This is a genomic window from Mycobacterium barrassiae (genome assembly GCF_025822765.1).
Classification (GTDB): Bacteria; Actinomycetota; Actinomycetes; order Mycobacteriales; family Mycobacteriaceae; genus Mycobacterium; species Mycobacterium barrassiae.
In genome coordinates this window covers 1-230686 of record NZ_JACKUK010000027.1, presented here as the reverse complement: position 1 = coordinate 230686, position 230686 = coordinate 1, and the positions used below count along the sequence as shown (strand labels likewise).

Here is a 230686-nt window from a genome sequence, read left to right as displayed (position 1 = left end):
AGGAATTCGCCGACCGTGTGCTGAAAGCCGTCGTCGTGGGAGAGATCGTGGGGGGCGCGGTCGGTCCCGCGACCGCCCCGCAAGATGCCGTGGCCCAGTTGAAGGGACTCCTGAATGTCCGAAACAGTTGACAACCCGTTCTTCGCCCGGTTGTGGACCGTGATGTCCGCACACGAGACCGAGGCCATCCGGCGGCTGCGGCAGCAGAACTTGGCGGGGCTGTCCGGTCGCGTGCTCGAGGTGGGTGCGGGGACGGGAACGAACTTCGAGTTCTACCCCGAAACGGTGACGGAAGTCGTTGCTGTCGAACCAGAGCGACGGCTGGCCGAGCTGGCTCAGCAGGCGGCCGCTGCGGCGCCGGTGCCCGTCACGGTCAGCAGCGACACGGTGGAGCAGTACCTCGCGTCCGGCAGTGAGCCGTTCGACGCCGTGGTGTGCTCGCTCGTGTTGTGCTCCGTCGACGACCCCGAACGTGTTCTGCGGGAGCTGCATTCGCTGTTGAAACCGGGCGGCGAGCTTCGCTATCTGGAGCACATCGCCAGCAGCGGTTGGCGCGCGCAAGTGCAGAAGTTTGCCGACAGGACGTTCTGGCCGCGGCTGCTGGGAAACTGTCACACGCATCGTCACACCGAGCAGAGCATCATCGGCGTCGGGTTCGCGGTGTCGCAGGCGCGGCGCGAGTGGACGATGCCCGCGTGGCTGCCGTTGCCGGTGGCGGAGTTCGCGATCGGCCGCGCGGTCAAATAACGGCGATTTGTGTGCATCGAGGAGCGGTGAGCGCTCCTAAACGCACACAAATCGCTGGGGTTAGCCGATTGCGTGGTTGATTTCAGCGATGACGCGCTCGGGGTACTCGGTGAGGTCCAGCCACGTGAAGCGCAGTACTTTCCACCCTCGCAACGTGATGATGTTCTGCCGCTGACGGTCGGCGACGAAGACGTCGGCGTCGCTGTGAAACGCCAAACCGTCGACCTCGATGGCCACCTTGAGTTTGGGAAATGCGACGTCAACGATGAAGCCGCCGACCGGATGGTTGGCACGCCAGCCCGTAATGCGATTTTGCCGAAGGAGTTTCACGAGCAGTCGTTCGGCTTCGGAGCGCGCACCGTCCGAGGCTGCTTTTAGCAGCCGCCGTGCGGCGGGTGAGCCGTGCCGCCCCTTGTTGCGTAGGTGAGCGCGCCAAAGTTCGCGCAGATCGACATGGCGCTGAAGCGCCGCATCCATCAATGCGGCTCCGCCGCGAAATCGTACGGCGGCTTCGACGACCGTCAAGGCCAATTCGGTGACCCGCAAGCCGTTTCGCTCGACGACGTCCCTCGGTGCCAAGTCGCGGCGGCGCATACGGACGCCATCGCGGCGGGGATGGTGGCTTGTCTTCGGCACAGTGACTTCGACGATTTCGGGCGGGAACTTCGTCAAACCCTGCCACCACGCCGCTGCCAATCCGCTGGCGGCAGCTTGGAGTCCGTAGCCCCAGACCGCGGCTCTCACCCGTGCGGCATCGGTGAAGGGGCGGTCGTCGGCGAAGTACACGCCCGGGTAGCAGCGCCGCCAATGGCCGGTACGTATGCGCCGATCGACCGCGTGCCTACTCAACCCCGCACGCTGTGCTTGCTCGAGCGTGATGACCCCGTCGTGTTGGCGTAGAAAATCTGCGACCACGCCAGGGGTTGACGCTGTAGGCGCTCAAACGGTTCCATTTCCGGCGATTTGTGTGCATCTAGGAGCGGTGAGCGCTCCTAAACGCACACAAATCGCCGGAGTTTCAGCCGAGGAGGGCGGGCAACCGCTGCAGGAGGCCGGGCAGCGCCCCCGCGGCGGTCTCCCGCAGCGACACCGTCGCGGTGGCTGACAGCGGCGTGGGTTCCGGATTCACCTCGACGACGACGGTGCCGCGGGCCACCGCCATCTCGGCCAGGCCCGCCGCGGGATAGACGATCGACGACGTGCCGACGACGATCACGATGTCGGCCCCCGCAACGGCTTCGACCGAGCGCTGCCACGCCTCGTCGGGCAACGCCTCACCGAACCACACCACATTGGGCCGGATCATCCCGCCGCACACACACCGCGGCGGGTCGACGGTCTCGACCGGTTCGGTCATCTCGGGCAGTTCGCCCGTGTAGGCGTTTTGGCAACGATCGCAACGGAATTCGAACAGGCTGCCGTGCAGGTGATACACGTTCTTGCTGCCGGCCCGCTCATGCAGATTGTCCACGTTCTGCGTGACGACGTGCACGTCGGCGTAGTCCTGCCAGGCGGCGACGGCGCGGTGGCCGTTGTTCGGGGCCACCGAACCCATCATGTAGTGGCGCCACAGATACCAGGCCCACACCCGTTCGGGGTGCGCCTGCCAGCCCTCTGAACTGGATATTTCGTACGGGTCCACCTTGGCCCACAAGCCGGTCTCGGCGTCGCGGAACGTCGGGACACCGCTCTCCGCCGAGATGCCCGCACCGCTGAGGACCGCTATTTGCACATGACCAAAGTAGCCGCTTAGGCGATACTGAGCACGTGACCAAGTTGGGGGATTGGGTGAATATCGATCACCGGACGTCTGGCCCCCTATTCGATCAACTCAGAACGCAGATCATCGACGGCGTGCGCGACGGTCGGCTGCCACCGGGCACCCGGCTGCCGACGGTCCGCGAACTCGCCGGCCAACTCGGCCTGGCGGTCAATACGGTGGCCCGTGCCTACCGTGAACTCGAGTCGGCCGGCGTACTCGAAACCCGCGGCCGCTTCGGCACATTCGTCGCCCGCGTCGACCCCGCCGATGCGACCATGGCCACCGCCGCCGCCACGTACGTGTCGGCAGCGAAGTCACTGGGCATCGGCAAAGAGGAAGCGCTGCGCTACGTCGAAGCCGCGTTCGGCTAGCCGAACTCCAGCAGCGTCGTCAGCGGGCGCACCGAATCGAACAGCGGAACGCGCTGCACGGCCCACGAGATGGTGTTGAAGGTTTTGCCGCGTCCAGGCGGCAGCGGTAAATCGTGCACCGCCCTGATGCCGGGCACCTCGTTGACGAGATTTGCCAGCTGCGACGGCGTCATGCTGAACGGCATCGCAGGCACCCGATAGCGCAGCGACGGCCGCAACACCCCGCGGGTTATCGCCTTGGCGAACCAGGCCGGCGGGAGGTCGAACATCATGCGACCACCCGGAAAGCGTTCGGCGCAGGCGGCGATCAACCCGAGCGCCTCGTCGGGCTGCAGATACATCAGCAGGCCCTCGGCGGTGATGAACACCCCTTCGTCCGTTGGCACCCTGTCCATCCACGTGAAGTCGAGCGCTGACTGTGCGCACATCTCGATCCGGTCCGACGGCGGCAGAAGCTTGCGCCGCAACTCGATCATGGGCGGGAGATCAACAGTGAGCCAACGGAATTCATAGCCCACGTCCGAAGCGTCGAGACGGTAGAAGCTGGTCTGCAGACCCTCGGCCAGCGCCACCACGGTGGCCCGCGGATGGTCGGTGAGGTAGCGGCGTGTCTCGCCGTCGAACGCGCGCGCACGGACCGCCATATCCTGACGCCGGCTCACGCCGAACTTCTCCCATGGGAAATCGATGGCGTCGACGAGCTTGATCGCCATCGGGTCGTCGATGATCGAATCCGGTCGGCTCGCCTCCGTGGCGCGCACCTTCAGCGTCATCAGCGCCGTCTCCGACACCCCGGTCAAGATCGCGCCGTCAACCTTTGCGGTCGAATCGATAGTCACACGGCCGAATGTACCTACCGCAGCACCTTCTCGACTGTGCGCAGGTTGCGGGTGGTCGTCGACGACTTGTACCGCTTCTTGCCCATCGTCTTGCCGATCGTGGTGTCCAGCGTGCCTTTGTTGGGCACCTGCCAGTAGAGGACCCCCTCGCCGCGCTGGATCTTCTCGTCGGGCCCCGCCTCTTCGCCGAGCGCCGCAAGTTCGTCGAGCACATCGGGGTCGGTGACGAAGGTGATGTAGGAGTGACGTCCCTCGACCTCGCGCTCGAACGGGTACCCCTCGGAGATGGACCGCACGGTGTCCAGGTCATATGCCAGCACCCACGCGTCGTAGCCGAACGCATCGCGCAACGCTTTCTCGGCCTTCTTTCTGACCGCGTCGACCCCGGAACGGCTGTCCATCACCACGTTGCCGCTGGCCAAAATCGTTTTCACGTTGGTGAATCCGGCGTCTTCGAATGCCTTGGCCACGTCAGCCATCTTCAGGTTGACGCCGCCGACGTTGACGCCGCGAAGAAAAGCGGCATATCTGGTCACAGGTCGAGCCTAGAACGGTCTATCCGAACTCCAGCAGCGTGATGCTGGGGCGATGCCGCCTCACGAAGCCGAGGCGGTCCAGCGCAGGGTTGGCAGCCAGCTTGAACAGGCCCCGTCCCGGCGGATAGGCGAAGTCGCGTGCGCCGCGCACGCCTGGAATGCGGCCGGCCAGGGCGACGGCCTCGTCGGCGGTGAGCCCGAACGGCATCGCTGGGGCGATGTAGCGGTCGGAGAGCTGCATCCCCTTGAGCGTGCGCCTGGAGAACCAGTGAGGGATGGAGTCGAACATCATCTGACCGCCGGGGAAGCGGGCCGCGCAGTCGCGGATCAGGCCCAGCGCGTCCTCTGGCTCGAGATACATCAGCAGCCCTTCGGCGGTGATGAACACCCCGTGTGAGTCGTCGACGCGGTCCATCCAGCTGAAGTCGAGCGCCGACTGGGCCAACGGCACGATCCGGTCGTCGGCGGGCAGGAGTTTCTGGCGCAGCGCCATGACGGGTGGGAGATCGACTGAGTACCAGGTCAATTCGTCGGCCACACCGGCGCGTTGCAGCCGCCAGAAACTGGTCTGCAGACCCTCGGCCAGCGCTACCACCGATGCCCGGGGATGCGCGGTCAGGTACGCGCTGGCGGCGGCGTCGAAGGCGACGGCCCGCAGCGCATGCGACTGGTTGGGTTTGCCGAACTTGAGGTAGTCGTAGGAGATCGCATCGAACAGCGTGACGGCCCATGGGTCGCGGATCGCCCCGTCGGAGCGCATGGCCTCGCTGGCGCGGTTGTGCAGCGTCCACAGCGTGGTGGCAGAGACGCCGTCGAGGCTGTTGCCGTCAATCGCGGTCATTCGCACGATGGTAGAGACGTAGGCTGCAGATATGGGACGTCACGTTTTCGACGACAAGCTCCTGGCGTTGATCGGCGGAAACTCGCTCGGCGTTCTGGCCACGATCAAGAGCGACGGCCGGCCGCAACTGTCGAACGTGTCGTATTACTTCGACCCGCGCAATCTGACGATCCAGGTGTCGATCACCGAGCCGCGGGCCAAGACCCGCAACCTGCGACGCGATCCGCGGGCGTCGATCCATGTCAGCTCGGACGACGGCTGGGCGTACGCGGTGGCCGAAGGCGTCGCGACACTCACCCCGCCGGCCGCGTCACCAAACGATGACACCGTCGAGGGGCTGATTGCGTTGTACCGCAATATCGCCGGTGAGCATCCTGACTGGGACGACTACCGGCGGGCGATGGTCGAGGACAGGCGGGTGCTGATGACGATGCCGATCTCGCACGTCTACGGCATGCCGCCGGGCAAGCGGTAAAGCAGGCGACGGGCCGGTGACGACGGGCTAGGCTGCCGTTATGCCTGATGCACCGGAAGACGACACCAAACGCAAGTTCCGGGAAGCGCTGGAGCGGAAAAAGGCCAAGTCGGCGGGCGGGTCCGACCACAAGGACAAGGGCGCCAAGCAGCCGCGGGCGCACGGACCGGTCGAGAATCGCCGCGAGTTCCGCCGCAAGAGCGGCTAGCCCGACTTCGTCGTCACCATCTCCGCGGACACGCGACGCGAATCACGGGCCTCTCGCGCCAGGATCGCCACCAAGCAGATCCCGGCGAGGATCGCCACTGCGACAGCGAAACTGACCCCTGCCGTACGCAGGCCCCATGCGCGGGCGGCCAGACCCTCCCCGACGACGGGCAGAGAGATGGCCACGTACGCGACGACGAAGTAGGTGGAGCTCACCTCGGCGCGGCGCTGCGCGGGTGTGCGTTCGACGACTGCGGCCAGTCCGCGGCTGAAGCTGATGCCTTGACCCACGCCGGACACGACAGCCGCGGCAATGAGCCCGACCAATGACGAGAAGTGAAGTGCCACAGCCAAAATGATCATGCCGATGACGAGGATCGCGCAACCGACCGCCACCGCGCGCTGCGGTGCCATGCCGCGGGCGGCCACTTGCGCCACCGCGGATGCGGCGAAGATCGAGCAGGCGATCATCCCGGCGACCGCGTTGTTGTCGATGCCGACGACGTCGGCCAGGAACGACGGCGCGACGGCAGTGAACAAACCCGTCACCGCGAACCCCGCGAATGCCGCGAGGCCGGCGATCACAAACACCGAACGCACCTCGGTGGGTACGGAGAGTCGCTGGACGCCGATGCCGCCCGTGCGCTGTGAGGTCTCCGGCACGATCAGCACCGCGAGACCGGCCAGCAGGGCCAGCGCGATGTGCACGACGAAGCTCAGGTGCAGCGGCGCGGGCGCGTACTGCACCAGGACGCCCGCGAGAAGCGGGCCGATGCCCAGCCCGCCGATGTTCGCAACGGTGGCGACCGCGGCGGCCTTGCTGCGCCAACTGGGCGGTGCCGCCTCGATCACCGCCGCGGTGGCCGTCCCCGTGAAGATCCCCGCGGACAGCCCGGACAGGACGCGGCCCACCAGGAGCGCACCTACCGAATCCGCGACCAGGAAGACCGCGGCCGACGCCAGTGCTGCGGCGACGCCCGCCAGGAGCATGGGTCGCCTGCCGATGGCGTCGGACCAGCGGCCGAACACGAGGAGCGCGAAGAGCACCCCGCCCGCGTACGCCGCGTAAATAACGGTCGTGGTCAGCACCGCGAACTGCAGGTTGTCGCCGTAGAGCGCATACATCGGCGTCGGCAACGTGGTACCGACCATGATCGCGGCGAAGGCGTAGGCCAGCAGCGGGAAGGCCAGGCGTTGCGAGGTCACGCTAGACAGTAGCGGTCGGGGCCCACCTCGTTATTCCGAGAAGCTGGATTCCAGCAGGGAGCTGTAAGGCTGTTCCCTGCTGGAATCCAGCTTCGGTGGGGAAGCGTCAGTGGCTGACGGCTTTCTCGGCGCCGACGCCGGTCAGGCAGCGCACCTCGAATTCGGCCGCGATCGCCGGATCGCCGCGATCGGGCGAACTCAGCGTGCCGACGATGCCCAGGATGAACGCCAGCGGGATCGACACGATTCCGGGGTTGGCGAGCGGGAACCAGGCGAAGTCGACGTTCGGCAACATCGCGGTCTTCGCGCCGGACACCGCGGGCGAGAAGATGATCAGGACGATCGTCGAGATGAGACCGCCGTACATGCTCCACAGCGCACCGCGGGTGTTGAACCGGGGCCAGTACAGCGAGTAGATGATCGTCGGCAGGTTCGCCGCGGCGGCCACCGCGAACGCCAGGGCGACCAGGAACGCGATGTTCTGCTCCGCGGCGAGGATGCCCAGGCCGATGGCGAGGATGCCGAGCACCACCACGGTGATGCGCGAAACCCGAACCTGCTCGCTCTCGCTGACCTGGTGGCTCTTCATCACACTCGCGTAGATGTCGTGCGCGAATGACGTTGCGGCCGTGATGGTTAGGCCTGCGACCACCGCCAGGATCGTCGCGAACGCGACCGCCGAGATGATGCCGAGCAGGACCACGCCACCGAGTTGGAATGCCAGCAGCGGGGCTGCGGCGTTCTGCCCGCCGGGCGCGGCGAGGATCGCATCGGGTCCGACCAGCGCCGCGGCGCCGTAGCCGAGCGCGAGGGTGAACAGGTAGAACGCGCCGATCAGCACGATCGCCCAGACCACCGATCGACGTGCCTCCTTGGCGGTCGGCACCGTGTAGAACCGCATCAACACGTGCGGCAGGCCCGCCGTGCCGAGCACCAGCGCCAGCGCCAGCGAGATGAAGTTGATCTGCGAAGTCAGCGACGCACCGTACTGCGCACCCGGTGCCAGCACGTCGCGGCTGGCGACGGCTTCGTTCGTCGACTGCGAGACCGCAGACTGCGCCGCACCGAGGATCTCGGAGAAGTTCAACCCGAACTTGGTGAGCACCCAGACCGTCATCATCGCCGCGCCACCGATCAGCAGCACCGCCTTGATGATCTGCACCCAGGTCGTTCCCTTCATGCCACCGATCAGCACGTAGACGATCATCAGCACGCCGACGACGGCAATGACCAGCGCCTGACCGATATCACTCGTGACGTTCAGCAGCAGCGCGACGAGGCCACCTGCGCCCGCCATCTGCGCCAGCAGGTAGAACAGGCACACGGCGAGGGTGGTGGTGGCGGCCGCCAGCCGCACCGGGCGTTGCTTGAGCCGGAAGCTCAGCACGTCGGCCATCGTGAATTTGCCTGCGTTGCGCAGCAACTCGGCGACCAACAGCAGGGCGACGAGCCAGGCCACCAGGAAGCCGATGGAATACAGGAACCCGTCATAGCCGTAAACCGCGATGGCGCCGGCGATTCCGAGGAAGCTGGCCGCGGACAAGTAGTCGCCGGAGATGGCGATACCGTTTTGCGGACCGGTGAAAGACCTTCCCGCGGTGAAGAACTCAGCGGCGGTCGCGTTCTTCTTGCTGGCGCGGATCACGATGAACAGCGTGACGGCGACGAAGAGCGCGAAGATGCCGATGTTGGCGACCGGGTTGCCGACGGTGGTGTCGGCGGCGAGGACGGTCACCGTATTGAACCTGTCGGTCATGCCGCACCGCCTTCGAGCTCGTTGCGGATCGCCGCCGCACGCGGGTCGAGTTCACGGTTGGCGAACCGGACGTACAGCGCGGTGATGAGGAACGTCGACACGAACTGGCCGAGGCCGATGACGATGCCGACGTTGACATTGCCCCAGACCTTGGTGGCCATGAAGTCGTGGGCGAACGCTCCGAGCAGAACGTAGACGGTGTACCAGAGCAGGAACAGCGCACTCATTGGGAACACGAAGCGACGCAATCTGCTTCGCAATTCTTGGAATTCGGGACTGGCCTGCACGGCCAGGTACTCCTCACCGCTGATGGCGGTTTCGGTGGTCGGCATCGTGTGCTCCTGAACGTCGAATGTGAACCGGCTCAACTGCAGAAACTAGATGAGATGCAGGTCACATACCCAGAGCTGGCGGCGCTCACACGGTGAAACCCGCAGGTGGTGCGGTGAGCGGTCGATCGGCGACGACGAACGGTGGCGCGGTCAGCCTCTTGGCACGCGTTCGACGCCCATGCCGAGCCGTTCCGGCACGTGCATACGGGCGAAGATCCGCGCGACGTCTGCGGGCGCTGAGGCGCGGGTGAGCCGACTGACCAGGATCATCGTCGCGAACGCCAGCGGCACGGTGACCGCGGCGGGGTAGCCGATCATCACTGCGGGCCAGCCACCGAGGACGTCGTCGTCGATCCCGCCTGCCACCGCCACCGTCACCGCGGTGCCCGACAGCATGCCTCCGACCACCAGCCCGCACGCAGCGCCCCACGCCGTCAGGCCACGCCACCAGATGCCGAGCACCAGCAGGGGGCACAGCGTGGACGCGGCGACGGCGAAGGCCAGTCCCACACTGCGCGACAGTTCCAAACCTCCTGTGGTGGCGAGCGACAGCGGGATCGGGATGAGCCCGCCCACCACCGCAGCAACCCGAAAGTCGCGGACCCGCCCGCGCAGCACGTCGGTGGCCAGGGCGCCCGCGATACTGACCAACAGCCCGGACGACGTCGACAGGAACGCTGCGATGGCCCCGGCGGCGACGAGCGCGGCGAGCAGTTGACCGGCGGCTCCGCCGATCGCACTGGACGGCGCGAGAAGGACCGCGGCATCGGCGTTGCCGGTGATCAGCACCCGCGGCACGTAGAGCCGCGAGAACACCCCGAGCAGGGTTGGAAACAGATAGAACAGCGACAACAGCGCGATGACCGCAAGCGCGGTACGTCGGGCCGCGCGGCCGTCGGGGTTGGTGTAGAAGCGGACCAGCACATGCGGTAAGCCCATGGTGCCCAGGAACGTTGCGACGATGATCGACAGCACCTGGTAGAGCGGATGGCCACCGCCGAGACCGCCGCCGGACGCGATCCAGTCGGCCCCGCTGCTGGGGGTGCCGGCCACGACCGGTGTCGCCGCACCCGCCGAGAGAGTCAGCGTGGTGCCCGCGTCGAGGGTGTGGTCGCCCGGTGTCGGAATCGGTTGGGCGTCAACAGGTATACCGTCGAGCATGCCGGTCACCATGATACCGGCGGGCTCGGCGACCCGCACCACCACATCGGTCTCGATTGCGACGGTCGTGTCCTGGGTGACCGTCGGAGGAAGTGGACCGCCGAGGTCGCCGCGATCGGTGACGAACAGGGCGAGCAGCGCCAGCGCGGGTATCGCTATCGCGGTCAGTTTCAACCAGTACTGGAACGCCTGGACGAACGTGATCGATCGCATGCCGCCTGCGACCACGTTCGAGATGACGATGGTGCCGACCACCAGCGGCCCCACCCAAACCGGTAGGCCCAGAAGGGCTTTCAGCGCCAGGCCGGCCCCCTGGTATTGCGGCACCAGATAGTAGACGCACACCACCACGACGACGAGCATGGTTACCTTGCGCAGCCGCGCCGACCGGAGTCGGAACTCGGCGAAATCCGGCACCGTGTAGGCGCCCGAACGGCGCAGCGGTGCGGCGACGAACAACAGCAGTCCGAGATAGCCCGCCGTGAAGCCGACCGGGTACCACAGCGCGTCGGCGCCGTACTTGGCGATCAGTCCGGCGACGCCGAGGAACGATGCGGCCGACAGGTATTCACCCGAGATCGCCGCGGCGTTCCACTGCGGTCCCACGGTGCGGGATGCGACGAGGAAGTCGGACGTGGTGCGGGAGAACCGAACTCCGTACACGCCGATCGAGACGGTGGCGATCACCGCGACGAGCAGCGCCGCAGCCGTCAGTGGTGAGCCGGTCATGGTTCGCTGTCGACGACGCCGACGAAGTCGCGCTCCGCCTGCTCGGCCAACCGCACATAGAGCCGTCCCACCCCGTAGAAGAACGGGTAGACCAGCACAGCGAGCACGAGCCAGTTGAGCCGGATACCGATGACGGTGATGGCGGCCAGATCCGGAAATGCCGTGTTGAGCAACGGAATCGCGACGACGGCACACACCACCACCGCGGCGAGTCGCAGCGCCAGGCCCAGCTGGGCGCGCACCAGGCCGCGCACCAGCGCATCGCCGACCAGGGTCTGTTCCTGAACCTCGACGCGTGTGCGCACCATGCGGGCCCCGCGCCGGTGGGCCAGCACAACCCGTTCGCGTTGGGGTTTCTCGTTGCTAGTCATCGGGTTTCAGGTTCCGCATCGGGTCGCGCACCACGCGGTCACGCAGTTCACGCACCTGGCGTCGGCTCACCGGAAGTTCAACCGCGGGGGAGGCGCCGTTGGCGCGCAGGCGCACCAGCACCCCGCCCGCGTTGGTCCGCAGCCCCGTGACCATGCGCAGCGCCACCAGGTAGGAACGGTGTACACGTTGGAAGCCTTTGTCCCGCCAACGGCTTTCGAGAGTGCTCAGCGGGATACGCACCAGGTGCGACCCAGATGCTGAGTGCAGCCGGGCGTAGTCGCCCTCGGCTTCCACCCAGCCGATGGTGTCCCGCGGCACCAGGTGCGTGACGCCGCCGAGCTCGGCGGGGATCACATCGTCGTCAGGTCTCTCGGGTTCGGTGGCCGTTCTGGTCATCACCCGCCGTATCGCCTCGTCCAGGCGGTCCTGCCGGATCGGCTTGAGTAGGTAGTCCAGCGCGCCGACGTCGAACGCGGCGACGGCCTTGTCGTCGTGCGCCGTCACGAACACGATGGCGGGCCGGTGCGAGAAGTTGGCGAGCACACCGGCGAGTTCGATGCCGGACAGTCCGGGCATGTTGATGTCGAGAAAGATCGCGTCGATGGGCCGTTGGTTGAGTTCGCGCAGCGCAGAGGTGGCATCACCGGCGCGCAGCACCTTTCCGATGTCGGCATGCTTCTCGAGGAGGTAGGCCAGCTCGTCGAGCGCGGGCGCCTCGTCGTCAACTGCGAGCACCGTCAAGGCCCTGGTCATGGCGCGTCCAACCCGAATGCTCCTCCGCCGGCCCGCACGCCCGAGCGGAACTTGGGTACCCGCATCACGACCTTGGTGCCTGCGCCGATTGCCGTTTCGACCACCAGACCGTAATCGTTGCCGAACGCCGCGCGCAGCCGATGGTCGACATTGGTCAGCCCGACGTGCGCGGAGTCCTTCTTGTCGTCGGCGAGGGCGTCGCCGGGTCCGGCGCGCAACGTGTCGGGGTCCATGCCGACGCCGTTGTCCTCGACGGTGATGACGCAGTCCGAACCCTCGTCGCGGGCGATGATCTCGATCTCGCCGCCGCCCTGCCCGGCGAATCCGTGCCGCACCGCGTTCTCGACCAACGGCTGCAGGGCGAGGAACGGTACGACGACGTTGAGCACCTCCGGCGCGACCTGAAGCTTGACCTTGAGGGCCTCACCGAAGCGCGCACGTTCGAGCGTGAGATACCGATCGATGTTGCGCAGTTCCTCGGCGAGTGTCGTGTACTGCCCGGCCGCGCGGAACGAGTAGCGGGTGAAGTCTGCGAATTCGAGGATGAGCTCGCGCGCGCGGTCCGGGTCGGTACGCACGAACGACGCAATTGTGTTGAGCGCGTTGTAGATGAAGTGCGGGCTGATCTGGGCGCGCAACGCCAGCACCTCGGCGCGGTCGAGGCGGGCGCGCGACGCGTCGAGCTCCGCCAGCTCGATCTGGCTGGCTGCGTAGCGAGCCACCTCGCCGACAGCGCCGAGCAGGCCAGGCGCGGGGGAGCGGGTGGTCACCACGACGAGCACGCCCAGTGCGTCGCCGCCCTCGGCGAGCAGCGGTTGTGCCAGGACGGTTGAAGTCCCCGCGTGGGTGAGGACCCGTCGTCCTCCGGAAATCGACTCGCCCGCGGCGCGCTCGCAGGCGTCGAGCACGGCCGAGGTCCACAGCGGCTCCTCGGGTGGATCCGATGCGAGCAGGCGACCGTCGACGTCGAAGACCGCCACGCCCTCGGTGCCGGTCAACCCGCGCAGGAAGGGGACTGCGGTGCCTGCGGAGTCGGTGTCCAGGCCCTGGCGCAGTGCGCGAGCGGCCAGCGAGGCGGTGTACAGCGCGGCATGCACGCCGCGCTCGGTGGGAGTGGCCACGACGCGGCGCGTGCGCACGGTGATGACCGCGGCCGCGACGGCGGCCAGAACCAGGATCGCCAGTACGATCGCGAGCTCGCCGGACATCTCACCTCACCAGGTGGTCGCACGGGCGACGCCCGTGGCGCTGTCGCCACCTTAAACTGGCCACGTGGCGAAACTGCAGCTAGTTCAAGATCCCGCGGCTGATGCACTGCTCGAGGCCAATCCGTTCGCGCTGCTGGTCGGCATGACTTTGGACCAGCAGTATCCGATGGAGCATGCCTTCGCGGGGCCGAAGAAGATTGCCGACCGGATGGGCGGCTTCGACGTCCGTGAGATCGCCGAGTACGACCCTGACGAGTTTGCCGCGCTGTGTTCGAAAACACCTGCGATCCATCGCTTTCCGGGATCGATGGCCAAGAAGATCCAGGCCATCGCGCAGCTGATCGTCGATCAGTACGACGGGCAGACGGCGGGGCTGTGGACCGCAGGCGATCCGGATGGCGCCGAGGTGTTGCGTCGCATCAAGGCGCTGCCCGGGTTCGGCGAGCAGAAGGCGAAGATCTTCCTCGCGCTGCTGGGCAAACAGTACGGCGTGACACCGACGGGGTGGCGCAAGGCGGCGGGCGATTACGGCAAGGCGGGGTCGTACCTGTCGGTGGCCGACGTGGTCGATCCCGGCTCGCTCGAGAAGGTGCGCAACTACAAGAAGCAGGCCAAAGCGGCGGCTAAGGCCGCCAAGGCCTAGCGCGCGGTTCACGAGACTGTCCCCAGCTTCGCGGGGGCCCAGGGAGATCGCGAAAGTACGGAGAACTGCGATCTGTGTGGGGCCCCCGCGAAGCTGGGGACAGTCTCGGCGGGGTGGGGTTAGCGCGAGTCGTGGTAGTGCTGCAGGTCGAGTTGAGCCAGGCTGCGCAGAACGCTCGCGACGACATGCCCCGTCGACGTTCCGGTGTCCAACCCCTCGCGCAGCGCCCGCAGCCGTAATCCGCGATCGGTGAGGTCGGCGATGGTGCGGGTCACCTCGGTGGTCGAGCGGCCGAGACGGTCGAGTGCGACGACGATGACCGTGTCGCCTGATCGCGCGTAACTCAGCATCGCGTGCAGACCGGCGCGCGCCCGGTCGGCGGATTCGGACAACCTGTCGGTGAACACGCGCCGAGGGTCGACGCCCTCAGCGCTGAGCGCCGCCAGCTGATCATCGAGATTCTGCTCGACAGAACTAGCGGTGGCATAACCCAGCGTGCAGGTCATGAGTTCAAGGTCCCACGGCTGCCGTGAATGGGGAAGAGTTACGACGCCATCGAGTCTCGCTAACTGCCGATCTGTTACCGAACGTCGACCTACCGGCCGAAACCGCATCACCCCACCGTGAACGGCTCACCATCGAATCGCTCGCGGGTGGCGATCTCGGAGACCGGCTTACGAGTCAGCTTGCGGACCTGCTTCACCGGCTTGCCGATCGGCAGCAACGCCGCGATCGCATAGTCCTCGGGAATGTCGAGCAGCTCCTTGACGCGCGGTTCCTCGGCCACGGTGACCGTCGCCAGCACGCCGCCGAGCCCTTCGTTGCGCGCGGCCAGCAGGATGTTCCACACGAACGGATACACCGACGCGCCCGCGATCAGTCCGATGCGGTCGAGGTTCTGGTCGAATGCGGCGCACACGTTGAGGTCCACGCAGATCACCAGCACGGCGCCGCAGTACATGAATGGTAGGTAGGGGCCCGCCTCGGTGGCGGCGACTTCCTCCGGCGTCACCTTCATCGGCTTCGTCGGGTTCCACGGGTACTCGCCGTTCTTGACTTGCGCCGTATAGCGACGCGCACCCGTCACGCTGAGGTCGGCCAGAGCCCTACGGGTGTTGTCGTCGCGAATCACGATCACGTGGGTGCCCTGGCGATTGCCGCCGGTCGGTGCGAACCGCGCGTTGTCGAGGATGCGTTCGAGCACGTCGTCGGGCAGTGGGTCGTCGGTGAATCGGCGGACAGCACCCGTGGTGCGCATGACGTCATAAAGCTCCATGCCTCACATCATCGGCTGTGGGAAGCTTGAGACATGAAGACACACCTGAATTGCCCCTGTGGCGAGGCGATCACCGGTGAGAACGAGGACGATCTCGTGGAGAAGGCCCAGGCTCACCTGTCGGAGGTGCACCCCGGCCGCGATTACGACCGGGACGCAATCCTCTTTATGGCCTACTGACCAGACGCCGACCGCACGGTTGTTGAACACAAACCTCGAGTAGAGGTGTCAACAACCGTGCGCTCTATGCGTCAGGGAACGACCGTCGAGCCGATGGTCGGCATGAACTGACACTGCTTCTCGGTCGTGGTGACCTGACCGAAGATCGTCGAGATGATGCTGCCCGAGCCGGTATCGGCGATCGCCACCAGTGTGGTCGGCCCCTGCGGGTTGATGTCGGCGCGCGGCGTCAGCGTCGCGCTGCCCGACTTGCCCGTCGTCAGGTTCACCCAGGTGACATTCAGCGGCAGCTTCTGCTCGGCGGCAGGTCCCGGCGTGCCGATCGCGGTGAACACGTAGGCGGTCTGGCCCGGGCCGGGGCCCGGTGTCGGAATCTTGGCGGGGCCGGCCACCGAAATCGCTGTGGCGAGCACGTTTCCGCCGTCCTTGAGGCACCCGTTGCTGATCGACGGATACAGGAAGTCCTGTGTCGTCGGGGCGTCCGGACCGAATTCGGGACCGCCGGGTGCGGCTGCCGGCGCGGCAGCAGGATCCGCCGGAGCCGGCGCAGGGGCGGGCACAGGGGCCGCGGCCTCAGGCGCGGGTGCGGGCACCGGCACTGCGACCTCCGGTGCGGGCGCAGGAGCAGGAGCCTCCGGAGCAGGGGCGGCCAGGGCCGCCGCCTCGGGTGCCGGCGCTTCGGGTGCGGGCGCCTCCTCAGGCGCGGGTCCGACGACGTGCGCGGGGTTGATGCCCGCGGGCAGGTGCGCCTCGGTACCGGGCACCGCGCCTGGCGCCGGAGTGTGCGCGACGAACTGGTTGACGGCAGTCGCGACATTCCGGGACGCGGGCGGAGCCGCGGCATCTCCCGCGAACACCGCCGCCGCGGCCATCAGTGTGGATGCGGCGTTGGTCGGATCAGCTGCGGCCTGCTGGATGACAGGCCCCAGACTCTGTACCGCAGGCAGGCCCGGGGCCATCAGCCCGTCGATCGGCAGCGGTGGCGCAGGCGGTGCTGCGGGTTCTGCGTTGGCCACACCGGTCACGCCGCCGAACAGCAGCGTGACCGATGTGCCGATCGCAATGGCAGCAGTGGCGAACATCGTCCTGGTTGACATGACTCCCCCAAAGAGTGGTTGTAGTGGTCTTCTCGGTCGATGTCGCCGCTACCGTCAGGGCAGTGCCGACAGCGCCGGGATCAGCGGTGCCGCGGGAGCAGCGGCCGCAGGAGCGACGGCCGGTACGGCGGCCGCGGCCGGTGCGGCTGCGTTGGTCGCCGCGGGCAGCAGGCCGGCCAACGGCGTCCCGGCGGGCATCAGCGAGGCGAGGCTGGTCGGGATCGCCGCCACCTGCGGCAGGATGTTGGCCGGGCCGGTCGCCGGAGCCGTCGGGGTGCTGACGACCGAGGGGGCGCCGGGCAGCGCGGCAGGAGGTTGCGGCAGGGTGACCGACGCGGTCGCGGCCGGCGGAGGTGTCGCAGGTGTCGCTGCCGTCGGCGAGGCCGCGGTGGTCAGCAGGGAGGTGACGCCCTGCATGAGCTGCGTCGCCGCCGCCGGATTGGAAGCCAGCTGCTGGATGAACGGAAGTCCCGGCACGCCGGGGGTCGGGGCAGGTGCCGCAGGCTGGGCGGCGGCGGTGCCGCTCAGCGCAACCGCGGCCGTCACGGCCCCCGCAGCGGCAATCATCGTGGTCGCGAACAGTTTTCCGGTGCTATGCATGGTTCTCCCATTCAGGTTTGGTCGGCACGCCTTCGCCCGAAGCTACGGAGTTACTGGTGTTACTCAAGTGACACGTGTGGCGTTTATGCAACCGTTACGGATGCGACTGTGAACGGTGACCGGGTCGATAGAGTCGTATGGATAAACACGTCGACCACCACTCCGAACGCTGCGCGAGCGTCCTCCCGCCTGGCCGCCGCCGCGCCGCTCCTGTTGGTGATCAGCGTCCTCGCGCGACTGGCGTGGACGTATTTGGTGCCCAACGGGGCCAACTTCGTCGATCTGCACGTGTATGTGGGCGGGGCCGGCATGCTCGACGATCCGGGTTCGCTCTACGACTACGTCTACGCCGACCAGACGCCGGACTTCCCGCTGCCGTTCACGTATCCGCCGTTCGCGGCGATCGTGTTCTACCCGCTGCACCTGTTGCCGTTCGGGCTCGTTGCGTTCCTATGGCAGCTCGGCATCATCGCGGCGCTGTACGGAGTGGTGCGGATGAGCCAGCGCCTGCTGGGGGCCGGAGATCGTCGGACCGCGATGCTGTGGACGGCCGTCGGCATCTGGATCGAACCCCTGCGCAGCACCTTCGACTACGGGCAGATCAACGTGCTGTTGGTGCTCGCGGTGCTCTACGCGGTGTACAGCACCCGATGGTGGGTGTCAGGGTTACTCGTCGGGCTCGCCGCCGGCGTGAAGCTGACCCCGGCAGCGTCGGGACTGTACTTCGTCGGGGCGCGACGGTGGGCCGCCGTCGCATTCTCGGCGGTCGTGTTCTTCGGCACGGTGGGCGTCTCATGGCTGATCATCGGCAACGAAACCCGTTACTACTTCACCGAATTACTTGGCGACGCCTCGCGGGTCGGGCCCGTCGGCACGTCGTTCAACCAGTCCTGGCGCGGTGGCATCACGCGGATCCTCGGGTACGACGCCGGCTACGGGCCGCTGGTGCTGGCCGGTATCGCGGTGACGGCGGTGCTGGCGGTGCTGGCGTGGCGGGCGATCGGCGGCGCGTCGGATCGGCTGGGCGCCATCGTCGTCGTGCAGTTGTTCGGCCTGCTGCTCTCGCCGATCTCGTGGACGCACCACTGGGTGTGGCTGATCCCGCTGATGATCTGGCTATTGCACGGACCGCTACGAGAGCGGCTCGGCGCGCGCATCCTGGGCTGGGGGTGGCTGGCGCTGACCCTCATCGGCGTGCCGTGGCTGCTCAGCTTCGCGCAGCCGACGATCTGGGTGATGCCCCGGCCGTGGTATCTGGCCTGGGCCGGGTTGATCTACATCGTCGCGACGCTGGCGACGCTGGCGTGGATCGCGGCTACCCGACGATCGCGTTGATCTCTTTCGCCATCTCGACGTCCTTGTCGGTGATGCCACCCTCGGAGTGCGTCACCAATGCGAAAGTCACTGTCCGCCAACGGATGTCGATGTCCGGATGGTGGTCCTTCTCCTCGGCCTTCTCGGCGACGCGCCGCACCGCGTCGATACCGTCGAGAAAGGATCCGAATTTGATCGATCGGCGGAGCGTCCCATCGGCGCGCTCCCATCCGTCGAGGTCGGGCAGTGCGGCGTCTACTTGTTCGTCCGTTAACACAGCCATGCTTTCGACGGTATACCGTCGCCGGTGATGCCAAGTCAGATCGTGGTCGCGGGTGCCCTGATCGCGGACAACGCGCTGCTGGTCGCGCAGCGTGCAAGGCCGCCCGCACTCGCCGGACTGTGGGAACTCCCGGGAGGCAAGGTGGCGGCCGGCGAAACCGACGAGTCCGCGCTGGCCCGTGAACTCAAGGAGGAACTCGGCGTCGACGTGACCGTCGGTGCGCGCATCGGCGTCGACGTCGCGCTCAACCCCACCACCGCGCTGCGCGCCTATCGGGTCACCCAGACCGGCGGCGTACTCCATCCGAACGATCACCGCGCGCTGCGCTGGATCACCGTCGACGAACTCGACGGCCTCGATTGGGTTCCCGCCGACCGCACGTGGCTCGTCGAGCTCCGAGAGGCCCTCACGGTCTAGCGCGTCGGCTCAACTCGGCGCCAATCCGGCCAGCTCACACTATTGTTCCGGTCCATGCGCGTGCTGCGGTTCGTCTGGCGGGGGGTGCTGGCCTTCGATCGGATCGGATCGCGGATCCCGCAACTCATTCAGATCTGGCTGATCGAGTTCTTCTTCGCCGTGCCGTTGATGTTCTTCATCGCCAAGCTCGTCGACATTCGAGGAGCGTTCGGCGTGCCCGGAACCGGTGGCTCGGTGCCCGGCGTGTTCTGGGGCGCACTCGTGGTTTCGCTGATCGCCGGATTCTTCTTCTTCCGCAGCCTGATCCGGCCTCGCGTGGTGCGCGGGACCTGGACGCCGATGGTCAAGGCGCATGTCGGCGACTACACCGTGATGGCCGGCAACCGGGCCTGGACGACAAGCTACGACTACCTGACGAGCCATCCGTCATACGCACTTCTACTGCTCATCACCGCACCGATTCCGGCCACCATGGTGCTGATGACGATCAACCACGGCGACAACACCTTCTATTGGCGGTTGGCCGGTGTCGTCGGGCTCATCATTCTCGCGCTGATGGCGCTGGCGCGCCTATTGGCGTGGTATGTCTTCCGAATCGGCCGAAGCCAAGTCGACAACCAGGCCGAGGCCATGGGCATGTCGCAGCGGCGGTTGGGTTGGGAAATCGCGTGGAAGCCCGTGCTGATGCTGATGGTCATGATGTACGCGATCGTCTGCATTCCCCTCGCCATCATGTTCTGGCAGGAGGACCGCAAGATCGCCGCTCTGCCCGTCGTCACGGTCGACGATGACACCGACCATGCCGGCGAGTACCGCCGCGTCGAAGGCATCATCGATTCGGACCCTGTCTATTGGGCGCCACGGGGGACCGGCCGCGGCGGCAACAACTACTCCGGCGCGGGGGTGCTCATCGAATTGCCCGCCGGGGGTGAGGCATTGCTGCTTGCCGAATCGTTGTCGGTGCCCGACTTCAAAGGCGTCATGGAGGACGTCAAGAACGGCGAGATCAAGACGCAGGGCAAGGTGATCGACCACATCACCGAGGACCAACAGGAGTACTACGGCTTCGACGAACGCGACTTCCCGGACCCGCCGCCCGATGGCCGCATCATGCTGTTGCTGTCCTACCCCTGACAGGCGCGCACCGGCAGCGACGTCGGCCCGGACAGGGACGGGGTCGTCGTCCAGATCACCGGCCCGGCGAGTTCCAGGCCCGCGATGCGGTCGAACAACCCGTTGAGCGCGACGGTCACCTCGAGCCGGGCCAGGTGCGCACCAAGGCAGAAGTGCGCGCCGTGGCCGAACCCGGTGTGGCCGACGGGTTTTCGTTCGAAGTCGAAACGATCGGGATCGTCGAAGCGGCGCGGATCGCGGTTGGCGCCCGCATAGAACAGGACCACCCGCGAGCGCTCGGGAATCACGGCGTCGCCGACCCGATACGGCGCCAGCGTCGTGCGCGTCACCCACTGCACCGGTGAACCCCAGCGCAGCGCTTCCTCGACAGCAGCCGGAATCAGGTCGCGGTTATCCCGCAGTCGCGCGTACAGATCCGGGTCGGTGGCCAACTTGATCAGCAGGATGCCGAGCAGGTTGGTGGTCGTCTCGTTGCCGGCGACCAGGATCAGCAGCGCGGCGGTAACCGCCTCGAAGGGAGTCATCTCGCCTGCGGCCAGCGCCTTGCTGATGCCACCGAGCACGTCATCGAAGTCCTCGGTGTTGCGCCTGTGAAGTTCGTCGACGATCAGGCGGCGCAGCGACAGCATGCCCGGCAACGCTTGGCCGATCGTCAGCGTGACGCCGCCGAGTGAGCGCGCGCCGAATAGCGCCGTGACACCGTTGGACCACACCCGGAAATCACGCCAGCGGGAGCGGTCGATGCCGAGCAACAGCGCGATCGCCGAGACGGGCAGTGGCACCGTCAGCGCGGGCACCATGTCGACGACCTCACCGCTGGCCAGCGCATCGACGGCCGGGTCGACGAACTGCGCCAACGATGCCTCCAGCCTGCGCATTGCCGACGGCGTGAAGTACGGCGCCGCCAACCGGCGCAACCGGGCGTGATCGGGGTCGTCGGTGGTGACGACGCTCGGAAGCACCGTCGACCGCAGCAGAATCCCCGAACTGGATGACAGCACATCGTGTGCCCGCGCCGCCGCGGTGACATCTTCGTGGCGGGCCATCATCCAGACGTTGAGCCGCTCGTTGACGTGGACGGGATGCTCACGCAGACGCGCCAACTCGGGAAACGGATTCCTGATCGTCTCGGGTGTCGTCGGGTCGTAAGAGGTTCTCGGCACGCTTGGCGCAGCCGAACCGACCCTGGCGCGCCGCAGATCGCGGATCGCGCCCTGTCCGACCATCAGGCCGACGTCACGCACCGCCGACGTAACCACCGGCAGCGTGCTGGTTCGCATATCGACAAGGATGTCGCCGCGTACCCCCAAGCGACATGATCGCGGCGGCCATTCAGATGATCGATTCGGCCAATCACCTGGTTGGAGCGGCCGCGCGTGCCACGATCGCAGGCGATGGTGGCGACCAAGAGTCCGGCTGGCATTCGCTACGCGTTCGCGCTGGCCCGCGACGCCGGTGTGCCGTGCGAACGGCTGCTGGCCGGTACCCGCTGGACCGAGACCGGGGTGGTTGCCGCAGGTCACCGCATCGAGCAGGACGATGAGTTCGTCATCACCGCCAATCTGGTCCGCGAGCTCGGCGACCCGGTGACCGCGGGAATCAGTGTCGGGTCGAAGTTCACCGTCGGCGACCTCGGCATCTGGGGTTACGCGTTGCTGTCGAGCGCCGACGCAGGGGAGGCCCTGACCGTCGCACTGGCCTACGCCACGCTGTCGCCGACGGTGTTCAATCCCCAGCCGGTGGCGGAGGGGGACGTCGCGACCGTCGTGCTCCGCTACGAACACCTGCCGGTCGATGTTCGCGAATACTATGCGGCACGCGACCTTTCGGCGCTGCCGCTGCTGCTGCGAATGTCGGGACTCGCGGCCGGGCCGCTGTCGGTGGACGTCCCGTTCGACGCAGAACGGGGCATGCGACTGCGGGAAGCACTGCATCCGTTCACCTTGGAAACCGGTGCGGCGCAATACCGTATCCGCATCCCGTCCGAGGCGCTGAAGCCACAGCTGCCCACCGCCGACCCCGTCACCCGCGCCGCCTGCGCACGCGAATGCGAGCGTTTGGTGCACACCCGCGACTCCGCGCCCACTCTGTCGGCCACGGTCCGGTCCCGCTTCGCGCAGAGCCCCGAAGCGATGCCCAGCGTCGAGGAACTCGCCGCCGAACTGCACATGAGCACCCGCACGCTGCGCCGTCAGCTCAATCACGAACACACGTCATATCGGGAGTTGCGCAACGACGTCTCGCACACGCTGGCCGTCGAATTGCTCAGTGTCGTGGGGCTTTCGGTCAATGAGGTGGCTCGCCGCCTCGGCTACGGCGACGCCACCGCGTTCTCACACGCGTTCCGGCGCTGGACGGGTAAACCGGCCAGTGATTTCCGGTCGAGCGCTCAGTACCGCAGCGAGTCGCTGACCACCCGGACCCGCGCCTTCGGGTGAGTGGCGGCGTACAGCGGGTGCGTCAGCAATGGATGACGGCAGTGCGGGCAGGACGCCTGCGGTTGGTTGGCCGTCGACGCGGTGAGGTGATGGCAGGCCGAGCAGTGCACCACGTAGAACCTGCCGATCCAATTGAGCAGCCCGAGGTAGATCGCCAGCGTCGCAGCCGACGCGATCACCATGATCACCGCGATGGTGAGAACCTGATAGACCGTCATATCCGGTACCTCCAACCGAAACCGAGCACACCTGACGGATAGTTCAACGGTACGCCTGAACCGGGGTGTTGAGGCCGGGTTGGAACGCCGGATCAGCGTTTGCGGGCGCGCTTGTAGATCTTCTCGAGTTCCTTGCCCCGGATGCCCATCAGTTCGGCCTTGTGCACCTTGTGCAACACCAGCGGACACCTCTTGCACCGGGGCTTACTGCGACAGCACTTCTTCTTCGGTTTGATGTCGAGCAGCTTGCTCGCCTTCACGTGACCTGAATCTCTCGTTTTCGCGATCGAGCACCCTCACTGCGACACTTACCAGCGTGGATTTTCGGAATGTCGCCATTGTGGCGCACGTCGATCATGGGAAGACCACCCTGGTCGATGCGATGCTGCGGCAGTCCGGTGCCCTTAGTCACCGCGGTGATGATGCCATCGAGCGATTGATGGACTCCGGCGACCTCGAACGTGAGAAGGGCATCACGATCCTCGCCAAGAACACCGCCGTGCACCGCAGGCACCCGGACGGCAGCGTCACGGTCATCAACGTCATCGACACCCCCGGCCACGCCGACTTCGGCGGTGAGGTCGAACGCGGCCTGTCCATGGTCGACGGCGTGCTGCTGCTGGTTGACGCCTCCGAGGGGCCGCTGCCCCAGACCCGCTTCGTGCTGCGCAAGGCGCTGGCCGCGCATCTGCCGGTGATCCTGGTGGTCAACAAGACCGACCGGCCCGACGCGCGTATCGCTGAGGTCGTCTCCGACAGCCATGACCTGTTGCTCGATGTGGCTTCCGACCTGGACGAGGAGGCGCAGAAGGCCGCCGAGGAGGCGCTCGGACTGCCGACGCTGTACGCCTCCGGTCGTGCCGGTATCGCCAGCACCGTCGACCCCGCGAACGGTGAGAACCCCGAAGGCGAGAACCTCGACCCGCTCTTCGACGTGCTTCTCGAACACATCCCGCCGCCCCAGGGCGATCCCGAGGCCCCGCTGCAGGCCTTGGTGACCAACCTCGACGCCTCCGCGTTCCTGGGCCGGCTGGCCCTGATCCGCATCTACAACGGCCGGTTGCGCAAGGGCCAGCAGGTGGCGTGGATGCGTGAGGTCGACGGCGTTCCCGTCGTCACCAACGCCAAGATCACCGAATTGCTGGTCACCGAGGGCGTCGACCGCACCCCGACCGACGAGGCGATCGCCGGTGACATCGTCGCCGTCGCCGGCCTGCCCGAGATCATGATCGGCGACACGCTCGCCGACACCGAACACGCCCACGCGCTGCCGCGCATCACCGTCGACGAGCCCGCCATCTCGGTGACCGTCGGCACCAACACCTCACCGCTGGCGGGCAAGGTGTCCGGGCACAAACTGACGGCCCGCATGGTGCGCAACCGGCTGGACCAGGAACTGGTCGGCAACGTCTCCATCCGCGTGGTGGACATCGGCCGCCCGGACGCGTGGGAGGTTCAGGGCCGCGGTGAGCTGGCGCTGGCCGTGCTCGTCGAGCAGATGCGCCGTGAAGGTTTCGAGCTGACGGTCGGCAAACCGCAGGTCGTGACACGGACCATCGACGGAAAGCTGCACGAGCCGTTCGAGGCGATGACCATCGACTGCCCCGACGAGTTCGTCGGCGCGATCACCCAGCTGATGGCCGGCCGCAAGGGCCGCATGGAGGAGATGACCAACCACGCGGCGGGCTGGGTCCGGATGGACTTCATCGTGCCGAGCCGCGGTCTGATCGGCTTCCGCACGGATTTCCTGACCCTGACCCGCGGCACCGGTATCGCAAACGCCGTGTTCGACGGCTACCGCCCGTGGGCGGGGGAGATCCGCGCGCGGCACACCGGCTCGCTGGTGTCGGACCGTTCGGGCACGATCACGCCGTTCGCGTTGATCCAGCTCGCCGATCGCGGGCAGTTCTTCGTCGAGCCCGGCGACGAGACCTACGAAGGGCATGTGGTCGGCATCAACCCGCGCGCGGAGGATCTCGACATCAACGTCACGCGCGAGAAGAAGCTGACGAACATGCGCAGCTCGACCGCCGACGTCATCGAGACGCTCGCCCGGCCGCTCACCCTTGACCTCGAACAGGCCATGGAATTCTGTGCCGCCGACGAGTGCGTCGAGGTCACCCCGGAAGTGGTGCGGGTCCGCAAGGTCGAACTCAGCGCCACGCTGCGCGCGCGTTCGAAGGCCCGCGCCAAGGCCCGCGATAGCAGCTGAGGCCCTCAGGGCGGCGGCGCCGGTTACCCAGAGCGGCTCAGGTGCTGCCGATACCCTGAACACCGTGCCGAGGCCAGTACACGTCATCGCCGCGCTATCCGCGCTGGTGACGCTGGTATCGGGGTGCACTGTGAGCCCGCCTCCGGCGCCCCAGAGCACCGATACCGCGGAGACGACGGCACCCCCGCCGCCCAAGGCGACGCAGATCATCATGGCGATCGACTGGATCGGCCCCGGCTTCAACCCGCACCTGCTGGCCGACCAATCGCCCGTCAACGCCGCGATCAGTTCGCTGGTGTTGCCCAGCTCCTTCCGGCCGGTGCCCGACCCGAACACGCCAACCGGATCGCGGTGGGAGCTCGACACCACGCTGCTGGAGTCCGCCGAGGTGACCAGTCAGGACCCGTTCACCGTCACCTACAAGATCCGGCCCGAGGCGTCGTGGACGGACAACGCCCCGATCGGCGCCGACGACTACTGGTATCTGTGGCAGCAGATGGTCAGCCAGCCCGGCGTGGTCGATCCGGCGGGGTACGACCTCATCACCGGCGTCCAGTCGGTGGAGGGCGGCAAGACCGCGGTGGTGACCTTCTCGCAGCCCTACCCGGCGTGGCGTGAGTTGTTCAACAACATCCTGCCGGCCCACATCGTCAAGGACATCCCCGGCGGTTTCGCCGCGGGACTGGCGCGCACCCTGCCGGTCACTGGCGGCCAGTTCCGCGTCGAGAACATCGACCCCCAGCGCGACGAGATCCTGCTGGCCCGCAACGACCGGTTCTGGAGCGCGCCGGCCAAACCCGACCTGATCCTGTTGCGCCGCGGCGGCGACGCGGCGGCGCTGGCCGACTCGATCCGCAACGGCGACACCCAGGTGGCCCAGGTGCACGGTGGCGCGGCCACGTTCGCGCAGCTGTCGGCGATCCCCGACGTGCGGACGGCGCGGATCGTCACACCGCGCGTCATGCAGATATCGCTACGCGCTCAGCAGCCGTCCCTCGCGGATTCCCAAGTGCGCAAAGCGATTTTCGGACTGCTCGACGTCGATCTGCTGGCCGCGGTGGGTGCGGGTGACGACAACACGGTGACGTTGGCGCAGGCGCAGGTCCGATCGCCCTCGGATCCGGGCTATGTGCCGACCGCGCCGCCTGCGATCTCGCGGGACGCCGCGCTCGAGCTGCTCATCGACGCCGGCTACGAGGTGGAGACGTCGCCACCGCCGACCCCAGGCGCGCCCGCCCCGGACAATGGCCGCGGCCGCATCATGAAGGACGGGGTACCGCTGTCGCTGGTGCTCGGCGTCGCCGCCAACGACCCGACATCGGTCGCGGTCGCCAACACGGCCGCCGACCAATTACGAAACGTGGGCATCGATGCGTCGGTGTCGGCGCTCGATCCGGTGACCCTGTACGGCGAGGCGTTGACGAACAACCGCGTCGACGCCGTGGTCGGCTGGCGTCAGGCCGGGGGCGACCTGGCGACCGCGCTGGCATCCCGCTACGGCTGCCGGGCGCTGGAGGCTACGGCAGTGGCGACGGCCGAGCCCGGAACGGCGACGCCGCAGACTTCAGCCTCGGAAACTTCGGAGACGATTCCGCCGACAACCACCACGGCAACGACGTCTGCGACGACGAGCCCGACCGCGACCGCCACCACAACCACGTCGGCGACCCCGGCGGCCCCCGCGCCCGAAACCGGCGAATTGGTCCAGGCGCCAAGCAATATCACCGGCATCTGCGATCGCAGCATTCAGCCGAAGATCGATGCGGCGCTCGATGGCAGCGAGCCCATCGACAAGGTGATCACCGCCGTCGAACCACGGCTGTGGAATCTCTCGACAGTGTTGCCGATCCTGCAGGACACCACGATCGTCGCGGCGGGCCCGAGCGTGCAGAACGTCAAGCTGTCCGGGGCCGTGCCGGTCGGAATCGTCGGGGATGCCGGCACCTGGGTGAAAACCCGTCCGTGACAGCGTAATCCGCTATCTGACGTCGGCGGGTTGGCGGCGTTCACGCAAAACGCGCAGCGCGTGTGCGGCGAACGCGCCGACCGCGAATACGAGCAGCAGCCACAGCGGCGGGTGCGCCAGTTCCCAGACGAACAGGGCGGCGAACGACGGTGACCGCTGCGTGATGGCCAGCACCCCGGCGGCACACGTCAGCGCCAGCGCCGACACGTGGATATGTGTGCCGGCCAGTTCGTTGAGAGCAAGTGCGACAACAGATCCAGCGGCTGCGCCGGTAGCCAGGGCCGGGGTGAGCAGGCCGCCGACGGCGCCCGACCGCAGAAACACCGCTGTCAGTAGTGGTTTCAACAGCAGGATCACGCAGGCGGCGCCGAGCGTCATATCGCTGTTCACGGCCACGGTCAGAATGCTGCGCCCGTTGCCCGGCAGTTCCGGGTACCAGATCGAGCAGACACCGGTCAGCAGGCCGGCCGCCGCGATCGCGGGAATCAGCATCCACGAGCGGTACTGCACCTTCGGGCCGGCGGCCGCCATCACCCTGTTGAACGCCAGGCCGATAGCGGCGGCCAGAGGTGCGATGGCCAGCGCCAAGAATGTGAACAGATACGACGTCTGCGCGTCCGGCCACGCCAGTGGGTGCTCGAGATGAGTGACGGGGGCAGCGACCGCGACGGCGAGGCTCGACGTGATCAACGCCGTGCCGACCGCTCGCGGGTGCCAGGTGCCGAGCAGAATCCGCGCGGCGAACAGCGCCCCGCCCAGCGGCACGCTGTAGACCGCTCCCAGGCCCGCGCCGGCCGCGCAGGCGAGCAGAATCTCACGGTCGCGCGCCGTCAGCGCCAGCCGCGTGGTCCCGAAATCGCCCAGCGCAGCGGCGAGTTGGCGCGGCGCCCCTTCGCGTCCCAGCGACGCGCCAGAGCCGACAAGGAGCACCTGAAGGCCCGCGTCGATCGACAGCGGCAGTCGCGGAATCGGCCGATGCGCCGAGATCGTCTCCGCCAGCTTCGGAACGGCCGTCCGGCGCCGTAACATCCACCACCCGAAGCCGGCGAGCGCACCGCCGATCATCGGCCCCAACGCCCGCCGCACCGGACTGCTGCCGCCGACGCCGGAGAGCAGCGTGCCGAAACTGTAGTGGTACGTCAGGTGTTCGATGGCGTGCAGCAGCAACGTGGTGGCCGCACCCGCCACTCCGGCGAGCAGGCCCACGATGACGATCGCGCAGGAGAATTCGAGTGTGCGGCGCGACACCAGGTGAATCTAGCTGCCGGCCATCGGGCAAGCTGGGGCAATGGAAAGTCCTCGGATGCTGTTCGTGCACGCGCATCCCGACGACGAGACCCTGACGACGGGCGCGACGATCGCGCACTACGCCGCTCAGGGTGCGCGGGTCCGTGTGGTCACATGCACGCTGGGCGAAGAGGGTGAGGTGATCGGCAACCGGTGGGCGCACCTGGCCGTCGACGTCGCCGACCAACTCGGCGGCTACCGCATCGGCGAGCTCACCGCGGCGTTGCGCGCGCTGGGCGTCGACGAGCCGACCTTTCTGGGCGGCGCCGGACGCTGGCGCGACTCGGGAATGGCAGGCACGCCGCCGCGGCACCATCAGCGGTTCATCGACGCCGACCCCGCCGAATCTGTCGGTGCCCTCGTCGCGATCATCCGCGAGCTGCGGCCGCACGTCGTCGTCACCTATGACCCTGCGGGCGGCTACGGGCATCCCGACCACATTCACACCCACGAGGTGACGATGGCGGCCGTCGCGGCGTCGGCGGGTGACGAGTATCCCGGCGAGCCGTGGACCGTGCCGAAGGTCTACTGGACAGTGCTGTCGAAGTCCGCGCTCGCCGCCGGGCTGGACGACCTCGGCGACGTGCCGCAGGAGTGGACGCGGGTGTCCATCGACGACGTGCCGTTCGTCCATCCCGACGAGGCAATCGATGCCGTGATCGACGTCCCCGACCGGCTGCCGGCCAAGCTGGCGGCGCTGCGGGCGCACGCCACCCAGGTCACCGTCGCGCCCGACGGTCGTTCGTTGGCACTGTCGAACAACATCGCGCTGCCGGTCGCCGCGATCGAGCACTACATCCTGGTGTCGGGCACGGCCGGCCCGCGCGACCACCGCGGATGGGAAACCGACCTGCTGTCCGGCCTGAACCTCAATTAGGGGTCGCCACGGGGTAAGCTGCCCGACAGACCCGCAGCGCGTGGAAGGGACGGCAATGGACCAGGATCTGGATCCCAACCTGCAGCACTGGCAGGACCGATTGGACAACTTCCAGTGGGTCCTCGGTTCCATCACCGCCCTGGTCGACAGCATTCCGACCTGAGTTCGCAAGCAACCAGCGTCGACTATCGGCGCGTCCTCGTTCTCACGCTGCTCGCCATCGAAGGCGTCCTCTGCGCCATTTTGGCGTCGTTCTTTCTTCCGATTCGAATCGGGACGTGGCCGTTTCCGGTCAGTGCACTAATCGCTGGACTGGTGAATGCCGCGCTGGTGTGGGCCGCTCTGCATTGGACCTCATCGCCGCGGGTGGCGGCGCTACCGCTGTGGACCTGGCTGCTGACCGTGGCGGGGCTGACGCTCGGCGGGCCGGGCGACGACATCGTGTTCGGTGGCTCCGGAGTGCTGGCGTACGGGGTCCTTCTGCTGCTCGTGCTCGGCACCCTGCCCCCGGTCGCCGTGTTGCGGCGTCATGTGAACGCCTGACCGTCACTCGGCGTTGGCGGTTGTCCCGTTGGCGTCATCGGTTGCGTGCTGTGCCCCGTCGTCGCTTGTCGACGGTTCCTGCGGTGAGGGTGCCGGTGTCGGGTCGGTCGGTTCCTCGTCCAACACGGCGCCGGGCGACGAATTCGTGTCCTGGGTCTGGGACGACGTGATGCCCGGGGTGGCGACCGCGGATGACCGGATCTCACCCTGCGCCTGCACCGTTCCGGACGAATCGGTCGTCGTCAGCTTGTCGGTGGTGTCGGGGTCCGTGCCGTCGATCCTCAGGTCGGGATCGGTCTCCTCGGAGTCGACCGCTTCCTCGATCTGCTCGCCATCACCTTCGATGAGTTCGCCAGAGCCTTCGCCTGCGAGTTCGCCAGGCAGCTGTTCTCCACCGGCGCCCTGCCCGGGATTGAGCGCTTCGCCCGGGTCTTGGTCCAGGAGTTCGCCCTGCTTGGCGCCGGGGTCGGTCGGCGGGGTGGACTCGTCGAACGACGACATCCTCATCAGCCCGGCTTCCGGCGCTTCTGCCGCGAACGGGCCGATAGGCGGAATGGGTGGCAACGGTGGCAGCCAGAACGCCAACTGGTCGTTCGCCAGGAAGATGAACGAGTTGATGGTGTCGACGACGACGTTGACCAACCCGTCCCAGAAGCTGATGTTGCCGCCCAGCCAGTCGGCGATGTTGAACGTGATGCTCCGCACGATGCGCTCGCCGAAGTTGTAGAAGATCTCGATCTGGGGCGCGAGCCACCCGACGTAGGGAATCCAGCCGACTGCGTATGCGGCGACGTCGAATCCCCACTCCACCCACGGCTCGACGGCGTTGTAGACGTTCTTGACCACGCTGTCGATCGAGTTGCCGACGACGGTCCGTTCGAACGTCGGTGACGGGAACGGCGCGCTGGCGCTCGGTGGAATGATGATCCGTTCGATCCACTGGACCAGCAGACCGGGCAGGTCTGTCGCCGTGAGATACGCCGTGGGGGACGGCGGCGCGATCAGCAATTGCGCCGAGTTCTCGCCGACGTTCCCGCCGGGCGGTGGCGGCGTCGGCAGCGTGGGCTGGAAGGCCCTTGCCAGCCGGACAGTTGGTTCCGGCGAGGGCGCCGGAGCAGGTCGAATCGGGTAGAGCGCAGTCGAGGTCACTGTCAGCATGGTCACCGCGGTCACGACTGCCGAGCGTGCAAAACGTTTCATGACATCCTCTTCAGAACCCCGACACCACGTAACGTACGCCGAAGTTTGCTGACGCACGAGAAAACGCCGACATGAGTTTTGCTGACCCGGGCATACCCGATGGCAGCCCACCGCCGCCGCCGACGCGCGGGCTACTGTGACCGATATGTCAGGCGCCGATGTTTCAGAATGTGAGACGTGCGGATGATCTTCAACGATCGCGGGGTTACACGGGAGTGGCTCTGAACCCCCAGCGCGGCGCTGATCTGCCCAACCCGGTGGTCCCCCCGAAATCGAGCGCGCCCACCCCTGCGAGTCTGCGGCGCGTGCTGCGACGAGCACGTGACGGCGTCGCACTCAACGTCGAGGAAGCCGCGATTGCGTTGACCGCCCGCGGCGACGCGCTGGCGGACCTGTGTGCCAGTGCGGCCAGGGTTCGCGATGCGGGCCTGGAGGCGGCCGGCCGGCGCGGACCCACCGGGCGACTACCGGTGAGCTATTCACGCAAGGTGTTCATCCCGGTCACTCACCTGTGCCGCGACACCTGCCACTACTGCACGTTCGTTACCGTGCCCGGCAAGCTCCGCGCGCAGGGCGCCGGCATGTACATGGAGCCCGACGAGATCCTGGATGTGGCCCGTCGTGGCGCCGAATTGGGTTGCAAGGAAGCATTGTTCACGCTCGGCGACCGGCCCGAGGCGAGGTGGGACGAGGCCGAGCAGTGGCTCGACGAGCGCGGCTATGACTCGACGCTGGATTACGTGCGGGCGATGGCGATCCGGGTGCTGGAGGAGACCGGGCTGCTGCCGCATCTGAACCCCGGCGTGATGAGCTGGTCGGAGCTCTCCCGCCTCAAGCCGGTGGCGCCGTCGATGGGCATGATGCTGGAGACCACGTCGCGGCGGCTGTTCGAGACCAAGGGTCTGGCCCACTACGGCAGCCCGGACAAGGATCCGGCCGTCCGGCTGCGCACACTGGCCGATGCGGGCCGTCTTTCGATTCCGTTCACCACGGGACTGCTGGTCGGTATCGGGGAGACGCTGGCCGAGCGCGCCGACACCATCCATGCGATCCGGCGCTCGCACAAGGAGTTCGGACACGTCCAGGAAGTGATCGTGCAGAACTTCCGGGCCAAGGACCACACCGCGATGGCGTCGACGCCGGACGCGGGCTTCGACGATTTCGTGGCGACGGTGGCGGTCACCCGCCTGGTGATGGGACCCAAGGTGCGCATCCAGGCGCCGCCGAATCTGGTGTCGCGGGAAGAGTGCCTGGCGCTGATCGGCGCGGGTGTCGACGACTGGGGCGGGGTGTCGCCGCTGACCCCGGATCACGTCAACCCGGAACGGCCCTGGCCCGCACTCGACGAACTGGCTGAGGTGACGGCCGAGGCAGGCTACGACCTGGTGCAGCGGCTGACCGCACAGCCGCAGTACGTGCAGGCCGGGGCGGCGTGGATCGACCCGCGGCTGCGTGGGCACGTCGATGCGCTGGCCGACCCCGAGACCGGTCTGGCGCTCGACGTCAACCCCGTCGGACGGCCCTGGCAGGAACCCGACGAGGCGTGGGAGTCCTTGGGCCGGACCGACCTTCACTCGGCGATCGACGAATCGGGTCGGCTCACCGAGACCCGCAGCGATCTGGGAAGCGCGTTCGGCGACTGGGAGTCGATACGCGAGAAGGTGCACGAGCTTGCCGCCCAGGCACCCGAACGCATCGACACCGACGTGCTCGCCGCGTTGCGCGCGGCCGAGCGCGATCCGGCGGGCCTGTCCGACGACGAATATCTGGCGCTGGCGACGGCCGACGGCCCGGCGTTGGATGCCGTTGCCGCGCTGGCAGATTCGCTGCGCCGCGATGTGGTGGGCGACGATGTCACGTTCGTCGTCAACCGCAACATCAACTTCACCAACATCTGCTACACCGGGTGCCGGTTCTGCGCGTTCGCGCAGCGCAAGGGTGACGCGGACGCCTACTCGCTGTCGGTCGACGAGGTCGCCGACCGGGCGTGGGAGGCGCATGTCGCCGGCGCCACCGAGGTATGCATGCAGGGCGGGATCGACCCGGAGCTACCGGTGACCGGCTACGCGGATCTGGTGCGGGCGGTCAAGAAACGGGTGCCGTCGATGCACGTGCACGCCTTCTCGCCGATGGAGATCGCCAACGGCGTTACCAAGAGCGGACTTTCGATCCGCGAGTGGCTGACGTCGTTGAGGGAGGCGGGTCTGGACACCATCCCCGGCACGGCCGCCGAGATCCTCGATGACGAGGTCCGCTGGGTGCTGACCAAGGGCAAGCTGCCGACATCGATGTGGATCGAGGTCGTCACCACCGCCCATGAGGTCGGCCTGCGGTCGAGTTCGACGATGATGTACGGCCACGTCGACACCCCGCGGCACTGGGTCGGGCATCTCAACGTGTTGCGTGAAATCCAGGACCGTACCGGAGGTTTCACCGAGTTCGTGCCGTTGCCGTTCGTACATCAGAGTTCGCCGCTGTACCTGGCGGGTGGGGCGCGGCCTGGCCCGACACACCGCGACAACCGTGCGGTGCACGCGCTGGCGCGGATCATGCTGCACGGCAGGATCGACAACATCCAGACCAGCTGGGTCAAGCTCGGTGTCGAGCGCACGCAGGTGATGCTCAACGGTGGCGCCAACGATCTTGGCGGGACGTTGATGGAGGAGACCATCTCGCGGATGGCGGGTTCGGAGTTCGGTTCGGCCAAGAGTGTCGAAGAACTCGCGGCGATCGCCGAGGGCATCGGCCGCCCGGCACGGCAGCGGTCCACGACCTACGCGCCGTTGGCTGCCTAGCCTTACCTAATAGCAGGGTGCTGAAACACGCTGCTGTGTCTGGCTTTACGGAAACTCGATACTGACGGTTTCGATCCGTATACGTTGGTAGCGCTGTCGTCGAGACCCTGGAGCGCCATGGACACCATCTCCGGAATCCCCGCGCATGCCCTGTTGGTCCACGGCATGGTGGTGCTCGCGCCTTTGACCGCGCTGCTCGAGATCCTGTGTGCGTTCTGGCCCGCGGCCCGTCGCCGGCTGGTGTGGCTGGTGCTGGCATTCGCGGTGATGACGACGGTGCTCACTCCGTTGACCACGTCGGCGGGTGAGTGGCTATTGGCGCAAGGCGGCCCGCCTCGTCCGATCCTGCAGGAGCACGTCGACCGCGGCGAGTGGATGATCTACTTCTCGGTCGCGATGCTGATTGTCGCGGTGGCGCTGGTGGCGCTGCACTGGGCAGAGAGTCGGTCGGACAAACCACATAAGGCCGCGGCGGCCCTGCTCGCCGTCGTCACCCTGGTCGTAGGGGTGTCGTCGATCGTCACGGTGGTTCGGATCGGTGACGCGGGTGCGCAGGCCGTCTGGGGTGGCAGGGGCTGACTCGGCTACCTCCCGTCGAGTGTGCGTCTGCGGCGAAAAGCGGGCCGAATCTTCGCGCTGAGCGCACGGTGGGCGCGTGCCGCGGGTGCTTGTGCACGGCCGGGGAATAGAAACGGACTGTAGTCCGGTTGTTGCGGGTGAAGGCGCCGGGCTGGCCGGCACCCAATCTCGAGGAGACTCATATGACCGCCGCTGTAGCCACCGACCTGAGCACTGGCACCTGGGCCATCGACCCCGTGCACTCGACCATCAGCTTCTCCGTACGTCACCTGATGGTGAGCAAGGTTCGGGGCACCTTCGACACGTTCAGCGGTGCGATCGTCGTCGCCGAGGACGGCACCCCGTCGGTGACGGCCGAAATCGCCGTCGACTCGATCAACACCCGCAACGAACAGCGCGACGCTCATGTCCGGTCCGCGGATTTCTTCGACGCCGAGCAGTATCCGACCGCCACCTTCGTGTCGACCGGCGTCCGGCCGCAAGGCGATTCGTACCTCGTTGACGGCGACTTCACCCTCAAGGGCGTCACCAAGCCGGTCACCCTCGAGCTCGAGTTCAACGGTGTCAACCCCGGAATGGGACACGGCGAGGTCGCGGGCTTCGAAGCGTCGGTCGTGTTGAACCGCAAGGACTTCGGGATCGACATCGACATGCCGCTGGAGACCGGTGGCACCGTCGTCGGCGACAAGGTCAAGATCACGCTGGAGATCGAGGCGCTCAAGCAGGCCTGACGCCCAAACTGGCGCGTCTGCAGGCTGATTGATCCTGCAGACGCGCCAGATGCGTTGGCGCTCAGATGTCGAGGCAGCTGCTCGTGCCGTCGCTGGCCGGGATCTCGACATTGGTGGCCGAGAGCTTCGCGACCACGCCGCTGTCCGTGACGTCGAGCGAATCGACGCCGAGGCCGTACTTGTTGTCGGTCAGCTCGCCGGTCATCTCGTCGAGCTTCTCCTGCAGATCGTCCTGAGGCAGATCCAGGTTTCCGCCGAGCCAGAAGCTGTCGGGCTGGATCACCATACGGATGCCGCCGTCGGTCGTGACCGGCTTGATGGCGATGCTGCTGTCGAACATCCCGTTCAACGTGACGATTCCGGTCGACGGATCGGTCGTCACACTCGTCACGACCTCGTCCGTCGAGATCCAGTCGGAGAGGAAGCTCAGGAAGCTGTCCGCGAGGTATTCGTCGATGGCCTCCTTGAGTGCGGTGTTGGCAGATTCCCGCAGCCCCTCGTTGGTCCAGGCGATGGTCGCGTCGATCGCGCCGATGGTGCCCCGCTTGGTCGCGTCACCGTTCAGGTCGAGGTCGTCGACGGCGATGTCCGCCGTGATCCCGTCGACGCCGCGAATGTCGGAGCCGTTGGTGGTGATCGTGAACCCGGTGTACTTGTCGTTGATGTACTGCATGAGCACCGGCGGCGACGTCTCGAACGTCACGTCCACCGCACTCTCGGAACCCTCGATGAAGCATGCAGCAGCCGATTTCACCTTGCCGACGGCGACGGTGCGCGCGTAGAGCTCGGTGGCGAGCAGCCCCGCGGCCGCAACGGCGAGAACGATCACGAGGATCAGGACGAACGCGATGGGGCCGCGAAAGCGCTTGCGCTTGACCGGTGGCTGCGCCGGCGGGGGGACTGGCGGCTGAAACGCAGGCGCGGCCGGGATCGGCCAACCCTGGGTGGGTGCGGAGTGGAAACTCACGGGGGTCGTGGGGGTGAGGGTGCTTCTTGCGTACGTCGGATAGGTCATGTGCTGGTCTTTCGTTGAGCCGACAGGGGCGGTGGTGGTCGTCGGCGGAAAGAGTGGGTGGCAGTACTTGGAGAAACCTTGATGGGCTGCCCGGCGGTCGGTGAGCGTCCGCAAAGTGCCGACGTTCGTGGGCGTTTCGCCCGAATCAGGAGGGCGCGCACCGGGCCCCGTGCTGAGCACTTGAACAGCACGCCTCATACGATGGGTATGGCGACTGGTCTAGCTGTATCTGCGACGTCTAGTATCAGTAACCACGCGCCACCCGTACCGGGCGGCGCGTGAAGTTAGGGCACACTGAGCCGACCTTGCAGGTATCGACTGCGCATACTTGCTGGAACTCTCGGGGCCTTGACCCCAGAACGACCCACAGCCCACTTGGACAGGAGATCGAGGAGCAACCCGTGACGTATGTCATTGCCGAACCCTGTGTCGACATCAAAGACAAGGCGTGTATCGAGGAATGCCCAGTCGACTGCATCTATGAGGGCGCCCGCATGCTCTACATCCACCCCGATGAGTGTGTGGACTGCGGTGCGTGCGAACCCGTGTGTCCGGTCGAGGCCATCTACTACGAGGACGATGTGCCGGACCAGTGGTCCAGCTACACGCAGATCAACGCCGACTTCTTCGCTGAGCTCGGTTCTCCCGGCGGTGCGTCGAAGGTCGGCCAGACCGACAACGATCCGCAGGCGGTCAAGGATCTGCCTCCGCAGGGCGAGGACTGATAACGGCTCGCTTGCCGCGCGTCTCGGCGTCGCTACCGGTGTTCCCGTGGGACACCCTGGCCGACGCCACCGCGCTGGCCATGTCGCATCCCGACGGCATCGTCGACCTGTCGGTCGGCACACCTGTCGACGATGTAGCTCCTGTCATCAGAGAGGCGCTGGCCGCGGCCGGTTCCGCGCCGGGCTACCCGGCGACCGCGGGCACTCCCTCGTTGCGGGCTTCCGCGGTGGCGGCGCTGGAGCGTCGTTACGGCGTCACCAATCTGGCTGAGGGTGCGGTGCTGCCGGTGATCGGGACCAAGGAGCTGATCGCCTGGCTTCCGACGCTGCTCGGGCTCGGCCCCGATGACGTGGTCGTGGTGCCTGAATTGGCCTATCCGACATACGAAGTCGGTGCACGGTTGGCGAAGGTGCCGTTTGTGCGTGCGGATTCGCTGACGCAGCTGGGCCCGCAGTCGCCCGCGTTGGTGTTCTTGAACTCGCCGAGTAATCCGGCCGGCAAGGTCTTGGGTGTCGATCATCTGCGCAAGGTGGTCGGCTGGGCGCGCGAGCGCGGTGTACTCGTCGCCTCCGATGAGTGCTATCTGGGGCTGGGTTGGGACGCTGAGCCGGTGTCGCTGCTGCATCCTTCGGTCTGCGACGGCGACCACACCGGGCTGTTGGCCATCCATTCGCTGTCGAAGACGTCGTCACTGGCCGGCTACCGCGCCGGCTTCGTCGCCGGCGATCAGGCGGTGGTGGCCGAGCTGCTGGCGGTGCGCAGGCACGCGGGCATGATGGTGCCGACGCCCGTGCAGGCTGCGATGGTCGCCGCGCTCGACGACGACGAACACGAACGTCAGCAGCGCGAGCGTTACGAGCGGCGCAGGGCCGTACTTCTGCCCGCCCTGCAGGCGTCCGGATTGACCGTCGACGATTCGGAAGCGGGACTTTACCTCTGGGCCACACGCGGTGAGTCCTGCCGCGACACGGTCGCCTGGTTCGCACAACGGGGAATCCTCGTGGCGCCCGGCGAGTTCTACGGCCCGCGCGGGGTGCAGCACGTTCGAGTCGCGTTGACCGCGACCGACGAGCGGATCGCCGCCGCCGCGCAGCGACTCACCGCCTAGCGCGAGAAGACGCAAAAGTTCGCGACACGCCGACGAATTCGGTGCGTTTACGTCTGCTCGCGGAGAAGGCCGAGCGACATCGCGGTCGTCACGGCCGCCGTGCGGTCGGACACGCCCAGCTTGTTGAACGTCCGCAGCAGATGGGTCTTCACGGTCGCCTCGCTGATGTGCAGTTCGTGTCCGATCTCGGCGTTGGTCTTGCCGACGGCCACCAGGCCGAGCACCTCGACTTCCCGCGTCGACAGCGCCGCTGAAACAGGTTGGCGGACAAAGTGAATCAGCCGATCGGCCACCGTGGGCGCCAACACCGTCTTGCCGCGTGAGGCATCGCGGACGGCGTCGGCCAGTTGCGCACGCGAGGCGTCCTTGAGCAGATATCCCGCCGCGCCCGCCTCGACGGCACGGAGAATGTCGGAGTCGGACTCGTAGGTCGTGACGACGATGATGCGTGTCCCGGGGAGCAGGGCGAGGATGCGCTCGGTCGCCGTCACGCCGTCCACGTCCGGCATCCGCAGGTCCATGAGAATGACATCGGGCCGAAGGGATTCGGCCATGACGATCGCTTCTGCGCCTGATCCCGCCTCGCCGACGACGGTGAGGTCTGTCTCGGCGTCGATCATGCCGCGCAGGCCTTCGCGGACCACCGGGTGGTCGTCGACCAGCAGCACTTTCGTCGTGGGCGCCGTCATGCCGGCACCTCGACCGTCAACGTGGTGCCGCCGCCTACCGCCGGCGCGATGGTGACCTCGCCGCCGACCTGCGCCACCCGGGCGCGCATACCCCGCAGCCCGAATCCCTCGCCTTGCCCGTCGCCAAGGCCAATGCCGTTGTCCGTCACCACAAGCCGGGTTCTCGAACCCGACGGTGACAACTCGACCGTCACCGCCGTGGCGTGCGCGTGCTTGCGGATGTTCGCGAAGGCTTCCTGGGCGGCGCGCAGCAGCACCACATCGGACGCCATGCTCTGGGCGGGCAGGTCGCTGGCGATACGCACCGTCACGCGAGTATCCGTCTCGGCCGCGAGCCGATCGCACTGCCGCTGTATCGCGGCGGGCAGCGGCTCTTCGAGCGAGCTCGGAGTCAGTTCGGCCACCATCGCCCGCGCCTCGGCGAGGTTCTCCCGCGCGGTGGCACCGATCAACTCGACGTGCCGCCTGGCCGCCGCGGTGTCGGTGTCCAACTCGGGTTCGACCGCCTGGGCCAGCATGACGATGCTGGTGAACCCCTGCGCGAGGGTGTCGTGGATTTCGCGTGCCAGTCGTTCCCGTTCGGCGGCCGTGCCCGCCTCCCGGGACAGCCGGGCGCTCTCTGCGCGGGTGGCCGCCAGTTCGGCGACCAGTGCGGCCAGCTGACGACGTTGTCGCAGCGACGTGATGATGACGGTGCCGAGCACCGGCGCGGCGACGAGGGCGATGAGGGTGACCGCAATCGCCATCGACAGATTCGGTGACCGGATGCCGTTGCTCAGCAACAACATTGCCAACGGGACGATGTTGACGATCGTCGTCACGATTAACGCGGGGCCCAGCGGCAGCGTGGAGAACACGATCGGATAGATCGCGGGTACGGCCGCCACCGAAACGGGTGACGCCACCATCGCCAGGATCCACATACCGATCACCGCGCCGACGAACGCGACTGTGCGCCAGTCGCGTTCGGGAAATCTGGTCACGCGGCGACCGAAGGCCAGTACCACCGCCGCCATCGCCGACAGCGCGACCGCGGCGCCGATGACATTGCCCGGAAAGCGATGGTCCAGCAGAACCACGGCGACGATGGCCGCGATCGCGAGACCGACGACGTAGGCCTCCCAGAGCCAATTCCACTCGCCCCCGCGTGGCCAGCCTTCGGGCACGTCGTGGCTCATCCGGCGAATACTAGCCCGCCGTCGGAGCCCAGTTGCCGTGGAAGCCGTGCGGTACCCGCACCGGAAGGTGCACGGTCGCCACGGTTTCCATGGTCTGCCCGTCGAGCAGCACCAGGTCGCTGCGGTCGGTGGATTTGTCGTAGACGAAGCCCATGACCACGCCGTCGTCCTCGGCGGCGTCGGCGCTGGACGGGACGAACACGAACTCGCCGGGTTCGCGGCCTGCGCCGAAGCGGTGGGCTTCGGTGCGACGCGTGACGAGATCGTGCTTGAGGATCGCATCGGGGTCCGAGACTCCCGGCCCGTCGCCCGCAACGCCGACGGCATAGCCGTAGCGGTGTTTGCGGCTGACCAGTCGCTCGTCGACGCGGGGAAATTCCTGGCCCTTGTCGTCGAGGCGCTCCTCGGTGACCTTGCCCGTGGTGAGGTTGACGGTCCAGCGGTCCAGCGTGGGGTTCTCGGGCACAAGAGCGTGGCCGGAGGCGAACACCGATGCGTGCCGGACGACGTCCAGTACCACCTGATCGCCCTCGTCGTAGGCGTTGAGCGGATGGAACACGTAGCAGGGGTTCACCTCGAACCATCTGATATCGGCGGCAGTGCCCTCACGTGGCAGCAGGCCGACACGGGCCTGGCGTTCCGGGGCCCAGCGGTACGGCATCCCCGACGGCCCTGACCCGCCGCGAGCCGACCCACGCATCGCAGCGCGCAGGAAGAAGTCGGGTGCGGCATGGCGTTCGGCGAACCTTGTCAACAGCGTCGCGACGGTCTTGGCCGGCCTGCTGTGGATGTTCATGCCGAAGTCCAGCGCCACCGGAAGGTCGTAGAGCACGACGTACTTCTCGGTGAGCGAGAAGTCGTGCATCATCGTCTGTGCCTTCAGTCGGATGTCGACCGTGTGCCGGATTTTTCCGTCGACTCCCATCACCGTGTACTGCACGATGTTTCCGCGCATGGGGTTGTACGAGACCGCGTGCAGTTCACCGGTTGCCGGATCCCGCTTGGGGTGGGCGGTGTAACCGCCGAACAGCGTCCCGCAGAAGTCGGACGGCCCAACGGTTTCCAGTTCGTCGGTCAACTCGTACGGTCGCGCGCCGCCCTCGACGATGGCCAGCGTCCTGCCGCCCTGCTCGATGATGTTGGTGTTGGACGCGAAGTCGAAGCCGCCGTCTGTCGGCCCGCCGTGCCAGGTCTCACCCAGCTTGCGTGCGACGTCCGCCGAGCGCACCCACCGGTTGCGGTACCAGTGCGCCTTGCCGTCGCGCAGCCGCAGCCCGTGTGCCATCCCGGCGCCGAGGAACCAGTGGTAGCGGGCGGGGTCGGGGTCGCCGATCGGGTTCGGGCCGTTCCGCAGGTAGCGCCCGTCGAGGTATTCGGGAATGGAGCCGGTGACTTCGAGATCGGTGGCCGTGATCTCCTCGCGCACAGGAGCGAAGTTGCCGTTCAGATACGGATTTTCCGTCTCGCGGATGGGGGCTGCAGTGGTCATGTGCCAATCGTGCGCCATGGGGCGGGCGGCGCGCGACGGCTTGACGGATGAACTTCGGTGTCCATCGAACGGTTGACACTCGGCCTGCGGCTACGGTTCGGTGGCGCGCAGTCCCAGCGCGAGCAACAGTCGCACGTCGGGGTCATCCAGCGAGGTGGCCAGCAGCTTCTCGATGCGCCGCACCCGGTAGCGCACAGTGTTCGGGTGCACGTGCAACTGCTTCGCGACGGCCGCCACATCGCCGAAGCCGTCCAGATACGCCCGCAGTGTCTCGGCCAGGACCGGCTCCTCCTCGCGTAGATGCCGCACCCGCGGATCCACCAGGCTGGGCCGGCTCGCCACCTGCGAGACGATCTCGTCCAGCAGGACGGTGGTGTGCGCCTCGTCCAGCGAAGTGATCTGTCCGATCGCCCCCGGATGGCGGTCGGCGCTGTCGAAGACCCTGTCCACCTCGACGCGCGCCGCTGCGGCGCCCGTCAGGCCGGCCAGCGGGGCTGCGACGACAGCACGTAGGGCCAGCCCGAGTTCGCGCTGCATCGCAGCGACGACTCCGCGCGCCCACGACATCACCGACGACGGCGCGCCGACCTTGGGCAGCAGGACATAGACGCGCTCACCGACCGACACCGCCTGGGCGTCGGCGCGAAATGCGCTGGCGCTCAACGCGATGACGCCGGAAGGTGGCGGCGGAGAACCCTGGAATCCGACGAGCGCGGCCCGGCCGTCGGCGGTGATACCCAGGTCGCGCGCGATCGCCGCGGTGTCGACGTCGTCGCCCGCGAGCCCGAGCAGTTCGGTCACCTGCATCGCGTGGGTCGACGGGGTCGATGCGAGGCGCGCCATGATCCGCGCCGCCAACACCGCCCCACCGCGCAGGATCTCCTCGGTGTCGTCGGCCAGCGGCGCGGAGCCCTGCTGCAGCCAGATCGTGCCCGCGAATGCCGGTGCACGACGCGCATCGGTGCTCGGCAGGTGGATGCCGACAGCCAGTCGTGGACGCAGTCCCAGTTCGGGGCGCTCGGCCACGCGGACGACGTCGCCACTCGCCCGCAGCGCGTCGAAGATGCCCCACTGGCCGATCCACTCCAGATGCTCGGGCGGGCCGGCCCGCCCCAGGATCGTCAACCGGCGCAGTTCGTCCGCCTCATCGTTGGACGCCGAGTACGCCAGTACGTGTGACTGCTCGTCCTCGATGCTGACCATCCCGCGGGTGCGGTCGGCGATCGACTGGGCGAGCCCGAACAGGTCGGTGCCCGTGTCGCGGTGCGGGTCGCCCCGGTCGCCGTGGTGCTCGAAGGCGTGGTTGACGAGTCGGTACAGCGACTCCCAACGCGCCCGGGGGTCGACGGCCACCACCGCGGTGCCGAGAGCGACGGCCCGAGCCACCGCGGCCTCACTGGGCTCCTTGACGAAGATGGCCGCAGGCACGCGTCCCGACCCGGCGAACTGCCGCTCGAGCCAACGCACAGCTTCGGCGTCGGCGACACCGAGCAGGAAGAAGAGGTCCGCCGAACCCGGGCCCACCGCCAGTCCGAGGCGGACGTCATCGGCATCGACGAGTGCGACCGAGCCGACCGCCATATCGAGGCCACGTGGCGCTTCGACGAGCGTCACCATCGTGCGGTCGAGCGCCAGCAGCAGCTGGCCGAGCCCGAGGCCGGAGGATGGTGTCGTCATCACGCGCTCCTTTGTCCGATCCAACTATAAGACCGCATCTGCTTTGTGCGATCAGCCATCGGTTCGGCGCGGCGACGACGCGCATCCTTACTGCATGGACGCCATAACCGACGTACCCGCGCCTGCCAACGAGCCGGTCCACGATTACGCACCGGGGTCGGGGGAGCGCTCCCGCCTCACCGACGCTCTCAAAGCGCTCGCCGCTGACCCGATCGACCTGCCACACGTGATCGGTGGGGCCCACCGCATGGGTGGCGGAACCCGGACCGACGTGGTCCAGCCGCATCGCCATGCGGCCCGCCTGGGCACCTTCACCAACGCCGAACACGCGGACGCCACCGCGGCCATCGACGCCGCGATGGCCGCCAAGCCCGGCTGGGAAGCGACGCCGTTCGACGAGCGAGCGGCGATCTTCCTGCGCGCCGCCGACCTGCTCGCCGGACCCTGGCGGGAGAAGTTGTGCGCGGCGACGATGCTCGGCCAGTCCAAGTCGGCATATCAGGCCGAGATCGACGCGGCGTGTGAACTGATCGACTTCTGGCGGTTCAACGTCGCGTTCGCCCGCGAGATCCAGGCCGAGCAACCGATCAGCGTGCGGGGGGTCTGGAACCGCACCGACTATCGGCCGCTTGAGGGCTTCGTCTACGCCATCACGCCGTTCAACTTCACCGCGATCGCGGGCAATCTGCCGAGCGCCCCCGCGTTGATGGGCAACACCGTCGTGTGGAAGCCGTCGCCCACCCAGACGTTCGCGGCCTACCTGACCATGCAGCTGCTCGAGGCGGCAGGCCTGCCGCCGGGCGTGATCAACCTGGTGGCCGGCGACGGTATCGCGGTTTCCGATGTGGCCCTTGCCGATCCACGGCTGGCCGGGATCCACTTCACGGGGTCGACGGCGACGTTCCAGCACCTCTGGCGTGAGGTCGGCACCAACATCGACCGCTACCACACGTATCCGCGCCTGGTCGGGGAGACCGGCGGTAAGGATTTCGTGTTGGCCCATACCTCGGCTCGCCCGGATGTGCTGCGTACCGCGCTCATTCGCGGTGCGTTCGACTACCAGGGGCAGAAGTGTTCGGCGGCGTCGCGGGCGTTCATTCCCCGTTCGGTGTGGCATCAGATGGGCGACGATCTGCTGTCGGCCACCGAGGCGTTGACCTATGGCGACGTCGCCGACCTGACCAACTTCGGCGGTGCCCTGATCGACGAGCGAGCGTTCGCGAAGAACGTCAGGGCGATCGAGCGCGCCAAGAGCGCTTCGGGCGTCACCATTGCCGTCGGTGGCGAATACGACGACAGCGAAGGCTATTTCGTCCGTCCGACGATTCTGTTGTCCGACGACCCGGCCGACGAATCGTTCTCCACCGAGTATTTCGGACCCATCCTGTCGGTGCACGTTTATCCCGATGACGACTACGAACGCGTCATCGACGTCGTCGACACCGGCGCCCGGTACGCGCTGACCGGTGCGGTGATCGCGGACGACCGCGCGGCTGTGCTGACGGCCGAGCGGCGGTTGCGCCACGCGGCGGGCAACTTCTACGTCAATGACAAGCCGACCGGTGCCGTGGTGGGCCAGCAGCCGTTCGGTGGTTCGCGGGCGTCGGGCACCAACGACAAGGCGGGCTCTGCGCTCAACCTGCTGCGCTGGACGTCGGCCCGGTCGATCAAGGAGACGTTCGTCCCACCGACCAACCACACCTACCCCCACATGGAGGTCTGACGTGGGCGTCTTCGATCGGGTCGCGCGCCCGGTGATCATGGCCGCCAGTCGGTCCGACGGGATGCGCCGCGCCGCCGAGCGCCTGCCCGTCACCCGGCAGGTGGTGCACCGATTCGTACCCGGGGAGACGGTGGCCGACGCACTGGACTCAGTTGCCCAGCTGCGGAATTCGGGGCGTCTGGTGTCGATCGACTACCTCGGCGAAGACGTCACCGACATCGACACGGCGAACGCCACCGTCGACGCCTACCTGGACCTGCTCGACGCACTTGACGGCCGCGCGGAGCCGTCGGCGGCGGTGCGCCCGCTGGAGGTGTCGCTGAAGCTCTCGGCCCTTGGGCAGGCGTTGCCGCGCGACGGAGAGAAGATCGCACTGGAGAACGCCCACACCATCTGCGAGCGGGCACAACGCGCGGGCGTGTGGGTGACCATCGACGCCGAGGATCACACGACCACCGACTCGACGCTGTCCATCGTGCGCGACCTGCGCACCGAATTCCGTTGGCTGGGCACGGTTCTGCAGGCCTATCTGCGGCGCACCGAGGCCGACTGCAAAGAGTTCGCCGCCTCCGGTGCACGGATCCGGTTGTGTAAAGGCGCCTATGACGAACCGGTATCGGTGGCATACCGAGACCGTGGCGAGGTCACCGCCTCCTACCTACGGTGCTTGCGGGTCCTGATGGGTGGCGACGGCTATCCCATGGTCGCCTCGCACGACCCCGAGGTCATCGACGCGGTGCCGGCGATGGTCCATGAATTCGGCAGGGGTCTCGACGATTTCGAGTACCAGATGCTCTACGGTATCCGCGACGCCGAACAACGTCGGCTGGCAGCCGAGGGCAACCATGTGCGTGTCTATGTACCGTTCGGCACGCAGTGGTACGGGTATTTCGTCCGCCGCCTGGCCGAGCGCCCCGCCAACCTGACGTTCTTCCTGAGGGCGTTGGCCGAGCGTCGGCACTGACCTGTCTTACTTCCCGGATCGAAAGGACTTGTGCTCGTCGGTGCCCTCCGACGATACGAGGACATAACCGGCACCTGCGAACAGGACTGGGACCATCGCGATCATCCCGAATGCCATCGAGGCAACTGTCATCGGGATCACCCCTTTCGTGCCGATCAGGTCCTTCTTACGTCCTTCAATAGTTACAACGAGACACACCGCGCGACGGTTCAAACCCGTTCGGACAACAGCAACAGGGCATACGCGGCGATCGACTGCGCGTCGGTGATCTCGCCGTCGCGCATCATCCGCTCCACCTCGGCGCGGTCGAACCACGCGCTGTGCATGTCCTGTTCCTCATGTTCGCGGTCGTGCTCCCCCTCGGTGATGCCTGTCGCATGGAACACCCAGCCCCGCTGGCTGCTCAGACCCGGCGCGAGATCGAGCTGACCGATGAGCGTCATGGACTCCGCTCGCAGCCCCGTCTCCTCGCGCAGTTCGCGCGCCGCCAGCTCCGTACGCTCGAGATCCTTCAGGTCCGGGCCCGTGCCCTGGGGAAACTCCCATCGCCGCAGCCCCAGCGGGTAGCGGAACTGCTCGACCAGGTGGAACCGATCGCCGTCCTGCGCGATCACCAGCGCGTACGTCGGCTTGTCGACGACCGTGTAAATGCCGTTGCTGCCGTCGGGTCGACGGATATCGTCCTCGCGCAGGGAGAACCAGCTGTTGCGGTAGATCTCCCGCGAAGCGACCGTCTGGATCGAATCCACGCGACCAGTATCCTCACGGACGTGCTGCTGTCCTCCTTGAACCCCGCGGCAGTGGCCGCAGGCGCCGACATCGGCGACGCGGTACGCATCGACAACGCGGTGCTCAGCCGCAGCGACCTGGTCGGCGCCGCGACCTCCGTCGCCGAGCGGGTGGCGGGCGCGCAGCGCGTCGCGGTGCTCGCGACACCGACCGCCACGACCGTGCTGGCGGTGACGGGCTGCCTGATCGCGGGTGTGCCCGTCGTCCCGGTGCCCGCCGACGTCGGCGGCGCCGAACGCGCCCATATCCTCACCGACTCCGGCGCACAGGCGTGGCTGGGGGAGAAACCCGCCGACACCGGGGGTCTTGCGCACATCCCCGTCCGGTTGCACGCGCGGTCATGGCACCGTTACGCCGAACCGCACCCCGACGCGACAGCCCTGATCATCTACACCTCGGGCACCACGGGTCCACCCAAGGGCGTCGTCGTCAGCCGTCGCGCCATCGCCGCGGACATCGATGCGCTTGCGGACGCGTGGCAGTGGACGCCGGAGGACACCCTGGTGCACGGCCTGCCGATGTATCACGTGCACGGGCTGGTGCTGGGCCTGCTCGGATCGCTGCGCATCGGGAACCGCTTCGTGCACACGGGTAAACCGAAGCCCGACCTCTACGCCGCCGCCAACGGGTCGTTGTACTTCGGCGTTCCGACCGTGTGGTCACGGGTGACCGAGAACACCGCAGCGGCTTCGGCGTTGCGATCTGCGCGCCTGCTGGTGTCGGGAAGCGCTCCGCTGCCCGTGCCGGTGTTCGAGCGACTGGCCGAACTGACCGGGCACCGGCCCATCGAACGCTACGGATCCACGGAGTCGCTGATCACGATCAGCACGCGTACCGACGGCGAACGGCGTCCAGGGTGGGTGGGGCTGCCGCTGGCGGGAATCGAGACGCGGCTGGTCAGCGAGTCCGGCTCAGACGTGCCGCATGACGGCGAAACCATTGGGCAGCTTCATGTTCGAGGCCCGACCTTGTTCGACGAGTACCTCAATCGCCCCGACGCGACCGCCGAGGTTCTCGATGCCGACGGCTGGTACCGCACCGGTGACGTCGCGGTCATCGACTCCGACGGCATGCACCGGATCGTCGGCCGCGAATCCGTCGATCTGATCAAGACCGGTGGTTTTCGGGTCGGCGCCGGCGAGATCGAAGCCGCACTGCTGGGCCACGCCGGTGTCGCAGAGGCGGCCGTGGTGGGCGTACCGGACGACGACCTCGGCCAGCGTATCGTCGCGTTCGTCGTGGGTGACGCCGATCCGCAGGCATTGATCGACTATGTCGCACAAGAGCTTTCGGTGCACAAGCGGCCACGGGAAGTGCGCGTGGTCGACAGCCTGCCGCGCAATGCCATGGGCAAAGTGCTCAAGAAGGAGTTGGCGAAGTGGCGCTGAAGTTCGACGAGATCTGCATCGACGCCCACGATGCGACCGCCTTGGGTGCGTGGTGGGCGGAGGTGCTGGGGTGGCCGCACGACGTGGACGACGACGGCGACGTCGTGCTGCACGCACCCCCGGGTGCGGGGGTGAACTGGATATTCATCGCGGTGCCCGACGAGAAGGTGGTCAAGAACCGCATCCACCTCGATTTCCGGCCCGACGACCAGCAGGCCGAGGTGGACCGGGTGCTGGCCATGGGTGCGCGTCGCGTCGACATCGGTCAAAGCGGTGACGAGAGTTGGGTTGTGCTGGCCGATCCGGAGGGCAACGAATTCTGCATACTTGCCGCCGAGGACTGACCGCGGCGCTCCTTCTGCTGATGGTCGCCGCGTGCGACTCGCCGCAACCCGCACCGCAACCGCCACCGGACCCGCCCGTCGACGTCGCGCCGCTCAACATCGGACCGGCCGCCGAAGACACCGTCGGCGGCTGGCTGCCCGACGGAGTGACCCTCAGCCCGTTCGACGTCGGCAACCCGGTCGTGGGATGGCTGGACCCGGCACTGCTGGCGGCGATCCAGAGCGCATCGAAGAAGGCCGAAGCCGACGGCGTGGACATCCGGATCAACTCGGGGTGGCGCTCGAAAGGGTTTCAGCAGAGGCTGTTCGACGACGGCGTCCGCACGTACGGAAGCATCGACGCGGCACGGAAGCTGGTCGCATCACCCGAAACGTCGATGCATGTGCAGGGCAGGGCCGTGGACATCGCACCCGTCGAGGCCGACAGGTGGCTGATCGCCAACGGCAGGCAGTTCGGGTTGTGCCAGATCTTCGCGAACGAGATATGGCATTTCGAGCTGGCGGTCGACGAGCGCGGCAAATGCCCGCCGCTGAGGCCGAACGCGACGAGCTAGTTGGCGTGCAATGCCTCGTTGAGCGTGATGCCGGTGCCGTCGCGCTTGACGACCTCCACGGCGCCGGTCACCGAATTGCGCCGGAACAGAAGGTTGTTCGCGCCCGAGAGCTCGCGGGCCTTGACCGTCTGACCGTCGGCGGTCTGCACCTTGGTGCCCGCGGTGACGTAGAGGCCGGCTTCCACCACGCAGTCGTCACCGAGCGAGATGCCCAGCCCGGCGTTCGCGCCGAGCAGGCAGCGCTTGCCCACCGAGATCACCTCTGTGCCACCGCCCGAGAGGGTGCCCATAATCGATGCACCGCCGCCGACATCGGAACCGTCATCGACGACGACGCCCGCCGAGATGCGGCCTTCCACCATCGAGTTACCCAGCGTGCCGGCGTTGAAGTTGACGAAGCCCTCGTGCATCACCGTCGTACCCGACGCGAGGTGCGCACCCAGTCGCACACGGTCGGCGTCGGCAACGCGAACACCCGACGGCAGGACGTAGTCCACCATGCGCGGGAACTTGTCGACGCCGTAGACGGTCACCGGACCGCGCCTGCGCAGCCGCGCCCGCACGCTCTCGAAGCCTTCGACTGCGCATGGCCCGTAATTGGTCCACACCACATTGGTCAGCACGCCGAAGAATCCGTCCGCATTCAGACCGTGGGGCGGCACCAGGCGGTGCGACAACAGGTGCAGTCGCAGGTATGCGTCATACGCGTCGGTGGTCTTGTCGTCCAGAGATGAGATGACCGTGCGGACAGCGACCACCTCGACGTTGCGGTCCTCATCCGGCCCGGTCAGCGCAGCCAACTCCTCGGGAACCTCGGCGACGGACAGCCGGGTGGTGCCCGATGGGCCGTCGGCGCCGAGCTCCGGCGCCGGAAACCAGGTGTCGAGTACGGACCCGTCGGCGGCGATCGTCGCCACGCCGAAACCTGCAGCAGAAGTCACGTTGGTAGAGGCTACTTCCCCGCGGTCGCGGAGCGACAAGTCCCCCGACATGCCAGGCCAAGGCGCCCTTGCGGCTGCTCTCCATGGGCGCGTCATGTCGGGGCGACCGGCTAACCTCGACATCGTGGCCCTCGATCTACGCGGCGACCCGATCGCCCTGACCGCGGCGCTGGTGGACATTCCCAGCGAATCGCGCAACGAGCGTCGCATCGCCGACGAGATCGAAGCCGCGCTGCGTGAGCAGACCACCGAATTCGAGATCGTGCGCAACGGCGACGCCGTCCTTGCGCGGACCGACTTCGGCCGGCCGTCACGCGTACTCCTCGCCGGCCACATCGACACCGTCCCCGCCGCCGACAATGTGCCGAGTCGCCTGGCCGACGGCCAATTGCACGGCTGCGGCACGTCGGACATGAAGTCGGGTGACGCGGTTTTCCTGCACTTGGCCGCGACGGTGGCCGAACCGCGGCACGACATCACGCTGGTGATGTACGACTGCGAGGAGATCGAGGCCTCCGCCAACGGTCTGGGCCGCATCGAACTCGAACTTCCCGACTGGCTGCGGGCAGACGTCGCGATCCTCGGCGAACCTTCCGGCGGCTACATCGAGGCCGGCTGCCAGGGCACGCTGCGTGTCGTGGTGAGCGCCTCGGGCACTCGCGCGCACTCCGCGCGATCCTGGTTGGGCGACAACGCAATCCACAAACTCGGCGCGGTGTTGGACCGGCTGGCGTCTTACCAGGCGCGCAGTGTCGACATCGACGGCTGCACCTACCGCGAGGGGATGTCGGCCGTTCGCATCGACGGCGGGATCGCAGGCAACGTGATACCCGATGCCGCCTCGTTGACGGTGAACTTCCGTTTCGCACCCGACCGCACGGTCGAAGAGGCCACCAAGCATGTGTTCGAGTTGTTCGACGGGCTCGATGTCGCGATCGAGTTGACCGATTCGGCCAGCGGTGCGCTGCCGGGTCTGACGGCGCCCGCCGCCGCGGCACTCGTGGAGGCCGCGGGGGGACAGGTGCGGGCGAAGTACGGCTGGACTGACGTCGCGCGGTTCGCGGCGCTGGGCATCCCCGCCGTCAACTACGGGCCCGGCGACCCAAACCTGGCCCACCGCTCCGACGAGCGCGTGGACACCGCGGCCATCACCGCCGCCACCGACACGCTGCGGAGATATTTAACCGGTTGACCGGATCCGTACGCTGAAAGCATGCGGTGAGACAACGACTCCGGTGTCCAGTCGTCTTCTGTCATGAGAGCTCTCTCGCATGTCTCGTATTGCCTGTTCCAATCTGTCGTTCGCATTTCCCGACGGCACCACCCTGTTCAGCGACCTGTCCTTCACCATCGGCGACGGGCGCACGGGCTTGGTGGCCCCCAACGGTGCCGGTAAGAGCACGCTTTTGCAGTTGATCGTCGGCGACCGCACACCCACCGGCGGCTCGGTCAGCCTTGACGGTGTCGTCGGGTATCTGCCGCAGACGCTGCCGTTCGTCGCGGAGAGGACCGTCGCCGAAGTGCTCGGCGTCGCGTCGGTCGTCGACGCACTCAACGCCCTTGCCCGCGGTGACGCCGGCGACCATGTGTTCGCCGCAATCGGTGACGACTGGGATGTCGAGGAGCGCAGCCTCGCCCAGCTGAGCAAGCTGGGTCTGGGCCACCTCGACCTGCACCGTCGCCTCGGCTCGCTGTCCGGCGGCGAGGTCGTCTCCCTCGGCCTGGCCGCGCAGCTGCTTCGCCAGCCCGACGTGCTGCTGCTCGACGAGCCGACCAACAACCTCGACGCCGACGCGCGTAAGGCGCTGTACGACGCGCTCGACGAGTTCACCGGATGCCTGCTCGTCGTCAGCCACGACCGGATGTTGCTGGACCGGATGGACCGCATCGCCGAGCTGCATCGCGGCGAAATGCTGTTCTACGGCGGGAATTTCACGATGTATGAAGAAGCTCTTGCCGACGCTCAGCGGGTCGCCGAGAGCAACATCCGCAACGCCGAACAACAGCTCAAGCGCGAGAAGCGGGAGATGCAGCAGGCCCGTGAGCGCGCGGCGCGACGGTCCTCCACCGCGGCGCGCAACATCAAGGATGCCGGGCTGCCGAAGATCATCGTGGGCGCGATGAAGCGAAGGGCGCAGGAGTCGGCGGGCCGGATCGATGGCGTCAACGCGGCACGCGTCGCCGACGCCCGCACGCGTCTGGACGAGGCGGAGCGCGCCCTCCGCGACGACGACGCGCTTGTCCTCGAGTTGCCCGAGACCACCGTGCCGGCTGGGCGAACGGTGGTGCGGGCTGACGGCCTGGCGGCCCGCCGAGGGGGCCGACGGCTGTTCGAGCAGGTGGAGCTGTCCATCCGCGGACCCGAACGCATCGCGCTCACCGGGCCCAACGGCGCCGGCAAGTCGACGCTGTTACGCATCCTCGGCGGCGAGCTCGCACCGGACGACGGATTTGTGCACCGCGCTGACGGCCGGGTGGCGTATCTGTCGCAGCGGCTCGACCTACTTCCCCCAGAGCGCACCGTCGCGGAAAGCCTTGCTGCGTCGGCGCCGAGCCTCTCGCACACCCGGCGCATGCATCTGCTGGCCCAGTTCCTGTTCCGCGGCGATCGCATCCACCTGCCGGTGGCGGCACTGTCCGGGGGCGAGCGGCTCCGCGCGACGCTGGCGTGTGTGCTCTATGCCGAGCCGGCGCCGCAGCTGCTGCTGCTCGACGAACCGACGAACAACCTCGACCTCGTCAGTGTGGGTCAGCTGGAGTCGGCGCTGAACGCCTACCGGGGCGCATTCGTGGTGGTCAGCCACGATGAGCGCTTCCTGGCGGAGATCGGGGTGCAGCGCACCCTTCGGCTATCGGCCGGTCGGCTGCAGTCGGTCTGATCGGCGCTGATCGCCGATCTTGGCCGCCGATTTTGGCGCACCGACAGCTACCGAGACCACGGTAGGTTTGATCCCTATGGCGATCGAGCCCGACTCCAGCCCATACGGGTCGCAGACGGTGACCGGCCCGGGCTGGCCGAACGTCGACGAGGAGGCGCTGGCAGCGGCGGCCGCATCGTACGAGGCACTGGCCGCCAAGCTGACCGGCGCGGTGGTGCCGCAGCAGCAGAGCCAGTTGATGAAGCTCACCGAGGTCTGGGAGGGCACCGGGTCGCTTGCTGCGGCGGGTGAGGCGACGACGATCATCGGCGGCCACGAGGCCAACGCCGCGCATGCCGCCGCGATCGCGGCGAAGCTGCGCGCCATGGAGACCACGGTGGTCAAGACGAAGATGCTGGCCAACACGATCGCGCAGGAGGTGCAGCACGAATGCGAAGCGATCGCCGCGATGCCCTTCGGCAACGCGCAGGAGTTGGTGCAGAGCCGGATCAGGATGGGCCTGTCGCAGAACATGGCCAACGTCGGCGCCAACACGACCGAACTCGCGAACACACTCGGGGTGCCGCCCAGCCTGCCTCTGCCCGGCGCCCCGCAGGTCCCCGGCGCCAAACAGGCCGAGGAAAGCAGCGAGGAGGCCGGTAAACAAGCCGGTCAAGGATCCGACCAGGCGATGCAGATGCTGAGCCAGTTTGGGTCGATGGCGGGTCAGCTTCCGCAGATGCTGATGCAGATACCTCAGCAGATGACCCAGCCGTTGCAACAGCTGTCCCAACCGCTGCAGCAGTTGACCTCGTTGTTCGGGCAGGGCGGCAAGGCGGATGCGATGGGGTCGGCAGGCATGCCGTTCGCGTCGTTCTCCAATCACCCGCTGGCGGGCGGAGGTGGTGCCGGCGGCGGCTCAGGCATGGTGCGGGCGGCGTCGCTGCCCGGTTCGGGAGGGGTGCCGTCGCAGACGCCGTTGATGGCGAATCTGGTTGGCAGCAAGCCCGTCTCGACCGCACCCGCGGACGGCGCGCATGCCGGCAGCAGCGCGGTGGGAGGCGCCGCGCCGATGGCTGCGGGGGCAGGCATGGGCGGGATGGGCCCGATGATGGGCGGTGCGCGCGGCGAGAGCGGTGGCACCACGGCGGCGTTGGCCTTTCCCGCGCCGCTCGATCACGACCTCGACGAGGACGATACCGACGATGACTGGTGACAACGGGAGAGGACGGCGATGAGCGGTAGCCCGCTGAAAAAGCCGGAGGGCATCAGCTGGAACACGGCATCGGTCGAATTACCGCAGATACCAATGCTTCCCGCGGGTCTGGACGCGATGAGTGCGACGATCGCCGCAGTACTTCCCACCCTGGCCGCCCAGTTGACCGCCAACGTGGCGGCGCTGTCGGCCAAGGAGCACACATACTCCGGCAAGTTGGGCGTCGCGCAGGCGGCGTACCAGAACTCTGATGACGCCGGATCGCAGTCGGTCGGCCAGGTCGTCGGCATGCTCGGCAAGTTGGGTGAACAAGCGGGTCAGATGGGTCAGGTTGCGGGTGCGCCTACACAGACCGCCCAAGGCGGTTCGGGTGTGTTCGGTTCGCTGATCGAGCAGGCGATGAAGGCAGCCCAGGGTGGCGGCGTGCCGACTGCCGCCGGAGCGGGACAGGCTCCGGGACCGGCGCCGCGTGATCCGCTCGAAGAACGGGTCGAGCGCCTCGAACAGCGGGCTGAAAACCAGCAAAAGTTGGCGCGTGCCGACGAAAGCAGGCCCGGTGCGGGTCCGGCGCCCGTCGCACCGCCGGAGCACGTCGACGAGGACCTCGGCCGTCGGCTGTATCGCTAGTTCGCTTGTGCGGCAGCGTCGGCCGCCGCCGGGTTCATGCCGAGCGCCGACCACTCCTTCGACACGTCGCCCAACGCCGCCGCATCGTTACCGGCCAGCGCGCGTGCATGGGTCAGCGCCAGTTGGCCTACTGCACAATCACATTGGGCACTGACGCGGGCGATGGCGTCGGCAGCTCGGATGTCGCCGAGCCGCACCGCGTCGAGCAGGGCCCGCAACGCCACCGCCGCCTGCCCGCCGCGCTCAGCGCTTCGTGTCGCGTCACGCGCTGCGGCGACGGCGCCGATCTTGTCGCCGCGCGCGGCCATCGTCCATGCGCGTGCCAACGCCAGCTCCGGTGCGAACAGCATCGACTTCAATCCGTGCCGAGACTCCGCCCGGGACAACGCCTTTCCCGCCTCGACGGGCGCACCCTGCTGACCGAGTGCCTGCGCCAGCAGCATCCATGCCAGCGGGCCCCATGAGTAACCGGTCGGCGCCAACGCGGCCGCCGCCCTGCGCAACAACCGCACCGCCGAATCGAGTTCGCCCTTCGCGATCAGCACATCGGCCACCAACACCTCACCGATGGCGCGTCCAGGCTGCTGAAGCTGAGCGAAGTCGGTGAGCTGCTGGGCCAGGTCCTGCGCCCGGTCCAGTTCGCCCGCCATCAGCAGTGCTGTGGTCTGGCCGAATCCGCTGGTGAAGCGCAACAGTCCTGGATGTCCCGCGGCGATTGCCCGCTCGGCGAACGGGTCGACTTCGGCGAAGTGGCCCATCCGTGCCGCACTCAACGCTGCGGCGGCGCCCGCCCAGCCGATGGCGGTGTCGTCTGCCGACGGTGACGCCAGCACCTCGTTGGCGATCTGCAGTGCGCGACCCGGACCGCCGGCGTTCATGGCGAACGTCGCGGACAACGCATCGAGGGTGGTTTGTGCGGCGGGTGACGACACCTTGTTCCGCGTCGCCTTGAGAAACGCCGTCGCCCGTTCGGGCTCCGACAACATCCAGAACTGGTTGGCCGCCAGCGGCAACGCCCACGCCATCAACTCGGATTCCGACAGGGTCGACGGATCAACTTGGGCGAGAACGGAATCGGCGTCGCGGCCGCGGCCCTGCCAGGCGAGGGCGTACGCGAGCGTGATCCGCGCGGGCAGGCCGGCGTCGCGCTGCACCGCGGCCCTGCCGAGGCGCTCGGCCAGCACCAGGTCGCCGAGCCGCAGGGCCTCACCAGCGGCCGCGACGATCTCGGCTGTCGGCTGGGGGCGGTCGCTGTCCAGCGCCAGCACGGCCAGTCGCAGCATGGCCACCACATCGCGCGGCGGCGCTGCACCGAGCCGTTCGACCAAATCCGTTCGTAGTCGGCGTAGTTCCGGCCCGCCCAGCGCGGCGCGTACCGCATCGACGAACAACGGGTGGGCGGGACGCACCAGATCGTCGTCAACGGTGATCGCCCCTGCGGACTCCGCTTCGGCGACGGCGTCCCGTCCGACGAGGTCGGCCACCTCTGCCAACGGCAACGGGTCGTCGACGGCCAGATACTCGAGCACGCGACGTGCGCCGGCGGGCAGCGTCGCGACGTGGTCGTTGACCATGGCCGCCAGCCGACGGTCGTCGTGCCCGGGCGGGTCGAGGTCGATCCGGTTGAGCAGATCGTCGGTCCAGAGCGTCGAGATCTCCTCGGCCACACGGCCGTTGGCTGAAACCGTGATGATCAGCGAGGCATCGCCGCTGATAGCCAACTGGTGGACCAGCGCCGCCGACAACTTGTCCAGCAGGTGCGCGTCGTCCACCACCAGCAGTCGTCCGTCGCCGAGCGTCGCGCGCGCGGTGCGCAGCACCTCGGCGGTCTTGCCGGCCTCCGGCACGTCGATCAAATGGCTGAACGCGGCGAACGGGATTGCCGACGAAGGTGTGGTCGCGGTGACCCAGTCGACGCGGTCGAACCGCGCACCCAGACGAGCGACGGCGGCACGCGCGAGCGTGGTTTTGCCGACCCCCGCGGGACCGATGATCACCGTCCCGGGCCGGGCTTGCGACCCGGCTTCGAGAGCTTCCAGTGCCGGCTCAAGCGGAACGGTCACCCACTCAACAGGCACGGCCGGAGTCTATGGCTAGGTTGTGCTCGTGTCTCCGAAAAACTCCGGCGAGTGGGCAGTGTGCGTCTATTGCGCGTCCGGCCCGACGCATCCCGAGCTACTCGCCCTCGCGGAACAGGTCGGCACCGCGATCGCGGAGCGCGGCTGGACGCTGGTGTCCGGCGGCGGGAATGTGTCGGCGATGGGTGCGCTCGCCGTCGCGGCCAGGCAGCGCGGCGGCCACACCATCGGTGTGATCCCCAAGGCGCTGGTGCATCGCGAGGTCGCCGACGTCGACGCCGACGAGCTCGTCGTCACCGACACCATGCGGGAACGCAAACAGGTGATGGAGGATCGGGCCGACGCGTTCATTGCCCTGCCCGGCGGCATCGGGACGCTGGAGGAATTTTTCGAGGCTTGGACGGCCGGCTACCTGGGTATGCACGAAAAGCCGGTGGTGATGCTCGACCCGTTCGGGCACTACACCGGTTTGCTGACTTGGTTGCGTGGGCTGATCGACAGCGGCTACGTCGCCCAGCGCGCGTTGGACCGGTTGGTGGTCGTCGATGACGTCGACACCGCACTGACCGCCTGCCAACCGCGTGGGTGATGGCGGTCACCCTCGCCGATAGGCTGTGTTCTGCAAGCGAACACCGGAGGGGACCCACCGCATGACCGACCGGAATTCCGGAGTCCGGAGCAGTGTCGGACTGCTCGACATCGCCACCCGTCTACCGGGCCTGTTGATGGACGCGCCAGTGATGCTGCGCGGCGCGCTGACCGGTTTCATGGCGCGCCCCACGGCCAAGACGTCGATCGGCAAGGTCTTCCAGGACCGTGCGGCCCGCTACGCCGACCGGGTGTTCCTGCGGTTCGAGGATCAGGAGCTGACCTATCGCGAGGCCAACGAGACCGCCAACCGTTACGCCGCAGTGCTTGCCGCGCGCGGGGTTGGGCACGGCGACGTCGTCGGCGTCATGTTGCGCAACTCGCCGCAGGCGGTGCTGCTGATGCTGGCCGTGGTCAAGTGCGGTGCCATCGCGGGCATGCTCAACTACCACCAGCGCGGCGATGTTCTGGCCCACAGCATCGGACTGCTCGGCGCCAAGGCGATCGTCGCCGAAACCGACATGATCGAGCCCATCACCGAGAGCGGGGCGGAAACCACCGGCCTGATGACGCTCGAGGAGTTGGACGGCCTCGCCGCCACCGCCCCAACGCAGGACCCTGCGACCACCGCGGCGGTGCTGGCCAAGGACAAGGCGTTCTACATCTTCACCTCGGGCACGACGGGAATGCCGAAAGCCAGCGTGATGACGCACTACCGCTGGCTGCGCGCGTTGGCGGGCTTCGGAGGCCTCGGACTGCGCCTGCACAGCGACGACGTGCTGTACTGCTGCCTGCCGCTGTATCACAACAACGCGTTGACGGTGGCGGTCGGATCGACCGTCAACGCCGGCGCCACTCTGGCACTTGGCAAGTCGTTCTCCGCGTCGAAGTTCTGGGACGACGTCATCCGGTACAAGGCGACGGCGTTCATCTACATCGGCGAGATCTGCGCCTATCTGCTCAACCAGCCGCCCAAGGACACCGACCGCAAACACAAGGTCCGGGTGATCATCGGCAACGGTCTGCGGCCCGCCATCTGGGACGACTTCACCAAGCGCTTCGGTATCCCGCGGGTGTGTGAGTTCTACGGAGCCAGCGAGGGCAACACGGCATTCGTCAACGTGCTCAACATCGACAAGTCCACCGGCATCTGCCCGACCCCGGTGGCGTTCGTGGAGTACGACCCCGACACCGGCGAGCCGGTGCGTGACGAGAAGGGCCGCGTTCGCAAGGTCAAAAACGGCGAGCCGGGTCTGCTCCTGTCCAAGGTGAGCAACTTCCAGCCGTTCGACGGTTACACCGACGAGAAGGCCAGCGAGAAGAAGCTCGTCCGCGACGCGTTCAAGGACGGTGACGTCTGGTTCAACACCGGCGACCTGATGCGTTCGCAGGGGTTCGGCCACGCGGCGTTCACCGACCGGCTCGGCGACACGTTCCGCTGGAAGGGCGAGAACGTGGCGACCACCGAGGTGGAGGCGGCGGTCGCACGCGATCCGCAGGTCGAGGAGGCCACCGTGTTCGGCGTCGAGGTCGAGGGCGCCGGTGGCCGCGCAGGCATGGTGGCGGTCCAGCTCAAGGATGGCGAGGAGTTCGACGGGAAGGCGCTGGCGAAGGCCGCCTACGAGCGGCTGCCCAGTTACGCCGTGCCGCTGTTCGTCCGGGTGGTGAAGGAACTCGCTCATACCTCGACGTTCAAGAGCCAGAAAGTGGACCTCCGCAAGGAGGGCTACGGCGGCAGTTCGGGCGAAGGCGACGAGGAGGCCGGCGAGATCAAGGACCCGATCTACGTCCTTGCCGGTCGCGAAGAGGGCTACGTCGAGTTCTACGACGAGTACCCGCAAGAGGTCGCCGCGGGCAAGAAGCCCAAGAATTAGCGATTTCGGCGTGCTCGGTCTCGCTCAGAGTGACTCAGCACGCCCAAATCGCACGCCCGTAGCCTGGAGGGCGTGCAGTCGACGTTTCTGGGCCGTCCGGTGGCGGGCGACCGCGCGCTGATCATGGCGATCGTCAACCGCACACCGGACTCGTTCTACGACCGGGGCGCCACCTTCACCGATGAGGCCGCGAAGAAGGCCGCCCATCGCGTGGTGGAGGAGGGTGCCGACGTCGTCGACGTGGGCGGAGTCAAGGCGGGGCCCGGCAGTTCGGTCGACGTCGACGAGGAGATCGCCCGCGTCGTCCCGTTCATCGAATGGCTTCGTAACACCTACCCTGACCAGCTGATCAGCGTCGACACCTGGCGCGCTGCGGTGGCCAAACAGGCCTGTGTCGCCGGTGCGGATCTGATCAACGACACCTGGGGCGGCCACGATCCCGCGCTACCGGAGGTCGCCGCGGAGTTCGGCGCCGGGCTGGTTTGCTCGCACACCGGCGGCGCCGTGCCGCGCACCCGCCCGTTTCGCGTCAACTACGGCATTTCCGAGCGCGGCGTCGTCGACGACGTGATTGCTGAGGTGACTGCGGCGGCCGAACGCGCCGTTGCTGCCGGGGTGGCGCGCGAGGCGGTGTTGATCGATCCCACCCACGATTTCGGCAAGAACACTTATCACGGTCTTAGTTTGTTGCGCCATCTAAAAGACCTTGTAAACACTGGATGGCCGGTCCTGATGGCACTGAGTAACAAGGATTTCGTCGGGGAAACTCTGGGTGTGGACCTCACCGAACGCCTGGAAGGCACGCTGGCTGCGACCGCACTCGCGGCCGCCGACGGCGCCGCCATGTTCCGAGTGCACGAGGTGGGACCCACGCGACGCGTACTGGAAATGGTCGCGTCGATTCAGGGAACGCGTCCACCGACGCGCACAGTGAGGGGACTGGCATGACTGTGCTAATCGAACAGCCAACAGAGCTGGCCACCGCGGATATCGCCAAACATCCCTGGCTGGCCGACAACAGCTGGAGCCGGCCCATGTGGACGATCGACGAATTGGTGGCCGCCAAGGCCGGACGCACCATCTCGGTGGTCTTGCCTGCCCTCAACGAGGAAGAGACGGTTGCGGGCGTCATCGAGACCATCACACCCCTGGTCGGCGGCCTGGTCGACGAGCTGATCGTGCTGGACTCCGGCTCGACGGACGACACCGAGATCCGTGCGCTCGCCGCCGGCGCCAGGGTGATCAGCCGCGAGGTGGCCCTGCCCGAGGTCGACCCGCAGCCGGGCAAGGGCGAAGTCCTGTGGCGGTCGCTGGCCGTCACGACCGGCGACATCGTGGTCTTCGTCGACTCCGACCTGATCGACCCCGACCCCATGTTCGTGCCCAAGCTGGTGGGTCCGCTGCTCGTGAGGGAGGGTGTCCACCTCGTCAAGGGCTTCTACCGCCGCCCGCTGAAGGTCAGCGGCAGCGAGGACGCCAACGGTGGCGGACGCGTCACCGAGCTGGTGGCCAGGCCGCTGCTCGCCGCGCTGCGGCCCGAGCTGACCTGCCTGCTGCAGCCGCTCGGCGGCGAGTATGCGGGCACCCGCGAACTGCTGACCTCGGTGCCGTTCGCGCCGGGCTACGGCGTCGAGATCGGCCTGCTCGTCGACACCTACGACCGCCTCGGCCTGGACGCGATCGCGCAGGTCAACCTCGGTGTCCGCGAGCACCGCAACCGCCCGCTGACCGAGCTGGCGGCGATGAGTCGCCAGGTCATCGCGACCCTGTTCTCACGGTGCGGGGTGCCGGACTCCGGCGTCGGCCTGACCCAGTTCTTCGCCGACGGCGACGATTTCAGCCCCCGCACGTCAGAGGTGTCGCTGGTCGACCGGCCGCCGATGAACAGCCTGCGCCCCCGCACCTAGCGGACCCGGGGCGTGCCGGTGGTCGGTGCTTGTCGGGGTGATCGGGCAGTATCGAGATCGTGACACTGGTTCTGCTCTATCTGGTCGTGCTCGTTCTGATCGCTATCGTGCTGTTCGCGCTCGGCAGCGTGCTCTTCGGACGTGGTGAGTCATTGCCGCCGTTGCCGCGCGATACGACCGCCACCGTGTTGCCCGCGTCCGGTGTGACCGGTGCCGACGTGGATGCGGTCAAGTTCAGCCAGACGTTGCGCGGCTACAAGACCAGCGAGGTGGACTGGGTGCTCGACCGGTTGGGTCAGGAGCTCGATCTGGTCCGCGGTCAGCTGGCCGCGGTGCGCGCAGCGCACGGGATCGACGTCGACGAAGGGGAAGAGCACCGCATCGAGGGCGGCGCGCACGCGCTGCCGTCGTCGGACGCCGAGGCCGAAGCGTGACCGCCACCGATCAACGAGTCCGCTGCGCCTGGATCGACGAATCACGTTTGTCGCCAGACGATTTCGTCTTGTACCGCGATTACCACGACAACGAATGGGGACGGCCGCTGCGGGACTCGAAGGCGCTGTTCGAGCGAGTCACTCTCGAGGCGTTTCAGAGTGGGTTGTCGTGGCTGATCATCCTGCGCAAGCGGGAGAACTTCCGCAGGGCGTTCCACGGTTTCGACGTCGAGCGCGTCGCGCGTTACCGCGAGCGCGACATCGCGAGGCTGATGGACGACACGGGCATCGTGCGTAACCGCGCGAAGATCGAGGCGACCATCGCCAACGCCCGCGCTGTCGCCGAGCTCGACGTCGACCTCGCCGAGTTGCTGTGGTCGTTCGCCCCGCCGCCCCGGCCGCGGCCGGCCGCCATGGCCGATGTCCCGGCGGTCACGCCCGAGTCGACCGCGATGGCCAAGGAACTGAAGCGCCGGGGGTTCAGGTTCGTCGGGCCCACGACCGCCTACGCCTTGATGCAGGCCACCGGAATGGTCGACGACCACACCGCGGACTGCTGGGTGCCAGCGACGATCCGCTGACCCGTCGACAGGGGTCATCGCCGGGTCTTTGCACACGCGATGCCGTGGATAGGGAACAATGGGGGGGATTCGTTAGGCCCACCGTGCGGGCTGGCTCATGTGGAGGGAGCACTCGATGGCGGCGATGAAGCCCCGGACCGGCGACGGTCCACTGGAAGCAACCAAGGAGGGGCGAGGCATCGTGATGCGGGTACCGCTGGAGGGCGGCGGACGTTTGGTCGTCGAACTCACGCCCGATGAGGCGGCCGCGCTCGGCGACGAACTCAAGAACGTCACCAGCTAGTCCACGTGTGCGCGCGGGGGAACACACTGACGGCGACTAGGTAGCGACCTTCCGGTAGATCTCCAGGGTCTGCTCGGCGATGTGCGCCCAGGAGAACTCCTCGATACAGCGCTGACGGCCGGCCTGGCCGTACTGCCTGGCGGTCTCCGGATGGGCCACCACGTCGTTGACCGCGTCGGCCAGCCGCGTTTCGTACCCCGTCGGGTCGCCCGCGTCGTAGTGCACCAGCACGCCGGTACGACCGTCGTCCACCACCTCTGGGATACCACCGACATCGGACGCGACCACCGCCGTCGCGCAGGCCATCGCCTCCAAATTGACGATGCCGAGCGGCTCATACACCGACGGGCACACGAAAACGGTTGCTGCTGAGAGTATCTCGCGGATCTTCGAGATGGCCATCATCTCACGGACCCAGAACACGCCGGTGCGGCTGCGGGCCAGTTCCTGAACGGCCTCGGTCACCTCCGCCGCGATTTCGGGGGTGTCCGGCGCGCCGGCGCAGAGCACGAGCTGGATGTCGGGCGCGAACCGATGCGCGGCCGCGATCAGGTGCGGCACGCCTTTCTGGCGGGTGATTCGTCCGACGAACGCGACGATCGGCCGTGTCATGTCGACGCCGAGTTCGGCGAGCACCGACTCGCCGGGTTGCGCGGGAGCTGGATACCAGACGTCGGTGTCGATTCCGTTGCGCACCACATGTACCCGGTTCGGATCCAGGGCCGGGTAGGTGCTCAGCACGTCGTCGCGCATGCCTGAGCTCACCGCGATCACCGCGTCGGCCGCCTCCACCGCGGTCTTCTCCACCCAGGACGACACCCGGTACCCGCCGCCGAGCTGCTCGGCCTTCCACGGCCGCATCGGCTCGAGCGAGTGCGCGGTCAACACATGCGGGATGCCGTACAGAAGGGCGGCGAGGTGGCCCGCCAGCCCGGCGTACCAGGTGTGCGAATGCACGACGGTGGCCTGGCTGGCGGCGTTGACCATGTTGAGGTCGGCCGACAGCGTCGACAACGCAGGGTTGGCGCCCACCAACGCCGGATCTGGCTGTGCCACGATCGCGTCCGCGCGCGGTGCGCCCATGCAGTGCACGTCGACTTCGCAAAGATGGCGTAGCTGCGCGACGAGTTCGGTGACGTGTACGCCCGCCCCGCCGTAAACCTCGGGTGGATACTCCCGAGTCATCATCGCCACCCGCATAGAGACGACGGTAATGGCCGCGTCTCTTGATCGCAGCTTTGTTTCGGATGCGATCAGGCGTCAATAACCTTGACAGACAGCTGCGAATGGCTAGCCGCTGTCCTCCACTGCGGATAGGTTTGGATCATGCGGGAACTGCCACACGTGCTGGGAATCGTCCTGGCTGGCGGCGAGGGCAAGCGGCTGTACCCATTGACGGCCGATCGGGCCAAACCGGCGGTCCCTTTCGGCGGCGCCTACCGGCTGATCGACTTCGTGCTGTCGAATCTGGTCAATGCCAGGTATCTCCGTATCTGCGTGCTGACGCAGTACAAGTCGCATTCGCTGGACCGCCATATCTCGAAGAACTGGCGGCTGTCCGGGCTTGCCGGCGAGTACATCACTCCGGTGCCTGCCCAGCAGCGGCTCGGCCCGCGGTGGTACACCGGCTCCGCCGACGCCATTTACCAGTCGCTGAACCTGATCTACGACGAGGACCCCGACTACATCGTCGTGTTCGGTGCCGATCACGTGTATCGGATGGACCCCGAGCAGATGGTGCAGTTCCACATCGAGAGCGGTGCGGGTGCGACCGTCGCGGGCATCCGGGTGCCGCGCTCCGAGGCCACTGCGTTCGGCTGCATCGACGCCGACGAGTCGGGACGGATCCGCAGTTTCATCGAGAAGCCGAGCGACCCGCCGGGCACTCCCGACGACCCCGAGCAGACGTTCGCGTCGATGGGCAACTACATCTTCACCACCAAGGTGCTCATCGACGCCATCCGGGCCGACGCCGAGGACGACGACTCCGATCACGACATGGGCGGCGACATCATCCCGCGTCTGGTCTCCGACGGGATGGCCGCCGTCTACGACTTCAACAACAACGAGGTGCCCGGCGCCACCGAACGCGATCACGGCTACTGGCGTGATGTCGGGACGCTCGATGCGTTCTACGACGCACACATGGACCTGGTGTCGGTGCACCCGGTGTTCAACCTCTACAACAAGCGCTGGCCTATCCGCGGTGAGATGGAGATGCTGGCGCCCGCGAAGTTCGTCAACGGCGGCTCGGCGCAGGAGTCCGTGGTCGGGGCGGGCAGCATCATCTCGGCCGCATCGGTGCGGAACTCGGTGTTGTCGTCCAACGTCGTCGTCGACGACGGCGCGATCGTGGAGGGCAGCGTCATCATGCCGGGCACCCGGATCGGCCGTGGTGCCGTAGTGCGCCACGCGATCCTCGACAAGAACGTCGTCGTCGGGCCGGGCGAGATGGTGGGCGTCGACCTCGACAAGGATCGCGAGCGGTTCGCGATCAGCGCCGGGGGCGTCGTCGCGGTCGGCAAGGGCGTCTGGATCTAGGGCTCGCGCTTTGCGGCGCGCGCCCGCCGTCGTCGGCGAATCAGGCGCACGGCCGCCCAGGCCAGCAGGACCAGCACGACCAGCACCAGAACCGGGACCAGAATGGCCACGAACACAAGGCCCACGCTGATTCCGTCCTCGACCGTGCTCAGCACGGGCGCTGCCACTCCCGCGGTGGCGACGTTCGCGGCGGGTCGCACCGTCGATTTCGTCAACGACACCACCAGTGCGACAACGACTCCGATCGCCACCGGGATCCACTGTCCGGATTGCGCGAAGGCGCCTGGATCGGTGACGGCGTTGGTCTGCGCCGCGGTGCCGGACCCGAACACGATGCCGCCCGCCGTTGGCCGGATGAACGTCTGAACGGCGTCGTTGACGCTGTCCAGGGCGGGAACCTTATCGGCGACGATTTCGACGATCAGCAGGACGGCGACGATCGCCATCACCCAGCCGTTCTCGAGCCAGGTCCAGCCGGCAGGCAGGGTGATGAGGTCGGTGAACCGTGACAGCAGGCCGAGCGCCAGCAGCGGGATGTAGGCGTTGAGTCCAGCCGCGGTTGCCAGTCCGAAGCCGGTCAGCAGCTCCATCGGACAATCTTGTCATAGCGCTGAAGTACAGTCGAAAATATGTTCGATACAGCAGGCGGGATCGCTCACGAGGCATCTCTGGTCGAACGGATCGCGGAGTTGGAACGAATCAAGTCTGCGGCAGCTGCTGAGCAGGCCAGGGTCACCGCCGATCTCGACACCGCCCGCCGCGCTCGCGAGGCCGCCGAGGGTGTTCCCGCAGGCAAGCGCGGCCGCGGACTGGCCAATGAAATCGCGTTGGCGCGCCACGATTCACCGAACCGTGGTGGGCGCCACCTCGGCTTCGCGCGTGCACTCGTCCACGAGATGCCCTACACCTTGGCGGCTTTGGAGTCGGGGGTGCTCTCCGAATGGCGTGCCACCCTCATCGTCCGCGAGTCGGCCTGTCTGTCCATCGACGACCGCCGGACATTGGACGTCCGGTTGTGCGCCGACCAAACCGCGCTGGAGGGCCGGGGCGACAAGCGGATAGCGGCTGACGCCAAGGCAATCGCCTACGACCTCGACCCGCACGCCGTCGTCGACAAAGCGGTCCGTGCCGAATCCGAACGCAGGGTCACCGTCCGTCCCGCCCCCGACACCATGAGTTACGTGACGGCGTTACTTCCGATGGCCCAGGGCGTGTCCGTCTATGCCGCCTTGAAACGCGCCGCGGACACCACCTTCGACGATCGCAGTCGCGGCCAGGTCATGGCGGACACATTCGTCGAGCGCGTCACCGGCCGGCCAGCCGACGTCCCGGTTCCCGTTGCAGTCAATCTCGTGCTGACCGATGAGACGCTGCTCGGCGGCGCCACCACGCCGGCCCACATCGCCGGGTATGGGCCGGTGCCCGCGGCGATCGCCTGCCGCCTGGCTGGCGACGCCATCGCCGACGAGAACTCCAAAGCCACGCTGCGCCGGCTGTATCGTCATCCGGATTCGGGTGCTCTGGTCGCCATGGAATCTCGATCACGGGTGTTCCCAAAGGGTCTCGCGCAGTTCATCGCGTTCAGAGATGACACCTGTCGGACGCCGTACTGCGATGCGCCGATTCGACACACCGACCACGCCACACCACATGCACGCGGTGGTGCCACCAGCGGCGCCAACGGAGTCGGTTCCTGCGAGGCGTGCAACTACGCCAAGGAAGCGCCCGGATGGCGCGTCCATACGTTCGACGCTGACGGCGAGCGCCACACCGCGGTGTACGTCACGCCCACCGGTGCGCGCCACAAGTCACACGCCCCGCCGTCGCCCAACGACGTCGTGGTGTTCAAGCCGAGCGCAGTCGAAGCGCTGATCGCTCATCACCTCGCAGGGTTCACTGCCGCCTGATTCACCACACGCCGGGTACCAGCCGATAGTGCACCTTCTCGGTGTACTCGTCGTAGCCGTCGAGTTCCTGTCGCAGCGCCTTTTCCTCGTCGGTGATGCGGGCGACGAAGACAAGCACGCTGGGGATCGCGGTGAGCAGGCCCCAGTACGAGGCAAGGGCCAGCGGCATACCGACCATCACGAGCAGCGCCCCGACGTACATCGGGTGGCGCACAACGCCATAGAGGCCGGTCGACACCACGGGCTGGTCCTCCTCGACGACGATCGTTGCCGCCGCATAGTTGTTCTGAATGATCACCACCTCGGCGATGAGGAGCCCCGTCAGCACCAGGACGTTGCCGAGCACGACTGCGCCGGCCGGCGGATTCGACCAACCGAACCGGTGGTCGAGTGCGCTGATCACTCCGGCGGCGATGACCGTCAAGATGAGGGCGACGTTGATGAGCCGTTGTGCCATACGGGTTTCGGCCCACGGCCCCGATTTGAACCGTCGCTGCAAGGCGTCGGGATACTTCACCGCCAGATAGATGGTCGGAACCATGGTTCCGACGATGAACACGGCGATGAAGACCCACGCCGGCCAATAATCGAAAGTGCCTGCCGGCAAGAACAGCAGCGCACCCATGAAAAGGATGCCGCTGATCGAGGAGGCCAGCAGTTGCATTACGACTTTCACGCATCCCCCTACGTCACACGGCGTCGCGGTGGCGGTACACCGCTCCCGCGAGCAGAGTCAGGGCAGCTGCGATGACGACCATGACGGTCATCGCGAGGACGGGGTAGTCGGACGGTGCGGATGTCTGGCCGACGGGGGAGAGGTCCAGCAGCCATCTCGGCAAGCGGAGCAGCGCACCGAGATACAGCGCCACGACGACGAATGCGACTGCAGCCCAGCCGATCCATGCCCGACGTAGCGCGACCGCCACCGCGGCGACGCCTGCCATCACCGCCATCGCCGGGATGTATGCCAGGCCAGCCAGGGTCAGCCGCACGATGGTTGCCGGCTCGCCAAGTGTGATACCTGCGCCAAGGCCATTGCCCAAGCCTGCGAAGAACATCAGTACGACCGCACCCGCCAGTGCCGAAGCGACCGCGGTGAACAACCAGCGCCACCTAGAGACGGCGCCGGCCAGTACGGCTTCGCCGAGCCCCTTGTCCTCGTCGGCGAGCAACCGCAGCACGGCGGAGACGACGTACGCGGTGGCCGCCGCGGCAAGGAACTGCGTCATCGTCGTGTAGACGCTGTCGGTGCCCTGAGCGACGAGCACCCGCTGAATCAGCTCGTTGTCTTTGGCGGCATCCAGCAGCGACTTCGTCATCGACCCGAATGCCAGCCCGCCCAGGAACAACCCGATCGTCCAGCCGATCGTCTGGCCCCGCTGCAAGGTCAGGTGCAGGCCGAGCACCGAGGTGATTGCGTGCGCGTCGGGACGCTCACCGGTGGACGGGAGATTGCCGTCGTCGTATTGGCGCCTGTTCTCCAACGCGGCCGCCACGGCCATCAGTCCGACCGCCACGACGACCAACAGGGCGAAGGGCCACCACCGCAGGTCGACGAAGGGGCGCATCTGCTGCGCCCACGCGATCGGGGAGAACCAACTCAACGCACTGCCGGAGTTGTCGATGACGTCGCCGATCCCGCGAACGAAGGCGGCCAGCGCCAGCACCGCCATCGCGGCTCCAGTGGCAGTGCGCGACTGACGCCACAGCTGCGCCGTCACGGCGGCCACCGCGCCGAAGACCATGGCCGCACCGGTGATGCCCAGGCACATAGCCGCGGAATCGACGAGCCCGAAGCCGGCGGACGCCATCGCCAGCGTCATCGCCGCCGCCAGCACCGCGTTGAGCCCGCCGATGAGGATCAGCGAGGCATTCGTCCGCGCGTGGCGGCCCACCACCGAGGACAGCACCAGTTCGGCTGCGCCGCTTTCCTCCTCGGCGCGCGTGTGCCGAATCACGGTGAGAATGGCCAGGATCGACGTCGCGACGATCATCGTGAGCATCAGCTCGTTGGCCATCATCACGCCGAGATCGGTTTCGTTGCGGCCGAACATCGGCCCGCCCATGATGATTGCCGCGGGCGTCTTCATCAGGTTGACCCTGGCCTGGCGCGACGCCTCATCCGGATAGGCAAGTTTCATCGCGTTCGGGGCGTAGACCATCATCAGGACTAGCGCCCCGAACCATATGGATAGCCGGATACGGTCGCGGCGCAGCGCCAGCAGCAACAGACGCTGCGTTCCCGTCCACGGTGCCGTCGAGACGCTATGGCGTTCGGTGCGCGGTGCGAGAGTGGTGGTCATCGCCCCGCTCCCTGGTACTCGCGCAGGAACATGTCCTCGAGCGACGCGGGTGTCACGGTGAGGTCGAGGATGCCCAGCTCGGTGAGTTGGGCGGTGACACGGTCGAGGTCGTTGCGGTCGACGGAGAACGTGTAATGGCCGTCGGCGATCGCGAAGTCGTGCACGTACGGGCTCCGTTGCAGCGCTGCGCCGTCAGTTCGCGTGCGGACGGAGACCGTCGTGCGCATCAAGTGCCGCAATTCGTCGAGGGAGCCGGAGCGCACGGTCTTTCCGGCGCGGATGATCGTGACGGTGTCGCAGAGCTTTTCGACCTCGGCGAGGATGTGGCTCGACAGCAGCACCGCGGCGCCATGGTCGGTGACTTCCTGAACGCATTGCTGGAATGCCTTCTCCATCAACGGGTCCAGCCCGGAGGTCGGCTCGTCGAGGATGTACAGCTCGGCGTTGGTGGAGAACGCGGCGACGATCGCCACTTTCTGTCGATTGCCCTTGGAGTAGGTGCGGGCCTTCTTGTGGGGGTCGAGTTCGAAGCGTTCGATCAGTTGATCGCGCCTGCGGGTGTCGACGCCGTTGCCGCGCAGCCGGGCGAGAAAGTCGATGGCCTGTAGCCCGGTCAGGCTGGGCCACAACGTGACATCGCCTGGAACGTAGGCGATTCGGCGGTGCAACTCGACCGCGTCGCGCCACGGGTCGCCGCCCAGCAACCGAACAGTTCCACTGTCTGCGCGCAGCAGACCGAGCAGTACCCGGATCGTGGTGGACTTACCCGCACCATTGGGACCCAGGAACCCGGTGATGTCGCCCGGCGCCACGGTGAGGTCGAGGCCGTCGAGTGCCTTGGTCCGCCCGAAAGACTTTGACAATCCGCGAATCTCGACCGCCAGGTCCGATCGTTCTCCGACATTAGCCCTCTGCAGGAACGGTGCCGTCATTGGAACCTCCTTCTCCGGATGTGAACGGGATGCCCTTCTCGCGCTGAGCCAGGAACGCGTCGTACATCGTCGAGTCGGTCATGAGGCCGTTGGTGAACATCTCCAGCGCGGGCAACATCATGTCTTCGCCGTAGTCGCGCAGCACGGCGCGCACATCGCTGGGGTTCTCGTGCATTTGCAGGTAGAGCAGGAAGCCACCGCCGTTGATCATGCTGAGGTACCTGGCTCGGGCTTTGGGATCTCGGCTCGGCTTGATGATGCCTGCCGCCACGCCCTCCTCGATGTACTGCTCGGCGTTGTCGATCATGCGCTGCCAGAACGACTTTGCGAGGTCGCTGCCCGACTGCATGCTGCGCACGAGATAGGCCATCATCGGCGCGTACTCCTCGATCTCGGCCACCTGGGCGAGCCAGTTCGCCGGATCGGCGCTTCGCATGGACTCGGTCTTCGACTCGCGCACCATCTCGGCGATGTGGTCGTCGCACGCCTTGCGAAGGCCGTCCTTGGATCCGAAATGGTGGATCACCAGCGCGGCGGACACCCCTGCGGCTTCGGCGATGGTCCGAAGCCCGACGTTGAACCCCTGCCGGCCCCACTGGTCGATCGCGGCATCGCGGATCCGGGCGATGGCCGTTCGATCGTCGGGCGCTGAACGCATGTTTAGTACGCTAAACGCGCGTTCAGCCGGTCGTCAAGGGGTCTATGGCGATTTCGGCGTGCTAGGTCACGCTGAGCGTGACCTAGCACGCCGAAATCACAAAAATCGCAAAAATTCAGTCGCGGGCAGCGGCGAGCAGGCCGTCGCCGAGCGGGATCAGCACCGGCGTCAGCCGTTCGTCCTCAGCGATCAGTCGCGCGGCTTCGCGTACGGCGGACACCTCGGCGTCCTTGGCGTTCGCGTCGCCGGCCCGGCCGCCCAGCGCGGCGCGGTGCAGCACGATGGCGCCGCCGGACCGCAGCAGACGCACACCCTCGACGACGAACTGCGGCTGATCGATCGGATCGGCATCGATGAACACCAGGTCGTAGGACTCGTCGGCGAGACGGGTCAGCACTTCCTGCGCTCGCCCGCTGATCAACCTGCTCCGGCCCGGGCCCACACCGGCCTCGGTGAATGCCTGCTTGGCGATCCGTTGATGTTCCGGCTCGACGTCGATGGTCGTGAGCACCCCGTCGTCGCGCATGCCCGAAAGCAGCCACAGGCCACTCACCCCGGCGCCGGTGCCCACCTCCACGACCGCCTTGGCCCCCGTGAGCTTGGCGAAGACACACAGCAGCGCCCCGACGGCGGGAGTCACCGCGCCCGCACCGATGTCGACGGCCCGTTCCCGGGCGGCCGCCACGATGGCGTCCTCGGAGATCGACTGCTCCGCGTGCTTGACGATCGACTCGGCGCGGCTCTGCGGTCCGCCGCCGATGACGTCGTCGATGCCTGCCATGACCCGCAGCGTAGAACCATCCCCGGAGGCCGAGCCCGCGACACGCCCGTTGCCGAACTGCGGATTTCGCGACAAATCGGATGGTTTCCGCAGGTCAAAAATGGGTAGAAAATCTTTCTCAGGAAATGTTCAGGTGGCTCATATGCCAAGCACACCACGGTCGGAGACGGTAAGTCGCATGGACGACGGTGGACGCTGGGACACAGGGAATAAGCAAACGGAGTTTCATGTTCTCGCCAATGTCGAGCCGTCGACACTTGATGACACCTGTGACCAGGAGGATCTGACGACCACCACCAAGTTCGCCCCCGCTGCGCCGTCGACGATGGCTCATCTCGAGCAGTACACCGACGGGGAATGGGTTGAGCCTTCCGACGAGTTGACCGGCACCGCGGTCTTCGACGCGACCGGCGACCACTCCACGATGCCGTCATGGGACGAGTTGGTGCGCCAGCACGCCGACCGCGTCTACCGGCTCGCCTACCGGCTTTCGGGCAACCAGCACGATGCCGAGGACCTCACGCAGGAGACCTTCATCCGCGTCTTCCGCTCGGTCCAGAACTACCAGCCCGGCACGTTCGAGGGCTGGCTGCACCGCATCACCACGAACCTGTTCCTCGACATGGTCCGCCGGCGTGGCCGCATCCGGATGGAGGCGCTGCCCGAGGACTACGACCGGGTTCCCGCCGACGATCCGAACCCTGAGCAGATCTACCACGACTCGCGGCTGGGTCCTGACCTGCAGGCCGCGCTGGATTCGCTGCCGCCGGAGTTCCGCGCAGCGGTCGTCCTCTGCGACGTCGAGGGGTTGTCCTACGAGGAGATCGGCGCCACGTTGGGCGTCAAGCTCGGCACCGTGCGCAGCCGTATCCACCGTGGACGGCAGGCGCTGCGCGAGTACCTGGCCCGCCACGGCGACAATCAGGACGCGTTGCGCGACCGGGACACGGCCAAGTCAGCCTGAGTGTTGGCAGGTGTTTGGTGCAGCGTGTCGCGCTACATTCGAGTAAGAAGCTAGTGATGCGACGCGAGGATGCCGAGAGGAGCTGGGCGATGGTCGACGCGGGGCATGTGTTCCGCCGGGCGTTTTCCTGGCTGCCTGCACAGTTCGCTTCACAAAGCGACGCCCCCGTGGGGCCGCGCCAGTTCAGCTCCACCGAGCACCTGTCGACGGAGGCCATCGCCGCGTTCGTCGACAATGAGCTGCGGCTGACGCCGCATCTGCGCGCTGCCAACCACCTGTCGCTGTGTCCCCAGTGCTCGGCCGAAGTCGAGGCTCAGCGTCAGGCGCGCAGCGCGCTGCGGGAGTCGCTGCCGATAGCCATCCCGAGTTCGCTACTGGGCCAGTTGTCGCAGATTCCGCTGCACAGCGCCCAGCCCACCGCCGATGAGAATGCCTCGATTCAGGGCTCGCCGTTAGCTGATGGCGCGGCGAATACGCGCCGTAAACGCCGGTAGGGTGATGCAAAGTCGTACGACGGCGTGCGTCGGCCATCGCTGACGCTCGGATAGAGAGTGATGAACGGTGAGCAATCTGGACGAGACCGGTCGCGAACGCCTTGAGCCGCGGCCCGTGTCGCGGCCTCCGGTCGATCCGGCGTCACAGCGGGCGTTTGGGCGACCCGCAGGCGTGAGCGGATCCTTCCTGGACGCGGACAAGTACCGCGATCAAGGTGAGTTCACGCCCAAGGACGCGCCGCCCGACCCGGTCCTGGCCGAGGCGTTCGGCCGGCCCCATCCCGCCGCCGAATCGCTGCAGCGGCACCCGGCGGATGCGGGTGCACTCGAGGCCGAACGCGAAGGCCAGGGCGCCGACGACGCCGACGACCCGTGGCGTAATCCAGGTGCCCCGGTGGCGCTGGGCACTCCGGCCATGGCGGCGTCCCCGCGCGAAGCATCGAACGTCAACACCGGCAAGCTCGGCGTGCGCGACGTGCTCTTCGGCGGCAAGGTCTCCTACGTCGCACTGGCCGTGCTGGGCATCATGGCGATCGTCATCGGTTTTGCCGGCGGCTGGGTGGGCCGCACGACGGCCGAGGTGGTCGAAGCCTTCACCACCTCCAAAGTCACTCTCGAGACCAACGATCCGGGCGACGCACCCGAGGGCCGCTTCGCGAAAGTTGCTGCGGCAGTGGCTGATTCGGTCGTGACGATCGAGACGAAGAGTGACGAGGAGGGTTCGCAGGGATCCGGCGTCGTCGTGGACGGCCGCGGCTACATCGTCACCAACAATCACGTGATCTCCGAGGCTGCGGTCAACGCGAGCAAGTACAAGATGACCGTCGTCTTCAACGACGGTAAAGAAGTGCCCGCCAACCTCGTGGGCCGCGACCCCAAGACCGACCTCGCCGTGCTGAAGGTCGACAACGTCGACAACCTGACAGTCGCCAGGCTCGGCGACTCCGACAAGCTGTACGTCGGTCAAGAGGTGATCGCCGCAGGTGCGCCACTCGGCCTGCGTAGCACCGTCACTCAGGGCATCATCAGCGCGCTGCACCGACCGATTCCGCTGTCGGGTGACGGGTCGGACACCGACACCGTCATCGACGGCGTGCAGACCGACGCTTCGATCAACCACGGCAACTCCGGCGGACCGCTCATCGACATGAACGGCGACGTGATCGGCATCAACACCGCCGGTAAGTCGTTGTCCGACAGCGCCAGCGGCCTCGGGTTCGCGATCCCGGTGAACGAGGTCAAGATGGTCATCGAATCGCTGATCCGCGACGGCAAGATCGCGCACCCGACTCTCGGCCTGACCGCCCGATCGGTGAGCAACGACCTCGCGTCGGGTGCTCAGGTGGCCAACGTCAAGGCAGGCAGCCCGGCGGAGAAGGCGGGCATCCTGGAGAACGACGTCGTCGTCAAGGTCGGCGACCGAACCGTCGCGGACGCAGACGAATTCGTGGTCGCCGTGCGCCAACTCAAGATCGGGCAGGATGCGCCGATCGTGGTGATGCGCGACGGCCGTCCGGTCACCTTGATCGTCAATCCCGGCCCCGACAACAGCACCTAGATCATGTTCGCGAACGTCGGCTGGGGCGAGATGCTGGTCCTGGTGATCGCCGGTCTGGTGATCCTCGGGCCGGAACGGCTGCCTGGCGCGATCCGATGGACGTCGGGTGCGCTGCGGCAGGCCCGTGAGTACATCAGCGGCGCCACCAGCCAGCTGCGCGAGGACCTCGGTCCGGAGTTCGAGGACCTTCGGGAGCCGTTGAGTCAGTTGAACCAGTTGCGGGGGATGACGCCGAGGGCCGCGCTCACCAAGCATCTGCTCGACGGTGACGACTCCATTCTCACGGGCAAGTTCGACAGCCCGGCAACCAACACCGAGAAGCCCGTCAACGAGGGCGCGCCTACGCCTGCGCCTCCGTCGGCCCAATCCGAGACGCCGCCCCAGCCCGCCGCGACGCCGTTCGACAGCGACGCGACCTAGCGGCCCGCGGGGTCGAGGCCCAACGACATGCCGGCCAGGCCGCGCTTGCGGCTGGACAGCGCATCGGCAATCTTGCGTAATTCCTTGCCGGCCACCGAATCCGGTGCGGACAGCACCAACGGGACCCCGCTGTCGCCCGCTGCCACCAAGGCGGGATCCAGCGGCACCTGGCCGAGCAGTGGCACGTCGGCGCCCACCGAACGGGACAGGCTCTCGGCCACCTGCTTGCCGCCGCCCTCGCCGAAGATCTGCATCGTGGTGCCGTCGGGGAGTAGGAGTCCGGACATGTTCTCGACCACACCTGCGATGCGCTGACGGGTCTGCAGCGCGATGGCGCCGGCCCGCTCGGCCACCTCGGCGGCCGCCAGCTGAGGCGTCGTCACCACCAGGATCTCGGCGCCCGGAATCAGCTGCGCCACCGAGATGGCGATGTCTCCGGTACCCGGCGGCAGATCCAGCAGCAGGATGTCCAGATCGCCCCAGTAGACATCGGCGAGGAACTGCTGCAGCGCGCGGTGCAGCATCGGTCCGCGCCAGACGACGGGCGTGTTGCCCTGGGTGAACATCGAGATCGAGATGACGCGGACGTCGTGGGCGACGGGTGGCACGATCATCGACTCGACCTGGGTGGGCCGGTCGGTGGTGCCCATCATCCGGGGGACCGAGTGCCCGTAGATGTCGGCGTCGAGCACACCGACCGAAAGTCCGCGCGCGGCCATCGCCGCCGCCAGATTGACCGTCACGCTCGACTTGCCGACCCCGCCCTTCCCGGACGCCACGGCGTACACCCGGGTCAGCGAGCCGGGCTGGGCGAAGGGGATAACGGGTTCGCGGGAATCGCCGCGCAGCTGCTTGCGCAGCTCGGTGCGTTGCTCGTCGCTCATCACGTCGAGGGTCACCTTGACGGCGCCGGTCCCGGGGACATCGGCGACGGCCTGGCTGACGCGCTCGGAGATCTCGGTCTTCTTCGGGCATGCCGCAGTGGTCAGGTACACCTCGACGTGAACACCGCCGTCGGGCTCGATGGTGACGTTCTTGACCATGCCGAGCTCGGTGATCGGCCGCCGCAGCTCGGGGTCGATCACCTTCGTCAACCCGGCGCGGACCGCGGATTCCAGGTCAGGAGAAGTGGAAGACATCACCGTCGAGTCTAAGCCGACTCGACACCTGTCCTAACCAGCCGGTGGGGGCGGCGGACCGGGCAGCGGTGCCTGTGCGGGCGCCGGCTGAGGTCCGGGTGGCGTACCCAGTGGTGCCTGAGCAGGGCCGGGCGCAGGTGCTTGCAGGGCCGGGCCGGGCGGCGGAGCCTGCGGTGCGAACGGCGCGGGTAGTGGACCGGGAGCCGGTGCTGCCGGTGCGGGACCGGGTGGCGTACCCAGCGGCGCCGGACCGGGTGGCGTACCCAGCGGTGCCATCGGGCCCGGGGGCGGTGCCATCCCCGGGGGAACCATCGGCTGCGCCATCGGCGGCGCGCCCAGCGCGGACTGCAGCGGCGCGGGGTTGTCCTTGATGCAGAACACCGCGCACTCCGGCGTCTTCTTCGGAGGCGGTTGCAGCCATGGCGGCAGCCACTGCTGCGGCTGAGGCTCCTGCGTCGGCGGAACCGCCACCGGGCCGGGCGCGGGTCCCGGCAACGGGCCCAGCCGCTGGCCGGGAACGAACCCGGGCAGCTGGCTGGCGACATCGCTGCGGGTCAGCATCGGCATCAGCGCGAGCGGATCGTTGGAGGGCAGCCCGAGCGCGTTCATCGGCAGCCCCGGGCCCAGGCCCTGGTAGTCGTCGAGGTGCATGTCGCCGGAGTCCTCCAGGACGGGGACGGATCCGGTGATCGGCGGCAGGTCGACGGGCACCACGCCGGTGGCGTACGCGGCCGCCCAGCCCAGCACGTTGCGGGCGTAGGCCACGGAGTTGTTGTAGCGCAGGATCGCGGTCATCACGTGGGACTGGTCGCGGAGGTTCATTCCGCCGCTGCAGAGATAGCGCGCGGTGGCCAGGCTGGAGTCGAACAGGTTCTGCACCTCGGCCTTGCCGTCGCCGTCACCGTCGGAGGCGTAGCGCGCCCAGGTGCCGGGCAGGAACTGCATCGGACCCATCGCGCGCGCGTAGGTGACGCGGTCGGCCGTGCGGCTCTGCACGATGACCTCGTTGCCCGGCAGCGACCCGTCCAGTGCCGGGCCGTAGATGGGCCGTACCGCCGTGCCGCGGGAGTCGGTGGCGCCGCCGTTGGCATGCATCGATTCGATCCGGCCGATGCCTGCCAGCAGGTTCCAGCTGACACCGCAGCCCGGCTCCGCCACCGCCATCATCCGCTCGGCGTTGCGGTATGCCGCCAGCGCCATCGCCGGAATCCGAAGTGTGCCAGGAGCGTTCACCACCGCAGCGGGCTGCGGCGAGGAGGACGAGGAGGCGGCGATGTGGAAAGCGCTCGGCGACTTGGCGACCGCCACCACAGTGGGTCCGGGGCTGGGGCTTGACGACGACTCGACAGCCGCGAGAGGGGTGACCGCGGAGTTACGGACCGGAGAGTTCGGTTGCACCGATGCGCCAACCGCGCCGACCAAAATGATCGGTGCGATGACGGCGAACCCCGAGGCGACCCGGGCGCGAGCGGGGGTGAGGGCACCCCGGACCCGAGAAGGCCGCAGGGCGCCCCTGAGGTCTACAGCGCGCACGCGCGAAACAGCACCGGTCGCCGTATGCGCGACCCGCCCGGCCAGGCGCCGCGCTGCCTTGAGGGCGGCTCCTCCCCCTATGTGCACTCAACCGTCCTTGGGTCTGTGATGTCTGTGAACCAAGTCACCATACCTACTCGATAACGCACGTGTTACAGCAATCGGCTTAGGCGTTTCAGGCTTGTTTTTTCGAGCGCCGCTCACCGTGGTCCGTTTTGGCGCTCCCATCGTCCTTTTCGGAGCCCGTTTGCGGCTGCAGCCGATTCAGCAGTTCGTGGATTTCCTCGAGTTCGCGCCGCAGGAAGTCGCGGGTGGCCACCTCGCCCACCGCCAACCGCAATGCGGCCAGCTCACGGGCCAGATACTCGGTGTCGGCCTTGGTTTGTTCGGCGCGTCGACGGTCTTCCTCCAACGCGACCCGGTCCCGGTTCTCCTGCCGATTCTGAGCGAGCAGAATCAACGGCGCCGCATATGCCGCCTGCGTGGAGAACGCGAGATTGAGCAGGATGAACGGATACGGGTCCCATCGCCATTTCACGGCAAACAGATTGAGGATCACCCAAACGACCACAAGGATGGTCTGCCACGCGAGGTAGCGGCCGGTTCCGAGAAAGCGCGCGATCGACTCCGAAAACTTGCCGACAGTCTCCGCGTCGACGTTCAGAGAGAAGCGCCAGCGCGAGGTCCGCGGAGTGTCCAGGCGCTGACGTGCCGTCAGTTCGCTCATGACGCGCCCTCGCTGCTCAGCTCCGGTTCTTCCTGTTCGCGCCAGTCGTGGGGCAGCAGATGGTCGAGCACGTCGTCGACCGACACCGCGCCGAGGAGGTGGTTCTCGTCATCGACGACCGGCCCGCAGACCAGGTTGTACGCGGCGAAATACCGCGTGACCGCCGCCAACGAGTCCTCGGGTGCCAGATTCGGCAGGTCGGTGTCCACGATTCCGCTGACCAGGTCCGCGGGCGGTTCCCGCAGCAGCCGCTGCAGATGCACGCACCCCAGGTAGTGACCGGTCGGGGTGGCCGTCGGCGCACGGGTGACGAACACCAGAGAGGCCAGCGCAGGGGTGAGGTCGGGGTCGCGGACGCGGGCCAGCGCCTCGGCGACCGTGGTGTCGGGGGCCAGCACCACGGGCTCTGACGTCATCAGACCGCCTGCGGTGTCGGGCGAGTGTGACAGCAGCCGACGCACATCCTCGGAGTCCTCGGGGTCCATCCGTCGCAGGAACTGCTCGGCGTCCAGGGGATGCATCGAACCCAGGAGGTCGGCGGCGTCGTCGGGATCCATCTCCTCGAGCACATCGGCGGCGCGTTCGGCGGGCAGCTGGCGCAGCATGTTGACCTGTTGATCCTCGGGCAGCTCCTGCAGCACGTCGGCCAGCCGCTCGTCGTCCAGCGCGTTGACCACCTCGTAGCGCCGTTTGTCCGGCAGCTCGCGGATCGCCTCGGCCACCTCCACCGCGCGCTGCCCGACGAACTGCTCCAACAGCTGCGCCACGCCCTGATCGGGCATCGCCAGGCCGGACGGGGTCAGCCCCTGGACCTGCTGCCAGTCGACGATCGACACATTGCTGCGACGACCAAGGCGCCGTGCAGGCCGCACCGCGACCTTGGTCACCATCCAGTCGCGCGTGCGAGTCTGCTCGATGCCCAGATCGACGACGTACAAGTCGAGTCCGCTCAGCTGCGGCTGTTCGGGATCCTCGACGCGGACCACGGTTTCGACCACCTGGCCGAGGACCAGCACCTCACCCGGGCGTTGGTTGAACTTGCGCAGTGACACGCTGCCGGTCGCCAGCGTCACGCCACCGGGATCGATGGCGGTGACTCGCAGAATCGGTACGAAAATCCTTCGGCGCGTGAGCAATTCGACTACCAGGCCGAGCACGCGCGGCTGCTGGCGCACGATGCTGATGCTGATCACCACGTCGCGGACGCGGCCGATGGACTCGCCGTCGGGCCCGAGCACGACCATCCCCACGAGTCGGGCCGCATAGACCCTGTTGACCGCCGCCATGCCTAAAAGGGTAGAGAGTGTGGTTGTGGAAAACCGTTATCGACCCCGCCGAACGATCCTTTCGGTTCCCGGCAGCAGCATGAAGATGATCCAGAAGGCGAAGAGTCTGCCCGCCGATGAGGTCTTCCTCGACCTCGAAGACGCGGTCGCACCCGACGCCAAAGCCGAGGCGCGCGCACAGGTTGCGTCCGCATTGGCCGAGCCCGGGTGGGCCGGGCAGTTGCGCGGAGTTCGGGTCAACGACTGGACCACGCCGTGGACCCACGCCGACGTCATCGACGTGGTATCGGCCGCAGGCGCAAGCCTCGACATCGTGGTGCTGCCGAAGGTGTCCGACGTTTCCCACATCCATGCGCTCGACCTATTGCTCAGCCAACTCGAGGCGACGCACGGATTTCCGTTGGGCCGTATCGGCATTGAAGCCCAGATCGAGAACGCCGAAGGCTTGACGAACATCGATGCGATCGCCGCGGCCCCACGCGTGCAGGCGCTGGTTCTCGGCCCCGCGGACATGGCCGCCAGCCTCAACATGCGCACACTCGAGGTCGGCGAGCAGCCCGAGGGTTACGACGTCGGCGATGCCCACCACCACGTGCTGATGCGGATTCTCGTCGCCGCCCGCGCCCGCGGCATTCTGGCGATCGACGGGCCGTACCTGAAGGTGCGCGACGTCGACGGCTTCCGCCGGGTGGCCGGGCGCTCGGCCGCACTGGGCTACGACGGCAAATGGGTGCTGCACCCGGACCAGATCGCGGCGGGCAACGAGATCTTCAGCCCGCGTCAGGAGGCCTACGACCACGCCGAGCTGATTCTGGAGGCGTACGAGTGGCACACCTCGCGGGCCGGCGGGGCCAGGGGAGCGGTGATGCTCGGCGACGAGATGATCGACGAGGCCAGTCGCAAGATGGCATTGGTGATCGCGGGTAAGGGCCGCGCCGCCGGCATGGACCGCAAGGGAGAACGCTTCCGTCCGCCCGCGTGACCGCAGGATCTACTGCAGGGTGCTGACGCCCAGCGCGATGTAGATGAACACCACTACCAACGCTGCCGCGACGAACACGCCGCCGATGATCGTGCCCGCCAACGCCAATCCCCAGCCCTCCTGGCCGGTGCGTTTGGTCTCGCGCATGGCGATCACGCCCATGATGAGCCCGACGATCGCCAGTGGGGCGCAACACAACCATCCTGCAAGGGATAGGACGAGCGACGCGACGGCGGTGCCGTTCGTGCCCGGCGGCCGGACCGGCCGATACGGGTCGTACGCCGGGTAATACGGGACTGCGCCGGGGTATCCGGGTGGCGGCGGTGCGTAGATCGGCGGGGGCAGCCCGGTGTCGACGGGATAGTCGACCGGCTGCCTCGAGTCCTCCAGCGGCGGGAACTCGACGCCTCCGCTGTTCGGCTCGTGTGCCGGACGCTCCGGGCCGCCGGTGCTCATTTATCCGCTGGTGATCATGGCGATGGTCCAGACGCCACTGATGAGCAGAGTTACCACGCCCACCGCAATGCCCGCGATCGCAAGGCCGTTGCCGTTCTCACCGCTCTGCTTGATCTGGTTCATGGCGATGAAGCCGAGCACGATGCCGACGATCGAACCGATGCCACAGCAGACTCCGACAATCGATGCCACCAGAGAGCCGATCGCCATCGGATTGGTCCTCTGTGCGGGCGGTGCACCGTACGCGCCGTAACCCGGGGCTGGCGGACCGAAACCGGGTGGCGGGCCGAAGCCTGGTGGCGGCGCACCGAAGCCGGGTGGCGGGGGGCCGAAGCCGGGCGGAGGCGGCGGGTAGCCGGGTGCGCCCGGCGCGCCGAACCCGCTCGGGGAGTACGACGGTGGAGGCGGATAGCCGGGTTGTGCGGGCGGGGGAGGAAACGCGGGATCCGGCGAAGGCGGAACGCCGCCCTGGGAGTAGTCGGGCGCCTGATACGGCGGTGGCGGCTGGTAGGCGGGCGGTTCGAACGTGGGGGCCGGTGGCTCGAAGGGCTGCTCCGGCTGTCGGTAGACCGCAGTGATGTCGTCTGACGGTTGCGGGACCGGCTCTTGCGCCTGCTCGATCGGCGGGGCCTCGTAGCTGGACGACGTCGGCTCGGAGGCTCCTGAGCCGGAGCCGGATGATGCCGATTGGCCAGCGTCTTCGCCCGGATTTGTCATGCTGTTCAACCTAGCGCAAATACAGGGCACCTTTGGGGAGCCGAACACGTTGGTTGGATGGGATCGCCAGAAGGATCAGCGATGACACCCGGCGCGCTTTAGAGGAGAATGAGGACGCGATGACCAGCCCGTTTCAACCCGGCCAGCCGTCAGGCGCAACACCCGGCACTCCAACGCGACGTGGTCCGGTGAATCTGCCGACTCCTCCGAAAGGCTGGCCGATCGGTTCCTATCCCACCTATGCCGAAGCTCAGCGTGCGGTGGACTACCTGTCGGACCAGCAATTCCCGGTCCAGCAGGTGACCATCGTCGGTGTCGACCTGATGCAGGTGGAACGCGTAACCGGCAGGCTCACTTGGCCGAAGGTGCTCGGTGGCGGTGTGCTGACCGGCGCATGGCTGGGCCTGTTCATTGGCCTGATCCTCGGTTTCTTCAGCCCGAACCCGTGGGGTGCACTGATCACCGGCCTGGTTGCCGGCGTCTTCTTCGGCCTCATCACGTCGGCGATCCCGTATGCGATGGCGCGCGGCACAAGAGATTTCAGTTCGACGATGCAACTCGTCGCCGGGCGTTACGACGTGTTGTGTGATCCGCAGAGCGCCGAACGCGGACGGGACCTGCTGGCGCGCTTGACGATCTAGTCCGACCCGCCCCGCGTTAGCTGGCGTTATTGCGCACGCTCGGGCGCGCCCACCGCAATTGCGTAACGGTGCGCGACGTCTGCGCCTGTCGTGTTGCAAATCACGCGCGTCTGGCAATACGGTTCGCGCAGGAGGGTTTCTGTAGAAGCCGTCCGGCGACAACATCAGATCCGGGACGGGAGGCAGCGGTGCGCGTCCCCAGCTTGCGCGTGGGGCCCCGACGGCTTGGTGCTGCGGCGTTGGCCGCGTTGACGACGGCGTCGATCGTCTCGGCGTGCGGATCGGGCGGCGGCGGAATCGTCATCAATTACTACACCCCGGCAAGCGAGATGGCCACCTTCACGGCAGTGGCCAAGCGGTGCAACGAAAAACTCGGCGGGCGCTTCGCGATTCGACAGGTGAGCTTGCCGAAGGGTGCGGATGATCAGCGTCTGCAGCTGGCCCGACGGCTCACCGGCAACGACAAGACACTCGACGTGATGGCTCTGGACGTGGTGTGGACCGCGGAGTTCGCCGAAGCGGGTTGGGCATTGCCGCTTTCGGACGATCCGGCGGGCCTGGCCGAGTCCGACGCCACCACCGACACTCTGCCCGGCCCGCTCGAAACCGCCAGATGGCAGGACAAGCTTTACGCCGCGCCTATCACGACGAATACCCAATTGCTCTGGTACCGCGCCGATCTCATGGATCAGCCACCAGCGACATGGGACGGGATGGTGGCCGAGGCGACGCGGCTGCACGCCGAGGGCAAACCGAGTTGGATCGCTGTACAGGCCAAGCAGTACGAGGGTCTGGTGGTGTGGTTCAACACGTTGCTGGAAAGCGCTGGCGGTCAAGTTCTTTCCGCCGACGGCAAGACCGTCACTCTCACCGACACCGAAGAGCACCGTGCCGCAACCGTCAAGGCGTTGGAGATCATGAAGGCCGTCGCCACCGCACCAGGTGCGGATCCGTCGATCACCCAGACCGACGAGGGCACCGCACGACTGGCGTTGGAACAGGGCAAGGCCGCCCTCGAGGTGAACTGGCCGTTCGTGCTGCCGTCGATGCTGGAGAACGCGGTCAAGGGCGGGGTGTCGTTCCTGCCGCTGAACGACGATCCTCAGCTCACAGGCGCCATCAACGATGTGGGCACCTTCTCGCCGACCGACGAGCAGTTCACCGCCGCCTACGAGGCCAGCAAGAAGGTCTTCGGCTTCACCAACTACCCGGGCGTGACGGAGGGCGAGCCCGCCAAGGTCACGCTGGGCGGCCTGAACCTCGCGGTCGCCAAGACCACCCAGCACCGTGCCGAGGCGTTCGAAGCGATCAGATGTCTGCGCAGTCCGGAGAACCAGCGCTACACCTCCGTCGAAGGTGGTCTGCCCGCGGTGCGCACATCGTTGTACGACGATCCCACCTTCCAGGCCAAATACCCGCAGTACGCGATCATCCGCGAGCAGTTGACCAACGCCGCGGTGCGCCCGGCGACGCCGGTGTACCAGGCCGTCTCCACCAGGATCTCGGCGACGCTGGCGCCGATCACCGACATCGACCCGCAGCGCACCGCCGACGAGTTGACGGTGCAGGTGCAGAAGGCCATCGACGGTAAGGGGCTGATTCCATGACGGCCGCTGTACCGGTCGCCGGTGGTACCGACGACACGAAATCCGAACGGCGGCTTGCGTTCGCGCTGATCGCTCCGGCCGTCATCCTGATGCTGGCGGTCACCGCATACCCCATCGCATATGCGGTCTGGCTGAGTCTGCAGCGCTACAACCTCGCTCAACCCGAAGACACCGCGTTCGTGGGTGTGGAGAACTACATCACCGTCCTCACCGATCGGTATTGGTGGACGGCCTTCGTGGTGACACTTGCGATCACCGTGGTGTCGGTGGCCATCGAGTTCGTCCTCGGTATGGCGCTGGCACTGGTGATGCACCGGACGATCTTCGCCAAGGGCGTGGTGCGCACCGCGATCCTGATTCCGTACGGCATCGTCACGGTCGCGGCTTCGTACAGCTGGTACTACGCGTGGACACCCGGCACCGGCTACCTCGCCAACCTGCTGCCGCAGGGCAGTGCGCCGTTGACCGAGCAGCTGCCGTCGCTGGCCATCGTGGTGCTCGCCGAGGTGTGGAAGACGACGCCGTTCATGGCGCTGCTTCTGCTCGCCGGTTTGGCGCTGGTGCCGCAGGATCTGCTCAACGCGGCCCAGATCGACGGCGCAGGCGCGTGGAAGCGGCTGACCAAAGTGATTCTGCCGCTGATCAAGCCGGCGATTCTGGTCGCACTGCTGTTCCGCACCCTCGACGCGTTCCGCATCTTCGACAACATCTACGTGCTCACCGGCGGCGCCAATGACACGGGCTCGGTGTCAATCCTGGGCTATGACAACCTCTTCAAGGCTTTCAATCTCGGGCTGGGGTCGGCCATCAGCGTCCTGATCTTCCTGTCGGTGGCGATCATCGCGCTCATTTACATCAAGGTGTTCGGTGCCGCGGCACCGGGATCTGACGCAGAGGAGAGGCGCTGACATGGCCGACCGGGTGACTGGGCGCCGCGCCGCGGGGTGGGTCGTCATCGACCTCCTGGTCGTGATCTACGCGTTGTTCCCGGTGTTGTGGATCCTGAGCCTTTCGCTGAAGCCGACATCAAGTGTCAAGGACGGCAAGCTGATTCCGGCGCAGATCACGTTCGACAACTACAAGGGGATCTTCTCCGGTGACGCGTTCAGCTCGGCCCTGATCAACTCGATCGGGATCGGGCTCATCACCACGCTGATCGCGGTGGTGATCGGCGGAATGGCGGCCTACGCGGTCGCCCGTCTGGCGTTCCCCGGCAAGCGGCTGCTCGTCGGGGTCGCGCTGTTGATCGCGATGTTCCCGCAGATCTCGTTGGTGACCCCCCTCTTCAACATCGAGCGCCGACTCGGGTTGTTCGACACGTGGCCCGGCCTGATCATCCCGTACATCACGTTCGCGCTGCCGTTGGCGATCTACACGCTGTCGGCGTTCTTCCGGGAGATCCCTTGGGATCTGGAGAAGGCGGCGAAGATGGACGGCGCCACGCCGTCGCAGGCGTTCCGCAAGGTGATCGCGCCGCTGGCCGCTCCGGGCATCGTCACCGCGGCGATCCTGGTGTTCATCTTCGCGTGGAACGATCTGCTGCTGGCGTTGTCGTTGACGGCGACACAGCGCGCGATCACGGCGCCCGTGGCGATCGCGAACTTCACGGGCAGTTCGCAATTCGAGGAACCGACCGGATCGATCGCCGCAGGCGCGATGGTCATCACCATCCCGATCATCATCTTCGTTCTCATCTTCCAGCGACGAATCGTGGCCGGCCTGACGTCCGGCGCGGTGAAGGGGTAGTTCGATGGCCGAAATAGTGTTGGACCGGGTGACCAAGAGCTACCCAAACGGTGCGACGGCCGTGAAGGATCTCTCGATCACGATCGCCGACGGCGAGTTCATCATCCTGGTCGGACCCTCCGGCTGCGGGAAGTCGACCACGCTGAACATGATCGCCGGCCTGGAGGACATCTCCTCGGGCGAGTTGAGAATCGGCGGCGAGCGCGTCAACGAGAAGGCGCCCAAGGACCGCGACATCGCGATGGTGTTCCAGTCTTACGCGCTCTACCCGCACATGAGCGTGCGCCAGAACATCGCATTCCCGCTCACCCTGGCCAAGATGAACAAGGCCGAGATCGCACAGAAGGTCGACGAGGCCGCGAAAGTCCTTGACCTGACCGAGTTTCTGGACCGCAAACCCGCGCAGCTGTCCGGCGGACAACGGCAGCGGGTGGCGATGGGGCGTGCGATTGTGCGCAATCCCAAGGCATTCCTGATGGACGAGCCGTTGTCGAACCTCGACGCCAAACTGCGCGTGCAGATGCGGTCGGAGATCGCGCGGTTGCAGAACAAGCTCGGGACGACCACCGTCTACGTCACGCACGACCAGACCGAGGCCATGACGCTGGGGGACCGGGTGGTGGTCCTGCTCGCCGGGGAAGTGCAGCAGATCGGCACGCCCGAGGAGCTTTACAGCAGGCCGGCCAACCTGTTCGTCGCGGGTTTCATCGGATCTCCGGCCATGAACTTCTTCCCGGCGACCATCACCGATATCGGTGTGCGCCTGCCCTTCGGCGAGGTCACCCTGCCTCCGGAGATGCACGACCTGCTCGCCCGGCGCAACGCCCCCAAGAATGTGATCGTCGGTCTGCGACCCGAACATCTCGAGGACGCGGCGGTCTTGGACGGATATGCGCGCATCAGCGCCGCGACGTTCGACGTGACGGTGGACATGGTCGAGTCGCTGGGCGCCGACAAGTATCTTCACTTCAAGAGCGAGGGCGCCGGCGCACAGGCGGCCCAGCTCGCCCAGCTGGCCAGCGAGTCGGGTGTCGGCGAAAACGAGTTCGTGGCACGGGTTTCCACCGAGTCGCAGGCAAAGAAGGGCGACACGGTCCAGCTGGCGTTCGATACGTCCAAGCTGACGATCTTCGACGCCGACACCGGCAAGAATCTGACCCTTCCCGACGACGCTGTCTCCCGCGAGCAGACGCCGCCGCAGGTCGAGTGATCGACGTCCTGGCGCAGGTGCGCGCGCACCTGCGCGAGCACTTCGCCGCCATCGGCATCACCGCCGAACCCGACGAGGCCAGCATCACGTTCCTGGGTGCCGAGACGATCGACGTGCTGCGCTTCGGTCCCGATGTGCGGCCGGGGCTGGAAGACGTCGTTCACTATGTGTCGCTGGGGTGTTCGCGACATCCGATGTTCGACCCGACCGAGATGGTGACGGATGCGTTGCACGGACCGCGCGCCGAGGTGACGGTGGGGCTGCGCGGCCCTTCGCCGTCCGGCCTGGCCCGTTCGCTGGCGGTGCTGGCGGCCGCGCCCGCGATCGAAGGCCTGATGCTCGAGCCCGATGCGCTGATCGATCTGGAGTCGCCACTGTGGGAGAGCGCGCCCTTCACCGCGTTCCTGTTGAGCCGCAGCGACATCGACGATGTGCGGTTGACGGCGCCGCTGCCTCCGGTGACGGTGTTCGCCGCGACCCCCATCACCGCGACCGAGGCGGCGTGGGTACGGCTAAAGGGGGCCGACGCCATGCGGGAGGCGTGGGAGCAGGACGGAGTCGACGTACTGAATCCACGGCGGCGAGCCGCCAATCCGGCCTGAGCGGCGAGCCGCCAATCCGAGCTAGAGCCAGTGGTTGCGCCGGAACGCCCGGAACAACAGCGCGCAGATGACCACCATCACGGCCAGCACCGCGGGATAGCCGTACGCCCAGTGCAATTCGGGCATGTTGTCGAAGTTCATGCCGTAGATGCCCGCCAACGCGGTCGGCACCGCGGCGATCGCGACATATGCCGAGATCTTGCGCATGTCGATGTTCTGCTGCATGGCGACCTTGCCCGCCGCGGCCTGTACCAGTGAGCTGAGCATCTCGTCGTAGCTCGTGATCCGGTCTGACGCCTGGATGTTGTGGTCGAGGACGTCACGCATGTACCGGCGGACCTCGATCGAGATCAGGTCGTTGTGGTCGGTGCCGATGCGCTGCAGTCCCACCGTCAACGGTGCGACCGCCCGGCGCAGTTCGACGACCTCACGCTTGAGCAGATAGATGCACTCGATGTTGGTCTTACGCGTCGGCGAGAAGATGTCTTCTTCCATGACGTCGATGTCGGTCTCGATCAGATCGGTGACATCGAGGTAGCTGTCGACGACGTGGTCGGCGATCGCGTGCATCACCGCGTAGGGGCCGAGTCTGAGGGTGGCGGGTGAGGCGTCGAGCTTTTTGCGGACCCCGGCCAGCCCGCTGTGTTCGCCGTGGCGCACGGTGACGACGAAGTCGGGTCCGACGAAGATCATGATCTCGCCGGTCTCGACGATCTCGCGGGCCAGCGCGATCGATGCGTGCTCGACGTAGTTCACGGTCTTGAGCACCAGGAACAGCGTTTTGTCGTAGCGCTCCAGCTTCGGCCGCTGGTGGGCGTGAACGGCGTCCTCGACGGCCAGTTCGTGCAGCCCGAACACGTCGGCGACGGCCTGCATCTGGTGCTCGTCGGGTCCGTGCAACCCGATCCACACGAACGCTTCCTTGCCCGACGCCTCGAGGTCGTGCACCTTGTTCAGCGCCGCGGCGTGCGTGTACTTGCCGGGCAGCCGGACACCCTCGCAGTACACGGCGCAGTCGACCATGGCGCGGGCGACGGGAACGTGGATCGAGGCGGCGTCGGGTTGGGCGGCCTTGGTGCGTGCGACCGGTCGCAGTGACGGAGGTAGTGGGCGAAATGAAGGCATCGGTCACTCTCCCCTGGTCAAGGCCAGCAGCGCCGGTCTTATCTGCCTTGGTGAATGCTACGCGGCACGCCTCAAACCGACCCTGCTAGTTTCGTCCCCGAAGGCACGCCCGCGGTGCGGGCAACCACATCCGTCCAAGGAGCACCTCACGTGAGCACATCTCCCCTCAAGGTCGCGGTCACCGGCGCCGCCGGCCAGATCGGCTACAGCCTGCTGTTTCGTCTGGCCAGCGGCTCGTTGCTCGGCCCGGACCGCCCGATCGAGCTGCGTCTGCTCGAGATCGAGCCGGCGCTCAAGGCGCTCGAGGGTGTGGTGATGGAGCTCGACGACTGCGCGTTTCCGCTGCTGGCGGGCGTGGAGATCGGCGCTGACGCCAACAAGATCTTCAACGGGGTGAACCTGGCGCTGCTCGTCGGTGCGCGTCCCCGCGGCCCGGGCATGGAGCGTGGCGACCTGCTCGAGGCCAACGGCGCGATTTTCACCGCGCAGGGCAAAGCGCTGAACGAGGTCGCCGCCGACGACATCCGCATCGGCGTGACCGGAAACCCGGCCAACACCAACGCGCTCATCGCGATGAGCAATGCGCCTGACATCCCGAACGAGCGGTTCTCCGCGCTGACCCGCCTCGACCACAACCGGGCGATCTCGCAGCTGGCGCGCAAGACCGGCGCCAAGGTGACCGACATCAAGAAGATGACGATCTGGGGCAACCACTCCGCCACCCAGTACCCCGACCTGTTCCACGCCGAGGTCGGCGGCAAGAACGCTGCTGAGGTGGTCAACGACCAGGACTGGATCGAAAACGACTTCATCCCGACCGTCGCCAAGCGCGGCGCGGCCATCATCGACGCCCGCGGCGCCTCGTCAGCGGCTTCTGCAGCCTCGGCGACCGTCGACGCCGCCCGGGACTGGCTGCTCGGCAGCCCGGAGGGCGACTGGGTTTCGATGGCGGTGCTGTCCGACGGCAGCTACGGCGTCCCCGAAGGCCTGATCTCCTCGTTCCCGGTGACCACGAAGGACGGAAACTGGTCCATCGTGCAGGGCCTGGACATCGATGACTTCTCCCGGGCGCGGATCGACAAATCGACCGCTGAACTGGCAGATGAACGCCAAGCCGTCACCGACCTGGGACTTATCTGAAACAGAGTCGATTAGGTTACCTACCAGTTCGAAAGTAACGTGAACGCCGTGTCCCAAGCGGTGAGAAACCTGTCAGACAAGAGGCTCCCGATCGTCCTGCATGACGACGAGATCTTCGCTGCACACCTGGGCGGAAAGCTGTCCGTAGGTCACGCGCCCCTGAATACCCAGCGTGCGCTGTCGGTCGCCTATACGCCCGGTGTGGCCCAGGTCAGTCGAGCCATCGCGGCCGATCACACGCTGGCGTCGCGGTACACGTGGGCCAGCCGACTGGTCGCGGTGGTCAGCGACGGCAGCGCCGTCCTCGGCCTCGGCGACATCGGGCCTGCCGCGTCGCTGCCGGTGATGGAGGGCAAGAGCGCGCTGTTCAAGGCGTTCGCCGACCTGGACTCGATTCCGATCGTGCTCGACACCAAGGATCCCGACGAGATCGTCGAGACCCTGGTGCGGTTGCGCCCGACGTTCGGAGCCGTCAACCTCGAGGACATCTCGGCGCCGCGCTGCTTCGAGATCGAACGTCGAGTGGTCGAGGCGTTGGACTGCCCGGTCATGCATGACGATCAGCACGGGACGGCGATCGTCGTGCTGGCCGCGCTGCTCGGTGCGGCGGAGGTGCTGGGCCGCGACATCACATCGCTGCGGGTCGTCGTCTCCGGCGCAGGCGCCGCCGGCGTCGCGTGCGCAAAGATATTGCTGGCCAGGGGAGTTCGCGACATCACGCTGCTGGACTCGCAGGGCATCCTGCACAAGGACCGCGGCAACCTCAACGAGTACAAGGCCGAGATCGCCGGGCAGACCAATCCGAACGGCCTCTCGGGCGGCATCGCCGAGGCGCTGAAGGGCGCTGACGTGTTCCTCGGCTTGTCCGCCGGTGTGGTGCCCCCGGAGATCGTCGCGACCATGGCCCCGGACTCGATCGTGTTCGCACTGTCCAACCCGGATCCGGAGATCCATCCCGACGAGGCCAAGAAGTACGCGGCCGTGGTGGCGACGGGGCGCAGCGACTTCCCGAACCAGATCAACAACGTGCTCGCGTTCCCCGGTGTGTTCCGGGGCGCGCTCGACGCCGGGGCCCGTCGCATCACCGAGAAGATGAAGGTGGCTGCGGCCGAGGCGATCTTCTCGGTGGTCGGTGACGACCTCGCGGTCGACCAGATCGTGCCGAGCGTGCTGGATTCGCGGGTGGCCCCCGCTGTGGCGCAGGCGGTTGCCGCGGCGTCGGGAGCCTAGGCTCCTCGGTGCGCCGGTTCGCCTGCGCGCTCGCAGCGCTCGTCGTGTTGAGCGTCGCTGGTTGCGCTGGTGACGACGCGCCGGCGTCGGTCGCGGTCGGGGCGACCGACGATCCCGAATCCGCACTGATAGCGCACATCTACGCCGCCGCCCTTCGGTTCTACGGCAGCCCGGCACATGTCGCGCTGTCGGAGGATCCTCTGACGGAGTTGGACTCGGGCGACGCCCGCGTGGTTCCCGGTTTCACCGGTCGCCTGCTGCACAGGTTCGTCCCGGACTCGACGGCGCGGTCGGCCACCCAGGTGTACCGGGAGATGGTGTCCGCGCTCCCCGAGGGCATCGGGGCCGGCGACTATACGACGTCGGCGGAGGACAAACCCGCACTCGCCGTCACCGAAAAGACCGCCGAAGCGTGGGGTGGGAGGGATTTGACCGCGGCGGTGCGGCACTGCGACGACCTCGAGGTCGGCAAGGTCGCCTCCGGTGCTATCCCCCCGCCGCGTGCGATCGGGACCTGCAAACTGCCGAAGCCCCGCGAATACCCCGACCGCGCAATGCTGTTCGCGGCGGTCCGGTCGGGGGAGGTCGACGCCGCATGGACGTCGACCGCGGCGCCGTACATCCCTACCGAGCTGTTGATGTTGTCCGATCGCACGTCATTGATCCGGGCCGAGAACCTGGTGCCGCTGTATCGGCGCAACGAGCTCAACGAGTCGCAGGTGCTGGCGCTCAACGAAGTGGCCGGCGTGCTGGACACCGCCGCGCTGGCCGATATGCGCGCACAGGTGGAGGACGGCACCGATCCTGGGCTCGTCGCAGGTGCGTTCCTCGACGAACACCCGCTGGGCGACTGATCCACCTAGCGCGTCGGGGGCAGCAGCCACTTGTTGATCGGACCGAGCAACCGCATGTAACCGGCGCCCGTCACGCGCACGAACGCGTCGTACAGTTTGGCGTCCGCACCGGGCAGCACCCGTGCCTTGTCACGCTCGACGGCTCGCAGGATGATTCTGGCTGTGCGTTCGGGGCTCGTGATGGCGACCTTGTCGAACACGGATGCGAGCGCGTTCTTGTCGAGATCCGTTGCGGTCGTGGCATGGTCGATCAGCGGCGTCTTGATGTAGCCGGGGTGCACACACGTTACCTGCACCGGATGGCCTGCCACCGCCATTTCCTGTCGAAGCGCTTCGGTGAAGCCCCGCACTGCGAACTTCGCCGAGTTGTACGCCGCCTGCCCCTGGACCGCGAACAGGCCGTACATGCTCGAGATGTTCACCACGTGGCCGTCGCCGGAAGCGATCAGGTGTGGCAGAAAAGCCTTGGTGCCGTTGACGACACCCCAGTAGTCGACGTTCATCACGCGCACGAGATCGTCGAACGTCGTGACCTCGACATCACCCATGAAAGCAACGCCGGCGTTGTTGTAGATCTGATTCACCGAGCCGAAGTGCGCCTGCACATCGTCGGCGTATTCGAGAAACGCCGTACGATCGGTGACGTCGAGTCGGTCGGTTTTCACCGGCGCGCCGATCGCCTTCAATCGCTGCTCGGTGACGGCGAGGCCCTCGGTGTCGACGTCAGAGATCGCGAGCCCTGCGCCACTGCGTGCCAATTCGATTGCCAGCGCTTGCCCGATGCCCGATCCGGCGCCGGTGACGACGGCGGTCTTACCCGCGAAGCTGCCCATCGGGTTCAGTGTGGCAGTGAATCAGTGCGCGTTGGGCACGAGTCTTGACATCACGGTGGAGAACAGCCGCTGGTAGCCCGATCCGGTGATGCGCACGAGGAGGTCGAGCACCTTGGCGTCGGGGCCGACCAGCACGCGAGCCCGGTTCTTGCGAACCGCGTCGAGGATGATCTGCGCGGCCCTCTCCGGTGTCGTCATCGTCAGCTTGGTGTCGAAAGTCTTTGTCAGACCGTCCTTGTCGACGCCCTCGGCGGCAGTCGAATTGCGCATGATCGCAGTTTTGATGCCGCCGGGGTGAACGGTGGTCACCTTCACGGGATGGCCCGCGGCGACCATCTCCTGGCGCAATGCCTCGGTGAATCCGCGTACCGCGAACTTCGCCGAGTTGTAGGCGGCCTGGCCGGGCACCGAGAAGATGCCGAACAGACTGGAGACGTTGACGACGTGCCCGTCGCCCGACGCGATCAGATGGGGCAGAAAGATCTTGGTGCCGTTGACCACGCCCCAGTAGTCGACGTCCATGACCCGCTCGATGTCCTTGAACGGCATGACCTCGACATCGCCGACGTAGGCGATGCCCGCGTTGTTGTAGATCTGGTTGACCTTGCCGAAATGCTGAACCACCGCATCGGCGTACACCTCGAAGGCCTCGCGCTCGGTGACGTCGAGTCGGTCGGCCTTCACCGGTGCGCCGATGGCCTTGAGCTGCTCCTCGGTGACCGCAAGGCCCTCGGTGTCGACGTCGCTGATCGCCACGCTGGCGCCAGAACGGGCCAGTTCGATCGCCAGCGCCTGTCCAATACCCGATCCGGCACCGGTTACCACGGCGACCTTTCCGGCGAAGCCCTCCATGACCACACTCCTGTGTCCGTTGACTCGCATCGAGGTTAGTCGGTACCCGCGGTCCGCCCATTAACGGGTTGATTCCAAGCATCAGTTGCAGGCGATCAACCCGTTAGGCAGTTGTCCACAGCGTTGAGTCGTGGTGGGTTGGCCGTCGGCGCGTTCGCGTTCACGATTACCTGCGTGACGCGATGGCATCTCGGACACGTCGAGCGTCTGGTCCGGTGCAGGATGGGGTCATTGCACGTCGCCAAGTCTTGGACGCCGGAGGTACTGATTCCGACATCGCCAGAATGCTGCGACGTCGTGAATTAACCGATGTCCACCGTGGCGTCTACGTGAGCCACAGCGGCCAGCTCAGCCTGCGACAGCGGCGCTGAGCTGCGGTGCTCGCGTTCTGGCCGGCCGCGCTGGCCCACGCATCGGCGCTGCCGGATCCGCCGACGGCGGTGGTACACGTCGCCGTCGGCCCGGGACGCAATCTGCGCCCATTGCCTCGAATCGTGCTGCACAGGACACCCGACTTTGAGCTACGCGCCGACGTGGACCGCAGCCCGCCGGCAATTCGCCTGGAGCACGCGGTGATCGACGTTGTCAGCGGCGAACTCCACAAGAAGGACGTTGCCGCTGCGTTCGCCGTGCAGGCGCGGGTGTGCGCCAGCCGACGGACCACGCCCGAGCGGATACTGCGGGTATTGGCGGCCCGGGAACGTGTTTCAGGCCGACGCACGTTGGAGGCCATGCTCGCCGACGTTCGTGACGGCGCATGTTCGGTGCTGGAGCGTGGCTACCTGCATCGGGTCGAGCGGGCGCACGGGCTGCCCAGAGGGAGCGTCAAACTCGGAGCACTGCGACTGGCCGGTTCACCTATCGGGATGTGCACTACCGGCCGCAGCGAGTGGTCGTCGAACTCGACGGCCGCGCGTTCCACGATGCGCCACGGGACCGCGATCGTGATGCCCTGCGTGATCTCGCGGAGTTGAGCCGATCGGACCTGGTCACCACACGGGTCACCTATGGACTTGTCTTCGGCGATGCATGCCGTACTGCTGTGCTGATCGGTGATCTGCTCCGTCGCCGGGGCTGGACAGGTCAGGCGCGAACATGCCCCGCGTGCCGTCCCGCCCTCGCACTAACGGGTTGATTCCATGCATCGGGTGCAGGCGATCAACCCGTTAAGCGCTATTCGTCGCTGGAAGCGCGCGACGTTAGTCGGCGAACGCCTCGTCGATGATCTCCTGCTGCTCCACCGCGTGCACCTTCGACGACCCCGACGACGGCGCCGACATCGCGCGCCGTGAAATCCGCGTGATGCCGGACAGCTTGTCCGAGCACACCTCCGGAAGCGTCAGCCCGAACGTCGGCCATGCGCCCTGGTTGGCCGGCTCCTCCTGAACCCAGAAGTACTGCTCGGCATTCGGATACTGCTCCAAGGTCTCGTTGAGCCGACGCTTCGGCAACGGCGCGAGCTGCTCGATGCGGACGATCGCGACATCGTCGCGTTCGTCCTTGTTCTTGCGCGCCGCCAGCTCGTAGTAGATCTTGCCGCTGGTCAACAGGATCCGCTTGACCTTGCTGCGGTCACCCGTGCCGTCGGTGTAGGTGGGCTCTTCGATCACCGAGCGGAATTTCGCCTCCGTGAACTCCCGAAGATCGCTCACGGCAGCCTTGTTGCGCAGCATCGACTTCGGTGTGAAGACGATCAACGGCCGATGGATGCCGTCCAGGCCGTGCCTGCGTAGCAGGTGGAAGTAGTTCGCGGGTGTCGACGGCATCGCGATCGTCATCGACCCCTCGGCCCACAGCAACAGGAACCGCTCGATGCGGCCCGAGGTGTGGTCTGGCCCCTGCCCCTCATGGCCGTGCGGCAGCAGCAACACGACGTCGGACAGCTGGCCCCACTTGGCTTCACCCGAGCTGATGAACTCGTCGATGATCGATTGCGCGCCGTTGACGAAGTCGCCGAACTGCGCCTCCCACAACACAAGTGCATCGGGGTTGCCGACGGAGTAGCCGTACTCGAAGCCGACCGCCGCGAACTCCGACAGCGCGGAGTCGTACACCATGAACTTGCCACCCGTCGGGGTGCCGTCGGGGTTCGTGGTCAGCAGCTGCAGCGGGGTGAACTCCTGCCCGGTCGACCGGTCGATGATCACCGAATGCCGCTGGGTGAACGTGCCGCGACGGGTGTCCTGCCCGGACAACCTGACCGTCTTGCCTTCTGCCACAAATGATCCCAGCGCCAGCAGCTCCGCGAACGCCCAGTCGACCTTGCCCTCGTAGGCCATCTCGCGGCGCTTCTCCAGTACCGGCTTGACGCGAGGATGCACGTTGAAGCCTTCTGGGAACGCCAGGTGAGCGTCGCCGATGCGGGCCAGCAGCGACTTCTCCACCGCGGTCTTCATCCCTGCGGGCACCATCTGGTCGGACTCCACCGACGTACTCGGGGCGATCTCGTGTTTCTCGAGTTCACGAACCTCGTTGAACACGCGCTCGAGCTGCCCCTGATAGTCGCGCAGAGCGTCCTCGGCTTCTTTCATCGAGATGTCGCCGCGGCCGATCAGCGCTTCGGTGTACGTCTTTCGCGAACCACGCTTGGTGTCGATCACGTCGTACATGTACGGCTGCGTCATGGACGGGTCGTCGCCCTCGTTGTGCCCGCGCCTGCGGTAGCACAGCATGTCGATGACGACGTCCTTCTTGAACTTCTGCCGGAAGTCCATCGCCAACCGCGCGACCCAGACACACGCCTCCGGGTCGTCGCCGTTGACGTGGAAGATGGGCGCGCCCACCATCTTCGCGACGTCGGTGCAGTACTCCGAGGAACGCGAATCGCTCGGCGACGTGGTGAAGCCGATCTGGTTGTTGACGATGATGTGGATCGTTCCGCCGGTGCGGTAGCCGCGCAGCAGCGCCAGGTTCAGCGTCTCGGCCACCACACCCTGTCCGGCGAACGCGGCGTCGCCGTGCAGCATCATCGGCACGATCGAGAACTGCTTGGAACCGTCGACCTCTTCACCGACGTCGAGCAGGTCCTGTTTGGCGCGAACCAGACCCTCGAGCACCGGGTCGACGGCTTCGAGGTGCGACGGGTTGGCCACCAGCGACACCGCAATGTCGTTGTCGCCGAACATCTGGATGTAGTTGCCGCTCGCGCCGAGGTGGTACTTCACGTCACCCGAACCGTGGGCCTGCGACGGGTTCAGGTTGCCCTCGAACTCGCTGAAGATCTGCGAGTACGGCTTGCCGACGATGTTCGCGAGCACGTTGAGCCGGCCGCGGTGGGGCATACCGATCACGACCTCGTCGAGACTGTGTTCGGCGGCCTGGTCGATCGCGGCATCCATCATCGGGATGACGGTTTCGGCGCCCTCGAGCGAGAACCGCTTCTGGCCAACGTATTTCGTCTGCAGGAAGGTCTCGAACGCCTCCGCGGCATTGAGCTTCGACAGAATGTACTTCTGCTCGGCGACGGTCGGCTTCTCGTGTTTGACCTCGATGCGCTCCTGCAGCCACTTCTGCTGATCGGGTTCGAGGATGTGCGTGTACTCGACACCGACGTGGCGGCAGTACGCGTCGCGCAGCAGCCCGAGCACGTCGCGCAGCTTCTTGCGCTCGGCCCCGGCGAATCCGTTGACCTTGAACTCGCGGTCCAGATCCCACAGCGTCAGGCCGTGGCTGTTCACGTCGAGGTCGGGGTGGCTGCGGAACCTCGTCTGGTCCAGCCGCAGCGGATCGATGTCGGCCATCAGGTGGCCGCGGTTGCGGTAGGCCGCGATCAGCTCGAGAACGCGGCCGTTCTTGTCCTCGATCGAGTCGGGATTGTCGGTGCGCCAGCGCACCGGCTCATAGGGGATGCCCAACTCGCGGAAGATCTCGTCGAAGAAGTCGTCCGACAGCAGCAGTTCGTGCACCGTGCGCAGGAAGTCACCGGACTCCGCGCCCTGGATGATGCGGTGGTCGTAGGTCGACGTGAAAGTGACCAGCTTGCCGACACCGAGTTCGGCGATGCGCTCCTCGCTCGCGCCCTGGAACTCGGCCGGGTACTCCATCGCCCCGACGCCGATGATCGCGCCCTGGCCGCGCATCAACCGCGGCACCGAGTGCACGGTGCCGATGGTGCCGGGGTTGGTCAGCGAAATGGTCACGCCGCTGAAGTCTTCGGCGGTCAGCTTGCCGTCGCGGGCGCGCCGCACGATGTCCTCGTAGCCGGCGAGGAACTGACCGAACCGCATGTTCTCGCAGTTCTTGATACCTGCGACGACGAGCTGGCGGTTGCCGTCCTTGCCCTGCAGGTCGATGGCGAGACCGAGGTTGACGTGCTCCGGGGTGATCGCGGTGGGCTTGCCGTCGACCTCGGCGAAGTAGCGGTTCATGTTCGGGAACTGCTTGACCGCCTGCACCACGGCGTAACCGATGAGGTGCGTGAAGGAGACCTTGCCGCCGCGGGTGCGCTTGAGGTGGTTGTTGATGACGATCCGGTTGTCGATCATCAACCTGGCCGGGATGGCCCGCACGCTGGTCGCGGTCGGCACCTCCAGCGAGGCCGACATGTTTTTCACGACCGCGGCCGCGGCTCCGCGCAGTGTTTGAGTCTCAGCGCCCTCCGGCGGTGCCGGGGCTGTCTTCGGCTTCGCCGGCGCGGCTTCAGCCGGCTTCTTGACCTTGTCCTTGACGGGCGCGCTCTTGCTCTCGGTTGCTTTCGGCGGCGGCGCGGGTGCGGGTTCGGGCGGTGCTACCGGTGCAGGCGTGCGCTGTCCGTTGCTGGTCTGACTGTCGGTGGTCGGCTCGGGGGAGTAGTCGACAAGAAATTCATGCCAACTCGGATCTACCGACGAGGGATCCTCGCGGAACTTGCGATACATCTCCTCGACCAACCACTCGTTCTGTCCGAATGGTGAAGGTGAGCTCACGGTAGCTACTCGCCTCGATTCCTTCGACTCAGGCGAACGCGCCAGGCGCTCGCCGCCCATAATCTGCTGCAGTCATCGGGTACCCGCTATCTGCCGACTAAAGGCTATCCCTCCCGCAACACCCACACCATGACAACGCATTTATGGTCGTTGTGGTCTGCCGCACCCCCGGTCGCGGCTAGTTCCGCGGCGGCGGCAGGACGTGAATGGTCGCCGGCCAACGCGACGGCGGAGTGCCGAACGCATTGCGCGCGTTGGACACGATGCGCTTGCCCATCAACCTGTTGCCCACACCGCCGACGACGGCGCCGATGCCGACCGGCAGCAACTTCCCGAACGCGATCGCGCCCCGCTTGAGCGTGTAGCGCTTGAGGAAGTACTTCAGCAGCCGCGAGTTCAGTTGCGATACGGCGGGCAACGGAAGCGTCGCCGCACCGTCGGCGATCCACGAGCCGCTCGTGCGGCCGGGCCCCAACAGATCGGCCACCGCGTGCTTGCTGTCCTCGCCGACCAGTACCGCCAACACCAGCGCGCGTCGGCGCTCCCGATGATCGGCGGGGATCGCGAACACCTCCGCGACCGCCAGCACGTACAGCGTCGTCGCCTCCAGAAAGACCACCGTCTCCCCGGCGACGGCCGACATCGCGGCCAGCGTCCCGATCCCGGGGAACGCCGCCGCGGAGCCGACGGCCGCGCCGCTGGCCATCACCGCGGCGATGTACTGCTTCTCGAGTTTGGTGACGATCTCCGCCGGTGTCGTACCGGGGCTCTGCTGGCGAAGGCGCTCGACGTAGGCCTTGACCGCTGGCCCCTGAACGCGGGCGCTGCGTTCGATGATCGCCGTCAGCACCTTCGCCGCGGCACTCGGACTCTCGTCCACGGTTGCGGGCAGATTCTTAGCGCTCGACCGGGCACTCATGGCGGCCTCCCTGTCCTTACGGCTGGCCTTTCAGGCTAGCCCTATGTGAACGCACGACGACCGGCTACGGGTGCCCGGACGTGATCGCGCTCACTGTCAGGGAAATGTCGCGGAGGCGGGAAGAAAATATTGAGAAGCGACGCTAACCATTTTCATGGCAACATCACCCTCCGTGGATACGACGGCTGCTGAATCGACGACCTCCGGGGTGGCGTCGACGCCTGGCCGCGTCCGGATGGTGATCATCCTGGGGCTGATGGTCGCGCTGGGCCCGCTGACCATCGACATGTATCTGCCCGCGCTGCCCAAGATCGGTGAGGACCTCGGAGTCTCGTCGTCGGTCGCGCAGCTGACGCTCACCGGGACCCTTGCCGGTCTTGCCCTCGGACAGCTGATCGTCGGCCCGTTGTCCGACTCGCTGGGCCGTCGTCGCCCGCTGATGGCCGGAATCGTGCTGCACATGCTGGCGTCCCTGCTCTGCCTGTTCGCGCCGAACGTGGCGGTGCTCGGCGTGGCGCGCCTGCTGCAGGGGGTTGGTGCCGCCGCGGCGATGGTGGTGGCATTCGCCGTCGTCGGCGACCTGTTCGCCGAGTCGGCCGCGGCGACCGTCATTTCGAGAATCATGCTGGTGCTCGGCGCCGCCCCGGTGATCGCGCCGTCGCTCGGCGCGGTGGTGCTGCTGAAGGCCTCGTGGCATTGGGTGTTCGCCGTGCTGGTGGTGATGGCGGGTGCGCTGTTGTTGGTGGCCGCGCTGGCCCTGCCCGAGACACTGCCGGAGAAGCATCGACGGCCGCTGCATGTGCGCAGCATCGGCGCCACCTACATCGAGGTGCTGCGCGACGTCCGCTTCGTCGTGCTGGCCCTGGTCGCCGCGCTCGGCATGTCGGGCCTGTTCGCTTACATCTCGGGCGCAGCCTTCGTGCTGCAGGGCCATTACGGGCTGGATCAGCAGGTCTTCGCGCTCGTCTTCGGGGCTGGGGCTTTCGCGCTGATCGGGGCGACGCAGTTCAACGTCGTGCTGTTGCGTCGGTTCCCACCGCAGCGCATCGCATTGTGGGCGCTGGCCGCGGCGTCGGCCTCGGGCGCCGTGTTCGTCGGGTTGGCGGTGACGCATACCGGTGGACTGTTCGGCTTCGTACTGCCCGTCTGGGCGATCCTGGGCGCGATGGGCCTGGTCATTCCGAATGCGCCGGCGGTGGCGCTGTCACGGCATCCCGACGCGGCAGGCACTGCGGCGGCAGTGCTCGGCGCCGCCCAGTTCGGCCTGGGCGCCGCCATCGCACCGCTCGTCGGTGTGCTCGGCAACGACGAATTTGCTCTCGCGTTGGTGATGACGGTCGGTATGGTGATCGCGTTGTTCGCTCTGTCGCTTACGCTGCGCGTGGGGGGCCAGTCGGCTGGAACGTCGGTACCTGGCCCTGGGAACAGAGCACAAGACGGCGTCATCGGCGACGCCGTCCCTGAGCCGGCCTGACAGTAACCCTGGCGGTATTCCTGGCTTGTCGGGATCAGCCGCCGTCCGTAGCGTCGGCTGGATCGTTGAGTAATTAGTCGATGTGATGGATCAGACCCTGACTTCCCGGCACGACGACCGTTCCTCCGGGATGCGGTCAGCCGCAGCGAATCCGTGGCACGCGTTGTGGGCGATGCTCGTCGGCTTCTTCATGATCCTGGTCGACGCCACCATCGTCTCGGTCGCCAATCCGTCGATCATGACCGCGCTCGGCGCCAGCTACGACTCCGTCATCTGGGTGACGAGTGCCTACCTTCTCGCCTACGCGGTGCCGCTGCTGGTGGCGGGTCGGCTCGGCGACCGGTTCGGACCCAAGAACCTTTACCTGCTTGGTCTGACGCTGTTCACGATCGCGTCGCTGTGGTGCGGGCTGGCCGACACCATCGGCATGCTGATCGTCGCCCGCGTCGTGCAGGGCCTCGGGGCCGCGCTGCTGACGCCGCAGACGCTGTCGACGATCACTCGAATCTTCCCTGCCGAGCGCCGCGGGGTGGCGATGAGCCTGTGGGGTGCGACCGCGGGTGTGGCGACTCTGGTCGGCCCGCTGGCCGGCGGTGTGTTGGTCGACGGGCTTGGTTGGCAGTGGATCTTTTTCGTCAACGTGCCCGTCGGCATCTTCGGTGTGGTCCTGGCCGTGCGGTTGATCCCCGACCTCGACTCGCAGATGCAGCGTTTCGACCTGCTCGGGATGACGCTGTCCGGGATCGGTCTGTTCATGATCGTGTTCGCCCTTCAGGAGGGCCAGGCGCACGACTGGGCGCCGTGGGTGTGGGGCACCATCGCCGGCGGCATCGGCTTCATGGCCGCATTCCTGTTCTGGCAGTACGCCAACCCCACCGACGCCCTGGTCCCGCTGCGGATCTTCAGCGACCGCGACTTCTCGCTGTCCAACATCGGTGTCGCGACAATCGGTTTCGTCGTGACAGCGATGATCGTGCCGGTCATGTTCTACGCGCAGCAGGTGTGCGGACTCTCGCCGACGCGTTCGGCGCTCGTGGTCGCCCCGATGGCGGTCGCCTCGGGTGTGCTCGCACCGCTGGTCGGGCGGATCGTCGACCGGTCGCATCCACGTCCCGTGATCGGTTTCGGGTTCTCGCTGGTCGCGATCTCGATGACGTGGCTGTCCTTCGAGATGACGCCGGTCACCCCGATCTGGCGAATCGTGTTGCCCCTGACGGTCACCGGCGTCGGAATGGCGTTCATCTGGTCGCCGTTGGCCGCGACCGCCACCCGCAATCTGCCGCCACATTTGGCGGGCGCGGGTTCCGGTGTCTACAACACGACCCGTCAGGTCGGTTCGGTGCTGGGCAGCGCGGGCGTGGCAGCGTTCATGACATGGCGGATCGGCGATGAGTTGCCGCCGACGGCCGTGGAATCGGCCCGTGGCGACGACGTCGCGGCGGTGTTGCCCACGTTCCTCCAAGCTCCGTTTTCCGCCGCCATGTCGCAGACGCTGCTGCTGCCGGCGTTCATCGCGTTGATCGGCGTCGGTGCGGCGCTGTTCTTCCTCGGTTTCGGGGATGGTTCCAGCGATCCGCGATCGACTGTCCTCGACTCCGAAGGTGTCCCCGCCGATCCGGATGATGGATACGCCCCCGACCACGACGAGTACGTGGAGTACACGATCTCGTGGGATGACGATGAACCGGTGGCTACAGATTCCGCGCAGGAGCGGCATACCGAGCCGCTGGCTTCCCGCGTCCCGCAGGTGATGCGTCCGCCCAACGATGTGTGGCATGACGAGCCGGACCCCGAGGCCGACGCGCCGCGCTGGCGACAGCAGGAGAGGATCCTGGATTTTCTGCGCTCCGAGTCCGAGGTCGATGAGCTGATCGGATTCGCGCACAACGGATTCCACGTCGACAATGCCCAACGCTTCCAGCCGCTGCCGCGAGTCGACGACGCCCCGCCCGCCGGCCGCCACGCGCGGCACCGCAGCGCCGATGACGACTTTGAGCCGCGACAGTTCTGGTTCGAGTCCAGCGGTAGGCATTCCCGCAACGATCCCGACAACTAGATTTTTCTCCGCGAGCTAGGCCCACACGCAGTCGGGGATCGCGAAACCCCCATATTCGGTGGAAATAGGGGGTTTTCGCGTCTTCTCGCGACGGGGCGGACTAGCCGAACAGCACCGCGGGGTTGAGATAACCGGTCGGATCGAACGCCGCTTTGACAGCCCGCATCGCGGCGATGTCGGACTCGGTGCGCGACATCCCCACGTAATCGCGTTTGCGGGTACCGACGCCGTGCTCGGAGCTGACGTTGCCGCCGAGGCGCGCGATCAGCGCCATCATCGCCGAATACAGCGCGTGTTCGCGGTCGGCGTCCAGCTCGCACCGCACCAGGTTGAGATGCAGATTCCCCTCGCCGATATGTCCGAACAACACCGGGATGGCATTCGGGGCCTGCTCGGCGACCAGCTCGACGGCTTGGCCGGCAAACGCCGCGATGGCCGAAAGGGGCAGCGAGACATCGAATTTCAGCGGCGGGCCGTACACACCTAGCACCTCGGCGATGGCCTCGCGTACCTGCCAGAGCCGCTGCTGAGCGGCGGCGTCGACACCGACTGCAGGCTCGCCGACCAGCTGAGCTTCCTCGAGCGCCTCGGCGAGCCGTTCGGTCTGGTCGGTGTCGCCGACGAGTTCGATCAGCAGCTGCCACGCGCCGTCGACGGGCGCCGACACTCCCGCGTGTTCGGCGGTCAGGGTGCTGGCGCGGGCGTCGATCAACTCCAACGCCGCGATGCCGTCCATCTCACGGAAGACGCGACCCGTCTCGATGAGCGAGTCAAGATCGGCGAACCCGCAGATCGCCGTGACCCGGCTCTTCGGCGCGGGATGCAGCCTCAGGTCAAGACTGGTGATGACGCCGAGCGTGCCTTCGGCGCCGATGAACAGCGAGGCCAGGTCGTAGCCGGTGTTGTCCATGCGGACCTGACTGTGGCGGCGCACGACGCTGCCGTCCGGCAGTGCCACGTCCAGTCCGATGACCTGTTCACCCATGTTGCCGTACCGGACCGTGCGCAGCCCGCCGGCGTTCGTCGACGCCATCCCGCCGACGGTCGCCGAGTCGCGGGCCGCCAGATCGACACCGAACACCAGCCCAGCCGTCGACGCCGCCCGCTGCACTTCGGCGAGCGTGACGCCGGCGCCGACCCGGATTCGCCGTTCCACCGCGTCGACGTCGCCGATGTCACGCAGTCGCTCGGTCGACAACAACACGTCGTCGTGTTCGGGGACCGTCCCGGCCACCAGTGAGGTGCGGCCGCCCTGGACGGTGACATACACGCCCGCATCGCGGCATTCGCGCAACACCGCGGCGACCTCGTCGGCGGAGCCCGGCCGCACGAGCAGAGCGGCCCGCCCGCGGTAGCGCCCGGTGTGGTCCACGCTGCGGCTGGCGAGCACGTCGGCGTCGGCGCTGACATAGCCGGGTCCGACGATCTCGGCCAGCCGCTCGGTCAAGCTCACCCCGTGGGTTTATCACACGGCGAAAGCGACAGGTACGCGCCCAGCTCGACGAGGCGGTCGGGGGAGCCGGGCAGGTATTCGGTCAGCAGCGGCGACTGCACGATGACACCGAGGTACTTGGCGCGGCTCACCGCGACATTGAGTCGATTCCGGTTGAGCAGGAATGCGATTCCGCGCGGGACGTCGTCGGCTGACGAGGCCGTCATCGAAATGAACACCACCGGCGCCTGCCGGCCCTGGAACTTGTCGACGGTGCCCACCTCGACGTTGGTCAGCCCCGCGCTGTCGAGCCGCCTGCGCAGCGTTACAACCTGTGCGTTGTAGGGCGTGACGACCAGCACGTGTTCCTGTGCCAGGGGCACCGTGTCGTTCTTGTCGGTCCAGTCGGTGCCGAGCAGACCGCCGATCTCGGCGACGATCGCATCGGCTTCCTCGGGACTTTCGGTGGAGTTGCCGGTGTGCTCGACGGTCAGCACGCGCACCCCTGGCGGCTGTCCGGCGAGGCAGCGCGCCGTGGTGACCTCGTCGTACGACTGCAGGCGGCCGTCGTAGGCCAGCCGTGAGACCGCCGCGCAGACCGCCGGGTGCATGCGATACGACCGATCGAGGAAGTAGCCGAATTCGGCTGGCAGCGTGTGCCTTCCGTCGATGAGCCAGCCCAGCGCGGAGGTGTCGACGGGTTCCGGGTGGGTGCCCTGGCTGACCTGCGGCAGCTGCTGCGGGTCGCCGAGCAACAGCAGATTGTGAGCCGACGGCGCGACCGCGATGGTGTTGGCGAGGTTGTACTGACCCGCCTCCTCGACCACCAGCAGATCGAGCGACCGTCGCGGAATCTTGTTGGCGTTGGCGAAGTCCCACGCCGTACCCCCGACGACACAGCCGATTTTCCGATCGGCGTGGTCGGCGATGTAGCCGGCGAACTCGGGATTTTCCAGATCGGTCCAGCCCGAGTTCACGGTGTTGAGCTTCTTGGCGACCTGGTTCCCGTCGACCCCGGCGTCCAGCACGTCGCGGAACAGGTTCTCCACCACCGCATGCGACTGCGCGACCACGCCGATACGCCACGCGTGCTCGTTGACCAGACGCGCGAGCACCCTCGCCGAGGTGTACGTCTTTCCGGTGCCCGGCGGCCCGTGCACCGCGAGATAGGACGAATCGAGATCTCGAAGCGCGGCGGTCATGTCGTCGATGATCACGCCGCTGCGGGGCAGGCCGCCGCCGCTCTTCGTGCGCGGGGGGCGCCGCAGCAGGATGTCGGTGACGGCGTCGCAGGGCAGGTTCGGCAGGCCCACCGCCACTGCTGACGCAGTCTCCTCGATCGATTCCCGCAGCGGTTTGGTGTTGAACGGTGGACCCGGTGTCAGCGCGAACGGCAGCTGGTCGAAGACATCGCCGCCCTTGGGTTGTTTCTCGATGATCAGCGCCTCGGTGGGCGCCTCGGGGTTGTCGCATCCGACGACTGTCACCGTTCCGAAGCCGCGCCGGTCGGGGTCGTCGGACAGGCCGGTGGGTGCGGGCGGGTCGTACAACGCGTACATCTCCTGGCACAGTTCGCCGTTCGCGATGCCGCCGATCAGTCGGACGTGCCGTTGCGGCTTACGCGCTTTCGGTGGCTGGTGCCAGTCGTTGACGATGACCGCGTCGTCGGCGATGAACACGTCGCTGTTGTCCGCCCACTCGTCGACAGGGTTGTTGACGCGGTCGAAGTGGCTCCACCAGAACGGCTTGTCCTCCCGACGGTGAAAACCCCTGGCGGCGGCCACCATTGCCACGGCGGTCTGCTCGGCGGTGCGCGGCGCGACGCCGTCACCCGCGAACTTCAGTAGCTTGCGGTCGAGATCGTCGCCCAGTTCGATGACTTCCTCGTCGCGCACCGGCTGCGGACCGCGCGGTGGGACACCGGATTCGATGGCGCGCGCCATCAACCAGTCGCGCAGGCGGCGCGTCGATCGGCAGTCGTAGACGTTGTAGTCCTCGATCTTCTTGAGCACTCCCGCGGCCTCCTCGGCCCGTCCCTCATCGCGCAGCGCGCAGTAGCGCGCGTACTGGGTGATGGAATCGGCGGCCGTGGTCACCTCGCCGCTGCGCAGCTCGTTGCCCATGTACAGCGGTTCGAGTGATTTGATGCTGTAGTTCTCGGTGCCGACCCGAATGCTCTTGCGCACCAACGGGTACAGGTCCACCAAGATGCCGTTGCGCAGCAGATCGTCGACGTCGTTCTCACCGACGCCGTAACGGCCCGCCAGCCGGAGCAACGTGCTCTTCTCGTACGCCGCGTAGTGGTAGATGTGCATGTCGGGGTAGCGCTTGAGCCGTTTGCGCACCATCGCGAGGAAGTCGATCAGCGCCTGGCGTTCACTGGCGCGGTCGTGTGCCCAGAACGGATGGAACTCGTCGTTGACGGTGAGCACACCCCACAGGTACTCCAGGCCCCAATCGCGGCCGTCGACGGTCCACAGGGGGTCACCTTCGAAGTCGAAGAACAGGTCACCCTTGTTCGCGTCCGGCAGCACCATCAACGGCTGCGCGTCGACGACCTGATACGGCGGCTTACCGTCGACCCGCGGTGCGATCTGCAGCCGTGCCTGCTCCGTCAACGCCGCCACGGTGCGCGCCGACAGTTCGGGCACGGGGCCGGTATGCGCGGCGAGGTCGGCGACCGTGGTGATGCCCGCGTCGATGAGACGTGCCCGCTGGCTCACCCGCATTCCGGCGACGAGCAGCAGGTCGTCGTTGGCGCGGGCCTGAATCTCGCACTCCGGGCAGCGGAAGCACGCCCGCACCTCCTCGTCCTCCCACGCCACCGCGGTACCGGAGGCGAGATGGTCGTCGAGCAGCTTCTGCAGAGCGGTGCGCCTGGCCAGGTACACCGGAAGAATCTCGTCGACGCGATATGTGGCGGTGGCGCCGTCGCCGAGCACCAACTCGACCTCGGACGCCACCGGGACGCCTGCGCGGATCAGGGCGTCGGCGTACGCGGCGAGCTGCAGGAGCGCCTCCACCTTGACCGAACGCGCGAGCTTGGTGTCGCGCAACCGGTACTCGTCGGAGTCGAGCACCAGGAAGTCGGCGAAGCCGGCGAACCGGCCGTCGAACATCGAGGCCTGGTAGATCACCGGCGCCCGGCGTTCGACGGCACGCATGGTGGCCTCGGCCGCCGCGGTCAATCCGTCGACGGTGTAGGGCGGCCGACCGATGATCGCGACGTTCTCCCGGTTCAACTCACGGAGCTCGTCGAGGTGGCGCTGCTCGTGTTGGTCGCCGAGCTCGGCGGTGCGGGCGAGCAATTCGTCTTCGACGGTGACGGCGGGCCCCCGGCCCAGTTTGGCGTCGAATGCACGCAGCAGGGCGTACTCACAGCGGGCTGCCGCTGCGAGGTCCGAGGCGCTGTAGATGACGCTGTCGCCGGAGACGAACACGCTGCCACTGTAGGTGAGCGCGGCGACATCTCATGCCCGCCGAGACTGCTGACAGATCGCGATTACACGCTCAGACGCGATCTGTCAGCAGTCCCGGCGGAGAAAGCTAACCCGTGTTGCCGATCAGCTCCACACCGTTGCCGTTCCAGCGGAACCGCACCACGCTGTCCAACCCCGAAGCGCCGTTCGAATACCGCAGCGCGACGGTGTCTCCGGTGCTCACGGCGTTGTCAATGCCGTTGAAACCGTAGGTGTCCGGCACGCCGGTGGGAATGAACTTGCCGAGATGGAACATCACGGCGCGGGTGTTCGGGTTCTCCGCGTTGGTGTTGGCCTTCACGATCACCACGGACAACTGAGCACATTCGTTGTAGTTGCCCGCCAGCGGCTCGGGATTCCAGCCCTGATTGCTGCGTGGGTCGCGCGGCAACTCCGACACCGCGGCGGCGATCGCGGGTGCGGCCAGGTTGACGCCGCACGGATCGGCGGTATCCGCGGCGGGGCTCGGTCCCGACGCGATCGGCGCGCTCGGCGGTGCAGTGCTGACCTGGGGCGCAGTTGGTCCGGGAGTCTTGGAGGCGGTGGAGTCGCTCGATCCGCACCCGCTAACCGCCGTTGCGATCCCGACTGTCAACATCCCAATCACGACCGCCGACTTCACGCTGCGCAACGGTACCGAAACCCGGCACGGTGATCTCGCAGGCCGCGCGGCGGGTCGGGCAGGTGACGGGCACTAGACTCGACGACTGATGACGTCCTCCGACCCGGACGCGAGCCGGGAAGATCTGACCTTCGACGACCTGCAGATTCACCCTTCGGTGCTGCGGGCTATCGGCGACGTCGGATATGAATCGCCCTCGGCCATCCAGGCCGCCACCATTCCGCCGATGATGGCCGGCTCCGATGTCGTCGGCCTCGCGCAGACGGGCACGGGTAAGACCGCGGCGTTCGCCATCCCGATCCTGTCGAAAATCGATCCCGGCAAGAAGGACACCCAGGCGTTGGTGCTGGCGCCGACGCGAGAGTTGGCATTGCAGGTCGCCGAGGCGTTCAGCCGCTACGGTGCCCATCTGCCCCAGATCAATGTGCTGCCCGTCTACGGCGGCTCGTCCTACGGTCCGCAGCTTGCGGGTCTGCGGCGCGGCGCCCAGGTGGTGGTCGGCACTCCGGGTCGGGTGATCGACCATCTGGAGAAGGGCACGCTCGATCTCACCCACCTCGACTATCTGGTGCTCGACGAGGCCGACGAGATGCTGCAGATGGGTTTCGCCGAGGACGTCGAACGCATCCTCGCCGACACCCCCGAGTACAAGCAGGTGGCGTTGTTCTCCGCCACGATGCCGCCCGGCATCCGCAAGATCACCAAGAAGTATCTGCACGACGCCGTCGAGGTGTCGGTCAAATCGAAAACGGCCACCGCAGAGAACATCACGCAGCGCTACATCCAGGTCGCCGGTCCACGCAAGATGGACGCCCTGACCCGTCTCCTCGAGGTGGAGCCGTTCGAGGCGATGATCGTCTTCGTTCGCACCAAACAGGCCACCGAGGAGGTCGCGGAGAAACTGCGGGCCCGCGGTTTCTCGGCGGCCGCGATCAACGGTGACATCCCGCAGGCGCAACGTGAGCGCACGATCACCGCGCTCAAGGACGGCACCATCGACATCCTGGTCGCGACGGACGTCGCGGCCCGCGGGTTGGATGTCGAACGCATCTCGCACGTGCTGAACTACGACATTCCGCACGACACCGAGTCCTATGTCCACCGCATCGGGCGCACCGGTCGCGCGGGTCGCTCGGGACAGGCGCTGCTGTTCGTGTCGCCGCGGGAGCGGCACATGCTCAAGGCGATCGAGAAGGCGACCCGTCAGCAGCTCACCGAAGCCGAACTGCCCACGGTGGAGGACGTCAACGCACAGCGGGTGGCGAAGTTCCGCGACTCGATCACCGACGCGTTGACCGCCCCGGGCTTCGAGTTGTTCCGGCGGATGATCGAGGACTACGAACGCGAGAACGACGTCCCGATGGTCGACATCGCCGCGGCGCTGGCGGCGCAGACGCGCGACGGCGAGCAGTTCCTGATGAAGGAGCCGCCGCCGGAGAAGCGTCGCGACCGCCCGGAACGCGCCGACCGCGAGCGCGGGCCGAAGCAACGCAAACCGGGGCAGGGCTTCGCGACGTATCGGATCGCGGTGGGTAAGCGGCACAAGGTGAGTCCCGGCGCGATCGTCGGCGCCATCGCCAACGAGGGCGGTCTGCACCGCAGCGACTTCGGGCACATCTCGATCCGGCCCGACCATTCCTTGGTGGAACTGCCCGCCAAACTGTCGCGTGACACCGTGAAAGCCTTGGAGCGTACCCGCATTCAGGGCATCCTGATCAATCTCCAACCCGATCGTCCGCCACGAAAAGGCGGGAAATCCGGCCACAAGTCCAAATGACCCTGTCCGGCAGCGTTGACGCACAGGGCGGTCTGGAGTCCGTCGGTAAGCCTGAGCGCGTCGCCTCGCTGACCGGAGTTCGCGCGGTCGCGGCGCTGCTGGTCATGCTGACCCACGCCGCCTACACCACCGGCAAGTACACGCACGGCTACATCGGCCTGGTCTGGTCACGCGCCGAGATCGGTGTGCCGGTGTTCTTCGTGCTCTCCGGGTTTCTGCTCTTCGGTCCGTGGGTCAAGGCGGCCGCGACGGGCGGTGCGCCGCCGTCGGTGCGCCGCTACGCCTGGCACCGGGTGCGACGCATCATGCCCGCCTACGTCGTCACCGTGCTGGCCGCATACCTGCTGTACCACTTCCGCACCGCGGGGCCGAACCCCGGACATACCTGGGAAGGCCTGTTCCGCAACCTCACGCTGACTCAGATCTACACGGACAACTACCTGTATTCGTTTCTGCACCAGGGACTTACGCAGATGTGGAGCCTGGCGGTCGAGGTCGCGTTCTACGTCGTGTTGCCGCTGCTGGCGTATCTGCTGCTGGTGCTGCTGTGCCGGCGACGGTGGCGACCCGGCCTGTTGCTGACCGGCCTCGGCGTTCTGGCGTTGATCAGTCCGGTGTGGCTGATCCTGGTGCACACCACCGACTTTCTGCCCGACGCCGCGCGACTCTGGCTGCCGACCTATCTCGTCTGGTTCATCGGCGGCATGGTGCTCGCCGCGCTGCAGCCGCTGGGAGTTCGGGCGTATGGACTCGCGTGCATTCCGCTCGCGGTGATCTGCTACTTCATCGTGTCGACTCCCATCGGCGGGGAGCCCACCACGTCGCCGACCGAACTGCGCGAGGCATTGGTGAAGACGGGCTTCTACGCGGTGATCGCGACGCTGATGGTGGCCCCGCTGGCGCTGGGGGACCGCGGCCTCTACGCGCGGTTCCTGGCGTCGCGCCCCATGGTGTTCCTCGGCGAGATCTCCTACGAGATCTTCCTGATCCATCTGGTGACGATGGAACTGGTGATGGTCGAGATCGTCCGGTACCCGATCTACACCGGCTCGATGTGGTGGCTGTTCATCATCACGTTCGTGGTGACGGTGCCGCTGGCCTGGCTGTTGCACCGCTTCACCCGCGTGCGCACCAATTGACGCTCGTGTTAGGGTACCCTAACTTGTATGTCCGAAACGAAGCTCTCGCGTGGACTGCCCGGCGCGGTGCTCAAGCTGCTGGGCGCGGGTGATCACACGCTGACCGTCACGGAACGACACCACCTCAGCCCGCACTACCTGCGACTGACCTTTGCCGCCGACGGCCTCCTGGCCGCGCATGCGCTGCACCCGACGATGTGGATCCGGATGTGGTTCGCCGACGGGGACAAGCTGCACCAGCGCGGGTACACGCTCGTCGACCCCGACCCGCAGGCGGGCACGGTGTCCATCGAGTTCGCACTGCATGACGGCGTCGCGGCCAACTGGGCGCAGAACGCGCAGCCGGGGGACACCGTCGACGTGACGGTGCTCGGCAGCAATTTTGCGCTGCCCCAACCGGAGCCGGCGGGCTACATCATCGTCGGCGACACCGCCTCGCTACCCGCGATCAACTCGCTGCTCGACGCGATCGGAGACACGCCGTCATGGGTGTTTCTCGAGGCCGCTCACGAGGACGACAAGCAACTGCCGGTCCGTGGTCGCGCCGCCGACGTCGAGTGGGTCGACCGCAAGAACAACGGCGAGGCGCTGATCCAGGTGATCAGCTCGTCGGTGTTCGACGCCTCCGACCACTTCGGCTGGGTGGCGTGCGACAACCGCACCACCCGCGCGGTCGCCAAGGTGCTGCGCGAGGACTACCGCATACCGCGCAAATCCATCAAGGCTCAGGCGTATTGGGTGGCCTGACGTCCTAGCCTGGCGTGGCCTGTGTCGACGGCACCACGATCGGTACCACGAACTCCTCGATCATCGCGCGCTCGTCGGCCTCGTCGTGACCGGGGAAGACCAGTAGCGACGTGATCACCCGTACCAGCCAGCGGGCCCGGTGCGTGACGAGCTTCGGATCGTCGGGCGCCAAGGAGATGACGAACGCCTCGGTCAACGTCCTGATGACCTCCGACTGCTCAGCGATGTCGCCGCCGATCGGGCGCTGCGTCATCGCGAACCACGATGACAGCGCGGGACTTTCACGGACATTCCGCAGGGATGTCAGTATGCCCTCGACCAGGCGTTCGCGCGGATCGTGCAGCGCGTTCAGCTGATCGGTCATCTCGCGGTAGAGCCGGTACGACTCACGGTGCACGTACGCGGTGTAGAGCGCCTCGCGGTTCTCGAAGTACCGGTACAGCGTCGCACGGGAGCAGCCTGCCGCCGAGGCGATTTCGTGCATGCCGACGGTCGCGGCCTCTTTCTGGGCGAACAGTTGGTCCGCCGCGTCGAGGATGCGGTCGGCGGCCACCTCGGTGCGCCGCTCGGCCAACCAGTCGCCGGCCATCAGGCGACCACCCTGAACGGAACCGAGAGGGGGCGGCGTACGTAACTTCCTCCGGCCCAGACGATTCCGTCCTCGTCGACCTCGAAGTCGGGAATGCGTGTCAACAGCTCCGTCAGCGCGACTCGCGACTGCATACGCGCGGCCGCCGCGCCCAGACAGTGGTGGGCGCCGTGGCTGAAGGTCAGAATGTTGCGCGGTTTGCGCATCACATCGAGGTCACCCGCGTCGTCGCCGTACTGGCGTTCATCGTGGTTGGCGGACCCGTAGAGAAGCATCGCGCGCCTGCCTTCGGGGATGGTGGTATCGCCGATCGCGACATCTCGGGTCACCGTCCGGCCGAGCATCTGTACCGGTGAGGTGAGGCGCAGCAACTCGTCGATCGCGTCGGGGATCAGATCAGGGTTGTCGGCCAACAGCTTTCGCTGATCGGGCCGCTGGTGGAGCAGCTGTACCGAGCCGCCGAGCATGCCCGTCGTCGTGTCGTTGCCTCCGGTGACCATGGTGAACGTGAAAGCGAGAATCGACAGCACACCGGCGATGTCGCCGTCGGCGCCGATCCCGGCCGCCACCAGATGGGAGACCGTGTCGTCCTCGGGCTCGGCGCGGCGCTTCTCGATCAGCGCGGTGAAGTAGGCCATCATCTCGCCGAGCGCATCGCCGAGGTCGCCCAGCGCCGCCGTAACGCCGCCCTCGACGGTGTTGCCCGCGACGATCGCCTCGGTCCACCCGTCGAACTTGTCGCGATCCCCTTCGGGCACACCGAGATAGTGCGCGACCACCATCGACGGCAGCGGCTTGAACAACTCGGCGACGATGTCGCCGCCGCCGTTGGACCTGATGCGCTCGATCCGCTCGACGACGTATTCGCGCACCTTCGGTTCGACGGCCTCGACCTGCCGAGGTGTGAAGCCGCGCGACACCAACCTGCGGAACTCGGTGTGCACCGGCGGATCCTGCATGACCATCGGCGGATTGTCGGCCAGTCCGATGAGATCGAGTTCGCCGTAGTTGACCGTCAGACCCTGCGCCGACGAGAACGTCTCGTGGTCGCGCGCCGCCGCGAAGATGTCGGCGTGCCGCGACAACACGTAATAGTCGTGATCGGGTCGGTCGGGGGGCACGACGTGGTGCACGGCATCGTGGTCACGCAGCGCCCGGTACATCCCCCAGGGGTTCGCCCACGACTCGGCGGTCGCGAGTTCAAAGCGGGGTCGAGAGCTCTGAGACAGAGCAGCTGTCATGTCTCATTGGTACGACAGCCCATATGATCTTGTCAATAGAATTGCGATTTGTGTGCGAAAACGAGCGCTCAGCGCTCCCGAATGCACACAACATCAGATCGCGGCGCCGGGGTTGAGGATGTTGTCCGGGTCCAGGGCCGCCTTGATTCGCCGGTTGAGTTCCATCGCCTCCGGGCCGATCTGCCCCTCGAGCCATGGCCGTTTCAAACGACCGACACCGTGCTCGCCGGTGATCGTTCCGCCGAGTCCGACCGCCAGATCCATGATCTCGCCGAACGCCTGATGGGCGCGTTCGGTCATGGCCGCATCGGCGGGGTCGTAGACGATGAGCGGATGCGTATTGCCGTCGCCTGCGTGCGCGATCACCGAGATCAACAGGTCGTGATTGGCGGCGATCTTCGCCACCCCGCTGACCAGCTCGGCCAACGCAGGAAGCGGGACGCCGACGTCCTCCAGCAGTAGCGAACCCTTCAACTCCACGGCGGGGATGCAGAACCTGCGGGCCGCGACGAAGGACTCACCCTCGTCCGGGTCGGATGTCGAAAAGACTTCCTTCGCACCGTGTTTCGTGAACACATCGGCCATGAACTCGGCATCCTCGATACCCGAGACGCCACGATCGTCCGTCGCGGCCACCATCATCGCGGCGGCGCTGCGGTCAAGGCCCATCCGCAGTTTGTCCTCGACGGCGTTGATCGACACCGAATCCATGAACTCCAACATCGACGGCCGCATCTTGCCGGTGATCGTGACGACGGATTGCGCCGCGGCTTCGACCGAGTCGAAGGAAGCGACGACCGTGCTGGCGACCTGTTGCGGTGGCAGCAGACGCAGTGTCACTTCGGTGATGACGCCGAGCGTGCCCTCACTGCCGACGAACAGCTTGGTCAGCGACAGCCCCGCGACGTCTTTGAGCCGTGGCCCGCCGAGCCGGACCGCGGTGCCGTCGGCGAGCACCACCTCGACACCGAGCACGTAGTCCGTCGTGACCCCGTACTTCACGCAGCACAGCCCGCCGGCGTTGGTGGCGATGTTGCCGCCGATGCTGCAGATCTCGAACGACGACGGATCCGGCGGATACCACAGCCCGTACTCCGCGACGGCCTTCTTGACCTCGGCGTTGAGCAGACCGGGCTGTGTGACAGCGGTGCGGGTGACGGGATCGACGGTGATGTCGCGCATCTTCTCGGTGGTCAGCACGATCGCGCCGTTGAGAGCCGTTGCGCCGCCGGACAGCCCGGTGCCCATGCCGCGTGGCACGACCGCGATCCTGTGGGCGGTGGCCCACCGCAGCGTCGCCTGTACGTCCGCGGTGCAGCGCGGGCGCACCACCGCCAGCGGTGTGCCCGCACTCGGATCGAAGGCGCGGTCCTGCCGGTAGGACGCCAGGATGTCGGGATCGGTGACGACGGCGCCCTCAGGCAACTCGGCGATCAACCGGTCCAGCACATCCGCGCTCACGGGTTGATCCTACAAGCCCGCATCACGGCACCATCCAGTCCAGTACGGGCGACGCCTGCAGCCCCGAGAGGATGCACATCAGGAGCAGGAACCCAAGGCTCCACAGCACGACGCGGCGGAAGATGTCGCCTTCCTTACCGTCGAGACCGACCGCGGCCGCCGCGATCGCCAGGTTCTGCGGTGACACCATCTTGCCGAGCACGCCGCCCGAACTGTTCGACGCCGCCATCAGCACATCCGACAGCCCGGCTTGATTGGCGGCGGTCACCTGCAACGCGCCGAACAGCGAGTTGGATGAGGTGTCGGATCCGGTGACCGCGACACCGAGCCAGCCGAGGATGGGCGACAGCACCGCGAACGCGCCTCCCGCGGCCGCCATCCAGGTGCCGAGCGTGATCGTCTGGCCCGACACATTCATCACGAACGCCAGCGCCAGCACCGCCATGACGGTCACGATCGCCCACCGGAGTTGGTGCAGTGTCGCACCATAGGCTTTCAGCGCCCGCGGCACCGACAGTTTCAACGCCACCATCGTGAGGATGCCCGCGAAGAGCATCTGGGTGCCCGGAGTGGTGAGCAGGTTCAGGCTGAACTTCGTGAGCGACAACGGATCACCGTCCGGGTCGACGATGTGGAGCCCCGGCCAGTTGAACGCGACCGTGGCCTTGTCGAGGAAACTCTTCACCGCCGAGATCTGACACACGACGAAAACCGCGATGATGATCGCGTACGGCGCGTACGCCCGGATGACGTCGGCGCGCGAATCGGCGCGGGCATCGGCGTTCTTGACCCGCTGCGCGAAATCGGGTGGCGCATCGTTGGCCGCGCCACCCGCAACCGCCGCCGGCTGCTCGGTGTACGCGTGCCTCGGTCGCCAGAATCGCACCAGCGCCACCACCGCCGCCGCGGACAGCAGCGACGCCACGACATCGGCCAGCGGCACCGACAGGAAGTTCGACGTTGCGAACTGACTGAGCGCGAACACCACTCCGCAGACCACCGCCGCCGGCCAGGTTTCGCGGATGCCGCGCAGGCCGTCGACGATCGCGACCAACGCCAGCGGGACGAACAGCGCCAGGATCGGCGTCTGCCGCCCCACCATCGCGCCGAGCGTGTCGGCGGGCAGCTCCGTGACCTTGCCCAGCGTGATGATGGGTGTGGCCATGGCGCCGAACGCGACGGGCGCCGTGTTGGCGACCAGCGCGATGACGGCGGCCTTCAGCGGCTTGAAGCCGAGCGCCATCAGCATCACCGAGGTCACCGCGACCGGTGTGCCGAACCCGGCCAGCGCCTCGATCAAGGCGCCGAACGAGAACGCGATGATGATGGCCTGGATCCGCTGGTCGTCGCTGACTTGGCTGAACGATCTGCGCAAGACGTCGAAATGTCCCGTCTCCACGGTCATCTGGTACACCCAGATCGCGTTGATGACGATCCACAGAATCGGGAAGAACCCGAACGCGGCGCCCTCGCTGCCTGCGAGCAGTGTCTGTCCGACCGGCATGCCGTAGACCACGATGGCGATCACGATGCTGACGGCCAGCGAAATCAGCGACGCCACCCACGCGGTCACCTTCAGCGCGCCCAGCATGACGAACAGCAGCAGCAGCGGTATCGCCGCGACCACGGCACTCCACGCGAGCGAGTTGGCAACCGGATCAAGGACTTGCTGGTACATGGCCTGCCTTCGTTGTGGTCCGCATCACATCCAGTCCCGGTTACCCCGCACGCCTCGCACGTGAAACGCCGCGGCGGCAATCCCCGTCATTCGCAGTCGCTACCAGGCCAGACGGGGTTATAGTCGCGCCGTGATCAGCGGGGATCCGCTGGCGGGTCGCGACGGTGAGCTCTCGACAATTCGGCGCGCGCTCAGCGGAAGTAGGGGTTGCGGCGTCGTGATCGTGGGGGCCGCGGGCGTCGGGAAGACCCGGCTCGCACGCGAAGTACTCACGCGCGCCGAGGCTGCCGGCGAACGTACGAACTGGATCGTCGGCACCGAATCCGCGCGGGCGCTTCCGCTCGGCGCGTTCACCGCGCTGATCAGCGATCCGCAGGGCGATCCCCTGCCCAACGTGCGGCACGTGATCAATTCCCTTGTCGCCCAACATCGTCAGGGCCGGATCCTGATCGGGGTCGACGACGCCCACCTGCTCGACGGACTGTCCGCCCACGTCGTCCATCAGCTCGCGCACAGTCGTGGCGCCCGCCTCGTGGTGACGTTGCGCGCGGGTGCAGAACCGCCCGACGCGATCACCGCCCTCTGGAAGGACGGCCTGCTCACGCGCCTCGACCTGGAGCCGCTGACGGTCGAGGCGACGGGCGTCGTGATCGAGGCCGCCCTTGGTGGCGCCGTCGACGCCCGCAGCGCGCGCCGCTTCTGGAAACTCACCGGCGGGAATGCGCTGTTCCTGCATCAGCTCGTCAACGACCAGGTGGCCGCGGGCCGGATGCGAAGGATTTCCGGCGTCTGGATGTGGGACGGCGACGTCGCGGTGTCGCAGAGCATCAGCGACATGGTCGGCAGGCAACTGCACGAACTAACGCCGGAGGTGGCCCTCGTCGTCGACACCCTGTCTCAGTGCGAGCCGCTGGCGGTCGATGTGCTCTGCGATCTGGTGGGACGGGACGATCTCGAGATCGCCGAGCAGATGCACCTGATCACCATCGAGCGCTCCGGCGGTCGACTGATGGCCCGACTCGCGCATCCGCTGTACGGCGAACTCCGCCGGGCGGGCGTCGGCGAGATGTACCTGTCGAAGATCCGTGGTCGGCTGGCGCAGCGGCTGGCGAGAGATCCGGACGTCGATTCGCAGGCGACGGTGCGCCGGGCCCTGCTCGCGCTGGAGTCCGACCAACCCGCGGATCCGCAGCTGTGCCTTTCGGCGGCGCAGTACGCGATGAGGCTGCTGGACCTCGAATTGGCCGACCGCTTCGCCGCTGCGGCAGCGTCGGCGGGCGCGCCCGACGCCCTCGGCGTGCGCGCGATGAACCTGTTGCTTCTCGGCCGCGGTCCGCAGGCGGAGGAGGTGCTGCGGGCGATCGGTGACGATGGCGCCGAAGGGGCGCACCAGTGGGCCACGTTGCGCGCGGCGAACATGGTCTGGATGCTCGGCCGCTGCAGTGACGCCGCGGACCTGCTCGAGGAACTGGCTCGTGGTGAGGAGTCACCCGCCGATGTCGCCGCGCGGAGAGTGATAGAGGCGTGCGTCGACGCGGCGTCCGCCCGGTGTGACGCTGCGGCGGAAAAAGCCATAGCGGTACTGGATTCCGGCGTGTTGTCGGATTTTCACGCGATGATGGCCTCGGTGGCATTGACAATGGCGCTCGGCGCACTGGGCCGGGGAGACGACCTCACCGCCGTGGCACAAGCGGCCCTCGACCGGTCCATCACGTCATTCCAGGCGTCGCACATGCGGTTCTGGTTCGGCAGCGTCTACGCGAGGGCGTGCAGGCTGACAGGTCGGATCGACGAATGTGTGGCGATGGTCGAACGGCTCGCCGACTCGGCACATGAGGTCCCCAGCCTGGCCTACGCCAACCTGGCCTCCCTGATGGGGGTCTCCGCGCTGATGCGCGGTGACATCCGGTCCGCGGTGAAACTCCTACACGAGGCACTTGCCGGTGCCGAAAGACACGGTGTCACAACCGGTTTACGTCCTGCCACTTGCTTCTCGCTGGCCGAGGCGCACGCGAAACTCGGCGAGGCGGCAGCCGCCAAGGAGGCGATCGTCGAGGCGCAGGCCGGCGTTCCGCCCGACTATCTGTTCATGCAGACCGCGCTGAGCATCGCCACGGGGTGGTCACTGGCCGCGAACGGGTGCATCAGTGAGGCGGTCACCACCGTGCAGTCGGCCGCGGCGGTGGCGCGCGAACGCAATCAGCCGACCCACGAACTGGCGTGTCTGCAAGTCGCCGCGCAGTGGGGTGCCACATCGGGAGCTTCGCGTGCCCGCGAGCTCGCCGACGAGTTGCGCCTGCCGCTGGCCAAAGCCGTTGCCCGGCACACGGAATCGCTGGCGGCCAACGACGGCGAAGGTCTGCTGGCGGCGTCAGATGAGTACCAGACGATCGGGGATCGCGCGGCGGCCGCAGACGCCGCCGCGCAGGCGGCAGTGGCGTTCACCGGGGCTCAGCAGCGCAAGCGCGGACTGTGGGCCGCCGCGGTCGCGAAGGAACTCAGTGACGCCTGCGGTGGGCTGTGCACGCCGGCATTGCGCAGTCCGGCGGGTCAGCCGCTGACGGGTCGCCAGCGCGAGATCGTCGAGCTGGTGCTGGCCGGTCTGACCAACCGCCAGATTGCCGACCGGCTGGTGATGTCCGTCCGCAGCGTCGAGGGCCACGTGTACCGCGCGTGCCAACGCGTCGGCGCGAGCTCACGTGAGGAACTGGCCGCAATCGCCCGGGCCGGTCCGGCCGCAGCACGCTAGGAGGTAGGCACATGGATGAACCGCACAGCCGCGCCGGCGGGATCGGATACTGGGCGACGCGGCGCGCGTTCCTCTCCGGTGACACCGTGGCGCTGGTCGACGGCGACCGACGCGTCACGTTTACCTCGTTCGACGACCGAACCGACCGGCTTGCCAGGGCGTTTCGCGAACTCGGCGTGCAGCAGGGTGACCGCGTCGCCGTCCTGATGCTCAACTGTGCGGAGTTTCTCGAGACGATGTTCGCCGCCGCGAAACTCGGAGCGGTGTTCGTGCCGATCAATTTCCGACTCTCGGCGCCCGAAGTGTCCTATCTGCTCGCCGATTCGGGCGCGGTCGCCTTCGTATGGTCCGCGCAGCTGAGCGAGTTGGCTCGCGCTGCGCTGGTCGGCGAAGGTGTGCAAGTGCGCTCATGCGTGGTGGTCGGCGGTGAAACCGCAGAGGGTGAAGCGGATTTCGAACAGGTGCTCGCCAGTGGCGAGCCCGGCCCCCTCGGCGTCGACGTGGACGGCGCCGACCTCTGCTGCCTGCCCTACACGTCGGGCACGACCGGCCGGCCCAAGGGGGCGATGATCACACACGACAACCTGCTGTGGAACGTCATCAACGGCCTCAGCGCCGGACGCGGGTTGTGCGAGGGTGACCGGACCGTCACCGTCGCACCGCTTTTCCACATGGGCGGTCTCGGGGTGCACACGCTCCCGCTGATCTACATCGGCGGCACAAATGCGCTGCTGCCATCGTTCGACCCCGTCCAGACGCTCGCGACAATGGCGCGCGAGCGCGTCACCGTGCAGTTTCTTGTTCCTGCGATGTGGGCCGCCCTCATGGGAGTGCCCGATTTCGGCAGCTACGACCTATCGTCACTCGAACTGGCCGTCAGCGGTGCCGCACCGTGTCCGATGCCGGTGCTCGAGTATTTCCAGGGCAGGGGAGTTCCGTTCCAGGAGGGGTACGGGCTCACCGAGACCGCGCCCGGTGCAACACTTCTCGATGCTGCACATGCCAAGGAGAAGTCGGGGACGATCGGGCGGGCGCTGTTCCACGTACAGATACGCATCGTGGACGAAGCCGATCGCGACGTCGCCGTCGACTCCGTGGGCGAGGTCGTCGTGCGTGGCCCGAACGTGTTCGTCGGCTACTGGGGCAAGCCCGAGGCGACCGCCGAGGCGTTCCGTGGGGGTTGGTTTCACACCGGAGATCTGGGGCGCATGGATGCCGAGGGTTTCATCACGTTGGTGGACCGCAAGAAGGACATGATCATCACCGGCGGTGAGAACGTGTATCCGATCGAGGTCGAGCAAGTGCTCTATCGTCACGAGGCGGTGCGTGAGGTGGCCGTCGTGGGAGTGCCGCACGACAAGTGGGGAGAGACGCCGATCGCCGTGGTCGTGCTCGAAGACGGTGCGCAGGCGGGCGCCGACGAGCTCATCGAGTACACGCGCGAGCGGTTGGCGCACTTCAAGTGTCCAACTCGGGTCGAGTACATCTCCGAGCTGCCCCGCAACGCCACCGGCAAGGTGCTCAAGACGACGCTCCGCAAGGACTTCGGCGGTCAGGAGACAGCGGTCACCCGCTGAAATTCGGTGGACGGCGGGCGGAGCGCCGACTTAACGTTGTGGTGATGTCTGGCGATCACCGGACCAACAAATGCGTCAACTGCGTCGCCGCGGCGGCCGTCTTGTTGTGCGCGGCATGCGCAAGCGAACCCGACGAGCCCGCAGCCACACCCTCGTCCGCGCCGTCATCTACTACGACCAGCGCAAGCCACTTGGACTATCCCGGCGGTCCACCGACGACGGTCATCATCCCGAACCCCGAATTCACCGGTGGCGTCGAGGTTCTCCGTGCGGTGGTGCCGCATTGGGCGGTCCTCGAGGATTCGGAGTTCCCCGCCACGCGCGGCGTGATCGGTTATCCGGCCGGCGGCGATCTCGATCTGCCGTTGCGGTTCGACGTCGCCTTCGAAGGCACCATCGACGACCTCGAGACGCCCATCGAGACGGGCTGCTATCACCACGGCGACCCGCCCTATCCCGCCGAACGTGTCGAGGACATCACCGCGCAAACAGGCGATGGCACCGGCCTTTTCAAGATGGGCGATCGCACCGCCGAATACCGTGTGTGGCGGGCGGTCTGCCCGGATGAGCAGACACCGCAGGTGCACCGGGCCTGGTTGCTTCCGGATTCGGACATCGCGATCTACGAACAGCGGCCCATCGAATTCAACGACGCCGTCGTGGCGAGCATGCAGGTGCTGCGCTGACCAGATCAGCTCGGCGGTTCGGCAGGCGGACGGTCGAGGTCGCGCAGCGCGGGTAGGAACACCGCCACGATGCCGAGGAGCAGCATCGGCAGTGACAACGCCAGGAATGTCGCGTGCAGACCCGCGGCGTCGGCCAGCGGACCCGCCACGATCAATCCGAGTGGGCCAGCGGCGTAGGCAAGCGATCCCATGACCCCGACCACCCGCCCGCGCAGGTGCTGCGGCGCCCGGGTCTGCATGACGTAGTTGTAGATCGGCGCGATCGGCCCGTACACCAGCCCGACGATGGCGCACAACACCAGGATCATCGGCAACGGCGGAAGGTACGCGATCACCGTCATCGCCACGCCGAGCGTGAGGACCGCCGTCAGCATCGTCGTGCGCCGGCTCATGTACTTCGACAACACGGCGTAGCCCAGCGCACCGACCAGACCGCCGACGCTCAGCGCCATCAGCACCCAGCCCAGTTGCGCGGGCTCGTTTCGATCGGTGAAGTACTTCGGGAAAAGGACCGACTCCATGGGCATGTACAGGCCGGTGGCCGCCAGATCGATGAAGGCCAACGTGCGCAGCACCCGGTTGTGCCAGACGAATCGCAGTCCCTCGACGATGCCTGCCCAGACGTTGTGCGGCAGCGCGTCCTTGTCGGGTCTGCCTGTGCCCTCCAGCTTCAGCACGCTGATCGCGATGATCGACAACAGGAACGCGGCGGCCGTCGCCCACATGGTGTTGACGCCGCCGAGGGTGGCGATCAGCAGACCGCCGATGCCCGGCCCGACGATGTAGGCCAGGTTGAAGATCGCCTCGTAGACGCTGTTGGCATGGTCCAGGGTCCAGCCCGCACGTTTGGCCGCCTCCGGCAGCATCGTCTCGCGGGCGGTCATCCCCGCGGGATCGAAGAAGGAACCGAGGGCCGCCAGGATCGCAAGCACACCCACGTTGACGGCGTCGACCCCGAAGGTCAGCGTCAGCACGGGCACCGTCGCGACCGACACCGCCGACAACGCGTCGGCGATCATCGAGACCCGCTTGCGGCCGAGATAATCCACCGCGGCGCCCGCGATCAGGGTCGCGGCCAGCAGCGGCAGCGTCCCGGCCATTGCCACCAGCGACGCCTCAAAGGCAGAGCCGCTGCGCTGCAACACAAGCCACGGGAACGCCACGATCGAGATGCCGTTGCCTGCGCCGGCCATAAGCGCGGCGAACAGGATCAGATACAGCGGGCCGCGCTTGCTATTCGTCATAGGGATCGGGACAGAATCTAGCAGTGGCCAGGGCCGCCCGGCACGCCTATTTCCCCAGCATGCACAGTGGACTTGTGAACGCGAAGCTGCCGCATCCGCGTACCGGCGAGCTGTTCGACTCGCCCGTACCCCCCGGTGCCAGGTGGCCCGGGGACGTGGCTTCGGCCGAAACCGTCGTCGCGGCGACGCCCGCACAGGTGGTTCGGCGGGCCCGCGCGGTGACGACGATCGAGCAGCTGGACGCCGAGGTGTCGGTGTGCCGCGCGTGTCCCCGGCTGGTGAAGTGGCGCGAAGACGTCGCCGTCGCCAAGCGCAAGTCCTACGCCGACCAGCCGTACTGGGGACGACCGATCCCCGGGTGGGGATCGTCGCAGCCTCGGGTGTTGATCGTCGGGCTGGCGCCTGCGGCGCACGGCGGTAACCGAACCGGCAGGGTCTTCACCGGCGATCGCTCCGGCGACTTCCTCTTCGCCGCGCTGTATCGCGCCGGTCTGGCGAATCAGGCGCTCTGTGTCGACGCCGCTGATGGCTTGGTGCTCAACGACACTCGCGTCGCCGCCGCCGTGCGTTGCGCACCGCCTGCCAACGCGCCGACGCCACAGGAGCGGGCCGTATGCGCGCCGTGGCTCGACGCCGAGTGGCGACTGACGCAGTCGTCGGTGCGGGTGATCATCGCGCTCGGCGGGTTCGCGTGGCGGGCCGCGCTGGAGATGGTGCGCAACGGCGGTGGCGCCATCGGGTTACCCGCCCCGCGGTTCGGTCACGGCGCCACGGCCGACGTCGGCGGGGTCACGCTGATCGGGTGCTACCACCCGAGCCAGCAGAACACCTTCACCGGGCGGCTCACTCCGGCCATGCTCGACGACATATTCGGCCAGGCCAAGCGATTTGTGCGCGCCAAGGAGCGCTCACCGCAGCAAAACGCACACAAATCGCGGGAACGACCGACCACGTCGTAGCGTTGTTGCTGCCATGCGCCTTTCTGTCCTAGACCTCGTGCCGGTACGCACCGACCAGTCGACATCGGATGCGCTGGCGGCGTCGACCGCCCTTGCGCAGACGGCTGACCGGCTGGGATACACCCGCTACTGGGTGGCCGAGCACCACAACATGCCGTCGGTCGCGGCAACCAGCCCGCCGGTGGTCATCGCCCACCTGGCCGCGCACACCACCCAGCTGCGGCTGGGCTCCGGCGGCGTCATGCTGCCGAACCACGCGCCGCTGGCCGTCGCCGAGCAGTTCGCGCTGCTGGAGGCCGCGCATCCCGGCCGCATCGACCTCGGCATCGGCCGGGCACCCGGCTCGGACCCGGTGACGTCGATGGCGCTGCGCGGCGCCGCCGGCCGCGACGATCGGGACATCGAGGCGTTCCCGGACTATCTCGACGACGTCGTCGCGCTGATGAGCGCCAAGGGCGTGCGGGTGCCGATCCCGAACCAGCGTTACATCCTCAAGGCGACGCCCGCCGCGGTGACGGAGCCGAAGCTGTGGCTCTTGGGTTCCTCGATGTATTCGGCGCACCTCGCCGCCGCCAAGGGGTTGCCGTACGTGTTCGCCCACCACTTCTCCGGTCAGGGCACCGCCGAGGCGTTGGCGGTGTACCGATCCGAATTCCGGCCGAGCGACCTGGCGCCTGAACCCCTGACGTTCCTCACCGTCAACGCCGTGGTTGCCGAAACACGCGACGAGGCAATGGCTCTGGCGCTGCCGAACCTGCAAATGATGGCGCGGCTGCGAACCGGTCAGCCGCTCGGAGCGCTCGACCTGGTCGAGGACGCCGAAGCCGCGGTGCTCAGCCCGCAGGCAGAGCACATCGTCGAGGCAGTCCTGCGTCGGTCCGTCGTCGGCGCGCCGACCGACGCCGCCGAACAGATTCGTGCGCTGGCTGACGAGTTCGATGTCGACGAGGTCATGGTCAACCCGGCCGCATCAGCACGTCGCGGCACCGACCCCGCGACCGCACCGGGTCGCGACAAGACGCTGGAACTGCTGGCGAAAGAGCTGTTCTAGTCAGTCTTTTGGCGTCAGCCTGACAATCGGGATGGGCCGGCTGGTCCTCTTCTGATACTCGGGATAGGCCCGGTTGTACTTGGTGACGATGCGCCACAGCCGCTCACGGTCAGGGTCGCCGGGCAGCACCGGCTGCGCTGTCACGCGCAATCTCTTTGGCCCCACGTTGATCTCGACGTCGGGGTTGGCCTTCAGGTTGTGATACCAGCCGGGTGACCGGGGTGAACCGCCGTTGGAGGCGACGATCAGATAGTCGTGGCCGTCGCGCGCGTAGGTCAGGGATGTGGTGCGCGGCTTGCCCGTCTTCGCGCCAACGGTGTGCAGCAGCAGGCTGGGCAGAATCAGGACGCGGTGGCCGATCCACCCGTTGGTCCGCTGATAGACCTCGTTGTGTAGTGCGAACAGACGGCCGGCCGCCTTCTCGAACAGCGATGTCACGATGTCTCCTCCTCGGAGGCGTCGAGTTTCTCGAGCGCTTCCCGCAAGAGGCGCCCAGATTCCTGCCGATCGGGGTCGCGCCGTAGCAGCATGCCTTTGGCGAAGGACAGCTTGTCGCCGCTCTGCCGCGGCAGAACGTGCAGATGGATGTGGAAAACGCTCTGGAAAGCGGCCTTGCCGTCATTGATGACGACGTTGTTGCCGTCGGCGTGCAGGCCTGACTGGCGTGCCGCCCGCGCGATGCGCTGGCCGATCGTCACCATCGCGGCGACCGTTTCCGGCGGCGTATCGGTCAGGTCGACGGTGTGACGCTTCGGGATCACCAGCGTGTGCCCCCTGGTGAACGGGCGGATGTCGAGGATCGCCAGGTGGTCGTCGTCTTCGTAGATCTTTATCGCAGGAGCTTCACAGGCTACGATGGCACAGAAAACGCAGGACATTCCGCTACGTTAGCGAGACACTCGTGGCGCCGACGGGCCGAGTCGTCGGCGCACGACGGGTACGGAGGTGCCACATGGACGATCGCGAAGTCGCCTTCGCCGGCGCTGCGCAGCAGGCCCGCTTGCTGGCGGACGGCACCATCACGGCACCCGCGCTGCTCGAGGTGTATCTGGAACGCATCGCCCGCCTCGACCCCGAACTGCGGGCCTATCGCGTCGTCCTCGCCGACAGCGCTCGCGAGCAGGCGGCCGCCGCGCAGGCCCGCCTCGATGCAGGCGAGCGGTCGCCGCTGCTCGGTGTGCCGATCGCCATCAAGGACGACGTCGACGTGGCGGGGGAGGTGACGGCAATCGGATCCGCCGCCCACGGACCCGCCCGCACCGCTGACGCCGAGGTGGTCCGGCGGCTGCGCGAGGCCGGCGCCGTCATCGTCGGAAAGACCAACGTGCCGGAGATGACGTTGTGGTCGTTCGCCGAGACCCTCACGTTCGGTGCGACGAGGAACCCATGGAACACCGACTACACCCCGGGCGGCAGCAGTGCCGGAAGCGGTGCTGCGGTGGCCGCGGGACTTGCGGCGATGGCGCTCGGGTCCGACGGTATGGGGTCGATTCGGATTCCTTCGACGTGGTGTGGATTGTTCGGGCTCAAGCCGCAGCGCGACCGCGTGCCGATGGCGCCCCACGACGACGCGTGGAACGGGTTGACCGTCAACGGACCGATGGCGCGAACGGTCGAAGACGCGGCACTGTTCCTCGACGTCACGAGCGACGAGTCCGGATTCGTCGCCGCAGCGGCGAAAGACCCTGGCACGCTTCGGATTGCGATCAGCACGAAGGTCCCGTTGGGGGTGGTGGCTCGGGTGGGTGCGCGACAGCGCGCGGCGGTGGAGGAATCGGCCGAGCTGCTGCGTGAGCTCGGGCACCGCGTCGTCGTGCGGGATCCCGCTTATCCGGCGACCGGTCTGACCCATGCGCTGTCGCGGTACTTCCGCGGCGCGTACGACGATGTTTCGGCGCTGCCCAGACCAGACCGGCTGGAACCCCGCACTCGCAACTTCGCGCGAATCGGCGGGTTGATCTCCGATGAGCGGATGAACCGGATCAGGGCGGGGGAGAGTGCGCTCGCCGAACGCGTCATGTCCATCTACGACGACGTCGACGTCGTCCTCACGCCCGGCACGGCGTTGGGCCCGTCGCGCATCGGCGCCTACCAGCGGCGCGGTGCGGTGTCGACGCTGATGCTGGTCGCGGCCAGGGTGCCGTTCCAGGCGATGTTCAACGCGACCGGCCAGCCCGCTGCCGTTGTCCCGTGGGGGTTCGACGGCAACGGGATCCCGACATCGATTCAACTAGTGGGCCGACCGTACGACGAGGCGACGCTGCTGTCGCTCAGCGCCCAGATCGAGAAGGCGCGGCCCTGGGCCGACCGGCGCCCCCCGGTGTCCTAGTCGGCAGTGAGGGCCTCCCGCCAGAACTTCAGCTTGTCCTCGTAGCGCATGGTCTGCGCCGGGCTCGTTGACGGCAGCCGCCGATATTGCACGTCCGGCGCGATTCGGACGAGTCGGTTGAAGTTCTTCTCCGCGGCGGCACCGTTGAAGAAGACCCGCCTGATACGCGGCTGTGCGATGAAGAGTTGACCAAAGTCGTTGGGCACCATGGTATCCGGTTGCACCGCAGAATCCAGACTGCCCGCTCGCCGGCACGACTTCAGCACGTCCCACACGGCGATGCCGTGCGCCACCAGCGCAGCGGTGCGGTGCTCGTACGGGTCGTCGGGAGCGAACCCGAACACCTCGCCGGTGATCCGCCAGAACGCGTTGCGGGGATTGCCGTAGTACTGCCCCGACGCCACCGACATCACGCTGAGCATGTTGCCAAGGATCAGCGTGTGCGCCCCATGGCCTGCGATCGGCGGAAGGCCATGTACCAGCGGCGCCGTCATGGGCCGAATATCGCATGCCTGCGGGGTATACGTTGAGCAGGTGGCGGAAGACTCCGATATCGCGGCGTCCGGGCTGCTCGACGGGCTAGAGGGGAAGGACCGCGCCGAACGCCTCGAACTCGTCGAGTGGCTGCTGGACCAGGGCTTCACCGTCGAACAGATCAGGACTTCGTACGCGCCGATGCTGCTCGCGGCCCGCCGGGTGCTGGGTGACGAGGGTGTCTACGTTTCCGCGCGCGAGACCTGCGAGAAGACCGGTATCGACCTGGAGCTTCTCCAGCGCTTCCAGCGGGCGATGGGGCTGCCGACCATCGACGATCCCGATGCCCCTGTGCTCTTGCGTGCGGACGCCGAGGCCGCGGCCTTCGGACAGCGGTTCGTCGAGTTGGGTATCGACCCCGACCAGCTCGTCCAGGTCACCCGGTTGCTGGCGGATGGCCTGTCGCGGGCGGCCGAGGTGATGCGCTACGCCGGTCTGGCGTCGATCCTCGACCCGACGGCGAGCGAGCTGACCATCGCGAAGAACTCCGAGGCGCTTGTCGGCGCCGCGGCGCCGATGCTGGGTCCCATGATCCAGGAGATGCTGCGACTTCAGCTGCGACATTTGTTGGAGACCGAGGCGATCAGCGCATCGGAAATGGCGGAGGGGCAACGGCTTCCGGGTGCGAGGCTGGTGAGCATCGCGTTCGCCGACCTCGTCGGGTTCACCCGGCTCGGCGAGAAGGTTCCGCCAGAAGAGCTGGAAAAGCTCGCGCACCGCCTGGCAGATCTCGCCCACGAGGTCGCGGTGCCGCCTGTGCGCTTCGTCAAGACCATCGGTGATGAAGTCATGCTTGTCAGTCCCGATCCGGTGCTGCTGCTGGAAGCCGTGTTGACGTTGGTCGGCGAAGCGGAGCGGGACGACGGGTTCCCGCGACTCCGGGCGGGGATGGCGACAGGGGAGGCGGTCAGCCGGGCCGGTGATTGGTATGGCAGTCCGGTGAATCTCGCGAGCCGAGTCACCGGCGCCGCACGCCCCGGCTCGGTCCTGGTCTCCGAGTCCACGTACGACGCCGTCGGCGACGACGAAAGATTCACCTGGTCCTTCGCCGGCGCACGCCACCTCAAGGGCATCTCCTCCGACGTCAAGTTGTTTCGCGTCCGACGATCCGCCGACTGAGGTCAGTTACGGATGGGACGGTGTTTGTTACGCCAAGAGGCGCCCGAAGGTAGGGCTGGTCGATACGATCCAGGAATGAATCGGACCGCCGTGGTGATCGGTTTGACGTCGACGGTCGTGCTGGCCGGACTCGCGGGCGCAAGTGGGGCACACGCGCAGCCGCCTCCGCCGAACCCCGGGCCCTGCAACTTCACGCTTTCACCACCACAGGTGGTCCAGGTCGACGGCGTCGCCAAGGTGACCGCCACGCTGACGCCGGCGGGCTGCCTGGCGCCGTGGAAGCCCAAGTTCGCAGTGGCCTGTGTGTCCGTGGTCGGCCAGTCCGATCAGTGCACGCAGTCCCGCGACGCGGCTCCGGCGCAGGTGTTCTACGAGCCGTACGAGCCCGGTAAGACCTACGAGTCGTCCGGTAGGGGCTGCGGGGCGATCTTCGACTTCACGACCGACCCGAACTGTCTGGTGCTGGGACCGGTAAACGCGGCGCTGTAACCGCGGTGCGGCTCTACGATCAGCCGATGCGCGGTTCGAAGATTCTCATCACGGGCCCAACCGGGCAGGTCGCCATGCCGGTCGCCAAGGCGCTGGCCGCCGAGAACGAAGTGTGGGGGATCGCCCGCTTCACCGATGCCGAGGCTCGAGACGAGCTGGAGAAGTCCGGGGTGCGCTGCGAAACGGTCAACCTGGCCAGTGGTGACTTCACCGGAATTCCGGCAGATTTCGACTACGTCATCAACTTGGCGGTGGCCAAGAGCGGCCGGTGGGACAAGGACCTTGCCGCCAATGCGGAGTCGGTCGGACTTCTGATGGCGCACTGTCGGGACATGAAGGCGTTCCTGCACTGCTCGTCCGGGGCCGTCTACGACCCACCCGGCGACGACCCCCGTACCGAACGCGCCGCGCTTGGCGACAACCACAAGCCAATGTTGCCAACGTATTCCATCTCCAAGATCGCCGGCGAGGTCGTCGTCCGCACGATGGCGCGCGCGCTCGGCATTCCCAGCACCATCGCCCGGCTCAATGTCCCGTACGGCGACAACGGCGGGTGGCCGTTCTTTCACATGGAGATGATGCTCAGTGGTATGCCGATCCCGGTTCCGCCCGGCGGGCCGGCGCACTACAACCTCATGCACGAGGACGACATCATCGCGACCATCCCGAAGCTGTTCGAGATCGCCTCGGTTCCGGCCACCACCATGAACTGGGCCAGCGAGCAGTTCGTCAGCATCCAGGAGTGGTGCACGTTTCTCGGCGGCCTCATCGGGATCCAGCCGTCGTTCGAGGAGAGTGACCAGGCGTTGCGCGGCAACCCCCTCGACGTCACGCGCATGCGCGAACTCATCGGACCCGCGACCGTCGACTGGAAGGACGGCCTGCGCCGCATGGCGGCCAAGTTCCACCCGGAACTGGTGACTAGCGCGACGGCGTGAACCGGCGCAGCCGCAGGCTGTTGCTGACGACGAACATGGAACTGAAAGCCATTGCGGCGCCAGCGATCATCGGGTTGAGCAAGCCGGCGGCGGCCAACGGCAGCGCCGCGACGTTGTAGGCGAACGCCCAGAACAAGTTGCCCTTGATCGTCGCCAGCGTCCGGCGCGACAGGCGGATCGCATCCGGGACGGTGCGCAGGTCGTTGCGAACGAGGGTCAGATCGCTTGCCTCGATCGCCACGTCCGCGCCGCTGCCCATGGCCAGTCCCAGGTCGGCCTGCGCGAGAGCGGCCGCATCGTTGACGCCGTCACCGACCATCGCGACGGTTTTCCCGTCGGCCTGCAGGCGCTTGACCACGTCGACCTTCTCCTCCGGTAGCACTCCGGCGATCACCTCGTCGATGCCCACCTGCTGGGCGACGGTTCGCGCCGTCGCCTCGTTGTCGCCCGTGAGCAGGATCGGCGTAAGACCAAGAGCACGAAGCTCTTTGACGGCATCGGCGGACGTCGGCTTCACCGCGTCGGCGACCACCAGCACGCCGAGGGCGGCGCCGTCCCCGCCGACCACGACCGCCGTCCTGCCCGCGGATTCCGCGCTTCGCAGGGCCTCCGAAAGTTTCTCGGACATCTCGGTGAACAGCCGCGGTCGCCCGACCGTAAGCTCGGCGCCGTCGACGACGCCGCGGACGCCGAGTCCCCGCAGATTGGTGAAATCCGTTACTTGGGAGAGTTCTCCCACCGTGGCCTGCGCGCCGGCCGCGATGGCCTTCGCAATCGGGTGTTCGGACGCCCCTTCGAGCGCACCCGCGCGCCGAAGGAGCTGTTCGGGATGCTCGCCATCGGCGGTGATCACGTCGACCAGCGTCATCGTGCCGGTCGTCACCGTGCCCGTCTTGTCCAGCAGGATGGTGTCGACCTCCTCGGTCGACTCCAGCACCTCGGGCCCTTTGATCAAGATGCCCAGCTGCGCTCCCCGACCGGTGCCGACCATCAACGCCGTCGGTGTCGCGAGACCCAACGCGCATGGGCACGCGATGATCAGCACCGCGACGGCCGCCGTGAACGCCGCGGCCACCGGTCCGCCTGTGCCGATCCAGAATCCGAGTGTCGCAACGGATAACGCGATGACGATCGGGACGAAGACGCCGGAGATCCGGTCGGCCAGTCGCTGGGCCTGCGCCTTACCGTTCTGGGCCTCCTCGACCAGTCGGCTTATCTGGGCCAGTGCGGTGTCGGCGCCTACCCGGTCTGCCCGCACCACCAGCGTGCCGTCGGCGTTGACCGTGGCACCGGCCACCTCAGAGCCGGGCTCGACCTCGACGGGTACCGATTCTCCGGTCAGCAGCGACGCGTCGACTGCGGAACGTCCCTCCACGACGACGCCGTCGGTGGCGATCTTCTCGCCGGGGCGCACCACGAATTCGTCGCCGACCTTCAGCGCTTCGATCGGGATGCGTTGCTCGGCACCGTTTCTCCGCACCGTCACGTCTTTGGCCCCGAGTTCCAGCATCGCGCGCAATGCCGCGCCCGCGCGGCGCTTGGATTTGGCCTCGAAATAGCGCCCGGCGAGAATGAGGGTGGTGACTCCCGCCGCGGCCTCGAGATAGATGTTGCCGCTGCCGTCGGTGCGGCCGATCGTCAGCTCGAACGCGTGCGTCATACCCGGCGTGCCGGCCGCACCCCAGAACAAGGCGTACACCGACCACCCCAGGGCGGCCAGGGTCCCCATGGAGATCAACGTGTCCATGGTGGCGGTGCCGTGCCGCAGATTCGCCCACGCCGCCCGGTGGAACGGCCATGCGCCCCACAGCACAACGGGGGTCGCCAGCGCCAGCGACACCCACTGCCAGTACATGAACTGCAGTGCGGGCACCATCGCCGTCGCGACGACCGGCACCGTCATGGCCAGACAGATCAGCAGCCGCGTGCGAAGCGCAGCCGTCGGATCCGCTTCCGCCTCAGTCGTTTCCGACGTCGGCAGATGAGCCTGATAACCGGCCTCCTCGACCGTCTTCACGAGCAGATCGGCGGTGATGTCGTCACCGAACTCGACGCGGGCCTTCTCGGTAGCGAAGTTGACCGTCGCGGTGACGCCGCCGATCTTGTTGAGCTTCTTCTCGATTCGGCTGGCACACGACGCACATGTCATGCCGTCGACCGAGAGTTCCACGACTGACATGTCAGTGCTGATGCCCGCCACCACCGCCGGATGGCGCCGCATCCTGCTGCGCGGTCTCGCTGATGTTCACGGTGAACGCGGCGGTGCGGACGACGCCGCCGTGCTGGAAGTCGAGGAACAGCCGGTAGGCACCCGCACTGGGAAACGTCGTGTGGAACACGATGTCCGGGCCTGGCGTGGTGGTGCCGTCTCCCACCTGACCCATTGGATGCACATGCAGGTAGGCCAGATCGGATGCGCGTACCGCGACGAGGTGTCCGTAGGCACCGAGATAGGGCTGGAGGTCGCGAACGGGCTCGCCGTCACGGCTGACCGACAGGGTCAGCATCGACGCCTCATTGGCCTTCGGGGTGCCGCTGAGTGTCACCGTGAAGCCGTCGACCTCCGCTGTCGTCGACGCCGGGGGAAGCGGTTGCGGGTCGTACTTGCCTGCGACGTGCAGGTTGGCTCCCAGCGTCAAGGCCGGCCCGCCGGAGGGCATGAAATCCGCGTAGACGCGGTAGTCGCCCGCGCGGGAGAGGTTCAGCGGCACACTCCATGTGCCCTGTCCGTCCAGGGTCGGGTGGACGTGCTGGAACACGGCGAGGTCGTTGCGGACGACGATCAGATGCAACGGCCTCTCGTGGGTCTCGACATACCGCTGCACCGGTGCGCCGCTGGGACTCAGGATGCGAAAGCTCAACTCCGCGTTGGGTGCTGCCGTCGCGATCGAATCATTCAATGCGAGCGTGTACCCGTCCTGCGTTGACTGCAGGCCGCCCGGCAGTTCCTCGGCGGCCGCGACAGTCGATTCGTCCCGGCTGACGGCGTTGCCGATCCACACGGCGACGGCGAACACCGCCGCAAGGGCGGCGACGAACGCGGTGACCTTCTGTCCAGTCTTCATCAGCTCGCCAGCTGGTAGCCGGCGTCCTCGACCGCAGACCTGATCGCCGAGGACTCGACCACGCTGTCGCTGTCGATGGTGACCGTGCCGCTGGTCAGGTCCACCTCGACCGCGCGAACGCCCGGGATCTCCGTGATCTCCTCACGCACTGACGCGGCACAATGTCCGCAGCTCATCCCGGTGACCGTGACAGTTGTCGTCGTGCTCATGACTACATCAGTATCATACCCCCACGGGGTATGACAAAGGGCCCGCGTGGCGCTCCAACAGGGCTACCTCGTCGCATGTCGTCGCGTACATGGCAGCATCGGCTGCCATGCGTGTTCTCGTGCAACGGGTGACGTCGGCGGCGGTACGGGTCGACGGCGAGGTCGTCGGTGCGGTGCGCCCCGAGGGTCAGGGGCTCGTCGCACTGGTGGGCGTCACCCACGACGACGACGCGTCGACGGCACGGCGCATGGCCGAAAAGCTCTGGCAGTTACGCATTCTCGACGACGAGAAATCGGCGAGCGACGTCGGCGCCTCGGTCCTCGTTGTCAGCCAGTTCACGCTCTATGCCAACACCGCCAAGGGCCGTAGGCCGGCATGGAACGCTGCCGCCCCGCGTGCCGTCGCCGAACCGCTGGTGACCGCGTTCGCCGACGCGCTGCGCGGGCTCGGCGCACACGTCGAAACCGGCGTGTTCGGTGCGGATATGCAGGTCGAGCTCGTCAACGACGGCCCGGTGACGGTGCTGCTGGAGTTGTGATCAGGCCAGGGTTTTCAGGCCAGGGTGTTCAGGCAGAGGCGACAGGTGGGACACCCTCCGACGGTTGCACGATCACGAAGCCCTGCCCGTAGAACGACACCTGAATCGCCTCGCCAGAGCCGCGCCCGATCAGTGCGCCCGCCTTGAAGCTCGTCTTCAGTTGGGTCTGCAGATTGGCCGACCACGCCACCACCGCGTTGGTGTCGGCGAACGTCGGCGCCTCAGCCGCATTGAGCACCACGGGCGGCCCGTCGGTGGTGAGCGCCACCCAACCCGTACCGCGCAGGGTGGTGTTGAAGAGCCCGCCGGCCACCATGCTGCCGCCCCTGACGCGCTCGATGTTCCAGTCGAGGCTCGACGAGAAGGCCAGCACGTTCTTACCGCTGATCGACAACCCGGAGTTCGTCAGGTTCAGCAGGTGCACGTCGTACGCCCGCTCGGCTAGGAACACGTCGCCCTGACCCTGGCACCTCATCAGCGGAAGCCCCTCGCCGGTGAGCGCTTTCTTGATGAACTTCGACGCACCGCCACCCTCGAAGGCGAAGTCCACGTTGCCCTGGTAGGCCACCATCGAACCCTGACGGGCCATGAAGGGTTCGCCCAGGCGCACGCGCAGCAGCTTCGAGTTCTGGTTGGCGATCGCCTTGGCTTCCTTTTCGCTGAAGCGCCCGTCGACCAGATCGCCTGTGATGCCCGCGAAGCCGTCACCGGGCGGCTGACCGCCCATGGCCATCGCCTGGGGCGGCCCGGGTTGTGGTGGTGGATGAGGCCCTGGCGGAGGTGCGCCGCCCAGCGGCGCTCGGAGCATCTGCCCTTGGTGGGAAACCTGATCTGTCCACCGTTGGCCGTCCCACCATCGGTGCTCGTAGCGACCTTCGGGGTCCGGCCGCCAGCTTCCGCTGTTTGGTCCCGTCATGGCGACCAAAGTAGTCCGACGACTGGCATCCTTGGGGCATGGCAAAAGAAATTGACCGGGTGCGTGCGCAGAGCGCTCTCGCGGTCATCAAGCAGCACCCGGGCATGGTGCTGTTCGTCGCCTCCCCGGTGATCATCGGGTTGGCTCTGGTGTGGTGGCTGGTCAGTCCGACGCTGGCGGTCCTGCTCTTCATCGGCGCCGTTGTGGGTGGTGGCGCCGTACTGCTCATGAACCGCAAGTAGGACGCGCCCCTGACCGCTGTTCGCTTCGGGAGAAAGCCGTCCCATCTGTGTTGTAACGATGTAATCATGTAATCATGAGAACCCATCATTCCCACGGTCGGCGGTCCGGCCGTCCCGGCGGTTGGCAACAGGCTCAGCAGCCCGACGCAGGTGACGCTGCCGACTGGTTCGCCGGTCGGCTTCCCGAAGGCTGGTTCGCCGGCGATCCGACGGTCGTCGTGGACCGCGAGGAGATCACGGTCGTCGGCCGCCTCCCCGACATCGAGGGGGAGGAGAGTGAAGCGCACGCATCCGGCAGGATCGCGCGCTTCCGTGAGGAGACCCGGTCCGAGCGCATGCGCATCGCCGACGAAGCGGAGGCCCGCTTCGGGCGCAAGGTCGCGTGGGGCGTCCAGACCGGCGACGAGGAATCCGAACGGGTCCTGTTCACCCACATCGCCGTTCCGGTGATGACACGTCTCCGGCAACCCGAACGCCAGGTGCTCGACACGTTGGTGGACGCCGGTGTGGCGCGGTCGCGCTCCGATGCGCTCGCGTGGTGCGTCAGGCTGGTGGGTGAGCATGCCGACGAATGGCTGACCAAGCTGCGCGACGCGATGCGCAACGTCGACGACCTGCGCGCCGAGGGGCCGCAGCTCTAAAGGCGTTCGACACCGACGTACGACGAGTTCAGTGGTGCGGTCTGCGAAAGCGGATCGACGTCGGCGTTGTCGACCAGCAGATTGCGGTTCACCCCGTACTTCTCCGGCGCACAGTGCCCTCGAGGATCGAATACCCTTGAGCCCCAACCATGATCGACGATCACCACCCCGCGGCGCGCGCGATCGCTCAGCGATGCGGCGAGGTTGATCTCGGCCACTTCGGAGAACACACGCACGGTGTCGCCGTCCGTGATTCCGAGCGCCGCGGCATCTTCGGTGTTGATGATCACGTCGTTGCGTTTACCCGACGGATGCAGTCCGGGAAGCTCGTTGAGCCACGAGTTCATCGAGTGTCGGTTCCGTCGGTTCGCGAGCTGGAACGGATACCGGGCTGGAGCCTGAGGTGGCGGTTCGGCGAGCAGTTCACGTGCTCGGGCCACGAACTCGGGTGGAGCCGCATGCACCTTCTTGTCCTCGGTGCGTAGTGCGGCGCGGAAATGGCCGAACTCGCTTGGCCCGAGTACCAGACCGTGCGGGTTGTTCATCAGATCGCGCCAGCTCAGCTTGCGGCCGTTGACTTTTCGGCTGGTGGCGATGAACAGTCGGTTCAGCCACTGTGGGGTGAACTCCAGTGCGGATCTGCCGGTGAGCCGGGCCAGTGTGCGCGTGGCCCTGACGAAGCCGTTCATTCCCTTCACCCCGAAGAGCGGTTTGCGCATCGCGATCGCCAGGTCGACGAAGATGCGCCACTCCTCGCGTGCTTGCGGTGGTGGATCGAGCGCGCGTTGTCCGTACTGTACGTACGGCTCATCGTGCAGATTGCTGGTCAATGCCATCAGGTCGTCGCGCTCCAGCCAGTGCACAGCAGGCAGCAGCCAGTGCGCGTGACGATGACTTTCCCGCTGTACCAAATCGATTGCCACCAACAGGTCGAGGTCGGCGAGCGCCTCGTCGAGTTTCGCGCCGTGCGGGCCGGACACCACCGGGTTGCCGCAATTGATGACCATCGCGCGAATCTGGCCGGGGCCCGGGGTGAGGATCTCGTCGGACAACTCGGCGAGCGCATGCGCACCCGCGACGAGGTCACGACCCTTCAGGCGGCTCTTGTGGGTCGGCGGGGTGGCAAGGCCGGATAACCTCAGCGCGTCGATGTAGCCGGGTTCGAACCTGCGGCCGCCCGGTCGGTCCATGCGACCGGTGATCACATTGAGCACGTGGCCCAACCACTCGCCGATGGTCCCGGTGACATGCAGCGAGACGCCGGTGCGGGTGACCACCATGGCGCGTGGTGCCGCGGCGAAATCCCGTGCCGCCTGCTCGATGACGGGGCGGGGGACATCGCAGCGCACGGCCAGGTCGTCGAGGTCGGCATCTGCGACGAGGTCGCGGAGTACGTCGACTCCTGTCGCCAGGTCGCGGCAGTCAGCGGCGTGCTCGAGGCCCTCGTCGAGGATGACCTTGACCATGCCGAGCAACAGCGCCCAGTCCTGTCCCGGCCGCACCACGATGTGGAGATCGGCCTTGTCCGCGGTCTCGGTGCGTACCGGATCGACAACGACGAGCGTCGCGCCCTGCCGCTGACGTTCGAGTGTTCGCTTCCAGCCCCCGGGCACCGTTTCCAGCCAATTCCATGCGCTCACTGCGGGGTTCGCGCCGACCAGTAGAAAGTAGTCGCAGTTGTCGACGTCAGAAACCGGCGCCATCAGGATCGATCCGTACATCGCGTCCGCGACGACGTGCATGGCGTTCTGGTCCACCGAGCCGACGGCGTACCGGTTCTGGGTTCCGACGGCGTCGAGCCACGCCATCATGAACAGCACGTTCGACGACGAGAAGCCGGTGGGGTTTCCGTAGTAGAGGCCGATCGCGTCCGGCCCGTCGGCGGCGATCAGCGCGTTCATCCGCGCGGCGATGTCGGCGATCGCCTCGTCCCAACTGGCCTCGACATACGCGTCGCCGACTCGGCGCATCGGTGCCATGATCCGGCGCGGATGTTCGACGAGTTGATTCGCGGTTCTGCCCTTGGCGCAGAAGTCCTGCCAGCTGTGTGGATTCTGCTTGTCCGGCGAGATCCGCGTCGCCCTGTTGTTCTCGACCGTGACCTCGATACCGCATGCCGCCGAGCAGTATCTGCAGAAGGTGTACACCGTCGAGCTCATCGTTTCGAGAGTACGGCGACTAGGTCTGTGTCATAGACCAATAAGCGCCACGCTTAGCCATCAGCTCGTCATGGCTGCCCTTTTCGACGATCCTGCCCGCCTCGAGGACGACGATGACGTCGGCATCGCGGATCGTCGAAAGCCGGTGCGCGATGATGAAACTCGTCCGGTCCCGGCGCAATTCGGCCATCGCCTGCTGGATCAGCAACTCGGTGCGGGTGTCGACCGAACTCGTCGCCTCGTCGAGCACCAACAGGTGCGGGCTGGACAGTGCCGCGCGGGCGATGGTGATGAGCTGCTTTTCGCCGGCACTGATGTTCGTCCCGTCATCCCTGACCCAGGTCTGGTATCCGTCGGGCAGTTGGTGGACGAACCGGTCGACGTACGCGGCGGTGGCGGCCGCGATCACCTCGTCCTCACTGGCGTCCGGGCGGCCGTAGGCAATGTTGTCGTAGATGGTCCCGGCGAACAGCCAGGTGTCCTGCAGCACCATGCCGATACGCGACCGCAGCGATTGACGGCTCACGGTGGCGATGTCGACGCCGTCCACCAGGATCTGGCCCGAGTCGACCTCGTAGAACCGCATCAGCAGGTTCACCAGTGTCGTCTTGCCGGCGCCCGTGGGTCCGACGATCGCCACCGTGGTTCCGGGTTCGGCAACCAGTGACAGGTCACTGACGACCGGGGTGCCGGGCTGGTAGCTGAAATTCACGTTCCTGAATTCGACGCGGCCGGGGCGCCCGTCCGGCGAGTGCGGCATCGGCGCCGGCTCCGGCGACTCCTCCTCGGCGTCGAGGAGGTCGAAGACCCGCTCCGCGCTGGCCACGCCGGACTGCAGCGTGTTGTACATGCCGGCGACCTGCGTCAGCGGCTGGTTGAACTGCCGCACATACTGGATGAACGCCTGGATGCTGCCGAGGCTGATCTGACCTGTTGCGACCTGGAGGCCGCCGACCACCGCCACCGCGACGTAGCTGATGTTGCCGATGAACACCGTCGCAGGCGAAACCAGGCCCGAAAAGAACTGCGCGCCAAAGCTGCTGCCGTACACGTCGTCGTTGAACTCCCGGAACTGATCCTGTGCCTGGGCGCGATGGCCGAACGTCTTGACGATGGTGAAACCGCTGTAGGTCTCCTCGATGTGCGCGTTGAGGCGGCCGGTATTGGTCCATTGCGCGACGAACAGGCGTTGGGAGCGGCGGGCGATAACCCTTGTCGCCCACAGCGACAGCGGCACGGTGATCACGGCGAGCAGCGTCAACAGCGGGGAGATGGTCAACATCATCACCAGCACCGCGAACACGGTCAGGACCGATGTCATCAGCTGGCTGATGGTCATGGACAACGAGGTCTGGATGTTGTCGACGTCGTTGGTGACGCGGCTCAGCACTTCGCCACGCTGGCGGGAGTCGAAGTACGACAACGGCATCCGGTGCACTTTGTTTTCGACATCGGCACGCAGGTCCACCATCGTGCGCTGCACCGCGACGATGAGCAGCCTGGCCTGCAGCCAGACCATCAGCGCGGCAACCAGATACAGCGCCAGTGCCAAGGCCAGCGTGCGAGCGACGGCGCCGAAGTCCACCCCTTGTCCGGGTACCACGTTCATGCCCGAGAGTAGATCGGCGAAGGTGTTGTCGCCGCGCGCCCTGGCCGCCTCGATGGCCTGTTGCTTGGTCAGTCCGGCCGGCAACTGTCGGCCGATTACACCGTTGAAGAGAAGATCGGTCGCATGCCCGAGGATGCGGGGGCCGACGACGCCTATCGCGATCCCGCCGACACCGAGCAGAACGACCGTGGCGGCCAGGCCCCGGTGCGGGGTCAGCTGTTTGACGAGTCGGATCGCGGAACCCTTGAAGTCGCGCGACCGTTCGGTCGGAGCCTGGACCGCACCCCGGATGGGTCGTGCCATGGGCCCGCTCACGTGGCGCTCCCTTCACGTGCGTTGGGCCCACTTGCGGCTCCCAGCGCCTGGGAGTCGGCGAACTCGGCGTACTCGGGGCATTCGGCCAGCAGTGTTTCGTGGGTGCCCACTCCGCGAACGCGACCGTCGTCGATGACGACGATCTGATCCGCGGCGGATACCGTCGAAATACGTTGGGAGACAATCAGAACTGTCGACTGTCCGGACACTTCGCGAAGCGCGGTGCGGACGCGGACGTCGGTGTGCACATCCAGGGCCGAGAACGCGTCGTCGAACAGGTAGATCGCGGGGCGACGGATGACGGCACGCGCGATCGCCAGACGCTGGCGCTGGCCACCGGAGAAGTTGATGCCACCCTGGGCGACCCGCATGGCCAACCCGTCGGCGTGCGCGCGCACGAAGTCATCGGCGGCGGCCACCTCCAGCGCGCGCCACATGTCGTCTTCGGTCACCACTTGTCCCGGCGCCGCACCCAGTTGCAGATTGTCGGCGACGGTGCCGGAGAAGAGGTAGCCCCGCTGCGGGACCACACCGATCGCCGCCCACAGCTGTTCGGGATCGAGGTCGCGCACGTCGATGTCGTCGATGCGCACCGCTCCGGATGTCACATCGAACAGCCGGCAGATCAACGACACCAACGTCGACTTGCCCGAGCCGGTGGATCCGACGATCGCCGTCGTCGTCCCCGGCCGTGCGATCAGCGAGACATCTTGCAGCACGGGGCGCTCGGCACCGGGATAGCTGAACGTGACGTGATCCAGGTGGATCTCGCCCCTGATGGTGGCCGGCCGGACGGGATTTTGTGGGCTGGTGATCTGCGGCTCGGTGGACATCACCTCGCCGATGCGGTCGGCGCAGACGGATGCGCGGGGAATGACGACGAGGATGAACGTGGCGAGCAGGACCGCCATGAGGATCTGCATGAAGTACGACAGGAACGCGATCAGCGAGCCGACCTGCATCTGGCCGGCGTCGATGCGCAGGGCGCCGAACCAGATCAGCGCGACGCTGGAGATGTTGATGACGAGTGTGGTCGTCGGCAGCATGAGCGCCTGCCAGCGTCCTGCTTCCAGTGCGGCATCCGCCAGCGCCTGGTTGGCCTGTTCAAAGCGGTTGCGTTCGTGCGTTTCCCGGGTGAACGCGCGGATCACCCGGATACCGGCGAGTTGTTCCCGCATGACCCGGTTGATGCCGTCGATCAGCCGTTGCATGCGGCGAAAGATCGGCAGCAGGTGCGACACGATCCAGTAGTTGGCTGCGGCCAGGATCGGCACGCTGACCAGCAGCAGCCACGACAGGCCGGCGTCCTGATGTATCGCCATGAAGATGCCGCCGATCGACATCAGCGGCGCCGTGATCAGCATGGTGCAGGTCAGTTGCACGAGCAGCTGAATCTGCTGCACATCGTTGGTGGTCCTGGTCAGCAGCGACGATGCACCGAAGCGTGCCGTCTCCTCGGCGGAGAAGCCGGTGACGTGGTGGAAGATCGCCGACCTGAGGTCACGTCCGAAACCGGTGCCGGCCCGAGACCCGAAGTACACCGCGCCGATCGCGCAGACCACCTGCAGCGCGGTGACCGCGAGCATCACGCCGCCCAGTTCGACGATTTTTCGCAGATTCCCCGTGGCGACGCCGTCGTCGATGATCGCCGCGTTGACGGTTGGCAGGTACAGCGATGCCAGGGTGCTGATCAACTGGAACACCGCCACGATCGCGAGCAGCCACCGGTACGGCCGCGCATACTGTCGCAGCAGCGCCCACAACATCTGGCTACTTTCGCACACCCGTTGATCGCCTTGATTGGCAGACTCGCCTGAGAATTGCATAAATTCCCTGGTCAACCGGCATGTCGGTGGTTGAGGGTCTGACCTGCCGCTACAGTGCATGGCGTGACTTCCACGACGCGTCCGGCCCGGACGAGCCGAAACCCCCGCCGAAATAACAAGGCGCTGGCGGTGGCGGCTGTGGCGATCATTCCGATGTTTGCCGCCTGCTCGGATTCCGAGCCCGCCAATCCGGAGGTGCCGCAGACCTCGACGCCGACAGCCAGCGCCACCCACGGCCCCTTCTTCCCCGAATGCGGCGGCATCAGCGACCAGGAAGTCATTTCGCAGACGCGCGTACCGGGCCTGGTGAACACCGCGAAGACCTCGGTGGGGTGCCAGTGGTTGTCCGGCGGCAGCATCCTGGGACCGCACTTCTCGTTCACGTGGTTCCGCGGCAGCCCCATCGGGCGCGAGCGCAAGACCGAAGAACTGACGCGCGCCAGTGTGGAGGACATCAACATCGAGGGGCACGACGGGTTCATCGCGGTCGGTGAGGATCCGATCCTCGGCACCAATCTGTGCGAGATCGGCATCCAGTTCGACGATGACTTCATCGAATGGTCGGTCAGCTACAGCGAGAAGCCGTTTCCGGATGCGTGCGAGGTTGCCAAGGAACTCACCCGCCAGTCGATTGTGAACTCCAAATGAGACTTGCTCGTCGCGCCGCAGGCGCTCTGGTCACGGCGTGCGCCGCACTCTCGGTGCTCGTCGGGTGCACAAGCACCGTCGATGGGACCGCCATCAAGGCCGGTTCCGGCAGTGCGCCCCGCAACAACGACTCCGAACGGCAGTATCCGAACCTGCAGAAGGAGTGCGACGTCCTGACGGAGGACATCCTCGCCGAGACGGTCGACGCCGATCCACTGGACATCCAGAGCACGTTCGTCGGTGCGGTGTGCCGCTGGCAGGCGGCGAATCCGACCGGCCTGGTGGACATCACCCGGTTCTGGTTCGAAGAGGGCAGCCTGGACAACGAGCGCGAGGTGGCTGATCAGCTCGGGTACCGGGTCGAGAACAAGACGGTGGCCGGTATCGATTCCATCGTGATGCGCCCGAACGATGCCAACGGCGCGTGCGGCGTCGCCAGCGATGCGGCGGGCGTGGTCGGATGGTGGGTCAACCCGCAGACCCCTGGCAGCGATGCATGCGCGATGGCGCTCAAGCTGATGGAGCTGACGCTGGCCACGCGCGCCTGAGTTCTAGCGCGGCACGTGAAAGGTGACCAGCGCTGCGCTGTTCAGCGTCAGCTGATCCCAGGTCTCGCCGGTGCGCAGGACAGCGATCGCCGAGGTCGGAAACTTCATCGAGATGCGTTCGGCCGCAGCGTTGTTACTGCCTTCGTCGGTGGCCAAGCCGAGCGAAAGGTCGGACATCGTCGGCTCATGACCGACGACCAGCAGGGTGGCCACGTCGAAGTCGAATCGTTTCGGCACCTGATTGATCTCCTCGATGACCGCACCGGGGGTGGCCTCGTAGAGCCGATCGAGGAATTTCACCGGTGCGTCGATCCGGGTGCGTTCGAGCGTCTCTCGAGTGCGGGTGGCCGTCGAACACAGCACCGCATCCACCGTGGGCGCGTGCGCTCTCAGCCAGTCGCCTGCCAGTGCGGCCTCGCGGATTCCGCGCGGTGCGAGCGGGCGTTCGTGGTCGGACGCTCCCGTCGGGTACTCCGACTTCGCGTGGCGTAGCAGCAACAGCGTCCGGAAGGAGTCGCTCACCGTCTTACCGTAGAGGTGCCGCGAGTGCCGGGTCCAGCAGGTCATGTAGTGGCCGCGCCGGTAAGGTTCTGAACCGTGAGTACGCCCAAGTCGCGCGCGCGCTGGGTGCGCGGCGTACTGGTGGGGTTGTGCTCGGCAGTGGTGACCGTCGGCGCCCACGCGGCAGCAGGGGGACTTGTTCCCCAGGGCGGCAGGCTCGTGATTGCGATGATCGTGTGCGCGACCGTCGGAGCTGCGCTGGCCACCGCGCCGCTCGAAGTCCGACGCGACAGGCTATTCGGCGTGATCGGTGCGCTTATCGTCGCGCAGTCCGTCGGTCACCTGACATTGATGGCGTCGGCGGGACATCAACATGACCACGGCGGCGTACTGGGCGCCACCCCGTCAATGACTGGCGCCCACCTCGCGGCAGCCGTGATTCTCGGCATCGCGATCAGCTCCGTCGAATATCTCTACGTCGTCTGTGCATCGGTGCTGTGCTGGCTGCGAGTATTCGCGGCGCCCACCTCGCGGCCGGCAGTGCGGTCGTTGCCGCCGGCGAGCGACGACGTTCGTGCGCAGTCAGTTCTGCGTTGCTCCGGGCTGGGTATGCGCGCGCCTCCACAACTCGCAGCGCCGACCGCATAGCGGCCGACTGACACCCCTACACCCCGCCCTTGACGCAGCCTTTGGCTCGTCGCATGGTGCGGCTAGGTGGCGAACCCCATTCGGTATCGCCGTATCCGGACGCTGTTGCATGCCGGTTGGTTACTCGGATCTACTGCGCTGCAACGGGTTCCCTTTCTACCTACCTCATAGAAGGACGTAAATCAGTTGTTGAATACAGCCCTGTTGGTACCCAGGTGCCACCGATGACCACATCAAGCACCATTAAGCGCCACCGCGATGCGGCTGCCTTGAGGCGCATCTGGCGCCTGCATTTCTGGGTGGGTGTTTTCGCGGGACCGGCACTTGTGCTGCTGGCGTGTTCCGGTCTCGTGATCCTTTACTCCCAACCGCTGAACGACTGGCTGAACCGTGATCTGTATTTGGTCGCCGAGGGGCCTGAAGCGATGTCGCTCGATGACCAGATCGCCGCCGCCGAGCAGAACGTCGGCGCGGACTACACCCTCGATGCCGTTACCCCGCCGGCCGCCGTGAACCGGTCGACCCGGGTCGACTTTGTGCCGCCCGACGGGCTCTCGCTTCCGGCCGGGGAAGCCAATCTCATCCAGGTCTTCATCGACCCGTACACCGGGCGATATCTCGGACAGCGCAGTGAATTGTCCGGACTCGTCGGGTGGGCGAATCAGCTGCACCGACTATTCGGCAACGATGGACCGCACGTGCACCTGCCATCGCTCGGACACCTGATCGCGCCGACGTCGTATCCCGACCCCGTGATTGCAGTCGGGGTTGGAAACCTCTGGATGGAGCTAACGGCGGTCTGGATCCTTGTGCTGATCGCCAGCGGGGTCTACCTATGGTGGCCACGAGCGATCGAGGCCGCGAAGCCGTTGCTGAAGATCCGATGGGTTAGTGGCGGTCGGATCCGGTGGCGAGATATGCACGCGCTGACCGGTGTGGTGCTCGCGGTCGTTCTCATCTGTTATGTGCTGTCGGGTTTGACGTGGTCGCGGTATTGGGGTGAGAACTGGCGCGCCGTTTCGTCGATCGTCACGCCCTCGGCGGAGGTTGAAGCGCCTTCGACGCCAGCGACGATGGGCGACTACGACCGGCTGGGTCGTCGAATCGCGTGGGCCGCTACCGATGACCCGGTCTTCGCATCAACAACCGACAGCGCGGTTCCGCAGCGGCTCTCGTTCGCCGACATCGACCGGCTCGCGAAAGGCGAGAAAATGGTCCCCGGCTACGCCATCATCCCGCCGGCAGATGTGACAGCGGACGGGGAAACGGTGTACGGCAGCTACACCGTGGTCAACGCATGGCCGCAGAAGCTGTCGGAGCAGCGCGCGCTCTTTCTCGACCAGTTCACCGGCCGGACCATCGCCAACGCCACCGCAGCAGAGGATGGAGCGCTCTCCCAACTGACCAGTTTCGGCATAGCGATGCATATGGGCAACCAGTTCGGATTACTGACCCGCGTCGTGGCGACGCTGGCATGCCTCGGCGTGCTCATCAGCGCGCTAACCGGGCTTCTGATGTGGTGGAGGCGCCGGCCCGCCGGGCGTAGCGGAGTCCCAGGCCGGGTTAGCGCCGGCACTGGTGCCAACGCGCCACGGCTCGTGGTGATCGCGGTCTCGGGAGCCGCCGTCGGTCTGGCGCTCATCTTCCCGGTTTTCGGTGTGTCGCTCCTGGCCGTACTCGCGGTGGAACTTGTTCTCGCCATGCGGAGTCGAACTCGCGAGCGCCGTGGTGCATCGCAATCGAAAAGTGGTGAGGACGAGCTTCCGGTGGACGTGTTGCGTTGATCTGAGCCCCGCCGCGCCTCACCGGACTTGTCGGCGCCCGGACCTACACTCGCCATGCCCGGCAAAGAGACCGGCCGACACGGAGAGTGGAAGGGGATGGGCCGAGATGCGATTTGTTCACACCGCCGACTGGCAGCTCGGCATGACCCGCTACTTCCTCAACGGTGAGGCGCAGCCCCGCTATTCGGCCGCGCGGCGCGATGTCGTGGCCGGTATCGGTGAGCTCGCCGCCGACACCGGAGCCGAGTTCGTGGTCGTCGCCGGCGACGTCTTCGAGCACAACCAACTCGCGCCCCGGGACGTCAGCCAGTCGTTGGAGGCGATGCGCGCCATCGGCGTCCCGGTGTACCTGCTGCCCGGCAATCACGATCCGCTGGATGCATCGTCGGTCTACACCAGCCCGCTGTTTCGGTCCGAGTGCCCGGAGAACGTGACGGTCCTCGATCGACCTGGTGTGTATGAGGTGCGGCCGGGCCTGCAACTGGTCGCTGCGCCGTGGACCTCCAAGGCCCCGGTCGCAGATCCTGTCGCCTCCGTGCTCGATGACCTGCCCGCCGACGGCGTCGCCCGCATCGTCGTCGGCCACGGCGGGGTCGACATCTTCGTTCCCGACAAGGATCGGCCGTCGTTGATTCGCTTGGCGGCGCTGGAGGCCGCCATCGCGCGCGGGGCGGTGCACTATGTGGCTTTGGGCGACAAGCACTCTCGCATGCAGGTCGGTTCCACCGGCCGTATCTGGTACTCCGGTTCGCCAGAGGTCACCAACTACGACGACATCGAGACAGATCCCGGTCATGTGCTGGTGGTAAACCTCGACGAGGCAGATCCTTCGGTGCCGGTGCGGGTCGAACCCCGCAAGGTGGGTCGGTGGCGGTTCGTGACGCTGCGCCGTTCGGTCGACAGCAGTCGTGACATCGCCGATCTGGATCTCAATCTGGACCTGATGCCCGACAAGGAGCGCACCGTCGTGCGCGTCGGTCTGACCGGTTCGCTGACGGTCACCGACAAGGCCACCCTCGATGCGTGCCTGGACAAGTACGCGCGCCTGTTCGCCGCACTCACCGTGTGGGACAAGCAATCCGAAATCGCGGTGACACCCGCCGACGGTGAGTTCGACGACCTCGGGATCGGCGGCTTCGCAGCGGCCGCGGTCGACGAGTTGGTGGCCACGGCGCGCTCCGATGGCGCCGACGCCGACGACGCGCGGGCGGCGTTGGCGCTGCTGCTGCGTCTGGCCGACAGGGGTGTGGCGTGAAACTGCACCGCTTGGTGTTGACCAACTACCGCGGCATCGTGCACCGCGAAATCGAGTTCCCCGACCGCGGTGTCGTGGTGGTGAGCGGCGCCAACGAGATCGGCAAGTCGTCGATGATCGAGGCGCTGGACCTGCTTCTGGAGGCCAAGGACCGCTCATCCAAAAAAGAGGTCAAGCAGGTCAAGCCGACGCATGCCGACGTCGGCGCCGAGATCACCGCGGACATCTCCACCGGCCCTTATCGATTCGTCTACCGCAAGCGTTTTCACAAGCGGGCCGAGACCGAATTGACGGTGCTGGCGCCGCGGCGTGAACAGCTCACCGGAGACGAGGCGCACGACCGGGTCAGGGCCATGCTGGAGGAGACCGTCGACACCTGCCTGTGGCAGGCCCAGCGGGTGTTGCAGTCGACAGCCACCGAAGCCGTGGACCTGTCGGGGTGTGATGCGCTGTCGCGCGCGCTCGACGTCGCTGCCGGCGCCGCGGTCGCCCCGACCGATGCTTCGGTGCCGTCGGCCGCCAACGGAACCGACACGCTGCTGGTCGACCGCATCGAGACCGAGTACCTCAACTACTTCACCCGCACCGGCCGCCCCACCGGGGAGTGGGCTGCCGCCCAGAAACGGCTCCAGGCCGCCGACCAGGAGCTGGCCCGGTGCGCGGCCGCCATCGCAGAGGTCGACGACGCGGTACGCAGGCATGCCGAACTCACCGAGGAGCTGGCCCGGCTGACCGCGGCCCGCACCGACGCCTCAAAGCAACTGACGGCGGCCCAGGCTGCTGCCGAAGCGGTTGCCGCGCTGGCAGGCGAGCTCAAACAGGCCGAGCTGGTCGCTGCCGCGGCGGAGGCCGGCCGCACCGCGGCGGCAACGGCGGTCAACGATCGGCGCGCGTTGCGGGACGCGATCGACGGACGGGCCGAAGCCATCGTCGAGCTCGAAGCCTCGGCCGCCGAGGCGGCCGAGGCGCTGGCCACCGCCGCCGAGGTGAAGCAGGCCGCCGACGTGGTCGCCGAGGAGGCGCGGACGGCGATGACGGCCGCGCAGGGCCGCGCCGATGCAGCCCGCCGGACCGTGGACCAGCTGGTCGCGCGCGAGGAGGCCGATCGGCTGGCGGGGATGCTGGCCAAGATCGCTGGGGCACAACGCGATCTGGACAGCACCGAGGCGGAGCTGGCGAGCATCGCGCTGACCGGCGAGGGCATGCGCGCCATCGAGGCGGCGAACTCGGCGGTCGACGTCGCGATGGCACAGGTCGAACTGATGTCGGCGCACCTCGAGCTGGTGGCGATCGCCGACGTCGAGGTGCGCGTGGGCGGTGAAGTACGTGCACTCGAGGCGGGCCAGTCCTGGTCGACCGGAGTGAGCTCGCAGACCGAGATCGAAGTGCCGGGGGTGCTGACTGCGCGCCTGGCGCCGAGCACGCCGGCGTCGGAGACGCATGCCAAACTCGAAGCGGCCCAGCAGCTTTTGGCCTCCGAGTTGGCGAAGGCCGGTGTCGCCGATGTCGCCGCGGCGCGCGCCCTCGACCAGCGCCGGCTGCAACTGGTGACCACCCGGGATCGGCTGGTCGCACGAATCGAGGCGTTGACCGGCGACGCGTCGGTCGACCAGCTGCAGACCCGGTTGGCCGAGCTGACTGCGCGCCAGCCCGTCGCCGCCGACCTGTTCGAAGCCGACGCGGACGCCGCACGAGCCGAACTCCAGGCGGCCACCACCGCCGCGGCGCAGGCCATCGCGGACTGCGAGAAGCATCGCAAGGTTGCCGAGGCCGCGGCAAAGCAGTTGGGGGAGCGCGAGACTCGGGTCGCGCTGATGCGGGAGAAGCTCACCACCGAGCAGGGCCAGCTCACCCTCGCGCGTGACCAGCTGGCGCGGCAGCGTGGGACCACCGCAGACGAGGAGTTGACCGCCAAGGCGGAAACATGTGAGCAGGAGGCGCGACGCGCGAACACCCTCGTCGCCGAGCTCAGCGCCGAGCTGGCCAAAGCGGCTCCGGACGCTGTCGCCGCCGCGCTCAACGACGCCACCCGTCGGGCCGAGGAGGTGGGCCGCGAGCATGACGAGGTGGCCGAGGCGCTCCGCGAGGTCAAGACTCAGCTGAAGGTGTACGGCACCGAAGGTCGCAAGGGGCAACTAGACGCGGCGGAGACCGAACGCGAACACGCCGAGGCGGAATACCTGCGGGTGCAGCGGCGGGCCCGGGCCGCGGAACTGCTGCGGTCGGTGATCATTCGGCACCGTGATGCCACACGGCTGCGTTACGTCGACCCGTTCCGGACCGAGGTGGAGCGGCTCGGTCGCCTCGTCTTCGGTGACAGTTTCGAAGTGGAGATCGACAGCGATCTGAAGATCTGCAGCCGGACGCTGTCTGGTCGCACGGTTCCCTACGAGTCGCTGTCCGGCGGCGCCAAGGAGCAGCTGGGCATCGTCGCGCGGTTGGCCGGCGCTGCGCTGGTCGCCAAGGAGGACACCGTTCCGGTGGTGATCGACGACGCCCTGGGATTCACCGACGCCGACCGACTGGTCAAGATGGGTGCGGTGTTCAACGCCGTCGGCGGTGACGGGCAGGTGATCGTGCTGACGTGCAGCCCGCAGCGGTACGCCGCCGTCGAGGGGGCGCACCACATCGCGCTGTCCGCCTAACTACCGGCGAGCAGACGCAAAGGTTCCGACTTCCCCGGCGTGTCGGGTCATTTTGTGTCTGCTCGGCCATCCACAACTTCGAGTTTGTCCCCAGATCGGTTGGGGGGCCCTGTTCGATCGTCGCCAGATCTTTCAGTGTCGAGCGGTGTTCATCGAAGAGGTATTCGCTTCCGGCGGTGGTCTTGCCACCCGAAAACAGTTGCTATCCGTGCTGTCCCACAGAACCCTTTCCGACTACGTGAAAGCCGGCGCCATCGTTCGCGTGTGGCACGGCGTATATACGTTGGGCCAACCCGACATCAAGGCTCGACTATCTGGGCTCGACCTGATGACCGGTAAGACAATCGTCGCGTGTATGTCGACGGCGGCCCAGTTGTACGGCTTCGATACGGAGCAATCGACCCGGATCCACGTGCTTGACCCTGGCGTCCGCTTACGGCCGGCACCAAATCTGATGGTGCATCAACGGGCTGGAGCGCCGCTACGGCGAATAGACGGGCGGCTTGCGACGGCACCTGCGTGGACGGCGGTAGAAATCGCGCGCGATCTCCGACGTTCCCGGGCGCTGGCGACACTCGACGCCGTGCTCCACAGCGGGGCTTGCAGCCCGGTGGAACTCCACGCGGCGATAGCCGAGCAGAAAGGTAGGCGTGGAATCGTGAAAGTCCGAGAGCTGGCGTCGTATGCAGACGGTCGTGCAGAGTCGCCGATGGAGAGCGAAGCACGATTGGTCTTCATCGACGGGGGCTTGCCGATGCCGGTGCTTCAGTACGAGATCGTGGATCGCTGTGGCGAACTGTGGCGAGTTGACTTCGCGTGGCCGGAGGCGATGGTCATCGCCGAATACGAAAGTATGGAATGGCATGCCACTGCTGCTGCGCTGCGGCACGACCGGACCAAGACGGCGCGGCTCCAGGAGTGTGGCTACACCATCGTGCCGATCGTCGTCGACGATGTCCGCCGTCGACCCTTTGACCTCGTCGGCCGACTTTTCTACCACCTCGACCGCGCCGAAATTGCTAGCTGACCCACCGAGTCCCCTGGCGAGCAGACGCAGAGTGCACACTTCTCCCGGCGTGTCGGGCCATTTTGCGTCTGCTCGCGCGATTCGGGGCGGCGCATCCACGCCAAGCGGCCCCATCGATACCCACCGGACTCATAGACTCCGGCGCGTGGACGCCGACTATGTCGTTGTGGGAACTGGTTCTGCTGGATCGGTAGTGGCCAATCGCCTCAGCGCCGACACCTCCTCCCAAATCGTGGTGCTCGAAGCCGGGCCGAAGGACAAGGATAAATTCATCCACATCCCCGCGGGTTTCGCCAAGCTGATGCGCACTCCGATGGACTGGGACTATCTGACGGAACCGCAGAAGGAACTCGACGGGCGCGAGATCTATTGGCCGCGAGGCAAAATGCTCGGTGGCTCCTCGTCGATGAACGCGATGATGTGGGTGCGCGGCTTCGCCGCGGACTACGACGAGTGGGGTGCGGTCGCCGGCGAACAGTGGGACTACGCCCATCTCGAACCGTATCTGACCCGCATCGAGAGCGGCCCGCTGTCGATCGCGCGTCAACGAAGCCCCCGCACGTCCACCGCAGCGTGGCTGAAGGCCGTCGAGGAATGCGGCTACCGCATCGAAGAACCTAATCAGGCTGAGCCGGAGGGCTTCTGCGAAACCCGCGTCACGCAACGCCGCGGCGCGCGGTGGAGCACCGCCGATGCCTACCTGCGGCCCGCGCTCAAACGGCCGAACCTGACACTGCTGACCGAGGCGACCGCGACCAAGGTGCTGTTCGACGGGCGTCGCGCCGTCGGCGTCGAGTTCGACAAGGGCAGCACCAGGCAGGTGGTGCGCGCACACCGTGAGGTGATCCTCTGCGGTGGCGCGATCAACAGCCCGCAGCTGTTGATGCTCTCCGGTATCGGTGACCGTGACCAGCTCGAGGAGCACGGCATCGAAGTGGTTGCCCCGTCACCGGAAGTCGGCGCCAATCTACTCGATCATCTTGTCGTGCCACTGGGATTCGACGTGCCGAACGACTCGCTCTTCGCGGCCGAGAAGCCACTCGAACTGTTGAACTATCTCATCCGCAGACGGGGCATGCTGACCTCCAACGTCGGCGAGGCGTACGGGTTCGTGAAGAGCCGCGCGGATCTCGAATTGCCGGACCTGGAGCTGATCTTCGCTCCTGCACCGTACTTCGAGGAGGGGATCGGCGACCCGTATCCAGGCCATGCGGTCGTGATGGGGCCGATCCTGCTGAAGCCGCGCAGCAGCGGCACCATCACGTTGCGGACCGCAAATCCCAAGGACAAGCCGATCATCGACCCGCGTTATCTCACCGACCCCGCGGGAGCAGACCGCGAGGCGTTGATGGCCGGTCTGCGGATGTGCGCCACCATCGCGAAATCGCCTGCGCTCAACGGCATCATCGGCGCGATCGCAAGGCCGCTCAACGCCACGACCCTCGACGACGAAACAATGGAGCGGGCGCTGAACTCGTTGTCGCACACGCTCTATCACCCGGTGGGTACCTGCCGGATGGGCCGCGACGATGCCAGCGTCGTCGACCCCGAGTTGCGGGTCCGCGGCGTCGACGGGTTGCGCGTCGCCGACGCATCGGTGATGCCGACGATCATCCGCGGGCACACCCACGCGCCCAGCGTGCTGATCGGCGAGAAGGCGGCGGACATCATCAGGGCCGCAGGCCAATGACCTAGGCGCCGGGCTCCGGTTGCATGGCCTTGCGAGCCGCGCTGGCCAGCACCTCCGGTCCGGTTCTCAGCGCCTTGCGCCACGGTGCGACACCGTCGATCTCGATCTGGATCGTGAAGCTGAGCACCGTCCGGATGAGGACGATCAGCCCGAGCACGGCGGCGTCGGTCAGCGACGGCGTCGACGTGACGGTCTTGACGATGTCCGCTGCGACAAGCAGTTCGAGGCCGAGAAGGATTGCTCCTCCCAGTGATTCCCGCAACGTCTTGAACGCGCGGCCGCCGCTCTTTGTGCGCGCCCAGGTCACCACCGACAGCGCGAAGGCGAACAGGAAGCCGATGATCATCGACAAGACGCCCAGCACCTCGAACGCCTTCGTGGCTCCCTCGAAGAACTCTCCAGTTCGCACGCCTGCCTCGGTTCCGTGGGTGTGATCCATTCGTTCCGCGACTCTATAGAACCTCGGCGCGCTGAGGGCACAATGGACGTGATGACCATGAACGCCAAGCGTCGGCGGGCGCACGACAAACTCGCGGCGCTGCCAGGTGTTCGGGCCGTCCGGCGGCCGGTGCGGGCCGGCCAGGACGGCACCGATGAGGAGTTCGACCTCTACTACGTCCGGACCGGCCGCAAGTCCGCACATCCGCTGGTCGTGATCCCCGGCGGTCCGGGCGCCGCGTCGATCGCGTTGTACAGGGGGTTTCGGCGCCGTGCGGTAGCCGAGGGCCTCGATGTGATCATGATCGAGCACCGCGGAGTAGGCATGTCACGCCATGACGACCGCGGCGCCGATCTGCCGCCGGAGGCGCTGACGATCGCCCAGGCCGTCGACGACGTTGTCGCCGTACTCGATGACGCGGGTGTCGACAAGGCGGTCATCTACGGCACGTCCTACGGCACCTATCTCGCTGCGGGGTTCGGGGTCCGCCATCCGAATCGAGTGCACGCGATGGTGCTGGACTCGCCGGTGCTCTCCGCGCAGGACATCGACGCCGTCCGCGAGGCGGCACGCCGACTGCTGTGGAACGGCGACGACCCCGAGACCGCCGACCTGGCACCCAAGGTGCGACGCCTGGTCCACGAAGACCAGTTGACGCCGGCGGCCACGCAACTGGCCATGGCCGTCTACGGCTTCGCCGGGCCGACGCTGCTGCAGCGCCAACTGGACCTGCTGCTCACCGGGCGGCGCTGGTTGTGGTCAGGGATGGCCCACGCCACGAGTCTGATGTTCGAGCGCAAGGCGCCGTATCGGCACGAACCCGATCTCGTCGGCCGCATCGGATACCGCGAACTCAACTATGGGGCGACACCTGATGGCGAACCGTTCGATCCCGCGGTGGCGTATCGCGAAGCAGCCCCAGACACAACGGAATTCGATGCCGAACCCTTCGATCTGGTCGCCGAGATGCCGAACTTCACCTGGCCGACGGTGGTGCTCTCCGGGGGTCGCGACCTGATCACCCCGCCGACGGTGGCCCGCCGAGTCGCGTCGCTGATCCCGAATGCGGTCCTGGTCAACCTGGCGACCGCCGGACACAGCATCGTCGATTTTCGCGAACGAGCCGCCCTGGACATCGTCAAGTCGATCTACGACGGTGCGATCGAGCAGCTGCCGGAACGCGAGTCCGCGCTGGATTCGAAGCCGCCCGGGTTGGCGGTTCGCGCGTTGATCTGGGGGATCGAAGCGGCGGCTGCCCTGGAAGCGGCGGTGCCCGCGGTGGTTCCGCGAACTGTGCGGCGCGCTACTTCATGAAGCCGATCTTCGTGTAGTCCGGGTCGGCCAACCCGAACGCCCCGAAGTTCGCCAAATTGCTTCGTACCGCGATGTTTCCGGTCGACTGCGTCAGCGGGAGACTGAACACCTCTTCGAACAGCATCTTGTCGAGTTCGTTGGCCAGCATCCGCGCCTTCGCCGGATCCAGTTCGCCGACCGTCTCCTCGATCTTGGCGTCGATCTGCGGGCTGCTGATCTTGCCGAAGTTGCTCTCCGCGTCGGTGCGATAGATCTGGGTCAGGCTCGCCAACGGGAATGCGTCACCGCTCCAGGCGAATTGGGCGATATCGAAGTTGCCCACCGTGACGTAGTCGGTGAAGAAGCCGGCGGCCGGCCTGATGTCGAGTTCGAGTTTGACGCCGATCTGCGCGAGATTGTTCTGTGCGATCTGGCCGTACTGTCGCGTCCCGAGTGAGTCGAAGAGCACGTCGCGGATGACCAGTTGCTTACCGTCCTTCTCGCGGAACTGGCCGTTCATCCGCCAGCCGAGCCCGTCGAGCACCTTCTTGGCGTTCTCGGGGTCGTAGGCGACGACACCGCTGTTGTCCTGGTAGCCCTCCTGGCCTGCGACGAAGATGTGGTTGTTCAGCGGGACAGGGTTGTCGGCGAGCCCACGCTGGGTGACTGCGGCGATGGTGTTGCGGTCGATGCCCATGGCGACCGCCCGTCGCAGTGCGGGGTCGGCGAGGATTCTGCCGGGGGCCCCGTTGAACGTGAAGTGATACCAACCGAGCCCGGGGGCGCGGCGGATGGCGATCCCCTTGGTGCGTCGCGCGATCTCCATCTCGTCGAGGGTGGCGAGGCCGGTGGCGTCGATGGTGTTGTTCTGCAATGCGGGAATCCGTGCCGCGTCGTCGAGAACCAGGTAGGTGATGCTGTCCAGCAGTGGTTTCTCACCCCACCATTTGGGGTTGCGCGTCAACGTGATCCGCTTCGCCCCACGGTCGAGGTTGGAGATGATGAACGGTCCGGCTGACGGGCCCGGCCCATTGAGTTGCGCCCGATTGAAGGCCTCCGGGGTGGCCGTCGACGTCTTCGGCAACAGCACGGTGCTGCCGGCGAACATGCCTTTCCAGTCGGCCCACGGCTTGGCGAAGGTGACGACAGCCTGCCGGTCGTCCACTCCGCGCTCGACCTTCTCGACCCGGTCGCTGCCGTTGGTGGCCGCGATCGCGAAGTTCTTGTCCTTACCGCTCATGGCATTGACCTGCGACTGGATGTCCTCCCACGTGATGGGGGTGCCGTCGCTCCACACCGCCTTGGGGTTGATCGTGTAGGTCACGACCTGGGGGTCGGTGCTCGTCAGCTCCACGCTGGTGAAGTAGTCGGTGTTGACCGTGGCCGACCCGTCGGCGGCGATTCGGAACGCGCGCGGCATCGTGGAGCGCATGAGCGAGCCGACGTCGCCGGTGTTGCCGTCGATGTGCAGCGAGTTGAAGTTCGGCGGGAAGTCGTTGAGCGCCAGCCGGAGGTTGCCGCCCTCCCGCAGGTTGGCGACGTCCTGCGGGTTGATGTCGTTGGTGGTGCCGACTTCCGCGGATCCACCCGCCGACGGCGCCTCCTGGTTGCTGCCGGAGCAGGCGGACAGGGTGAGGGCGGCGATCACAGCTGCTAGTCCCAAGGTCTGAGCGAAGCGTCGGATCCTCATGCGCACAGACTCTAGCTGCGTTTGACCTCCGGTTGCGGAACCGCAGCAAGCAGTCGGCGGGTGTAGTCGTGTTGCGGGCGGTTGAACACCTGGTCACCGTCGCCTTGCTCGACGATCGAACCCTTGTACATCACCGCCACCCGGTGGGCGAGATGTTTGACGACCGACAGGTCGTGGGAGACGAACAGGTAGGACAGGTCGAACCGCTGCTGCAGGTCGAGCAGGAGGTTGATGATGCCCGCCTGGATCGACACGTCGAGCGCGGACACAGGCTCGTCGAGCGCGAGGATCTTGGGCTGGGTGGCCAACGCTCGGGCGATGCCGATGCGCTGCTTCTGGCCGCCGGAGAACTCCGCCGGGTAGCGGGTGGCATCCTCCCGTCGCAGTCCGACGATGCCGAGCAGTTCGGCCACTCTGTCGTCGATTTGACTCTTGTCGAAACCGTTGGCGCTCAACGGCTCTGAGAGAACATCGAACACCGGGAGACGGGGGTCCAGCGACGCGACCGGATCCTGAAAAACGACCTGCAGGTCGCCGCGCAGCTCGCGGCGGGCGTGCCGATCCAGCGTCGCAACATCGTGGCCGAGCACCTCGATCGAACCCGATTGCGGCGCGGTCAGCCCCAGCACCTGGTGCAACGTGGTCGTCTTGCCCGAGCCGGATTCACCGACGATGCCCAGCGTGCGGCCCTGCCGCAGCTCGAAGCTGACACCGTCGACCGCACGTACCTCGCCGACGTGCCTGCGGAACACCACACCCTTGGTCAGCTGGAACGTCTTGACGAGGTCTTGGACACGCAGCACGACGGACGAGTCCGAGATCTCTGTGCGGGCGGGAGGTTCGGTGGACACGCCGTAGATCTGCGCGGCGCTGCGGCCGGCGACCTGGTCGGTCCTAATGCATGCGGCGGTGTGGTCCGGGCCCATCTCGAGCAGGTCCGGTTCCGCGGCGCGGCAGTCGTCGATGGCGAGCGGGCAGCGCGGGGCGAACGGGCAGCCCGGTGGCAGCGCTGCCATCGACGGCGGGGCGCCTGGGATGGGCACCAGTCGCGAGCCCTGCGGGGTGTCGAGCCGGGGTACCGAGCCGAGAAGCCCGGCGGTGTAGGGCATCCGGCGGTCGCGGTACAGCTCTTCGACGGTGGCGATCTCGACGGGGCGTCCGGCGTACATCACCAGCGCGCGGTCGGCGAACTCGGCGACCACCCCGAGATCGTGGGTGATGATCAGCACGCCGGCACCCGTGACGTCGCGCGCGGTCTTCAGGACGTCGAGGACCTGCGCCTGCACGGTGACGTCCAGCGCGGTGGTCGGCTCGTCGCAGATCAGCAGATCGGGGTCATTGGCGATGGCCATCGCGATGACCACCCGCTGCCGCTCGCCGCCGGACAGCTCGTGCGGAAACGACCGCGCCCGGCGCTCCGGCTGGGCGATCCCGACGAGTTCGAGCAGTTCGACGGCCCGGGCCTTGGCCGCCCGTCGGGTGACGTCGCGCTGATGGACCTCGATCGCCTCGGCGATCTGATCGCCGACGGTGTAGACGGGGGTGAGCGCCGACATCGGATCCTGGAAGACGGTGCCGATCTTCTTGCCGCGGATCTCCGACATCCGTCGATCCGACAACCCGATGAGCTCGTCGCCGTGCAGTTTGATGGAGCCGGCCACCGTCGCGTACTCGGGTAGTAGGCCGACGACGGCCATCGCGCTGGCCGACTTGCCGGCACCCGATTCGCCGACCAGGGCGACGACCTCGCGCGGGTTGACGTCAAAGTTCATGCCGCGCACCGCATTCACCGGATCGGCGTCGGTCGGAAAGGCGACGGTGAGGTCACGTACCTCCAGCAGGCTCACTTCCGCCGCCTCCGCAACTGCCTGGCGCTGGGATCGAGCGCGTCGCGCAACCCGTCGCCGACGAGGTTGGCGCACAGGATGATCAACACGAGAACGCCTGCGGGGAAAAGGAACAGCCACGGGAAGGTGGTCGCTGACTTGGTACCGTCGGCGATCAGGGTGCCTAGCGATACATCCGGCGGCTGGATGCCGAAGCCCAGGTAGCTCAGGCCGGTCTCGGCGAGGACGGCGACGCCGACGTTGAGCGCGGTGTCGATGATGATGATCGACGCGACGTTAGGGATGATGTGCCGCAGGATGATCCGCGTGTTGCTGACACCCATATACCGTGCGGCGGCGACGAATTCGCGATCGCGCAGGCTCATCGTCATACCCCGTACGATCCGGGAGCTGATCATCCAGCTGAACGCGGCCAGCAGCACGATCAACCAGAAGATGTCACCTTTGGTGCGCTGCACGACAATCGAGATGAGCAGGAAGCTCGGCACCACCAGCATCAGATCGACCAGCCACATCAGGGTGCGGTCGCGCCAACTGCCGAAGTAGCCGGCGATCGCGCCCACGGTTGCCGCAATGATCGTCGAGATGAACGCCACGCAGACACCGATCAGCATGGATTTCTGCATACCGCGCAGGGTTTGGGCCAGCAGATCCTGCCCGAGTGCGTTGGTGCCGAACCAGTGGTCGACGTTCGGCGGCTGCTGCAGCGCGAAGTAGTCGAGGTCGCTGTAGCTGTACGGCAGTAGCGGCGGCAGGGCGTAGCAGGCGACGAACATCAGCGCCAGCAATATCAGGGACGCCACCGCGGGCTTGTTGCGCACGAACCGCCGCAGCACCAGGGTGCGTCGCGATGCGAAGCCTGCGACGTCGACGCCTGACTGCGCGACCGTCGACGTTTCTTGGGTTACCGGTTCGCTCATCAGACTCGGACTCTCGGGTCGAGCGCCGCGTACACCACATCGGAGAGCAGACCCGCGAGCAGGATCATTACGGCCGACAGCATGGTGATCGCCGCGACGATGTTGATGTCCTGGGTGAGGATGCCGGTCACCACCCATTCGCCGACACCGTGCCAGCCGAAGATCTTCTCGGTGAACACCGCGCCGGTGACCAGGCCTGCGACGCTGTAGGCGAACAGCGTCGCCATCGGAATCAACGCCGTGCGCAGACCGTGCTTGAACAGTGCGCGCCGTCTGGTCAGCCCCTTGGCGCGGGCGGTGCGGATGAAGTCCTGACCGAGCACGTCCAGCATCGCGTTGCGTTGATAGCGGCTGTACACCGCGATCGCTCCCAACGCCAACGTGAAGGTCGGCAACACCAGATGCTGCAGCCGGTCGACGAACTGGTTCCAGGCACCCCCGATCGCGTCCGGTGACGTCTCACCGGTGTATTCGAAGAGCTGGACGCCAAGCACGTTGTTGACGCCGAGCGCCGACAGAATCAGGAGGTTGGCCATCACGAACGTCGGCGTGCTGATGACCAACAGTGAGAGCACGGTGATGACACGGTCACTGAGGCGGTACTGCCTGACCGCGCCCCAGGCGCCCGCGACCACGCCGATGATGGTTCCGACCACCGAGCCGATGATGAGCAGTCGCAGGCTGACCCCGACTCGCCGCCACAGCTCCTCCGAAACCGGCTGCCCGCCGACGGTGGTGCCGAAATCGCCGCGGATCGCCCCGGCCGCCCAGTGCGCATAAGCCTGCAGCGGAGGCTTGTCCAGACCGAGTTCGACGCGTTTGGCGTCGATGACGGCCTGCGGGGGACGCGGATTGCGGCTTTCCAGGCTGTCCAGCGGATCGAACTGGTACCAGGCGAGCAGGAACACGAACAACGACGCCAGTGCCAGCAGCACCAAGTAGTTGAGCAGCCGGCGCGCGAGGAAGCGCGTCATCCGGTAGGTCCACACGTGGGCTGCATGCGCACAGGTTATGAGATGCGGGCGGCTGACCTCTGGACAACTCACAGGTGGCGTGCGGCGCGTTTCCAGATTCGGCGCGTTCAGTGGTGTTGAGCTGCATTTCAACGATGACTGCGCCGCTGCAGAAACACTCGCGCGAGAAGGGAACGTGAGATGGGTAGTCAGCACAGGAACAAAGCCCGGGGCGAGCTCAGGATGTGTCTGGCCACGATCGGTGCCAGCGCGGTGGTCGCAATGGCAGCGATCGGTCTGATGGTGGCCCAGGAGCACGACGGCGCCGCGGTGGCGAAATCGTCGTCGATGACCGTCGGCTCGACGAGCACGCAGACCACGCCGCCGAATGCGCCCACTGTCGGCATCGCCAAACCCCTGATGAAGGGGCCCGCACCCCTGCCTTCTGAGGAAGAGGCCGCCAAGTAGTCGTTTCACCTCTTTCCACTTCGGTTACCCACCGGTGTAGGGGTCAGTGTTGACCCCGTCAGGCACTGTTGATGAGTCGCGTTCTGACGTGGCTCGCGAAGACCGAATGGAGAGGTCAAGGTGGAATCGAAGCAGTTGAAGCTGGGCGCGGCCACTTTGGGCACCAGCGCTCTGCTGGCGATGGGCATCTTCGGCATATCGGCGACCGGCGTGAGCGCGGCTCAGGACGAGCCCGAACCGCCGCCGCCTGGTCCGGTCACCACCTCGGAGATCACGACCGGCGAAACGATCACCGAAACCGTGGCGCCCGAGGCCCCCGAAACCTCGGCCGCGACGCCGCCGATCACTACGCCACCCGAGACCGTTGCGACAGGGGCGAAGGAGTGATGATGAACCGAATCAAGATCGCGTCCGCCGGGGTTGGCACGGCTGCAGTCTTGGCGATGGGTGTTCTAGGCGTGGCGTTGACCACCAACGATGAGGGCACTGCCACCGTCGGCGAAGGGCCCGAGATCACGCTCGGCGAAACCACTACCTCGGAGACGGGCCAGACCGAGATCGAGACTCCGAGCGCCTCACCCGAGGTGACGGCCGAGCCGGCTCCGACACCGTAGGTGTCTCAGTTGTGGGGGGTAGGTCCCGGTGGTCCGGCAGGGCCGCCGGGACCGATTCTGTCGTCGACGGTGTTGACGATCACCCGCTGACCGTCGCGGGTGGCCTGGATCGACACCTCGTCGTTGACCGCGATGGGGTGAGTTGTGCGGGTCGACGGCTGCAGGTCATACGTCTGGGCGAAGGAGTCCGCGCTGCGCACCGTGACGCTGCTCGGCGACATCGCCGTCACCGTCCCGGTCTGCGTGAGCAGGGTGGAGTAACCGCCCTTGCCGTCTTCGACGACCAGCTCCCCATGCAGGGCGGGCAGCGCGGACATCATCTGCGCAGACGCGAAACCGCCTGGTGGCGGTCCATGTCCGAAGGATTGCTGGGCGTGCGAGCCGGTGGCGGCGTAGATGGCGGCACCGCCCAGCGCTGCGATGACCGCCGCCACGCCGACGGCCGTGACGCTTTCCCGTACGCCCCAGCGTTGAGCCGGCTGTGGGGTGCCCCAGATCTGATCGGTCGTCATGCGTCCACGCTGCACGAGCATCATGTGTGTCGGCTGTGTACCTGATATGTGTCGGCACCTTCACAGCTGGCGCATAGGGAACGCACAGGGATCGCTTACAGCCTTGTCGATAATGGATGTGTGGTGAGTTCCAACGGTGCGACGGTCAACGACTCGGAGCCTGCACGTGTCGTGATGCGAAGGGCCGACGGCAACCCCATCCATGTGCTGGTGGTCGACGACGAACCGGTGTTGGCCGAGTTGGTGTCGATGGCCCTGCGGTACGAGGGCTGGGACATCGCGACGGCCGGCGACGGGGCCACCGCCATCGCCCTGGCCCGCCAGAATCCGCCCGACGTGGTGGTGCTCGACGTGATGCTGCCGGACATGAGCGGGCTGGACGTCCTGCACCGACTGCGCGAACAGATCCCGGGCCTGCCACTGCTGCTGCTGACCGCCAAGGATTCGGTCGAGGACCGGATCGCCGGTCTGACCGCGGGCGGCGATGACTACGTGACGAAGCCGTTCAGCATCGAAGAGGTGGTGCTGCGCCTGCGCGCCCTGTTGCGCCGCACCGGGGTCGCCAGCGAGTCGGGCGGTGCCAAGCTCGTCGTCGGTGACCTGGTGCTCGACGAAGACAGTCACGAGGTGACGCGGGCGGGCGAGTTGATCACCTTGACCGCGACCGAGTTCGAGCTGCTGCGGTTCATGATGCGCAACGCCAAACGGGTGCTGAGCAAGGCGCAGATCCTCGATCGGGTGTGGAGTTACGACTTCGGCGGCCGGTCCAACATCGTCGAGTTGTACGTGTCGTATCTGCGGAAGAAGATCGACAACGGGCGCGAACCGATGATCCACACTCTGCGCGGTGCCGGCTATGTCCTCAAGCCAGCGCGCTGAGGGCAAGCTGACCCGCCTGCGTTCGCCGCGCACGTGGTCGCTTCGGACCCGGTTGCTCGCCTCGCAGATACTTCTGCTCGCCCTGGTGTGCGCGGGGATCGGTGTCGGCACAATGTTTGCGCTGCAACACTTTCTGACCAACCAGCTCGATGACCGCCTCGCCGAGACGGCCAAGCGTTCCGCGGGCATATTCGAATTCGGCCTGCCGCCCCCGCCGCCACCGGGCGTCGGTTTCCCGCCCCGCTTTCCGCGACGGATGATCATTCGCGACGACATGGGGCCCGGGCCGGCGTTCCTCAACGCGCCCGGCCAGGCCGCCCGCACGGTCGGCGCGGTGATATCGCACGGCACCCCGGTCGACGCCGGTGTCATCAACGCCGACGGCAGTCAAAGCGAGATCAGTTCCGCCGCAGCACAACAACTGGCTCACGTGGAACCACAGGAAGCGCCGACGACCGTGCAGCTCGACGGGCTCGGCCGCTACCGTGTGATCGCCATGCGCGCGCACGGCCCCGGCGAGACCATCGTCACCGGCCTGCCTACCTCCGAGGTCGACGACACCCTGCTCACCGTCGCGATCATCTTCAGCGTGGTGGGGGCGGTGGCCCTCATCGGCGGGACGGTCGTGGGAATCGTGATCATTCGCCGCCAACTCGCCCCGCTGTCAACCGTTTCCGCCGCGGCACGACAGGTGGCCGACCTGGAACTCGACCGGGGCGAGGTTCGGTTGCCGACGCCGATCGTGGAGGTCGACCCGGCGGCCGCCCACACCGAGATTGGGCAGCTGGGCTCAGCATTGAACCGGATGCTTGATCGCATCGCCGGTGCACTGTCCGCACGCCACGCCAGCGAGACCCGGGTGCGTCAGTTCGTCGCCGACGCCAGTCACGAACTACGCACTCCGCTCGCCGCGATCCGCGGTTATACCGAGCTGGCGCAACGCAAACGCGGCGACGTACCCGACGACGTCGCACACGCGATGAGTCGGGTCGAGTCCGAGACCGCCAGGATGACGCAACTCGTCGAGGACATGCTGCTGCTCGCCCGTCTGGACACTGGGCGACCGTTGGAGCAAGAGCCAGTGGACCTTTCGCGGTTGGTCGTCGACGCCGTCAGTGACGCCCACATCGCCGGGCCCGACCACAACTGGTCACTCGACGTGCCCGACGAGCCCGTCGCCGTCACCGGCGACGAGGCCCGGCTACATCAGGTGCTGGCCAACCTGCTGGCCAACGCGCGCACGCACACCCCGGCGGGAACGTCGGTCACCACCTCGTTGTCTCGTGCCGCCGGCGGAGGTGCCGTGTTGACGGTGGCCGACGACGGCCCCGGCATCCCGGAGTGGTTGCAGCCCGAGATCTTCGAGCGATTCGCGCGCGGCGACACGTCGCGCTCGCGGCGCGGGGGCAGCACCGGGTTGGGACTCGCGATCGTCGCGGCCGTCGTCAAGGCCCACCGCGGCGCCATCGATGTGCACAGTGAGCCCGGTGCGACGGTGTTCACCGTGACATTGCCCGGTGATTCACAGGTAACGCCCAGCGCGGGCCAATCGGGGGCATAGCCCGGACAGACAGCATTGTCGCAGTGACCACGACCCTCGCCATTCCTCGCGAGCAGACAGAAAATGCACTGACACGCCGGGCGACGCGGGACATTTCTGTCTGGTCGCGACTCGGACTTGGCGTGCTGCTGACGGCGACGGCGGTGCTGTACGTGTGGAACCTCTCGGCGAGCGGCTGGGCCAACGCCTTCTACGCAGCGGCGGCGCAGGCGGGCGCGAGTGACTGGACGGCGATGCTGTTCGGCTCCAGCGATCCCGCCAATGCGATCACGGTCGACAAGACGCCCGCGGCGCTGTGGGTCATCGACGTATCGGTGCGGCTGTTCGGGCTGAACCCCTGGAGTGTGCTCGTGCCCCAGGCGCTCGAAGGTGTCGCAGCCGTCGGCATTCTCTACGCGGCCGTCCGCCGTGTCGCCGACCCGGGCGCCGGACTGTTGGCCGGCGCGGTGCTGGCCGTCACCCCGGTCGCGGCGTTGATCTTCCGGTTCAACAACCCCGATGCGCTGCTGGTGCTTCTGCTGGTTGCTGCCGCGTACTGCGTACAGCGCGCGTGTGAAAAGGACGCCGGCCGTTGGTGGTTGGTCGTTGCAGGTGCTGCGGTCGGATTCGGCTTCCTCGCGAAAATGCTTCAAGCGTTCCTGGTTCTGCCCGGATTCGCGGTCGCTTACCTCGTCGCGGGACACCGCCCGCTGAAACGGCGGATCGGCGACCTGCTCCTGGCGGCTGCAGCGGTCGCCGTATCGGGAGGGTGGTACCTCGCTCTTGTTGAGCTCTGGCCGGCGTCGTCACGACCGTACATCGGCGGGTCGCAGCACAACAGCATCATCGAATTGACCTTGGGCTACAACGGCTTAGGCCGGTTGACCGGTGATGAGACCGGCGGTCTTGGCAATCTCAACCATGATGTCGGATGGGGCCGGCTGTTCGGCGCGGGGATGGGGTTGGACATCGCATGGCTGCTGCCGGCGGCGGCGATCTGTCTCGTTGCCGGCCTGCTCATCACGCGCCGTGCACCCCGCACCGACCCGGCGAGAGCCGCCCTGATTCTCTGGGGCGGCTGGCTTGCCGTCACCGCGATGGTGTTCAGCTTCGCCAACGGCATCGTGCATTCGTACTACACGGTCGCGCTGGCGCCCGCCGCCGGCGCGTGTGTCGGCATCGGCGCAACACTGTTGTGGCGGAACAGATCTGACATCCGTGCTGCGACCGCGCTGTCCGGCACAGTGCTGGTGACAGCTGTCCTCGCGGCGGTGTTGCTGTCCCGTCACGCGGAGTGGATGCCGTGGCTGCGGGCGGTGGTCGCGGTCGGGGGAGTGGCAGCGGCGGCACTGTTGCTGGTCGCCGGCCGGTTGACGCCGACGGTGGCGCGGGCTGTTGCCGGACTTGCGATCGTGTCGTGCTTGGCTGCGCCTGCGGCATACTCGATCGTGACGGCGGCGACGCCGCACGGCGGCGCGATACCGAACGTCGGCCCATCGCGCCACGGGTTCGGCGGCGGGCCCGTCGGTCTGCTGGATGCACCGAAACCCGGGGTAGCGCTGACGGCGACACTGGTCCGCGACGCCGACGACTACACCTGGGCCGCGGCGGTCGTCGGTTCCAACAACGCCGCGGGCTATCAGCTGGCCAGCGGTGCGCCGGTGATGGCGGTCGGAGGTTTCAACGGCACCGATCCCGCACCGTCGCTCGAGGAGTTTCAACACCTCGTCGCGACGCGGCAGATCCACTACTTCATCGGCGGTCGGATGATGTCGTGGGGATCGCCGCACGGCGGAAGCCGGGCGGCGGTCGACATCGCGGAGTGGGTCGAGACGCACTTCACGCCGCTCGACGTCGAGCGCACGGTCATCTACGACCTCAGCCGGCCGCCGATGAACTCATAGCTGGCACACAGCTTGGCCCAATGGCCAACACAACCGGCCGATCGACGATGGGTTCCATGACCGATCTCGCCCTCGAACGTGGCATGTCTGCTCGGACCCGTTTCGAATCCCGACCCAATGCCACCGAGATAGCGCGCGAGGCCGGCGTTCCGGTACTCGACGTCGTGGTGCCGGTATACAACGAGCAAGCCGCCCTCGCCGATTCGGTGCACCGCCTGCACCGCCATCTGCGGGAGCACTTTCCGTTCTCAGCGCGCATCACCATCGCCGACAACGCCAGCACCGACGACACGACACAGATCGCCACTGAACTGGCCGCCGAGCTGAGCGGTATCCGCGTACTGCGACTGCCCGAAAAGGGACGCGGTCGGGCCCTGCACGCCGCGTGGTCGACGTCCGACGCGCCCGTGCTGGTCTACATGGACGTCGATCTGTCCACCGATCTGGCCGCACTCGCGCCGTTGGTGGCCCCGCTGGTGTCGGGACACTCCGACCTCGCGATCGGTACCCGGCTGGGACGGGGCTCACGGGTGGTGCGAGGCGCCAAACGCGAGGTCATCTCCCGCTGCTACAACCTGATCCTCAAATCCACCCTCGCGGCGAGGTTTTCGGATGCGCAGTGTGGGTTCAAGGCGATTCGGGCCGACGTCGCCCAGCGCCTGCTGCCCCATGTCGCCGACACCGGATGGTTCTTCGACACCGAACTGCTGGTGCTCGCGGAACGCAGCGGTCTGCGCATCCACGAGATCCCGGTGGACTGGGTGGACGATCCGGACAGCCGGGTGGACATCGTCGCGACCGCGGCGGCTGATCTCAGGGGTATCGGCCGGCTGCTGCGCAGCTTCGCCAACGGCTCGATTCCGGTGAACACCATTGCCGCACAGCTGGGTTCATCACAGCGGTCGGCCGCCCCGGGATCGCTGTTCCGTCAGGTGGTGCGATTCGGCACGATCGGCGTGGTGTCGTCGGCGGCCTACGCCGTGCTCTTCGTGCTGCTGCAGGGCTCGCTCGGCGCGCAGGCGGCGAACCTGATCGCACTGCTGCTGACCGCGATCGGCAACACCGCGGCCAACCGACGATTCACCTTCGGAATCGGCGGCACCGCCAACGTGACCAGGCACCACGTCGAGGGTCTCATCGTGTTCGCGATCGCACTGGCGATCACCAGCGGATCCTTGGCCGTCCTGCACATTTTCGTCACCGACCCGCATCACCTGGTCGAGCTCGCTGTGCTGGTGGCGGCGAACCTCGTGGCCACGGCAGCGCGGTTCGTCCTCCTGCGTGGCTGGGTCTTCCATCCCCGCCGGACTCGCTGATTCTCCTGAAACGCAAAGGAATCCATTGATGACCATCGCCGCCGACGTGCATCAGCACACCGCGCCCGCATCGAACGACCTCGGGGATGTTCAACCACGTTGGGTGCGTCCCGCGCTGTTCGCTCTGCTGGCGGCAACCGCGGTGCTCTACCTGTGGGGGCTCGGCTCCTCCGGCTGGGCCAACGACTACTACGCCGCCGCCGCGCAGGCAGGCACCCAGGACTGGAAGGCGTGGCTCTTCGGGTCGCTGGACGCCGGCAACGCGATCACCGTCGACAAGCCGCCCGCATCCCTGTGGTTGATGGCGTTGTCGGGGCGGATCTTCGGGTTCAGCGCGTTCTCGATGCTGCTGCCGCAGGCGTTGATGGGTGTGGGCGCGGTCGGGGTGCTGTATGCGACCGTCCGCCGCAGCAGCGGACCTGCGGCGGGACTGATCGCGGGCGCGGCACTGGCGCTGACTCCCGTTTCCGCGTTGATGTTCCGGTTCAACAACCCCGATGCCCTGCTGGTGCTGCTGCTAGTCGTGGCGGCCTACTGCATGGTGCGGGCCATCGAGACGGCCGGTACCCGCTGGATGGTGCTGACCGGCTGCCTCATCGGCTTCGCGTTCCTCACCAAGTTGTTGCAGGCCTTCCTGGTGGTTCCCGGCCTCGCACTGGCGTTCCTCGTCGCAGCGCCGGTGGGGATCTGGAAGCGCATCGGCAAGCTGGCGATCGGCGGTCTGGCCATGGTCGTCTCCGCCGGCTGGTATCTCGTTCTGGTCGATCTGTGGCCTGCTGACTCACGGCCCTATATCGGCGGGTCATCAGACAACAGCCTGCTGCAATTGACGTTGGGCTACAACGGAATCGAACGTGTCATCGGCAGCGGTGGCGAAGGCCGTCCGCCCGGTGGGCCGCCGCCGGGAGGGGGATCCGGCGTTCCGAACGGAGCGCACCACTTCTTCGGAGGGGATCCGGGCATCAGCCGGTTGTTCGGCGAGTCGATGGGCGCCCAGGCCTCATGGCTGCTGCCCGCGGCACTGATCGGCCTGCTGGCCGGACTCTGGTTCACGCGTGGCACCGTCCGCACCGCGGGATTGCGCGCGTCACTCCTGCTGTGGGGCGGCTGGCTGGTGGTCAGCGGCGCGGTGTTCAGCTTCATGGACGGCATCATTCACCCCTATTACACCGTCGCGCTGGCGCCGGCGATCACCGCACTGGTCGGCATCTCGGCGCGAGAACTGTGGCGCGGCAGGGAGTTCCTGGTGCCACGCGTACTGCTGGCGGCGATGTCCGCGGGCACCGGCGTGTGGACGTTCATCCTGCTCGACCGAACGCCGGACTGGTGGCCGGCGCTGCGCTGGGTGGCGCTGATCGGATCGATCCTCGTGGCGGCGATCCTCGCCGTCGGGGCCCACCGGGTGGGCCGTTACACGCCGGTGTTGATTGCGGCCGCAATGCTTTTCGGACTGCTAGGACCCACCGGATACTCCATCGCGACGGTGACCAGCTCGCACAGCGCTGGGCCGATGGCGATGGCAGGCCCGAGCCGCGTCGCCCCGATGGTTCCCCCGCGTGGCGACGGTCCGGGTGGGCTCGCCGATAACGCGACCTTGCAGCATCTTGTCGAAGGGGCGGACAACCGTTGGGCCGCGGCCACAATCGGCTCGATGGGCGCGAGCAGTCTGGAACTGAAAACCGGCGCGTCGATCATGGCGATCGGCGGGTTCACCGGTGTCGACAACTCGCCGACGCTCGAGCAATTCCAGTCCTACGTCGCCAACCACGAGGTGCGGTACTTCATCTCCGGCGGCCACGGCGGTCCCCCCTGGCGGGAGTCGGGTGCCGCCAACGACATCGCGACCTGGGTGAAAGACAACTTCAGACCCATCGACGTGGCGGGCACGACGGTGTACGACCTCGACGCTCCAATAAGCAGCTGATCGGGCGATAAGGTCGGGGCATGTCTGTCACCGAGGAGTACCTGAAGAACAACGAGGCCTATGCGAGCACGTTCAAGGGTCCGCTGCCGTTGCCGCCGAGCAAGCATGTCGCGGTGGTGGCGTGCATGGATGCTCGGCTTGATGTGTATCGGATCCTGGGCCTGAAGGACGGGGAAGCCCACGTGATTCGCAATGCCGGTGGTGTGGTGACCGATGACGAGATCCGTTCGTTGGCCATCAGTCAGCGGCTGCTCGGCACGAAAGAGATCATCCTGATCCACCACACCGACTGCGGGATGCTGACGTTCACCGATGACGACTTCAAGAAGGCGATTCAGGATGAGACGGGTCTGAAGCCCGAGTGGGCGGCGGAGTCGTTTCCCGATGTGGAGCAGGACGTGCGTCAGTCGTTGCGCCGCATCGAGGCCAGCCCGTTCGTCACCAAGCATGAGTCGTTGCGCGGCTTCGTCTTCGACGTGGCCACCGGCAAGCTCAACGAGGTGACGCTCTAGGTTCCCCGCCGAGTGCGCGCTTGTTCTCGGCGCTACTCGCGTTTTACGTACAACAAGCGTGCACTCGAGGGAATGGGTAGCCCACTCAGCCCATCTTGTAGGTCGCTATCGCCTTCGCGACGGCCTCGCCGTCCGGGGTGACGACGTCGACGTCGCAATTCACCAACGTCTTGCCGCGCCGTAACACCCGGCCGATCGCGATGAGGTCCGTCGCACGGGCCGGCGCCATGAACTGCATCGACATCGACGTGGTCACGCCGCGCAGCGAGTCGGGCACCTCGGCGTCCACCCAGGCGGCGGCCATCACCGCGACATCGGCGAGCGCGGCGACGGCGCCGCCGTGGACCATGTCGCCGACGGTGACGTTGGACGGGTCCCACGGCAGGCGTAGGCGCACCTCGTCGCCGTCGAGGACCTCGGCGACGATGCCGAGCTTGGCGACAAACGGCGAAGCCGGGATGAACTGCGCCATCACGTCGGCGCCGGTCAGTGGGGTAGCGGTTGACATGGTTCCAGTATCTGCACCGGATCAATTACCTCCCGAGTAAGCGCGAGCAGACAGTAACTTCCCCGACACGCCGCGGCGACACGCACTTTTGCGTCTGCTCGGCACACACCGGGCGTTGACATCGCAGGTCAATCCTGGTTGCATGTCAGGTTATGCAGATAAATCTGGTCATTTCTACCAGCTTTACGAGGAAATGATGACTGCCACGACAGAGCAACTCAATGCCGGCCGCTACGAGCTGAGCCATCTGCGCTCGCTGGAAGCCGAAGCCATCCACATCATTCGCGAGGTGGCCGCCGAGTTCGAGAAGCCAGTCCTGCTGTTCTCCGGCGGTAAGGACTCGATCGTCATGCTGCACCTCGCGCTGAAGGCCTTCCGGCCAGGCCGGCTGCCGTTCCCGGTGATGCATGTCGACACCGGGCACAACTTCGAAGAGGTCCTTCAGGCCCGCGACGAGCTCGTCGCCGAGTCGGGCGTGCGTCTGGTGGTCGCCAAGGTGCAGGACGACATCGATGCGGGCCGCGTCGTGGAGACCATCCCGTCGCGTAACCCCATGCAGACGTTCACCCTGCTGCGCGCCATTCGCGAGAACAAGTTCGACGCCGCGTTCGGCGGTGCGCGTCGCGACGAGGAGAAGGCGCGCGCCAAGGAGCGGGTGTTCTCGTTCCGCGACGAGTTCGGCCAGTGGGACCCCAAGGCCCAGCGGCCCGAGTTGTGGAACCTGTACAACGGCCGTCACCACAAGGGCGAGCACATCCGGGTGTTCCCGCTGTCGAACTGGACCGAATTCGACATCTGGTCCTACATCGGCGCCGAGAAGATCAAGCTGCCGTCGATCTACTACGCACACAAGCGCCAGGTCTTCGAACGCGACGGCATGCTGCTGGCCGTGCACAAGTACATGCAGCCGCGCAAGGACGAGAAGGTCGTGGAGAAGACCGTGCGGTTCCGCACCGTCGGCGACGTCACCTGCACCGGCTGCGTGGAATCCCTTGCGGGAACGGTGTCCGAGGTGATCGCCGAAACCGCGGTTTCGCGCCTCACCGAACGCGGCGCCACCCGCGCCGACGATCGCATCTCCGAAGCGGGCATGGAAGACCGCAAGCGGGAGGGGTACTTCTGATGACCACACTTCTTCGCATCGCGACCGCCGGCTCGGTCGACGACGGCAAGTCGACCCTCATCGGCCGGTTGCTCTTCGACTCGAAGGCCGTCATGGAGGATCAGCTCGCCGCTGTCGAGCGCACCTCCAAGGAACGCGGACACGACTACACCGACCTGGCTTTGGTGACCGACGGTCTGCGCGCCGAGCGTGAGCAGGGCATCACCATCGACGTCGCGTATCGCTACTTCGCCACGGCCAAACGCAAATTCATCATCGCCGACACCCCCGGCCACATCCAGTACACCCGCAACATGGTGACCGGCACGTCGACCGCCCAGCTGGCGATCGTTCTGGTCGACGCCCGGCACGGACTCCTCGAGCAGTCACGACGGCACGCCTTCCTGGCCTCGTTGCTCGGGATCAGGCACATCGTCCTCGCGGTCAACAAGATGGACCTCATCGACTGGGACCGTGAGCAATTCGAGAAGATCCGCGACGACTTCCACGAGTTCGCGGCGCGCCTTGACATCCACGACGTGACGACCATCCCGTTGTCAGCGCTCAACGGCGACAACGTGGTCACCAAGTCGAATGTCACGCCCTGGTACGACGGTCCTGCGCTGCTGTCGCACCTCGAGGACGTCTACATCGCAGGTGACCGGAACCTCGTCGACGTGCGTTTCCCGGTGCAGTACGTGATCCGGCCGCAGAGCCTCGAGCATCACGATCACCGCAGCTATGCCGGCACCGTCGCCAGCGGCGTGATGCGCCCCGGTGACGAGATCGTCGTACTTCCAACCGGCAAGTCCAGTCGCATCACCGCCATCGAGGGCCCCAGCGGCCCTGTCCAGGAAGCCTTTCCACCCATGGCGGTATCGGTCAGCCTGGCCGACGATATCGACATCTCGCGCGGTGACATGATCGCCCGGCCGAACAATCAGCCAAGGGTCGCCCAGGAATTCGACGCCACCGTGTGCTGGATGGCCGACGAGTCGTCGCTCGAGCCTGGCCGTGACTACCTCATCAAGCACACCACCCGCACCACGCGGGCCAAGGTGGCGGCGCTAGATTACCGCCTCGATGTCAACACGCTGCACCGCGACAAGACCGCGACGGCTCTGAAACTCAATGAGCTGGGCCGGATCTCACTGCGGACACATACGCCGTTGCTGCTCGACGAGTACAGCCGCAACGCCGCTACCGGCTCGTTCATCCTGATCGATCCGAACACCAACGGAACCGTCGCCGCTGGCATGATCCTGCCTCAGGTCACGGCCCGCACATCGAGCCCGAACACGGTGCGCCACGAATCGTTGTGCAAGGCCGAGGACCGGTTGTCCAAGGGCAGGACGGTGTGGTTCACGGGCCTGTCCGGCTCGGGGAAGTCGTCGGTGGCGATGCTCGTCGAGCAGAAGTTGCTCGAAAAGGGTGTTCCCGCATATGTTCTCGACGGTGACAATCTGCGTCATGGCCTGAACGCCGACCTCGGCTTCTCGATGGCCGACCGCGCCGAGAATCAGCGAAGGCTCGCGCACGTCGCAGCCATCCTCGCCGATTCCGGCCAGGTGGTGTTGGTTCCCGCGATCAGCCCTCTCGAAGAGCACCGTGCGTTGGCGCGCAAGGTCACGACCGATGCCGGGCTCGACTTCTTCGAGGTGTTTTGCGATACCCCGCTTCAGGATTGCGAACGGCGCGATCCGAAGGGCCTGTACGCCAAGGCACGTGCCGGCGAGATCACCCACTTCACCGGAATCGACAGTCCGTATCAGCGACCCAAGAACCCCGATCTGCGGCTCACTCCCGACCACTCGCCCGAGGAGCTCGCCGACCGGGTGGTCGAACTGCTGGAAAGCAGGGAGTGAACGACCATGACGTCGCCGCTCGGCTGGCGACAGAGGCGGGCAAGCTGCTGCTCGACGTCCGCGTTGAGTTCGCCGATGCCGATCAGGCCGAGCGGAAAGCGGCGGGGGACAAGCGGTCTCACGACTTCCTGATGGCAGCGCTCGCCGCCGAGCGACCGAACGACGCGGTGTTGTCCGAGGAGGGCGCGGACGATCCCATCAGGTTGTCCGCCGACCGGGTATGGATTGTCGACCCGCTGGACGGCACCCGCGAGTTCTCCGAGCTGGGTCGCGACGACTGGGCCGTCCACGTCGCCCTGTGGCAGTCGGGTGAGTTGGTGGCAGGCGCGGTTGCCCTTCCGGCGCAGGGCATCACGCTCGCAACGCCTGCCGTCGACGCCCCGCCGCCCGCCCCCGCTAAGCCGCGCGTGGTGGTTTCGCGCACCCGGCCGCCCGCGGTGGCGCTGGACGTGCGTGACGCGTTGGACGGCGTACTGGTCGAAATGGGATCGGCAGGCGCGAAGGTCGCCTCTGTGGTTCAGGGGCTCTCGGATGTCTACGTCCACGCGGGTGGTCAGTACGAATGGGATTCGGCGGCGCCGGTTGCGGTGGCCAGGGCAGCGGGATTGCACACGTCGCGCATCGACGGATCGCCGCTGCTCTACAACAGGCAGGACCCCCGACTGCCGGATCTGGTGGTGTGTCGGCCCGAACTCGCCGAGGCCGTTCTCGAAGTGACACGTGATTGACTGGCCTCATGCGGATGTCGGCCAAAGCTGAGTATGCCGTCCGCGCGATGGTTCAGTTGGCCACCGCCGAGGACGGGGTAGTGGTGAAGACCGACGACCTCGCCAAGGCGCAGGGCATCCCGCCGCAGTTCCTCGTCGACATCCTCTCCGACCTGCGCACCGACCGTTTGGTCCGCAGTCATCGCGGCCGCGAAGGCGGTTACGAACTAGCGCGGCCCGCGGCTGACATCAGCATCGCCGACGTGCTGCGATGCATCGACGGTCCGCTGGCCAGCGTGCGCGACATCGGACTCGGCGATCTGCCGTACTCCGGTCCGACGGCGGCGCTGACCGACGTGTGGCGGGCGCTGCGGGCCAGCATGCGATCGGTACTCGAAGAGACCAGCCTCGCCGAAGTGGCCGCAGGCACCCTGCCGGAGCACGTCGGCAAGCTGGCCGACGACTACCGCGCGCAGGAAGAGACGCGCGGCCACTCGGTCCGCTAGCGCCAGCGTCTTTTTCTGCCGCGCGTCAACGGCCCTGCGAGTTCGGCCTAGGCGGCTCCGACGACCAGCGCGAAGGACTGCATGGAAGGCGGACAGCCCGTCGGCTCTACGCGGTAACGGTGTCGAAGTGCGCCCCTCGCGGATCAGCCCGCGCCCGAGCCATACGGCCGGGTGATGATCTCGAGGTAATGCCCAGCGGGATCCTGGAAGTACACCCCGCGGCCGCCGTCGTTGTGGTTGATCTCGCCAGGACGACTGCCTCTGGGGTCCGCCCAGTGCTGCAGGCCGCGCTCGCGGATACGTCCATAGATGGCGTCGAACTCGTCCTCGGACACGAGGAACGCGTAGTGCTGCGGGCGGATGTCCTCGTCCGCTCCGACCTGGGCGTAGTCGAGGCTCGCGTCGTGGCTGAGTCCGACCGCAAGGAAATGTCCGAACTCCTTCGCCGGAGGCAGGCCGAAGAGCTCGGTGAAGAACCGTGCCGATTCTTCCCGGTCGCGCGAGGCGACGATGGTGTGGTTGAACGTGATCGCCATGCCAATTCAGTCAACCACCGTCTGCGGTGTGACGGCAACGATGCACGATGGAGGGGTGACGCGAGTCGATCTCCTCGAGGGTCCGCGGATCACGCTGCGGCCCGCCACCCTCGACGACGCAGAACCGCTGTTCGAACGCATCGCCTCCGACCCGGAAGTGTCGAGGTATATGTCGTGGCGGACGCATCGTGATGTCAACGAGACCCGGCGCGTCATCACCGAGGTGTTCGGCGCGTCCGGGGAGACAGTCCGGCTGATCGCTCTGAACGACGGTGGCGGCGTCATCGGCGCCATCGGCTGGCGGCGTCCGCAACCGCACATCGTCGACTTCGGCTACTACCTGGGTCGGCCATGGTGGGGGAGGGGTTTCATGTCGGAGGCGGTGCAGCTGGTTCTCGGCCATGTCGAGAGCGACCCGAGTGTCTATCGCGTGTCGGCGCACTGCTACGTCGACAACACCGCATCGGCACGGGTGTTGGAGCGCAACGGCCTGAAATTCGAAGGCCGGCTGGTGCGTTATGCACTACTGCCGAATATCAGCTCCGAACCGCAGGATTGTCTGCTGTTCGCGAAAGGGGTGCGGTAGATGCTGGACCTGCGCGAACTCACCGTGCCGATCATCGTCGCGCCCATGGCCGGTGGGCCGTCGACGCCGGAGCTGGCCGCGGCCGGGACCGACGCCGGCGGTCTCGGATTCGTCCCCGCGGGTTACCTCACCGCCGACGCGTTCGCCGAACGCGTCACGAAGGCGCGCCAGCTCACGACCGGACCCGTCGGCGCCAATCTATTTGTACCGCAACCGAGTGCGGGCACCCCGACCGAGATCGCAGCGTACGCCGCGGCGCTTGCCCCCGAAGCGGAACGATACGGCGTCGCACTCGGCGATCCTCGGTTTGACGACGATGCATGGGCGGCGAAGCTCGACGTGTTGCTCGATCTGCGGCCTGCGGTGGCGTCATTCACCTTCGGCATGCCGAGCGCCGACGAATGTAAGCGGCTGCGTGATGCGGGCATCATGACCGTCGGCACGGTGACGACGCTGTCGGAAGCGCGGACTGCGGTAGCGGCGGGTGTGGACGTGCTTGCGGCTCAAGGCCCGTCCGCCGGCGGGCACCGGGGGACATTCGACCCTTCGGCGCAGCCCGCCACCGAACCGCTGGAGCAACTACTCGCCGCGCTGACGGCGACTTTCGACGTTCCGGTGATTGCGGCGGGCGGATTGTCGACCGCGGAAGACGTCGGCCGTGTGCTGCAATCAGGCGCGGTCGCAGCGCAACTCGGGACGGCCTTCCTGCTTGCCGATGAGGCAGGCAGCAGCCCTGTCCATCGAGCCGCGCTCATAGACCCGCAGTTCACCGAAACCGTTGTCACTCGGGCATTCTCGGGTCGGTATGCCCGTGGGCTGCGGAACCGGTTCGTCGACGAGCACGAAACGCAGGCCCCGTTCGGCTATCCGGAGGTCCACTACCTGACGAGCCCGGTGCGCGCGGCGTCGGTGCGTGCGGGTGATCCACACGCCGTCAACGTCTGGGCAGGCACGGGTTTCCGGCACGCCAAGGCGGGTTCGGTGGCCGAAATCGTCGAGAACCTCACCTAACTCGGGCATCAACCGATAGCGTCCTCGCCATGTCGCAGATGACACGGCGTCAGTTCACCGCAAGCGCAGGCGTGCTCGCGGTGGCGACCATGCTGGCCGGCTGCAGCGAAAGCAGCGAGAGCGATCAGCGCGGCGACGCACCCAAGGAACGCATTGTGGTGGTGGGTGCCGGCATGGCGGGTCTGGCTGCCGCGCGGCGCCTCGCCGATGCGGGAATGGACGTCACCGTGCTGGAGGCCCGCGACCGGATAGGCGGCCGCATGTGGACCAATACGTCGCTGGGTGTTCCGATCGACCTGGGCGCGGCGTGGATTCACGGCACCGAGAACAATCCGATCACCGAACTCGCCGACCAGGTGGGCGCACGACGTGTCGAGACGGATTTCGACAACCCCGTGCTCTATCAGGACGGTGAGGAACTCAGCTCCGAGGTTGTGCAGAACACCATTCAACGCTGGCAGCAGATCACCAAAGACCTTGGCGCCCTTAGTGAGAACGCAGGCGATGACGAATCGGTCGCCAACGGTCTGGCTGAGGTCGCCGATATGAACGACCCGCTCATCCAGTGGGCGGTGGCCAGCGAAATCGTCGGCGAGTACGCGGCCGACCCCGAAGAGCTCTCGCTCAAGTGGTTGGGCAGTGAGGGCGAGTTCGACGGACCCGACGTCCTCCTGCCCGGCGGATACCAAGAGTTGGCACAGCATCTGGCGCGCGGACTGGACATACAGCTGGGTACGGAGATCACTCGCGTCACCTACGACGACAAAAGGGTGCGGCTCGAGACGTCACAGGGTGCGGTAGACGCCGACCGGGTCATCCTCACGATCCCGTTGGGTGTGCTCAAGGCGGGCACCATCACCTTCGACCCGCCGCTACCCGACGAGAAGCAGTCCGCGATCGAGCGACTCGGCTTCGGTTTGCTCGACAAGGTGGTGCTGAAATTCGACCGACCCTTCTGGCCTGATGCCGATGTTTTGGGCCTCGTCGGTGCCGACCAGCCGGTGCCGTTCCTGATCAACGGTGAGGCGTTCGCCGACGCGCCGCTGCTGGTCGCCTTGCGCGGCGGCCGCGAAGCGCGTGCGCGTGAGGCGCTTTCCGATGAGGACGCGGTCGCCCAGGTGGTGGCGGCGCTCAAGGCCCCCAACCCGACCGGATCACTCGTCACCCGCTGGGCCGAGGACCCGTACGCGCGCGGTTCATACAGCTTTCTCGCCGTCGGTTCGAGCCCCGACGACATGGAGGCCCTCGCCGAGCCGGTCAACGACAGGCTGGCGTTCGCAGGAGAGGCGACCAATCCGGAATTCTTCGCGACGGTCCACGGGGCGTATCAGAGCGGCATCCGCGAAGCCGAACGAATCCTCGGTTGATGCGATTTCGGCGTGGCTGGTCACGCTGAGCGTGACCCAGCACGCCGAAATCGCCAAGGGTGGGCATGCGAGACTCGCTGAGTGCCTGCCCCAGACTCCCTGATCACCAACGTCTCAGACACCGCACGGTGGGTCGCCACCTATCGGGCAATAGAGACCGAACGCCGCGATGCCTTGTTCCACGACCCGCTTGCCGACAAGCTGGCCGGTGATCGGGGCCGCGCGATCGTCGCAGCCGCGCCACGGTCGATCCGCAACGGTTGGTGGCTGGTGGCACGAACGAAGGTCATCGACGACATTGTCATGGCCGCAATCGGCGAGGGTTGCGACCGCGTCCTGAATCTGGCCGCGGGACTGGACACCCGGCCGTACCGGTTGGCGCTGCCGCCGGAACTCCAGTGGGTCGAGGCGGATCTGCCGGGCCTGCTCACCGAGAAACAACAGTTGCTCGCCGGCGAGACACCGCGGTGCCAGTTGACGACCTATGCAGTCGACCTCGCCGACGCCCAGGCCCGCGACGCATTCCTCGACGAGGCGCTGCGCGGTGCGTCGAAATCCCTCGTGCTGACCGAGGGCCTGCTGATGTATCTCGAGGAGAGCGACGTGGTGGCGCTGTCCAACGCGTTCACCCGACCCGAGATCGCTTGGTGGATGCTCGACTTCGCCGGTCCGGGATTGCAAAGGCGGCTGAACAAAGGAACCGGCGGTCTGCTGGACAGCGCACCCTTCAAATTCGCGCCCGCCAACGGCTTGGCCTTCTACGAGGATCTGGGTTGGCGTCCAATCGAGATCGACTCGGTGTTCTCCGCGGCGCATCGCTTCAACAGGCTGCCGCGATGGATGCGGTATTTGGCACTGCTGCCTCAGCCCGATCCACGCAAGCCGGGCAATCAGGCCTACAGCGGCATCGTCAGGCTCACACGGAGGACGTGACTCTCTCGAGATCCTGAAATCGGCGCCGACGTCCGTGCCACAATCGCCCTCGTGCAGATCGGGATGACGATGCCGGTGATGGAGCCGAACCTGGACGCCGCGACACTGGCGGCTTGGGCGCAGGCCATAGACACCGGACCGTTCTCGTCACTGTGCTGGGGCGAGCGCATCGCGTTCGACAACCCCGATTCCCTGACCATGCTGGGTGCGCTGGCGGCATGGACGGATCGCGTTCGGCTGGTGACGACCGTGGTGGTACCTCAGCTGCACGATCCGGTCATGCTCGCCAAGGCGCTGGCGACGGGCGACATGCTCAGCGGCGGCCGACTGACCGTCGGTCTCGGGGTCGGCGGCAGGCACGAGGACTACAACGCCGTCGGTGCGGACATCGCGACGCAGACGATGCGCGGTATGGCCGACAGCGTCGCAGTGATGAAACGCATCTGGGCGGGGGAGAAGGTCACCGACTCCACCCTTCCGGTCGGGCCGCCGCCGCACCAGACCGGAGGGCCGCAACTGCTGGTCGGCACCATCGGCCCCAAGACCGTCCGCAGCGCGGCTTCATGGGCCGAAGGCCTGGCAGGCACGACATTGGACCTCGACGTCGACAAGCAGAACGAGCTGTTCGATGTTGCACGAACGGCGTGGGCCAACCAAGGCAAGCCGAGCCCACACCTTGCGACGTCCTTCTGGTTCGCCATCGGAGACGCAGATGAGGCACGCGCACAGGTCCGCGCGCACCTGCTTCGCTACATGAACTGGATTCCAACCGAATTCGTCGACGCGATGGCGCCCACGACCGGCTGGGCCGGAAGCGAAGATGAGTTGCTAGAGGTGTTGCGCCGCTTCGAGGCGATCGGCACCGATGAGATCCATTTGATCCCAACGAGTTCGGACATCAACCAAGTTCGGCGGGTCGCTGACGCGATAGCGGATGTCTATCCGGTGTCGGAGTGAATATCAGAGGCGGTCGTAGACCTTCTTGTAGTACGCAGCCAGGGACCTTGGCCCGATGAATCGCATCAGGACGACGGCCGCCAGACCCCTTGCGCTCTTCGAAGTCTGCTGCCACACCACGTGTACCGCACTGCCACCGTCGCGGGGCGCCGCCGTGAGTGACATGACTCCGCCGACCTCCAAATGGTCGCTCTCGGCGATCGTCAACGTCACCGAGTTCGGCTCCGACCAGTCGTAGTGCCACTTGGCCCACAGTTTGGGAAAATTCTGCCCCTCGCGGATGTCGGCGTCGGTGTCTCCGACCCGGTACACCTCGAACGCTTCCGCCGAGGATGCAGGCCAACGGTGTGGACGGTTCGGCGAGAAATCCGTCATCAGTTCGACGACTTGGTGCGGCGACGCTGTTGTCACGAAATCGAACTCGAACGTGGTGCGCACGCGGCGAACGTATCAGGGCGTATCGACGCGGCGCTCGCTAATCTCGAACCGTGACGACACAGTGGACACCGAGCAGGCTTGGCGATTTGAGTGGCAAGCGCATCATCGTCACGGGGTCGACGAACGGGGTGGGTCTGGGTACGGCGCGGGCGCTGGCTCGTGCGGGTGCGCACGTGATCCTCGCTGCGCGCAACCTAGACCTGGGCGCGCAACGTGCGGCAGAAATCGGTGGTGACACCGAGGTCGTCAAACTGGACCTCGCCGATCTGTCGTCGGTGCGGGCATTTCCGAACCTGTTGACCGGTGACGTGGACATTCTCATCAACAACGCGGGCGTGGTCGCACAGACGCGAAGTGACACCGTCGACGGCTTCGAGATCACCCTTGGCACGAACTTCCTGGGTCCGTTCGCGTTGACCAACCTGCTCTTCGAGCGGGTGCGGTCGAAGATCATCAACGTCGGCTCCAACGCTCACAAGGCGTCGTCGATCGCGTTCGACGATCCACACCTGAGATCGCGGAAGTGGTCGGCGTTCCCCGCATACGGCCGCTCGAAGCTCGCCGTGATGTTGTGGGGTCTGGAATTGGACCGCCGGTTACGTGAGGCCGGTTCGCCCGTCGCAGCGTTCCTGACGGAGCCGGGTTTCGTGGCGTCCAATCTGTCGAACGTTTCCGACACCCGTGTCATGTCGACATTTCATTCTGTGGTGACCCGGATCGCGAATGTGGTTGGTAACGACATCGATGCGGGAGCCGCACCGACGCTGTACTGCATCAGCGAGCCGATTCCGCCCGGAAGCTATGTAGGTTGCGATGGAAGGCTCGGGCTCAAGGGCGGACCGACGCTGAGCGGCCGGTCCGCGAACGCGTGTGACTACGACGACGCCCAAAAGCTCTGGGAATTCGCCGAAAGCGAGACCGGCACCTCGTTGCCCCTCTAGCCGACCCAAGCGTCGAGTGACTCGGTTTCCTGTTCGCCGTCGCTCCGTATCAGCGATCCAAGGCGGTCCTGGTCGTGGTCGGCCGGCGCGGTCGAGTCGATGAACTTCTCGACGACCTCGACGAAGCGGTCAGGATGGTCGCGGAATGGCAGGTGTCCGGAGCCTTCGAAGATGGCCAGTCGTGATTCCGGCATCGCCGCGTGCGCAATTCGGGCATGACTCACTGGAATCACCAAATCGTCCTCGCCCCATATGATTTGCTTGGGAACGGATGTCATCAGGTAGCTGCGATCGAGCATGGTGACAAGCTGCCCCTGGCTGTCGACCACCGCCCGCAGGGTGCGCGAGAACGCCGACAATGCTGCAGGGTCCTGCAGTCTCGCGAGCAGTCGAAGACCGTCCGGGAGATCGCGCCCGTACTTCGTCGAACCCAACAGCGTCTCGGCGGTGCGACCGACGAATCGCAGAGCAGGTGCGGCACCCGGAAGTCGCAGTGCGGCCAACGCCTCGCTACCCATCGGCAGGGCCGCCATCCGCAGCGCGATACTCACGTCCTTCGTAATGCCCCCACTGCTGACCAGCACCACGCGTTCGACCATATGCGGGTACTGGTAGGCGAACTGCGCGGCGATACCGCCCCCGAGTGAATGACCGACCAGGGTGACACGGTCGATTCCCAATGTGGCGAGTAGATCCCGCATGCCGTTCGCGAAGGCCGCCAGCGAGTAATCCGCGCGCGGTTTGTCGGACTCGCCATGCCCGAGGAGGTCCGGTGCGATGACGGTAAACCGTTGCGCCAGTTTGGCGTGTACGGAACTCCAGGTCGCTGAGGTGTCGCCGACACCGTGGATCAACAGAAGCGCGGGCCCCGTCCCGGCAATGCGGAAGGCACGGCGATAGCCGTGAATGGTGCGAAACCGCAGCGACGGGAGAGCGGCATTGCGCACTGGCCGCAAGTTGGCGCGTGAAGCGGGCATTGTCTCCCTTTCGTTGAGCGTTCCTACGCGACGGAGCTTGAAAGGGGGGACTTGGCGATTCCTTGGAGCTCGACGACTCGAACCCGAGGGCTGTTCGATTCGCGGGTTCGGACCAACGAAACCGGTGCATAGTCGGCGGCAGAGCGAATACCAACTACCGCCCTACTAAGCCGGTAATCAGAAATGAACAACGGCGGACGCAACGAAAAACGCCCCGCCGAATTCGCGGGGCGTTAATCGTGAAGCTTCTACGGGTCAGCTCACCTTCGACTCGTACTCCGGGCAATATGCAGCCGTCGCCGCACCGATAAGGAACGCCGCGTTTTCGGCACTCAGGTGGGGAGTCAGCGAGGTGACTTCCTGCTCGAAGGTCGCGCCGGCCGCCCAGTCCTGGCAGACGCCCTTGCCCGCGGCGATCTGGTTGTCGGGGGTGGCGCCGGGCCACGTGACGCCCTGTTCTTCGAGCGCGCCGAGGAAGGCGTCATCGGTGGCATCGGCGGACGCCAGCGGCGCCCAAATCAAGGCGGCCGCAGATAAACCCACCGCGACCGACCCGGCCAGTTTCAAGGGATGCTTCATGGTCGTACTTTCTGTAAGGGTTCGTAGGCAACGCGACTCGTTACATAACGAATCGTTACATGACGCACAGAACTGCCGGGTCGAAATTCGACAAATTGTGTCCGGGCTCGCATGGGTAATGAATTGCCCGCTAAGGAACCCACTTTTGGATTTATCTTATAAGGTGCGGCCGCCGAAGCGTCGTGGTAATGAAATGGAACTCCAGCCCGTTGGCTAACGATCTCTGGGCCTGGAGTCCTCCAATCAGCATCGAGGGAGTGGCGATTGATGGCCCCGAAAATGCCGGGGTGGTCCACGGGTGTCGCCGTTGCCGGCGCGTGCGCGTTAGCCGTTGCGGCAGTTACGATTTCGACTGCATCGGCGACGCCGTGGTGCACACCCGATTCGTTGAGCCTGAGCACCGGCCCGTATGCAGGGCCGGGGGACTCGTCGCAGATTCATTTCGACGTCGTATTTACGAACATCGCCGAACAGGCGTGCGTTCTGCAGGGTTATCCCGGTGTCGATCTGGTCGGCCCGGACGACCCGATGTGGGGGCCGGTCTACAGCCTGCCGAGAGAGAGCGGCGATCCGCAGCCCTTCACGCTCGAACCGGGAGCATCGGCCAGTAGTCGCCTGACGTTCCTGCCGGCGCCCGACGGCTGGGTCCCCACTTCCATCGTGGTGACCCCGCCGGATGCCACCACTCAGCTGGAGGTTCCGTGGATTCCCGGTGGTGTCGCCGTGCTGAGGCAAGATGGTGCGACACGCCCGGGTACCTATATCGGGCCGCTGGAGCCAACGGATTAAATCCAGCGCCAATCAGGTGAAACAGCGTTCCGGAACAAGATCAGTTTGGCCGTCGGTTTGAGGTCGTACCACCTACTATCCCCTCATGCAGATCGACGTCGACTTCGTCCTGCGGGTGACGATCGGTCTGCTCGTCATCACCGCGCCATTCGATCCGGTCAAACTGTTGTTCTTCAACCAGGTCCTGACCGAGCGGCCTCAGAGTCGCGCGGGCGCAGCCCTCAAGGTGACGCTGTACGTTTCGGTCATCCTGGCCGTGGCCGCATTGGCCGGCAAGGAACTGCTCGAGGCGATGGGCATCAACCTTCACGTGTTCGGCGCGGTCGGAGGCCTGGTCATCGCCGCGATGGGTTTCGAGATGCTGTACGGCGGCGGCGCGTCGAAGGCCCAGGGCGAGGATGAGCGAAAGGAAGGCCCCGAGGAGGGCGACGGCCTGCTGATGCCGTTGTCGATCCCGCTCATCGCCGGTCCCGGCGCCATCGCGACGACGATCGCTTTCGGCTCGCAGAACACGTCCACATCCGGACTCGTCGCGATGGCCATCGCCATCGCGTCCGTGGCGCTGGTGACGTTCCTCTTCTACTGCTACATGGGCGGACTGCTGGCCCGTCTCAAGCCGGGCGCCGTCGCAATCATGGCTCGCATTGGCGGCCTACTCCTGGCCACGCTGGGGTTTCAGATGTTCCTCGGCGGCCTCAAGAACTTTTTTATGTAGGACGTGTTTAGGAACCCGCAGCATCGGGTAGGCGCCGCCTAATTAACGATCTTGGTAATTGTGCCGCCCGTAGTAGTAGGTTGAGTCGGGGGCCTGAAGGGACTGGTCAAAGATGACTGGTAGGCGCCGGACCGTAGGACGTTCTTCAAAGATCACGATTGTGGGTGCCGCCGCTGTAACGGCGTCGGCCCTGACAGTCGCGATGGCGGCCCCTACGCCCCCGGTCACCAGGGATGTGGCGCTCACGGCGGCCACCGGCCCCTATACGCAGTTCGTCACCGGCTCGTCGCGGGCCATGGACAGCGGCCTGGTGATGGCGGGCACTTACGGAGGTATGGCCGCGGCCTTCTGGAACCCCATCGCGGGTATGTCAGGCGGTTGGCTTCCGACGTTCACCGCCCACACCACCCGCAACGACCTGACCACCTACAAAGGCCTTGTCAATGCATCGGCCGCCGCGGCCGAAGGGAATGTCGTCCCCGGTATCACCAGGGAAGCGGTCGTCACCGTCGCTGCGACAACCGCTCACACGCTGCTTCCCGTTCCCGGCGTCACCGACCAGCTGGAAACGACCGCCGAGACGGTCCTGGTACCGCTCTCGACCGTCTCTGATGCGATCGAGAAACTCCACGCCCTGAACTCGACCCCAGTGTTAGGCGGCCCCCTCGTCGGAATCCCGACGGTCGAGGGCGTACTTGACGCTCTCGGCCTGACCGCGACTCAGACGACCTTCGAGACGACCTTCAACTGGCCGCTCTTCCGGGCCGACGGAAAGACGGCGATCGGCAACACGTTCATCCAGTTGCCTGCCCAGACCGCGTCCGTGCTGGTTCCCCGACTCCTGGATCGGCTCACGGTCGGCGGCGTGTCCCTTCCGGACACACCGCCCGAAGTCCAGAAACTCGTCAAGGACGCCTTGACTCCACTCGACAAGGTCGTGAACACCCCCTCGGTGACCGCCTGGATACCGGCCGGTTCGGGTTCCTACCATGCGCTGGGCTATTCGCTCGGCTTCCTGGCCGCCGCGCCGATCGTCGTGATCGGACCCGTCGGCGCGCTGGCTCTGCTTCCCGTCGCGGGGGTCCCCAGCGTTCCGCTCCCTGCTCTCCCGGGCGTCCCGCTCCGCGCCACTCCGCCCGTTCCGATCAACCGCGCATCCGAGACGATGGTCGCGGTTCCTCTCGCCGCGTACGGCACTAACCTGCCGTTCGGCATCGCGTCGTTCGGTGCGCTCGCGATGCCCATCGTGGTCAGCCCTGCCGCTGCGCTCGTGAGTCCACCGCTCCTCGTCACCTATTCGCGCATCAATTCCGGTGCGGCGTTCTCGGTCGGACCCAACGGCGTCTACTACAACAGCGGGACCACGCTCGGACTCTTCCTCACGTCGGTCGGCGTCATTCCGGTGTTGTACTCGCTCGGCGCGGTCAACGCCGGTCCCAACGGAGTGGGATACGTCGGACCGTCGGTGTTCGGCCTCAGCGCCGTGCCGCCCGTGCAGTTCCGCACCGCACAGCCGTTCCAATCCGTGGGACGCGTTGTTCCTACGCGATTGGCCGTTCCGCGAGTGGCGGTTCCTGTGCCAGTGTCTCCCGCGCAGGTGACGAGTGTCCTTGCGTCCCTGGGACTGCCGCTGCCGTCACTCGGACTGCCGCCCGTGGCGTTGCCGGCCGTCGACACCTCGGCAGTCACCTCCGTCGTCGACACCGGCGCCGTCACGTCCACTGTGAACCCGGTGCTCGCCACCGCGACGGCGAATCTGCCTCAAATCACCAAAGCCCTTGACGGCGCGTTCGGCCCAGCTGCCGCCGAGATCGCTCGCAATGTCGTCGCGCTGAACGCGGAGCTGCTGAAAGTGGCCAAGACGGTTCCGCCGCCAGCCATACCGAACGGGTCCGACCTACCTCTCCCGACGCCGTCGGTTTCGTCCGTCGTCGACAATGTGCTGCCAGTTTCGGCGCCGGCCGCGACGAATCAGCCGCTCCCCGCAGTGACGGGTCTCGTCGAAAACCTCGACGTGCCGAAGACCTCGCAACCACGGAACCGGCCACGGCTGAATGTCATTACCGGGACGGGCAATCCGGTCGAGTCCGCGGTCGGTAGCGCGCGCACCGCGACCGGCGGATCAGATCTGACCGCACCGGGCGGGCTCCGCTCGACGGTGCAGAACGCTCCGGAGAAGGTGACAGACGCGGTGAGCGGCACGGTCAAGTCGGTCACTGACAAGGTCAGCGGCGCCGTCAGCGGTGCGGTTGGCAGCCTCGGCAAGATCGGCAAGGGCGGTCTCGGGGGCTGACGAGTCCGGTCAGCACCTTCGACTAGGCCTCCGCGCTCTACGCTGCTGCAATGCAGGGCGGGCTACCGAGGCGAACGTTCCTGAGCGGTGCCGTCGGCGCGGCAGCAGGCGCACTGCTGAGCGGCTGTCACACGCCGTCTCCGGAGACCCCGGCACCCTCCTCGCCGGTGACCCCGAAGCCCGACCCAACGGATTGGCGGCGGCGGTGGCGGCAATTTCGGTGTCACGACGTCGTTTTCATTCCGCACGTATCCCGCGGTAGACCGTGACGTCGTCACCATGAGGTACGCAGATCCCGCCGTCGCTGACGTGATCGCGGGCTGGGGGGAGTGGCTCGCGGCATCGGACCGCGCGACGTGGGGCCTGATCAACATACCCGTCGGACCCACCGCCGCTGGATGCACCGTCGTGTTGGCCACTCCTGCGGGAGCGGGTGCATCGCGCGCCGCTAAACTCGTTGCGGCCGTAGGGAAGTCGCCGATGACAACCGATATCCGCACACGCGGCCGGCTGGACTTCCTCCGCTACTTCGAGGGTGGCGCCGGCGCGAGCAGGCCGCGTCCCTTCGTGGCGGGCTCCGACATCATCGGGGAGCTGACTCCCGTTGCGGCGCAAGCGATCGTCGCTGCCACGAAGTCATGGCCGGCAAAGGTGGGCGGGGCCACCGCTGTCATCGAATCCCTTACCGGGGCGATCCGCGACCTCGCGCCCGATGCGACCGCATTCCCGTGGCGGCGCGATGCTGCCTGCATCCAGTGGTACTCGGAGCCGTCGACACCGGAGACCACCAAGGCCGCTAACGCCTGGCTGGCGAGTGCGCACCAGAAGGTGAAGGCGCACTCAGTCGGCGGATATGTCAACTACCTCGAGCCGGATACCGCCGCCGAAAAGTACTTCGGTGACAATCTCAATCGCCTGGTATCCGTCCGGGCCGACTACGACCCACAAGGTGTGATGGTGTCCGGGTTGGCCTACTAGCGGCGAACTGCTCACCCGCCGATTCCGTTGTCCAGTCCGAGGTGGGTTCCGAAATACCAAGGGACGCCGAGGCGTGCGGTTGTGGCGAGAAGGGCGAGCGCAATCAGCGCGGCCAGCCAGGCGACTGTGCGCACACGAGGCCGGATGGGCGAGCCCGCGAGCGCCAAGAAGACCAGCCCTAAACCTGCCGACACCCACGCAACGATCGTCAGAGGTCTGCCTGCCGCCTCCTGATAGTCGGTGACATACCCGTCGGGGAACCCGAACATGGATACGTCCGTATACGTCCAGAGAGCCAGCGCGAATGCCGCGATCGCGCAGATGACGCAGGCCGCCTGAACGAAGGCTTTGCCCGCGCCCTCGCCTGCGTCATTCGACCGCACAAGATCATTATCGGACGCTGGCGGACTGGCACGTGGTGCTTGAGCACAAACTCCCCTGCGGCGCCGTCCGGCGACTGCGGATCGCAGCGTGCAGACTCAGGCGGCGTCGTTTGTCCGCTGGTGATGACAACCGGCTGAGGACGTGGCCTCAGCCTCCGGCCGTCAACCGACGGGGGTGACCGGGTCGGCCGGAAGAGCTGTGTAGTAGCACCCTGTCAGCGCCAGCGTGAGTGCGGATAGGACTATGGCAACCACCAACTTTATCGAGGTCAGCATGGGTAAATCGTAAAGCTCGGTTATTAACGCTGCTGAAGGTTTTTGTAAATTCAAAAAGTTGCCGTCGGACGTCATGCGGACCGGTGTCCGCCGGATGCCGACGATTTCCCGCTCGGGATGGGCACGCGTAAGTCCAGGGTCTTGCGATCGATTTCAGTCGGGTATCGCCGCGCTGTCCGCCACGACCACCGCGAACAGATCCGACAGCGCGGCCAGGCTTGCTGACTGCAAGACTTTCGCAGGCACCGTCTGACCTCCGACACCCGGCAATGCCCGCGTCGCGGTGGCGCTGGCGACAACTGTAGGCGAGTAGCCGAGGTTGAAAGCCCCACGCGCCGTGGAATTTACGCACATGTGCGTCATGAATCCGGCGAGCACGAGGCTGGACGCGTTCGCGGACTTGAGGATTTCGTCGAGGTCGGTCTGCACGAACGAGTTCGGATAGTTCTTGATGACCACCCGCTCGCCGTCGCGTGGGGCCACTTGCGCCACGATCGCACCGCTCTCGCCTTCCACGTCATAGAGCGAGCCAGGGCCATCGTCGTGCTGGATGTGAATGACGGGCGTTCCCGCCCTGCGGGCACGATCCAGCAGCGCCGCAGCTTCGTCGAGTGCTGCCTGGACCCCCTCGAGTTCCATGACACCCTGCGTGTAGGTGTTTTGACAGTCGATCAGGACAAGCGTCGAATCAGCCAGGCTGACCGGGGCCAGCGGAAGGCCCGACATCGCGCGCAGAGTTTGGGGAGCGGTCACGTTTGCAGCCTACTGTCAGACAGTCGGGTTCGGTTCAAAGCGCTTGCGTTGCTCGCAAGTGGTACAGGGTGGTCGCATCGCCGAATCACCGTTGTCGAAGGGCGAATTCAGCGATTTCTCCGATAGCCGGGATGGGATTGCGGGGCCGAAAGAAGCATTGCGCCCGGCTCAATCGCCATGAACAACCCGTCGCTCAATATTCTGCGCCAACGAGAATCCCCGCGACAGGCTCGGCCAGCAGCTAGGATTCGGCGAACACTTTGCAGGCATGACCTGGAGGTATAACGTCGTGGGGCTCACCATCGGCATCATTGTCGTCGTCGTAATAGTCGTGCTGCTCGTGGTTTTCGTGATCGTTGGTTACAACGGTCTGGTCCGCGCGCGCAACGCGTACAAGAACGCTTTCGCGCAGATCGACGTCCAGTTGCGGCGCCGTTTCGAGCTGATCCCCAACCTGGTCGAGACCGCCAAGACGTATATGGCGCACGAACGCCAGACTCTCGAGGCCGTCGTGGCGGCACGCGGGGCCGCAATGAACGGCCTCGCGGCTGCGCAAGCCAATCCGGGCGACCCGGCCGCGATGCAGCAGCTGGCGGCTGGGCAGCAGGCGTTGGATGGCGCACTGAGCAGGCTCAATGTGGTCGTCGAGCAGTATCCCGACTTGAAGGCGAGCCAGACCATGATGCAGCTCTCCGAAGAGCTGACCTCCACGGAGAACAGGGTCGCGTTCGCCCGGCAGGCGTACAACGACTCGGTGATGAACTACAACAACAAGCGGGAGACCTTCCCGGGCACGTTGTATGCGGGGATCTTCAACTTCGCTCCCGCAGCGCTTTTGGAGATCCCACCGGAGCGCCCGGAGATGCGCGACGCCCCGAAGGTTCAGTTCTGACCGACCTACGGTCATGAACTTCTTCGACCACCAGCGGGCGGCCAGGGGCACCACGCTGAAATTGGTGTTCCTCTTCGCCGCTGCCGTGGTGGCGTTGGTCGCGGCCATCGACGGTGCCGCTGTGGTCGCGATGCTCTACCTCGGTTCGGATCACAAAGAGGTCGACACGTCAGCCATTGTCGCCGTCGTAATCGTGGTCACCGCGGTCACGCTGTTGGTCATCGCCGGCGGCATGCTCTTCAAGACGCTGTCCCTGCGGCAGGGAGGAGCGGCGGTCGCCGCCGCGGTTGGTGCCGTACCCGTCGACCCGACCACGTCCGATCCGCAGCTCCGCAGGCTCGTCAACATCGTCGAGGAGATGGCGCTGGCCTCAGGCGTGCCGGTACCGCGATTGTTCGTCATGCCGCGTGAGCAGGGGATCAACGCGTTCGCCGCCGGATTCACTCCTGCTGACGCGGCGATCGCGGTGACCGCAGGAGCGCTCGCCCAGCTCAACCGCGACGAGTTGCAGGGGGTGATCGGGCACGAGTTCAGCCACATCCTCAATGGCGACATGCGGCTGAACATCCGACTCATCGGGCTGCTCGCCGGAATTCTGTTGATCGGCATGATCGGACTGCGGGCGCTGCAGTTCGGCGGTCGTGGCAGCGACAGCAAGGGAGCGCTCCCCGTTTTGGCGTTTGCGTTCGCGCTGATGGTCCTCGGGTTCATCGGTGTGTTCTTCGCGAACGTGATCAAGGCGGCGGTGTCGCGCCAGCGCGAGTGGCTGGCCGATGCGTCTGCGGTGCAGTTCACCCGGCAGACCGACGGGCTCGAGGGCGCGCTGAAAAAGATCGGGGGCATTCCGACCGGCTCCCGGCTCAGCGACTCCCGCAGTGCGGCTGAGGTCAGTCACATGCTGTTCGGAGAGGGAGCACGGCGGTCGTTCGCCTCACTGTTCGCGACGCACCCGCCGTTGGTGGACCGTGTGAAGGCGCTCAATCCGAGCTTCGACCCACGTGAGATCGCGGAATTGCAGCAACGGTATGCGCAGCAGCCGCCCGACGGGCTGGCCGAGGACTTCGCCGCCGGATTCGCGCCCGCCGGAACGGCGGCCGGCCGTTCGCTCCCCACTCGGGAGGAGTCGGTTGCGGCGCCCGGCAGGCAGGTCATCAGTCCCGAACAGGTGGTCGCCCGCGCGGGGACATTCACCCCGGCTGACCTCAAATACGGCGCCGCGCTGCACGCGCGATTGCCTGACGACGTGCGACTACTGGCAACCCAGCCGACCACCGCCCCGGTTGCCGTGATTGCGTTGCTTCTCGCGCCTGCCACTGAGCCGCTCCGGGTGCAGCAGCTCGCGTCGTTGGCTCAGCGCCTCTGGCCGGCAGCGTCACAAGAGGCGGCCGCACTCGCCGACCGGATGGCGAAGCTGCCTCGCGAGCTTCGATTGCCCTTCGTCGGCCTCGCCCTCCCGCAATTGGCCGCGCATCCGCGCGACTATCACGACCGGCTGGTCGCGGCGCTGAACGATCTCGCCGTCGCCGACGGCTCGGTGACCATTTTCGAGTACTGCGTCACCCGCCTGGTGTGGAACTACCTGCAGGACGCGGCCGACCCCTCGCGTCGCAGCAAGGTCGGCAACGGCTCGCTGAACGACGTGCGCCCGGTGGTGACAACCCTGTTGGCGACGCTCGCGGCGGCGAGCGGCGGCGACCAAGGCACGGCAACGCGAGCACTTCATGGTGCGCTGCGACACCTGTACGGCGATGCGGCGACGCCTGACAATCCGCGTCGCTTCAGCTGGCAAAAGACGCTTGACGACGGCTGGGCCGCCATCGACGCATTGGAACCGAAGGCCAAAGAGGCACTCGTGGAGGCGATGGTGATCTCAGTCCTCGACGACGGCACTGTGACAGCAGCGGAGGCCGAACTGCTACGCGCAGCTTGTGGATTGATGCACGTTCCACTGCCTGCATTGCTGGGCTGAATCGCCTGATGGAAAGAGTGCCCCCGGCAGGATTCGAACCTGCGGACGCATTTCCAGCAAACATCTAGTCTGACCAGCACTTTCCTTGTCCTGCAACAGGTTTGACCCGTTCGGTGGTTCGCGCATTTCGCGCACTTCGCAACCGTTATGCTGTTGTGCATGGGTAGCTGGTGGGTAGATGGCAGCAACGCAGCAGGTCAGCGCCCAAGGGCCGCAGGATTCCTAGCGGAAACCACAGGGAAAATCTGGTTTGCTCTCACTCAGAAATCGGTTCCGACGATTTCGCGACGGGCGCACCAACACGAGATCGGGAGAATCTGAAATGGCCGCGAAAGTGGGACACCGCGCATGGGGGAGCATCAAGAAACAACGGACCAAGCGGCCAAGTTTCCAAGCGTCGTTCGTCGGCCCAGATGGGCGACGGCACTACGCGCCGGAAATCTTCACAACCAAGATGAACGCCGAACGCTGGCTTGCACGCGAAAAGGACAACATCGAACGGCGCGCCGGAACTGACGAACCGTGGAAACCGCCGTCACAGCGCGCGCAGGAACAGAAAGCCGAAACGGTCAGACTGTCCGAGTACGGCAAAAAGGTGATCGACGCGCGCATCCTCAAACCGCGCACGCGCATCGAATATGAAGCGAAGTGGTCGCAGCTGATCGAACCTGGTTTGGGATATCTGCCCGTGCGAGATCTGACCACGACCGCCGTGCGCGCGTGGTTCGCCGGTTTGGACAAGACCAAAGCGACGCGCAACGGTCACGCGTATTCGATCCTCAACATGATCTGCAATACCGCCGTCAGCGACGGTCTGTTAGACCGCAATCCCTGCGATGTGCGCGGCGCGATGAATCCGAAGACGAAAAAGCGCGTCAAGATCGCGATGACCGTCGAACTGCATGCCATCGCTGACAAGCTCGGTGCCGACGAAAACAACGCACGATTCAAAGCGCTTGTGTTGCTGGCCGGCTGGTGCGGTCTGCGCTTCGGCGAAGTGTCCGAGCTGCGCCGTAAGGACTTTGACCGTAAGTGCGAAGTGCTGACGGTTACCCGCGCGGTCACACATCGCGCGGACCCCAACGCCGACGAAACCGATAGTGCGGCGAAAGCGGGCCGTTGCCGGATCGACAGCACCAAGGGCAATGAAGATGAGCGCGCCGTGACGATTCCGCCCCACATTCGCGACGACGTGAAAGACCACCTTGCGCGGTTCGTCGGTTCTGACCCCGAAGCGCTGTTGTTCAAACCGGCGCGTGGCGGGTGCCATCTGAACGACCGTGTGTTTAATAAGGACGTGTTCAAGAAAGCTGCCGCATCGGTCGGACGCGAAGATCTGTCGGCCCACGATTTGCGCCGGTTCGCCGGTTCGAAGAACGCACAGGTTGCGACGTTGACCGAAAACATGGCGCGACTCGGGCACAAGACGGTTGACGCCGCGTTGCGTTACCAGCATTCCCAAGACGGGCGCGATGCCATCGTGGCGGCGAACCTGTCGGCCAACGCACTTGCCGAACTGGCCGCAGCGTCCGAGCACACCGACCCACCCGCCCTGGCCGACGCACTGTGAACCAACCGACACTGGCGGACTTGTTCGCGGCAGTGGCGAACCGAGCACAGAGAGTCGAGATACTGCAACGCACAAACGCGAAGGCGAAGCGCGGCGCGGAACTGAAACCTTGGGCGATGCAGGTAAAGCGCCAACTGGTCGATCCCGGCAGCAGCCTTGCCAACGATGACGACGGTTTCATGACCGACTACGCGGGCGACATGGTGAGCGGAACCGCACTGTTCCCGATTATCAACGCCATCGATTCCCTCACCGCAGTGTCCGAGCTGATCGACGGTAGAGACGACTCCGGCGACCGCAAAGGTTCTGGCGATCACCACACGTCGTCAAACCTCACGCTGACCCGCATGGCAGCCGAATCGGCGGCAACGACGATCTGGCTGTTATCGAATCCCGACCGAGCTATGAGGCGAAGTCTCAGTGTGCGTTTCACCGCGTCCGAGCTGAACGCGCAACGTGCGTTTCACAGATCGACGCGTAAGCGGTTCGATCAATACCCCGACACAAAACAGTCAGTCGCGTATCGAGAGTTCCTCGAACATGTTCGGCTGTTCGATGAGCGCGTGGAGATGCTGAAACAGGGTATGCAACAAACCCCGAAAGCCAACGTGTCTGACGGCGGCTTTGTCGTTGCCGCTGCGGCGAAGTGGCTTGATCAGCATCCGCCGCAACATGATCCATCCGACCTGTACGGCAACGCTTACGGATTCGAAGATGTTGCCGCGCGGTTCTACAACCTCAATTCGGCGATTGTGCATGGTCTGAAATGGCCGCTCGACTACATGCCGAACGGCGAGATTCAAATGGCCCGAATGATCGTTGAGTCCGTCAACATCGCTGTGACGATGGCTGAATGCGCGGTAGCCCTGTTCGAAGCGCAAGCCCAGAACCACGCGACGAACACAGATCGACCGATCCTGTATCCCGACCGCTTGCAACCATCCGTCGAAACGTGGGCCGCGCTGTATCCGCCGGATTGAGGCATGGGTAGCGGATAGGTAGATGACCCGTCGATTCGGTTGTTTTCGCTGGTCAGCGCGTTAACCCCGGCAGGTTGCTTACCTGCGGTTGTCGGTTGACCTGGCCACAAAAGGACCGAATTGCACTGTGCTGCAACGTATTCCGGTCAATCCGCATACTGTGACAGTCTGCCGTCGTGCTGCCGTCACGACCTGCCGCGTGGCAGCGCTCGGCGTACCGGGTGAACGACGGCGCGGCCCGCGTCGGCCCGCTCACGGTGCATGCGCTCGGCGTTGCGCCGGTTCATCTCGGCAACCACGTCGTTCGCCTGTTCCATCGTCATCGGGCCGTCGAAGTCTGCCGGATCGAAGTGTGGCCGTCCCGTCAGCGGGTCAATCGCCAACCCGCCAGGGCGGGTGGGTTCGCGTTCGTAGTCGCCTGGTGTGATCGTATTGCCGTAATCGATGACATCGCCGTCGATTTCGACCGTTTCAGCATCGATCACGTTGGAATCACTTGCGTCATAGCGGATCGCATCACGTCGCCGGGATTCGTCAGCGGTCACTTTCGCAACGTCTGCCGCGTGCAAACCCGCCAGCGGATCGTCGGCGTCGGTGTCGTCGTCTTCGGTTCCCTGCGCTCGGCGGAACTCAGCGCGCGACGTGATTTCGAGCGTCATTGCCGCCGATTCTGCGATCTGCTCGAAAGGTTTTGCGCTGACTTCGATTTCAGTCTTTGCCGACAGATTTCCACGGTCGAGCGCTTCCGTGATCGCGCGCAGTTTCACGGCGTCGGAAACGCCGGGATCGACGGCCATCCGGAGTAGTTCTTTCGCCATTCGGTCGGTTGCTTCTTCGAGCCGTTGCCGCGCTTTGCGCCGAACCTGCGCCGCGCGTCCACCGTGCGATGGGCACACTCGCCCACCAGCGATGGCCCAGCGTTCGCAGGGCTGCCCGTTTGTCTTGTGCGCGGTGCATTTCCGTTGGTGCCGCTGGACGGGTTCGATGGGTGCAGAGTTCGAAGGGTGCTCGGCGTTGTCGTTGTCGTCCTGGCCGTTGGGCTGGCCGTCGTCGTAGTCAGTCATGTGCTTGCCTTTCAGCGTTTCCGGTAGTTTCGTCGATTTTTCTATTTGGTCGGTTTGCCGATTTGTGGTTTGCCGCCCTGTGGTTTACCGATCTGCATTTTTCCCTTACGAATCATGTTCGAACTTGCCCGAACCTTGGGATTCGTCGGATTCGACTTGAACGCTTTCTTACTCATCCCGCTTTCACTCCGATCTCATCATTTTTGATTTCTCCGATGTCTTCGGTTTCGCCGCTATCGGCGATCTTCCATACGAACTCAACGCGCCATCGCCCTTGCCACTTTTCGGGTTCGATGTGAATCGGCAAAGAATCCCAAATCAGTTGTTCGTCAAACTGTGTGGTTGCGAGTAACCCCAAGCCTTGCGCCAGATATTCGCCCGCTTCCATCACCTGATTTTCGATCAATCCGATTTCAGTGTTCGGGGGAATGTTCGCCGAGTTCAGGAACTCCCGAACCGCGTCAGAGATCTTGGCCGTCAGCATCAGCGTTCGCCGATGCCCAGGACACAGACCACCTTGCGTCGCAGGCAGATTCGTGCACAGTTCGGCTGTGCACGGTTCCATCCCTTTCGGCGCCTTTGGAGCATTCAGCGTGCTTGGCGATCTCCGAAATCGTGCCGGTCCGGTTTCGTCCATTGGTTCGATTTCCGTCGTGATCAGCTCCATTGCCTGGCCCTTTCCGTGCCCGTCATTGTTTGCTTGCTCCGCGCCACATCTGCGCCGGTCTGGCCGCGAAGCGTGGAACGGGGGAACGTTCCCCCCTTCGACTGTGAAACCCCGTGCCAATGCTCCATATAGGCGATGAATGAATCTGTCTGACCTGGGGTTTTGGAAATCGGTCGGCGACAGTTTTTCGCGCGAAGGGTGGAACTGTTCCCCTGTTCCCCCCTTCGGACCCTCACCGCTGCTGGACGCATAATATGTTTGCTAGATGCGCTCAGATCTGCCATAGCCGCGCGCTCTCTTGGCCGTTGCGCGCCGTGAAGTCTTCGCGTCGAACCATCCCGTTGTCGGCAGCGAACACAACGGCTTTGTCGAAAACATCGCGGTTGCGATTTCCACCGGCAAGAGCCTTGCGCAACTTCGACAACGTTTGGCCGTCGTCGGTCTTGAGCGCTTCCCGAATCCGTTCGGACATGCGGAACACCCGTTGCCGGTCTTCGGCGATCACGTCGGACTTGATGATCTCGCGTTCGCCTTCGGCGCGACCACGCGCGAGGTTCAGCTCTCGGGACTTCGACGCCAGTTCATCGCGCACCGCCTTGCGCGTGATGTTTGACATTGCCATCACGACGGCGGCGCGCTGCCAATCCGATTCGGTGATCTCGTGGCGTCGGCCTTCCAGCGCCATGAGCGCGGCAGCCACTTTCAACTGAACAAGCAAGCGATGCCCGTCGAGCGGATCGACGCCGCCGAGACCGCGCCGGATCGCGCGCTGAACGTCTCTGATCTCGCGCTCGGCAATGGTGGGAACCGTCAGAATGTCGAACTCTGCCGGGTCGGCGGGAACCGCAAGATTGGCGTTACGGTCGATATCCGGATCGACCAGCGCCGCCGAGTTGGTGCCGGAAGCGCTCGAAGTGCCGTCTTCCCAACGGCCCAAATCGAGCATTGGCGGCGGGTCGGGTTCGACATCGGGCAAGTCGTGATCGACCGCCGAAAACCACACGAACCGCTGCGGCGTGCCGCCGTCCGCATCATCGAAGATCGGCGCGGCCCGCAACGGCTGAACACCGAGACTCAAACACAGCCGGTATCGGTTGTCTTGCAGAATGATCCGCTTGTCATCGCCCGCGTAGTCCTGGCCGAGACGTTCGCCCGACCAGCCTTCGCGAAGGGTGCTCATGATGGTCGAACCGCTACGGTTGCCGGTCGCGGCCAAAGTGTCCACTTCGGGGATCTGCGCCAGCACTGACCATTGCTTGCCGACTTGTACCCATCCGCTACCACCCGCAAGTTTCGACTTGTAGGCGAAGCATTTCGCCAACCCTTCGCCGCTGCCGGGTTTGGACGGTTGGTAGTTCGGTTCGATCCGCAACCAATCGGCGCTGGCGCGCATTGACGCCGACTTGCTTTCACCGCTTTTGCCGACCAGCGCGACGAACAGATTCAGGCTGGCGACGCCACCGACGATGGGCGGCAAGACGACGTTCGGCGGGATCGACGCAACGACGCGCGCCAGCGAGTTACCCAACATGGACATCGGGCCGACCAGCCGCGCTTGCGCGAACTGGCGCAAGTCCGACAGTTGCGGGGACGACGACCAGAAATCGGCCAGATCCGATCGAATCGGTTCGAACGGATCGGCGTAGGTGTCGCGACTGACGCGCTGCCGGGTTTCGTTGGGATCGGCGATTTCGGCTTGCGCTGCCGCCCACCGAGCGATCCGGTCGAACTCTCCGGTTCCTCTGGTCTCCGGTTTGGCGCGGTAGAACGCGAGTTTGAGAGCGTCATAGGCGGTTTGGGCACCGAATCGCCCGATGAGCGATTCGCGGAAAGCCCACGCCATGATTTTGGTCATCGAGTCGTGGCGAGACTCTCCGCGTTCGACCGCTGCGGCGAAGCTTGTGAGATGGCCTTGCAATCCGCGCGGTTGATCGTCGCGGACGTGCGCGCCGAGAAACTTGGTCAGTTCGGCCGGCGTTTTGGGATCGTCGTTTTGCGCAGCACTGGACAGCAGACCGCGCAGTACATCGGGCAACGGCGGCAACTCGCCGGACTTGCGCCAGCGGTAGGAACCGCCTTTCGTGTCGGCGTCGGGGTGCGGTGTCGGCGCGAGAACGATCACGCCGTTGCTGCATCGGACTTCGCCCCATCGCCCGAATGCGCCCGCGCCGTTGCCGAACTCGTCTGGCTTGCACGCGAAAACGTAGTGTGCCCGCGCCGATCCGCCTTGGCGGGTTGTGTGTATCGCGCCGGTTTGCAGCGCCGTCCAAACGGCGTCGCTCATGTCGGCGGGCTTGTCGTCACAATCGAGATCGAAGGCGATTGCGCCGGACCGGCCAACGTCCCACGCGATGCCCGCGCCGGGATGGTCGGAGAACCACTTTCGGATCTGCGCCCGGTTTCGACTTGTCTTGTCCTGCCAGCCTTTGCCGAGAATCGAACCGGGGTTCTTGATGTTATCGGCGCTGGTCGGTATCAGGTACATACCCGCGTTCGCATACGCCAGCGCTGCGGTTGGCGTGTCCTGTCCGGCCACGTCGGGGATCGCGGTCACCGCGTCGCCCTGGTGCTCGCGGTCGGCGGGCATGCTGCCGCCGAAGATCGGCAGCGCGGCCAGCGTTGCCGCCAGGTCCGCGCGACGCGTCGCCCAGCGTTGCGCCGTCTCGCAGTCGAACGCGAGATCGTCGGCGCTGAGCGGAATCGGACCGGTCGCGATGATGTCGCGCGGATCGATTCGACCAATGGGCGGAAATTGCAAAACGCGCGCAGGTCTGTCGAGTTTGTCATTGACCTGTGGTGTAATGGTCATCAGTTACCTTTGTTGCGGGGTGGCTGCGGCGGGCCGATCTTGTGGGAATGATCGGCCCGCTAATTCTTTGCTCAATTTACCTACGGGGCTGTGAAATTCAGGGACCGACGCGGTATTCTCGAAAGTGCTTGTTCTGCGGTGACCGAACACCGTGATCGAACCCCGACCGGCTTTCCTCGTTTCCCCGGTCGGGGTTCGTCAGTTCTGGCTGAAATACACTGTGGTAGAGCGTATTTAGAACACGGTCACCGACCCGTGAAGGGTGTTGCGCTTCGGTCATCCGAGCGTTTCCCAAGGATTCTGAATTCGTACATCTTTGATTTCGTAGTGTTTGACGAAATCGATCCAGCAGTCGATGCAGATTCTCGACAAAACGAGATATTCGCCATGTGCGAACAGAAACGTAAACGGACGATTCAGCATCTTTCCGCTTTTATCGGTGGGTGGCAGTTTGTGCCGTTTCGACATATTCATGTCGGACACGCAGTAACCGTTTCCGCCCCAACTGCGGCGAAGATCGCACGCGATGTCACCGGCAACCGTGTCCAGCGCCGCGTCGAGAATGCCGGGAGTCGCCAGGGCGTAGCGTTCGCCCGGTCGCGTCGTGAAGATCACCCACGGCCCGCCGTCGTCGCCGTCGATCATCTGGCGATCCGCTGCGACGGCGTTTGCGGCGATCCGCGCCAGCTCGGGCAGGAACGAAACCGACTGATGCGCGGCTAGGAAGCCCGGCGCTTTCCGTTCGTAGTGCTGTGCGGCCAAACCATCGGCGTGCAACAGGCCAGACAGGATCTGTTCGGCCATAGCAGCCAGCGCGGGATCATCGGTTTCGCCGCTCAGGCTTGAGTCAGTCAGTGTCGAAAATCGACCGGTGATGTCTGCGCGCGTCGCTGCGCTGATCGGTCGTCTGTTGTCGTGGTTCATTTCGCGTAGCTTCCCGTGAGTGCGATTTCTGCGGCTTGTGTCATCGCGCGCCGTGCGCGTTCCTGTAGGTTGCGGTCGGCGGGCGCGAATGCGTAAGCGCGCCGGTCGATCTCGGCATCGAGTTCGACCAAACGGCGACGTTCACCGGCGAAAAGGTTCGCCAAGTTCCAGCGGGATCGGTCGTTGCGGAACGCTGCGACGCGCGGACCTATGATTCGTCTGCCAAAGTCAATTGTCATGATTTACCCTTTCCACCTATTTTCACTTCACCGACACTTAGCGCGATTTCCACGCCAGACCGTGTGACCAACGAAAACAACAGGTCATAAACGGAGAGTTTGACCGGATCGACGGTCACTGAATTTCGGCGCTTTTCGATTCCGCGGCTCACGCGCTTTTGTCCGATTTTGAAATGAGACGAATCAAGTCGTCGCGACGGAATCGAAGCAGCCGCTTGCCGACTTTGTGAGCCGGGATCAACCCGTCACGGGCGTACCGTCGTATCGAATTCTGGCTTACACCAAGGAGTTTCGCGGCCTGCGCTGTGGTGAGCATGTCGCCCACTGCATCGAGCCGCACGCGATCCTGAGACATGAGAAACGGGCACCTTTCATTACCGATGGCCTCGCGGCCCGCGCGCTAGCCTGGCGCGCTCAGGTGTCCGTTTCAGGGTCCAGAATAGTGCATTGTGGACGCTATGTCACGAATGGCGCGCGTGGCGCGTGAATTGTCGGCGTGGCGTCTATACGCGGCCCCGCTCGCGCCATTCCGCCGAGTAAAATCGAGCCACCACGCGCGATAAACGCGCCTGAAAATGTGAGGTTCTGATAATGACCGCGATTCTCGATTTCGCCGATTTCCCAATGATTGACGGCGTGCCGGTTCTGCCGATCTTCGGCGGTGAGCAATCCGGCCAGATGGGCATCATCGCCGCTGGCGACGCGCTCGCGACGCACACCGCAGACGGCGTTGACCTAAACGAGATTTGGGCCGATCTGGTCGGAGCGTTCGACACGTGGAATAAGCACCGCACTGGCATTTCTGACCTGTTGTCGTTCCGAACCGTGCTGCCCGGTGAGGCTGTGCCACAGAACATTTCGTCTCCGAGCTTCGAGCAACTCACCGAATACGGCGTAACCAACGCTGCCGGTTTGCCCGCAGACGCGTTGATCCTCGGCTACGACTTCGGCGATTTCGGCTTGCGGTCGTCGTTCACGTGGCGCGCACTTCGGGCCATGACCGCCGAACAGGTGTACGCGTCCATCAACGGCATCATGCATTCGGACAATCGTCTGGTCACAGGCACGATCCTGAAACGGCTGTTTGACCCGTCGCCCAAGACGAACAACGAGGGCTATACGTGCCGTGGTCTGTGGAACGCCGATGGTCAATACGTCCCCAGCTACCTCGGTCACGAGTTCGACCCGGCGACCACCACGCACTACTGGAAGTCCGGTGCAACACAGGTCGATTCCGGCGATATCGAAGACGCCGTGCGAACGATCCGCGCCAAGGGCTACGGTCGGGAAGCGGGTTCGCAGATTCTCATTCTGGCGTCGCAGCTCGAAAGCGAGAATATCCAGACGTTCCGCCAAGGTGAAGAATCGCGCAGTGGCGGGCCGATTGCGAAACACTCGTACATCCCGTCGAAGAAAGCTCCGGCGTACCTCACTCCCGACAACATCGTCGGTGAAGCGATTTCGGGTGAGTTCCACGAAATCGAATGCCTTGGTTCCTACGGCCCCGCGTGGCTGGTCGAAACCGAGTTCATCCCCGCTGGCTACATCGCCGTAGTGGCGACTGGCGGGCCGAACAGTCAGAACAACGTGATTGGCGTTCGTGAGCACCCGGTCGAAAGCTATCGCGGCTTGCTGGCCGCTCCCGGCAACACCGGTTACCCGATTCAGGACAGCCAATACATTCGGTCGTTCGGCGTCGGCGTGCGCCAGCGCGGCGCAGCCGTGGCGATCCAGATCGGCAGCGGCACCGATTACACCGCGCCGACCATCGCCCTGTAACCCCCGTGGCGGGCCGTCTGTGACGACGACGTACGGCCCGCCACGGCTTAACGGACGATCCGGCGCAACGGACGCGGCCTGCGAATCGCTGAAAGTAGGTAACTGCAATGGTTTTCGACAACGCGCGCGCCAATGCAACGCAAGAACTCATCGACGCGATGCACGACGCGAAATCGCGCGGTGACCGTTTCGGCGCTTCGGAGTACGGACCGGGACCGGCGCGCAATCGGGACGACGTTGCGCCGTTGGTCAATCGCGACCATCGGCGCAACTCGGCCCCGCCACCGGTCGAAGTCACGTCAGCGCGTCCGCACGCTGGCCGACCTCGGCCCCGCCTGGCCGACTGACATCGGCACCGCGAACTGACGATCTGGGAGGAACAACGACATGGCGAAAAAGGGCAAAGGCAAGCGCCGACCGCGCGGCAAGTCTGGCCGATTCACCAAGAAGCGCTGACGATGGCGAAACGTCGTACCTACAAGCGCAACCGCAAGGGTCAGTTTGCCTCTACGGCGAGCCGGTCAACGCGGGTCAAACGGTCGCTGCCGACGCGCGTCGTTCGCGGGTCGGTTCGTCAGAACGTGCGCGTTGGTCGCGTTGGTCCTGGCGGTCAGTACGCCGGTTTTCGCGCCGGTGTGGAACTCAAACCCCGCAGGGGCAAGGGTCGGTACTACGTCGGTGTCACAGCGGGCCGGAAGATCGCACATTGAGCGACACCTACCGGCCCGCCGAACCGCCGTATCCGCTGCAACCCGGCCCGATGCGTTACGGGCAGACCGTGCGCCCGTGGCGCAATCCCCGAAACGGCCAAAATCGCCCCGTCACGCCGACTCGCCCCGGCTAGCCGCGAACGTTGATCGTGTACGTCACCGGTTCGTGGTTCCAGATGTCCGACCAAGTGAAGTTGATCCGCTTTTCGACTCCACCGAGCTTCCAGGCAATCGACCTCGGACGTAGAACAGAACCCCGCAACGGGTTGCCGGGTTGTGCGTTGAACGTGGCCGCATCGCTTCGCCCGGTGTTGACGACGGTCATGCCGAAGCCCACGCCATTCAGGTTGACGATTCCGCCTGCGACCTCGCCGCCGCGACCCACGATGTGGTCGCCGAAGATAAACGGCTGAAACGAAACGTGGTGCGAAATGATGTCTTCGAAGCTGCCGAAGTCGTTCAGCATAAGATCTTTGTTGGATGGATCACCCGCGACGCAAAGCCCTTGGTCGTTCGGCCACATAACGCGACCAAGCAGAAGATCGACGCATTCCGGCGGGAACGGATTCACCGATTCGTCTCGTTGATGGGGGAACGCCTTGCCCATCACGTGGTTGAGAAGCAGTTTCAGCACCCACACTTGGAAGTCGTCGCCGGAAACAGTGATTTCGGCGGGATCGCCCCATTGCCCGGTTCCGCACTTGTAGGTAGTGGAGATATTGAAAAGGAACTTCGCAACCTCTAGAGCGGCATCGTCGGCGTTGTGAAGGGCGGTGTTGTGATTTGTGCACAGGATGTTGGTTACGAACTTCTTCGGAGATACGAACTCGCGGATTCCGCGCCCGTTGTCGTGCTTGACCGTCACATCGTCGTCGCCGAAGCTGTACAGCTTGATGATGCTATGGGTGATGAAGTGCTCACCAGAGATCTTGCGCGAGCATCCGCCATAGGTGTTTACGTAGCACTTCGGGTTTCGGTAGTTCGGATCGTCGTTCGCCGTGTTGGCGTCGGTTCCTGGCACATCTGCCAGTCTATTCTCCCGCGCATCCAGCGAGCGTGAACCGATGTCGGCGGTCCCTCATTGATGTCCGCCCATCCGGTTTTTCGCAAGAAACGATTCGATCGAATCGCCGTCGATTCGAACAACTCTGCCGATCCTGTAACCGATCAGATGGCCATCGGCTACCAGGGTGCGAACCATGTTCGAAGTGACGCCGAGCCGCTTAGCGGTTTCAGTGGTCGAGATCAAATCGGCGGTTTTGGGTTTTGTCTGCATTTTTGCCATTGCCACAATGAGCGCCTTTCATCGGCCCAAGCTTTTCGGTGGTGTGGCCGAACAGAACGGCAATGGCGCGCTCGCTTGGTGGGCCGAGCGGCAGAAGCCCTCTATGAATACGACATTAGCATGATTCGCGATATGCGCGAGATAATGCGAGACAGCACGAAATGCGCCATTGTTGCCCACCACGCCAAGGCGGAGGGTGCGCGGTGGTGTGTCGCCGGTCGGCGGGCTCGGGGGCCGCTCGCTGGCGCGGATTGGGGCCGATGCTGGCCGCAAGATCGGCGGGCAGTCAGCAGGGCAGCAGGGCAGCGGGGCGGCTGGCGCGCGACCGGCAGCGCAGCGCCAGCAAACAGAATCGGGCACCGCAAACGGGTGAGGCATGGGTAACGGATAGGTAGGTCACCCTGTGAAACCCTGTTTTACCAGGTCAGACGTGGTGCCCCCGGCAGGATTCGAACCTGCGGCCTTCTGCTCCGGAGGCAGACGCTCTATCCCCTGAGCTACGGGGGCGCACACGGATGACGCTGCGCCGATGGGCGTGGACAGCCTAACGCATCGACGTGAGTGGAAACGGATTCGGGGCCTGACCATGTCAGACCATAGGATGGACCCTCGTGACCCCCGCCGATCTGGCAGAGCTGCTCAAGAGCACCGCGACCGCGGTGCTCTCCGAGCACGGCCTCGACACCTCAGCCCTTCCCGCTACGGTCACCGTCGAGCGTCCCCGTAACCCCGACCACGGCGATTACGCCACCAACCTGGCCCTCCAGCTGGGCAAGAAGGTCGGCGCGAACCCCCGCGAGCTGGCCGGCTGGCTTGCCGCCGCGCTGGCCCAGGCCGACGGCATCGCCGACGCCGATGTCGCGGGGCCTGGCTTCGTCAACCTGCGCCTGGACGCCTCGGCCCAGAACGTGATCGTCGCGAACGTGATCGACGCCGGCGCGAACTACGGGCATTCAGACGAGCTCGACGAGAACATCAACCTCGAGTTCGTCTCCGCCAACCCGACCGGGCCCATCCACATCGGCGGTACCCGATGGGCGGCCGTCGGCGACGCGCTGGGTCGTGTGCTGTCGACGCAGGGCGCCAAGGTGGTCCGCGAGTACTACTTCAACGACCACGGCGCCCAGATCGATCGGTTCGCCAATTCACTGATCGCCGCCGCGAAGGGCGAGCCGACGCCCGACGACGGCTATGCCGGGGACTACATCAAAGACATTGCCGCCCAGGTACTCGCCAAAGAGCCCGACGCGCTGTCCCTGCCCGACGACGAGATGCGGGAGACGTTCCGCGCCATCGGCGTCGACCTGATGTTCGCCCATATCAAGGCGTCGCTGCACGAGTTCGGTACCGACTTCGACGTCTACACCCACGAAGACTCGATGCACACCTCCGGCAGGGTCGAGCAGGCGATCGCCAAGCTGCGCGAAGCGGGAAAGGTGTACGAAAAGGACGGCGCAGTCTGGTTGCGCACCACCGACTTCGGCGACGACAAGGACCGCGTCGTGATCAAGAGCGACGGTGCGCCCGCATACGTCGCCGCGGACATCGCCTACTACCTCGACAAGCGCGAGCGTGGTTTCGACCTGTGTATCTACATGCTCGGCGCCGACCACCACGGCTACATCGCCCGCCTCAAGGCGATCGCTTCGTCCCTCGGTGAGGACCCTGCCACCGTCGAGGTGCTGATCGGTCAGATGGTCAACCTGGTCCGCGACGGCCAGCCCGTGCGGATGAGCAAGCGTGCCGGCACGGTGATCACGCTCGACGACCTCGTCGAGGCCATCGGTGTCGACGCCGCGCGGTACTCGCTGATCCGGTCCTCGGTGGACACTCCGATCGACATCGACCTGGCATTGTGGTCGTCGGCCTCGAACGAAAACCCGGTCTATTACGTGCAATACGCGCACGCAAGGCTGTCGGCGCTCGCCCGCAACGCTGCGGAGTTGGGCATCACGGCCAGCGCCGAGCACCTCGACCTGCTCACGCACGAGAAAGAGGGGGTGCTGATCCGCAACATCGGTGAGTTCCCCCGCGTGCTGAAAACCGCTGCGGCGCTTCGTGAACCACATCGTGTCTCGCGGTACCTCGAGGATCTCGCAGGCGACTACCACCGGTTCTACGACTCCTGCCGCGTGCTGCCGCAGGGTGACGAAGAGCCCAACGATCTGCACTCCGCACGCCTGGCGCTCTGCGACGCGACGCGCCAGGTGATCGCCAACGGCCTCGGCATCCTCGGCGTCACCGCCCCGGAGCGGATGTGATCGCACACCCCGCCGGTCCCCGGCACGCCGAAGAGATCCACCACGGTGGTGCGCCGCCCCGTCCGCTTTCCGCGGATGAGGTGTTGCGACTTGCGCCAAATGTGTGGCCCCGCAACACTGTTCGGGGCGACGACGGTGTGGTGTCGATCGCGGGTGTGTCGGTCGCCGATATCGCCGCCGAGTTCGGCACTCCGGTCTTCGTGATCGACGAGGACGACTTCCGGTCGCGCTGCCGCGAGATTGCGGCGGCATTCGGCGGCGGTGAGTACGTGCGGTACGCGGCGAAGGCGTTCATGTGCACCGAGGTCGCACGCTGGGTCGCCGAAGAGGGCCTCTCGCTCGACGTGGCGACCGGTGGCGAGCTGGCCGTCGCGCTGCATGCGAGGTTTCCGGCCGAGCGGATCGCGTTGCACGGCAACAACAAATCCGTCGAAGAGCTGACCGCCGCCGTGAAGGCCGGCATCGAGCACGTGGTGTTGGACTCGATGGTCGAGATCGAGCGCCTCGACGAGATCGCCGGCGCGGCTGGTGTCGTCCAAGACGTCCTCGTGCGCGTGACCGTCGGCGTCGAGGCCCACACTCACGAGTTCATCTCGACCGCGCACGAAGACCAGAAGTTCGGGCTGTCGCTCGCCAGCGGCGCCGCGATGGCGGCGGTGCGCCGCGTGTTCGCCACCGATCATCTGCGCTTGGTCGGCCTGCACAGCCACATCGGGTCGCAGATCTTCGACGTCGCCGGCTTCGAGATCGCCGCGCACCGTGTGATCGGCCTGCTTCGCGACGTGGTCGCCGAATTCGGTGTGGAGAAGACCTCGCAGATGTCGATCGTCGACCTCGGCGGCGGGCTCGGCATCTCCTATCTGCCCCAAGATGATCCGCCGCCGGTGCAGGATCTCGCCGCCAAGCTCAGCGCCATCGTCCGCGACGAGTCGGCGGCGGTCGGACTGCCCGCACCGAAGCTCGTCGTCGAGCCCGGCCGTGCGATCGCCGGGCCCGGCACCATCACGCTGTATGAAGTCGGCACCGTCAAAGACGTCGCGGTCAGCCCGACCGCGCATCGCCGCTATGTCAGCGTCGACGGCGGGATGAGCGACAACATCCGCACGTCGCTGTACGGCGCGGAGTACGACGTTCGCCTCATCTCCCGAGCCAGCGAGGGCTCGTCGACGCTGGGCCGCATCGTCGGAAAGCACTGCGAAAGCGGCGATATCGTGGTGCGCGACACCTGGGTGCCCGACGACATCAAGCCCGGCGATCTGCTGGGAGTCGCAGCGACGGGCGCCTACTGCTATTCCATGTCGAGCCGTTACAACCTGATCGGCCGTCCCGCCGTGGTGGCCGTGCGCGATGGGCAGGCCCGCCTGATCCTGCGCCGGGAGACGGTCGACGATCTACTCAGTCTGGAAGTGAGGTAGCCATGAGCACCGACGAGAAGCCGATCGGCGTAGCGGTCCTGGGCTTTGGGAACGTAGGCAGCGAGGTGGTGCGCATCATCGAGGAGAGCGCGCAGGACCTGGCCGCGCGGATCGGCGCACCTCTGGTGCTGCGTGGCATCGGCGTTCGCAGAGTGGCCGACGACCGTGGTGTGCCCGTCGACATGTTGACCGACAACATCGACGAGCTCGTCTCGCGCGACGACGTCGACATCGTCGTCGAACTGATGGGACCGGTCGAACCCGCGCGCAAGGCGATTCTGTCCGCGCTGGAACAGGGCAAGTCCGTCGTCACCGCCAACAAGGCGCTGATGGCCGTCTCCACAGGGGAACTGGCGCAGGCCGCCGAGCATGCCCACGTCGACCTGTATTTCGAGGCGGCCGTGGCCGGCGCGATCCCCGTCATCCGCCCGCTGACCCAGTCGCTTGCCGGCGACACCGTGATCAGGGTCGCGGGCATCGTCAACGGCACGACGAACTACATCCTCTCCGAGATGGACAGCACGGGCGCGGACTACACCTCGGCGCTGGCCGATGCGAGCGCGCTCGGTTACGCCGAAGCGGACCCGACCGCCGACGTCGAGGGTTACGACGCGGCCGCCAAGGCCGCCATCCTTGCCTCGATCGCCTTCCACACCCGGGTGACCGCGGACGACGTGTACCGCGAAGGCATCACTAAGGTCACCTCGGCGGACTTCGCTTCGGCGCGCGCACTCGGTTGCACCATCAAGCTGTTGGCGATCTGCGAACGGCTCACCACCGACGAAGGGCTGGAACGGGTTTCGGCGCGGGTGTATCCAGCGCTCGTACCTCTGACACATCCGCTCGCATCGGTCAACGGCGCGTTCAACGCCGTTGTCGTCGAAGCGGAGGCCGCGGGCCGGCTGATGTTCTACGGACAGGGCGCAGGCGGCGCGCCGACCGCCTCCGCGGTGATGGGCGATCTGGTCATGGCGGCGCGCAACCGGGTGCAGGGCGGACGCGGCCCGCGCGAATCCAAGTACGCCAAGCTGCCGATCTCGCCCATCGGGTTCATTCCGACCCGGTACTACGTGAGCATGAACGTCGCCGACCGACCGGGCGTGTTGTCCTCTGTAGCAGCCGAATTCGGCAAGCGCGAGGTCAGCATCGCCGAGGTGCGCCAGGAGGGCATGGTGGACGAAGGCGGTCAGCGGTGCGGCGCACGGATCGTGGTCGTCACCCACCAGGCCACCGACGCCGCACTCTCCGAGACCGTTGAGGCACTGGCGGATCTCGACGTCGTCGAAGGCATCAACAGCGTGCTCCGCCTGGAAGGAACCACCGAATGAGCGCCCCTTCTAAGGCGATTCATCACCCCTGGCCGGGGTTGATCGCCGCCTATCGCGATCGGCTTCCGGTCGAGGACGGCTGGACGCCGATCACACTGCGCGAAGGCGGCACTCCGCTCGTACCCGCACCTCGGTTATCCGAATACACCGGCTGCACTGTGCATCTGAAGGTCGAAGGTCTCAACCCGACGGGCTCGTTCAAGGACCGGGGTATGACGATGGCCGTTACCGAGGCCGTCGCCCGCGGCCAGCAGGCCGTGCTGTGCGCGTCCACCGGCAACACCTCGGCGTCGGCGGCGGCCTATGCGGCCCGGGCGGGTATCACCTGCGCGGTGCTCATTCCGCAGGGCAAGATCGCGATGGGCAAGCTGGCCCAGGCCGTCATGCACGGTGCGCAGATCATCCAGATCGACGGCAACTTCGACGACTGTCTGGAACTGGCCCGGAAACTCACCGCTGACTACGCGACCGTGTCGCTCGTCAACTCGGTCAACCCGTTCCGCATCGAGGGTCAGAAGACCGCCGCGTTCGAGATCGTCGACGCCCTCGGTACCGCTCCCGACGTGCATTCGCTCCCGGTGGGCAACGCGGGCAACATCACCGCCTATTGGAAGGGCTACAAGGAGTATCACCGCGACGGACTGTCGGACCGGTTGCCGCGCATGCTCGGCACTCAGGCCGCGGGCGCCGCGCCGCTGGTGCTCGGTGAACCGGTGACCGATCCCGAAACGATCGCGACGGCGATCCGGATCGGTTCTCCGGCCTCGTGGACCACCGCGGTCGAGGCGCAGCAGCAGTCCGACGGTCGCTTCATCGCCGCCACCGACGAGGAGATCCTCGCCGCGTATCACCTGGTGGCCCGCACCGAAGGCGTCTTCGTCGAACCCGCTTCGGCGGCCAGCATCGCCGGGCTCCTCAAATCCATCGAGGACGGCTGGATCGCCAAGGGGTCGACCGTGGTGTGCACGGTCACGGGTAACGGACTCAAGGATCCCGATACGGCGCTCAAGGGGATGCCGACGGTCACGCCGCTGCCTGTCGACCCGTCAGCCGTGGCCGAAAAGCTGGGCCTGGTCTAGCGGGTGGGCTTGTGACACAGACTCTGCCGACCGGGCTGACGGCCCGTGCCGTCGTACCGGCGTCCAGCGCCAACCTGGGCCCAGGGTTCGACAGTCTCGGGCTCGCGTTGAGTCTGTACGACGAAATCGTCGTGGAGACCATCGAATCCGGCCTCGTTGTGGAGGTGGAAGGCGAAGGCGCCGGCCAGGTTCCCCTGGATTCGACCCATCTGGTCGTCCGTGCGATCGAGCACGGTCTGCTGACCGCGGGTGCGCAGGTTCCGGGCCTGAAAGTCCGCTGCCGCAACGACATTCCGCACTCCCGTGGCCTCGGGTCGTCGGCTGCTGCGGTCGTCGGGGGACTCGCAATCGTCAACGGCCTTGTGACGCAGGTGGGTTCAAAGCCGCGCTCGGATGCCGAACTGATCCAGCTGGCAAGCGAGTTCGAGGGCCACCCCGACAACGCATCGGCTGCCGTCCTCGGTGGGGCAGTGGTGTCGTGGACGGAACACGAAGGGGTCTTGCCGCGGTACTCGGCGGTGCCGATTCGGCTGCATCCGGACATCCACCTGTTCCCCGGCATCCCGCAGGAGCGCTCGTCGACGGCCGAGACGCGTGTGCTGCTGCCGGAGGAGGTCAGCCACACCGACGCCCGATTCAACCTGAGCCGCGCCGCACTGCTGGTGGTGGCGCTGACCGAGCGGCCGGATCTGCTGATGGAGGCCACCGAGGACGTCCTGCACCAGCCCCAGCGGGCAGCTGCGATGCCCCGCTCGGCGGAATATCTGCAGCTCCTTCGCCGTTGTGGTGTAGCAGCGGTGCTATCCGGTGCCGGACCTTCGGTGATCGCTTTGAGTCCGGATGCGAAGTTGCCCGCAGAAGCCCTGGAGTACGGCACCGCGAACGGGTTCACCGTCAGCGAGATGGCGGTCGGCGAAGGCGTCCGATGGACGTCGGGTGTCACTGCCCGCAGTTGACCTGAGCTGGGAAGCATCAGCAACAGGAGTCACATGCGAACCAGCGGGATTCTTGCTTCCAGCACGGAAGCGAGTTATTCTCGCTCTCGTCCAGCAATTGCAGCGTCTCTGCCTGCGCCGACACTAGGACGACCACTCTTCTTTCAAGTGCTCATCTCGTGGACTGACGGTTCGCCGTATCCCGGCGAATCCTGGCGATCACTGTTGCAGAGGCAATGGTGGGACCACCGCGTTCAGCGGATCAGCTGAACGCACCGAACCCCCGCATGACTCGATCAGCGAGGGAAAGAAAGGACATCCGTGACCGAAACGGACCTGATCACGGCTGGCGGTAGCAGCGAATCCGAACAGCTGCAGAGCCCCGTGAATTCAGACATCTCAACTCCGGCGGCCCAAGCGCCGTCCGACAGCACACCTACTGCGGAAACCGTCCCGGCGTCCGGAGATCGTGCGGCCTCCCTGTCGAACATGGTGCTGCCCGAACTGCGGGCACTCGCCAAGCAGATCGGTGTCGAGGGCGCCTCCGGAATGCGCAAGAGCGAACTGGTCGCCGCCATCCGTGCGCACCGCGGCGAGGCCAACGGCGCGGCCAAGAAAGCCACCGCGGACACCGGCCAGGCCGGAAGTGCGCCTGCCGCCGATACGACGCAAGCTTCCGATGCCGAGCCTGCTTCCGGCGCACCGGCCGAGACCGGCACCGACGACCGGAACTCCGGTGAACAAGGCGGCCAGCAGCGTCCCCGCCGCGAGCGTCGCGGCGCCTCCCGTGAGTCCGGCGCCCCCGGTAACGCCGATCAGGGCGGCGGCCAGGACAGCAAGTCCGATGCTGGCAGCGATCAGAACGCCAAGCAGCGCCCGAAGGGCGAGGGCGAGAAGTCCGACGGCGACGACCAGCTGGGCGGTGGTCAGCAGAACCGCAACAACCAGAACAACGACGACGACGGCGAGGGCCGTCAGGGTCGTCGCGGTCGCCGGTTCCGAGATCGCAGGCGCCGTGAGCGCGGCGGCGAGGGCGGCGGAGATCGCGACACCGAACTGCGCGAGGACGACGTCGTCCAGCCCGTCGCGGGCATCCTCGACGTGCTCGACAACTACGCGTTCGTTCGCACGTCGGGTTACCTGGCCGGCCCCAACGACGTCTACGTGTCCATGAACATGGTCCGCAAGAACGGCCTGCGCCGTGGTGACGCCGTCACCGGTGCGGTCCGCGTGCCGAAGGACGGCGAAGGCGGCGGCCAGAACCCGCGGCAGAAGTTCAATCCGCTGGTTCGACTGGACACCGTCAACGGTGGCCCCGTCGAAGACGCCAAGAACCGCCCCGAGTTCACCAAGCTGACTCCGCTCTACCCGAACCAGCGCCTGCGCCTGGAGACGACACCGGAGAAGCTGACGACCCGTGTGATCGACCTGATCATGCCGATCGGCAAGGGCCAGCGCGCCCTGATCGTGTCGCCGCCGAAGGCAGGCAAGACGACGATCATGCAGGACATCGCCAACGCGATCACCAAGAACAATCCGGAATGCCATCTGATGGTCGTGCTCGTCGACGAGCGTCCGGAAGAGGTGACGGACATGCAGCGCTCGGTCAAGGGTGAGGTCATCGCCTCCACCTTCGACCGCCCGCCGTCAGACCACACCCAGGCTGCCGAGCTCGCGATCGAGCGTGCCAAGCGGCTCGTCGAGCAGGGCAAGGACGTCGTCGTGCTGCTCGACTCGATCACCCGCCTCGGCCGCGCCTACAACAACGCGTCCCCGGCCTCGGGCCGAATCCTGTCCGGTGGTGTCGACTCGACCGCGCTGTATCCGCCGAAGCGGTTCCTCGGTGCGGCCCGCAACATCGAAGAGGGCGGCTCGCTGACGATCATCGCCACCGCGATGGTGGAGACCGGCTCGACCGGTGACACGGTGATCTTCGAGGAGTTCAAGGGCACCGGCAACGCCGAGCTCAAGCTCGACCGCAAGATCGCCGAGCGCCGCGTCTTCCCGGCCGTCGACGTCAACCCGTCCGGTACCCGTAAGGACGAGCTGCTGCTCTCACCGGACGAGTTCGCGATCGTGCACAAGCTGCGTCGCGTGTTGAGCGGTCTGGATCCGCATCAGGCCATCGACCTGCTGATGAGCCAGCTGCGGAAGACCAAGAACAACTACGAGTTCCTGGTACAGGTCTCCAAGACCGCGCCGGGCAACATGGACGCCGACTAACTAGCGGTTTCGGCGTGCTGGGTCACTCTCAGCGAGACCCCGCACGCCGAAATCACTCTGACGGGTCGGCCTGCAGGCCCGGCATCACGTAGCGCCGCAAATGCCTGAGCACGGCGTCGGCGTCTTCCGGGTCGAGAGTGTCGCCAGGCACGGTGGCAAGCGAAATGATCACCCGCGCAACCCATTCCGACGCCTCAGCGATGTCGGTGTTCGGGTGGATCTCGCCGCGACCGTGGGCCGCGACGAGGTAGCGGGACCAGAAGTCGGCCAGGTCGGGTACCAGTCCCTGGACCCCGGCGCCCGCGCACGCCGCGAACTCCTCGGGTTCCTCCATCCGGAGCTTCATCAGGAGCGCGCCTGGATCGTCGTACGCGGTGCGGGCGTGACGGATGCCCAACGCCATCTGCCGGTCCAGGCCCTCGACTTGTTCGAGCATGGCGTGTGCGTCCGACCAGTACGCCTCGTTCAGCCGCACGATCGCCGCGCCCAGCAGCGTGACCTTGTCCGGGAAGTGGCGGTACAGCCACCCCCGCGACACCCCGGCGACCTCGGCCACCTCCGACACCGTCGTCGCGCGGAGGCCCTTCGCGCGCATACACACCTCGGCCGCGTCGATCAGCCGGTCGCGGACGGTTCTGGTGGCTGTGCCGGTCGTCACCCGGGCATTGTGGCACGGTAGACCGCCCCCGAACGCGGGTTACCAGCGCGGTTGACGGCGCCGGAGAGTGTCGGTAACCCGGCAGGAATAGTGGCCCCGTCGCACGCGTTTAGGCCGTTGGCGGTTGACCTGGCATAATGGCGCCGACACCCTCGGTTCCGGTTCACGCCGAAACCTCCTGGTCAACGGAGGGGCGACCCGGGGCCCACGATTGAAGAGGAAACCATGAAATCAGGTATTCACCCTGACTATGTCGAGACCACGGTGCACTGCGGTTGTGGCAACACGTTCACCACGCGCAGCACCAAGGCCGGCGGACAGATCCACGTCGAGGTCTGCTCGCAGTGCCATCCGTTCTATACCGGCAAGCAGAAGATCCTCGACAGCGGCGGCCGCGTGGCCCGCTTCGAGAAGCGGTACGGCAAGCGCAAGGCTGGCGCCAACGGCGCTGACAAGGCTGCCGACAACTAGCTGACTTTCCGACGCCCGATGCTGCGCGCGAGCGCAGGCCGGGCGTCGGTTTGCGTTTGGCGAAGGAAGCGCGCTTCACGGAAGGAGGACGGCATGGCCGAGACGGCGCCTGTGATCGAGGCGTTGCTTGCCGAGCATGCCGACCTCGAGCGTCAACTGTCGGACCCCAACTTGCACGCCGATGCAGCCGCCGCCCGCAAGGTGGGCCGACGGTTCGCCCAGGTTTCGCCGATCGTTGCGACCTACCGCAAGCTCGAGGCCGCCCGCGGCGATCTCGAGGCTGCTCGCGAGCTGGCCGCTGACGACGAGTCCTTCGCCGCTGAGGTGCCAGAGCTGGAGAAGACCGTCGAACAGCTCGACACCCAACTGACCGATCTGCTCGCACCCCGGGATCCACACGACCCCGACGACATCGTCCTCGAGGTCAAATCCGGTGAGGGTGGCGAGGAGTCGGCATTGTTCGCCGCTGACCTGGCGAGGATGTACATCCGGTACGCCGAGCGGCACGGCTGGACGGTCACCATCCTCGACGAGACCACCTCGGACCTCGGCGGCTACAAGGACGCGACGCTGTCGATCAGAAGCAAGGGCGACTCGGCCGACGGGGTGTGGTCGCGGCTCAAGTTCGAGGGCGGCGTCCACCGGGTGCAGCGCGTGCCGGTGACCGAGTCGCAGGGCCGCGTGCACACGTCGGCGGCCGGCGTGCTCGTCTACCCAGAGCCCGAAGAGATCGAGGAAGTCCAGATCGACGAGTCCGATCTGCGCATCGACGTGTACCGCTCATCGGGCAAAGGCGGTCAGGGCGTCAACACCACGGACTCGGCCGTGCGGATCACGCACCTACCCACCGGCATCGTAGTCACCTGCCAGAACGAGCGCTCGCAGCTGCAGAACAAGGCGCGCGCCCTGCAGGTGCTGGCCGCGCGGCTGCAGGCCCTCGCCGAGGAGCAAGCGCAGGCCGACGCGTCCGCGGACCGAGCCAGCCAGATCCGCACCGTCGACCGCAGCGAGCGGATCCGCACGTACAACTTCCCCGAGAACCGGATCGCCGATCACCGGATCAACTTCAAGGCGCACAACCTCGACCAGGTTCTCGACGGTGACCTCGACGCGCTGTTCGATGCGCTGGCCGCCGCCGACAAGCAGTCGCGGCTGCAGATCACATGACCCGGCTCGGCCGGGGGCCGGCATGCACGAACCTCCGCCGGGCGATCGACGCCGCCGCGGCGGTGCTGGACGAGGCGGGCATCAGTTCCCCGAAAGCGGACGCCGAACTCCTCGCCGCGCACGTCGCAGGTGTCGAACGCGGGCGGCTGCCGTTCGTCGAACCCGCACCTGATTTCTTCGAACGTTTCGACGCACTCGTCGCCGAGCGTGTCAAGCGAACGCCGCTGCAACACATCGTCGGAACGGCCGCCTTCGGTCCCGTCACCGTGGAGGTCGGCCCCGGTGTGTTCATTCCGCGCCCCGAAACCGAAGCGATGCTGGAATGGGCTGTCGCGCAACACCTGTCGCAGGAACCGTTGATCGTTGATCTGTGCACCGGCACCGGGGCGTTGGCGTTCGCGCTGTCGAAGCACTGGCCAGACGCCCGCATTGTCGCCGTCGACGATTCTGAGTGCGCCCTCGAGTATGCGGAGAGGAACCTCGCCGGCACCGGCGTCGAGCTGATCCGGGCTGACGTCACCGAACCGGGCGAGCTGCCCACACTCGACGGCTCGGTGGATCTGCTTGTGGCCAACCCGCCGTACATTCCCGACGGTGCGGCATTGGAACCCGAAGTGGCCGAACATGATCCGCCGCATGCACTGTTCGGCGGACCGGACGGCATGGCCGTCATCGACGCGATCGCGGAGCTGGCGGCCAGGTGGCTACGCATCGGCGGGCGCTGCGCCGTCGAGCATGATGACACCACCTCGGAGCGGACGGTCGAAGCCTTCACTCGGGCAGGGCGATTCGACGACGTGATCGGACGACGCGACCTGACGGGACGACCCCGGTTCGTCACCGCGGTCCGGTGCCGGTGAGATGCTGGATTCATGACGGAACTGTTCGACTGCCGCGACGAGCAGACGAGGGCGATCGGAATCGCCTCGGCCGTCAGTGCGATCAAGGGCGGCAGCCTGGTGGTGATGCCGACGGACACGGTCTACGGCATCGGCGCCGACGCCTTCGACAGCGAGGCCGTTTCGGCGTTGCTTTCGGCCAAGGGTCGCGGTCGTGACATGCCCGTGCCGGTTCTCGTCGGTTCCTGGCACACGATCGAGGGTCTGGTGTACTCCGTACCGCACACCGCCCGCGAACTCATCCGCGCATTCTGGCCGGGCGCGCTGAGTCTGGTGGTGCGGCAGGCGCCGTCGCTGCAATGGGACCTCGGCGACGCACAGGGCACCGTCATGGTGCGTATGCCCCTGCACCCCGTGGCCATCGAACTACTGCGTGAGGTGGGGCCGATGGCGGTGTCGAGCGCGAACATCTCGGGCAGGCCCGCCGCAGTCACCGCGCAGGAGGCGCGCGACCAACTCGGCGACCAAGTCGAGGTCTACCTCGATGCCGGCCCGTCGCAACAACAGACGGCGTCGACGATCGTCGACCTCACCGGCGCCCATCCGCGGGTGCTGCGGCAGGGACCGGTGACCGTCGACGCGGTGGCGAAGGTACTCGGGGTGGACCCCTCGACACTGACGGATTGATCTGGGCGACGTGACGTACGGTTCATCGGTGGGCTACGCGGCAGACACCCTGCTGGCGCTCAACGATCGCGGCGCCGGTGTGCCGCTACGCGAGCTCGCACTCGTCGGCCTGACCGCGGCCATCATCACGTACTTCGCCACCGGATGGGTGCGCGTACTGGCCCGCCGGCTTGGCGCCGTCGCCTACCCCCGCGAACGCGACGTCCATCTGCAGCCGACGCCGCGGATGGGCGGGCTGGCCATGTACATCGGCGTGGTGGCCGCGGTTCTGCTCGCATCGCAACTTCCGGCGCTGACGCGGGGGTTCGTGTATTCGTCAGGCATGCCCGCGGTGGTCGTGGCGGGCGGCCTCATCATGGCGATCGGTCTGATCGACGACAGGTGGGGTCTGGATGCGCTGACGAAATTCGCCGGCCAGATCACCGCCGCCAGCGTGCTCGTCACGATGGGCGTCGCCTGGAGCGTGCTGTACATCCCGGGCGTCGGCACCATCGTGCTGGACCAGGTGTCGTCGATCCTGCTGACGCTGGCGCTGACCGTCGCGATCGTGAACGCGATGAACTTCGTCGACGGCCTCGACGGTCTCGCTGCCGGGCTCGGTCTCATTACGGCGTCGGCGATCTGCATCTTCTCGATCGGACTGCTGCGCGATCACGGCGGCGATGTCCTGTTCTACCCGCCCGCCGTCATCTCGGTGGTGCTCGCAGGCGCGTGCCTGGGCTTCCTGCCGCACAACTTCCATCCCGCGAAGATCTTCATGGGCGACTCCGGCTCGATGCTGATCGGGTTGATGCTCGCCGCCGCCTCGACGACCGCGGCGGGCCCGATATCGCAGACCGCATACGGCGCCCGGGACGTGTTCGCGTTGTTGTCGCCGTTCCTGTTGGTCATCGCCGTGTTGTTCGTGCCCGCGCTGGACATGTTGTTGGCGATCGTGCGGCGGACGCGTGCGGGTCGCAGCCCGTTCAGTCCCGACAAGATGCACCTCCACCACCGGCTGCTGCAGATCGGCCACTCGCACCGACGGGTCGTGTTGGTGATCTACCTGTGGGTGGGCATCGTCGCGCTGGGCGCGGCGAGCACGATCTTCTTCGATCCCCGCTACTCCGGTGCCGTCATGCTGGCCGCGATTCTGGTCGCCATCGTGGTCACTCTCGTCCCTCTGCTGCGTCGTCGGAACGGCCAACTGGACGAAATGTACGACAAAAAGTAGTAGACGTGTTTTATGGCTCTCACCATGTGTTAGGGTTCAGCTAGAACCCGAAAAAACCTCGCGGGTTGCCGGCCTCCGGGCCATCGGCTAACCACCGTTTGGCACGGAAAAACGACCGACATAGGGAGCGACCCCAGGGTGATTCCAGTGAGCTTGATGCCCTCCGATACGCTCGTGGCGCCACTCACAGGAACATTGGGATCATTCGGGAAACTTCCTCTGACCGCGGGATCGAGGTGAAGCAGTGACGACGCCAGCGCATGACGCGCCGTTGGTGTTTCCGTCCGTAGCCTTCCGGCCGTTGCGTTTGCTCATTGTCTGCATTGCGCTCACCGCGGTCGCGGTCGGCGCCTCATGGTTCACCGGCCACCCCCTCTTCGGCGTTTTCTTCGGAGTCGGACTGGGGCTCGGCCTGGTCAACGCCATCCTGGTCAAGCGTGCCGTCGAGGCGATCACCGCCGAAGAGCACCCGCTGAAAAAGAAGATGGCGCTGAACTCCGCCAGCCGGTTGCTGGTGATCTCCGTCGTCGCGCTGGCGATCGCGTTCTTCTTCAGGGACAACGGCGGACTGGGAGTGTTGTTCGGGCTCGCGGTGTTCCAGGCGCTGCTGGTGATGAGCACCAGCCTTCCGGTGCTGAAGAAGATCCGAACCGGCGGTCTGGATTACGTGGACACGGATTCGAAGGGTTGAGCAGGCTTTCATGAACTGGGCTACGACAGGGACGTCGGAGATCGTTCTCGCTGCTGAGGAAGAAGGCGGCGCCACCATCCACGTCGGCCATCACACGATGGTGTTCGAGTTGTTCGGCATGACGTTCAACGGCGACACCATCATGGCCACCGGCATCACCGCGCTGATCGTCATCGCCCTCGCGTTCGTGCTGCGGGCCAAGGTCACGTCGACCGGCGTCCCCGGCGGGGTGCAGCTGTTCTGGGAAGCGCTGACCATCCAGATGCGCAATCAGATCGAGAGCGCCATCGGCATGAAGGTCGCCCCGTTCGTGCTGCCCCTGGCCATCGCGATCTTCGTCTTCATCCTGATCTCCAACTGGCTGGCGGTGCTGCCGCTGCAATACGGCGGAGCCGACGGCGCCGCGGCCGAGCTGTACAAGCCGCCGGCGTCCGATATCAACTTCGTACTCGCGCTCGCGCTGTTCGTATTCGTCTGTTATCACGCGGCAGGGTTCTGGCGGCGCGGCATCATCGGTCACCCCGTGAAGCTGCTGAAGGGCCATGTCGCGATTCTGGCGCCGATCAACATCGTCGAGGAACTGGCCAAGCCGATCTCGTTGGCACTCCGACTTTTCGGCAACATCTTCGCGGGCGGCATCCTGGTGGCGCTGATCGCGATGTTCCCCTGGTACATCCAGTGGGCGCCCAACGCCATCTGGAAGACGTTCGACCTCTTCGTCGGCCTCATCCAGGCGTTCATCTTCTCGCTGCTGACGATCCTGTACTTCAGCCAGTCGATGGAGCTCGAGCACGACGATCACTGATAGCTCAACCCGAGAACAACTGAAACTTGTAGCACCAACGAGCACGGACTCTGGCGGCCCGGCCGTCAGTTATCAAGGAGGATAAAGGAAATGGAACTCGACCCGAACGCCATCATCACGGCCGGCGCACTCATCGGCGGTGGAATCATCATGGGTGGCGGCGCCATCGGCGCAGGTATCGGCGACGGCATCGCGGGTAACGCGCTGATCGCGGGTATCGCCCGTCAGCCCGAGGCTCAGGGCCGTCTGTTCACCCCGTTCTTCATCACCGTCGGTCTGGTTGAGGCGGCGTACTTCATCAACCTGGCCTTCATGGCGCTGTTCGTCTTCGCCACGCCCGGCTTGATCCAGAAGTAGTCATTCGTCACTCATGACCGAACTGACCACGACGATCCTCGCTGCTGAGGAAGGTGGGGGACAGAGCAACTTTCTGGTCCCCAACGGCACCTTCTTCGCAGTGCTGCTCATCTTCCTGATCACTCTCGCGGTGATCTGGAAATGGGTCGTGCCTCCGGTCGGCCAGGTACTCGCCGCACGGGAAGCCATGCTGGCGAAGACGGCGGCCGACAACCGCAAGTCGGCTGAGCAACTCGCGGCCGCTCAGGCCGACTACGAAGCGAAGATGGCCGGCGCGCGTAGCGAAGCGTCGGCCATCCGCGACGAGGCTCGAACGGCAGGCCGGCAAGTCATCGACGAGAAGCGCGCAGCGGCCAGTAGTGAGGTCGCCGAGACCCTGCATGAAGCGGAACAGCGACTGTCCGAGCAGGGTGCGGCAACTCAGACAGAGCTGTATTCGTCGGTCGACGGCCTGGCCGCCACGCTGGCGAGCAAGATCATCGGCGTCGACGTGAAACCAGGTGGGAAGCAATAGATGTCGACTTTCATCGGCCAGCTGATCGGCTTCGCGGTCATCGTCTTCATCCTCATGAAGTGGGTCGTTCCGCTGGTGCGCGACATGATGCGCAAGCAGCAGGACGCGATTCGCGCCGCTCTCGCCGAGAGCGCTGAGGCGGCGAAGAGGCTCGAAGACGCCGACGCGATGCACGCCAGGGCGGTCGAGGACGCCAAAGCCGAATCGGCCAGGGTGACCGAAGAGGCACGGCAGGATTCCGAGCGCATCGCCGCGCAGCTGCAGGAGCAGGCGGGTCTCGACGCCGAACGGATCAAAGCCCAAGGCGCACAACAGGTCCAGTTGCTTCGTCAGCAGGTCATCCGGCAGCTCCGTACCGGCCTCGGTGAGGGATCGGTACAGAAAGCCGCTGAACTCGTGCGCCAGCACGTCGCCGATCCCGCCGCTCAGGCCGCAACGGTGGACCGCTTCCTCGATGAGCTCGACAGCATGTCGTCCTCGACCGCGGTGATCGAGACCGGGGCGTCGGCGCGGCTGCGTGCCGCCAGCAGGCAGGCGATGGCGACGTTGTCGGAGGAGTTCGACTCCGTCGCGGGTCGGCTACGCGAATCCGGTCTGACGACCTTGGCCGACGAACTGGCCTCCGTGGTCACGCTCCTTGTGAACGAGCCGAACCTGGCGCGCCATCTGGCCGAGCCCAGCGATAACCCGCAGGCCAAGATCGCTCTCGTTGATCGGCTGCTCTCGGACAAGCTGGATAGCCACACTCTCGAGCTTCTGCGGACAGCGGTTTCGCAGCGCTGGTCGGCCGACGCTGACCTGCTCGGAGGTATCGAACACATCGCACGGCTGGCGCTCCTCAAGCTCGCCGAGCTCAACGACGAAGTGGACGAGGTGGAGGACCAGCTGTTCCGGTTCGGCCGCGTCCTCGATGCGGAGCCCCGGCTGTCGACGCTGCTGAGCGACTACACCGCACCCGTAGAGGGCCGAGTCGCCTTGCTGAACAAGGTGCTCGGAGACGAAGGCGTCAACCCGACAGCGAAGGCGCTGCTCGCCCAGACGGTGCGCCTGCTGCGCGGCGAGCGTGCCGACGAGGCCGTCCTGGATCTGGCCGAACTGGCCGTGGCACGCCGTGGCGAGATCGTCGCCCACGTCACCGCCGCGGCAGATCTGTCCGACGCGCAGCGCACCCGGCTGACCGAAGTGCTCACCCGGATTTACGGGCACCCTGTCGCGGTACAGCTCTACGTTGACCCCGAACTGCTCGGGGGCCTCTCCGTCACCGTCGGCGACGAGGTGATCGACGGATCGATCGCCTCGCGGCTCGCGGCGGCCCAGAGTCAGCTGCCGGACTGACGAGCGCTTGCGCGAGGAAGCGACAACCGAAGACCGAAGTACAACCCCAAGACCACCCGTTAACGCAAGGTAGGAAGACGAAAAACCATGGCAGAGTTGACCATCTCCGCTGCTGACATCGAACGTGCCATCGAGGATTACGTATCCTCGTTTTCCGCCGAGACCGAGCGGGAAGAGATCGGCACCGTCGTCGATGCCGGTGACGGCATCGCCCACGTCGAGGGCCTGCCCTCGGTCATGACCCAGGAGCTGCTCGAGTTCGAAGGCGGCGTGCTCGGTGTGGCGCTGAACCTCGACGAGCACAGCGTCGGCGCCGTGATCCTGGGCGAGTTCGAGAAGATCGAAGAGGGCCAGCAGGTCAAGCGCACCGGCCAGGTGCTGTCGGTGCCGGTCGGTGATGCGTTCCTCGGCCGCGTGATCAACCCGCTGGGCCAGCCGATCGATGGTCAGGGCGACATCGAGTCCGACACCCGTCGCGCACTCGAACTGCAGGCGCCGTCGGTGGTTCAGCGCCAGGGCGTGTCCGAGCCGCTGCAGACCGGTATCAAGGCCATCGACTCGATGACGCCGATCGGCCGCGGCCAGCGCCAGCTGATCATCGGGGACCGCAAGACCGGTAAGACCGCCGTCTGTGTTGACACCATCCTCAACCAGCGTGAGGCCTGGGAGACCGGCGATCCCACGCAGCAGGTGCGCTGCGTGTACGTCGCGATCGGCCAGAAGGGCACCACGATCGCCAGTGTGAAGCGCGCCCTCGAAGAGGGTGGTGCAATGGAGTACACCACCATCGTCGCGGCACCCGCTTCCGACGCTGCCGGCTTCAAATGGCTTGCGCCCTATACCGGTTCGGCCATCGGCCAGCACTGGATGTACGACGGCAAGCACGTGCTGATCGTCTTCGACGACCTCTCCAAGCAGGCCGACGCCTACCGCGCGATCTCGCTGCTGCTGCGTCGTCCGCCGGGCCGCGAGGCGTTCCCCGGTGACGTGTTCTATCTGCACTCGCGGCTGCTCGAGCGCTGCGCGAAGCTGTCCGACGAGCTCGGCGGCGGTTCGATGACCGGCCTGCCGATCATCGAGACCAAGGCCAACGACATCTCGGCGTTCATCCCCACGAACGTCATCTCGATCACCGACGGCCAGTGCTTCCTGGAGTCCGACCTGTTCAACCAGGGTGTGCGACCGGCCATCAACGTCGGCGTGTCGGTGTCCCGCGTCGGTGGCGCCGCGCAGATCAAGGCGATGAAAGAGGTTGCCGGTTCACTGCGTCTGGAGCTTTCGCAGTACCGCGAGCTCGAGGCCTTCGCGGCATTCGCCTCGGATCTCGACGCGGCCTCCAAGGCGCAGTTGGATCGCGGTGCGCGTCTGGTCGAGCTGCTCAAGCAGCCGCAGTACACGCCTTATCCGGTCGAGGACCAGGTCGTCGCGATCTTCCTGGGCACCGGCGGTCACCTGGATTCTGTTCCTGTCGAGGACGTCGCGCGTTTCGAGGCTGAGCTGCTCGAGCACGTCAAGGCCTCGCATGACGACATCCTCAAGGGGATCCGCGAGACCAAGAAGCTCTCCGAAGAGGCGGAAGCGAAGCTCTCCGACGTCATCAACGAGTTCAAGAAGGGCTTCTCGGCCAGCGACGGCAGCTCGGTCGTGGTGAACGACCCCGAGGCCGAGGCGATGGACGAAGAGGACGTGGAGAAGGAAACCGTCAAGGTCCGCAAGCCGGCAGGCAAGAAGTAGAGACGAAGGCCGAGAAGGGGTCTGGAGAAGCTAGATGGCTGCAACACTGCGCGAGCTACGCGGGCGCATCCGTTCCGCCGGGTCGATCAAGAAGATCACCAAGGCCCAGGAACTGATCGCCACGTCGCGGATCGCCAAGGCGCAGGCCCGAGTTGAGGCCGCTCGGCCCTACTCGACCGAGATCACGAACATGCTGACCGAGCTCGCCAGCGCCAGCGCCCTGGACCATCCGCTGCTGGTTTCGCGGGAGAACCCGAAGCGGGCAGGCGTGCTTGTGGTGTCCTCGGACCGCGGTCTGTGCGGCGCCTACAACGCCAACGTGCTGCGCCAGTCCGAGGAGCTCTTCTCGCTGTTGCGCGAAGAAGGCAAGAATCCGGTGCTCTACACCGTCGGCCGGAAGGCGTTGGGCTACTTCAGCTTCCGTCAACGCACCGTCACCGACTCGTGGACCGGCTTCTCGGAGCGGCCGACGTACGAAAACGCCCGCGAGATCGCCGACACCTTGGTCACCGCGTTCATGTCCGGCGCCGACGACGAAGGTGACGATCCCGGCGAGGACGGCATCCTCGGGGTGGACGAACTGCACATCGTCTTCACCGAGTTCAGGTCGATGCTGTCTCAGACGGCGGTCGCACGGCGCATCGCCCCGATGGTCGTCGAATACATCGAAGACGAAACGCCCGAAGACGGCCCGCACACGCTGTTCTCGTTCGAACCCGACCCCGAGACGTTGTTCGACAACCTGTTGCCGCGCTACGTGGCGACCCGCGTGTACGCCGCTCTGTTGGAGGCTGCAGCTTCGGAATCGGCGTCGCGGCGTCGTGCGATGAAGTCGGCCACCGACAACGCCGACGATCTGATCAAGGCACTCACGCTCGCGGCCAACCGCGAACGCCAGGCGCAGATCACCCAGGAAATCAGCGAGATCGTCGGCGGCGCCAACGCGCTGGCCGACGCGAAGTAGACCCCGTAGGAAGCGAAGAGAGAAATGACTGCTACCGCAGAAAAGACCGCAGGTCGCGTCGTCCGCATCACCGGCCCGGTCGTCGACGTGGAGTTCCCGCGTGGCGCTGTGCCCGAGTTGTTCAACGCGTTGCACGCCGAGATCAGCTTCACGGACCTCGCGAAGACGCTCACCCTCGAGGTCGCTCAGCACCTCGGCGACAACCTCGTCCGCTGCATCTCCATGCAGCCCACCGACGGCCTCGTGCGTGGCGTCGAGGTGACCGACACCGGTCGCTCCATCTCGGTGCCGGTCGGCGACGGCGTCAAGGGTCACGTGTTCAACGCACTCGGTGACTGCCTCGACGATCCCGGCTACGGCAAGGATTTCGAGCACTGGTCGATCCACCGCAAGCCGCCGGCCTTCGCCGACCTCGAGCCTCGCACCGAGATGCTGGAGACGGGCCTGAAAGTCGTCGACCTGCTGACCCCCTACGTGCGCGGCGGCAAGATCGCCCTGTTCGGCGGCGCCGGCGTGGGCAAGACGGTGCTCATCCAGGAGATGATCAACCGCATCGCCCGCAACTTCGGTGGCACCTCGGTGTTCGCCGGTGTGGGTGAGCGCACCCGTGAGGGCAACGACCTCTGGGTTGAGCTCGCGGACGCCAACGTGCTCAAGGACACCGCCCTGGTGTTCGGTCAGATGGACGAGCCGCCGGGCACCCGTATGCGCGTCGCTCTCTCTGCGCTGACCATGGCGGAGTACTTCCGCGATGAGCAGGGCCAGGACGTGCTTCTGTTCATTGACAACATCTTCCGCTTCACCCAGGCCGGTTCCGAGGTGTCGACGCTGCTCGGTCGTATGCCGTCGGCGGTGGGTTACCAGCCGACCCTGGCAGACGAGATGGGTGAGCTGCAGGAGCGCATCACCTCGACCCGTGGCCGGTCCATCACCTCGATGCAGGCCGTGTACGTGCCCGCCGACGACTACACCGACCCGGCCCCGGCGACCACGTTCGCCCACCTCGATGCCACCACCGAGCTTTCGCGTGCGGTGTTCTCGAAGGGCATCTTCCCGGCGGTGGACCCGCTGGCCTCGAGCTCGACGATCCTCGACCCCGCGGTCGTGGGTGACGAGCACTACCGGGTGGCGCAGGAAGTCATCCGAATCCTGCAGCGCTACAAGGACCTTCAGGACATCATTGCCATCCTCGGTATCGACGAACTGTCGGAAGAGGACAAGCAGCTGGTGAACCGGGCGCGTCGTATCGAGCGCTTCCTGAGCCAGAACATGATGGCGGCCGAGCAGTTCACCGGCCAGCCGGGTTCGACGGTGCCGCTGAAGGAGACCGTCGAAGCATTCGACAAGCTGACCAAGGGCGATTTCGACCACCTGCCCGAGCAGGCGTTCTTCCTCATCGGCGGTCTCGAAGATCTGGCGAAGAAGGCCGAGAGCCTGGGCGCCAAGATGGAGAAGAGCAGTGGCGGCGACGGTGCGCCGACGACGGCCGCCAAGAAGGACGACTCTTCCAAGAGCGAGGACAGCTAGCTCATGGCCGAGATGACGGTCGAGATCGTCGCCGTCGAGCGCGAACTCTGGTCGGGTGACGCCACTTTCGTGTTCACCCGCACCACCGCCGGTGAGATCGGCATCCTGCCGCACCACATCCCGCTGGTGGCCCAGCTCGTCGACGATGCGATGGTGCGCGTCGAACGCGAGGGCGAGGACGATCTGCGGATCGCCGTCGACGGCGGGTTTCTCTCGGTCACCGAACAGACGGTGCGGATCCTGGTTGAGAACGCGGAGTTCGAGTCAGAGATCAACGCCGACAGCGCAAAGCAGGACGCGGAGTCCGAGGATGAGCGGACCGCAGCTTGGGGCAGGGCGCGTCTGCGCGCTCTAGGCCAGATCGACTAGGCCGCCGATGAGCGTGCCCATGTTCCTCATGGTCGCGCTCGTTGGTGTGTTGCTGGTGGTCGTCGTCATGATGTGCTACCGGCTGTGGAAACTTCGGCAGGTCGGCGGTACCGCGGCGATCTTGCGCGACGTTCCCGCGGTCGGTGGGCACGGGTGGCGCCACGGCGTAATGCGGTATCGCGGTGGGGAAGCCGGCTTCTACCGGTTGTCCAGCATTCGATGGTGGCCAGACCGCACGTTGAGCCGCCGGGGGTTGGAGATCGTTTCGCGACGGGCGCCGCGCGGCGACGAATTCGACATCATGACCGATGAAATCGTCATCCTGGAGCTTCGGGACACCAGCCCCGAACGCCGGAGGGGCTACGAGGTGGCACTCGACCGCGGGGCGTTGACAGCCTTCTTGTCGTGGGTTGAGTCGAGACCGTCTCCGCGTGCGCGACGGCGTACGTCCTAACCCGTTGCGGAACCGCCCGGTTGCCACAGCACGTCGCCGTCCGGGTTGGCCACCCGGGACAGAATGAAAAGCAGGTCCGACAGTCGGTTCAGATACTTGGCCGGCAGCACGCTGATCGACTCTCCGTGCATTTCGACTGCCGCCCACGCCGACCGTTCGGCTCGGCGGGCCACCGTGCGAGCCACATGCAGCAGTGCCGACAGCGGCGAGCCGCCCGGCAACACAAACGAATTCAGCGCCGGCAATGGCTCGTTGAATTCGTCGCACCAGGACTCGAGCCGGTCAATGTAGCTCTGTGAGATGCGCAGCGGCGGGTGCTCTGGCTCCTCGACCACCGGGGTGGACAGGTCAGCACCGGCGTCGAACAGGTCATTCTGAATCTGCCTGAGCACCTTGAGGATCTGTTCAGGCGGGTTGCCGAGGGCGACCGCGACGCCGATGGCCGCATTGGTCTCGTCACAGTCCGCGTACGCCGCCAGCCGCGCGTCATTCTTCGACACCCTACTGAAATCGCTCAGACCGGTGGTTCCGTCATCGCCCGTACGCGTGTAGATCCGGGTCAGATGAACAGCCATGGTGAAACGGTACCGGAGATGTGGCCAAGGAAACTGACATGGCTGACGGCGCTGTTTACACTGACCCGCGTGAGCGAGCGATTCGTGGTAACCGGTGGAAACCGGTTATCGGGCGAAGTTGCCGTCGGGGGGGCCAAGAACAGTGTCCTGAAGCTGATGGCGGCATCGCTGCTGGCTGAGGGCACGAGCACGATCACCAACTGCCCCGACATTCTGGACGTGCCGCTGATGGCGGAGGTCCTCCGGGGGCTGGGCGCGACCGTGGAACTTGACGGCGACGTCGTCCGGATCACCTCGCCCGACGAACCCAAATACGACGCCGACTTTGCCGCGGTCCGGCAGTTCCGCGCGTCGGTCTGTGTCCTGGGGCCGCTGGTCGGTCGGTGCAAGCGGGCCAAGGTCGCGCTGCCGGGTGGGGACGCCATCGGGTCCCGTCCCCTCGACATGCATCAGGCCGGTCTGCGCCAGCTCGGCGCGCGGTGCAACATCGAACACGGCTGCGTGGTCGCCGAAGCGGACCATCTGCGCGGTGCCGAGATCCAGCTGGAGTTCCCGTCCGTCGGTGCCACTGAGAACATCCTGATGGCTGCCGTCGTCGCCGAGGGCGTGACGACCATCCACAATGCGGCGCGCGAACCCGACGTCGTCGACCTCTGCACGATGCTGAACCAGATGGGGGCCCAGATCTCGGGGGCCGGGACGCCGACGATGACGATCACTGGCGTCGACCGGCTGCATCCGACCGAGCACCGGGTGATCGGCGACCGCATCGTCGCCGCGACGTGGGGTATTGCGGCGGCGATGACCCGCGGCGACATCTCGGTAACGGGCGTCGACCCTCAGCACCTGCAGTTGGTGCTCCACAAACTCCATGACGCCGGCGCGACTGTCACGCAGCACGACAACGGCTTCCGGGTCGTCCAGTACGAGCGGCCGAAGGCGGTCAACGTCGCGACGCTGCCGTTCCCGGGCTTCCCGACGGATCTGCAACCGATGGCCATCGGCCTGGCCTCGATCGCCGACGGCACGTCGATGATCACCGAGAACGTCTTCGAGGCGCGGTTCCGCTTCGTCGAGGAGATGATCCGGCTGGGTGCCGACGCCCGCACGGACGGCCACCACGCGGTGGTGCGGGGGATCCCTCAGCTGTCCAGCGCGCCGGTGTGGTCGTCGGACATCCGGGCAGGCGCCGGATTGGTCCTGGCCGGGCTGGTCGCCGACGGCGATACAGAGGTCCACGACGTCTTCCACATCGACCGCGGTTACCCGCTGTTTGTGGAGAATTTGGTGAGCCTCGGCGCCGAGATCGAGCGGATCGCCTAAACCGGGCGGATCCCATTTGGGACTGGGCCGTCGGAGGCGTAGTCTTTAGCCCAGAAGCCAAGGGCCCCAGTCCAAATGGATTGGCGGACCGGGTTTGACCTCTCTGCCTCAGTGGAGTACAGTGGCAGGGTTGCCTGAAAACCGGGTGTGTTGTTTGAGAACTCAATAGTGTGTTTGGTGGTTTTTGTTTGTTGTTTTTGTCCGCCCTTTTTTCCCGTTTAGGGGTGGATTTTTTGTGATGCCAGTTTTTGGTGTCTTGCTTGGTCAGATTTTCTCTGATTGTGAATTCACCTGACTGTGGTTGGGTTGTTTTTGTTTGGAGAGTTTGATCCTGGCTCAGGACGAACGCTGGCGGCGTGCTTAACACATGCAAGTCGAACGGAAAGGCCCTTTCGGGGGTACTCGAGTGGCGAACGGGTGAGTANGTTGGGTTGTTTTTGTTTGGAGAGTTTGATCCTGGCTCAGGACGAACGCTGGCGGCGTGCTTAACACATGCAAGTCGAACGGAAAGGCCCTTTCGGGGGTACTCGAGTGGCGAACGGGTGAGTAACACGTGGGTGATCTGCCCTGCACTTTGGGATAAGCCTGGGAAACTGGGTCTAATACCGAATACACCCTGCTGGTCGCATGGCCTGGTGGGGGAAAGCTTTTGCGGTGTGGGATGGGCCCGCGGCCTATCAGCTTGTTGGTGGGGTGATGGCCTACCAAGGCGACGACGGGTAGCCGGCCTGAGAGGGTGTCCGGCCACACTGGGACTGAGATACGGCCCAGACTCCTACGGGAGGCAGCAGTGGGGAATATTGCACAATGGGCGCAAGCCTGATGCAGCGACGCCGCGTGAGGGATGACGGCCTTCGGGTTGTAAACCTCTTTCAGTACCGACGAAGCGCAAGTGACGGTAGGTACAGAAGAAGCACCGGCCAACTACGTGCCAGCAGCCGCGGTAATACGTAGGGTGCGAGCGTTGTCCGGAATTACTGGGCGTAAAGAGCTCGTAGGTGGTTTGTCGCGTTGTTCGTGAAAACTCACAGCTTAACTGTGGGCGTGCGGGCGATACGGGCAGACTGGAGTACTGCAGGGGAGACTGGAATTCCTGGTGTAGCGGTGGAATGCGCAGATATCAGGAGGAACACCGGTGGCGAAGGCGGGTCTCTGGGCAGTAACTGACGCTGAGGAGCGAAAGCGTGGGGAGCGAACAGGATTAGATACCCTGGTAGTCCACGCCGTAAACGGTGGGTACTAGGTGTGGGTTTCCTTCCTTGGGATCCGTGCCGTAGCTAACGCATTAAGTACCCCGCCTGGGGAGTACGGCCGCAAGGCTAAAACTCAAAGGAATTGACGGGGGCCCGCACAAGCGGCGGAGCATGTGGATTAATTCGATGCAACGCGAAGAACCTTACCTGGGTTTGACATGCACAGGACGCCGGCAGAGATGTCGGTTCCCTTGTGGCCTGTGTGCAGGTGGTGCATGGCTGTCGTCAGCTCGTGTCGTGAGATGTTGGGTTAAGTCCCGCAACGAGCGCAACCCTTGTCTCATGTTGCCAGCACGTCATGGTGGGGACTCGTGAGAGACTGCCGGGGTCAACTCGGAGGAAGGTGGGGATGACGTCAAGTCATCATGCCCCTTATGTCCAGGGCTTCACACATGCTACAATGGCCGGTACAAAGGGCTGCGATGCCGTGAGGTGGAGCGAATCCTTTCAAAGCCGGTCTCAGTTCGGATCGGGGTCTGCAACTCGACCCCGTGAAGTCGGAGTCGCTAGTAATCGCAGATCAGCAACGCTGCGGTGAATACGTTCCCGGGCCTTGTACACACCGCCCGTCACGTCATGAAAGTCGGTAACACCCGAAGCCGGTGGCCTAACCCCTTGTGGGAGGGAGCCGTCGAAGGTGGGATCGGCGATTGGGACGAAGTCGTAACAAGGTAGCCGTACCGGAAGGTGCGGCTGGATCACCTCCTTTCTAAGGAGCACCATTTCATTCCCCCACCCCCGCATCGTGTGGGATCAGTGTGGTTGGGAGATCAGTGCCGGGGCCTGTAGTGGGTGC

General features: G+C 66.2%; 221 protein-coding genes, 1 tRNA gene and 1 rRNA gene (1 of these 223 cut by a window edge). 131 read left to right on the top strand and 92 right to left on the bottom strand.

The genetic code is table 11. The annotated features are described in order from the left end of the window. Positions 1-131, top strand: partial view of a TetR/AcrR family transcriptional regulator gene (locus tag H7J93_RS18165; RefSeq protein ID WP_267307676.1) — the end only. Its footprint begins 547 nt before the window's first position; the window shows 131 of its 678 coding nt (coding positions 548-678); the start codon falls outside the window, past its left edge; it ends in the stop codon at positions 129-131. Further along, on the top strand, positions 115-747 hold the full coding sequence (locus H7J93_RS18160) for a class I SAM-dependent methyltransferase (RefSeq protein ID WP_267307675.1): 633 nt from the start codon (positions 115-117) through the stop codon (positions 745-747). The genes H7J93_RS18165 and H7J93_RS18160 overlap by 17 nt, the downstream gene beginning before the upstream one ends. Before the next feature lie 60 nt (positions 748-807). On the opposite strand, the gene H7J93_RS18155 is transcribed toward H7J93_RS18160, so the two are convergent. Together H7J93_RS18155 and H7J93_RS18150 are read right to left on the bottom strand one after the other, a co-directional pair. Continuing rightward, positions 808-1662, bottom strand: coding sequence for a type IV toxin-antitoxin system AbiEi family antitoxin domain-containing protein (locus H7J93_RS18155; RefSeq protein ID WP_267307674.1), 855 nt, complete (start codon positions 1660-1662; stop codon positions 808-810). A gap of 103 nt (positions 1663-1765) precedes the next feature. After that, positions 1766-2479 (bottom strand): NAD-dependent deacylase, encoded by a 714-nt coding sequence (locus H7J93_RS18150; RefSeq protein WP_267307673.1) that lies wholly within the window; start codon positions 2477-2479, stop codon positions 1766-1768. 35 nt (positions 2480-2514) lie between these two features. Here H7J93_RS18150 and H7J93_RS18145 point away from each other — a divergent pair, with 35 nt between their 5' ends. Next, entirely contained in the window at positions 2515-2880 is a 366-nt protein-coding gene (locus tag H7J93_RS18145) for an Rv1152 family transcriptional regulator (protein WP_267307672.1), read from the top strand. On the opposite strand, the gene H7J93_RS18140 is transcribed toward H7J93_RS18145, so the two are convergent. From H7J93_RS18140 to H7J93_RS18130, 3 genes are all read right to left on the bottom strand, one after another. Further along, positions 2877-3653 carry a class I SAM-dependent methyltransferase gene (locus H7J93_RS18140; protein WP_276022142.1) on the bottom strand — a complete coding sequence of 259 codons (777 nt, stop codon included), beginning with the start codon at positions 3651-3653 and terminating at the stop codon, positions 2877-2879. The genes H7J93_RS18145 and H7J93_RS18140 overlap by 4 nt on opposite strands. A gap of 80 nt (positions 3654-3733) precedes the next feature. Beyond that, positions 3734-4255, bottom strand: coding sequence for a DUF1697 domain-containing protein (locus H7J93_RS18135; RefSeq protein WP_267307670.1), 522 nt, complete (start codon positions 4253-4255; stop codon positions 3734-3736). Positions 4256-4274: 19 nt separating this feature from the next. Continuing rightward, a complete protein-coding gene (locus H7J93_RS18130) occupies positions 4275-5096 on the bottom strand; it encodes a class I SAM-dependent methyltransferase (protein WP_267307669.1) in 822 nt (273 codons plus the stop codon). Positions 5097-5127: 31 nt separating this feature from the next. On the opposite strand from H7J93_RS18130, the gene H7J93_RS18125 reads away from it, so the two are divergent. Then, on the top strand, positions 5128-5571 hold the full coding sequence (locus H7J93_RS18125) for a PPOX class F420-dependent oxidoreductase (RefSeq protein ID WP_267307668.1): 444 nt from the start codon (positions 5128-5130) through the stop codon (positions 5569-5571). A 40-nt stretch (positions 5572-5611) separates the two neighbouring features. Beyond that, on the top strand, positions 5612-5779 hold the full coding sequence (locus H7J93_RS18120; protein ID WP_267307667.1) for a DUF5302 domain-containing protein: 168 nt from the start codon (positions 5612-5614) through the stop codon (positions 5777-5779). Here the strand turns inward: H7J93_RS18120 and H7J93_RS18115 are convergent. The 7 genes from H7J93_RS18115 to H7J93_RS18085 form a co-directional block, all read right to left on the bottom strand. Continuing rightward, positions 5776-6984: an MFS transporter gene (locus H7J93_RS18115; RefSeq protein WP_267307666.1), complete on the bottom strand. Its 1209-nt coding sequence runs from the start codon at positions 6982-6984 to the stop codon at positions 5776-5778. The two genes, H7J93_RS18120 and H7J93_RS18115, sit on opposite strands and share 4 nt — an antisense overlap. 106 nt (positions 6985-7090) lie before the next feature. After that, on the bottom strand, positions 7091-8740 hold the full coding sequence (locus H7J93_RS18110) for a monocarboxylic acid transporter (RefSeq protein WP_267307665.1): 1650 nt from the start codon (positions 8738-8740) through the stop codon (positions 7091-7093). Then, the gene (locus H7J93_RS18105) at positions 8737-9072 is read right to left on the bottom strand and encodes a DUF485 domain-containing protein (protein WP_267307848.1); all 336 of its coding nucleotides are present in this window, start codon (positions 9070-9072) and stop codon (positions 8737-8739) included. Before H7J93_RS18105 ends, H7J93_RS18110 begins: the two co-directional genes overlap by 4 nt. A gap of 150 nt (positions 9073-9222) precedes the next feature. Then, a complete protein-coding gene (locus H7J93_RS18100) occupies positions 9223-10962 on the bottom strand; it encodes a sodium/solute symporter (protein ID WP_267307664.1) in 1740 nt (579 codons plus the stop codon). Further along, positions 10959-11333, bottom strand: a complete 375-nt coding sequence (locus H7J93_RS18095; protein ID WP_267307663.1) for a hypothetical protein — start codon at positions 11331-11333, stop codon at positions 10959-10961. Before H7J93_RS18095 ends, H7J93_RS18100 begins: the two co-directional genes overlap by 4 nt. Beyond that, entirely contained in the window at positions 11326-12087 is a 762-nt protein-coding gene (locus H7J93_RS18090; protein ID WP_267307662.1) for a LytR/AlgR family response regulator transcription factor, read from the bottom strand. Before H7J93_RS18090 ends, H7J93_RS18095 begins: the two co-directional genes overlap by 8 nt. Next, complete coding sequence (locus tag H7J93_RS18085; protein WP_267307661.1) at positions 12084-13295, bottom strand: sensor histidine kinase; 1212 nt, start codon at positions 13293-13295, stop codon at positions 12084-12086. The genes H7J93_RS18090 and H7J93_RS18085 overlap by 4 nt, the downstream gene beginning before the upstream one ends. Positions 13296-13359: 64 nt before the next feature. Here H7J93_RS18085 and H7J93_RS18080 point away from each other — a divergent pair, with 64 nt between their 5' ends. Next, complete coding sequence (locus H7J93_RS18080; protein WP_267307660.1) at positions 13360-13938, top strand: HhH-GPD-type base excision DNA repair protein; 579 nt, start codon at positions 13360-13362, stop codon at positions 13936-13938. A 119-nt stretch (positions 13939-14057) separates the two neighbouring features. On the opposite strand, the gene H7J93_RS18075 is transcribed toward H7J93_RS18080, so the two are convergent. Both H7J93_RS18075 and H7J93_RS18070 read right to left on the bottom strand, forming a co-directional pair. After that, positions 14058-14444, bottom strand: coding sequence for a recombinase family protein (locus H7J93_RS18075; RefSeq protein WP_267307659.1), 387 nt, complete (start codon positions 14442-14444; stop codon positions 14058-14060). Between the two features lie 107 nt (positions 14445-14551). Next, positions 14552-15214 (bottom strand): nitroreductase family protein, encoded by a 663-nt coding sequence (locus H7J93_RS18070; RefSeq protein ID WP_267307658.1) that lies wholly within the window; start codon positions 15212-15214, stop codon positions 14552-14554. A gap of 33 nt (positions 15215-15247) precedes the next feature. On the opposite strand from H7J93_RS18070, the gene H7J93_RS18065 reads away from it, so the two are divergent. Further along, a complete protein-coding gene (locus tag H7J93_RS18065) occupies positions 15248-15394 on the top strand; it encodes a DUF1059 domain-containing protein (protein ID WP_083152389.1) in 147 nt (48 codons plus the stop codon). Between the two features lie 71 nt (positions 15395-15465). Here the strand turns inward: H7J93_RS18065 and H7J93_RS18060 are convergent, their stop codons facing one another. Next, positions 15466-16491: an Rv1157c family protein gene (locus tag H7J93_RS18060; protein WP_267307657.1), complete on the bottom strand. Its 1026-nt coding sequence runs from the start codon at positions 16489-16491 to the stop codon at positions 15466-15468. A gap of 54 nt (positions 16492-16545) precedes the next feature. Further along, on the bottom strand, positions 16546-17091 hold the full coding sequence (locus tag H7J93_RS18055; RefSeq protein ID WP_267307656.1) for a hypothetical protein: 546 nt from the start codon (positions 17089-17091) through the stop codon (positions 16546-16548). A 108-nt stretch (positions 17092-17199) separates the two neighbouring features. On the opposite strand from H7J93_RS18055, the gene H7J93_RS18050 reads away from it, so the two are divergent. Further along, entirely contained in the window at positions 17200-18426 is a 1227-nt protein-coding gene (locus tag H7J93_RS18050) for a mannosyltransferase (protein ID WP_267307655.1), read from the top strand. On the opposite strand, the gene H7J93_RS18045 is transcribed toward H7J93_RS18050, so the two are convergent. Beyond that, positions 18407-18688: a 4a-hydroxytetrahydrobiopterin dehydratase gene (locus tag H7J93_RS18045; RefSeq protein WP_267307654.1), complete on the bottom strand. Its 282-nt coding sequence runs from the start codon at positions 18686-18688 to the stop codon at positions 18407-18409. The genes H7J93_RS18050 and H7J93_RS18045 overlap by 20 nt on opposite strands. Positions 18689-18715: 27 nt before the next feature. Here H7J93_RS18045 and H7J93_RS18040 point away from each other — a divergent pair, with 27 nt between their 5' ends. Further along, complete coding sequence (locus H7J93_RS18040; protein ID WP_267307653.1) at positions 18716-19105, top strand: (deoxy)nucleoside triphosphate pyrophosphohydrolase; 390 nt, start codon at positions 18716-18718, stop codon at positions 19103-19105. A 54-nt stretch (positions 19106-19159) separates the two neighbouring features. After that, on the top strand, positions 19160-20239 hold the full coding sequence (locus H7J93_RS18035; protein WP_267307652.1) for a hypothetical protein: 1080 nt from the start codon (positions 19160-19162) through the stop codon (positions 20237-20239). On the opposite strand, the gene H7J93_RS18030 is transcribed toward H7J93_RS18035, so the two are convergent. After that, complete coding sequence (locus H7J93_RS18030; protein WP_267307651.1) at positions 20230-21519, bottom strand: cytochrome P450; 1290 nt, start codon at positions 21517-21519, stop codon at positions 20230-20232. The two genes, H7J93_RS18035 and H7J93_RS18030, sit on opposite strands and share 10 nt — an antisense overlap. Before the next feature lie 96 nt (positions 21520-21615). Between H7J93_RS18030 and H7J93_RS18025 the strand changes: the two genes are divergently transcribed. Then, positions 21616-22677, top strand: coding sequence for a helix-turn-helix domain-containing protein (locus tag H7J93_RS18025; RefSeq protein WP_267307650.1), 1062 nt, complete (start codon positions 21616-21618; stop codon positions 22675-22677). On the opposite strand, the gene H7J93_RS18020 is transcribed toward H7J93_RS18025, so the two are convergent. Continuing rightward, positions 22629-22895 carry a hypothetical protein gene (locus H7J93_RS18020; protein WP_267307649.1) on the bottom strand — a complete coding sequence of 89 codons (267 nt, stop codon included), beginning with the start codon at positions 22893-22895 and terminating at the stop codon, positions 22629-22631. The two genes, H7J93_RS18025 and H7J93_RS18020, sit on opposite strands and share 49 nt — an antisense overlap. Before the next feature lie 92 nt (positions 22896-22987). Further along, entirely contained in the window at positions 22988-23155 is a 168-nt protein-coding gene (locus tag H7J93_RS18015; protein WP_110810402.1) for a hypothetical protein, read from the bottom strand. Between the two features lie 56 nt (positions 23156-23211). Between H7J93_RS18015 and typA the strand changes: the two genes are divergently transcribed. Next, positions 23212-25107 (top strand): translational GTPase TypA, encoded by a 1896-nt coding sequence (gene typA / locus H7J93_RS18010; protein ID WP_267307648.1) that lies wholly within the window; start codon positions 23212-23214, stop codon positions 25105-25107. Positions 25108-25162: 55 nt separating this feature from the next. Continuing rightward, positions 25163-27073, top strand: a complete 1911-nt coding sequence (locus H7J93_RS18005; protein WP_372507945.1) for an ABC transporter family substrate-binding protein — start codon at positions 25163-25165, stop codon at positions 27071-27073. Positions 27074-27085: 12 nt separating this feature from the next. Here H7J93_RS18005 and H7J93_RS18000 read toward each other — a convergent pair whose 3' ends face one another. Then, on the bottom strand, positions 27086-28321 hold the full coding sequence (locus H7J93_RS18000) for a chloride channel protein (RefSeq protein WP_267307646.1): 1236 nt from the start codon (positions 28319-28321) through the stop codon (positions 27086-27088). A 40-nt stretch (positions 28322-28361) separates the two neighbouring features. On the opposite strand from H7J93_RS18000, the gene mshB reads away from it, so the two are divergent. Next, positions 28362-29237 (top strand): N-acetyl-1-D-myo-inositol-2-amino-2-deoxy-alpha-D-glucopyranoside deacetylase, encoded by an 876-nt coding sequence (mshB, locus tag H7J93_RS17995; protein WP_267307645.1) that lies wholly within the window; start codon positions 28362-28364, stop codon positions 29235-29237. A 114-nt stretch (positions 29238-29351) separates the two neighbouring features. Next, entirely contained in the window at positions 29352-29780 is a 429-nt protein-coding gene (locus H7J93_RS17990) for a hypothetical protein (RefSeq protein WP_372507928.1), read from the top strand. Positions 29781-29783: 3 nt separating this feature from the next. Here the strand turns inward: H7J93_RS17990 and H7J93_RS17985 are convergent, their stop codons facing one another. Next, complete coding sequence (locus H7J93_RS17985; RefSeq protein ID WP_267307644.1) at positions 29784-30980, bottom strand: hypothetical protein; 1197 nt, start codon at positions 30978-30980, stop codon at positions 29784-29786. A gap of 215 nt (positions 30981-31195) precedes the next feature. Between H7J93_RS17985 and H7J93_RS17980 the strand changes: the two genes are divergently transcribed. The 3 genes from H7J93_RS17980 (at position 31196) to H7J93_RS17970 (ending at position 35085) form a co-directional block, all read left to right on the top strand. Continuing rightward, positions 31196-33775 carry a bifunctional FO biosynthesis protein CofGH gene (locus H7J93_RS17980; RefSeq protein ID WP_267307643.1) on the top strand — a complete coding sequence of 860 codons (2580 nt, stop codon included), beginning with the start codon at positions 31196-31198 and terminating at the stop codon, positions 33773-33775. 117 nt (positions 33776-33892) lie between these two features. After that, positions 33893-34354: a DUF2231 domain-containing protein gene (locus H7J93_RS17975; RefSeq protein ID WP_267307642.1), complete on the top strand. Its 462-nt coding sequence runs from the start codon at positions 33893-33895 to the stop codon at positions 34352-34354. A gap of 182 nt (positions 34355-34536) precedes the next feature. Then, the gene (locus tag H7J93_RS17970; RefSeq protein WP_267307641.1) at positions 34537-35085 is read left to right on the top strand and encodes a YceI family protein; all 549 of its coding nucleotides are present in this window, start codon (positions 34537-34539) and stop codon (positions 35083-35085) included. 61 nt (positions 35086-35146) lie between these two features. Here H7J93_RS17970 and H7J93_RS17965 read toward each other — a convergent pair whose 3' ends face one another. After that, positions 35147-36100, bottom strand: a complete 954-nt coding sequence (locus tag H7J93_RS17965) for an LmeA family phospholipid-binding protein (RefSeq protein WP_267307640.1) — start codon at positions 36098-36100, stop codon at positions 35147-35149. 401 nt (positions 36101-36501) lie between these two features. Here H7J93_RS17965 and fdxA point away from each other — a divergent pair, with 401 nt between their 5' ends. After that, the gene (fdxA, locus tag H7J93_RS17960; RefSeq protein WP_083152347.1) at positions 36502-36825 is read left to right on the top strand and encodes a ferredoxin; all 324 of its coding nucleotides are present in this window, start codon (positions 36502-36504) and stop codon (positions 36823-36825) included. Between the two features lie 11 nt (positions 36826-36836). Then, positions 36837-37934, top strand: a complete 1098-nt coding sequence (gene dapC / locus H7J93_RS17955; protein WP_267307639.1) for a succinyldiaminopimelate transaminase — start codon at positions 36837-36839, stop codon at positions 37932-37934. Between the two features lie 47 nt (positions 37935-37981). Here dapC and H7J93_RS17950 read toward each other — a convergent pair whose 3' ends face one another. From H7J93_RS17950 to H7J93_RS17935, 4 genes are all read right to left on the bottom strand, one after another. Next, positions 37982-38623, bottom strand: coding sequence for a response regulator (locus tag H7J93_RS17950; protein WP_267307638.1), 642 nt, complete (start codon positions 38621-38623; stop codon positions 37982-37984). Beyond that, the gene (locus H7J93_RS17945) at positions 38620-39801 is read right to left on the bottom strand and encodes a sensor histidine kinase (RefSeq protein WP_267307637.1); all 1182 of its coding nucleotides are present in this window, start codon (positions 39799-39801) and stop codon (positions 38620-38622) included. The genes H7J93_RS17950 and H7J93_RS17945 overlap by 4 nt, the downstream gene beginning before the upstream one ends. 10 nt (positions 39802-39811) lie before the next feature. Further along, a complete protein-coding gene (locus tag H7J93_RS17940) occupies positions 39812-41290 on the bottom strand; it encodes a carotenoid oxygenase family protein (RefSeq protein WP_267307636.1) in 1479 nt (492 codons plus the stop codon). Positions 41291-41380: 90 nt separating this feature from the next. After that, positions 41381-42967: a PucR family transcriptional regulator gene (locus tag H7J93_RS17935; protein ID WP_267307635.1), complete on the bottom strand. Its 1587-nt coding sequence runs from the start codon at positions 42965-42967 to the stop codon at positions 41381-41383. 94 nt (positions 42968-43061) lie between these two features. Between H7J93_RS17935 and pruA the strand changes: the two genes are divergently transcribed. Both pruA and H7J93_RS17925 read left to right on the top strand, forming a co-directional pair. Then, entirely contained in the window at positions 43062-44690 is a 1629-nt protein-coding gene (gene pruA, locus H7J93_RS17930) for an L-glutamate gamma-semialdehyde dehydrogenase (protein WP_267307634.1), read from the top strand. Position 44691: 1 nt separating this feature from the next. Then, positions 44692-45654 carry a proline dehydrogenase family protein gene (locus tag H7J93_RS17925; protein WP_267307633.1) on the top strand — a complete coding sequence of 321 codons (963 nt, stop codon included), beginning with the start codon at positions 44692-44694 and terminating at the stop codon, positions 45652-45654. Between the two features lie 6 nt (positions 45655-45660). On the opposite strand, the gene H7J93_RS17920 is transcribed toward H7J93_RS17925, so the two are convergent. After that, the gene (locus tag H7J93_RS17920; RefSeq protein ID WP_267307632.1) at positions 45661-45786 is read right to left on the bottom strand and encodes a hypothetical protein; all 126 of its coding nucleotides are present in this window, start codon (positions 45784-45786) and stop codon (positions 45661-45663) included. A 77-nt stretch (positions 45787-45863) separates the two neighbouring features. Beyond that, positions 45864-46403: an NUDIX domain-containing protein gene (locus tag H7J93_RS17915; RefSeq protein WP_267307631.1), complete on the bottom strand. Its 540-nt coding sequence runs from the start codon at positions 46401-46403 to the stop codon at positions 45864-45866. 21 nt (positions 46404-46424) lie between these two features. Between H7J93_RS17915 and H7J93_RS17910 the strand changes: the two genes are divergently transcribed. The 3 genes from H7J93_RS17910 to H7J93_RS17900 are packed head-to-tail and all read left to right on the top strand — an operon-like array spanning position 46425 to position 48729. Further along, positions 46425-47831, top strand: coding sequence for an acyl-CoA synthetase (locus H7J93_RS17910; protein WP_267307630.1), 1407 nt, complete (start codon positions 46425-46427; stop codon positions 47829-47831). Continuing rightward, positions 47822-48175 carry a VOC family protein gene (locus tag H7J93_RS17905; protein WP_267307629.1) on the top strand — a complete coding sequence of 118 codons (354 nt, stop codon included), beginning with the start codon at positions 47822-47824 and terminating at the stop codon, positions 48173-48175. The genes H7J93_RS17910 and H7J93_RS17905 overlap by 10 nt, the downstream gene beginning before the upstream one ends. Before the next feature lie 20 nt (positions 48176-48195). Next, a complete protein-coding gene (locus H7J93_RS17900) occupies positions 48196-48729 on the top strand; it encodes a M15 family metallopeptidase (protein WP_267307628.1) in 534 nt (177 codons plus the stop codon). Here H7J93_RS17900 and dapD read toward each other — a convergent pair. After that, entirely contained in the window at positions 48726-49721 is a 996-nt protein-coding gene (dapD, locus tag H7J93_RS17895; RefSeq protein WP_267307627.1) for a 2,3,4,5-tetrahydropyridine-2,6-dicarboxylate N-succinyltransferase, read from the bottom strand. The genes H7J93_RS17900 and dapD overlap by 4 nt on opposite strands. A 73-nt stretch (positions 49722-49794) precedes the next feature. Here dapD and dapE point away from each other — a divergent pair, with 73 nt between their 5' ends. The 4 genes from dapE (at position 49795) to H7J93_RS17875 (ending at position 54371) form a co-directional block, all read left to right on the top strand. Then, positions 49795-50862, top strand: a complete 1068-nt coding sequence (gene dapE / locus H7J93_RS17890; RefSeq protein ID WP_267307626.1) for a succinyl-diaminopimelate desuccinylase — start codon at positions 49795-49797, stop codon at positions 50860-50862. Positions 50863-50941: 79 nt separating this feature from the next. Beyond that, positions 50942-52549, top strand: coding sequence for an ABC-F family ATP-binding cassette domain-containing protein (locus H7J93_RS17885; protein WP_267307625.1), 1608 nt, complete (start codon positions 50942-50944; stop codon positions 52547-52549). Between the two features lie 76 nt (positions 52550-52625). Further along, on the top strand, positions 52626-53744 hold the full coding sequence (locus tag H7J93_RS17880) for a hypothetical protein (RefSeq protein WP_267307624.1): 1119 nt from the start codon (positions 52626-52628) through the stop codon (positions 53742-53744). An 18-nt stretch (positions 53745-53762) separates the two neighbouring features. Then, positions 53763-54371: a hypothetical protein gene (locus H7J93_RS17875; RefSeq protein ID WP_267307623.1), complete on the top strand. Its 609-nt coding sequence runs from the start codon at positions 53763-53765 to the stop codon at positions 54369-54371. On the opposite strand, the gene H7J93_RS17870 is transcribed toward H7J93_RS17875, so the two are convergent. Continuing rightward, positions 54368-56449, bottom strand: coding sequence for an AAA family ATPase (locus H7J93_RS17870; protein WP_267307622.1), 2082 nt, complete (start codon positions 56447-56449; stop codon positions 54368-54370). The genes H7J93_RS17875 and H7J93_RS17870 overlap by 4 nt on opposite strands. Before the next feature lie 28 nt (positions 56450-56477). Between H7J93_RS17870 and log the strand changes: the two genes are divergently transcribed. The 7 genes from log to H7J93_RS17835 all read left to right on the top strand — a co-directional run bounded on the left by log (position 56478) and on the right by H7J93_RS17835 (position 62116). Beyond that, entirely contained in the window at positions 56478-57038 is a 561-nt protein-coding gene (log, locus tag H7J93_RS17865) for a cytokinin riboside 5'-monophosphate phosphoribohydrolase (RefSeq protein WP_267307621.1), read from the top strand. Positions 57039-57099: 61 nt separating this feature from the next. Beyond that, positions 57100-58911 carry a long-chain-acyl-CoA synthetase FadD6 gene (gene fadD6 / locus H7J93_RS17860; protein ID WP_267307620.1) on the top strand — a complete coding sequence of 604 codons (1812 nt, stop codon included), beginning with the start codon at positions 57100-57102 and terminating at the stop codon, positions 58909-58911. A gap of 123 nt (positions 58912-59034) precedes the next feature. After that, on the top strand, positions 59035-59859 hold the full coding sequence (folP, locus tag H7J93_RS17855) for a dihydropteroate synthase (RefSeq protein ID WP_267307846.1): 825 nt from the start codon (positions 59035-59037) through the stop codon (positions 59857-59859). Continuing rightward, positions 59856-60818: a glucosyl-3-phosphoglycerate synthase gene (locus H7J93_RS17850; RefSeq protein ID WP_267307619.1), complete on the top strand. Its 963-nt coding sequence runs from the start codon at positions 59856-59858 to the stop codon at positions 60816-60818. Before folP ends, H7J93_RS17850 begins: the two co-directional genes overlap by 4 nt. A gap of 59 nt (positions 60819-60877) precedes the next feature. Continuing rightward, complete coding sequence (locus H7J93_RS17845) at positions 60878-61252, top strand: DivIVA domain-containing protein (protein ID WP_267307618.1); 375 nt, start codon at positions 60878-60880, stop codon at positions 61250-61252. Continuing rightward, positions 61249-61833, top strand: a complete 585-nt coding sequence (locus H7J93_RS17840) for a DNA-3-methyladenine glycosylase I (protein ID WP_267307617.1) — start codon at positions 61249-61251, stop codon at positions 61831-61833. Before H7J93_RS17845 ends, H7J93_RS17840 begins: the two co-directional genes overlap by 4 nt. 115 nt (positions 61834-61948) lie before the next feature. Then, positions 61949-62116 (top strand): DUF3117 domain-containing protein, encoded by a 168-nt coding sequence (locus H7J93_RS17835; protein ID WP_005059648.1) that lies wholly within the window; start codon positions 61949-61951, stop codon positions 62114-62116. Between the two features lie 36 nt (positions 62117-62152). Here the strand turns inward: H7J93_RS17835 and glgA are convergent, their stop codons facing one another. After that, a complete protein-coding gene (glgA, locus tag H7J93_RS17830) occupies positions 62153-63316 on the bottom strand; it encodes a glycogen synthase (protein WP_267307616.1) in 1164 nt (387 codons plus the stop codon). Between the two features lie 126 nt (positions 63317-63442). On the opposite strand from glgA, the gene glgC reads away from it, so the two are divergent. Further along, positions 63443-64657, top strand: coding sequence for a glucose-1-phosphate adenylyltransferase (gene glgC, locus H7J93_RS17825; RefSeq protein WP_267307615.1), 1215 nt, complete (start codon positions 63443-63445; stop codon positions 64655-64657). Here glgC and H7J93_RS17820 read toward each other — a convergent pair. Continuing rightward, a complete protein-coding gene (locus tag H7J93_RS17820; RefSeq protein WP_267307614.1) occupies positions 64654-65247 on the bottom strand; it encodes a DUF4126 domain-containing protein in 594 nt (197 codons plus the stop codon). The two genes, glgC and H7J93_RS17820, sit on opposite strands and share 4 nt — an antisense overlap. Positions 65248-65286: 39 nt before the next feature. On the opposite strand from H7J93_RS17820, the gene H7J93_RS17815 reads away from it, so the two are divergent. Continuing rightward, on the top strand, positions 65287-66564 hold the full coding sequence (locus H7J93_RS17815; RefSeq protein WP_267307613.1) for an HNH endonuclease: 1278 nt from the start codon (positions 65287-65289) through the stop codon (positions 66562-66564). A gap of 1 nt (position 66565) precedes the next feature. Here the strand turns inward: H7J93_RS17815 and H7J93_RS17810 are convergent, their stop codons facing one another. The 5 genes from H7J93_RS17810 to H7J93_RS17790 form a co-directional block, all read right to left on the bottom strand. Continuing rightward, complete coding sequence (locus H7J93_RS17810) at positions 66566-67240, bottom strand: methyltransferase family protein (protein WP_267307612.1); 675 nt, start codon at positions 67238-67240, stop codon at positions 66566-66568. A gap of 13 nt (positions 67241-67253) precedes the next feature. Further along, positions 67254-68867 (bottom strand): ABC transporter permease, encoded by a 1614-nt coding sequence (locus H7J93_RS17805; RefSeq protein WP_267307611.1) that lies wholly within the window; start codon positions 68865-68867, stop codon positions 67254-67256. Beyond that, complete coding sequence (locus tag H7J93_RS17800) at positions 68864-69799, bottom strand: ABC transporter ATP-binding protein (RefSeq protein ID WP_267307610.1); 936 nt, start codon at positions 69797-69799, stop codon at positions 68864-68866. Before H7J93_RS17800 ends, H7J93_RS17805 begins: the two co-directional genes overlap by 4 nt. Beyond that, positions 69771-70457 (bottom strand): TetR/AcrR family transcriptional regulator, encoded by a 687-nt coding sequence (locus H7J93_RS17795; RefSeq protein WP_267307609.1) that lies wholly within the window; start codon positions 70455-70457, stop codon positions 69771-69773. The genes H7J93_RS17800 and H7J93_RS17795 overlap by 29 nt, the downstream gene beginning before the upstream one ends. A gap of 115 nt (positions 70458-70572) precedes the next feature. Next, positions 70573-71238: an O-methyltransferase gene (locus H7J93_RS17790; RefSeq protein WP_083152267.1), complete on the bottom strand. Its 666-nt coding sequence runs from the start codon at positions 71236-71238 to the stop codon at positions 70573-70575. Positions 71239-71416: 178 nt separating this feature from the next. On the opposite strand from H7J93_RS17790, the gene sigE reads away from it, so the two are divergent. The 4 genes from sigE to tatB all read left to right on the top strand — a co-directional run bounded on the left by sigE (position 71417) and on the right by tatB (position 74674). Continuing rightward, positions 71417-72202, top strand: coding sequence for an RNA polymerase sigma factor SigE (gene sigE, locus H7J93_RS17785; protein WP_267307608.1), 786 nt, complete (start codon positions 71417-71419; stop codon positions 72200-72202). Between the two features lie 89 nt (positions 72203-72291). After that, positions 72292-72696, top strand: a complete 405-nt coding sequence (gene rseA / locus H7J93_RS17780) for an anti-sigma E factor RseA (RefSeq protein ID WP_267307607.1) — start codon at positions 72292-72294, stop codon at positions 72694-72696. A gap of 67 nt (positions 72697-72763) precedes the next feature. After that, positions 72764-74254, top strand: coding sequence for a serine protease HtrA (gene htrA / locus H7J93_RS17775; RefSeq protein WP_267307606.1), 1491 nt, complete (start codon positions 72764-72766; stop codon positions 74252-74254). Positions 74255-74257: 3 nt separating this feature from the next. After that, entirely contained in the window at positions 74258-74674 is a 417-nt protein-coding gene (gene tatB / locus H7J93_RS17770; protein WP_267307605.1) for a Sec-independent protein translocase protein TatB, read from the top strand. Here tatB and H7J93_RS17765 read toward each other — a convergent pair. The 4 genes from H7J93_RS17765 to H7J93_RS17750 all read right to left on the bottom strand — a co-directional run bounded on the left by H7J93_RS17765 (position 74671) and on the right by H7J93_RS17750 (position 79359). Beyond that, on the bottom strand, positions 74671-75813 hold the full coding sequence (locus H7J93_RS17765; RefSeq protein ID WP_267307604.1) for an Mrp/NBP35 family ATP-binding protein: 1143 nt from the start codon (positions 75811-75813) through the stop codon (positions 74671-74673). The genes tatB and H7J93_RS17765 overlap by 4 nt on opposite strands. 33 nt (positions 75814-75846) lie before the next feature. Continuing rightward, positions 75847-77433, bottom strand: a complete 1587-nt coding sequence (locus tag H7J93_RS17760) for a lytic transglycosylase domain-containing protein (protein WP_267307603.1) — start codon at positions 77431-77433, stop codon at positions 75847-75849. An 88-nt stretch (positions 77434-77521) separates the two neighbouring features. After that, positions 77522-78073: a DUF1003 domain-containing protein gene (locus H7J93_RS17755; RefSeq protein ID WP_267307602.1), complete on the bottom strand. Its 552-nt coding sequence runs from the start codon at positions 78071-78073 to the stop codon at positions 77522-77524. Then, positions 78070-79359 (bottom strand): magnesium transporter MgtE N-terminal domain-containing protein, encoded by a 1290-nt coding sequence (locus tag H7J93_RS17750; RefSeq protein ID WP_267307601.1) that lies wholly within the window; start codon positions 79357-79359, stop codon positions 78070-78072. Before H7J93_RS17750 ends, H7J93_RS17755 begins: the two co-directional genes overlap by 4 nt. 25 nt (positions 79360-79384) lie before the next feature. Between H7J93_RS17750 and H7J93_RS17745 the strand changes: the two genes are divergently transcribed. Further along, the gene (locus H7J93_RS17745; RefSeq protein WP_267307600.1) at positions 79385-80341 is read left to right on the top strand and encodes an HpcH/HpaI aldolase/citrate lyase family protein; all 957 of its coding nucleotides are present in this window, start codon (positions 79385-79387) and stop codon (positions 80339-80341) included. Between the two features lie 9 nt (positions 80342-80350). On the opposite strand, the gene H7J93_RS17740 is transcribed toward H7J93_RS17745, so the two are convergent. Together H7J93_RS17740 and H7J93_RS17735 are read right to left on the bottom strand one after the other, a co-directional pair. After that, entirely contained in the window at positions 80351-80797 is a 447-nt protein-coding gene (locus H7J93_RS17740) for a DUF4190 domain-containing protein (RefSeq protein ID WP_267307599.1), read from the bottom strand. Further along, positions 80798-81514: a DUF4190 domain-containing protein gene (locus H7J93_RS17735; RefSeq protein WP_267307598.1), complete on the bottom strand. Its 717-nt coding sequence runs from the start codon at positions 81512-81514 to the stop codon at positions 80798-80800. Between the two features lie 119 nt (positions 81515-81633). On the opposite strand from H7J93_RS17735, the gene H7J93_RS17730 reads away from it, so the two are divergent. The 6 genes from H7J93_RS17730 (at position 81634) to H7J93_RS17705 (ending at position 87320) form a co-directional block, all read left to right on the top strand. Continuing rightward, positions 81634-82155, top strand: a complete 522-nt coding sequence (locus H7J93_RS17730; protein WP_267307597.1) for a YflT domain-containing protein — start codon at positions 81634-81636, stop codon at positions 82153-82155. Between the two features lie 209 nt (positions 82156-82364). Then, on the top strand, positions 82365-83762 hold the full coding sequence (locus H7J93_RS17725) for an ABC transporter substrate-binding protein (RefSeq protein WP_267307845.1): 1398 nt from the start codon (positions 82365-82367) through the stop codon (positions 83760-83762). Then, entirely contained in the window at positions 83759-84670 is a 912-nt protein-coding gene (locus H7J93_RS17720) for a carbohydrate ABC transporter permease (protein WP_267307596.1), read from the top strand. Before H7J93_RS17725 ends, H7J93_RS17720 begins: the two co-directional genes overlap by 4 nt. A gap of 13 nt (positions 84671-84683) precedes the next feature. Next, positions 84684-85508, top strand: coding sequence for a carbohydrate ABC transporter permease (locus H7J93_RS17715; protein WP_267307844.1), 825 nt, complete (start codon positions 84684-84686; stop codon positions 85506-85508). A gap of 4 nt (positions 85509-85512) precedes the next feature. Further along, positions 85513-86718, top strand: a complete 1206-nt coding sequence (locus H7J93_RS17710) for an ABC transporter ATP-binding protein (protein ID WP_267307595.1) — start codon at positions 85513-85515, stop codon at positions 86716-86718. Next, complete coding sequence (locus H7J93_RS17705) at positions 86715-87320, top strand: suppressor of fused domain protein (RefSeq protein ID WP_267307594.1); 606 nt, start codon at positions 86715-86717, stop codon at positions 87318-87320. Before H7J93_RS17710 ends, H7J93_RS17705 begins: the two co-directional genes overlap by 4 nt. Positions 87321-87341: 21 nt before the next feature. On the opposite strand, the gene corA is transcribed toward H7J93_RS17705, so the two are convergent. After that, positions 87342-88445, bottom strand: a complete 1104-nt coding sequence (gene corA, locus H7J93_RS17700) for a magnesium/cobalt transporter CorA (protein WP_267307593.1) — start codon at positions 88443-88445, stop codon at positions 87342-87344. 150 nt (positions 88446-88595) lie between these two features. On the opposite strand from corA, the gene H7J93_RS17695 reads away from it, so the two are divergent. The 3 genes from H7J93_RS17695 to H7J93_RS17685 are packed head-to-tail and all read left to right on the top strand — an operon-like array spanning position 88596 to position 91669. Continuing rightward, positions 88596-89585, top strand: a complete 990-nt coding sequence (locus H7J93_RS17695; protein ID WP_267307592.1) for a malate dehydrogenase — start codon at positions 88596-88598, stop codon at positions 89583-89585. 48 nt (positions 89586-89633) lie between these two features. Beyond that, entirely contained in the window at positions 89634-90815 is a 1182-nt protein-coding gene (locus H7J93_RS17690) for an NAD(P)-dependent malic enzyme (protein WP_267307591.1), read from the top strand. Positions 90816-90823: 8 nt separating this feature from the next. After that, the gene (locus H7J93_RS17685) at positions 90824-91669 is read left to right on the top strand and encodes a glycine betaine ABC transporter substrate-binding protein (protein WP_267307590.1); all 846 of its coding nucleotides are present in this window, start codon (positions 90824-90826) and stop codon (positions 91667-91669) included. 5 nt (positions 91670-91674) lie between these two features. On the opposite strand, the gene H7J93_RS17680 is transcribed toward H7J93_RS17685, so the two are convergent. Both H7J93_RS17680 and H7J93_RS17675 read right to left on the bottom strand, forming a co-directional pair. Continuing rightward, positions 91675-92502 (bottom strand): SDR family NAD(P)-dependent oxidoreductase, encoded by an 828-nt coding sequence (locus tag H7J93_RS17680; protein ID WP_267307589.1) that lies wholly within the window; start codon positions 92500-92502, stop codon positions 91675-91677. A gap of 21 nt (positions 92503-92523) precedes the next feature. Further along, on the bottom strand, positions 92524-93354 hold the full coding sequence (locus H7J93_RS17675) for an SDR family NAD(P)-dependent oxidoreductase (protein ID WP_267307588.1): 831 nt from the start codon (positions 93352-93354) through the stop codon (positions 92524-92526). Between the two features lie 377 nt (positions 93355-93731). Here H7J93_RS17675 and H7J93_RS17670 point away from each other — a divergent pair, with 377 nt between their 5' ends. Then, complete coding sequence (locus tag H7J93_RS17670) at positions 93732-94328, top strand: hypothetical protein (RefSeq protein WP_267307587.1); 597 nt, start codon at positions 93732-93734, stop codon at positions 94326-94328. Between the two features lie 225 nt (positions 94329-94553). On the opposite strand, the gene H7J93_RS17665 is transcribed toward H7J93_RS17670, so the two are convergent. Further along, the gene (locus H7J93_RS17665) at positions 94554-98210 is read right to left on the bottom strand and encodes a multifunctional oxoglutarate decarboxylase/oxoglutarate dehydrogenase thiamine pyrophosphate-binding subunit/dihydrolipoyllysine-residue succinyltransferase subunit (protein WP_372507944.1); all 3657 of its coding nucleotides are present in this window, start codon (positions 98208-98210) and stop codon (positions 94554-94556) included. Between the two features lie 226 nt (positions 98211-98436). Beyond that, the gene (locus H7J93_RS17660) at positions 98437-99177 is read right to left on the bottom strand and encodes a hypothetical protein (protein WP_267307585.1); all 741 of its coding nucleotides are present in this window, start codon (positions 99175-99177) and stop codon (positions 98437-98439) included. Between the two features lie 154 nt (positions 99178-99331). Between H7J93_RS17660 and H7J93_RS17655 the strand changes: the two genes are divergently transcribed. Next, the gene (locus tag H7J93_RS17655) at positions 99332-100651 is read left to right on the top strand and encodes a multidrug effflux MFS transporter (RefSeq protein WP_267307584.1); all 1320 of its coding nucleotides are present in this window, start codon (positions 99332-99334) and stop codon (positions 100649-100651) included. Between the two features lie 130 nt (positions 100652-100781). Next, positions 100782-102707 (top strand): MFS transporter, encoded by a 1926-nt coding sequence (locus tag H7J93_RS17650; RefSeq protein ID WP_267307583.1) that lies wholly within the window; start codon positions 100782-100784, stop codon positions 102705-102707. Positions 102708-102807: 100 nt separating this feature from the next. Here H7J93_RS17650 and H7J93_RS17645 read toward each other — a convergent pair whose 3' ends face one another. The 3 genes from H7J93_RS17645 to H7J93_RS17635 form a co-directional block, all read right to left on the bottom strand. Next, positions 102808-104154, bottom strand: coding sequence for an FAD-binding oxidoreductase (locus H7J93_RS17645; protein ID WP_276022122.1), 1347 nt, complete (start codon positions 104152-104154; stop codon positions 102808-102810). A 2-nt stretch (positions 104155-104156) separates the two neighbouring features. Then, positions 104157-107579, bottom strand: coding sequence for a TM0106 family RecB-like putative nuclease (locus tag H7J93_RS17640; RefSeq protein WP_267307581.1), 3423 nt, complete (start codon positions 107577-107579; stop codon positions 104157-104159). A 106-nt stretch (positions 107580-107685) separates the two neighbouring features. Then, positions 107686-108216 (bottom strand): LppP/LprE family lipoprotein, encoded by a 531-nt coding sequence (locus tag H7J93_RS17635; RefSeq protein ID WP_267307843.1) that lies wholly within the window; start codon positions 108214-108216, stop codon positions 107686-107688. A gap of 112 nt (positions 108217-108328) precedes the next feature. Here H7J93_RS17635 and H7J93_RS17630 point away from each other — a divergent pair, with 112 nt between their 5' ends. Genes H7J93_RS17630 through H7J93_RS17620 form a run of 3 tightly spaced genes read left to right on the top strand, consistent with a single transcriptional unit; the run spans position 108329 to position 111903 of the window. Then, entirely contained in the window at positions 108329-110017 is a 1689-nt protein-coding gene (locus H7J93_RS17630) for a DEAD/DEAH box helicase (RefSeq protein ID WP_267307580.1), read from the top strand. Then, complete coding sequence (locus tag H7J93_RS17625; protein WP_267307579.1) at positions 110014-111156, top strand: acyltransferase family protein; 1143 nt, start codon at positions 110014-110016, stop codon at positions 111154-111156. The genes H7J93_RS17630 and H7J93_RS17625 overlap by 4 nt, the downstream gene beginning before the upstream one ends. 27 nt (positions 111157-111183) lie before the next feature. Beyond that, positions 111184-111903, top strand: coding sequence for a siderophore-interacting protein (locus H7J93_RS17620; RefSeq protein WP_267307578.1), 720 nt, complete (start codon positions 111184-111186; stop codon positions 111901-111903). A gap of 4 nt (positions 111904-111907) precedes the next feature. On the opposite strand, the gene H7J93_RS17615 is transcribed toward H7J93_RS17620, so the two are convergent. The 4 genes from H7J93_RS17615 to H7J93_RS17600 all read right to left on the bottom strand — a co-directional run bounded on the left by H7J93_RS17615 (position 111908) and on the right by H7J93_RS17600 (position 116872). Then, positions 111908-112492: a TetR/AcrR family transcriptional regulator gene (locus H7J93_RS17615; RefSeq protein WP_267307577.1), complete on the bottom strand. Its 585-nt coding sequence runs from the start codon at positions 112490-112492 to the stop codon at positions 111908-111910. Further along, a complete protein-coding gene (locus tag H7J93_RS17610) occupies positions 112492-113733 on the bottom strand; it encodes a cytochrome P450 (protein ID WP_267307576.1) in 1242 nt (413 codons plus the stop codon). Before H7J93_RS17610 ends, H7J93_RS17615 begins: the two co-directional genes overlap by 1 nt. A gap of 93 nt (positions 113734-113826) precedes the next feature. After that, a complete protein-coding gene (locus H7J93_RS17605; protein WP_267307575.1) occupies positions 113827-115194 on the bottom strand; it encodes an FAD-binding oxidoreductase in 1368 nt (455 codons plus the stop codon). Positions 115195-115216: 22 nt separating this feature from the next. Next, complete coding sequence (locus H7J93_RS17600; RefSeq protein ID WP_267307574.1) at positions 115217-116872, bottom strand: L-lactate permease; 1656 nt, start codon at positions 116870-116872, stop codon at positions 115217-115219. Between the two features lie 130 nt (positions 116873-117002). Between H7J93_RS17600 and H7J93_RS17595 the strand changes: the two genes are divergently transcribed. The 3 genes from H7J93_RS17595 to H7J93_RS17585 are packed head-to-tail and all read left to right on the top strand — an operon-like array spanning position 117003 to position 121884. Further along, a complete protein-coding gene (locus tag H7J93_RS17595) occupies positions 117003-119621 on the top strand; it encodes a LuxR C-terminal-related transcriptional regulator (protein ID WP_267307573.1) in 2619 nt (872 codons plus the stop codon). Between the two features lie 11 nt (positions 119622-119632). Further along, positions 119633-121198, top strand: a complete 1566-nt coding sequence (locus tag H7J93_RS17590) for an acyl-CoA synthetase (protein ID WP_267307572.1) — start codon at positions 119633-119635, stop codon at positions 121196-121198. Positions 121199-121242: 44 nt separating this feature from the next. After that, positions 121243-121884 (top strand): hypothetical protein, encoded by a 642-nt coding sequence (locus H7J93_RS17585; protein ID WP_267307571.1) that lies wholly within the window; start codon positions 121243-121245, stop codon positions 121882-121884. Between the two features lie 5 nt (positions 121885-121889). Here the strand turns inward: H7J93_RS17585 and tap are convergent, their stop codons facing one another. Then, on the bottom strand, positions 121890-123128 hold the full coding sequence (gene tap, locus H7J93_RS17580) for a multidrug efflux MFS transporter Tap (protein ID WP_267307570.1): 1239 nt from the start codon (positions 123126-123128) through the stop codon (positions 121890-121892). A gap of 59 nt (positions 123129-123187) precedes the next feature. Between tap and H7J93_RS17575 the strand changes: the two genes are divergently transcribed. Continuing rightward, complete coding sequence (locus H7J93_RS17575) at positions 123188-124087, top strand: uracil-DNA glycosylase (protein WP_267307842.1); 900 nt, start codon at positions 123188-123190, stop codon at positions 124085-124087. A 13-nt stretch (positions 124088-124100) separates the two neighbouring features. Further along, positions 124101-125138, top strand: coding sequence for an LLM class flavin-dependent oxidoreductase (locus tag H7J93_RS17570; RefSeq protein ID WP_267307569.1), 1038 nt, complete (start codon positions 124101-124103; stop codon positions 125136-125138). Here the strand turns inward: H7J93_RS17570 and H7J93_RS17565 are convergent, their stop codons facing one another. Next, positions 125139-125576, bottom strand: coding sequence for a nitroreductase family deazaflavin-dependent oxidoreductase (locus tag H7J93_RS17565; protein WP_267307568.1), 438 nt, complete (start codon positions 125574-125576; stop codon positions 125139-125141). It lies immediately after the preceding gene. Next, on the bottom strand, positions 125573-126016 hold the full coding sequence (locus H7J93_RS17560; protein WP_267307567.1) for an HIT family protein: 444 nt from the start codon (positions 126014-126016) through the stop codon (positions 125573-125575). The genes H7J93_RS17565 and H7J93_RS17560 overlap by 4 nt, the downstream gene beginning before the upstream one ends. A 74-nt stretch (positions 126017-126090) precedes the next feature. Here H7J93_RS17560 and H7J93_RS17555 point away from each other — a divergent pair, with 74 nt between their 5' ends. Then, positions 126091-127467 (top strand): amidase, encoded by a 1377-nt coding sequence (locus H7J93_RS17555; protein ID WP_267307566.1) that lies wholly within the window; start codon positions 126091-126093, stop codon positions 127465-127467. Here the strand turns inward: H7J93_RS17555 and H7J93_RS17550 are convergent. Then, a complete protein-coding gene (locus H7J93_RS17550; protein WP_267307565.1) occupies positions 127464-127961 on the bottom strand; it encodes a DNA-deoxyinosine glycosylase in 498 nt (165 codons plus the stop codon). The two genes, H7J93_RS17555 and H7J93_RS17550, sit on opposite strands and share 4 nt — an antisense overlap. A 40-nt stretch (positions 127962-128001) precedes the next feature. Between H7J93_RS17550 and H7J93_RS17545 the strand changes: the two genes are divergently transcribed. The 3 genes from H7J93_RS17545 to H7J93_RS17535 all read left to right on the top strand — a co-directional run bounded on the left by H7J93_RS17545 (position 128002) and on the right by H7J93_RS17535 (position 130547). Then, complete coding sequence (locus H7J93_RS17545; protein ID WP_267307564.1) at positions 128002-129120, top strand: adenylate/guanylate cyclase domain-containing protein; 1119 nt, start codon at positions 128002-128004, stop codon at positions 129118-129120. A 75-nt stretch (positions 129121-129195) separates the two neighbouring features. Continuing rightward, positions 129196-129609 carry a hypothetical protein gene (locus tag H7J93_RS17540; RefSeq protein WP_267307563.1) on the top strand — a complete coding sequence of 138 codons (414 nt, stop codon included), beginning with the start codon at positions 129196-129198 and terminating at the stop codon, positions 129607-129609. 26 nt (positions 129610-129635) lie between these two features. Continuing rightward, positions 129636-130547, top strand: a complete 912-nt coding sequence (locus H7J93_RS17535; RefSeq protein ID WP_267307562.1) for an NAD-dependent epimerase/dehydratase family protein — start codon at positions 129636-129638, stop codon at positions 130545-130547. On the opposite strand, the gene H7J93_RS17530 is transcribed toward H7J93_RS17535, so the two are convergent. From H7J93_RS17530 to H7J93_RS17520, 3 genes are read right to left on the bottom strand one after another with little or no spacing between them, the layout of a single operon-like run. Then, positions 130531-132726, bottom strand: coding sequence for a heavy metal translocating P-type ATPase (locus H7J93_RS17530; RefSeq protein WP_267307841.1), 2196 nt, complete (start codon positions 132724-132726; stop codon positions 130531-130533). The genes H7J93_RS17535 and H7J93_RS17530 overlap by 17 nt on opposite strands. Position 132727: 1 nt before the next feature. Next, complete coding sequence (locus tag H7J93_RS17525) at positions 132728-133612, bottom strand: DUF8832 domain-containing protein (protein WP_267307561.1); 885 nt, start codon at positions 133610-133612, stop codon at positions 132728-132730. Beyond that, positions 133612-133821, bottom strand: a complete 210-nt coding sequence (locus tag H7J93_RS17520) for a heavy-metal-associated domain-containing protein (RefSeq protein ID WP_267307560.1) — start codon at positions 133819-133821, stop codon at positions 133612-133614. The genes H7J93_RS17525 and H7J93_RS17520 overlap by 1 nt, the downstream gene beginning before the upstream one ends. Positions 133822-133928: 107 nt before the next feature. Between H7J93_RS17520 and dtd the strand changes: the two genes are divergently transcribed. Next, positions 133929-134360 (top strand): D-aminoacyl-tRNA deacylase, encoded by a 432-nt coding sequence (gene dtd / locus H7J93_RS17515; RefSeq protein WP_267307559.1) that lies wholly within the window; start codon positions 133929-133931, stop codon positions 134358-134360. A gap of 28 nt (positions 134361-134388) precedes the next feature. Here dtd and H7J93_RS17510 read toward each other — a convergent pair whose 3' ends face one another. Beyond that, complete coding sequence (locus tag H7J93_RS17510; RefSeq protein WP_267307558.1) at positions 134389-135276, bottom strand: AIM24 family protein; 888 nt, start codon at positions 135274-135276, stop codon at positions 134389-134391. A 38-nt stretch (positions 135277-135314) separates the two neighbouring features. On the opposite strand from H7J93_RS17510, the gene H7J93_RS17505 reads away from it, so the two are divergent. Beyond that, complete coding sequence (locus tag H7J93_RS17505; protein WP_267307557.1) at positions 135315-135518, top strand: hypothetical protein; 204 nt, start codon at positions 135315-135317, stop codon at positions 135516-135518. A gap of 74 nt (positions 135519-135592) precedes the next feature. Beyond that, the gene (gene abmR / locus H7J93_RS17500; RefSeq protein WP_267307556.1) at positions 135593-136159 is read left to right on the top strand and encodes an ATP-binding transcription factor AbmR; all 567 of its coding nucleotides are present in this window, start codon (positions 135593-135595) and stop codon (positions 136157-136159) included. Here the strand turns inward: abmR and H7J93_RS17495 are convergent. Genes H7J93_RS17495 through H7J93_RS17485 form a run of 3 tightly spaced genes read right to left on the bottom strand, consistent with a single transcriptional unit; the run spans position 136156 to position 142008 of the window. Beyond that, on the bottom strand, positions 136156-138318 hold the full coding sequence (locus tag H7J93_RS17495; protein ID WP_267307555.1) for a molybdopterin-containing oxidoreductase family protein: 2163 nt from the start codon (positions 138316-138318) through the stop codon (positions 136156-136158). The two genes, abmR and H7J93_RS17495, sit on opposite strands and share 4 nt — an antisense overlap. 19 nt (positions 138319-138337) lie before the next feature. Continuing rightward, positions 138338-140230 (bottom strand): ABC transporter ATP-binding protein, encoded by a 1893-nt coding sequence (locus tag H7J93_RS17490; protein ID WP_267307840.1) that lies wholly within the window; start codon positions 140228-140230, stop codon positions 138338-138340. 8 nt (positions 140231-140238) lie between these two features. After that, the gene (locus tag H7J93_RS17485; protein ID WP_267307554.1) at positions 140239-142008 is read right to left on the bottom strand and encodes an ABC transporter ATP-binding protein; all 1770 of its coding nucleotides are present in this window, start codon (positions 142006-142008) and stop codon (positions 140239-140241) included. Between the two features lie 114 nt (positions 142009-142122). On the opposite strand from H7J93_RS17485, the gene H7J93_RS17480 reads away from it, so the two are divergent. After that, positions 142123-142716: a DUF3558 domain-containing protein gene (locus H7J93_RS17480; RefSeq protein WP_372507922.1), complete on the top strand. Its 594-nt coding sequence runs from the start codon at positions 142123-142125 to the stop codon at positions 142714-142716. Next, positions 142713-143264 carry a DUF3558 domain-containing protein gene (locus H7J93_RS17475; RefSeq protein ID WP_267307553.1) on the top strand — a complete coding sequence of 184 codons (552 nt, stop codon included), beginning with the start codon at positions 142713-142715 and terminating at the stop codon, positions 143262-143264. Before H7J93_RS17480 ends, H7J93_RS17475 begins: the two co-directional genes overlap by 4 nt. 3 nt (positions 143265-143267) lie before the next feature. Here the strand turns inward: H7J93_RS17475 and H7J93_RS17470 are convergent, their stop codons facing one another. Further along, positions 143268-143831 (bottom strand): SixA phosphatase family protein, encoded by a 564-nt coding sequence (locus H7J93_RS17470; protein WP_267307552.1) that lies wholly within the window; start codon positions 143829-143831, stop codon positions 143268-143270. A gap of 30 nt (positions 143832-143861) precedes the next feature. On the opposite strand from H7J93_RS17470, the gene H7J93_RS17465 reads away from it, so the two are divergent. From H7J93_RS17465 to H7J93_RS17440, 6 genes are all read left to right on the top strand, one after another. Next, positions 143862-144413 carry a hypothetical protein gene (locus tag H7J93_RS17465; protein WP_267307551.1) on the top strand — a complete coding sequence of 184 codons (552 nt, stop codon included), beginning with the start codon at positions 143862-143864 and terminating at the stop codon, positions 144411-144413. A 224-nt stretch (positions 144414-144637) separates the two neighbouring features. After that, positions 144638-146197: a PepSY-associated TM helix domain-containing protein gene (locus H7J93_RS17460; RefSeq protein ID WP_267307550.1), complete on the top strand. Its 1560-nt coding sequence runs from the start codon at positions 144638-144640 to the stop codon at positions 146195-146197. Between the two features lie 106 nt (positions 146198-146303). Next, positions 146304-147452, top strand: a complete 1149-nt coding sequence (locus H7J93_RS17455; protein ID WP_267307549.1) for a metallophosphoesterase family protein — start codon at positions 146304-146306, stop codon at positions 147450-147452. Further along, positions 147449-150097 carry an AAA family ATPase gene (locus H7J93_RS17450; protein ID WP_267307548.1) on the top strand — a complete coding sequence of 883 codons (2649 nt, stop codon included), beginning with the start codon at positions 147449-147451 and terminating at the stop codon, positions 150095-150097. Before H7J93_RS17455 ends, H7J93_RS17450 begins: the two co-directional genes overlap by 4 nt. 145 nt (positions 150098-150242) lie before the next feature. After that, positions 150243-151124, top strand: coding sequence for a type IV toxin-antitoxin system AbiEi family antitoxin domain-containing protein (locus H7J93_RS17445; RefSeq protein ID WP_267307838.1), 882 nt, complete (start codon positions 150243-150245; stop codon positions 151122-151124). Between the two features lie 145 nt (positions 151125-151269). Further along, a complete protein-coding gene (locus tag H7J93_RS17440; RefSeq protein ID WP_267307547.1) occupies positions 151270-152814 on the top strand; it encodes a GMC family oxidoreductase in 1545 nt (514 codons plus the stop codon). Between the two features lies 1 nt (position 152815). On the opposite strand, the gene H7J93_RS17435 is transcribed toward H7J93_RS17440, so the two are convergent. After that, the gene (locus tag H7J93_RS17435; RefSeq protein ID WP_267307837.1) at positions 152816-153223 is read right to left on the bottom strand and encodes a DUF1622 domain-containing protein; all 408 of its coding nucleotides are present in this window, start codon (positions 153221-153223) and stop codon (positions 152816-152818) included. Positions 153224-153304: 81 nt separating this feature from the next. Between H7J93_RS17435 and H7J93_RS17430 the strand changes: the two genes are divergently transcribed. Continuing rightward, complete coding sequence (locus tag H7J93_RS17430; RefSeq protein WP_267307546.1) at positions 153305-154567, top strand: alpha/beta fold hydrolase; 1263 nt, start codon at positions 153305-153307, stop codon at positions 154565-154567. On the opposite strand, the gene H7J93_RS17425 is transcribed toward H7J93_RS17430, so the two are convergent. Genes H7J93_RS17425 through H7J93_RS17410 form a run of 4 tightly spaced genes read right to left on the bottom strand, consistent with a single transcriptional unit; the run spans position 154557 to position 159977 of the window. Further along, complete coding sequence (locus H7J93_RS17425) at positions 154557-156236, bottom strand: ABC transporter family substrate-binding protein (RefSeq protein ID WP_267307545.1); 1680 nt, start codon at positions 156234-156236, stop codon at positions 154557-154559. The genes H7J93_RS17430 and H7J93_RS17425 overlap by 11 nt on opposite strands. Before the next feature lie 11 nt (positions 156237-156247). Continuing rightward, a complete protein-coding gene (locus H7J93_RS17420) occupies positions 156248-158083 on the bottom strand; it encodes a dipeptide ABC transporter ATP-binding protein (protein ID WP_267307544.1) in 1836 nt (611 codons plus the stop codon). After that, a complete protein-coding gene (locus H7J93_RS17415; protein WP_267307543.1) occupies positions 158080-159003 on the bottom strand; it encodes an ABC transporter permease in 924 nt (307 codons plus the stop codon). The genes H7J93_RS17420 and H7J93_RS17415 overlap by 4 nt, the downstream gene beginning before the upstream one ends. Continuing rightward, complete coding sequence (locus tag H7J93_RS17410; protein WP_267307542.1) at positions 159003-159977, bottom strand: ABC transporter permease; 975 nt, start codon at positions 159975-159977, stop codon at positions 159003-159005. Before H7J93_RS17410 ends, H7J93_RS17415 begins: the two co-directional genes overlap by 1 nt. A 261-nt stretch (positions 159978-160238) precedes the next feature. On the opposite strand from H7J93_RS17410, the gene H7J93_RS17405 reads away from it, so the two are divergent. The 3 genes from H7J93_RS17405 to H7J93_RS17395 all read left to right on the top strand — a co-directional run bounded on the left by H7J93_RS17405 (position 160239) and on the right by H7J93_RS17395 (position 161038). Further along, the gene (locus H7J93_RS17405; RefSeq protein WP_267307541.1) at positions 160239-160424 is read left to right on the top strand and encodes a hypothetical protein; all 186 of its coding nucleotides are present in this window, start codon (positions 160239-160241) and stop codon (positions 160422-160424) included. A 120-nt stretch (positions 160425-160544) separates the two neighbouring features. After that, positions 160545-160811 (top strand): hypothetical protein, encoded by a 267-nt coding sequence (locus H7J93_RS17400; protein WP_267307540.1) that lies wholly within the window; start codon positions 160545-160547, stop codon positions 160809-160811. A gap of 2 nt (positions 160812-160813) precedes the next feature. Beyond that, complete coding sequence (locus tag H7J93_RS17395) at positions 160814-161038, top strand: hypothetical protein (RefSeq protein ID WP_267307539.1); 225 nt, start codon at positions 160814-160816, stop codon at positions 161036-161038. 5 nt (positions 161039-161043) lie between these two features. Here the strand turns inward: H7J93_RS17395 and H7J93_RS17390 are convergent, their stop codons facing one another. Next, the gene (locus tag H7J93_RS17390) at positions 161044-161550 is read right to left on the bottom strand and encodes a hypothetical protein (RefSeq protein ID WP_267307538.1); all 507 of its coding nucleotides are present in this window, start codon (positions 161548-161550) and stop codon (positions 161044-161046) included. Positions 161551-161724: 174 nt separating this feature from the next. Here H7J93_RS17390 and H7J93_RS17385 point away from each other — a divergent pair, with 174 nt between their 5' ends. The 6 genes from H7J93_RS17385 to H7J93_RS17360 are packed head-to-tail and all read left to right on the top strand — an operon-like array spanning position 161725 to position 169625. Continuing rightward, on the top strand, positions 161725-162429 hold the full coding sequence (locus H7J93_RS17385) for a response regulator transcription factor (RefSeq protein WP_267307836.1): 705 nt from the start codon (positions 161725-161727) through the stop codon (positions 162427-162429). After that, positions 162407-163990, top strand: coding sequence for a sensor histidine kinase (locus H7J93_RS17380; RefSeq protein WP_267307537.1), 1584 nt, complete (start codon positions 162407-162409; stop codon positions 163988-163990). The genes H7J93_RS17385 and H7J93_RS17380 overlap by 23 nt, the downstream gene beginning before the upstream one ends. Before the next feature lie 23 nt (positions 163991-164013). Continuing rightward, a complete protein-coding gene (locus H7J93_RS17375) occupies positions 164014-165873 on the top strand; it encodes a glycosyltransferase family 39 protein (protein ID WP_372507918.1) in 1860 nt (619 codons plus the stop codon). 56 nt (positions 165874-165929) lie between these two features. Next, on the top strand, positions 165930-167189 hold the full coding sequence (locus H7J93_RS17370; protein ID WP_372507917.1) for a bifunctional glycosyltransferase family 2/GtrA family protein: 1260 nt from the start codon (positions 165930-165932) through the stop codon (positions 167187-167189). Between the two features lie 28 nt (positions 167190-167217). After that, positions 167218-169113, top strand: a complete 1896-nt coding sequence (locus H7J93_RS17365; protein WP_267307536.1) for an ArnT family glycosyltransferase — start codon at positions 167218-167220, stop codon at positions 169111-169113. 20 nt (positions 169114-169133) lie between these two features. Then, positions 169134-169625, top strand: a complete 492-nt coding sequence (locus H7J93_RS17360) for a beta-class carbonic anhydrase (protein ID WP_267307535.1) — start codon at positions 169134-169136, stop codon at positions 169623-169625. An 85-nt stretch (positions 169626-169710) separates the two neighbouring features. Here the strand turns inward: H7J93_RS17360 and H7J93_RS17355 are convergent, their stop codons facing one another. After that, complete coding sequence (locus H7J93_RS17355) at positions 169711-170133, bottom strand: PaaI family thioesterase (RefSeq protein ID WP_267307534.1); 423 nt, start codon at positions 170131-170133, stop codon at positions 169711-169713. A gap of 196 nt (positions 170134-170329) precedes the next feature. Here H7J93_RS17355 and cysD point away from each other — a divergent pair, with 196 nt between their 5' ends. The 4 genes from cysD to H7J93_RS17335 are packed head-to-tail and all read left to right on the top strand — an operon-like array spanning position 170330 to position 174313. Continuing rightward, the gene (cysD, locus tag H7J93_RS17350) at positions 170330-171256 is read left to right on the top strand and encodes a sulfate adenylyltransferase subunit CysD (protein WP_267307533.1); all 927 of its coding nucleotides are present in this window, start codon (positions 170330-170332) and stop codon (positions 171254-171256) included. Next, on the top strand, positions 171256-173100 hold the full coding sequence (gene cysN / locus H7J93_RS17345) for a sulfate adenylyltransferase subunit CysN (protein WP_267307532.1): 1845 nt from the start codon (positions 171256-171258) through the stop codon (positions 173098-173100). Before cysD ends, cysN begins: the two co-directional genes overlap by 1 nt. Further along, complete coding sequence (locus tag H7J93_RS17340; RefSeq protein WP_267307531.1) at positions 173097-173828, top strand: 3'(2'),5'-bisphosphate nucleotidase CysQ; 732 nt, start codon at positions 173097-173099, stop codon at positions 173826-173828. The genes cysN and H7J93_RS17340 overlap by 4 nt, the downstream gene beginning before the upstream one ends. An 8-nt stretch (positions 173829-173836) precedes the next feature. Next, a complete protein-coding gene (locus H7J93_RS17335) occupies positions 173837-174313 on the top strand; it encodes an Rrf2 family transcriptional regulator (RefSeq protein ID WP_267307530.1) in 477 nt (158 codons plus the stop codon). A 143-nt stretch (positions 174314-174456) separates the two neighbouring features. Here H7J93_RS17335 and H7J93_RS17330 read toward each other — a convergent pair whose 3' ends face one another. Beyond that, positions 174457-174849 carry a VOC family protein gene (locus H7J93_RS17330; protein ID WP_267307529.1) on the bottom strand — a complete coding sequence of 131 codons (393 nt, stop codon included), beginning with the start codon at positions 174847-174849 and terminating at the stop codon, positions 174457-174459. Positions 174850-174889: 40 nt separating this feature from the next. On the opposite strand from H7J93_RS17330, the gene H7J93_RS17325 reads away from it, so the two are divergent. The 5 genes from H7J93_RS17325 (at position 174890) to H7J93_RS17305 (ending at position 179703) form a co-directional block, all read left to right on the top strand. Beyond that, complete coding sequence (locus H7J93_RS17325; protein WP_372507943.1) at positions 174890-175435, top strand: GNAT family N-acetyltransferase; 546 nt, start codon at positions 174890-174892, stop codon at positions 175433-175435. After that, a complete protein-coding gene (locus tag H7J93_RS17320) occupies positions 175436-176446 on the top strand; it encodes a nitronate monooxygenase (protein ID WP_267307527.1) in 1011 nt (336 codons plus the stop codon). 29 nt (positions 176447-176475) lie between these two features. Beyond that, positions 176476-177813: a flavin monoamine oxidase family protein gene (locus H7J93_RS17315; protein ID WP_267307526.1), complete on the top strand. Its 1338-nt coding sequence runs from the start codon at positions 176476-176478 to the stop codon at positions 177811-177813. 81 nt (positions 177814-177894) lie between these two features. Next, complete coding sequence (locus H7J93_RS17310) at positions 177895-178746, top strand: class I SAM-dependent methyltransferase (protein ID WP_267307525.1); 852 nt, start codon at positions 177895-177897, stop codon at positions 178744-178746. Positions 178747-178809: 63 nt separating this feature from the next. Then, entirely contained in the window at positions 178810-179703 is an 894-nt protein-coding gene (locus H7J93_RS17305; RefSeq protein WP_267307833.1) for an LLM class flavin-dependent oxidoreductase, read from the top strand. 3 nt (positions 179704-179706) lie between these two features. Here H7J93_RS17305 and H7J93_RS17300 read toward each other — a convergent pair whose 3' ends face one another. Next, entirely contained in the window at positions 179707-180141 is a 435-nt protein-coding gene (locus tag H7J93_RS17300) for a hypothetical protein (RefSeq protein ID WP_267307524.1), read from the bottom strand. Between the two features lie 50 nt (positions 180142-180191). On the opposite strand from H7J93_RS17300, the gene H7J93_RS17295 reads away from it, so the two are divergent. After that, a complete protein-coding gene (locus tag H7J93_RS17295) occupies positions 180192-181082 on the top strand; it encodes an SDR family NAD(P)-dependent oxidoreductase (protein ID WP_267307523.1) in 891 nt (296 codons plus the stop codon). Here the strand turns inward: H7J93_RS17295 and H7J93_RS17290 are convergent. Continuing rightward, positions 181079-182059, bottom strand: a complete 981-nt coding sequence (locus tag H7J93_RS17290) for an alpha/beta fold hydrolase (protein WP_267307522.1) — start codon at positions 182057-182059, stop codon at positions 181079-181081. The genes H7J93_RS17295 and H7J93_RS17290 overlap by 4 nt on opposite strands. Positions 182060-182314: 255 nt before the next feature. Then, positions 182315-182638: a DUF732 domain-containing protein gene (locus H7J93_RS17285; protein WP_267307521.1), complete on the bottom strand. Its 324-nt coding sequence runs from the start codon at positions 182636-182638 to the stop codon at positions 182315-182317. 267 nt (positions 182639-182905) lie between these two features. Here H7J93_RS17285 and H7J93_RS17280 point away from each other — a divergent pair, with 267 nt between their 5' ends. The 4 genes from H7J93_RS17280 (at position 182906) to H7J93_RS17265 (ending at position 187413) form a co-directional block, all read left to right on the top strand. Continuing rightward, the gene (locus tag H7J93_RS17280; RefSeq protein WP_308204923.1) at positions 182906-183427 is read left to right on the top strand and encodes a DUF4232 domain-containing protein; all 522 of its coding nucleotides are present in this window, start codon (positions 182906-182908) and stop codon (positions 183425-183427) included. 85 nt (positions 183428-183512) lie between these two features. Then, entirely contained in the window at positions 183513-184142 is a 630-nt protein-coding gene (locus tag H7J93_RS17275; protein WP_267307520.1) for a MarC family protein, read from the top strand. A 202-nt stretch (positions 184143-184344) separates the two neighbouring features. Then, complete coding sequence (locus H7J93_RS17270; protein ID WP_267307519.1) at positions 184345-186435, top strand: hypothetical protein; 2091 nt, start codon at positions 184345-184347, stop codon at positions 186433-186435. Between the two features lie 279 nt (positions 186436-186714). Continuing rightward, positions 186715-187413, top strand: a complete 699-nt coding sequence (locus H7J93_RS17265) for a BBE domain-containing protein (RefSeq protein WP_267307518.1) — start codon at positions 186715-186717, stop codon at positions 187411-187413. Between the two features lie 11 nt (positions 187414-187424). Here the strand turns inward: H7J93_RS17265 and H7J93_RS17260 are convergent, their stop codons facing one another. Together H7J93_RS17260 and H7J93_RS17255 are read right to left on the bottom strand one after the other, a co-directional pair. Further along, a complete protein-coding gene (locus H7J93_RS17260) occupies positions 187425-187796 on the bottom strand; it encodes a hypothetical protein (protein ID WP_267307517.1) in 372 nt (123 codons plus the stop codon). Positions 187797-188225: 429 nt separating this feature from the next. Then, positions 188226-188825, bottom strand: a complete 600-nt coding sequence (locus tag H7J93_RS17255) for a cysteine hydrolase family protein (protein WP_267307516.1) — start codon at positions 188823-188825, stop codon at positions 188226-188228. Between the two features lie 268 nt (positions 188826-189093). Here H7J93_RS17255 and H7J93_RS17250 point away from each other — a divergent pair, with 268 nt between their 5' ends. The 4 genes from H7J93_RS17250 (at position 189094) to H7J93_RS17235 (ending at position 194236) form a co-directional block, all read left to right on the top strand. Continuing rightward, on the top strand, positions 189094-189717 hold the full coding sequence (locus H7J93_RS17250) for a LemA family protein (protein ID WP_267307515.1): 624 nt from the start codon (positions 189094-189096) through the stop codon (positions 189715-189717). A 13-nt stretch (positions 189718-189730) separates the two neighbouring features. Further along, entirely contained in the window at positions 189731-191686 is a 1956-nt protein-coding gene (locus H7J93_RS17245) for a M48 family metallopeptidase (protein WP_267307514.1), read from the top strand. A 322-nt stretch (positions 191687-192008) separates the two neighbouring features. Further along, on the top strand, positions 192009-193256 hold the full coding sequence (locus H7J93_RS17240) for a tyrosine-type recombinase/integrase (protein ID WP_064868315.1): 1248 nt from the start codon (positions 192009-192011) through the stop codon (positions 193254-193256). 20 nt (positions 193257-193276) lie between these two features. Then, positions 193277-194236 carry a hypothetical protein gene (locus tag H7J93_RS17235; RefSeq protein WP_225503529.1) on the top strand — a complete coding sequence of 320 codons (960 nt, stop codon included), beginning with the start codon at positions 193277-193279 and terminating at the stop codon, positions 194234-194236. A 185-nt stretch (positions 194237-194421) separates the two neighbouring features. Here H7J93_RS17235 and H7J93_RS17230 read toward each other — a convergent pair whose 3' ends face one another. From H7J93_RS17230 to H7J93_RS17200, 6 genes are all read right to left on the bottom strand, one after another. Further along, positions 194422-195033: a hypothetical protein gene (locus H7J93_RS17230; protein ID WP_267307513.1), complete on the bottom strand. Its 612-nt coding sequence runs from the start codon at positions 195031-195033 to the stop codon at positions 194422-194424. A gap of 439 nt (positions 195034-195472) precedes the next feature. Beyond that, positions 195473-195967, bottom strand: coding sequence for a hypothetical protein (locus H7J93_RS17225; protein ID WP_131810226.1), 495 nt, complete (start codon positions 195965-195967; stop codon positions 195473-195475). A 271-nt stretch (positions 195968-196238) separates the two neighbouring features. Next, positions 196239-198452, bottom strand: coding sequence for a bifunctional DNA primase/polymerase (locus tag H7J93_RS29560; RefSeq protein ID WP_504928439.1), 2214 nt, complete (start codon positions 198450-198452; stop codon positions 196239-196241). Positions 198453-199052: 600 nt separating this feature from the next. Continuing rightward, complete coding sequence (locus tag H7J93_RS17210; RefSeq protein WP_064868305.1) at positions 199053-199700, bottom strand: hypothetical protein; 648 nt, start codon at positions 199698-199700, stop codon at positions 199053-199055. Next, the gene (locus H7J93_RS17205) at positions 199697-199831 is read right to left on the bottom strand and encodes a hypothetical protein (RefSeq protein ID WP_267307510.1); all 135 of its coding nucleotides are present in this window, start codon (positions 199829-199831) and stop codon (positions 199697-199699) included. The genes H7J93_RS17210 and H7J93_RS17205 overlap by 4 nt, the downstream gene beginning before the upstream one ends. 256 nt (positions 199832-200087) lie before the next feature. Continuing rightward, positions 200088-200294, bottom strand: a complete 207-nt coding sequence (locus H7J93_RS17200; protein WP_061263873.1) for a helix-turn-helix domain-containing protein — start codon at positions 200292-200294, stop codon at positions 200088-200090. Positions 200295-200530: 236 nt separating this feature from the next. Here H7J93_RS17200 and H7J93_RS17195 point away from each other — a divergent pair, with 236 nt between their 5' ends. Beyond that, positions 200531-201718, top strand: coding sequence for a hypothetical protein (locus H7J93_RS17195; RefSeq protein ID WP_225503528.1), 1188 nt, complete (start codon positions 200531-200533; stop codon positions 201716-201718). 840 nt (positions 201719-202558) lie between these two features. Here H7J93_RS17195 and H7J93_RS17190 read toward each other — a convergent pair. Continuing rightward, on the bottom strand, positions 202559-203449 hold the full coding sequence (locus H7J93_RS17190; RefSeq protein ID WP_064868299.1) for a hypothetical protein: 891 nt from the start codon (positions 203447-203449) through the stop codon (positions 202559-202561). A 57-nt stretch (positions 203450-203506) separates the two neighbouring features. Next, a complete protein-coding gene (locus H7J93_RS29455) occupies positions 203507-203629 on the bottom strand; it encodes a helix-turn-helix domain-containing protein (RefSeq protein ID WP_372507915.1) in 123 nt (40 codons plus the stop codon). Here H7J93_RS29455 and H7J93_RS17185 point away from each other — a divergent pair. Continuing rightward, positions 203628-203837, top strand: coding sequence for a hypothetical protein (locus tag H7J93_RS17185; RefSeq protein ID WP_165609505.1), 210 nt, complete (start codon positions 203628-203630; stop codon positions 203835-203837). The genes H7J93_RS29455 and H7J93_RS17185 overlap by 2 nt on opposite strands. A 307-nt stretch (positions 203838-204144) precedes the next feature. Here the strand turns inward: H7J93_RS17185 and H7J93_RS17180 are convergent. Continuing rightward, positions 204145-204220, bottom strand: a tRNA-Arg gene (locus tag H7J93_RS17180). Positions 204221-204324: 104 nt separating this feature from the next. On the opposite strand from H7J93_RS17180, the gene argS reads away from it, so the two are divergent. The 6 genes from argS (at position 204325) to rho (ending at position 212954) form a co-directional block, all read left to right on the top strand. Continuing rightward, the gene (gene argS / locus H7J93_RS17175; protein ID WP_267307509.1) at positions 204325-205974 is read left to right on the top strand and encodes an arginine--tRNA ligase; all 1650 of its coding nucleotides are present in this window, start codon (positions 204325-204327) and stop codon (positions 205972-205974) included. Positions 205975-206009: 35 nt separating this feature from the next. Next, positions 206010-207389: a diaminopimelate decarboxylase gene (gene lysA / locus H7J93_RS17170; RefSeq protein WP_267307831.1), complete on the top strand. Its 1380-nt coding sequence runs from the start codon at positions 206010-206012 to the stop codon at positions 207387-207389. A 2-nt stretch (positions 207390-207391) separates the two neighbouring features. Next, a complete protein-coding gene (locus tag H7J93_RS17165) occupies positions 207392-208717 on the top strand; it encodes a homoserine dehydrogenase (protein WP_267307508.1) in 1326 nt (441 codons plus the stop codon). After that, entirely contained in the window at positions 208714-209796 is a 1083-nt protein-coding gene (gene thrC / locus H7J93_RS17160) for a threonine synthase (RefSeq protein ID WP_267307507.1), read from the top strand. Before H7J93_RS17165 ends, thrC begins: the two co-directional genes overlap by 4 nt. 11 nt (positions 209797-209807) lie before the next feature. Next, entirely contained in the window at positions 209808-210752 is a 945-nt protein-coding gene (gene thrB, locus H7J93_RS17155) for a homoserine kinase (protein WP_267307506.1), read from the top strand. 300 nt (positions 210753-211052) lie between these two features. Beyond that, entirely contained in the window at positions 211053-212954 is a 1902-nt protein-coding gene (rho, locus tag H7J93_RS17150) for a transcription termination factor Rho (protein WP_267307505.1), read from the top strand. 52 nt (positions 212955-213006) lie between these two features. Here the strand turns inward: rho and H7J93_RS17145 are convergent, their stop codons facing one another. Continuing rightward, positions 213007-213612, bottom strand: coding sequence for a TetR/AcrR family transcriptional regulator (locus H7J93_RS17145; protein ID WP_267307504.1), 606 nt, complete (start codon positions 213610-213612; stop codon positions 213007-213009). A 225-nt stretch (positions 213613-213837) separates the two neighbouring features. Here H7J93_RS17145 and rpmE point away from each other — a divergent pair, with 225 nt between their 5' ends. The 15 genes from rpmE to H7J93_RS17070 all read left to right on the top strand — a co-directional run bounded on the left by rpmE (position 213838) and on the right by H7J93_RS17070 (position 226739). Beyond that, positions 213838-214083, top strand: a complete 246-nt coding sequence (rpmE, locus tag H7J93_RS17140) for a 50S ribosomal protein L31 (RefSeq protein ID WP_083157162.1) — start codon at positions 213838-213840, stop codon at positions 214081-214083. A gap of 93 nt (positions 214084-214176) precedes the next feature. Further along, entirely contained in the window at positions 214177-215250 is a 1074-nt protein-coding gene (gene prfA, locus H7J93_RS17135; protein ID WP_267307503.1) for a peptide chain release factor 1, read from the top strand. Continuing rightward, positions 215247-216110 carry a peptide chain release factor N(5)-glutamine methyltransferase gene (prmC, locus tag H7J93_RS17130; RefSeq protein ID WP_267307502.1) on the top strand — a complete coding sequence of 288 codons (864 nt, stop codon included), beginning with the start codon at positions 215247-215249 and terminating at the stop codon, positions 216108-216110. The genes prfA and prmC overlap by 4 nt, the downstream gene beginning before the upstream one ends. Positions 216111-216122: 12 nt before the next feature. After that, positions 216123-216776: an L-threonylcarbamoyladenylate synthase gene (locus H7J93_RS17125; RefSeq protein ID WP_267307501.1), complete on the top strand. Its 654-nt coding sequence runs from the start codon at positions 216123-216125 to the stop codon at positions 216774-216776. A 1-nt stretch (position 216777) separates the two neighbouring features. Further along, a complete protein-coding gene (locus H7J93_RS17120) occupies positions 216778-217989 on the top strand; it encodes a glycosyltransferase family 4 protein (RefSeq protein ID WP_267307830.1) in 1212 nt (403 codons plus the stop codon). Between the two features lie 244 nt (positions 217990-218233). Beyond that, entirely contained in the window at positions 218234-218680 is a 447-nt protein-coding gene (locus H7J93_RS17115) for an ATP synthase subunit I (RefSeq protein WP_267307500.1), read from the top strand. 10 nt (positions 218681-218690) lie between these two features. Further along, the gene (atpB, locus tag H7J93_RS17110; protein WP_372507914.1) at positions 218691-219485 is read left to right on the top strand and encodes a F0F1 ATP synthase subunit A; all 795 of its coding nucleotides are present in this window, start codon (positions 218691-218693) and stop codon (positions 219483-219485) included. A gap of 90 nt (positions 219486-219575) precedes the next feature. Next, entirely contained in the window at positions 219576-219842 is a 267-nt protein-coding gene (locus H7J93_RS17105; RefSeq protein ID WP_083157155.1) for a F0F1 ATP synthase subunit C, read from the top strand. 13 nt (positions 219843-219855) lie between these two features. Continuing rightward, positions 219856-220356 (top strand): F0F1 ATP synthase subunit B, encoded by a 501-nt coding sequence (locus tag H7J93_RS17100; RefSeq protein WP_267307499.1) that lies wholly within the window; start codon positions 219856-219858, stop codon positions 220354-220356. Beyond that, complete coding sequence (locus H7J93_RS17095) at positions 220357-221691, top strand: F0F1 ATP synthase subunit B/delta (RefSeq protein ID WP_267307498.1); 1335 nt, start codon at positions 220357-220359, stop codon at positions 221689-221691. 87 nt (positions 221692-221778) lie between these two features. Then, positions 221779-223425 (top strand): F0F1 ATP synthase subunit alpha, encoded by a 1647-nt coding sequence (gene atpA / locus H7J93_RS17090; RefSeq protein WP_267307497.1) that lies wholly within the window; start codon positions 221779-221781, stop codon positions 223423-223425. A 34-nt stretch (positions 223426-223459) separates the two neighbouring features. After that, entirely contained in the window at positions 223460-224389 is a 930-nt protein-coding gene (locus H7J93_RS17085; RefSeq protein ID WP_267307496.1) for a F0F1 ATP synthase subunit gamma, read from the top strand. Positions 224390-224413: 24 nt separating this feature from the next. Next, complete coding sequence (gene atpD, locus H7J93_RS17080; protein ID WP_267307495.1) at positions 224414-225916, top strand: F0F1 ATP synthase subunit beta; 1503 nt, start codon at positions 224414-224416, stop codon at positions 225914-225916. 3 nt (positions 225917-225919) lie between these two features. Next, entirely contained in the window at positions 225920-226285 is a 366-nt protein-coding gene (locus H7J93_RS17075; protein ID WP_267307494.1) for a F0F1 ATP synthase subunit epsilon, read from the top strand. Between the two features lie 7 nt (positions 226286-226292). Next, on the top strand, positions 226293-226739 hold the full coding sequence (locus tag H7J93_RS17070; RefSeq protein WP_267307493.1) for a DUF2550 domain-containing protein: 447 nt from the start codon (positions 226293-226295) through the stop codon (positions 226737-226739). Here the strand turns inward: H7J93_RS17070 and H7J93_RS17065 are convergent. Beyond that, positions 226736-227314: a cob(I)yrinic acid a,c-diamide adenosyltransferase gene (locus H7J93_RS17065; RefSeq protein ID WP_267307492.1), complete on the bottom strand. Its 579-nt coding sequence runs from the start codon at positions 227312-227314 to the stop codon at positions 226736-226738. The genes H7J93_RS17070 and H7J93_RS17065 overlap by 4 nt on opposite strands. A gap of 69 nt (positions 227315-227383) precedes the next feature. On the opposite strand from H7J93_RS17065, the gene murA reads away from it, so the two are divergent. Continuing rightward, positions 227384-228637 (top strand): UDP-N-acetylglucosamine 1-carboxyvinyltransferase, encoded by a 1254-nt coding sequence (gene murA, locus H7J93_RS17060; RefSeq protein WP_267307491.1) that lies wholly within the window; start codon positions 227384-227386, stop codon positions 228635-228637. A gap of 438 nt (positions 228638-229075) precedes the next feature. Beyond that, positions 229076-230599, top strand: a 16S ribosomal RNA gene (locus tag H7J93_RS17055). Positions 230600-230686: the final 87 nt, after the last annotated feature.

What these genes read in the sequence shown, in the direction of transcription:
- H7J93_RS18160 (WP_267307675.1), top strand. Translation starts at nt 115, where the DNA reads ATGTCCGAAACAGTTGACAACCCGTTCTTCGCCCGGTTGTGGACCGTG.
- H7J93_RS18140 (WP_276022142.1), bottom strand. Translation starts at nt 3,653, where the DNA reads ATGACGCTGAAGGTGCGCGCCACGGAGGCGAGCCGACCGGATTCGATC.
- H7J93_RS18130 (WP_267307669.1), bottom strand. Translation starts at nt 5,096, where the DNA reads ATGACCGCGATTGACGGCAACAGCCTCGACGGCGTCTCTGCCACCACG.
- H7J93_RS18125 (WP_267307668.1), top strand. Translation starts at nt 5,128, where the DNA reads ATGGGACGTCACGTTTTCGACGACAAGCTCCTGGCGTTGATCGGCGGA.
- H7J93_RS18120 (WP_267307667.1), top strand. Translation starts at nt 5,612, where the DNA reads ATGCCTGATGCACCGGAAGACGACACCAAACGCAAGTTCCGGGAAGCG.
- H7J93_RS18110 (WP_267307665.1), bottom strand. Translation starts at nt 8,740, where the DNA reads ATGACCGACAGGTTCAATACGGTGACCGTCCTCGCCGCCGACACCACC.
- H7J93_RS18105 (WP_267307848.1), bottom strand. Translation starts at nt 9,072, where the DNA reads ATGCCGACCACCGAAACCGCCATCAGCGGTGAGGAGTACCTGGCCGTG.
- H7J93_RS18100 (WP_267307664.1), bottom strand. Translation starts at nt 10,962, where the DNA reads ATGACCGGCTCACCACTGACGGCTGCGGCGCTGCTCGTCGCGGTGATC.
- H7J93_RS18095 (WP_267307663.1), bottom strand. Translation starts at nt 11,333, where the DNA reads ATGACTAGCAACGAGAAACCCCAACGCGAACGGGTTGTGCTGGCCCAC.
- H7J93_RS18090 (WP_267307662.1), bottom strand. Translation starts at nt 12,087, where the DNA reads ATGACCAGGGCCTTGACGGTGCTCGCAGTTGACGACGAGGCGCCCGCG.
- H7J93_RS18085 (WP_267307661.1), bottom strand. Translation starts at nt 13,295, where the DNA reads ATGTCCGGCGAGCTCGCGATCGTACTGGCGATCCTGGTTCTGGCCGCC.
- H7J93_RS18075 (WP_267307659.1), bottom strand. Translation starts at nt 14,444, where the DNA reads ATGACCTGCACGCTGGGTTATGCCACCGCTAGTTCTGTCGAGCAGAAT.
- H7J93_RS18070 (WP_267307658.1), bottom strand. Translation starts at nt 15,214, where the DNA reads ATGGAGCTTTATGACGTCATGCGCACCACGGGTGCTGTCCGCCGATTC.
- H7J93_RS18065 (WP_083152389.1), top strand. Translation starts at nt 15,248, where the DNA reads ATGAAGACACACCTGAATTGCCCCTGTGGCGAGGCGATCACCGGTGAG.
- H7J93_RS18060 (WP_267307657.1), bottom strand. Translation starts at nt 16,491, where the DNA reads ATGTCAACCAGGACGATGTTCGCCACTGCTGCCATTGCGATCGGCACA.
- H7J93_RS18055 (WP_267307656.1), bottom strand. Translation starts at nt 17,091, where the DNA reads ATGCATAGCACCGGAAAACTGTTCGCGACCACGATGATTGCCGCTGCG.
- H7J93_RS18045 (WP_267307654.1), bottom strand. Translation starts at nt 18,688, where the DNA reads ATGGCTGTGTTAACGGACGAACAAGTAGACGCCGCACTGCCCGACCTC.
- H7J93_RS18040 (WP_267307653.1), top strand. Translation starts at nt 18,716, where the DNA reads ATGCCAAGTCAGATCGTGGTCGCGGGTGCCCTGATCGCGGACAACGCG.
- H7J93_RS18035 (WP_267307652.1), top strand. Translation starts at nt 19,160, where the DNA reads ATGCGCGTGCTGCGGTTCGTCTGGCGGGGGGTGCTGGCCTTCGATCGG.
- H7J93_RS18030 (WP_267307651.1), bottom strand. Translation starts at nt 21,519, where the DNA reads ATGCGAACCAGCACGCTGCCGGTGGTTACGTCGGCGGTGCGTGACGTC.
- H7J93_RS18020 (WP_267307649.1), bottom strand. Translation starts at nt 22,895, where the DNA reads ATGACGGTCTATCAGGTTCTCACCATCGCGGTGATCATGGTGATCGCG.
- mshB (WP_267307645.1), top strand. Translation starts at nt 28,362, where the DNA reads ATGGAAAGTCCTCGGATGCTGTTCGTGCACGCGCATCCCGACGACGAG.
- H7J93_RS17985 (WP_267307644.1), bottom strand. Translation starts at nt 30,980, where the DNA reads ATGAAACGTTTTGCACGCTCGGCAGTCGTGACCGCGGTGACCATGCTG.
- H7J93_RS17975 (WP_267307642.1), top strand. Translation starts at nt 33,893, where the DNA reads ATGGACACCATCTCCGGAATCCCCGCGCATGCCCTGTTGGTCCACGGC.
- H7J93_RS17970 (WP_267307641.1), top strand. Translation starts at nt 34,537, where the DNA reads ATGACCGCCGCTGTAGCCACCGACCTGAGCACTGGCACCTGGGCCATC.
- H7J93_RS17965 (WP_267307640.1), bottom strand. Translation starts at nt 36,100, where the DNA reads ATGACCTATCCGACGTACGCAAGAAGCACCCTCACCCCCACGACCCCC.
- H7J93_RS17950 (WP_267307638.1), bottom strand. Translation starts at nt 38,623, where the DNA reads ATGACGGCGCCCACGACGAAAGTGCTGCTGGTCGACGACCACCCGGTG.
- H7J93_RS17945 (WP_267307637.1), bottom strand. Translation starts at nt 39,801, where the DNA reads ATGAGCCACGACGTGCCCGAAGGCTGGCCACGCGGGGGCGAGTGGAAT.
- H7J93_RS17940 (WP_267307636.1), bottom strand. Translation starts at nt 41,290, where the DNA reads ATGACCACTGCAGCCCCCATCCGCGAGACGGAAAATCCGTATCTGAAC.
- H7J93_RS17935 (WP_267307635.1), bottom strand. Translation starts at nt 42,967, where the DNA reads ATGACGACACCATCCTCCGGCCTCGGGCTCGGCCAGCTGCTGCTGGCG.
- pruA (WP_267307634.1), top strand. Translation starts at nt 43,062, where the DNA reads ATGGACGCCATAACCGACGTACCCGCGCCTGCCAACGAGCCGGTCCAC.
- H7J93_RS17920 (WP_267307632.1), bottom strand. Translation starts at nt 45,786, where the DNA reads ATGACAGTTGCCTCGATGGCATTCGGGATGATCGCGATGGTCCCAGTC.
- H7J93_RS17900 (WP_267307628.1), top strand. Translation starts at nt 48,196, where the DNA reads ATGGTCGCCGCGTGCGACTCGCCGCAACCCGCACCGCAACCGCCACCG.
- dapD (WP_267307627.1), bottom strand. Translation starts at nt 49,721, where the DNA reads ATGTCGGGGGACTTGTCGCTCCGCGACCGCGGGGAAGTAGCCTCTACC.
- H7J93_RS17885 (WP_267307625.1), top strand. Translation starts at nt 50,942, where the DNA reads ATGTCTCGTATTGCCTGTTCCAATCTGTCGTTCGCATTTCCCGACGGC.
- H7J93_RS17880 (WP_267307624.1), top strand. Translation starts at nt 52,626, where the DNA reads ATGGCGATCGAGCCCGACTCCAGCCCATACGGGTCGCAGACGGTGACC.
- H7J93_RS17875 (WP_267307623.1), top strand. Translation starts at nt 53,763, where the DNA reads ATGAGCGGTAGCCCGCTGAAAAAGCCGGAGGGCATCAGCTGGAACACG.
- fadD6 (WP_267307620.1), top strand. Translation starts at nt 57,100, where the DNA reads ATGACCGACCGGAATTCCGGAGTCCGGAGCAGTGTCGGACTGCTCGAC.
- folP (WP_267307846.1), top strand. Translation starts at nt 59,035, where the DNA reads ATGGCGATCGTCAACCGCACACCGGACTCGTTCTACGACCGGGGCGCC.
- H7J93_RS17850 (WP_267307619.1), top strand. Translation starts at nt 59,856, where the DNA reads ATGACTGTGCTAATCGAACAGCCAACAGAGCTGGCCACCGCGGATATC.
- H7J93_RS17835 (WP_005059648.1), top strand. Translation starts at nt 61,949, where the DNA reads ATGGCGGCGATGAAGCCCCGGACCGGCGACGGTCCACTGGAAGCAACC.
- glgA (WP_267307616.1), bottom strand. Translation starts at nt 63,316, where the DNA reads ATGCGGGTGGCGATGATGACTCGGGAGTATCCACCCGAGGTTTACGGC.
- glgC (WP_267307615.1), top strand. Translation starts at nt 63,443, where the DNA reads ATGCGGGAACTGCCACACGTGCTGGGAATCGTCCTGGCTGGCGGCGAG.
- H7J93_RS17820 (WP_267307614.1), bottom strand. Translation starts at nt 65,247, where the DNA reads ATGGAGCTGCTGACCGGCTTCGGACTGGCAACCGCGGCTGGACTCAAC.
- H7J93_RS17815 (WP_267307613.1), top strand. Translation starts at nt 65,287, where the DNA reads ATGTTCGATACAGCAGGCGGGATCGCTCACGAGGCATCTCTGGTCGAA.
- H7J93_RS17805 (WP_267307611.1), bottom strand. Translation starts at nt 68,867, where the DNA reads ATGACCACCACTCTCGCACCGCGCACCGAACGCCATAGCGTCTCGACG.
- H7J93_RS17800 (WP_267307610.1), bottom strand. Translation starts at nt 69,799, where the DNA reads ATGACGGCACCGTTCCTGCAGAGGGCTAATGTCGGAGAACGATCGGAC.
- H7J93_RS17795 (WP_267307609.1), bottom strand. Translation starts at nt 70,457, where the DNA reads ATGCGTTCAGCGCCCGACGATCGAACGGCCATCGCCCGGATCCGCGAT.
- H7J93_RS17790 (WP_083152267.1), bottom strand. Translation starts at nt 71,238, where the DNA reads ATGGCAGGCATCGACGACGTCATCGGCGGCGGACCGCAGAGCCGCGCC.
- sigE (WP_267307608.1), top strand. Translation starts at nt 71,417, where the DNA reads ATGGACGACGGTGGACGCTGGGACACAGGGAATAAGCAAACGGAGTTT.
- rseA (WP_267307607.1), top strand. Translation starts at nt 72,292, where the DNA reads ATGGTCGACGCGGGGCATGTGTTCCGCCGGGCGTTTTCCTGGCTGCCT.
- tatB (WP_267307605.1), top strand. Translation starts at nt 74,258, where the DNA reads ATGTTCGCGAACGTCGGCTGGGGCGAGATGCTGGTCCTGGTGATCGCC.
- H7J93_RS17765 (WP_267307604.1), bottom strand. Translation starts at nt 75,813, where the DNA reads ATGTCTTCCACTTCTCCTGACCTGGAATCCGCGGTCCGCGCCGGGTTG.
- H7J93_RS17755 (WP_267307602.1), bottom strand. Translation starts at nt 78,073, where the DNA reads ATGAGCGAACTGACGGCACGTCAGCGCCTGGACACTCCGCGGACCTCG.
- H7J93_RS17750 (WP_267307601.1), bottom strand. Translation starts at nt 79,359, where the DNA reads ATGGCGGCGGTCAACAGGGTCTATGCGGCCCGACTCGTGGGGATGGTC.
- H7J93_RS17740 (WP_267307599.1), bottom strand. Translation starts at nt 80,797, where the DNA reads ATGAGCACCGGCGGCCCGGAGCGTCCGGCACACGAGCCGAACAGCGGA.
- H7J93_RS17735 (WP_267307598.1), bottom strand. Translation starts at nt 81,514, where the DNA reads ATGACAAATCCGGGCGAAGACGCTGGCCAATCGGCATCATCCGGCTCC.
- H7J93_RS17730 (WP_267307597.1), top strand. Translation starts at nt 81,634, where the DNA reads ATGACCAGCCCGTTTCAACCCGGCCAGCCGTCAGGCGCAACACCCGGC.
- H7J93_RS17720 (WP_267307596.1), top strand. Translation starts at nt 83,759, where the DNA reads ATGACGGCCGCTGTACCGGTCGCCGGTGGTACCGACGACACGAAATCC.
- H7J93_RS17710 (WP_267307595.1), top strand. Translation starts at nt 85,513, where the DNA reads ATGGCCGAAATAGTGTTGGACCGGGTGACCAAGAGCTACCCAAACGGT.
- corA (WP_267307593.1), bottom strand. Translation starts at nt 88,445, where the DNA reads ATGCCTTCATTTCGCCCACTACCTCCGTCACTGCGACCGGTCGCACGC.
- H7J93_RS17680 (WP_267307589.1), bottom strand. Translation starts at nt 92,502, where the DNA reads ATGGGCAGCTTCGCGGGTAAGACCGCCGTCGTCACCGGCGCCGGATCG.
- H7J93_RS17675 (WP_267307588.1), bottom strand. Translation starts at nt 93,354, where the DNA reads ATGGAGGGCTTCGCCGGAAAGGTCGCCGTGGTAACCGGTGCCGGATCG.
- H7J93_RS17665 (WP_372507944.1), bottom strand. Translation starts at nt 98,210, where the DNA reads ATGTATCGCAAGTTCCGCGAGGATCCCTCGTCGGTAGATCCGAGTTGG.
- H7J93_RS17660 (WP_267307585.1), bottom strand. Translation starts at nt 99,177, where the DNA reads ATGAGTGCCCGGTCGAGCGCTAAGAATCTGCCCGCAACCGTGGACGAG.
- H7J93_RS17655 (WP_267307584.1), top strand. Translation starts at nt 99,332, where the DNA reads ATGGCAACATCACCCTCCGTGGATACGACGGCTGCTGAATCGACGACC.
- H7J93_RS17650 (WP_267307583.1), top strand. Translation starts at nt 100,782, where the DNA reads ATGCGGTCAGCCGCAGCGAATCCGTGGCACGCGTTGTGGGCGATGCTC.
- H7J93_RS17635 (WP_267307843.1), bottom strand. Translation starts at nt 108,216, where the DNA reads ATGTTGACAGTCGGGATCGCAACGGCGGTTAGCGGGTGCGGATCGAGC.
- H7J93_RS17630 (WP_267307580.1), top strand. Translation starts at nt 108,329, where the DNA reads ATGACGTCCTCCGACCCGGACGCGAGCCGGGAAGATCTGACCTTCGAC.
- H7J93_RS17625 (WP_267307579.1), top strand. Translation starts at nt 110,014, where the DNA reads ATGACCCTGTCCGGCAGCGTTGACGCACAGGGCGGTCTGGAGTCCGTC.
- H7J93_RS17620 (WP_267307578.1), top strand. Translation starts at nt 111,184, where the DNA reads ATGTCCGAAACGAAGCTCTCGCGTGGACTGCCCGGCGCGGTGCTCAAG.
- H7J93_RS17615 (WP_267307577.1), bottom strand. Translation starts at nt 112,492, where the DNA reads ATGGCCGGCGACTGGTTGGCCGAGCGGCGCACCGAGGTGGCCGCCGAC.
- H7J93_RS17610 (WP_267307576.1), bottom strand. Translation starts at nt 113,733, where the DNA reads ATGACAGCTGCTCTGTCTCAGAGCTCTCGACCCCGCTTTGAACTCGCG.
- H7J93_RS17600 (WP_267307574.1), bottom strand. Translation starts at nt 116,872, where the DNA reads ATGTACCAGCAAGTCCTTGATCCGGTTGCCAACTCGCTCGCGTGGAGT.
- H7J93_RS17590 (WP_267307572.1), top strand. Translation starts at nt 119,633, where the DNA reads ATGGATGAACCGCACAGCCGCGCCGGCGGGATCGGATACTGGGCGACG.
- H7J93_RS17585 (WP_267307571.1), top strand. Translation starts at nt 121,243, where the DNA reads ATGTCTGGCGATCACCGGACCAACAAATGCGTCAACTGCGTCGCCGCG.
- tap (WP_267307570.1), bottom strand. Translation starts at nt 123,128, where the DNA reads ATGACGAATAGCAAGCGCGGCCCGCTGTATCTGATCCTGTTCGCCGCG.
- H7J93_RS17575 (WP_267307842.1), top strand. Translation starts at nt 123,188, where the DNA reads ATGCACAGTGGACTTGTGAACGCGAAGCTGCCGCATCCGCGTACCGGC.
- H7J93_RS17570 (WP_267307569.1), top strand. Translation starts at nt 124,101, where the DNA reads ATGCGCCTTTCTGTCCTAGACCTCGTGCCGGTACGCACCGACCAGTCG.
- H7J93_RS17560 (WP_267307567.1), bottom strand. Translation starts at nt 126,016, where the DNA reads ATGTCCTGCGTTTTCTGTGCCATCGTAGCCTGTGAAGCTCCTGCGATA.
- H7J93_RS17555 (WP_267307566.1), top strand. Translation starts at nt 126,091, where the DNA reads ATGGACGATCGCGAAGTCGCCTTCGCCGGCGCTGCGCAGCAGGCCCGC.
- H7J93_RS17550 (WP_267307565.1), bottom strand. Translation starts at nt 127,961, where the DNA reads ATGACGGCGCCGCTGGTACATGGCCTTCCGCCGATCGCAGGCCATGGG.
- H7J93_RS17540 (WP_267307563.1), top strand. Translation starts at nt 129,196, where the DNA reads ATGAATCGGACCGCCGTGGTGATCGGTTTGACGTCGACGGTCGTGCTG.
- H7J93_RS17535 (WP_267307562.1), top strand. Translation starts at nt 129,636, where the DNA reads ATGCGCGGTTCGAAGATTCTCATCACGGGCCCAACCGGGCAGGTCGCC.
- H7J93_RS17530 (WP_267307841.1), bottom strand. Translation starts at nt 132,726, where the DNA reads ATGTCAGTCGTGGAACTCTCGGTCGACGGCATGACATGTGCGTCGTGT.
- H7J93_RS17525 (WP_267307561.1), bottom strand. Translation starts at nt 133,612, where the DNA reads ATGAAGACTGGACAGAAGGTCACCGCGTTCGTCGCCGCCCTTGCGGCG.
- H7J93_RS17520 (WP_267307560.1), bottom strand. Translation starts at nt 133,821, where the DNA reads ATGAGCACGACGACAACTGTCACGGTCACCGGGATGAGCTGCGGACAT.
- dtd (WP_267307559.1), top strand. Translation starts at nt 133,929, where the DNA reads ATGCGTGTTCTCGTGCAACGGGTGACGTCGGCGGCGGTACGGGTCGAC.
- H7J93_RS17510 (WP_267307558.1), bottom strand. Translation starts at nt 135,276, where the DNA reads ATGACGGGACCAAACAGCGGAAGCTGGCGGCCGGACCCCGAAGGTCGC.
- H7J93_RS17505 (WP_267307557.1), top strand. Translation starts at nt 135,315, where the DNA reads ATGGCAAAAGAAATTGACCGGGTGCGTGCGCAGAGCGCTCTCGCGGTC.
- abmR (WP_267307556.1), top strand. Translation starts at nt 135,593, where the DNA reads ATGAGAACCCATCATTCCCACGGTCGGCGGTCCGGCCGTCCCGGCGGT.
- H7J93_RS17495 (WP_267307555.1), bottom strand. Translation starts at nt 138,318, where the DNA reads ATGAGCTCGACGGTGTACACCTTCTGCAGATACTGCTCGGCGGCATGC.
- H7J93_RS17490 (WP_267307840.1), bottom strand. Translation starts at nt 140,230, where the DNA reads ATGGCACGACCCATCCGGGGTGCGGTCCAGGCTCCGACCGAACGGTCG.
- H7J93_RS17485 (WP_267307554.1), bottom strand. Translation starts at nt 142,008, where the DNA reads ATGTTGTGGGCGCTGCTGCGACAGTATGCGCGGCCGTACCGGTGGCTG.
- H7J93_RS17475 (WP_267307553.1), top strand. Translation starts at nt 142,713, where the DNA reads ATGAGACTTGCTCGTCGCGCCGCAGGCGCTCTGGTCACGGCGTGCGCC.
- H7J93_RS17470 (WP_267307552.1), bottom strand. Translation starts at nt 143,831, where the DNA reads ATGACCTGCTGGACCCGGCACTCGCGGCACCTCTACGGTAAGACGGTG.
- H7J93_RS17460 (WP_267307550.1), top strand. Translation starts at nt 144,638, where the DNA reads ATGACCACATCAAGCACCATTAAGCGCCACCGCGATGCGGCTGCCTTG.
- H7J93_RS17455 (WP_267307549.1), top strand. Translation starts at nt 146,304, where the DNA reads ATGCGATTTGTTCACACCGCCGACTGGCAGCTCGGCATGACCCGCTAC.
- H7J93_RS17430 (WP_267307546.1), top strand. Translation starts at nt 153,305, where the DNA reads ATGACCATGAACGCCAAGCGTCGGCGGGCGCACGACAAACTCGCGGCG.
- H7J93_RS17425 (WP_267307545.1), bottom strand. Translation starts at nt 156,236, where the DNA reads ATGAGGATCCGACGCTTCGCTCAGACCTTGGGACTAGCAGCTGTGATC.
- H7J93_RS17415 (WP_267307543.1), bottom strand. Translation starts at nt 159,003, where the DNA reads ATGAGCGAACCGGTAACCCAAGAAACGTCGACGGTCGCGCAGTCAGGC.
- H7J93_RS17410 (WP_267307542.1), bottom strand. Translation starts at nt 159,977, where the DNA reads ATGACGCGCTTCCTCGCGCGCCGGCTGCTCAACTACTTGGTGCTGCTG.
- H7J93_RS17405 (WP_267307541.1), top strand. Translation starts at nt 160,239, where the DNA reads ATGGCAGCGATCGGTCTGATGGTGGCCCAGGAGCACGACGGCGCCGCG.
- H7J93_RS17395 (WP_267307539.1), top strand. Translation starts at nt 160,814, where the DNA reads ATGAACCGAATCAAGATCGCGTCCGCCGGGGTTGGCACGGCTGCAGTC.
- H7J93_RS17390 (WP_267307538.1), bottom strand. Translation starts at nt 161,550, where the DNA reads ATGACGACCGATCAGATCTGGGGCACCCCACAGCCGGCTCAACGCTGG.
- H7J93_RS17385 (WP_267307836.1), top strand. Translation starts at nt 161,725, where the DNA reads ATGCGAAGGGCCGACGGCAACCCCATCCATGTGCTGGTGGTCGACGAC.
- H7J93_RS17380 (WP_267307537.1), top strand. Translation starts at nt 162,407, where the DNA reads ATGTCCTCAAGCCAGCGCGCTGAGGGCAAGCTGACCCGCCTGCGTTCG.
- H7J93_RS17370 (WP_372507917.1), top strand. Translation starts at nt 165,930, where the DNA reads ATGACCGATCTCGCCCTCGAACGTGGCATGTCTGCTCGGACCCGTTTC.
- H7J93_RS17365 (WP_267307536.1), top strand. Translation starts at nt 167,218, where the DNA reads ATGACCATCGCCGCCGACGTGCATCAGCACACCGCGCCCGCATCGAAC.
- H7J93_RS17360 (WP_267307535.1), top strand. Translation starts at nt 169,134, where the DNA reads ATGTCTGTCACCGAGGAGTACCTGAAGAACAACGAGGCCTATGCGAGC.
- H7J93_RS17355 (WP_267307534.1), bottom strand. Translation starts at nt 170,133, where the DNA reads ATGTCAACCGCTACCCCACTGACCGGCGCCGACGTGATGGCGCAGTTC.
- cysD (WP_267307533.1), top strand. Translation starts at nt 170,330, where the DNA reads ATGACTGCCACGACAGAGCAACTCAATGCCGGCCGCTACGAGCTGAGC.
- cysN (WP_267307532.1), top strand. Translation starts at nt 171,256, where the DNA reads ATGACCACACTTCTTCGCATCGCGACCGCCGGCTCGGTCGACGACGGC.
- H7J93_RS17335 (WP_267307530.1), top strand. Translation starts at nt 173,837, where the DNA reads ATGCGGATGTCGGCCAAAGCTGAGTATGCCGTCCGCGCGATGGTTCAG.
- H7J93_RS17330 (WP_267307529.1), bottom strand. Translation starts at nt 174,849, where the DNA reads ATGGCGATCACGTTCAACCACACCATCGTCGCCTCGCGCGACCGGGAA.
- H7J93_RS17325 (WP_372507943.1), top strand. Translation starts at nt 174,890, where the DNA reads ATGCACGATGGAGGGGTGACGCGAGTCGATCTCCTCGAGGGTCCGCGG.
- H7J93_RS17320 (WP_267307527.1), top strand. Translation starts at nt 175,436, where the DNA reads ATGCTGGACCTGCGCGAACTCACCGTGCCGATCATCGTCGCGCCCATG.
- H7J93_RS17315 (WP_267307526.1), top strand. Translation starts at nt 176,476, where the DNA reads ATGTCGCAGATGACACGGCGTCAGTTCACCGCAAGCGCAGGCGTGCTC.
- H7J93_RS17305 (WP_267307833.1), top strand. Translation starts at nt 178,810, where the DNA reads ATGACGATGCCGGTGATGGAGCCGAACCTGGACGCCGCGACACTGGCG.
- H7J93_RS17290 (WP_267307522.1), bottom strand. Translation starts at nt 182,059, where the DNA reads ATGCCCGCTTCACGCGCCAACTTGCGGCCAGTGCGCAATGCCGCTCTC.
- H7J93_RS17285 (WP_267307521.1), bottom strand. Translation starts at nt 182,638, where the DNA reads ATGAAGCATCCCTTGAAACTGGCCGGGTCGGTCGCGGTGGGTTTATCT.
- H7J93_RS17280 (WP_308204923.1), top strand. Translation starts at nt 182,906, where the DNA reads ATGGCCCCGAAAATGCCGGGGTGGTCCACGGGTGTCGCCGTTGCCGGC.
- H7J93_RS17275 (WP_267307520.1), top strand. Translation starts at nt 183,513, where the DNA reads ATGCAGATCGACGTCGACTTCGTCCTGCGGGTGACGATCGGTCTGCTC.
- H7J93_RS17270 (WP_267307519.1), top strand. Translation starts at nt 184,345, where the DNA reads ATGGCGGCCCCTACGCCCCCGGTCACCAGGGATGTGGCGCTCACGGCG.
- H7J93_RS17265 (WP_267307518.1), top strand. Translation starts at nt 186,715, where the DNA reads ATGAGGTACGCAGATCCCGCCGTCGCTGACGTGATCGCGGGCTGGGGG.
- H7J93_RS17250 (WP_267307515.1), top strand. Translation starts at nt 189,094, where the DNA reads ATGACCTGGAGGTATAACGTCGTGGGGCTCACCATCGGCATCATTGTC.
- H7J93_RS17245 (WP_267307514.1), top strand. Translation starts at nt 189,731, where the DNA reads ATGAACTTCTTCGACCACCAGCGGGCGGCCAGGGGCACCACGCTGAAA.
- H7J93_RS17240 (WP_064868315.1), top strand. Translation starts at nt 192,009, where the DNA reads ATGGCCGCGAAAGTGGGACACCGCGCATGGGGGAGCATCAAGAAACAA.
- H7J93_RS17230 (WP_267307513.1), bottom strand. Translation starts at nt 195,033, where the DNA reads ATGGCCGTCGATCCCGGCGTTTCCGACGCCGTGAAACTGCGCGCGATC.
- H7J93_RS17225 (WP_131810226.1), bottom strand. Translation starts at nt 195,967, where the DNA reads ATGGAGCTGATCACGACGGAAATCGAACCAATGGACGAAACCGGACCG.
- H7J93_RS29560 (WP_504928439.1), bottom strand. Translation starts at nt 198,452, where the DNA reads ATGTACCTGATACCGACCAGCGCCGATAACATCAAGAACCCCGGTTCG.
- H7J93_RS17210 (WP_064868305.1), bottom strand. Translation starts at nt 199,700, where the DNA reads ATGAACCACGACAACAGACGACCGATCAGCGCAGCGACGCGCGCAGAC.
- H7J93_RS17200 (WP_061263873.1), bottom strand. Translation starts at nt 200,294, where the DNA reads ATGTCTCAGGATCGCGTGCGGCTCGATGCAGTGGGCGACATGCTCACC.
- H7J93_RS17195 (WP_225503528.1), top strand. Translation starts at nt 200,531, where the DNA reads ATGACCGCGATTCTCGATTTCGCCGATTTCCCAATGATTGACGGCGTG.
- H7J93_RS17185 (WP_165609505.1), top strand. Translation starts at nt 203,628, where the DNA reads ATGTTCGAAGTGACGCCGAGCCGCTTAGCGGTTTCAGTGGTCGAGATC.
- H7J93_RS29455 (WP_372507915.1), bottom strand. Translation starts at nt 203,629, where the DNA reads ATGGTTCGCACCCTGGTAGCCGATGGCCATCTGATCGGTTACAGGATC.
- H7J93_RS17165 (WP_267307508.1), top strand. Translation starts at nt 207,392, where the DNA reads ATGAGCACCGACGAGAAGCCGATCGGCGTAGCGGTCCTGGGCTTTGGG.
- thrC (WP_267307507.1), top strand. Translation starts at nt 208,714, where the DNA reads ATGAGCGCCCCTTCTAAGGCGATTCATCACCCCTGGCCGGGGTTGATC.
- rpmE (WP_083157162.1), top strand. Translation starts at nt 213,838, where the DNA reads ATGAAATCAGGTATTCACCCTGACTATGTCGAGACCACGGTGCACTGC.
- prfA (WP_267307503.1), top strand. Translation starts at nt 214,177, where the DNA reads ATGGCCGAGACGGCGCCTGTGATCGAGGCGTTGCTTGCCGAGCATGCC.
- prmC (WP_267307502.1), top strand. Translation starts at nt 215,247, where the DNA reads ATGACCCGGCTCGGCCGGGGGCCGGCATGCACGAACCTCCGCCGGGCG.
- H7J93_RS17125 (WP_267307501.1), top strand. Translation starts at nt 216,123, where the DNA reads ATGACGGAACTGTTCGACTGCCGCGACGAGCAGACGAGGGCGATCGGA.
- atpB (WP_372507914.1), top strand. Translation starts at nt 218,691, where the DNA reads ATGAACTGGGCTACGACAGGGACGTCGGAGATCGTTCTCGCTGCTGAG.
- H7J93_RS17105 (WP_083157155.1), top strand. Translation starts at nt 219,576, where the DNA reads ATGGAACTCGACCCGAACGCCATCATCACGGCCGGCGCACTCATCGGC.
- H7J93_RS17100 (WP_267307499.1), top strand. Translation starts at nt 219,856, where the DNA reads ATGACCGAACTGACCACGACGATCCTCGCTGCTGAGGAAGGTGGGGGA.
- H7J93_RS17095 (WP_267307498.1), top strand. Translation starts at nt 220,357, where the DNA reads ATGTCGACTTTCATCGGCCAGCTGATCGGCTTCGCGGTCATCGTCTTC.
- atpA (WP_267307497.1), top strand. Translation starts at nt 221,779, where the DNA reads ATGGCAGAGTTGACCATCTCCGCTGCTGACATCGAACGTGCCATCGAG.
- H7J93_RS17085 (WP_267307496.1), top strand. Translation starts at nt 223,460, where the DNA reads ATGGCTGCAACACTGCGCGAGCTACGCGGGCGCATCCGTTCCGCCGGG.
- atpD (WP_267307495.1), top strand. Translation starts at nt 224,414, where the DNA reads ATGACTGCTACCGCAGAAAAGACCGCAGGTCGCGTCGTCCGCATCACC.
- H7J93_RS17075 (WP_267307494.1), top strand. Translation starts at nt 225,920, where the DNA reads ATGGCCGAGATGACGGTCGAGATCGTCGCCGTCGAGCGCGAACTCTGG.
- H7J93_RS17070 (WP_267307493.1), top strand. Translation starts at nt 226,293, where the DNA reads ATGAGCGTGCCCATGTTCCTCATGGTCGCGCTCGTTGGTGTGTTGCTG.
- H7J93_RS17065 (WP_267307492.1), bottom strand. Translation starts at nt 227,314, where the DNA reads ATGGCTGTTCATCTGACCCGGATCTACACGCGTACGGGCGATGACGGA.